Annotated in this window: 210 protein-coding genes, 3 tRNA genes, 2 pseudogenes and 1 riboswitch; of the genes and pseudogenes, 103 read left to right on the top strand and 112 right to left on the bottom strand. The window is 71.5% G+C overall.

Annotated elements, in window-relative coordinates:
- Positions 1-61: 61 nt before the first annotated feature.
- The 5 genes and pseudogenes from ABT041_RS01065 to ABT041_RS01050 all read left to right on the top strand — a co-directional run bounded on the left by ABT041_RS01065 (position 62) and on the right by ABT041_RS01050 (position 3,870).
- Positions 62-622, top strand: coding sequence for a contact-dependent growth inhibition system immunity protein (locus ABT041_RS01065; RefSeq protein ID WP_502976333.1), 561 nt, complete (start codon positions 62-64; stop codon positions 620-622).
- A 378-nt stretch (positions 623-1,000) separates the two neighbouring features.
- Positions 1,001-1,204, top strand: a complete 204-nt coding sequence (locus tag ABT041_RS01060; RefSeq protein ID WP_351176913.1) for a cold-shock protein — start codon at positions 1,001-1,003, stop codon at positions 1,202-1,204.
- 251 nt (positions 1,205-1,455) lie between these two features.
- Positions 1,456-2,964, top strand: a complete 1,509-nt coding sequence (locus tag ABT041_RS01055; RefSeq protein ID WP_351176910.1) for a DEAD/DEAH box helicase — start codon at positions 1,456-1,458, stop codon at positions 2,962-2,964.
- 138 nt (positions 2,965-3,102) lie between these two features.
- Positions 3,103-3,216 (top strand): annotated as a pseudogene (locus ABT041_RS38975) (SCO5918 family protein); the annotation flags it as partial.
- 312 nt (positions 3,217-3,528) lie between these two features.
- A complete protein-coding gene (locus ABT041_RS01050) occupies positions 3,529-3,870 on the top strand; it encodes a MerR family transcriptional regulator (RefSeq protein ID WP_351176907.1) in 342 nt (113 codons plus the stop codon).
- Between the two features lie 108 nt (positions 3,871-3,978).
- Here ABT041_RS01050 and ABT041_RS01045 read toward each other — a convergent pair whose 3' ends face one another.
- A complete protein-coding gene (locus ABT041_RS01045; protein WP_351176904.1) occupies positions 3,979-5,490 on the bottom strand; it encodes a pyridoxal phosphate-dependent decarboxylase family protein in 1,512 nt (503 codons plus the stop codon).
- A 390-nt stretch (positions 5,491-5,880) separates the two neighbouring features.
- On the opposite strand from ABT041_RS01045, the gene ABT041_RS01040 reads away from it, so the two are divergent.
- Complete coding sequence (locus ABT041_RS01040; RefSeq protein ID WP_351176901.1) at positions 5,881-6,165, top strand: hypothetical protein; 285 nt, start codon at positions 5,881-5,883, stop codon at positions 6,163-6,165.
- A 293-nt stretch (positions 6,166-6,458) separates the two neighbouring features.
- Here ABT041_RS01040 and ABT041_RS01035 read toward each other — a convergent pair whose 3' ends face one another.
- From ABT041_RS01035 to ABT041_RS01025, 3 genes and pseudogenes are all read right to left on the bottom strand, one after another.
- Positions 6,459-6,671: a DUF4287 domain-containing protein gene (locus ABT041_RS01035; protein WP_351177633.1), complete on the bottom strand. Its 213-nt coding sequence runs from the start codon at positions 6,669-6,671 to the stop codon at positions 6,459-6,461.
- 237 nt (positions 6,672-6,908) lie between these two features.
- A pseudogene (locus ABT041_RS01030) lies at positions 6,909-7,139 on the bottom strand (DUF998 domain-containing protein); the annotation flags it as partial.
- Between the two features lie 146 nt (positions 7,140-7,285).
- The gene (locus ABT041_RS01025) at positions 7,286-7,648 is read right to left on the bottom strand and encodes a type II toxin-antitoxin system PemK/MazF family toxin (protein ID WP_351176899.1); all 363 of its coding nucleotides are present in this window, start codon (positions 7,646-7,648) and stop codon (positions 7,286-7,288) included.
- Between the two features lie 121 nt (positions 7,649-7,769).
- Here ABT041_RS01025 and ABT041_RS01020 point away from each other — a divergent pair, with 121 nt between their 5' ends.
- The gene (locus tag ABT041_RS01020; protein ID WP_351176896.1) at positions 7,770-8,318 is read left to right on the top strand and encodes a GNAT family N-acetyltransferase; all 549 of its coding nucleotides are present in this window, start codon (positions 7,770-7,772) and stop codon (positions 8,316-8,318) included.
- 11 nt (positions 8,319-8,329) lie between these two features.
- Positions 8,330-9,028, top strand: a complete 699-nt coding sequence (locus ABT041_RS01015; protein WP_351176893.1) for a M15 family metallopeptidase — start codon at positions 8,330-8,332, stop codon at positions 9,026-9,028.
- Here the strand turns inward: ABT041_RS01015 and ABT041_RS01010 are convergent.
- From ABT041_RS01010 to gad, 4 genes are all read right to left on the bottom strand, one after another.
- On the bottom strand, positions 9,006-9,443 hold the full coding sequence (locus tag ABT041_RS01010; RefSeq protein WP_351176890.1) for an iron chaperone: 438 nt from the start codon (positions 9,441-9,443) through the stop codon (positions 9,006-9,008). The two genes, ABT041_RS01015 and ABT041_RS01010, sit on opposite strands and share 23 nt — an antisense overlap.
- A gap of 31 nt (positions 9,444-9,474) precedes the next feature.
- A complete protein-coding gene (locus ABT041_RS01005) occupies positions 9,475-9,675 on the bottom strand; it encodes a hypothetical protein (protein ID WP_351176887.1) in 201 nt (66 codons plus the stop codon).
- 63 nt (positions 9,676-9,738) lie between these two features.
- Positions 9,739-10,149 (bottom strand): VOC family protein, encoded by a 411-nt coding sequence (locus tag ABT041_RS01000; protein ID WP_351176884.1) that lies wholly within the window; start codon positions 10,147-10,149, stop codon positions 9,739-9,741.
- A 70-nt stretch (positions 10,150-10,219) separates the two neighbouring features.
- Entirely contained in the window at positions 10,220-11,614 is a 1,395-nt protein-coding gene (gad, locus tag ABT041_RS00995; RefSeq protein ID WP_351176881.1) for a glutamate decarboxylase, read from the bottom strand.
- 187 nt (positions 11,615-11,801) lie between these two features.
- Between gad and ABT041_RS00990 the strand changes: the two genes are divergently transcribed.
- Positions 11,802-12,539, top strand: a complete 738-nt coding sequence (locus ABT041_RS00990; RefSeq protein WP_351176878.1) for a class I SAM-dependent methyltransferase — start codon at positions 11,802-11,804, stop codon at positions 12,537-12,539.
- 12 nt (positions 12,540-12,551) lie between these two features.
- Here the strand turns inward: ABT041_RS00990 and ABT041_RS00985 are convergent, their stop codons facing one another.
- Together ABT041_RS00985 and ABT041_RS00980 are read right to left on the bottom strand one after the other, a co-directional pair.
- Entirely contained in the window at positions 12,552-12,920 is a 369-nt protein-coding gene (locus tag ABT041_RS00985) for a hypothetical protein (protein WP_351176875.1), read from the bottom strand.
- A gap of 293 nt (positions 12,921-13,213) precedes the next feature.
- The gene (locus ABT041_RS00980) at positions 13,214-13,828 is read right to left on the bottom strand and encodes an MBL fold metallo-hydrolase (RefSeq protein ID WP_351176872.1); all 615 of its coding nucleotides are present in this window, start codon (positions 13,826-13,828) and stop codon (positions 13,214-13,216) included.
- 126 nt (positions 13,829-13,954) lie between these two features.
- Between ABT041_RS00980 and ABT041_RS00975 the strand changes: the two genes are divergently transcribed.
- The 4 genes from ABT041_RS00975 (at position 13,955) to ABT041_RS00960 (ending at position 18,007) form a co-directional block, all read left to right on the top strand.
- The gene (locus tag ABT041_RS00975) at positions 13,955-14,863 is read left to right on the top strand and encodes a GlxA family transcriptional regulator (RefSeq protein ID WP_351177630.1); all 909 of its coding nucleotides are present in this window, start codon (positions 13,955-13,957) and stop codon (positions 14,861-14,863) included.
- A gap of 196 nt (positions 14,864-15,059) precedes the next feature.
- Positions 15,060-16,529, top strand: coding sequence for a glutamate/gamma-aminobutyrate antiporter GadC (gene gadC, locus ABT041_RS00970; RefSeq protein ID WP_351176869.1), 1,470 nt, complete (start codon positions 15,060-15,062; stop codon positions 16,527-16,529).
- Complete coding sequence (locus ABT041_RS00965) at positions 16,526-16,963, top strand: hypothetical protein (RefSeq protein WP_351176866.1); 438 nt, start codon at positions 16,526-16,528, stop codon at positions 16,961-16,963. Before gadC ends, ABT041_RS00965 begins: the two co-directional genes overlap by 4 nt.
- Positions 16,964-17,047: 84 nt before the next feature.
- Positions 17,048-18,007 (top strand): D-2-hydroxyacid dehydrogenase family protein, encoded by a 960-nt coding sequence (locus ABT041_RS00960; protein ID WP_351176863.1) that lies wholly within the window; start codon positions 17,048-17,050, stop codon positions 18,005-18,007.
- A 368-nt stretch (positions 18,008-18,375) separates the two neighbouring features.
- Here the strand turns inward: ABT041_RS00960 and ABT041_RS00955 are convergent, their stop codons facing one another.
- A complete protein-coding gene (locus ABT041_RS00955; protein ID WP_351176860.1) occupies positions 18,376-18,732 on the bottom strand; it encodes a GntR family transcriptional regulator in 357 nt (118 codons plus the stop codon).
- A 2-nt stretch (positions 18,733-18,734) separates the two neighbouring features.
- On the bottom strand, positions 18,735-19,676 hold the full coding sequence (locus ABT041_RS00950; protein WP_351176857.1) for an SdpI family protein: 942 nt from the start codon (positions 19,674-19,676) through the stop codon (positions 18,735-18,737).
- Between the two features lie 132 nt (positions 19,677-19,808).
- Here ABT041_RS00950 and ABT041_RS00945 point away from each other — a divergent pair, with 132 nt between their 5' ends.
- Entirely contained in the window at positions 19,809-20,807 is a 999-nt protein-coding gene (locus tag ABT041_RS00945; RefSeq protein WP_351176854.1) for a S8 family peptidase, read from the top strand.
- Positions 20,808-20,828: 21 nt separating this feature from the next.
- Here ABT041_RS00945 and ABT041_RS00940 read toward each other — a convergent pair whose 3' ends face one another.
- Together ABT041_RS00940 and ABT041_RS00935 are read right to left on the bottom strand one after the other, a co-directional pair.
- Positions 20,829-21,704: an alpha/beta fold hydrolase gene (locus ABT041_RS00940; protein ID WP_351176851.1), complete on the bottom strand. Its 876-nt coding sequence runs from the start codon at positions 21,702-21,704 to the stop codon at positions 20,829-20,831.
- A gap of 88 nt (positions 21,705-21,792) precedes the next feature.
- On the bottom strand, positions 21,793-22,233 hold the full coding sequence (locus ABT041_RS00935) for a MarR family winged helix-turn-helix transcriptional regulator (protein WP_351176848.1): 441 nt from the start codon (positions 22,231-22,233) through the stop codon (positions 21,793-21,795).
- Positions 22,234-22,325: 92 nt separating this feature from the next.
- On the opposite strand from ABT041_RS00935, the gene ABT041_RS00930 reads away from it, so the two are divergent.
- Positions 22,326-22,673, top strand: a complete 348-nt coding sequence (locus ABT041_RS00930) for a DoxX family protein (protein ID WP_351176845.1) — start codon at positions 22,326-22,328, stop codon at positions 22,671-22,673.
- A gap of 114 nt (positions 22,674-22,787) precedes the next feature.
- Positions 22,788-24,380, top strand: a complete 1,593-nt coding sequence (gene abc-f / locus ABT041_RS00925; protein WP_502976316.1) for a ribosomal protection-like ABC-F family protein — start codon at positions 22,788-22,790, stop codon at positions 24,378-24,380.
- Between the two features lie 110 nt (positions 24,381-24,490).
- Here abc-f and cobN read toward each other — a convergent pair whose 3' ends face one another.
- Entirely contained in the window at positions 24,491-28,108 is a 3,618-nt protein-coding gene (cobN, locus tag ABT041_RS00920) for a cobaltochelatase subunit CobN (RefSeq protein ID WP_351176842.1), read from the bottom strand.
- A 36-nt stretch (positions 28,109-28,144) separates the two neighbouring features.
- Positions 28,145-28,287, bottom strand: a riboswitch (cobalamin riboswitch).
- Positions 28,288-28,360: 73 nt separating this feature from the next.
- On the opposite strand from cobN, the gene ABT041_RS00915 reads away from it, so the two are divergent.
- Genes ABT041_RS00915 through cobJ form a run of 3 tightly spaced genes read left to right on the top strand, consistent with a single transcriptional unit; the run spans position 28,361 to position 31,736 of the window.
- Entirely contained in the window at positions 28,361-29,602 is a 1,242-nt protein-coding gene (locus ABT041_RS00915; protein WP_351176840.1) for a ferredoxin-like domain-containing protein, read from the top strand.
- Entirely contained in the window at positions 29,599-30,252 is a 654-nt protein-coding gene (locus ABT041_RS00910; RefSeq protein ID WP_502976315.1) for a precorrin-8X methylmutase, read from the top strand. The genes ABT041_RS00915 and ABT041_RS00910 overlap by 4 nt, the downstream gene beginning before the upstream one ends.
- Positions 30,249-31,736: a precorrin-3B C(17)-methyltransferase gene (cobJ, locus tag ABT041_RS00905; RefSeq protein WP_351176837.1), complete on the top strand. Its 1,488-nt coding sequence runs from the start codon at positions 30,249-30,251 to the stop codon at positions 31,734-31,736. The genes ABT041_RS00910 and cobJ overlap by 4 nt, the downstream gene beginning before the upstream one ends.
- Before the next feature lie 72 nt (positions 31,737-31,808).
- Here cobJ and ABT041_RS00900 read toward each other — a convergent pair whose 3' ends face one another.
- The gene (locus ABT041_RS00900; protein ID WP_351176834.1) at positions 31,809-32,540 is read right to left on the bottom strand and encodes a cobalt-precorrin-6A reductase; all 732 of its coding nucleotides are present in this window, start codon (positions 32,538-32,540) and stop codon (positions 31,809-31,811) included.
- Positions 32,541-32,552: 12 nt separating this feature from the next.
- On the opposite strand from ABT041_RS00900, the gene ABT041_RS00895 reads away from it, so the two are divergent.
- On the top strand, positions 32,553-33,698 hold the full coding sequence (locus ABT041_RS00895; protein WP_351176831.1) for a cobalt-precorrin-5B (C(1))-methyltransferase: 1,146 nt from the start codon (positions 32,553-32,555) through the stop codon (positions 33,696-33,698).
- An 88-nt stretch (positions 33,699-33,786) separates the two neighbouring features.
- Here the strand turns inward: ABT041_RS00895 and ABT041_RS00890 are convergent, their stop codons facing one another.
- Positions 33,787-34,479, bottom strand: coding sequence for a hypothetical protein (locus ABT041_RS00890; protein WP_351176828.1), 693 nt, complete (start codon positions 34,477-34,479; stop codon positions 33,787-33,789).
- Between the two features lie 83 nt (positions 34,480-34,562).
- Here ABT041_RS00890 and ABT041_RS38970 point away from each other — a divergent pair, with 83 nt between their 5' ends.
- On the top strand, positions 34,563-34,637 hold the full coding sequence (locus ABT041_RS38970; protein WP_099895366.1) for a 50S ribosomal protein bL37: 75 nt from the start codon (positions 34,563-34,565) through the stop codon (positions 34,635-34,637).
- Between the two features lie 57 nt (positions 34,638-34,694).
- On the opposite strand, the gene cobM is transcribed toward ABT041_RS38970, so the two are convergent.
- The 3 genes from cobM to ABT041_RS00875 are packed head-to-tail and all read right to left on the bottom strand — an operon-like array spanning position 34,695 to position 36,862.
- Positions 34,695-35,444 carry a precorrin-4 C(11)-methyltransferase gene (cobM, locus tag ABT041_RS00885; RefSeq protein ID WP_351176826.1) on the bottom strand — a complete coding sequence of 250 codons (750 nt, stop codon included), beginning with the start codon at positions 35,442-35,444 and terminating at the stop codon, positions 34,695-34,697.
- Complete coding sequence (gene cbiE, locus ABT041_RS00880; RefSeq protein WP_351176824.1) at positions 35,441-36,673, bottom strand: precorrin-6y C5,15-methyltransferase (decarboxylating) subunit CbiE; 1,233 nt, start codon at positions 36,671-36,673, stop codon at positions 35,441-35,443. The genes cobM and cbiE overlap by 4 nt, the downstream gene beginning before the upstream one ends.
- Before the next feature lie 48 nt (positions 36,674-36,721).
- Positions 36,722-36,862 carry a DUF6126 family protein gene (locus ABT041_RS00875; RefSeq protein WP_351176821.1) on the bottom strand — a complete coding sequence of 47 codons (141 nt, stop codon included), beginning with the start codon at positions 36,860-36,862 and terminating at the stop codon, positions 36,722-36,724.
- A gap of 102 nt (positions 36,863-36,964) precedes the next feature.
- Here ABT041_RS00875 and ABT041_RS00870 point away from each other — a divergent pair, with 102 nt between their 5' ends.
- Positions 36,965-38,047, top strand: coding sequence for an LLM class flavin-dependent oxidoreductase (locus ABT041_RS00870; RefSeq protein ID WP_351177621.1), 1,083 nt, complete (start codon positions 36,965-36,967; stop codon positions 38,045-38,047).
- Positions 38,048-38,051: 4 nt separating this feature from the next.
- Positions 38,052-38,675, top strand: coding sequence for an FMN reductase (locus ABT041_RS00865; RefSeq protein WP_351176818.1), 624 nt, complete (start codon positions 38,052-38,054; stop codon positions 38,673-38,675).
- Between the two features lie 377 nt (positions 38,676-39,052).
- On the opposite strand, the gene ABT041_RS00860 is transcribed toward ABT041_RS00865, so the two are convergent.
- Positions 39,053-39,457: a hypothetical protein gene (locus tag ABT041_RS00860; protein WP_351176815.1), complete on the bottom strand. Its 405-nt coding sequence runs from the start codon at positions 39,455-39,457 to the stop codon at positions 39,053-39,055.
- A gap of 85 nt (positions 39,458-39,542) precedes the next feature.
- A complete protein-coding gene (locus ABT041_RS00855; protein ID WP_351176813.1) occupies positions 39,543-40,874 on the bottom strand; it encodes an aminotransferase-like domain-containing protein in 1,332 nt (443 codons plus the stop codon).
- A gap of 79 nt (positions 40,875-40,953) precedes the next feature.
- Here ABT041_RS00855 and ABT041_RS00850 point away from each other — a divergent pair, with 79 nt between their 5' ends.
- From ABT041_RS00850 to ABT041_RS00815, 8 genes are all read left to right on the top strand, one after another.
- Positions 40,954-41,730 (top strand): alpha/beta fold hydrolase, encoded by a 777-nt coding sequence (locus ABT041_RS00850; protein WP_351176810.1) that lies wholly within the window; start codon positions 40,954-40,956, stop codon positions 41,728-41,730.
- Positions 41,731-41,767: 37 nt separating this feature from the next.
- Positions 41,768-42,208, top strand: a complete 441-nt coding sequence (locus tag ABT041_RS00845; protein ID WP_351176808.1) for a DUF7144 family membrane protein — start codon at positions 41,768-41,770, stop codon at positions 42,206-42,208.
- Positions 42,209-42,219: 11 nt separating this feature from the next.
- Complete coding sequence (locus tag ABT041_RS00840; protein WP_351176805.1) at positions 42,220-42,660, top strand: hypothetical protein; 441 nt, start codon at positions 42,220-42,222, stop codon at positions 42,658-42,660.
- Positions 42,661-42,665: 5 nt separating this feature from the next.
- Complete coding sequence (locus ABT041_RS00835) at positions 42,666-42,797, top strand: hypothetical protein (protein WP_351176802.1); 132 nt, start codon at positions 42,666-42,668, stop codon at positions 42,795-42,797.
- 18 nt (positions 42,798-42,815) lie between these two features.
- Entirely contained in the window at positions 42,816-43,058 is a 243-nt protein-coding gene (locus ABT041_RS00830; protein ID WP_351176799.1) for a DUF2630 family protein, read from the top strand.
- A 337-nt stretch (positions 43,059-43,395) separates the two neighbouring features.
- A complete protein-coding gene (locus tag ABT041_RS00825; RefSeq protein ID WP_351176796.1) occupies positions 43,396-45,387 on the top strand; it encodes an FUSC family protein in 1,992 nt (663 codons plus the stop codon).
- Positions 45,388-45,636: 249 nt separating this feature from the next.
- A complete protein-coding gene (locus ABT041_RS00820) occupies positions 45,637-47,112 on the top strand; it encodes an APC family permease (protein ID WP_351176793.1) in 1,476 nt (491 codons plus the stop codon).
- A gap of 112 nt (positions 47,113-47,224) precedes the next feature.
- On the top strand, positions 47,225-48,214 hold the full coding sequence (locus ABT041_RS00815; protein ID WP_351176790.1) for a hypothetical protein: 990 nt from the start codon (positions 47,225-47,227) through the stop codon (positions 48,212-48,214).
- Between the two features lie 18 nt (positions 48,215-48,232).
- Here ABT041_RS00815 and ABT041_RS00810 read toward each other — a convergent pair whose 3' ends face one another.
- Positions 48,233-50,290 (bottom strand): PhoX family protein, encoded by a 2,058-nt coding sequence (locus tag ABT041_RS00810; RefSeq protein ID WP_351176787.1) that lies wholly within the window; start codon positions 50,288-50,290, stop codon positions 48,233-48,235.
- A gap of 235 nt (positions 50,291-50,525) precedes the next feature.
- Here ABT041_RS00810 and ABT041_RS00805 point away from each other — a divergent pair, with 235 nt between their 5' ends.
- Positions 50,526-52,280: a VWA domain-containing protein gene (locus ABT041_RS00805; protein ID WP_351176784.1), complete on the top strand. Its 1,755-nt coding sequence runs from the start codon at positions 50,526-50,528 to the stop codon at positions 52,278-52,280.
- Here ABT041_RS00805 and ABT041_RS00800 read toward each other — a convergent pair.
- Complete coding sequence (locus tag ABT041_RS00800) at positions 52,277-53,365, bottom strand: ATP-binding protein (protein ID WP_351176781.1); 1,089 nt, start codon at positions 53,363-53,365, stop codon at positions 52,277-52,279. The genes ABT041_RS00805 and ABT041_RS00800 overlap by 4 nt on opposite strands.
- Positions 53,362-54,099, bottom strand: a complete 738-nt coding sequence (locus ABT041_RS00795) for a response regulator transcription factor (RefSeq protein ID WP_351176778.1) — start codon at positions 54,097-54,099, stop codon at positions 53,362-53,364. The genes ABT041_RS00800 and ABT041_RS00795 overlap by 4 nt, the downstream gene beginning before the upstream one ends.
- Positions 54,100-54,199: 100 nt before the next feature.
- Between ABT041_RS00795 and metG the strand changes: the two genes are divergently transcribed.
- On the top strand, positions 54,200-55,807 hold the full coding sequence (gene metG / locus ABT041_RS00790; protein WP_351176775.1) for a methionine--tRNA ligase: 1,608 nt from the start codon (positions 54,200-54,202) through the stop codon (positions 55,805-55,807).
- A 73-nt stretch (positions 55,808-55,880) separates the two neighbouring features.
- On the opposite strand, the gene ABT041_RS00785 is transcribed toward metG, so the two are convergent.
- The 5 genes from ABT041_RS00785 to ABT041_RS00765 form a co-directional block, all read right to left on the bottom strand.
- On the bottom strand, positions 55,881-56,234 hold the full coding sequence (locus tag ABT041_RS00785; protein ID WP_351176772.1) for a DoxX family protein: 354 nt from the start codon (positions 56,232-56,234) through the stop codon (positions 55,881-55,883).
- A gap of 98 nt (positions 56,235-56,332) precedes the next feature.
- A complete protein-coding gene (locus ABT041_RS00780) occupies positions 56,333-56,899 on the bottom strand; it encodes a Uma2 family endonuclease (RefSeq protein WP_502976312.1) in 567 nt (188 codons plus the stop codon).
- A 214-nt stretch (positions 56,900-57,113) separates the two neighbouring features.
- Positions 57,114-57,554, bottom strand: a complete 441-nt coding sequence (locus tag ABT041_RS00775; protein WP_351176770.1) for a hypothetical protein — start codon at positions 57,552-57,554, stop codon at positions 57,114-57,116.
- Positions 57,555-57,568: 14 nt separating this feature from the next.
- Positions 57,569-57,778 carry a DUF397 domain-containing protein gene (locus ABT041_RS00770; protein ID WP_351176767.1) on the bottom strand — a complete coding sequence of 70 codons (210 nt, stop codon included), beginning with the start codon at positions 57,776-57,778 and terminating at the stop codon, positions 57,569-57,571.
- On the bottom strand, positions 57,775-58,650 hold the full coding sequence (locus ABT041_RS00765) for a helix-turn-helix domain-containing protein (protein WP_351176764.1): 876 nt from the start codon (positions 58,648-58,650) through the stop codon (positions 57,775-57,777). The genes ABT041_RS00770 and ABT041_RS00765 overlap by 4 nt, the downstream gene beginning before the upstream one ends.
- Positions 58,651-58,805: 155 nt before the next feature.
- Here ABT041_RS00765 and ABT041_RS00760 point away from each other — a divergent pair, with 155 nt between their 5' ends.
- The 7 genes from ABT041_RS00760 (at position 58,806) to ABT041_RS00730 (ending at position 67,104) form a co-directional block, all read left to right on the top strand.
- Positions 58,806-59,213, top strand: coding sequence for an ATP-binding protein (locus ABT041_RS00760; RefSeq protein ID WP_351176761.1), 408 nt, complete (start codon positions 58,806-58,808; stop codon positions 59,211-59,213).
- A gap of 291 nt (positions 59,214-59,504) precedes the next feature.
- The gene (locus tag ABT041_RS00755) at positions 59,505-60,464 is read left to right on the top strand and encodes a helix-turn-helix domain-containing protein (protein WP_351176758.1); all 960 of its coding nucleotides are present in this window, start codon (positions 59,505-59,507) and stop codon (positions 60,462-60,464) included.
- Between the two features lie 55 nt (positions 60,465-60,519).
- Complete coding sequence (locus ABT041_RS00750; RefSeq protein ID WP_351176755.1) at positions 60,520-61,002, top strand: SseB family protein; 483 nt, start codon at positions 60,520-60,522, stop codon at positions 61,000-61,002.
- Positions 60,999-61,643 carry a hypothetical protein gene (locus ABT041_RS00745; protein WP_351176752.1) on the top strand — a complete coding sequence of 215 codons (645 nt, stop codon included), beginning with the start codon at positions 60,999-61,001 and terminating at the stop codon, positions 61,641-61,643. Before ABT041_RS00750 ends, ABT041_RS00745 begins: the two co-directional genes overlap by 4 nt.
- A gap of 2 nt (positions 61,644-61,645) precedes the next feature.
- A complete protein-coding gene (locus ABT041_RS00740; RefSeq protein WP_351176749.1) occupies positions 61,646-66,211 on the top strand; it encodes a putative T7SS-secreted protein in 4,566 nt (1,521 codons plus the stop codon).
- Positions 66,201-66,704: an Imm50 family immunity protein gene (locus ABT041_RS00735; protein WP_351176746.1), complete on the top strand. Its 504-nt coding sequence runs from the start codon at positions 66,201-66,203 to the stop codon at positions 66,702-66,704. Before ABT041_RS00740 ends, ABT041_RS00735 begins: the two co-directional genes overlap by 11 nt.
- Positions 66,691-67,104: an Imm50 family immunity protein gene (locus tag ABT041_RS00730; protein WP_351176743.1), complete on the top strand. Its 414-nt coding sequence runs from the start codon at positions 66,691-66,693 to the stop codon at positions 67,102-67,104. Before ABT041_RS00735 ends, ABT041_RS00730 begins: the two co-directional genes overlap by 14 nt.
- 180 nt (positions 67,105-67,284) lie before the next feature.
- On the opposite strand, the gene aspS is transcribed toward ABT041_RS00730, so the two are convergent.
- Complete coding sequence (gene aspS, locus ABT041_RS00725; RefSeq protein WP_351176740.1) at positions 67,285-69,102, bottom strand: aspartate--tRNA ligase; 1,818 nt, start codon at positions 69,100-69,102, stop codon at positions 67,285-67,287.
- Positions 69,103-69,276: 174 nt separating this feature from the next.
- Between aspS and ABT041_RS00720 the strand changes: the two genes are divergently transcribed.
- Positions 69,277-71,403 carry a SpoIIE family protein phosphatase gene (locus ABT041_RS00720; protein ID WP_351176737.1) on the top strand — a complete coding sequence of 709 codons (2,127 nt, stop codon included), beginning with the start codon at positions 69,277-69,279 and terminating at the stop codon, positions 71,401-71,403.
- Positions 71,404-71,835: 432 nt separating this feature from the next.
- Positions 71,836-72,651 carry an MBL fold metallo-hydrolase gene (locus ABT041_RS00715; RefSeq protein WP_351176734.1) on the top strand — a complete coding sequence of 272 codons (816 nt, stop codon included), beginning with the start codon at positions 71,836-71,838 and terminating at the stop codon, positions 72,649-72,651.
- Here ABT041_RS00715 and ABT041_RS00710 read toward each other — a convergent pair.
- Together ABT041_RS00710 and ABT041_RS00705 are read right to left on the bottom strand one after the other, a co-directional pair.
- Positions 72,648-73,706: an AI-2E family transporter gene (locus ABT041_RS00710; protein WP_351176731.1), complete on the bottom strand. Its 1,059-nt coding sequence runs from the start codon at positions 73,704-73,706 to the stop codon at positions 72,648-72,650. The genes ABT041_RS00715 and ABT041_RS00710 overlap by 4 nt on opposite strands.
- 143 nt (positions 73,707-73,849) lie before the next feature.
- Positions 73,850-74,812, bottom strand: a complete 963-nt coding sequence (locus ABT041_RS00705; RefSeq protein ID WP_351176728.1) for a pirin family protein — start codon at positions 74,810-74,812, stop codon at positions 73,850-73,852.
- 228 nt (positions 74,813-75,040) lie between these two features.
- Here ABT041_RS00705 and gcvH point away from each other — a divergent pair, with 228 nt between their 5' ends.
- The gene (gene gcvH / locus ABT041_RS00700) at positions 75,041-75,436 is read left to right on the top strand and encodes a glycine cleavage system protein GcvH (protein ID WP_351176725.1); all 396 of its coding nucleotides are present in this window, start codon (positions 75,041-75,043) and stop codon (positions 75,434-75,436) included.
- Positions 75,437-75,594: 158 nt separating this feature from the next.
- On the opposite strand, the gene ABT041_RS00695 is transcribed toward gcvH, so the two are convergent.
- Positions 75,595-76,113, bottom strand: a complete 519-nt coding sequence (locus tag ABT041_RS00695; RefSeq protein WP_351176722.1) for an SseB family protein — start codon at positions 76,111-76,113, stop codon at positions 75,595-75,597.
- 344 nt (positions 76,114-76,457) lie between these two features.
- Between ABT041_RS00695 and ABT041_RS00690 the strand changes: the two genes are divergently transcribed.
- The 3 genes from ABT041_RS00690 to ABT041_RS00680 all read left to right on the top strand — a co-directional run bounded on the left by ABT041_RS00690 (position 76,458) and on the right by ABT041_RS00680 (position 80,133).
- Positions 76,458-78,287 carry an acyl-CoA dehydrogenase gene (locus ABT041_RS00690; protein ID WP_351176719.1) on the top strand — a complete coding sequence of 610 codons (1,830 nt, stop codon included), beginning with the start codon at positions 76,458-76,460 and terminating at the stop codon, positions 78,285-78,287.
- Between the two features lie 172 nt (positions 78,288-78,459).
- A complete protein-coding gene (locus tag ABT041_RS00685) occupies positions 78,460-79,767 on the top strand; it encodes a M18 family aminopeptidase (protein ID WP_351176716.1) in 1,308 nt (435 codons plus the stop codon).
- Positions 79,768-79,809: 42 nt separating this feature from the next.
- Positions 79,810-80,133 carry a hypothetical protein gene (locus tag ABT041_RS00680; protein WP_351176713.1) on the top strand — a complete coding sequence of 108 codons (324 nt, stop codon included), beginning with the start codon at positions 79,810-79,812 and terminating at the stop codon, positions 80,131-80,133.
- Here ABT041_RS00680 and ABT041_RS00675 read toward each other — a convergent pair whose 3' ends face one another.
- Entirely contained in the window at positions 80,134-81,927 is a 1,794-nt protein-coding gene (locus ABT041_RS00675; protein WP_351176710.1) for an NHL domain-containing thioredoxin family protein, read from the bottom strand.
- Between the two features lie 142 nt (positions 81,928-82,069).
- Here ABT041_RS00675 and ABT041_RS00670 point away from each other — a divergent pair, with 142 nt between their 5' ends.
- Genes ABT041_RS00670 through ABT041_RS00660 form a run of 3 tightly spaced genes read left to right on the top strand, consistent with a single transcriptional unit; the run spans position 82,070 to position 84,625 of the window.
- A complete protein-coding gene (locus tag ABT041_RS00670) occupies positions 82,070-83,350 on the top strand; it encodes a hypothetical protein (protein WP_351176707.1) in 1,281 nt (426 codons plus the stop codon).
- Between the two features lie 2 nt (positions 83,351-83,352).
- Positions 83,353-84,102, top strand: a complete 750-nt coding sequence (locus ABT041_RS00665; RefSeq protein WP_351176704.1) for a bestrophin-like domain — start codon at positions 83,353-83,355, stop codon at positions 84,100-84,102.
- A 31-nt stretch (positions 84,103-84,133) separates the two neighbouring features.
- Positions 84,134-84,625 carry an LURP-one-related/scramblase family protein gene (locus ABT041_RS00660; RefSeq protein ID WP_351176701.1) on the top strand — a complete coding sequence of 164 codons (492 nt, stop codon included), beginning with the start codon at positions 84,134-84,136 and terminating at the stop codon, positions 84,623-84,625.
- 148 nt (positions 84,626-84,773) lie between these two features.
- On the opposite strand, the gene ABT041_RS00655 is transcribed toward ABT041_RS00660, so the two are convergent.
- Both ABT041_RS00655 and ABT041_RS00650 read right to left on the bottom strand, forming a co-directional pair.
- Positions 84,774-85,892: an SMI1/KNR4 family protein gene (locus tag ABT041_RS00655; RefSeq protein ID WP_351176698.1), complete on the bottom strand. Its 1,119-nt coding sequence runs from the start codon at positions 85,890-85,892 to the stop codon at positions 84,774-84,776.
- A 29-nt stretch (positions 85,893-85,921) separates the two neighbouring features.
- On the bottom strand, positions 85,922-86,725 hold the full coding sequence (locus ABT041_RS00650) for a carbon-nitrogen family hydrolase (RefSeq protein WP_351176695.1): 804 nt from the start codon (positions 86,723-86,725) through the stop codon (positions 85,922-85,924).
- Positions 86,726-86,880: 155 nt separating this feature from the next.
- Here ABT041_RS00650 and ABT041_RS00645 point away from each other — a divergent pair, with 155 nt between their 5' ends.
- Complete coding sequence (locus ABT041_RS00645; protein ID WP_351176692.1) at positions 86,881-87,708, top strand: maleylpyruvate isomerase family mycothiol-dependent enzyme; 828 nt, start codon at positions 86,881-86,883, stop codon at positions 87,706-87,708.
- Between the two features lie 10 nt (positions 87,709-87,718).
- Here the strand turns inward: ABT041_RS00645 and ABT041_RS00640 are convergent, their stop codons facing one another.
- The 7 genes from ABT041_RS00640 to pdhA (ABT041_RS00610) form a co-directional block, all read right to left on the bottom strand.
- Positions 87,719-89,011, bottom strand: a complete 1,293-nt coding sequence (locus ABT041_RS00640) for an MFS transporter (RefSeq protein ID WP_351176689.1) — start codon at positions 89,009-89,011, stop codon at positions 87,719-87,721.
- A complete protein-coding gene (locus ABT041_RS00635) occupies positions 89,008-89,682 on the bottom strand; it encodes a GntR family transcriptional regulator (protein ID WP_351176686.1) in 675 nt (224 codons plus the stop codon). The genes ABT041_RS00640 and ABT041_RS00635 overlap by 4 nt, the downstream gene beginning before the upstream one ends.
- 92 nt (positions 89,683-89,774) lie before the next feature.
- Positions 89,775-90,269 (bottom strand): hypothetical protein, encoded by a 495-nt coding sequence (locus tag ABT041_RS00630; RefSeq protein WP_351176683.1) that lies wholly within the window; start codon positions 90,267-90,269, stop codon positions 89,775-89,777.
- A 32-nt stretch (positions 90,270-90,301) separates the two neighbouring features.
- Positions 90,302-95,020, bottom strand: a complete 4,719-nt coding sequence (locus tag ABT041_RS00625; RefSeq protein WP_351176680.1) for a DUF6531 domain-containing protein — start codon at positions 95,018-95,020, stop codon at positions 90,302-90,304.
- Positions 95,021-95,158: 138 nt separating this feature from the next.
- Positions 95,159-96,550, bottom strand: a complete 1,392-nt coding sequence (locus ABT041_RS00620; RefSeq protein ID WP_351176677.1) for a dihydrolipoamide acetyltransferase family protein — start codon at positions 96,548-96,550, stop codon at positions 95,159-95,161.
- Positions 96,551-96,563: 13 nt separating this feature from the next.
- Positions 96,564-97,544, bottom strand: coding sequence for an alpha-ketoacid dehydrogenase subunit beta (locus ABT041_RS00615; protein ID WP_351176674.1), 981 nt, complete (start codon positions 97,542-97,544; stop codon positions 96,564-96,566).
- Between the two features lie 2 nt (positions 97,545-97,546).
- Entirely contained in the window at positions 97,547-98,731 is a 1,185-nt protein-coding gene (gene pdhA, locus ABT041_RS00610; protein ID WP_351176671.1) for a pyruvate dehydrogenase (acetyl-transferring) E1 component subunit alpha, read from the bottom strand.
- A gap of 338 nt (positions 98,732-99,069) precedes the next feature.
- Here pdhA (ABT041_RS00610) and ABT041_RS00605 point away from each other — a divergent pair, with 338 nt between their 5' ends.
- The 3 genes from ABT041_RS00605 (at position 99,070) to ABT041_RS00595 (ending at position 101,375) form a co-directional block, all read left to right on the top strand.
- The gene (locus ABT041_RS00605; protein WP_351176668.1) at positions 99,070-99,729 is read left to right on the top strand and encodes a response regulator; all 660 of its coding nucleotides are present in this window, start codon (positions 99,070-99,072) and stop codon (positions 99,727-99,729) included.
- 134 nt (positions 99,730-99,863) lie between these two features.
- The gene (locus ABT041_RS00600) at positions 99,864-100,343 is read left to right on the top strand and encodes a pyridoxamine 5'-phosphate oxidase family protein (RefSeq protein ID WP_351176665.1); all 480 of its coding nucleotides are present in this window, start codon (positions 99,864-99,866) and stop codon (positions 100,341-100,343) included.
- Positions 100,344-100,358: 15 nt separating this feature from the next.
- On the top strand, positions 100,359-101,375 hold the full coding sequence (locus ABT041_RS00595) for a phosphotransferase enzyme family protein (RefSeq protein WP_351176662.1): 1,017 nt from the start codon (positions 100,359-100,361) through the stop codon (positions 101,373-101,375).
- Between the two features lie 199 nt (positions 101,376-101,574).
- Here ABT041_RS00595 and ABT041_RS00590 read toward each other — a convergent pair whose 3' ends face one another.
- On the bottom strand, positions 101,575-103,185 hold the full coding sequence (locus ABT041_RS00590; protein WP_351176659.1) for a protein kinase domain-containing protein: 1,611 nt from the start codon (positions 103,183-103,185) through the stop codon (positions 101,575-101,577).
- A gap of 287 nt (positions 103,186-103,472) precedes the next feature.
- Here ABT041_RS00590 and ABT041_RS00585 point away from each other — a divergent pair, with 287 nt between their 5' ends.
- A complete protein-coding gene (locus ABT041_RS00585; protein ID WP_351176656.1) occupies positions 103,473-105,134 on the top strand; it encodes a protein kinase domain-containing protein in 1,662 nt (553 codons plus the stop codon).
- A gap of 104 nt (positions 105,135-105,238) precedes the next feature.
- Here the strand turns inward: ABT041_RS00585 and ABT041_RS00580 are convergent, their stop codons facing one another.
- Complete coding sequence (locus ABT041_RS00580) at positions 105,239-105,658, bottom strand: hypothetical protein (RefSeq protein WP_351176653.1); 420 nt, start codon at positions 105,656-105,658, stop codon at positions 105,239-105,241.
- Between the two features lie 388 nt (positions 105,659-106,046).
- Between ABT041_RS00580 and ABT041_RS00575 the strand changes: the two genes are divergently transcribed.
- The 4 genes from ABT041_RS00575 (at position 106,047) to ABT041_RS00560 (ending at position 111,193) form a co-directional block, all read left to right on the top strand.
- Positions 106,047-106,799 carry a PadR family transcriptional regulator gene (locus ABT041_RS00575; RefSeq protein ID WP_351176651.1) on the top strand — a complete coding sequence of 251 codons (753 nt, stop codon included), beginning with the start codon at positions 106,047-106,049 and terminating at the stop codon, positions 106,797-106,799.
- Between the two features lie 155 nt (positions 106,800-106,954).
- On the top strand, positions 106,955-107,689 hold the full coding sequence (locus ABT041_RS00570; protein ID WP_351176648.1) for an ABC transporter ATP-binding protein: 735 nt from the start codon (positions 106,955-106,957) through the stop codon (positions 107,687-107,689).
- Positions 107,686-110,550 carry an FtsX-like permease family protein gene (locus ABT041_RS00565; RefSeq protein ID WP_351176645.1) on the top strand — a complete coding sequence of 955 codons (2,865 nt, stop codon included), beginning with the start codon at positions 107,686-107,688 and terminating at the stop codon, positions 110,548-110,550. The genes ABT041_RS00570 and ABT041_RS00565 overlap by 4 nt, the downstream gene beginning before the upstream one ends.
- Positions 110,551-110,647: 97 nt before the next feature.
- Entirely contained in the window at positions 110,648-111,193 is a 546-nt protein-coding gene (locus ABT041_RS00560) for a bacterial proteasome activator family protein (protein WP_351176642.1), read from the top strand.
- Positions 111,194-111,346: 153 nt separating this feature from the next.
- Here ABT041_RS00560 and ABT041_RS00555 read toward each other — a convergent pair whose 3' ends face one another.
- The 7 genes from ABT041_RS00555 to pdhA (ABT041_RS00525) all read right to left on the bottom strand — a co-directional run bounded on the left by ABT041_RS00555 (position 111,347) and on the right by pdhA (ABT041_RS00525) (position 119,617).
- A complete protein-coding gene (locus tag ABT041_RS00555; RefSeq protein WP_351176639.1) occupies positions 111,347-112,333 on the bottom strand; it encodes an NAD(P)H-quinone oxidoreductase in 987 nt (328 codons plus the stop codon).
- Between the two features lie 174 nt (positions 112,334-112,507).
- On the bottom strand, positions 112,508-113,593 hold the full coding sequence (locus ABT041_RS00550) for a potassium channel family protein (protein ID WP_351176636.1): 1,086 nt from the start codon (positions 113,591-113,593) through the stop codon (positions 112,508-112,510).
- The gene (locus ABT041_RS00545; RefSeq protein WP_351176633.1) at positions 113,590-114,894 is read right to left on the bottom strand and encodes a molybdopterin molybdotransferase MoeA; all 1,305 of its coding nucleotides are present in this window, start codon (positions 114,892-114,894) and stop codon (positions 113,590-113,592) included. The genes ABT041_RS00550 and ABT041_RS00545 overlap by 4 nt, the downstream gene beginning before the upstream one ends.
- An 11-nt stretch (positions 114,895-114,905) precedes the next feature.
- The gene (locus ABT041_RS00540) at positions 114,906-115,796 is read right to left on the bottom strand and encodes an NTP transferase domain-containing protein (RefSeq protein ID WP_351176630.1); all 891 of its coding nucleotides are present in this window, start codon (positions 115,794-115,796) and stop codon (positions 114,906-114,908) included.
- A gap of 208 nt (positions 115,797-116,004) precedes the next feature.
- Positions 116,005-117,411, bottom strand: coding sequence for a dihydrolipoamide acetyltransferase family protein (locus ABT041_RS00535; RefSeq protein WP_351176627.1), 1,407 nt, complete (start codon positions 117,409-117,411; stop codon positions 116,005-116,007).
- Complete coding sequence (locus ABT041_RS00530; protein WP_351176624.1) at positions 117,411-118,457, bottom strand: alpha-ketoacid dehydrogenase subunit beta; 1,047 nt, start codon at positions 118,455-118,457, stop codon at positions 117,411-117,413. The genes ABT041_RS00535 and ABT041_RS00530 overlap by 1 nt, the downstream gene beginning before the upstream one ends.
- The gene (gene pdhA / locus ABT041_RS00525) at positions 118,457-119,617 is read right to left on the bottom strand and encodes a pyruvate dehydrogenase (acetyl-transferring) E1 component subunit alpha (RefSeq protein ID WP_351177615.1); all 1,161 of its coding nucleotides are present in this window, start codon (positions 119,615-119,617) and stop codon (positions 118,457-118,459) included. The genes ABT041_RS00530 and pdhA (ABT041_RS00525) overlap by 1 nt, the downstream gene beginning before the upstream one ends.
- Before the next feature lie 192 nt (positions 119,618-119,809).
- Here pdhA (ABT041_RS00525) and ABT041_RS00520 point away from each other — a divergent pair, with 192 nt between their 5' ends.
- A complete protein-coding gene (locus ABT041_RS00520) occupies positions 119,810-120,334 on the top strand; it encodes an Lrp/AsnC family transcriptional regulator (protein WP_351177612.1) in 525 nt (174 codons plus the stop codon).
- 413 nt (positions 120,335-120,747) lie between these two features.
- On the opposite strand, the gene ABT041_RS00515 is transcribed toward ABT041_RS00520, so the two are convergent.
- Positions 120,748-121,341: a TetR/AcrR family transcriptional regulator gene (locus ABT041_RS00515; protein ID WP_351176621.1), complete on the bottom strand. Its 594-nt coding sequence runs from the start codon at positions 121,339-121,341 to the stop codon at positions 120,748-120,750.
- Positions 121,341-123,020, bottom strand: a complete 1,680-nt coding sequence (locus ABT041_RS00510) for a 3-hydroxyacyl-CoA dehydrogenase (protein WP_351176618.1) — start codon at positions 123,018-123,020, stop codon at positions 121,341-121,343. The genes ABT041_RS00515 and ABT041_RS00510 overlap by 1 nt, the downstream gene beginning before the upstream one ends.
- 124 nt (positions 123,021-123,144) lie before the next feature.
- Between ABT041_RS00510 and paaN the strand changes: the two genes are divergently transcribed.
- A complete protein-coding gene (gene paaN, locus ABT041_RS00505) occupies positions 123,145-124,842 on the top strand; it encodes a phenylacetic acid degradation protein PaaN (protein ID WP_351176615.1) in 1,698 nt (565 codons plus the stop codon).
- A 39-nt stretch (positions 124,843-124,881) separates the two neighbouring features.
- Here paaN and ABT041_RS00500 read toward each other — a convergent pair whose 3' ends face one another.
- From ABT041_RS00500 to ABT041_RS00490, 3 genes are read right to left on the bottom strand one after another with little or no spacing between them, the layout of a single operon-like run.
- Positions 124,882-125,544, bottom strand: a complete 663-nt coding sequence (locus tag ABT041_RS00500; protein WP_351176612.1) for a TrmH family RNA methyltransferase — start codon at positions 125,542-125,544, stop codon at positions 124,882-124,884.
- On the bottom strand, positions 125,541-126,806 hold the full coding sequence (locus ABT041_RS00495) for an HTTM domain-containing protein (protein WP_351176609.1): 1,266 nt from the start codon (positions 126,804-126,806) through the stop codon (positions 125,541-125,543). Before ABT041_RS00495 ends, ABT041_RS00500 begins: the two co-directional genes overlap by 4 nt.
- Positions 126,803-127,471, bottom strand: coding sequence for a DUF5819 family protein (locus ABT041_RS00490; protein ID WP_502976310.1), 669 nt, complete (start codon positions 127,469-127,471; stop codon positions 126,803-126,805). The genes ABT041_RS00495 and ABT041_RS00490 overlap by 4 nt, the downstream gene beginning before the upstream one ends.
- Before the next feature lie 271 nt (positions 127,472-127,742).
- Here ABT041_RS00490 and paaA point away from each other — a divergent pair, with 271 nt between their 5' ends.
- From paaA to ABT041_RS00460, 6 genes are all read left to right on the top strand, one after another.
- A complete protein-coding gene (gene paaA, locus ABT041_RS00485; protein ID WP_502976309.1) occupies positions 127,743-128,759 on the top strand; it encodes a 1,2-phenylacetyl-CoA epoxidase subunit PaaA in 1,017 nt (338 codons plus the stop codon).
- Positions 128,756-129,043 (top strand): 1,2-phenylacetyl-CoA epoxidase subunit PaaB, encoded by a 288-nt coding sequence (gene paaB / locus ABT041_RS00480; protein ID WP_030692422.1) that lies wholly within the window; start codon positions 128,756-128,758, stop codon positions 129,041-129,043. The genes paaA and paaB overlap by 4 nt, the downstream gene beginning before the upstream one ends.
- Positions 129,040-129,777, top strand: a complete 738-nt coding sequence (gene paaC, locus ABT041_RS00475) for a 1,2-phenylacetyl-CoA epoxidase subunit PaaC (RefSeq protein WP_351176601.1) — start codon at positions 129,040-129,042, stop codon at positions 129,775-129,777. The genes paaB and paaC overlap by 4 nt, the downstream gene beginning before the upstream one ends.
- A complete protein-coding gene (gene paaD / locus ABT041_RS00470) occupies positions 129,771-130,268 on the top strand; it encodes a 1,2-phenylacetyl-CoA epoxidase subunit PaaD (protein WP_351176597.1) in 498 nt (165 codons plus the stop codon). The genes paaC and paaD overlap by 7 nt, the downstream gene beginning before the upstream one ends.
- Complete coding sequence (locus ABT041_RS00465) at positions 130,269-131,357, top strand: 2Fe-2S iron-sulfur cluster-binding protein (protein ID WP_351176595.1); 1,089 nt, start codon at positions 130,269-130,271, stop codon at positions 131,355-131,357. It abuts the gene before it with no gap.
- Between the two features lie 141 nt (positions 131,358-131,498).
- A complete protein-coding gene (locus ABT041_RS00460) occupies positions 131,499-132,632 on the top strand; it encodes an acyl-CoA dehydrogenase family protein (protein ID WP_351176592.1) in 1,134 nt (377 codons plus the stop codon).
- Positions 132,633-132,647: 15 nt separating this feature from the next.
- On the opposite strand, the gene ABT041_RS00455 is transcribed toward ABT041_RS00460, so the two are convergent.
- The 4 genes from ABT041_RS00455 to ABT041_RS00440 all read right to left on the bottom strand — a co-directional run bounded on the left by ABT041_RS00455 (position 132,648) and on the right by ABT041_RS00440 (position 136,898).
- Positions 132,648-132,992: a rhodanese-like domain-containing protein gene (locus ABT041_RS00455; protein WP_351176589.1), complete on the bottom strand. Its 345-nt coding sequence runs from the start codon at positions 132,990-132,992 to the stop codon at positions 132,648-132,650.
- 54 nt (positions 132,993-133,046) lie between these two features.
- The gene (locus tag ABT041_RS00450) at positions 133,047-133,853 is read right to left on the bottom strand and encodes a hypothetical protein (RefSeq protein ID WP_351177606.1); all 807 of its coding nucleotides are present in this window, start codon (positions 133,851-133,853) and stop codon (positions 133,047-133,049) included.
- Between the two features lie 377 nt (positions 133,854-134,230).
- Positions 134,231-135,691 carry a DUF2252 domain-containing protein gene (locus ABT041_RS00445; RefSeq protein WP_351176586.1) on the bottom strand — a complete coding sequence of 487 codons (1,461 nt, stop codon included), beginning with the start codon at positions 135,689-135,691 and terminating at the stop codon, positions 134,231-134,233.
- A gap of 139 nt (positions 135,692-135,830) precedes the next feature.
- Positions 135,831-136,898, bottom strand: a complete 1,068-nt coding sequence (locus tag ABT041_RS00440; RefSeq protein WP_502976308.1) for an ABC-2 transporter permease — start codon at positions 136,896-136,898, stop codon at positions 135,831-135,833.
- Between the two features lie 116 nt (positions 136,899-137,014).
- Here ABT041_RS00440 and ABT041_RS00435 point away from each other — a divergent pair, with 116 nt between their 5' ends.
- A complete protein-coding gene (locus tag ABT041_RS00435) occupies positions 137,015-137,482 on the top strand; it encodes a MarR family winged helix-turn-helix transcriptional regulator (RefSeq protein ID WP_351176580.1) in 468 nt (155 codons plus the stop codon).
- A gap of 12 nt (positions 137,483-137,494) precedes the next feature.
- Here the strand turns inward: ABT041_RS00435 and ABT041_RS00430 are convergent, their stop codons facing one another.
- Both ABT041_RS00430 and ABT041_RS00425 read right to left on the bottom strand, forming a co-directional pair.
- On the bottom strand, positions 137,495-138,154 hold the full coding sequence (locus tag ABT041_RS00430) for a response regulator transcription factor (RefSeq protein ID WP_351176577.1): 660 nt from the start codon (positions 138,152-138,154) through the stop codon (positions 137,495-137,497).
- Between the two features lie 38 nt (positions 138,155-138,192).
- Positions 138,193-139,860, bottom strand: coding sequence for a sensor histidine kinase (locus ABT041_RS00425; protein ID WP_351176574.1), 1,668 nt, complete (start codon positions 139,858-139,860; stop codon positions 138,193-138,195).
- On the opposite strand from ABT041_RS00425, the gene ABT041_RS00420 reads away from it, so the two are divergent.
- Positions 139,853-139,993, top strand: a complete 141-nt coding sequence (locus ABT041_RS00420) for a hypothetical protein (protein ID WP_351176571.1) — start codon at positions 139,853-139,855, stop codon at positions 139,991-139,993. The genes ABT041_RS00425 and ABT041_RS00420 overlap by 8 nt on opposite strands.
- 160 nt (positions 139,994-140,153) lie before the next feature.
- Here the strand turns inward: ABT041_RS00420 and ABT041_RS00415 are convergent.
- A tRNA-Leu gene (locus tag ABT041_RS00415) sits at positions 140,154-140,240 on the bottom strand.
- Between the two features lie 515 nt (positions 140,241-140,755).
- On the opposite strand from ABT041_RS00415, the gene ABT041_RS00410 reads away from it, so the two are divergent.
- From ABT041_RS00410 to pknB, 6 genes are all read left to right on the top strand, one after another.
- A complete protein-coding gene (locus tag ABT041_RS00410; RefSeq protein ID WP_351176568.1) occupies positions 140,756-141,622 on the top strand; it encodes an FHA domain-containing protein in 867 nt (288 codons plus the stop codon).
- Between the two features lie 10 nt (positions 141,623-141,632).
- Positions 141,633-142,151: an FHA domain-containing protein FhaB/FipA gene (locus ABT041_RS00405; protein ID WP_351176565.1), complete on the top strand. Its 519-nt coding sequence runs from the start codon at positions 141,633-141,635 to the stop codon at positions 142,149-142,151.
- Positions 142,152-142,321: 170 nt separating this feature from the next.
- Positions 142,322-143,815, top strand: coding sequence for a Stp1/IreP family PP2C-type Ser/Thr phosphatase (locus tag ABT041_RS00400; RefSeq protein WP_351176563.1), 1,494 nt, complete (start codon positions 142,322-142,324; stop codon positions 143,813-143,815).
- Positions 143,816-143,841: 26 nt separating this feature from the next.
- Positions 143,842-145,272, top strand: coding sequence for an FtsW/RodA/SpoVE family cell cycle protein (locus ABT041_RS00395; protein ID WP_351176561.1), 1,431 nt, complete (start codon positions 143,842-143,844; stop codon positions 145,270-145,272).
- Entirely contained in the window at positions 145,269-146,735 is a 1,467-nt protein-coding gene (locus ABT041_RS00390; RefSeq protein ID WP_351176558.1) for a peptidoglycan D,D-transpeptidase FtsI family protein, read from the top strand. Before ABT041_RS00395 ends, ABT041_RS00390 begins: the two co-directional genes overlap by 4 nt.
- A 156-nt stretch (positions 146,736-146,891) precedes the next feature.
- Entirely contained in the window at positions 146,892-148,892 is a 2,001-nt protein-coding gene (gene pknB, locus ABT041_RS00385; protein WP_351176555.1) for a Stk1 family PASTA domain-containing Ser/Thr kinase, read from the top strand.
- 95 nt (positions 148,893-148,987) lie between these two features.
- On the opposite strand, the gene ABT041_RS00380 is transcribed toward pknB, so the two are convergent.
- The 6 genes from ABT041_RS00380 to ABT041_RS00355 all read right to left on the bottom strand — a co-directional run bounded on the left by ABT041_RS00380 (position 148,988) and on the right by ABT041_RS00355 (position 153,358).
- Positions 148,988-149,665, bottom strand: coding sequence for a class E sortase (locus ABT041_RS00380; protein WP_351176552.1), 678 nt, complete (start codon positions 149,663-149,665; stop codon positions 148,988-148,990).
- Positions 149,666-149,702: 37 nt separating this feature from the next.
- Positions 149,703-151,052 carry a class E sortase gene (locus ABT041_RS00375; protein ID WP_351176549.1) on the bottom strand — a complete coding sequence of 450 codons (1,350 nt, stop codon included), beginning with the start codon at positions 151,050-151,052 and terminating at the stop codon, positions 149,703-149,705.
- Positions 151,049-151,687 carry an aminodeoxychorismate/anthranilate synthase component II gene (locus ABT041_RS00370; RefSeq protein ID WP_150504542.1) on the bottom strand — a complete coding sequence of 213 codons (639 nt, stop codon included), beginning with the start codon at positions 151,685-151,687 and terminating at the stop codon, positions 151,049-151,051. Before ABT041_RS00370 ends, ABT041_RS00375 begins: the two co-directional genes overlap by 4 nt.
- The gene (locus tag ABT041_RS00365) at positions 151,684-151,845 is read right to left on the bottom strand and encodes a hypothetical protein (RefSeq protein ID WP_015034837.1); all 162 of its coding nucleotides are present in this window, start codon (positions 151,843-151,845) and stop codon (positions 151,684-151,686) included. The genes ABT041_RS00370 and ABT041_RS00365 overlap by 4 nt, the downstream gene beginning before the upstream one ends.
- Positions 151,846-151,909: 64 nt before the next feature.
- Positions 151,910-152,575 carry a class E sortase gene (locus tag ABT041_RS00360; protein ID WP_351176544.1) on the bottom strand — a complete coding sequence of 222 codons (666 nt, stop codon included), beginning with the start codon at positions 152,573-152,575 and terminating at the stop codon, positions 151,910-151,912.
- 15 nt (positions 152,576-152,590) lie between these two features.
- Positions 152,591-153,358, bottom strand: coding sequence for a DUF881 domain-containing protein (locus ABT041_RS00355; protein ID WP_351176541.1), 768 nt, complete (start codon positions 153,356-153,358; stop codon positions 152,591-152,593).
- 140 nt (positions 153,359-153,498) lie between these two features.
- On the opposite strand from ABT041_RS00355, the gene crgA reads away from it, so the two are divergent.
- Complete coding sequence (gene crgA, locus ABT041_RS00350; RefSeq protein WP_056565215.1) at positions 153,499-153,753, top strand: cell division protein CrgA; 255 nt, start codon at positions 153,499-153,501, stop codon at positions 153,751-153,753.
- A 291-nt stretch (positions 153,754-154,044) separates the two neighbouring features.
- Here the strand turns inward: crgA and ABT041_RS00345 are convergent, their stop codons facing one another.
- Positions 154,045-154,908 (bottom strand): rhomboid family intramembrane serine protease, encoded by an 864-nt coding sequence (locus ABT041_RS00345; RefSeq protein WP_351176538.1) that lies wholly within the window; start codon positions 154,906-154,908, stop codon positions 154,045-154,047.
- Positions 154,909-154,930: 22 nt separating this feature from the next.
- Positions 154,931-155,458, bottom strand: a complete 528-nt coding sequence (locus ABT041_RS00340) for a peptidylprolyl isomerase (protein ID WP_351176535.1) — start codon at positions 155,456-155,458, stop codon at positions 154,931-154,933.
- Positions 155,459-155,641: 183 nt separating this feature from the next.
- Here ABT041_RS00340 and ABT041_RS00335 point away from each other — a divergent pair, with 183 nt between their 5' ends.
- Positions 155,642-156,328, top strand: a complete 687-nt coding sequence (locus ABT041_RS00335) for a DUF5324 family protein (protein WP_351176532.1) — start codon at positions 155,642-155,644, stop codon at positions 156,326-156,328.
- 409 nt (positions 156,329-156,737) lie between these two features.
- Here ABT041_RS00335 and ABT041_RS00330 read toward each other — a convergent pair whose 3' ends face one another.
- Both ABT041_RS00330 and ABT041_RS00325 read right to left on the bottom strand, forming a co-directional pair.
- Positions 156,738-157,115 (bottom strand): DUF6344 domain-containing protein, encoded by a 378-nt coding sequence (locus tag ABT041_RS00330; RefSeq protein ID WP_351176529.1) that lies wholly within the window; start codon positions 157,113-157,115, stop codon positions 156,738-156,740.
- Positions 157,116-157,390: 275 nt separating this feature from the next.
- Positions 157,391-157,463 (bottom strand) — tRNA-Ala (locus ABT041_RS00325).
- A gap of 130 nt (positions 157,464-157,593) precedes the next feature.
- On the opposite strand from ABT041_RS00325, the gene ABT041_RS00320 reads away from it, so the two are divergent.
- Both ABT041_RS00320 and ABT041_RS00315 read left to right on the top strand, forming a co-directional pair.
- Positions 157,594-158,142: a helix-turn-helix domain-containing protein gene (locus tag ABT041_RS00320; protein WP_351176526.1), complete on the top strand. Its 549-nt coding sequence runs from the start codon at positions 157,594-157,596 to the stop codon at positions 158,140-158,142.
- A gap of 61 nt (positions 158,143-158,203) precedes the next feature.
- On the top strand, positions 158,204-159,607 hold the full coding sequence (locus ABT041_RS00315) for a serine/threonine-protein kinase (RefSeq protein ID WP_351176523.1): 1,404 nt from the start codon (positions 158,204-158,206) through the stop codon (positions 159,605-159,607).
- Between the two features lie 4 nt (positions 159,608-159,611).
- On the opposite strand, the gene ABT041_RS00310 is transcribed toward ABT041_RS00315, so the two are convergent.
- The 11 genes from ABT041_RS00310 to dnaA all read right to left on the bottom strand — a co-directional run bounded on the left by ABT041_RS00310 (position 159,612) and on the right by dnaA (position 173,991).
- A complete protein-coding gene (locus tag ABT041_RS00310) occupies positions 159,612-160,940 on the bottom strand; it encodes a hypothetical protein (protein WP_351176520.1) in 1,329 nt (442 codons plus the stop codon).
- 321 nt (positions 160,941-161,261) lie between these two features.
- Positions 161,262-161,396: a DLW-39 family protein gene (locus ABT041_RS00305; RefSeq protein WP_003958712.1), complete on the bottom strand. Its 135-nt coding sequence runs from the start codon at positions 161,394-161,396 to the stop codon at positions 161,262-161,264.
- A gap of 160 nt (positions 161,397-161,556) precedes the next feature.
- A tRNA-Ile gene (locus ABT041_RS00300) sits at positions 161,557-161,630 on the bottom strand.
- Between the two features lie 98 nt (positions 161,631-161,728).
- Positions 161,729-162,304: a DUF3566 domain-containing protein gene (locus ABT041_RS00295; protein WP_351176517.1), complete on the bottom strand. Its 576-nt coding sequence runs from the start codon at positions 162,302-162,304 to the stop codon at positions 161,729-161,731.
- Positions 162,305-162,410: 106 nt separating this feature from the next.
- Positions 162,411-165,008, bottom strand: a complete 2,598-nt coding sequence (gene gyrA, locus ABT041_RS00290) for a DNA gyrase subunit A (protein ID WP_351176514.1) — start codon at positions 165,006-165,008, stop codon at positions 162,411-162,413.
- A gap of 41 nt (positions 165,009-165,049) precedes the next feature.
- Positions 165,050-167,080, bottom strand: a complete 2,031-nt coding sequence (gene gyrB, locus ABT041_RS00285; RefSeq protein ID WP_351176511.1) for a DNA topoisomerase (ATP-hydrolyzing) subunit B — start codon at positions 167,078-167,080, stop codon at positions 165,050-165,052.
- Between the two features lie 376 nt (positions 167,081-167,456).
- Entirely contained in the window at positions 167,457-168,020 is a 564-nt protein-coding gene (locus ABT041_RS00280; RefSeq protein WP_351176508.1) for a DciA family protein, read from the bottom strand.
- The gene (gene recF, locus ABT041_RS00275; protein ID WP_351176505.1) at positions 168,017-169,138 is read right to left on the bottom strand and encodes a DNA replication/repair protein RecF; all 1,122 of its coding nucleotides are present in this window, start codon (positions 169,136-169,138) and stop codon (positions 168,017-168,019) included. The genes ABT041_RS00280 and recF overlap by 4 nt, the downstream gene beginning before the upstream one ends.
- A gap of 59 nt (positions 169,139-169,197) precedes the next feature.
- Positions 169,198-170,076, bottom strand: a complete 879-nt coding sequence (gnd, locus tag ABT041_RS00270; RefSeq protein WP_351176502.1) for a phosphogluconate dehydrogenase (NAD(+)-dependent, decarboxylating) — start codon at positions 170,074-170,076, stop codon at positions 169,198-169,200.
- A 186-nt stretch (positions 170,077-170,262) separates the two neighbouring features.
- Positions 170,263-171,393, bottom strand: coding sequence for a DNA polymerase III subunit beta (gene dnaN, locus ABT041_RS00265; RefSeq protein WP_351176499.1), 1,131 nt, complete (start codon positions 171,391-171,393; stop codon positions 170,263-170,265).
- An 828-nt stretch (positions 171,394-172,221) separates the two neighbouring features.
- Positions 172,222-173,991 carry a chromosomal replication initiator protein DnaA gene (gene dnaA, locus ABT041_RS00260; RefSeq protein WP_351176496.1) on the bottom strand — a complete coding sequence of 590 codons (1,770 nt, stop codon included), beginning with the start codon at positions 173,989-173,991 and terminating at the stop codon, positions 172,222-172,224.
- 397 nt (positions 173,992-174,388) lie between these two features.
- On the opposite strand from dnaA, the gene rpmH reads away from it, so the two are divergent.
- The 9 genes from rpmH (at position 174,389) to ABT041_RS00215 (ending at position 181,062) form a co-directional block, all read left to right on the top strand.
- Positions 174,389-174,526, top strand: coding sequence for a 50S ribosomal protein L34 (rpmH, locus tag ABT041_RS00255; protein ID WP_015659252.1), 138 nt, complete (start codon positions 174,389-174,391; stop codon positions 174,524-174,526).
- A 21-nt stretch (positions 174,527-174,547) separates the two neighbouring features.
- A complete protein-coding gene (gene rnpA, locus ABT041_RS00250) occupies positions 174,548-174,919 on the top strand; it encodes a ribonuclease P protein component (RefSeq protein WP_351176492.1) in 372 nt (123 codons plus the stop codon).
- Positions 174,916-175,242: a membrane protein insertion efficiency factor YidD gene (yidD, locus tag ABT041_RS00245; protein ID WP_351176489.1), complete on the top strand. Its 327-nt coding sequence runs from the start codon at positions 174,916-174,918 to the stop codon at positions 175,240-175,242. Before rnpA ends, yidD begins: the two co-directional genes overlap by 4 nt.
- A gap of 3 nt (positions 175,243-175,245) precedes the next feature.
- Complete coding sequence (gene yidC, locus ABT041_RS00240) at positions 175,246-176,562, top strand: membrane protein insertase YidC (RefSeq protein WP_351176486.1); 1,317 nt, start codon at positions 175,246-175,248, stop codon at positions 176,560-176,562.
- 30 nt (positions 176,563-176,592) lie between these two features.
- On the top strand, positions 176,593-177,105 hold the full coding sequence (locus ABT041_RS00235) for a Jag family protein (RefSeq protein WP_351176483.1): 513 nt from the start codon (positions 176,593-176,595) through the stop codon (positions 177,103-177,105).
- A 118-nt stretch (positions 177,106-177,223) separates the two neighbouring features.
- Positions 177,224-177,940 (top strand): 16S rRNA (guanine(527)-N(7))-methyltransferase RsmG, encoded by a 717-nt coding sequence (rsmG, locus tag ABT041_RS00230; RefSeq protein ID WP_351176480.1) that lies wholly within the window; start codon positions 177,224-177,226, stop codon positions 177,938-177,940.
- Positions 177,941-178,176: 236 nt separating this feature from the next.
- Positions 178,177-179,253, top strand: coding sequence for a ParA family protein (locus tag ABT041_RS00225; protein ID WP_351176477.1), 1,077 nt, complete (start codon positions 178,177-178,179; stop codon positions 179,251-179,253).
- A complete protein-coding gene (locus ABT041_RS00220) occupies positions 179,250-180,281 on the top strand; it encodes a ParB/RepB/Spo0J family partition protein (RefSeq protein WP_351176475.1) in 1,032 nt (343 codons plus the stop codon). Before ABT041_RS00225 ends, ABT041_RS00220 begins: the two co-directional genes overlap by 4 nt.
- Positions 180,282-180,444: 163 nt before the next feature.
- Complete coding sequence (locus ABT041_RS00215; protein WP_351176472.1) at positions 180,445-181,062, top strand: GNAT family N-acetyltransferase; 618 nt, start codon at positions 180,445-180,447, stop codon at positions 181,060-181,062.
- Positions 181,063-181,131: 69 nt separating this feature from the next.
- Here ABT041_RS00215 and trxA read toward each other — a convergent pair whose 3' ends face one another.
- The 7 genes from trxA to ABT041_RS00180 form a co-directional block, all read right to left on the bottom strand.
- A complete protein-coding gene (trxA, locus tag ABT041_RS00210; RefSeq protein WP_351176469.1) occupies positions 181,132-181,467 on the bottom strand; it encodes a thioredoxin in 336 nt (111 codons plus the stop codon).
- Positions 181,468-181,514: 47 nt separating this feature from the next.
- Complete coding sequence (gene trxB, locus ABT041_RS00205) at positions 181,515-182,480, bottom strand: thioredoxin-disulfide reductase (RefSeq protein ID WP_351176466.1); 966 nt, start codon at positions 182,478-182,480, stop codon at positions 181,515-181,517.
- A gap of 138 nt (positions 182,481-182,618) precedes the next feature.
- Positions 182,619-183,554: an RsmA family anti-sigma factor gene (locus tag ABT041_RS00200; protein ID WP_351176463.1), complete on the bottom strand. Its 936-nt coding sequence runs from the start codon at positions 183,552-183,554 to the stop codon at positions 182,619-182,621.
- Complete coding sequence (gene sigM / locus ABT041_RS00195; RefSeq protein ID WP_351176460.1) at positions 183,551-184,255, bottom strand: RNA polymerase sigma factor SigM; 705 nt, start codon at positions 184,253-184,255, stop codon at positions 183,551-183,553. The genes ABT041_RS00200 and sigM overlap by 4 nt, the downstream gene beginning before the upstream one ends.
- Before the next feature lie 24 nt (positions 184,256-184,279).
- The gene (locus ABT041_RS00190; protein WP_351176457.1) at positions 184,280-185,974 is read right to left on the bottom strand and encodes a protein kinase family protein; all 1,695 of its coding nucleotides are present in this window, start codon (positions 185,972-185,974) and stop codon (positions 184,280-184,282) included.
- A 118-nt stretch (positions 185,975-186,092) separates the two neighbouring features.
- Complete coding sequence (gene murJ, locus ABT041_RS00185; RefSeq protein WP_351176454.1) at positions 186,093-188,315, bottom strand: murein biosynthesis integral membrane protein MurJ; 2,223 nt, start codon at positions 188,313-188,315, stop codon at positions 186,093-186,095.
- A gap of 43 nt (positions 188,316-188,358) precedes the next feature.
- Positions 188,359-190,728 carry a DUF6049 family protein gene (locus ABT041_RS00180; protein ID WP_351176451.1) on the bottom strand — a complete coding sequence of 790 codons (2,370 nt, stop codon included), beginning with the start codon at positions 190,726-190,728 and terminating at the stop codon, positions 188,359-188,361.
- Positions 190,729-190,892: 164 nt separating this feature from the next.
- On the opposite strand from ABT041_RS00180, the gene ABT041_RS00175 reads away from it, so the two are divergent.
- Positions 190,893-192,335 carry a CCA tRNA nucleotidyltransferase gene (locus ABT041_RS00175; RefSeq protein WP_351176448.1) on the top strand — a complete coding sequence of 481 codons (1,443 nt, stop codon included), beginning with the start codon at positions 190,893-190,895 and terminating at the stop codon, positions 192,333-192,335.
- An 87-nt stretch (positions 192,336-192,422) separates the two neighbouring features.
- Here the strand turns inward: ABT041_RS00175 and ABT041_RS00170 are convergent, their stop codons facing one another.
- The 3 genes from ABT041_RS00170 to ABT041_RS00160 all read right to left on the bottom strand — a co-directional run bounded on the left by ABT041_RS00170 (position 192,423) and on the right by ABT041_RS00160 (position 195,569).
- Positions 192,423-193,682, bottom strand: a complete 1,260-nt coding sequence (locus tag ABT041_RS00170) for an MFS transporter (protein WP_351176445.1) — start codon at positions 193,680-193,682, stop codon at positions 192,423-192,425.
- Positions 193,683-193,757: 75 nt separating this feature from the next.
- Positions 193,758-194,840, bottom strand: a complete 1,083-nt coding sequence (locus ABT041_RS00165; protein ID WP_351176442.1) for an inositol-3-phosphate synthase — start codon at positions 194,838-194,840, stop codon at positions 193,758-193,760.
- Positions 194,841-194,888: 48 nt separating this feature from the next.
- Positions 194,889-195,569 carry a PadR family transcriptional regulator gene (locus tag ABT041_RS00160; RefSeq protein ID WP_351176439.1) on the bottom strand — a complete coding sequence of 227 codons (681 nt, stop codon included), beginning with the start codon at positions 195,567-195,569 and terminating at the stop codon, positions 194,889-194,891.
- Between the two features lie 371 nt (positions 195,570-195,940).
- Here ABT041_RS00160 and ABT041_RS00155 point away from each other — a divergent pair, with 371 nt between their 5' ends.
- Positions 195,941-198,670: a transglycosylase domain-containing protein gene (locus tag ABT041_RS00155; RefSeq protein ID WP_351176436.1), complete on the top strand. Its 2,730-nt coding sequence runs from the start codon at positions 195,941-195,943 to the stop codon at positions 198,668-198,670.
- 112 nt (positions 198,671-198,782) lie between these two features.
- On the top strand, positions 198,783-200,303 hold the full coding sequence (locus ABT041_RS00150; protein ID WP_351176433.1) for a glycosyltransferase family 87 protein: 1,521 nt from the start codon (positions 198,783-198,785) through the stop codon (positions 200,301-200,303).
- Positions 200,304-200,375: 72 nt separating this feature from the next.
- On the opposite strand, the gene ABT041_RS00145 is transcribed toward ABT041_RS00150, so the two are convergent.
- From ABT041_RS00145 to ABT041_RS00135, 3 genes are all read right to left on the bottom strand, one after another.
- Entirely contained in the window at positions 200,376-201,407 is a 1,032-nt protein-coding gene (locus ABT041_RS00145) for an alanine racemase (protein ID WP_351176430.1), read from the bottom strand.
- 73 nt (positions 201,408-201,480) lie between these two features.
- A complete protein-coding gene (locus ABT041_RS00140; protein WP_351176427.1) occupies positions 201,481-202,599 on the bottom strand; it encodes a lipid II:glycine glycyltransferase FemX in 1,119 nt (372 codons plus the stop codon).
- A gap of 119 nt (positions 202,600-202,718) precedes the next feature.
- Entirely contained in the window at positions 202,719-203,033 is a 315-nt protein-coding gene (locus tag ABT041_RS00135) for a hypothetical protein (protein WP_041130195.1), read from the bottom strand.
- A gap of 285 nt (positions 203,034-203,318) precedes the next feature.
- Between ABT041_RS00135 and rpsF the strand changes: the two genes are divergently transcribed.
- From rpsF to rplI, 4 genes are all read left to right on the top strand, one after another.
- Complete coding sequence (rpsF, locus tag ABT041_RS00130; protein WP_015034882.1) at positions 203,319-203,609, top strand: 30S ribosomal protein S6; 291 nt, start codon at positions 203,319-203,321, stop codon at positions 203,607-203,609.
- Between the two features lie 74 nt (positions 203,610-203,683).
- A complete protein-coding gene (locus ABT041_RS00125; RefSeq protein ID WP_351176423.1) occupies positions 203,684-204,268 on the top strand; it encodes a single-stranded DNA-binding protein in 585 nt (194 codons plus the stop codon).
- Between the two features lie 56 nt (positions 204,269-204,324).
- Complete coding sequence (rpsR, locus tag ABT041_RS00120) at positions 204,325-204,561, top strand: 30S ribosomal protein S18 (RefSeq protein WP_005315025.1); 237 nt, start codon at positions 204,325-204,327, stop codon at positions 204,559-204,561.
- An 18-nt stretch (positions 204,562-204,579) separates the two neighbouring features.
- Positions 204,580-205,026: a 50S ribosomal protein L9 gene (gene rplI / locus ABT041_RS00115; protein WP_053640001.1), complete on the top strand. Its 447-nt coding sequence runs from the start codon at positions 204,580-204,582 to the stop codon at positions 205,024-205,026.
- Between the two features lie 106 nt (positions 205,027-205,132).
- Here the strand turns inward: rplI and ABT041_RS00110 are convergent, their stop codons facing one another.
- Positions 205,133-206,470: an MATE family efflux transporter gene (locus ABT041_RS00110; RefSeq protein WP_351176420.1), complete on the bottom strand. Its 1,338-nt coding sequence runs from the start codon at positions 206,468-206,470 to the stop codon at positions 205,133-205,135.
- Between the two features lie 424 nt (positions 206,471-206,894).
- Between ABT041_RS00110 and dnaB the strand changes: the two genes are divergently transcribed.
- On the top strand, positions 206,895-208,376 hold the full coding sequence (dnaB, locus tag ABT041_RS00105; protein WP_189804935.1) for a replicative DNA helicase: 1,482 nt from the start codon (positions 206,895-206,897) through the stop codon (positions 208,374-208,376).
- A gap of 45 nt (positions 208,377-208,421) precedes the next feature.
- The gene (locus tag ABT041_RS00100; protein ID WP_351176417.1) at positions 208,422-209,804 is read left to right on the top strand and encodes a serine hydrolase domain-containing protein; all 1,383 of its coding nucleotides are present in this window, start codon (positions 208,422-208,424) and stop codon (positions 209,802-209,804) included.
- Positions 209,805-209,862: 58 nt separating this feature from the next.
- Here ABT041_RS00100 and ABT041_RS00095 read toward each other — a convergent pair whose 3' ends face one another.
- From ABT041_RS00095 to ABT041_RS00085, 3 genes are all read right to left on the bottom strand, one after another.
- Positions 209,863-210,315 carry a GNAT family N-acetyltransferase gene (locus tag ABT041_RS00095; RefSeq protein WP_351176414.1) on the bottom strand — a complete coding sequence of 151 codons (453 nt, stop codon included), beginning with the start codon at positions 210,313-210,315 and terminating at the stop codon, positions 209,863-209,865.
- 57 nt (positions 210,316-210,372) lie between these two features.
- Complete coding sequence (locus ABT041_RS00090; RefSeq protein ID WP_351176411.1) at positions 210,373-210,846, bottom strand: MarR family winged helix-turn-helix transcriptional regulator; 474 nt, start codon at positions 210,844-210,846, stop codon at positions 210,373-210,375.
- 87 nt (positions 210,847-210,933) lie between these two features.
- The gene (locus ABT041_RS00085) at positions 210,934-211,797 is read right to left on the bottom strand and encodes a GNAT family N-acetyltransferase (protein WP_351176408.1); all 864 of its coding nucleotides are present in this window, start codon (positions 211,795-211,797) and stop codon (positions 210,934-210,936) included.
- A gap of 206 nt (positions 211,798-212,003) precedes the next feature.
- Here ABT041_RS00085 and ABT041_RS00080 point away from each other — a divergent pair, with 206 nt between their 5' ends.
- Complete coding sequence (locus ABT041_RS00080; RefSeq protein WP_351176406.1) at positions 212,004-212,666, top strand: HAD family hydrolase; 663 nt, start codon at positions 212,004-212,006, stop codon at positions 212,664-212,666.
- 104 nt (positions 212,667-212,770) lie between these two features.
- Positions 212,771-213,964: a globin domain-containing protein gene (locus tag ABT041_RS00075; RefSeq protein WP_502976304.1), complete on the top strand. Its 1,194-nt coding sequence runs from the start codon at positions 212,771-212,773 to the stop codon at positions 213,962-213,964.
- Positions 213,965-214,071: 107 nt separating this feature from the next.
- On the opposite strand, the gene ABT041_RS00070 is transcribed toward ABT041_RS00075, so the two are convergent.
- From ABT041_RS00070 to ABT041_RS00050, 5 genes are all read right to left on the bottom strand, one after another.
- The gene (locus ABT041_RS00070) at positions 214,072-214,551 is read right to left on the bottom strand and encodes an NUDIX domain-containing protein (RefSeq protein ID WP_351176404.1); all 480 of its coding nucleotides are present in this window, start codon (positions 214,549-214,551) and stop codon (positions 214,072-214,074) included.
- A gap of 35 nt (positions 214,552-214,586) precedes the next feature.
- Entirely contained in the window at positions 214,587-215,483 is an 897-nt protein-coding gene (locus ABT041_RS00065) for a LysR family transcriptional regulator (protein ID WP_351176401.1), read from the bottom strand.
- A gap of 229 nt (positions 215,484-215,712) precedes the next feature.
- Positions 215,713-216,852, bottom strand: coding sequence for a cystathionine gamma-lyase (locus ABT041_RS00060; RefSeq protein WP_351176398.1), 1,140 nt, complete (start codon positions 216,850-216,852; stop codon positions 215,713-215,715).
- On the bottom strand, positions 216,849-217,340 hold the full coding sequence (locus ABT041_RS00055; protein ID WP_351176395.1) for a low molecular weight protein-tyrosine-phosphatase: 492 nt from the start codon (positions 217,338-217,340) through the stop codon (positions 216,849-216,851). Before ABT041_RS00055 ends, ABT041_RS00060 begins: the two co-directional genes overlap by 4 nt.
- Before the next feature lie 9 nt (positions 217,341-217,349).
- Positions 217,350-217,727: a phage holin family protein gene (locus ABT041_RS00050; RefSeq protein ID WP_086823855.1), complete on the bottom strand. Its 378-nt coding sequence runs from the start codon at positions 217,725-217,727 to the stop codon at positions 217,350-217,352.
- 51 nt (positions 217,728-217,778) lie between these two features.
- Between ABT041_RS00050 and ABT041_RS00045 the strand changes: the two genes are divergently transcribed.
- From ABT041_RS00045 to ABT041_RS00030, 4 genes are all read left to right on the top strand, one after another.
- The gene (locus ABT041_RS00045; protein WP_030685701.1) at positions 217,779-218,096 is read left to right on the top strand and encodes a cupin domain-containing protein; all 318 of its coding nucleotides are present in this window, start codon (positions 217,779-217,781) and stop codon (positions 218,094-218,096) included.
- Positions 218,097-218,261: 165 nt separating this feature from the next.
- The gene (locus ABT041_RS00040) at positions 218,262-218,480 is read left to right on the top strand and encodes a DUF5326 family protein (RefSeq protein ID WP_351176390.1); all 219 of its coding nucleotides are present in this window, start codon (positions 218,262-218,264) and stop codon (positions 218,478-218,480) included.
- A gap of 237 nt (positions 218,481-218,717) precedes the next feature.
- Entirely contained in the window at positions 218,718-219,488 is a 771-nt protein-coding gene (locus tag ABT041_RS00035) for an IclR family transcriptional regulator (protein WP_351176388.1), read from the top strand.
- A 138-nt stretch (positions 219,489-219,626) separates the two neighbouring features.
- Positions 219,627-220,067 carry an SsgA family sporulation/cell division regulator gene (locus ABT041_RS00030; RefSeq protein ID WP_351176385.1) on the top strand — a complete coding sequence of 147 codons (441 nt, stop codon included), beginning with the start codon at positions 219,627-219,629 and terminating at the stop codon, positions 220,065-220,067.
- 156 nt (positions 220,068-220,223) lie between these two features.
- Here ABT041_RS00030 and ABT041_RS00025 read toward each other — a convergent pair whose 3' ends face one another.
- Positions 220,224-221,546 carry a YibE/F family protein gene (locus ABT041_RS00025; RefSeq protein ID WP_351176382.1) on the bottom strand — a complete coding sequence of 441 codons (1,323 nt, stop codon included), beginning with the start codon at positions 221,544-221,546 and terminating at the stop codon, positions 220,224-220,226.
- Positions 221,547-221,745: 199 nt separating this feature from the next.
- Between ABT041_RS00025 and thiC the strand changes: the two genes are divergently transcribed.
- A complete protein-coding gene (gene thiC, locus ABT041_RS00020) occupies positions 221,746-223,530 on the top strand; it encodes a phosphomethylpyrimidine synthase ThiC (protein WP_351176379.1) in 1,785 nt (594 codons plus the stop codon).
- A 119-nt stretch (positions 223,531-223,649) separates the two neighbouring features.
- Here the strand turns inward: thiC and ABT041_RS00015 are convergent, their stop codons facing one another.
- The 3 genes from ABT041_RS00015 to ABT041_RS00005 form a co-directional block, all read right to left on the bottom strand.
- Positions 223,650-224,288, bottom strand: a complete 639-nt coding sequence (locus ABT041_RS00015) for a hypothetical protein (RefSeq protein ID WP_351176376.1) — start codon at positions 224,286-224,288, stop codon at positions 223,650-223,652.
- Between the two features lie 159 nt (positions 224,289-224,447).
- On the bottom strand, positions 224,448-225,953 hold the full coding sequence (locus ABT041_RS00010; protein ID WP_502976303.1) for a metallophosphoesterase: 1,506 nt from the start codon (positions 225,951-225,953) through the stop codon (positions 224,448-224,450).
- A 285-nt stretch (positions 225,954-226,238) separates the two neighbouring features.
- A partial coding sequence (locus tag ABT041_RS00005) for a substrate-binding domain-containing protein (protein WP_351176373.1) occupies positions 226,239-226,580 on the bottom strand: 342 nt, incomplete at its 5' end.

The following is a 226,580-nucleotide window of genomic DNA, read 5'->3' as shown; positions in this document are numbered from 1 at the left end:
ACCGGATCACCGTCGACTTCGCCACCCTCCAGCGTCTTTCCGGGGAGCTGGAGGACATCCTCTGCACCCTCAACGAGAAGCTGGAGACCCTCGCCGCGCCCTCGACGCGTACCTCCGCCACACCTGGCACACCCGCCCCTCGGCCATCGCCGAAGCGGAGCGCCAGCTGCGCGAGTACAGCCGCAACCCTCCGGGACGGGTCCGGCTGGAGCTGGGCGAGTTCTACGCGATCCCCGACACCGGGATGCCCCAGTCGGAGATCGGCGGCTGGCTGACGGTGCTGGCCGACCACCTGAAGAAGAGCATCGAGGAAGGCGACGTCCCGGAGCCGACGTCCCCGCAGACGCGCTGGGAGTGGCACGCGCGCTTCCCCGAGACCGCGCAGCTGCTCGGCGGCTGGTTCTCGCAGGACATCGTCGACGAGTTCCCCGACCACGAGGCCGCCGTCGCCGACTACGCCGCCACCAGCCACCCCCAGCTGGTCGCCCGCCTCGTGGGCGAACTCCACGAACTGCTCGCCCTCCCCCTGGCCGCCGCCGAACTCGGCATGGAGGTCGGCCCGCCCGAGCCGTTCTCCCACGGCGCCTGGTTCCAGTCGCCGGCGACGACGCTGGGCGGCTGATTCAGCCCTGTCGCCGGCCGCCCTGTCCGCCCGTGCGGGCCGGCTCGGACTTCACCCTCGTGACCAACCCCCTCCGGAACGCTTCGTCCGGAGCGGAGGAATACCTGCATTCGCGAGCTGAGGATTTAATGGGCCTCGCTCGGAGAATTTTTACCGGCGGCACGCAGGGAGAAATTTCGATCACGCACAGTCGACGGCGACGTGCTACTGTCGAAATCAGTTGCAGTTTTGGTACCCAGACTTCAGGCGCCTCCCGTCGGCCACACGCCGCACGGAAGCGCTTCGTATTTACCGGTCATTTTCCGGGCAGGGCATCATCGCGGCGACACGGCGTCCGTACGGTACGGATTCCGGCGTACTGCCCCAAGGAGACATGACATGACGACTGGCACCGTGAAGTGGTTCAACGCGGAAAAGGGTTTCGGCTTCATCGAGCAGGACGGTGGCGGCCCTGACGTGTTCGCCCACTACTCCAACATCGCCAGCCAGGGCTTCCGCGAGCTCCAGGAAGGCCAGAAGGTCTCCTTCGACATCGCGCAGGGCCAGAAGGGCCCGACGGCCGAGAACATCGTCTCCGCCTGACGCGACGCGTCACACGTAGCTGGGGCCCGCATCCCTCGGGGTGCGGGCCCCAGCTGTATCTATTTCGCGGGGTTTTCACTTACGCCTCGCCTCTCGCATTTCCTCACCTGCCCGGTTGCACCCAAATTTTTCGCCACCCTGGGCCGCGCCGCCTGCCGGTCGCATTTCATTCGGCCCGTGCCCGTGATTCCCGACGCCGCTCGCCCACGGCCGGAATTCCTCGATACGCGCCGCATCAAGGAAGGTTCTGAATGAACCCCACACGCACGAACGGCCGTTCCTCCCGAGCCCGCCGCAGCGGCGGCCGCGCGTACGGCTCCGCCGCCGGTTCGGGACGGAGCAGCCACTTCGGTTCGTCCGCCCCGAGCCGTTCGGGAGCTCCCGGGCGCTTCGGCGGAGGCGGTCGGCGGCCCGTCCCGCCGCAGGGCGAGTTCGCCCTGCCGGAGACGGTCACCCCGGCGCTGCCCTCCGTCGAGACGTTCGCCGACCTGGCCCTGGACCGGCGCCTCCTGGCCGCGCTCACCGCACAGGGTGTGTCCGTGCCGTTCCCCATCCAGGGCGCGACGCTGCCGAACTCCCTGGCCGGCCGTGACGTCCTCGGCCGCGGCCGGACGGGCTCCGGCAAGACCCTCGCCTTCGGTCTGTCCCTGCTCGCCCGCACCGCGGGACAGCTCGCCGAGCCCCGCCGGCCGCTGGCGCTCGTCCTGGTCCCCACCCGGGAACTCGCGCAGCAGGTCACCGACGCCCTCACGCCCTACGCCCGCGCCGTGAAGCTGCGCCTGGCCACCGTCGTCGGCGGTATGCCGATCCGCCGCCAGGCGAACACGCTGCGCGGGGGCGTCGAAGTCGTCGTGGCCACCCCCGGCCGCCTCAAGGACCTCATCGACCGCGGTGACTGCCGGCTGGACCAGGTCTCGATCACCGTCCTGGACGAGGCCGATCAGATGGCCGACATGGGCTTCATGCCGCAGGTCACGGCGCTCCTGGACCAGGTCCGCAGCGAGGGCCAGCGCATGCTGTTCTCCGCGACGCTCGACCGCAACGTCGACCTCCTCGTCCGCCGCTACCTCACCGATCCCGTCGTCCACTCCGTGGACCCCTCCCGGGGCGCGGTCACCACGATGGAGCACCACGTCCTCCATGTGCGCGATGCCGACAAGCACCGGCTGACGACCGAGATCGCGGCGCGCGAGGGCCGGGTGATCATGTTCCTGGACACCAAGCACGCAGTGGACCGTCTCACCGAAGCCCTCCTCGCCTGCGGTGTCCGGGCCGCCGCCCTGCACGGCGGGAAGTCGCAGCCCCAACGCACCCGTACCCTCTCCCAGTTCAGGACCGGGCACATCACCGTCCTGGTCGCGACGAACGTCGCCGCACGCGGCATCCACGTCGACCACCTCGACCTCGTCGTCAACGTGGATCCGCCGACCGACCACAAGGACTACCTCCACCGCGGCGGCCGCACCGCCCGGGCCGGCGAGTCCGGCAGCGTCGTCACCCTGGTCACCGCCGGCCAGCGCCGCGCCATGACCCGCCTCATGGCGACCGCCGGCATCGTGCCCGAGACCACCCGGGTCCAGTCGGGCGAGGAGGCACTCGCCCGGATCACCGGCGCGCGGACCCCGTCCGGGATCCCCGTGACGATCACCGCGCCGCCCGTCGAACAGCGCAAGCGGGACGCGGCCTCCCGCGGTCGGCGCCGTTCCGCCCCGGCGCCGCGGCGCGCCGGCACACGGCGTTCCGCCGACACGGCGGCCTGACCACCACGTGATCCGGAAGCCGAACCATCCCCTCAGGAGGCACGTGGTGACACCGGTCCAGACCCAGCCCCGTCCGACCCCCGCCCTCCCCGCGGCCAGGACCGTGACCGACAGCGTCATCCCCCCCAGGACCGCCGCGACTTCACCGCCGACGAGGTCCTCCGGGCCCTGACCAAGCCCGGTTTCACCTGCCGCCGCGTTCCCCCGACGCCCCCGCCGAGCCCCGCCTCCGGCCCTCTTCCGCACGCCTCCGCGCTGCTCGGCGCCTCGACGGGGGCCTGGTCCCCCATACGGACGGACGCGAGCCGACACCCGAACGGCCAGGAAGGCCGGGCCGGCGCCGTCGGCACACTCCCCGGGACTCGACTTCGCCCCGCCGGTCATCCGGCGGGGCGAAGTGCTGCCCGGCGGCCTTCCGTACGCAGGGCCTGGGCGGACAGCTCGGGGCGTCGGACACAGAAGGCCGGCGCAATATCGGGGCCGGCAGATGGTGTAGTAGTTCCTTCGGGGCCCTGGTGCCGTACGGCACCAGGGCCCCTCAACGCGTTGCGCGGAGAGGTGCAAATGACAGCAGACGACTCGTACGACCGTCTCGACGACGACGACTACCCCGCCTACACGATGGGCCGGGCCGCCGAAATGATCGGCACCACGCAGAGCTTCCTCCGTGCCATCGGAGGAGCACGCCTGATCACCCCGCTGCGCTCCGAGGGCGGCCACCGCCGCTACTCCCGCTACCAGCTGCGCATCGCCGCCCGCGCCCGCGAACTCGTCGACCAGGGCACCCCCATCGAGGCCGCCTGTCGCATCATCGTCCTGGAAGACCAGCTCGAAGAAGCCCAGCGCATCAACGCCGAGTACCGCCGCGCGGCGACTCAGCAGACCGGTCACCCCACTGCCGACTGAAGCGGTTCCGGGCGATCGACGCGCACGGCGTCACACGAGACGCCGTGCGACGAGCAGCGGGCCACGAACGTTCCCTCTCTCCCCCGGGACTCCGGGTGCGGGCCGGGGTCAGCGGCCGGGGTGGGGTGGTTCGTCGAGGGCGGCGGCGTGGAGGACTTCGCTGATCAGCAGGTCGAGGTCGTCCGTCGTGGTGCGGTAGTTGCACAGGCAGGCGCGCAGGACGGTGCGCCCGTGTACGGCGACGGTGGCGAGGTAGGCGCGTCCGCGGGACTGGACGCGTCGGGCGATGCGGGCGTGGAACTCGTCCGGGTCCTCGCCGGCCGGGCGCGTGACGCGGAAGCAGGCGACCGGCCAGGGGCCGCCGGCCAGCAGTTCCATCCCGGGTTGTGCGGCGATTCGCCGACGGAGCTCGTCGGCGAGGGTGAGGTAGTGCTCGATCAGGGCGGTGACGCCGGCCTGGCCCAGGTGGCTCAGGGTGGCCCACAGGGCCAGGGCTCTGGTGCCGGGGCGGGTGAGCTCGATCGTGGCGTGGGAGAGCCACGGCAGGGCGTCGTCTTCGCCGGCCGTGAGGTAGGAGGCGCGGTGGGCGAAGGCCGTGTGCAGGTGCTCCGGGTCGGGGACGAGCAGGGCTCCGCAGCCGACCGGCACGCTGAGGGTCTTGTGCGGGTCCACGGTCAGCGAGTCGACGGCCCCGACGCCCCGGTACAGGGGCGCCAGTGCGGGGACGGTGGCGCCGAGCCCGCCCCAGGCGCCGTCGGCGTGGTGCCACATCCCGGTGCGCCGGCACAGCGCCGTGACCGGTTCGAGCGGGTCGACGGCGCCGGTGGCGGTGGTGCCCAGCGTGGTGACGACGCAGAAGGGCAGCAGGCCGGCGTCCAGGTCGGCGGTGACCGCGGCGCGCAGCGCGGCCGGGTCCAGGCGGTCGTGGGCGTCGGCGGGTACGGGGCGCAGCCGGTGAGCGGGCAGCCCGATGCAGGCGGCCGCCTTGGCGACGGACATGTGCGCCTGGGCGCTGTAGTAGAGGGTGAGGCGGGCGTGGTCACGGTCGTAGGCGGCCCCGTCCCCGCTGCCGCGGCGGGTGAGGAACCAGGTGCGGGCGGTGGCCAGGGCGAGCAGGTTGGCCATGGACCCGCCGCTGGTCAGCACCCCGCCGGTGGTGTCGGGCAGCCCGGCCAGTCCGGCGAGCATGCGTACCGTTCCGCGTTCCAGGTCCATCAGGGCGTTGTCGCCCATGCCGCAGGTCGCGTTGACGGCGCAGGCCAGGAGTTCGGCGATGATCCCGGCGGGGGCGGGCGGCGAGTTGACCCAGGCGAAGAACGCGGGGTGGCCGTTCCCGGTCGGGAACGGCGCGATCTCCTCGCGTACGAAGTCCAACACCCGGCCCAGCTCCACGCCTTCGCGGCCGAGTCGTGCATCGCGCAGCCGGTCCCGCTGCGTCGCGGGCATCGGACGGCTCACCGGCTCCTCGGCCAGCTCGCTCAGGTACCGCGCCGCCCACTCCGCCGCGGCGGCGAGTTCGTCCCGCAGCACCTTCGGGTTCACCCCCGGCGGCAGCTGGTCCATGGGCGAGAGGTGGTCGCTGCACCCGGCCGGGGCGAGGTCTGACAAACGACGGGTCATGTCGGCGTCTCGGGCCTTTCTTCATCACAAAGGCCCCCAGGTCGGAGGAGCGAGGGCCGTGATCGTAACGAGCGACCCCACCGGCCGACACGCCACGGCTGATTCCCCTGATGAACCGGCGGCGGGTCGGCCCGCCACGAAATCGGCGGCGACCTGACGCCGTACCGACCGGTGTCGGTCCTGGTGCCCCCACCGCCGGCCCCGGGCGCATCGGGACGGTCTGGGGCGCGGGACGGTCGGGGTGCGCGGTCGATTGGGTCCAATGGTCCCCTGATCTGCCCCTTCGGTCTCTGGCGGCACATGCTCTGCGCGCGGAGGGTCGGAGGTGAAGGCGGCCGCCGCACCAGGCGCGGGAAGGCCCGGCGGCCCCGAGGCCAGGAGGCGAGAACGATGGACGAGCTCGGGCGAGCGGAGTGGTTCGTCATCGGCGTCACAGGCATGGCGCTGGCCGCGGCCGCCCATGCCGCGGTCGGTGCGGCCCACATCACCAGGGAGTTGCTGCGGACCTCGACCGGTGGAAACCCCGGGCCGGACGGTTCGGACTTCCAGGTGGACAGCGGCCCCGGCGGCTGGATCCTCTTCGGAACCATGGTCCTGGCGAGCGGGGCCATCTACCACTTCGTGTCCGATGTCAGGGCGGTCATCAAGGAGGTCGTCCACGTGACGTCCCTGTGAGGGGGTCGGGTCGGAGGCGGCGACACGGAGGCCGCGACGCGATCGTCCGGCGGCACCCGTGTCGTGCCGGTGCGCCCCGCGGTCCCCGCCCGCGCCTCGGTCAGCTCGTCCAGGCCGGCGGCCGCTTCTCACAGAAGGCGCGGGTGCCCTCCGCCGCCGCGTCCGTTCCGAAGACGGGGGCGGTCAGTGGGTCCTGGACGGTGAACGCCGCGTGGTCGTCGAAGCCGCTGGTGGCGCCGACGACCTGCCGGAGCGCCTGGGCGAGCCAAGCCGGCCGGGGCGCCCCTGCCCGATCACTTGGCGGTGTCCTCGGCGAGGGTGTGGGCCACGAGGGCGTTCGCGTGGCCGTGGCCGAGACCGTGCTCGGACTTGAGCCAGTTGACCAGCTCCATGTGCTTGGTCAGCGGGGAGGAGCGGATGAGGTCCTTCCACTCGGCGATCGGGCGGCCGTACTTCTTCTCGATGGAGGGGAAGTAGCTGGCAGGACCCTTCACGGCGTCGGTCATGGCTGTCCTCGTCTCGTAGCGTGATGATCTTGGTGGGATGGATGGTGTCCGCCGGAACGGCAGGACGTCCAGCGGTCCGCCCGTGCGTCGGCCGGGCGGGCCGTCACCGCGCTCAGCCACAGCAGGCCGAGGCCCGCGCCGACCGCGAACACCAGGACCGAGGCGGCCGACGCCCCGGACCCCACGTCCCGCCCGGACCCCCGCGCAGCGCCCGCGCAGTCCTGTCGCACCGGCGAGCAGCAGCGCACCGGTGAGCACGAAGCTCGCCGTCTGGATCCGGCCCGCCTCGCCGAGCGCGAGCCGGCGGATCGCGTTCCGCGTGACGTCGAAGCCGTCCCGAGCGAAGCCCTGGGCGACTCCGGCCGCCAGGAACAGCGGACCCGCCACCACACCACCCGCCAGGGCCCACCGCGCGGCCGATCGCGCCGCCGGGGCGGTGGAAAGGACGTGGCGGGGAACGGTGAGCATGTCGGTCATGGCGGGGCCTTCCCTTCGGTGTCGTCGCCCATATGACCGACGGCACGGAGAGAACTCATCGCGCCGCCGAGGTGCGCTGGATCACACCCGGGGCCGACGGCCCCGGCCGAACTTCCCGTTCCCGCCGGGCACCGCACTCAGGCTCCCCGAGCGGCTCCCCGCCGTTCCTCAGCCCGTTCGGCGCGGCGGACGGCGTCCTCGATCTCCGCGAGTTTCGCGGGGGACAGGACGCCCGCGGGCTCGATCAGGTCGGCCCGGCTCACGGTGGTCAGCCACGTGCAGGGGGTGAAGCCCGGGCGCGGGAACGCGAAGCGCAGTACGCCCTCGAAGGGCAGGCCCTCCGCGGCGCCCACGGCCACTTCGACACCCAGGCCGCCGAGGTCGACGCCCGCCGGGGCGACGACCTGCATCACCCGGATCCCGGACGGGCCGTCTTCCGACAGCAGGACGACCGGCCGCCGCTCGTCGAACTCGACCCACCAGACCTCGCCTCGTCGCATCAGTCCTCCTCCCCCCGAGCAGGCGCCTGTCGACACACGCCTGTCGGAGCAGTCCGGTTGCAGATCTCCGCCCTTGATTCTTCTCCCTCGCTCTCGCGAAGCGTGCGATAGGTTCCCCGCCATGACCGCACCCGGAACCTTCGCCTGGCCGCCCGTCCCGATATCGACCGACCGGCTCGTGCTCCGCGAGTCCGAGGCCCGGGACCGCGCGGGGTTCGTCGAGCTGTTCTCCTCGCCGGAGGTGGGCGCCTACGTCGGCGGCGCCCGTCCGCGCGACGACGTCGAACGCGCGATGCCCGAGGTCCCCGGGCGGCGGCCCGGCTGTTTCGTGGTCGAGCGCGACGGAACGATGATCGGCATGATCACCCTCGACCCCCGCGACGCCGAGCGCCGGGGCCACGTCCGCCCCGAGGCCGGTGAGGCCGAACTCGGTTACCTGTTCCTGCCGGAGGCCTGGGGACACGGTTACGCCTTCGAGGCGTGCGCGGCGGTACTCGACTGGTTCACCGGCGCGCGCCCCGGCGAACCCGTCGTGCTCACCACCCAGAGCGCCAACGACCGCGCCATGCGCCTCGCGGCCAAGCTGGGCTTCACCGAGGTCGAGCGGTTCGAGGAGTACGGCGCCGAGCAGTGGTTCGGCGTACGCCCCTCCACCACCCCGGCCGCATGACGGACGGCGCCATGAGCGACATCGTGCTGATGTCGGACCCGAAGGTCGCCGCCGTGCCCGTCGTCGAGTCCGGCGAACCCCTCGTGGACGTCCGCCTCGACGGCCGGCTGCTCGTCGACACCCGCAAGCAGGACCCCGCGGACGCCTTCGCCCACCTGCGGGAAGGCGTCCTCCAGCGGCTGCTCACGGCACAGTCGATGCTCCCGGCCGGCATGCGGCTGCTGTTCGTCGAGGGCTACCGGCCCCCCTCCCTCCAGCGGGAGTACTTCGAGGAGTACGCGGGCGAGTTGCGCGCCGCCCATCCCGGCTGGTCCGCCGCTCAGGTCCACTCGGCCGCCAGCCGGTACGTGTCACCGCCCGACATCGCGCCGCACAGCGCCGGCGCCGCCGTCGACCTCACCCTCGCCGATGCCGACGGGCGCGAGCTGGACCTGGGCACGCGCATGAACGCGGACCCCGAGGAGAGCGACGGCGCCTGCTACACCGACGCCCCGGACATCAGCGAGCAGGCCCGCGCCCACCGCGAGCTCCTCGGCACCGTGCTCACCGCCGCGGGGCTCGTGAACTACCCCACGGAGTGGTGGCACTGGTCCTTCGGGGACCGCTACTGGGCCCTGACGGCGGGAGAACCCGCCGCCCTCTATGGGCCCAAGGAGCTCGACAGCCCGACGGCGCCCGCGCCGACGGTCAGCCCGCCGCCTGGGCGATGAGGGCCGCGATGCGCTTCTCCGTCGTCGGGTTCAGGGCCGTCAGGGCGTACGAGGTGGGCCACATGGTGTCCTCGTCCAGGGCCGCCTGGTCGCTGAAGCCGAGGGTGGCGTAGCGGGACTTGAACTTCTGGGCGCTCTGGAAGAAGCAGACGACCTTGCCCTCCCGGGCGTAGGCCGGCATGCCGTACCAGAGCTTCGCCGTGAGGTTCGGGGCGTTCTCCTTCACCAGGGCGTGGACCCGCTCGGCGAGGGCCCGGTCCGCCTCGTCCATCTCGGCGATCTTCGCGAGCACCTCGGGCTCGGTGTCCGCCTTCGCGCCGCGTCGCTTCGCGGCCTTCAGCTCCTTGGCGTGCTCCTTCATCGCGGCCCGCTCGTCGTCCGTGAAGCCGTCGTAGGACTTGTCGCTCGCGGTCATCGTGATTCTCCTCGTACACAGGTCAGGACGGTCAGGACGCGGCGCCGTGCAGCCGCAGCGTCCTCGCGCGTTCCGCGCGGCGGGTCAGCAGGTAGTCGTACGGCGAGGCGCCGTACGCCCGGCGGAACTGGCGGGTCAGGAACCGGGGCGGCAGGTCCGCTTCCCGGGCCAGTTCCAGCACGTCCAGCGGGCGCGCGTACTCGCGGTCGATACGGTCACGGACCCGGCGCATGCGCGCGAAGTCCTGCAGGCGCTGTGCCGTGACGCGGGCGCGTGCCCAGCCCGGCCGGCACATCTAGCGGAGTTCCTGGATGCGGATCAGGTTGCCCGCCGGATCCCGGAAGGCACAGTCGCGGATGCCGTACGGCTGCTCCGTCGGCTCCTGGACGACCTCGGCGTTCGCCGCCCTGACCTTGTCGAAGGTGGCGTCGAGGTCGCGGGTGGCCAGCAGGATCCAGCCGTACGTGCCCTTCGCCATCATCTCGGCGATCGTGCGGCGCTCGTCCTCCGTGATCCCCGGGTCGACCGCCGGCGGCGCGAGGAGGATCGAGGTGTCCGGCTGTCCCGCCGGGCCGACCGTGATCCACCGCATCTTCCCCTGGCCGACGTCGCTGCGGACCTCGAAGCCCAGGGCGTCCCGGTAGAAGGCGAGGGACGCGTCCGGGTCCTCGTGCGGAAGGGCGCTGGTGTGAATCGTGATGTCCATGGCTTTCACGCTAGTTCCGCGCCCCGGGTCCGCGCTTCTCGAATCCTGACCGTTGTCGGACGACATCCGCTCAGTGGTGGAAGCCCGCGCGCTCGGCGTCCGACGGCACGCCCTTCTCCAGGCGTTCCAGGCAGCGGCGGATGTCCTGGGCCAGGAGGTCGACCTCGTCGCGGCCGATGCCGTGCCGGACCAGGACGCGCTGGATGACGGTCTCCTGCCGCTCGGGGGGCAGCGGGTAGGAGGGGACCTGCCAGCCGCGCATCCGGAGCTGGTCGGAGAGGTCGTACAGGCTGAAGCCCGCGCCCTCCGGGTCGGTGAGGGTGTACGAGACGGCGGGCAGCCCGCCCTGCCCGTCGTAGAGCAGCGTGAACGGGCCCATCTCCGCGATCTGTTCGGCGAGGTACCGGGCCGTCAGCGCGCAGGCCTCCTGGACGCGCCGGTAGCCGGCCCGCCCCAGACGCAGGAAGTTGTAGTACTGGGCGACGATCTCGCCGCCCGGGCGGGAGAAGTTCAGGGCGAACGTCGGCATGTCGCCGCCCAGGTAGCTCACCCGGAAGACGAGGTCCTCCGGCAGCAGGTCGGCGGTCCGCCACACCGCCCAGCCCACGCCGAGCGGCGCGAGGCCGAACTTGTGGCCCGAGGCGTTGATGGAGGAGACCCGCGGCAGCCGGAAGTCCCAGACGAGGTCCCGGTGGAGGAACGGGGCGACGAAACCGCCGCTCGCCGCGTCGACGTGGATCGGGATGTCGAGCCCCGTCTCCTGCTGGATCCGGTCGAGCTCCGCGGCCATCTCGGCGACCGGCTCGTAGTCGCAGGTGTACGTGACGCCGAGGATCGCGACGACGCCGATGGTGTTCTCGTCGACGTACTCCTTCAGCTGGTGCGGCCGCAGGCCGGTGGCCCCCGGCTCCAGCGGGACCTGGCGCAGCTCGACGTCGAAGTAGCGGGCGAACTTGTCCCAGCAGATCTGCACCGGACCGCAGACCAGGTTGGGCCGGTCCGTCGGCTTGCCCTCCTTGCGGCGCTTCTCCCGCCACCGCCACTTCAGGGCGAGGCCGCCGAGCATCGCGGCCTCGCTGGAGCCGGTGGTGGAGCAGCCGAGCGCGGTGCCCTCGCCGGTCGCGCTCCCGGGGGCGTTCCACAGGTCGGCCAGGATGTTCACGCACCGCGACTCGATCTCGGCGGTCTGCGGGTACTCGTCCTTGTCGATCATGTTCTTGTCGAGGCACTCGTTCATCAGCCGGCGGACCTCGTCGTCCGTCCACGTCGTGCAGAACGTGGCCAGGTTCTGCGCCGAGTTGCCGTCGAGCAGCAGCTCGTTGTGGAGCATGGCGTAGACCACGGCGGGGATGTTCGACTCCTCCGGCATCCGGTGCTTCGGCAGGACCCGCTCGCTCAGCGCCGACGCGAACACGTCGGTCGCCGCGTCGGCACTCTTCGGGGCCTTCATCTCGTGGAGCGCCACAGTTTCCCCTTCGATCAGCGATGTCGTCGACAGTCCTCTCATCAACCCACGGAGCCGGGCGGGTCGCCCGGCAGCGGCCGCGACCGTTGGCCCACCCGGGTGAGGAGGCCGCCCAGGCCCTGTCCTGCGGCTTCCCCGACCAGTACGTTCCGGACGAAGTGGATCATCACCGGAAGGCCACCACCACATGACCCCATACGCGATCACCCGTGCCGACCAGCAGGACGCCGACGCCTTCGAGGCCTACGACGACCTTCCCGAGCGCCTCATCGGCTACCCGGCCGTCTTCCACGCCCTCGGCATCGGCTCCTCCGCCGTCCGTACGGTCCTGGACTACGGCTGCGGCCCCGGCAAGGTCGCCACCCGCGTCGTCGAGGCCTCCGACGCGCGCGTGGTGGCCGTCGACGTCGCGCCCCGCATGCTGGAGATCGCCCGCACCCGCCGCCCGCACCCGCGGATCGACTACCGGCACAGCGACGACGGCCGTCTCGGCTTCCTCGCCGACGGCTCCGTCGACGCCGCCATGGCCTGCTTCGTCTTCACCACGGCCGGGGACATCGCCGTCCTGCACGACATCGCCGCCGAGGCGCACCGGGTGCTGCGCCCGGGCGGCCGGTTCGCCGTCCTGGACGCCAACCCGCGCACCGCGGGCATCCGGTTCTCCACCTTCCGCAGCGGCGAGCCCGGCCGCGTCTACACCAAGGGCGAGCGGCGCCGGTCGCGCCGGGAGCGGCCCGGTGGCACGCCGATGGAGCTGGTCGACCACCACTGGCCGTGCCAGACGTACCTCGACGTGCTCGGCAAGGCGGGCTTCACGGACCTGGACGTCCACGAGCCCGTCCTCACGCACCAGTCGGCACAGCTGGGGGCCGACCCGGCGGAAGCCGGGCACCCGCCGTTCCTCGTGGTCTCCGGCGTCAGGTGACGGCCGTGGCGCTCAGCTGTCCGAGTAGCTGAAGTCCCCCACGGTCCAGGCGCTGACGTCCGCGATCGCGACGCGGTACATCCCGCCGGTCTCGGGCATGCCCACCGTGCCCTGGAGGATGCGGGCGAGGTGGAAGTGGAGGTGGGTGGGGGGCTCCACGGTCCTCAGCTCCTTCCGTACGGGAGCGAAGACGCCCGAGAACCCGCCCAGCTGCGCCGAGTCCGTCAGGACCTCCGACACGCGCTGTCTCCACAGGGCTTCCGGGGCGAGCCGTCCGGTGATGACCACTCCCCCCGCGACCACGGTCAGGGACATCTGGTTGCTCCGCCCGGATTCCACGGTGGCGGCGACGTCGACGAGCAACTCGTCAGGGATCGACATGGAAGCCGATTCTAGGGGCGGGGGCGCCGGCAGGTGCGGTCCGGGGCGGAGCGGGTTCCGGAACGGGGGCCGGTTCCGGACAGGGGCGGGCGGTCGGCGGGGCGGGTTCCGGAGCGGGGCGGGCGGTCGGGCGGGACCGGTTCTGGTGCCGGGGCGGGTTCCTGGGCCGGTACCGGAGCGGGGCGGGTTCCGTAGCCAGGCGGGTTCCGGAGCCGGGGCCGGTTCTAGAGCCGGGGCCGGTTCTAGAGCGGGGCGGTTCTAGAGCCGGGGCGGTTCTAGAGCCGGGGCCGGTTCTAGAGCGGGGCGGTGTCGTCCGCCGGGAAGGCCGGGCCGTGGCCGGGGACGATGACGTCGGCGGCGGCGAGGACACGGAGCCGGGAGTCGCGCAGGACCGTGTGGTCGGGGGCCACCGGGTCCTCGACCGGGCCGTTCGGCCGCCACCACAGGTCGCCCACGAAGGCGACGACGCCGTCGCCGGTGCCCGCCAGGAGGGTGATGTCCTCGGCGCTGTGCCCGGGGGTACGGATCAGGCGCAGCGACGGGGTGAGCTCGTGGCCCTCGGCGTCGCGGTCGGTCCACTGGTCGTTCTCGTAGATCGCCTTGTGGTCGTGGACGCGGGCCCGGCCGAAGAGGCCGACGTTCATGGTGTTGTCGGGGTGGTGGTGGCTGAGCACCACGTCGGTGATGTCGTCGGGCCCGAGGCCGAGTTCGGCGAGCGGGCCGAGGATCCGGTCACGGCCGGCGACCATGCCGGGATCGACGATCACGTGCCGGTCGCCGTCGTGGACGTAGGAGACGGTGGCGGCGACGCCGGGGCCGGTGGAGAGGGTGTAGCCGGTGGTCAGGATCGTGTGGCGGGCGGTGCGGGTGCGGGGAGCGTCGCTCCGGGCGTTCTTCGTCGTCGTCATGCCCCAAGTCTTCTGTGGGGCACGGCGCTTCACGAGTGGCCGTGCTGCCACTGATCGCGGGATTCGTGCCACACTCGGCGCGTGCCCTTTCCGACCGTCGCCGCCTACGCCCCGCACGGCGTCGGCATGCTCGGGGCCGGGATCGTCTCGGAGGTGTTCGACGCGCGCGGACAGGGCCTGCCCGCCTTCGAGTTCGCGCTGTGCACGGACCGGCCCGGCCGGGTCCGTACCGATGTCGGGCTGCCGCTGGTGGTCGAGCACGGCCTCGACCGGCTGGCCGGGGCCGATCTGGTGATCGCCCTGCCGTGGGCCCATTTCCGTACGCCCCCCGCCCCCGCCGTGCTCGACGCGCTGGCCACCGCCCACGCGCGCGGGGCACTGGTCGCGGCCCACTGCGTCGGCGCCTTCGCGCTGGCCGCGGCCGGGCTGCTGGACGGGCGGCGGGCCACCACCCACTGGCGGTTCGCCGGGCTCCTCGCCGAGCGGCACCCGGAGGTCACCGTCGAGCCCGACGCCCTCTACGTCGACGAGGGCACGGTCGTCACCGGCGCGGGCGCCGCCGCCGGCTTCGACCTCTGCCTGCACCTGCTGCGGCGGGAGTACGGGGCGACCACGGCCAACGCGATCGCGCGGGACCTGGTGCTGCCGTCCCACCGCGACGGCGGCCAGGCCCAGTACCTGGCGACGCCCGTCCCCGAGGACAGCCGGGACGGGCGGCTCACCGACGTCCTCGCCTGGGCCCGGGAGAACCTGCACGAGCCGCTGCCGGTCGCCGAGCTGGCCCGCAGGGCGCTGATGAGCCGGCGTTCCTTCGCCCGCCGGTTCGCCGCCTCGACCGGCACGACCCCGCACGCCTGGCTGCTCGGGCTGCGCCTCAGCCGCGCCGAGGAGCTCCTGGAGACGACGGAGCTCCCCGTCGAGGAGATCGCCCGCGCGGTCGGCTTCGGCAGCGCGGCGGTGCTCCGCGCCCAGTTCGTCCGCCGCCGGGGCGTGCCCCCGCGCGCGTACCGCCGCTCCTTCAGCCGTACCCCCTGACCGGAAGCCCCGCACGCCCTCCCGTCCCGGAGGGCCTGGGCCCGTCCCCCGTACCCCCTCCAGGACGGCCAGCGCCCGTCCCCCGCACTCCCTCCAGGACGGCCAGCACCCGTCCCCCGTACGGCCGATCCCGGTTGCCGGGGCCCCAGGGCCGTTCAAGTCTGAACTTGATCGTCCCCACGTACGGGAGGGCCCCTTGAGCAGCCTCGACACACCGGCCGAAGTCCCCAGGCCGCGGGCAGCAGCGGCGCAGGTCGCCGCGCCCAGCACCATGACCTGGGTGACGCTCGCCCTGATGACCACGGCGTCGGTCGCGAGCCTGCGGGCCGCGCCCACCATGGCCATCTACGGTCTGGCCTGCGTGTTCCTCTACCTCGTCCCGGCGATCGTCTTCCTGCTGCCCACCGCCCTGGTCTCCGCGGAGCTCGCCTCCGGCTGGAACGGCGGCGTCTACCGCTGGGTCGCCGAGGGGCTGTCCAAGCCGCTCGGATTCCTCGCGGTCTGGTGCCAGTTCGCGATGACGATCTTCTACTACCCGAGCCTGCTGGCCTTCGTCGCCTCGACCATCGCGTACGTCATCGACCCGTCCCTCGCCTCGAACGGCGTCTACACGGCGATCGTCATCATGGTCCTGTACTGGACCGGCGTCTGGGTCTCCTCGCGCGGCACCAAGGCCCTGGCGGGACTGTCCAGTTGGGGCCTCGTCATCGGCACGCTCGTGCCGGGCACGATCCTCGTCGTGCTGGGCATGGTCTTCCTCGGCCAGGGCAACGCCTCCGCAGCCCCGATGGACGCCGGCCACCTGCTGCCGGAGTGGACCGGACTGGCCAGCCTCGTCCTGATCGTCAACAACTTCCTGTCGTACTCCGGCATGGAGATGAACGCGGTCCACGTCTCCTCGCTGAAGAACCCGGCGAAGGAGTACCCGAAGTCGATGTTCCTCGCGATGGGACTCGTCCTGCTGATCTTCATCCTGCCCGCGCTGGCCATCAGCTGGGTCGTCCCGGCCGATCAGCTCAGCCTCACCGCCGGTGTGATGCAGGCCTTCGACGCCTTCTTCTCGTACTTCGACGTCGGCTGGATGACGCCGATCGCCGCCGTCATGCTGATCTCCGCCTCCCTGGCCGGCATGCTGACCTGGCTCGCCGGGCCGTCCAAGGGCCTCCTGGAGATCTCGCGCGCCGAGGGCTACCTGCCGCCGTTCCTGCAGAAGCTCAACAAGTTCGGCATCCAGCAGAACATCCTGGTCACCCAGGGCGTCGTGACCTCGATCATCGCCCTGATGTACGCGCTCATCCCGAACGTGTCGAGCGTCTACTGGATCTTCTCCACGATCACCACGCAGGTGTACCTCATCGTGTACCTGCTGATGTTCGCCGCAGCGATGCGGCTGCGGAAGACGCACCCCGACCATCCCCGCGGCTACCGGGTGCCCGCCCTGGGCCTGGTGTGCACGGTGGGCCTGCTCGCCTCCCTCGCGGCGCTCGGCATCGGCTTCGTCCCGCCCTCCCAGTTCGGCGGCGGCAGCGTCTGGTCGTACGTGCTCTTCATCGGCGCCGGCCTGGTCGTCCTCGGCTTCCTGATCCCGTGGCTCTTCCTGAAGTTCCGCAAGCCGAGCTGGCGCACCGCCGCCGCCGGCACCCCGAGCGAGGGAGACCGGGCATGAGCCCCACGCGCTTCGCCTCCGAGCACAAGTGGATCTACTGGGGCGCGATCGTGATCCTCGTCGGCCTCGTCATCACCGGACTCGTCCGCTACCAGAGCGTGAGGACGAACAACGAGACGCTGTCCAAGGCCAATCAGCTCCAGGAGGAGCTGGTCAAGGCCGGTTACCCCTCCCCCGACACCGACACCGTCGAGCAGTTGCTCGGCACCGACGGCGGCCCGGTCTGCGAGGACCCCGCCGACGCCCTGAAGACGGCGCTGTGGAAGATCCAGCAGTCCAACGGCGCCACCGGCCCCGGGATGCGGCCCGTCATCGCCGACACGAAGGCCGTGCAGGCCGAGCGGATCGTCCTCCAGGTCTACTGCCCGGACAAGCTCGACGACTTCGACGAAGAGGTGGAGGACCTCAAGACCGACGACACCGTCCGCCGGTGACACGGGCGCGACCGCCGCACGCGCCCGGTCCGCGCCCCGCCGCCCGCTCTGGGCAGCCGGCGGGGCGTGCGCGATCATGCGGGCATGAAGCTGCGCTGCGCCGTACTCGACGACTACCAGGGCGTCGCCCTCACCTCCGCCGACTGGAGCCCGCTCGCCGACCGCGTGGACGTCCGCGTGCTGCGCGAGCACCTGACCGACCGGGACGCGCTCGTCGCCGCCGTCGAGGACTGCGAGATCCTCGTGGTGATGCGGGAGCGGACCCCGGTCGACGCGGAGCTCCTCGCCCGGCTTCCCCGGCTCCGGCTGCTGATCACCTCCGGCATGCGGAACGCCTCGATCGACCTCGCGGCCTGCCGCGAGCGGGGCGTCACCGTCTGCGGCACGGCCAGCAGTTCCGAGCCGCCCACCGAACTGACCTGGGCGCTCCTCCTCGGCCTCGCCCGGCACGTACCGGCGGAGGCGCGGGCCCTGCGGGAGGGCGGGCCGTGGCAGTCGACCGTCGGCTCCGACCTGGCCGGCCGGACCCTCGGCCTCGTCGGCCTCGGGAAGATCGGCGCCAAGGTGGCCCGGATCGCTCTCGCCTTCGGCATGGAGGTCGCCGCGTGGAGCCCGAACCTCACGGAGGAGCGGGCCGCCGAGCACGGCGCACGGCTCGCGAAGGACAAGCGGGACCTGTTCGCGACCAGCGACTTCGTCTCGCTGCACCTGGTGCTCTCCGACCGCACCCGGGGCCTGGTAGGGGAGCCGGAGCTGCGGGCGATGCGCCCGTCCGCGTACCTCGTCAACACCTCCCGGGCGGGTCTGGTCGACGGCGGGGCACTGCTGCGGGCGCTGCGCGAGGGCTGGATCGCGGGGGCGGGCCTCGACGTGTACGAGACGGAGCCGCTGCCCGCCGACGACCCGCTGCGGACCCTGCCGAACGTCCTGGCCCTCCCCCATCTGGGCTATGTGACGGAGGGGAACTACGGGCGGTACTTCGGGGAGGCGGTGTCGGACATCGAGGCGTTCCTCGCGGGGGCGCCGGTGCGTGAGCTGGGGTGAGCGGTACCCGTCGTGGGCGGCGCCCATGCCCGTCGTGGGCGGCGCCCATGCCCCGTTGTGGGCAGGCGTTCCTCCCCCAGACTTCGTCCGGGAGGTGCCCCCAGGGCGGAACGGGTGGGCACAACGGACGGCGCCCATGCCGGCGCCAGAGGCTTCCGCGCCGTGACCCGCACCCGCAGGTACGGCGCCGTCGTGGTGCGGGTCCAGGCGCGGAACGCGGAGGCGCCGCTAAGGGCGCCGTCCCGTGTGCCCACCCGTCCCGCCCTGGGGGTCCCCCCGGACGAAGTCTGGGGGAGGGACGATTGCCCACACGGCAGTGGGCACCGTCCCGCACGGGCGCGGGGCGACACGGCGGCGGGGGGGCGGAGTTAGCCCAGGCTCGTTCTGGCCAGGTTCAGGAACTCCTCGTCCGTCAGGCCCAGTTCTCGGGCCTCCGTCGCCGCCTCTCTCAGGCGGGCGATCAGGCGGGCCCGGTCCGGGGCCGTGGCGCCCGGGACGATCAGGGCGCCCCGGCCGCGGCGGAGTTCGATGAGGCCCTCCTCGCGGAGCCGCTGGTAGCCACGCAGGACGGTGTGGACGTTCACGCCGAGGGAGTCGGCGAGTTCGCGGGCGGCCGGGAGGCGTTCGCCGGGGGCGGCGGAGCCGTCGGCGAGGGCGCCCCGGACGCAGGCGGCGATCTGGTCGCCGAGGGGGACGGCGGAGGCCGGGTCGACACGGAAGAGCACGGTCAGACCTTCCCATGCCGTTCGGCGAGCGTGTTGAGGAGCGCGGCGGCGGTCCCCGCGTCGGGCACGGTGACGGCGAACTCGCGCCCGCCGGTCCGCCGTACGACGAGGGCCTCGCCGGAGCGCAGCACGACGCCCGTCCGGTGGGCCCGGACCCGGTAGCCCCAGCCGCCGAAGTCGGCGACGGCGTCGACGTCCCGGACATCCGCGCCCGCGACCTCGTCGAGCGGCACCCGGATCCGGGGCCGGGAGGAGAGGGAAGGCCGGACCGTGAGGCCGCGCCTGTCGACGGTGACCCGCACCCGCGCGAGCGCGAGGCCCGGCACGCCGATGACCAGGCCGAGGAGGCCGAGCAGCGCGGCCGGCCAGGGGGCGAGGAGCAGGACGGCCGGCGTGGCGGCGAGGGCGAGCAGCGCGAGGGCGGTGAGCGGCCGGGACGCGGTGGCGCGGCTCCAGCCGGCGACCTCGCTCGCGCGGAGCGAGAGCCGCGGGCCGTCCGTCGTACCGGCTTCGGCCTTCTCCTCGGGGACGAGCCGGGTCATGGCCCGGCCGGCGAGGGCGAAGAGGCCCCCGACCGCTGCCGCGGCCGTGAGGTTGGCGAGGGGCGAGGCGACCTGCGCCGCGTCGGCCGCGTCCAGGTTGTCCCGTACGAGAAGGACGAGGAGCGCCCCCATGAAACCGGCGGTCGCCCAGGCTCCCCACAGGGCGTGGCGGCGGACGAGGAGCGTCCAGCCGGCGCCGAGACTCAGGAGCAGGGCCGTACTGATGGCGGTGAACGCGGCGCGGCCCGTGAAGCCGTCGGCCTCGCCCCCGCCGCCGAAGTGGGTGGCCAGGGGGTCGGGGAGCCGGTCGTACCCGAGGGCGAGGACCAGCAGGTGGGCGGCGAGAGCGAGGACGAACGGCAGCGCGGCGAGCCCGCGGAGCCGAGGCGTGGCACGGTTCATGAAAACCTCCATTGTTTGCACTCTACTAGAACAATGCAGGTTGTGGCGGAGAGATCTTCGAGATGCGACGCGCCCGAACCGGCTGTTCACTGGGTCGAACGCAGACGAATGCATACGAATGGGGAGATCTTCATGCTCCGTCGGCCGACCACCCTCGCCGCCTTCACCGCCTTCGCCGCCCTCACCGCCGGGCTCGTCACCGGCTGCGGCGACGACGGCGAGCCGGACCCGCTGCGCGGTCAGCAATGGGGCCTGGACGCGTTGAAGATGCCGGACGCCTGGACGGCCTCCAAGGGCGAGGACACCGTCATCGCCGTCGTCGACACCGGCGTCGACCTCGACCACCCCGACCTCAAGGGCCGGCTCGTCGACGGCTACGACTTCGTCGACGGCGACGACGAGCCCAAGGACCTGAACGGCCACGGCACCCACGTCTCCGGCATCGCCGCCGCCCACACCGACAACGGCCTCGGGGTGGCGGGCGGCGCGCCCGGGGCCAGGATCATGCCGGTCCGGGTGCTCGGAGCCGACGGCAGCGGCAGCGACGCGAACATCACCAAGGGCATCGTCTGGGCCGCCGACCACGGCGCCGACGTCATCAACCTGTCCCTCGGCGAGTCCGGCCTGATGGCCCGGCTCCTCAAGGGCGGCATCCTCAACCAGGCCATCACGCACGCCAACAGCAAGGGCGCGGTCGTCGTCGCCGCCGCGGGCAACGACTCCACCGCGCTCCAGCCGTACAGGATCGACACCCCGGTCCTCGTGGTCAACGCCGCCGACGAGGGCGGGAGGCCCGCCTCCTTCACCAACTTCGGCGCGCAGAACGCCGTGTCGGCCCCCGGCGTCGACATCCTGTCGACCCTCCCGACGTACACGACGAAGGAGACCCTGAAGAACACCTCGGGGTACGGGAAGCTGTCCGGCACGTCGATGGCCTCGCCGTACGTCTCCGCCGTGGCCGCGCTCCTGCACCAGCAGGGCCTGGACGCGGCCGCGATCATGCAGACGATCCGCGACACGGCCGCGAACCCGGCGCAGCTCCTGAAGCTGGGCCTCGGCAACGTCGACGCGGCGGCCGCCGAGAAGTCCGGCGCCGCTCAGGCCGCCGCCGCGAAGAACGCGAACAAGTAGGGCCCGAACACGTAGGGCCCGTCAGCCCCGGTCGCCCTCCAGGACGGCCCGCAGCGCCTCGGCGAACTCCGCCGGGGCGCCCTGCTGACCGAACTCGCCGCCCAGGAAGCCCCCGTGGTGGCTCGGGAACACGGCGACCGGAGTGCCGAGCCCCTCGGCGACACCGACCGCCGCCCGCGCGGCGAACGTGCCCTCGGACTCCTTGCCGACGGCGACGACGATCCGGGTCGGCGCGGCGCGCAGGGCGGTGAAGTCGGGCCGGTAGGAGGTGCAGCCGCGCATGTTCTGCCCCAGCAGCGGGTCGCCGCGCGAACCGTCGTCCTCGGCCGGAAGGCCGAACGCGGCCGGGTCGGGCGCCGGCTCGGCGGCCCAGTCCGCCGGGATCTCGCCCTGCCGCATGGTCAGCGCGAGGAACTTGGCCATCGCGGGACCCCAGCCCTCGCGCAGATAGGTCGTGTGGACGTCCGCGCACAGCCCGAGGGCCGCCTCCCGGTCCGGCAGGACCTGGGCCGTCGGCGGCTCGTGCGCGACGAGGGTGTGGACCAGGTCGCCGCGGCGGGCCACGAGCGCGAGAGCGTTGACCGCGCCGCCGCTGCTCGCGAAGACGTCGACGGGGCCGGCGCCGAGCGCCTCGACCAGCCGGGCCAGGTCGTCGGCGTGCTCTTCGGGCAGCGTCTCCGCGACGCCGTCGGTGCGCTCGCTGCGGCCCACTCCGCGCGGGTCGTACGTCACGACGGTCCGGTCGGCGAAGTGGGAGGCGAGCGTGGTGAAGCCGCTCGCGTCCATGGGGGAGCCGATCAGCAGCAGGGGGCGCTCGTGGGGGCCGGTGCCGGGACGCACGTCGTAGCGCAGGGTCGCGCCGGCGGTGTCCAGGGTGCGGGTGTCGGTCTCGGCCATGGTGATCTCCTCGGTGGTGGGCCTTTCAGGGGGTAGACCCCCGGTCCCACCGGAACTCATCGGAGTTCACCCGAATCCGTCGGACTTTCTACTCTCCGCACTCGTGGGCGGCCGGGTCGACCACGACCCGGTCGAGCAGGCCCCGCAGCACGGCCTGTTCGGCCTCGGTCAGGTCGCCGAAGAGCTCGCGCTCGGCCTGGCCCACGGCCGCGTCGACCCGCCCCAGGGCCGCCGCGCCGGCCTCGGTGATCTCCACGATGTGGCGGCGGCGGTCGGCCGGGTCGCGCCGCCGCTCGGCGAGCCCGTCGGCCTCCAACTCGTTGAGGATCGCCACCAGTTGGCTGGGATCGACCTCCATCGCGGCGGCCAGGTCCCGCTGGCTCATCGCCCCGGGCGCGAGCTGCATCAGCGTCATCGCGTTCCTCGGGTGCAGTCCGGCGACGCCCAGGGCGGCGCGGATGCGCGCACCGGTGAGCTCGCCGCGGAAGGAGAGGAGGAAGCCGAGGCGGTCGGACGGGAGAGCAGCCATGTCGTCCACCGTAACAACAAGGCAATTGTGGAGCGAGGGCAATCGTTGTTACGCTTCAACGGTTTTCGTCCCCAGATCGTTGGAGTACCTCCATGCTCATCGCCTACGCCGTGGTCGCTTCCCTGCTCGCGCTCGCGTCACTCGGCTCCGCCTTCATGACGTTCACCAAGAACCCGCAGGTCATGGGCAGCATGACCAAGGTCGGCGTACCGGAGAGCGCGCTGCCGTGGCTCGCGACGGCGAAGACGGCGGGCGCGCTCGGCCTGCTCGCGGGACTCTTCGTCCCGCTCCTCGGCGAGGCCGCGGCAGTGGGCCTGGTGCTCTACTTCGCCGGCGCCGTCATCTCCCACCTGCGCGTGAAGGACTACGAGCTGGCGCCGGCGGCGGTGCTGACCCTGGTCGCGGGGGCGGCACTGGTCCTGCGCACAGCCTCCTCCTGACCGCCTTTACCAAGACGAGACGTATCGTCTTGTCATGCCTCCCGACGTGCCGTACCGTCATCCCAGCGAGACGTCACGTCTCGCGTCCGTGTCCCCGACGGCAGGAGGTCGCCCTTGTTCCGTGCCCGACTCATCGACGTCACCAAGCGCTACGACGACCGGTACGTGCAGCACCGGACCGTCCTCGACCGGGTCTCCCTCACCGTCCGCCCCGGCGAACGCCTCGGCGTCGTCGGCGACAACGGCTCCGGGAAGTCCACCCTCCTCCGGCTCCTCGCCGGCCTGGAGACCCCCGACAACGGCACCGTGACCGTCGACGTCCCCGGCGGCCTCGGCCACCTCGCCCAGACCCTCGAACTCCCGGCGGAAGCGACCGTCGGCGACGCCGTCGACCACGCGCTCGCGGAGCTCCGGGACCTGGAGCGGGCCATCCGTACGGCCGAGACGCAGCTCGACTCCACCGGCGACCTCGCCGGATACGCCGGACTGCTCGCCGCGTACGAGGCACGGGGCGGCGCCGGGGCCGACCGGCGCGTCGAGACCACCCTGCGGCGGCTCGGCGAGCACGGCCCGCTCGACCGCGACCGGCCGCTCGGGACGCTCTCCGGCGGGCAGCGCTCCCGGCTCGCCCTCGCCGCCGTCCTCGCCGCCGAGCCCGAACTCCTGCTGCTCGACGAGCCGACCAACGACCTCGACGACGAGGGCGTCGCCTGGCTGGAGGAACGGCTGCGCGCCCACCGGGGCACCGTCGTGGCCGTCTCCCACGACCGGGTCTTCCTCGACCGGGTCGCCACCGCCGTCCTGGAGGTCGACGAGAACCGCCACACCGTGCGGCGGTACGGCGACGGCTACAGCGGCTACCTCACCGGCCGCGCCGCCGAACGGGCCCGCAGACAGCGTGAGTACGAGGAGTGGAAGGCCGAACTCGCCCGCCACCGGGCCCTCGCCGACACCCACATCGACCGCTTCTCCGCGATCCCCCGCAAGGCCCCGGCCGCGTTCAGCGGGGCGGGCGCCTTCCGTGCCCGCTCACGGGCTCACGGTGCGATGAGCCGCATCCGCGCGGCCCGCGAGAAGATCGCACGGCTCACCGCTCACCCCGTGCCCGCACCGCCGGAACCCCTCCGGTTCCGCACGCACATCACCGGGGAAGGCGCGCCCGTCGACCTCACCGCGATACGCGTCGACGGCCGACTCCGCCTCGACGCCCTCCACCTCGACCCGGGCGAACGCCTCCTGCTCACCGGGCCCAACGGCGCCGGAAAGACCACCCTCCTCCGGATCCTGGCGGGCGAACTCGCCCCGGACGCCGGCACGGTGACCGTGCCCGCCCGGGTCGGGCTGCTCCGCCAGGACACGACCCCACCCCTCGACCCCCGTACGGTGGGCGAGGCCTTCGGAGAGGGCCGCGAGGACGAACTGCTCGCCCTCGGGCTCTTCGAGGGCCGGGATCTGACGACCCCGGTCCGGCTGCTGTCGACCGGCCAGCGCCGCAAGCTGGAACTGGCCCGCCTGGTGACCTCCCCCGCCGATCTGCTCCTCCTCGACGAGCCGACCAACCACCTGGCCCCGGGCCTGGTGGAGGAGATCGAGGCCGCGCTCGCGGAGTACCGGGGCACGCTGATCGTGGTCAGCCACGACCGGCGGCTGAGGGAGGGGTACCGGGGCCGGGTCCTCGAACTGGCCCCGGCCCTCGTCGGCGCTTAGCCCTCGGGGTACCGGGACCGGGTCCTCGAACCGGCCCCGGCCCTCGTCGGGGCTCAGCCCTCGGGGTACCGGGGCCGGGTCCTCGAACTGGCCCCGGCCCTCGTCGGCGCTTAGCCCTCGCCCTCCAGGTCGCCCTCCGTCTCCAGGAACACCTGCCGCAGCGCGGCCAGCGTCTCCGGGTCCGGCTTCTCCCACATGCCGCGCGACTCGGCCTCCAGGAGGCGCTCCGCGATGCCGTGCAGGGCCCAGGGGTTGGCCTCCTTGAGGAAGGCCTGGTTCGTCTCGTCGAGGACGTACTCCTGCGTGAGCTTGTCGTACATCCAGTCGGCGACGACACCCGTCGTCGCGTCGTACCCGAAGAGGTAGTCGACGGTCGCCGCCAGCTCGAACGCGCCCTTGTAGCCGTGGCGGCGCATCGCCTCGATCCAGCGCGGGTTGACCACCCGCGCCCGGAAGACCCGGGAGGTCTCCTCGACGAGCGTGCGGGTGCGGACGGTCTCCGGGCGGGTCGAGTCGCCGATGTACGCCTCGGGGGCCGTGCCCGTCAGCGCGCGGACGGTCGCGACCATGCCGCCGTGGTACTGGAAGTAGTCGTCGGAGTCGGCGATGTCGTGCTCGCGGGTGTCCGTGTTCTTCGCGGCGACCGCGATCCGCTTGTACGCGGTCTCCATCTCCTCCCGGGCCGGGCGGCCTTCGAGACCACGGCCGTAGGCATAGCCGCCCCAGACCGTGTAGACCTCCGCGAGGTCGGCGTCCGTGCGCCAGTCGCGGCTGTCGATCAGCTGGAGGATGCCCGCGCCGTACGTGCCGGGGCGCGAGCCGAAGATGCGGGTGGTCGCGCGCCGCTCGTCGCCGTGCTCGGCGAGGTCGGCCTGCGCGTGCGCCCGCACGTGGTTGTCCTCGGCGGACTCGTCCTCCAGGCCCGCCACCAGCCGTACGGCGTCGTCGAGGAGGCCGATGACGTGCGGGAACGCGTCCCGGAAGAAGCCCGAGATGCGCAGCGTCACATCGATGCGCGGGCGGCCGAGCTCGGCGAGCGGGATCGGCTCCAGGCCGTTCACACGGCGCGAGGCCTCGTCCCACAGCGGGCGGACGCCGAGCAGGGCGAGCGCCTCGGCGACGTCGTCGCCCGCGGTGCGCATCGCGCTCGTACCCCAGAGGGAGAGGCCGACGGAGGTCGGCCACTCGCCGTTGTCGGTGCGGTAGCGCTCCAGGAGCGAGTCCGCGAGCGCCTGGCCGGTCTCCCAGGCGAGCCGGGACGGCACGGCCTTCGGGTCGACCGAGTAGAAGTTCCGGCCGGTCGGCAGGACGTTGACCAGGCCACGGAGCGGGGAGCCGGACGGACCGGCCGGCACGAAGCCGCCGTTGAGCGCGTGCACGGCGTGCGCGAGCTCGTCCGTGGTGGCGGCGAGGCGCGGCACGACCTGGCGGGCGGCGAAGTACAGCACCTCCCGGACGTCGTGGCCGTGGCCGTCGGTGATGCCCGGGATCGCGGCCTCGTCCCAGTCCGCGTCCTCCATCGCCTGGACCAGCGCGCGGGCCGTGGCCTCGACGGCGTCGGCGCTCGTGCGGGTCGCGGCCGACTCGTCCAGGCCCAGCGCCTCGCGCAGGCCCGGCAGCGCCTGCGTACCGCCCCAGATCTGGCGGGCGCGCAGGATGGAGAGGACCAGGTTGACCCGGGCCTCGCCCACCGGGGCGCCGCCGAGGACGTGCAGGCCGTCGCGGATCTGGGCGTCCTTGACCTCGCACAGCCAGCCGTCGACGTGCAGCAGGAAGTCGTCGAAGCCGTCGTCCTCCGGGCGCTCCTCGAGACCGAGGTCGTGGTCGAGCTTCGCGGCCTGGATCAGAGTCCAGATCTGGGCGCGGATGGCCGGGAGCTTCGCCGGGTCCATCGAGCTGATCTGCGCGTACTCGTCGAGGAGCTGCTCCAGGCGCGCGATGTCTCCGTACGAGTCGGCGCGGGCCATCGGCGGCACCAGGTGGTCGACGAGGGTCGCGTGGACGCGCCGCTTGGCCTGGGTGCCCTCGCCCGGGTCGTTGACGAGGAACGGGTAGATCAGCGGCAGGTCGCCGAGGGCCGCGTCGGGGCCGCAGGCGGCGGACAGGCCGGCGTTCTTGCCGGGCAGCCACTCCAGGTTGCCGTGCTTGCCCAGGTGGACCATGGCGTCGGCGCCGAAGCCGCCGTCCTCGGCGCGGGCGGCGATCCAGCGGTAGGCGGCCAGGTAGTGGTGGGACGGCGGGAGATCGGGGTCGTGGTAGATCGCGATCGGGTTCTCGCCGAAGCCGCGCGGCGGCTGGATGAGGACCAGGAGGTTCCCGCGCCGCAGGGCGGCGAGGACGATGTCCCCCTCCGGGTTGCGGGACCGGTCGAGGAACATCTCGCCCGGCGCCGGACCCCAGTGCTCCTCCACCTGCTCGCGGAGCTCGGCGGGCAGCGTCGCGTACCAGCGCTTGTAGTCGGCGGCCGGGATGCGGACCGGGTTCTTCGCGAGCTGCTCCTCGGTCAGCCAGTCCTGGTCGTGGCCGCCGGCCTCGATGAGGGCGTAGATCAGCTCGTCGCCGTCGCCGGAGACCAGACCCGGGAGGTCGGCCTCGGGCCCGAAGTCGTACCCCTCGGCGATCAGCCGGCGCAGCAGGGCGACGGCGGAGGCGGGGGTGTCGAGACCGACGGCGTTGCCGATGCGGGAGTGCTTCGTCGGGTACGCGGAGAGGACGAGCGCCAGCTTCTTCTCGGCGTTCGGGATGTGACGGAGCCGGGCGTGCCGGACGGCGATGCCGGCGACGCGGGCGGCGCGCTCGGCGTCGGCGACGTACGCGGGCAGACCGTCGGCGTCGATCTCCTTGAAGGAGAACGGGACGGTGATGAGCCGGCCGTCGAACTCGGGCACGGCGACCTGGCTGGCGGCGTCGAGCGGGGAGAGGCCCTCGTCGTTCTCCTCCCACGCCGACCGGGAGCCGGTCAGGCACAGGGCCTGGAGGATCGGCACGTCGAGCGCGGCGAGCGCGCCCGCGTCCCAGGCCTCCTCGTCGCCGCCGGCCTGCGCCTCGGCGGGCTTGGTGCCGCCGGCGGCGAGGACGGTGGTGACGATCGCGTCGGCCGTGCGCAGGGTGTCGACGAGCTCCGCCTCGGGGGCGCGCAGGGACGCCACGTACAGCGGGAGCGCCCGGGCGCCGGCGTCCTCGATGGCGCCGCAGAGGGCGTCGACGAAGGCGGTGTTGCCGCTCATGTGGTGGGCGCGGTAGTAGAGCACGGCGACGGTGGGGCCGGTCTCGTTCCGTGCGGTCCGCTCCAGCGGGCCCCAGGTGGGGGCGGCGGCCGGGGCCTCGAAGCCGTGGCCGGTGAGCAGGACGGTGTCGGAGAGGAAACGGGCCAGCTGCTCCAGGTTGGCCGGGCCACCGTGCGCCAGATAGGCGTGCGCCTCGGTGGCGACGCCGACGGGGACGGTGGAGGCCTCCATCAGCTGGGCGTCGGGGGCCTGTTCGCCGCTGAGCACGACGACCGGCTTTCCGGCGGCGAGGACCGTGTCCAGGCCCTCCTGCCAGGAGCGGACGCCGCCGAGGAGCCGGACGACGACCAGGTCGACGCCGTCGAGCAGGTCCGGGAGGTCGGCGAGGGGGAGCCGGGAGGGGTTGGCGAAGCGGTACGCGACCGCTCCCTCGGCCTGGGCGGCATTGGCCGCGCGGGCGCTGAGCAGGTCGGTGTCGGAGTGCGACAGCAGCAGGAGCATGGCGAGCTCAGGCCCTTCCTCGGGGTTGTCCGCGCCCCGGGTGGTCAGTGGACGGCGGGAGTTCCTGACTCACCCGTCCCCTCGCGGGTACGGGCTCACAGTGGCGGGACCGCGCCGGATTCTCACCGGGCTTCCTCCCCGGGGTCCTGGGACCCCATGCCGATCTGCATCCTAGATCGTGGCGTCGACGGGCCCCAGGGAACGGCGGGGTCGACCGGATCACACCCAGTGGCCGGCCGGTTCCCCGTGGGTATGCTCGCCGCCATGCCGCCCACCCCACCTCCGACGCCCGAACCGGGCGAAGTTCGCATACGGGACCGTGGCGACGCCTGCCCCGGGGCGCTGCGCCTGCACCCCGCCGACGACGGACGCCTCGCCCGACTGCGCCTGCCCGCAGGACGCCTGACGGTCCATCAGGCAGAGGTTCTGGCCCGGGCCTCCGAAGCCCTCGGCGACGGGCGGATCAGCATCACCTCGCGCGGCAACGCCGAGCTGCGCGGCCTCGGCGAGGGCTGCGGGGCGGAGCTGGCCGAGCTCCTGGCCGGGGCGGGGCTGCTGCCCTCCCCCACCCACGAACGCGTCCGCAACATCGTGGCCTCGCCGGCCGCCGGCCTCGACGGACTCGGCTACGCGGACGTGCAGTTGTGGGCGCGTGAGCTCGATGCCGCCCTGTGCGCCGAGCCCCGGGCCGCGTCCCTTTCGGGACGGTTCCTGTTCCTCCTCGACGACGGACGCGGGGACGTCGCCGGACTCGGCGGCGATGTGAGCTTGATCGCAGGACCGGACGGGTCCGTCCTGCTGCGGCTCGGCTCGCTGGTCCTGCGGCTCGCCGCCGCCGACGCCGTCCCCGCCGCCCTCACCGCCGCCCTCGCGTTCCTCGACGCCGCCGAGGCCGCCGGGAACGGGGCCTGGCGGCCGCACGAGCTGCCCGACGCGCACGTGCCGGACTGGGCCGGGGCCCTCGCGCGGGCCGGGATCGCGGCGGAGCCCGTACCCGTACCGCAGCTTCCCGTGTCCCCGCCGCCCGCCCCCGGTCCGCTCGGCGACCGGGCCCTGCACGTCCTCGCCCCGCTCGGCCGGCTGACGGCCGCCCAGCTGCGGGCCCTGGCCGACGGGGCCGAGGAGCTGCGGCTGACCCCCTGGCGGGGAGTGGTCGTCGTCGGGGCCCCGGCCGACCGGCTGCCCGGCCTGGAGACGTACGGCCTGGTCACCCGGCCGGACCTGCCCTCGGTCGGGGTCAGCGCCTGCACCGGGCGGCCCGGCTGCGCCAAGTCCCTCGCCGACGTACGCACGGACGCCGGCCTCGTCCACCGCGGGGGCCTGCCCGTCCACTACTCCGGGTGCGAGCGCCGCTGCGGCCACCCGCACGGCACCTGGGTCGACGTCCTCGCCACCGGCGACCACACCTACCTGGTGGACGGCGTCCCCACCCCCCGCACCTCCCTGCCCGAAGCAGTGACCACGGCCCGCAGCCTGCCGACCCACACGAGATGAGCGAGAGCACCAGGATGTTCGACTACGAGAAGGACGGGACGGAGATCTACCGCCGGTCCTTTGCCACCATCCGCGCCGAGGCGGACCTCGCGGGCCTGCCCGCCGACGTCGCCCAGGTGGCGGTCCGGATGATCCACGCCTGCGGCATGACCGACCTCGTGCAGGACATCGCGTATTCGCCGCAGGTCGTCGCGAGCGCCCGCGCCGCCCTCCGCGCCGGCGCCCCCATCCTCTGCGACGCGCAGATGGTCGCCAGCGGTGTCACCCGCAAGCGGCTGCCCGCCGACAACGAGGTGCTCTGCGCCCTCTCCGACCCGGCCGTCCCCGGCCTCGCCGCCGAGCTCGGCACCACCCGCTCGGCCGCCGCCCTCGAACTGTGGCGGGACCGCCTCGAAGGCTCCGTCGTCGCCATCGGCAACGCGCCGACCGCCCTCTTCCACCTCCTGGAGATGATCGCGAAGGGCGCGGGCAAGCCCGCCGCCGTCCTCGGCATCCCGGTCGGCTTCATCGGCGCCGCCGAGTCCAAGGACGCGCTGGCCGAGAACACCCTCGGCCTCGACTACCTGGTCGTACGGGGCCGGCGCGGCGGCAGCGCGATGACGGCCGCCGCGATCAACGCCCTCGCCCACGAAGCGGAGATCCAGGCATGACCACCGGCAAGCTCTACGGCGTGGGCCTCGGCCCCGGCGACCCGAACCTGATGACCGTCGCCGCCGTGAAGGCCATCGCCTCCGCCGACGTGATCGCCTACCACTCGGCGCGCCACGGCCGCTCCATAGCCCGCTCCATCGCCGCCGAGCACATCCGCGAGGACCACATCGAGGAGCGGCTGATGTACCCGCTCACGGTGGAGACCACGGACCACCCGGGCGGCTACCGGGGCGCCCTGAACGACTTCTACGAGGAGGCCTCGGCCCGCCTCGCCGCGCACCTGGACGCCGGGCGCACCGTCGCGGTCCTCGCCGAGGGCGACCCGCTGTTCTACGGCTCGTACCAGCACATGCACAAGCGGCTCGCGGACCGCTACGACACGACCGTCATCCCCGGCGTGACCTCGGTCAGCGCCGCGGCCGCCCGGCTCGGCGAGCCGCTGTGCGAGGCGGAGGAGGTCCTCACGATCATCCCCGGCACCCTGCCGGAGGACGAGCTGACGGCCCGCCTGGCGGGCACGGACTCGGCGGTCGTGATGAAGCTGGGCCGCACCTTCCCGACGGTCAAGCGCGCCCTCGAGCGGGCGGGCCGGCTGGACGACGCGCGGTACGTGGAGCGGGCGTTCATGGCCGGCGAGCGGACGGGCACCCTGTCCGAGATCGACCCCGACTCCGTCCCGTACTTCTCCGTCGCCGTCCTGCCCTCCCGCATCGACCAGGAGCCCCCCGTGCGGGAGGCGGGCGAGGTCACCGTCGTCGGCACCGGCCCGGCCGGGGCGCCCTGGCTCACCCCCGAGTCGCGGGGCGCGCTCGTCAACGCCGACGTCCTCGTCGGCTACACCACCTACCTGGACCGGGTCCCCGTCCTGCGCCCCGGGCAGATCCGGCACGGCTCCGACAACAAGGTCGAGTCCGAACGCGCCGAGTTCGCCCTCGACCTGGCCCGGCGCGGCCGGAAGGTCGCGGTCGTCTCGGGCGGCGACCCGGGCGTCTTCGCCATGGCGACGGCTGTCCTCGAGGTGGCCTGCGAACCGGAGTACGCGGACGTGCCCGTACGGGTCCTCCCGGGGGTGACGGCGGCGAACGCGGCGGCAGCGGCGGCGGGCGCCCCCCTCGGCCACGACTACGCGACGATCTCCCTCTCCGACCGGCTCAAGCCCTGGGACGTCATCGAGTCCCGGCTCCGCGCGGCGGCGGGCGCCGACCTGGTCATCGCCCTCTACAACCCGGGCTCCAGGTCCCGCACCCACCAGGTGGCCGCGGCCCGCGACCTCCTCCTCGAACTCCGCGCCCCGGAGACCCCGGTGGTCGTCGCCCGCGACGTCGGCGGCCCCGAGGAGTCGGTCCGGATCCTGACGCTGAAGACCCTGGACCCCTCGGAGGTCGACATGCGGACCCTGCTCCTGATCGGCTCCTCGCAGACCCGGGCGGTCGAGCGGGGCGACGGGCGCACGATCGCGTGGACACCGCGCCGGTACGGCTGAGATCCGGGGTGGGGGCGAGGACAACCCTGCCCCCACCCGCGCGTCACACGGGCGTTCCCCCGTGCACGCCCGTCAGCGGGTAGCCACCCAGGCGGCGGCCTCCTCGGGGGTCGCCGCCGTCGGGACGCCCTCCGGGACCGGGGGGCGGCGCACCACGACGACCGGGAGGCCCGCCTCGCGGGCCGCCGTCAGTTTCGGGGACGTCGCCGCGCCGCCGCTGTCCTTCGTCACCACCACGTCGATCCGGTGCCGGGCGAGCAGCTCACGCTCGCCGGCCAGGGTGAACGGGCCACGGTCCAGAAGGAGCTCCGTGCGGGCCGGCACCGGGGTGTCCGGGGCGTCCACCGAGCGGACCAGGAACCACTGCGGGCAGTCGGCGAAGGCCGCCAGGCCCATGCGGCCGGTCGTCAGGAACACCCGGTCACCCAGCCCGTCCAGGGCCCCCGCCGCCTCCTCCAGGGACGCGACCGGGTGCCAGTCGTCGCCGTCCACCGGGACCCAGCCGGGGCGGCGCAGGGCCAGCAGGGGAACATGGGCGGTGGCGGCCGCCCCGGCCGCGTTGAAGCTGATCCGCTCGGCGAAGGGATGGGTGGCGTCGATGACCGCGTCCACGGCGTGCTCCCGCAGCCACGCGGCCAGGCCTTCGACACCGCCGAAGCCGCCGATCCTGACCTCCCCGGCCGGCAGCCGCGGGCTCGCCACCCGGCCCGCGAGGGAGCTGGTGACCCGTACGCCGGTCTCGCCGTGCAGCAGTCCGGCGAGGGCGCGGGCCTCGGTGGTCCCGCCGAGAATGAGTACGTGCACAGGAGCCTCTTCGTGAGTACAGGCGGCGGGCGTGAGGCCCAACTCAAGCACACCGGCCTCCGCCCGGGCTGGACGACCGGTGCCTGCGCGACGGCGGCCACCACCGCCGCGTACACCGCGCTGCTCACCGGCGACTTCCCCGACCCGGTGACGATCACCCTGCCGAAGGGCCAGACCCCGTCCTTCGCGCTGACCGCCGAGTCCCTGACGGGCGGCTCCGCCATGGCCGCCGTCGTCAAGGACGCGGGCGACGACCCGGACGTCACGCACGGGGCCGTGATCCGCTCGACGGTGCGGCTCCTGCCGGCCGGCTCCGGCGTCGTCTTCCGCGCCGGCGACGGCGTCGGCACCGTCACCCTCCCCGGTCTGCCCCTGGAGGTCGGCGAGCCGGCGATCAACCCCGTGCCGAGGCAGCTCATGCGCGAGCACGTCGCCGCCGTCGCCGCCGCGCACGACGCCCCCGGCGACGTCGAGATCACGATCTCCGTCGACAACGGCGCCGAGATCGCCCGCTCCACCTGGAACCCCCGCATCGGCATCCTCGGCGGCCTGTCGATCCTCGGCACGACCGGCGTCGTCGTCCCCTACTCCTGCTCCGCCTGGATCGACTCCATTCGCCGGGGCGTCGACGTGGCCCGCGCGGGCGGCCTCACCCACGTCGCCGGCTGCACCGGCTCCACGTCGGAGCGCACGGTCACCGGGATCTACGACCTCCCCGAGATCGCCCTCCTCGACATGGGCGACTTCGCGGGCGCCGTCCTCAAGTACATCCGCCGCCATCCCGTCGACCGGCTCACGATCTGCGGCGGCTTCGCCAAGCTCTCCAAGCTGGCCGCCGGGCACCTGGACCTCCACTCGGCCCGCTCCCAGGTCGACAAGGCCTTCCTCGCGGACCTGGCCCGCACGGGCGGCGCGTCGGAGTCCCTGGCCGGCGAGATCGCCGAGGCCAACACGGGCCTCGCCGCCCTCCGCCTCTGTGAGGCGGCAGCCGTCCCCCTGGGCGACCTGGTCGCCGCCCGCGCCCGCGACGAGTCCCTGGCCGTCCTGCGCGGCGCGCCGGTCGCGGTGGACGTGATCTGCATCGACCGCGCGGGGACGGTGGTGGGACGGTCGTCGGTGGCGGGGCCGGCGGGCGCGGCTGGACCGGCGGGCGCGTAACCCCCGCCAGGGCCTTAGTCCCCGCAGTCCCCGCGCCGGCCGCACCCGCCCCCACGAGCCCGCCCCCGCCGGAGCGGGCCGAGCCCCGTCAGGCCTCCGTCGGGTAGCCGATCTCCGCGATGTCCTCGGCCAGGTCCGCGAGCTCCACCTCCGGGTTGAGGGTCGCCACCAGCTCCGGCGTCAGCGGGCGCAGGGCCAGGACGTGGCGTACGGCCTCCAGGTCGACCGGGGTCTCGTAGTAGTCCGACGCCCATTCGGCGTACGCCTCCGCCGAGCGGTCCACGAGCAGGTGGAGGAGGCGGCCCGAGCCGTCCGGGTCCTCGCGGTCGTCGCCCGCGTCGGGGTACTCGACCGTGCCCGTGTGCCAGGCCGTGTCCGTCGGCTCGCGCCACATGCAGGCCGTGGTCACGTGCACCCCGTCCTCGTCCGTGAACGCGGGCTCCGTCAGGTACTCGGCGAACGCCTCCGGCACCCCGTCGAGCACCCCCGGCCAGGTCTGCCCGTCCGCGAGCTCCCCGAACGGGCTCAGCGGCGACTCGTGGGCGAAGACGCGGGCGAACGCCCCCGCCGGCGAGAGGACGATCGTGTACTCGTCTCCCTGACCGTCCTTCATGGACGCCAGCTGCTCGCGCTCCGACCAGTGCGCGTCGAAGGAGTAGTACCGGCTCTCCCACTCCGGGCTCAGGACGGCGTCCAGCATCGCGAGACCCCGGGAGTGGTCGCGCAGTTCCTCGATGCCCGGCAGCGCCCGGGCCACGTCGTAAACGGTCACGTGGGCCATTCAAGCCCCTGGCACCGACATGCGGGCCCCCGGCCCCGAACCTAGGCTTGCGAGGGCAGCGTCCCCGAGCGAGAGGGAGTCCCATGGCCAAGCGCGGCAACAAGAAGCGGGCCCGCAAGAAGAAGAAGGCGAACCACGGCAAGCGGCCCAACGCCTGAGCCCCACGGCGACCGCACGGCGGCCGGACCCCACACAGGGGTCCGGCCGCCGGCGTGTCAGCAGGTGTGGCGGTCCCTCGCCGGGTCGTACAGGTGGCTGTCGCGGAACTCCGAGGCCGCGAGCGTGCGGCCGACGATGATCACCGCCGTCTTCGTGATGCCCGCCGCCTTCACCTGCTCCGCGATGTCGTCGAGGGTGCCGCGCAGGATCACCTCGTCCGGCCGGCTCGCCATCGCGACCACGGCCACCGGGCAGTCGGCGCCGTAGTGGGGGACCAGCTCGGAGACGATCCGGTCGACGTAGCGGGCGCCCAGGTGGAGGACGAGCAGGGCGCCGCTGCGCCCGAGGGTCGCGAGGTCCTCGCCCTCCGGCATCGGGGTGGCCTGCTGGGCGATGCGGGTGAGGATGACCGTCTGGCCGACCGTCGGGACCGTCAGCTCCCGCTTCAGCGCCGCCGCGGCCGCCGCGAACGCGGGGACGCCCGGCACGACCTCGTACGGGATCCCGGCCGCGTCGAGCCGCCGCATCTGCTCGGCGACCGCGCTGAACACCGACGGGTCGCCGGAGTGCAGCCGGGCCACGTCCTGGCCGGCCTCGTGGGCGGCGGTGATCTCCGCGACGATCTGGTCCAGGTCCAGCCGGGCCGTGTCGACGAGCCTGGCGTCCGGCGGGCACTCCGCGAGCAGCTCGGTGGGGACGAGCGAGCCGGCGTAGAGGCAGACCCCGCACTTCGCGAGGGTCCGCGCGCCGCGCACGGTGATGAGGTCGGCCGCGCCGGGGCCCGCTCCGATGAAGTAGACGGTCATGAGTCGGTACAACCCTTCGTTACGGACCATTGCGTGACGGGCATGGCCTGGCGCCAGCCGGTGAAGCCGCCCACGGGCACGGCGGTGGAGACGGCGAGCCGGACGAGTTCGCCGCCGTGGCGGCCGTACCACTGGGCGAGCAGCGCCTCGGATTCGAGGGTGACGGTGTTGGCGACGAGCCGGCCGCCGGGTGCCAGGGCCTCCCAGCAGGTGTCGAGCAGGCCGGGGGCGGTGAGGCCGCCGCCGACGAAGACCGCGTCGGGGGCCGGAAGCCCGGCGAGCGAGGCGGGGGCCGGGCCGGTGACGACGCGCAGGCCGGGTACGCCGAGGGTGTCGGCGTTGCGCGTGATGCGGGCGGCCCGCTCGGGGGACTTCTCCACGGCGATCGCCCGGCAGGAGCGGTGGCTCCGCATCCATTCGACGCCGATGGAGCCGGAGCCGCCGCCGACGTCCCAGAGGAGTTCGCCGGGGGCGGGTGCGAGGGCGGCGAGGGTGGCGGCGCGCACGTACCGCTTGGTGAGCTGGCCGTCGTGCTCGTACGCCTCGTCGGGGAGCCCGGGCACGGCGCCGAGCCGGAGGGTGCCGGGGTCGCGTACGCAGTCGAGGGCGAGGACGTTGAGGGCGTCGGTGCGCTCGTGGGGCCAGTCGGCGGCGGTCCCGTCGAGGACCCGCTCGGCGGGGCCGCCGAGCTGTTCGAGGACGCGGATCCGGGTGCCGCCCCAGCCGGTCGTGCGGAGCAGGTCCGCGACCCGCGCGGCCGTGTCGGCGCCTTCGCTGAGGACGAGGAGCCGGCGGCCGTCGTGCAGGGCGGCGGAGAGCCCGGCGAGCGGCCGGGCGACGACGGAGAGGGTCTCGACGGCTTCGAGGGGCCAGCCGAGGCGGGCGCAGGCGTACGAGACGGAGGACGGGTGCGGGTGGACGTGAAGGCCGGCGGCGCCGCTCTCGGCGAGGGTGCGGGCGATGCCGTAGAAGGAGGGGTCGCCGCTGGCGAGGACGGCGATCGCGCGGCCCTCGTGGGCGGCGAGCAGTCCGGGGACGGCGGGGCGCAGCGGTGAGGGCCAGGTGATCCGCTCGCCGGGGCAGTCGGCGGCGGGCAGGAGGCCCAGCTGGCGGGGGGCGCCGATGAGGACCTCGGCGGCGCGCAGGACACGGCGGGAGCTCTCGGGGAGCCCGTCCCAGCCGTCCGCGCCGATTCCGACGACCGACACCACCGATATCGCAGCGTTCACGTCGGGGACTCTACGTGAGGGCCGCAGGTGGGCGGTGTGTGGCGGCCCTCACTTCTGGGCGTTCTGCCCGACGTAGAAGAGCAGCCAGACGAAGCCCGCGAAGGCGTGGGTGGCGAAGACGTACACGAAGACGCGGAGCATCACGCCCCGCTCTTTCCAGCGTTCGTTGTCGTGCGTCTTCTCGGTCATGGCGTCCAGGGTACGGGCCTCCGGAATAGAGCAGGGGGTCGCGCCGTTGGAGCGGATAGTTTAAGCTTCAACCACCAGCAGGAAACGCGAGAGGTGAGCACGATGCAGTTCGGGATCTTCACCGTCGGCGACGTGACGACCGACCCCACCACCGGCCGCACCCCCACCGAGCACGAGCGCATCAAGAACACCGTCGCGATCGCGCTCAAGGCCGAGGAGGTCGGGCTCGACGTCTTCGCGACCGGCGAGCACCACAACCCGCCGTTCGTCCCTTCCTCCCCGACGACCCTCCTCGGGCACATAGCCGCCCGCACGGAGAACCTGATCCTGTCCACGTCCACGACGCTGATCACCACCAACGACCCGGTGAAGATCGCCGAGGACTACGCGACCCTCCAGCACCTCGCCGACGGCCGCGTCGACCTGATGATGGGCCGCGGCAACACCGGACCGGTCTACCCGTGGTTCGGCCAGGACATCCGCCAGGGCATCCCGCTCGCCATCGAGAACTACGCGCTCCTCCACAAGCTGTGGAGGGAGGACGTCGTCGACTGGGAGGGCAAGTTCCGCACCGCCCTCCAGGGCTTCACCTCCACCCCGCGCCCGCTCGACGGCGTCCCGCCCTTCGTCTGGCACGGCTCCATCCGCTCCCCCGAGATCGCAGAACAGGCCGCCTACTACGGCGACGGCTTCTTCGCGAACCACATCTTCTGGCCCAAGCAGCACACCGAGAAGATGGTCCGGCTCTACCGCCAGCGGTACGCGCACTACGGCCACGGCACCCCCGAGCAGGCCATCGTCGGCCTCGGCGGCCAGGTCTTCCTGCGGAAGAACTCGCAGGACGCGGTACGGGAGTTCCGCCCGTACTTCGACAACGCCCCGGTCTACGGCCACGGTCCGTCCCTGGAGGAGTTCAGCCGCGAGACCCCGCTGACCGTCGGCTCCCCGCAGGAGGTCATCGAACGCACCCTGTCCTTCCGCGAGTACGTCGGCGACTACCAGCGCCAGCTGTTCCTCGTCGACCACGCCGGACTGCCCCTCAAGACGGTCCTGGAGCAGCTCGACATCCTCGGCGAGGAGGTCGTCCCGGTGCTGCGCAAGGAGTTCGCCAACCTGCGGCCCGCCGGCGTCCCGGAGACCGCCCCGCTCCACCCGTCCGTCCTCGCGTCGAAGCAGGAGGTCTGAGGTCATGCAGACGCTGAAGCTGGTCGCCGTCTCCGCCGGCCTGAGCTCCCCGTCCTCCACCCGGCTGCTCGCCGACCGCCTCCTCCAGGCGGCCCGGTACCGGCTCGCCGAGCAGGAGTACGCCGTCGACGTCGAGGTCGTCGAACTGCGCGACCTCGCCGTCGACATCGCGAAGAACTTCGTGACGGGCTTTCCTTCGGCGGCGCTGGAGGAGGCCATCGAGAAGGTGACGTCGGCGGACGGGGTCATCGCGGTCACCCCCGTCTTCACCGCCTCCTACAGCGGCCTGTTCAAGTCCTTCTTCGACCTGATCGACCCGACCGCGCTGAGCGGCACCCCGGTCCTCGTCGGCGCGACCGGCGGCACGGCCCGCCACTCCCTCGTCCTGGACCACGCCCTGCGCCCGCTCTTCGCCTACCTCCGCGCCTCCGTCACCCCCACCGCGGTCTACGCGGCCTCGGAGGACTGGGGCTCGGGCGGCGACGCGTACACGGAGGGGCTGCCGGCGCGGATCACCCGTGCGGGGAACGAGTTCGCGGACGTGGTGGCGGCGCGGCCGGCGCGCCGCTCGGCCGACGAGGAGATCGTCCCGTTCGAAAAGCAACTGGCGGACCTGCGCCTGGACTGAGGCCCGGGGGGGCGGGCATGCACCCGGCCTGGGCGGTGCCCCGGCCCACCCCCCCCGTGTGGGCAATCGTCCCGCAGGGCGATGGGGGTCCCCCCTGCTCGAGCGAAGCCGAGAGCTTGGGGGAGGGTGGGCACACGGGACGGCGCCCTCAGCGGCGCCTCCGCGTTCCGCGCCTGGACCCGCGCCCCATGTGCACCGAGCTGGTGGTGCGGGTCAGGGCACGGAAGCCTCTGGCGTCGGCAAGGGCGCCGTTCCGTTGTGCCCACCCTCCCCCAAGCTCTCGGCTTCGCTCGAGCAGGGGGGACCCCCATCGCCCCTTGCGGAACGCCTGCCCACAACGGGGGGGCACCGCCCCGGCGGAACGCATGCCCACAACGTCACCAGGGTGCCGGGTGGCCCGCCGCGTCCTCGTGTGTGTAGAAGAGGTAGTACGCCGCGACCCCCACGCACGCCCCCACGATCAACCCCAGCAGCACCGACGAGTAGATGCTCGCGTCGGAGAGGCTGAAGAGGAAGCCGACCGCGATGCCGGCGAGCGCGCCCCACGCGGTGCCCCGCGCCTCGCGCGGGAGGACGTGCTGGTAGCGGTGGAGACCGTACAGCGCGCCCGCGAGGACGACGGCCGAGATGAGGCCGAGCCAGAACTGTCCCCAGCTGAGCGCCCCGCCGTCGCGGGCGATCACCGGCGCCCAGAGGCCGTACAGGACGCCGATCGTGACCGGGAGTCCCCAGCCGTGCGTGCTGATCCGGCGCCTGGTCGGCGCCGCTGCGTGTGCGGCCATGGCAGGAGCTCCTCGTCTCTGGCCCCCCTGGTTCCGGGTCCCGCACCCTCCAGGGCACACCCGCGCCCGGCGCCCCGCAACTGGATCAAGGCCCCTCGGCGGCCACCGTCGCCAGGCGGGCCAGGGCCGCGTCGAGGACCGGAAGGGGCGGCGACGCGAGGCCGAGGCGGACCGCGTCGAACGCCACGCCACGGCCGACGGCGAAGGCGCCGCCGGGGGTGACCGCCACGCCCGCGCGTGCGGCGGCCGCCGCCGTGAAGGTCTCGGCGCGCCAGGGCGCGGGCAGCTCCCACCAGCAGTAGTACGCGTGCGGGGAGGTCCGGAGGGCCTGGTCGCCGAGCCGGTGCCGCACGAGGGCGTGCCGGGCCTCCGTGTCCGCCCGCTTGAGCGCGACCGCCTCGGCGACCGTCCCGTCCCCGGTCCAGCGGGTGGCGGCGGCGAGCGCGAGCCCGCCGGCCGTCCAGGCACCGGAGCGCAGGGCGTCGGCCACCGGCGCCCGGAGCCGCGACGGCACCACGAGGTACCCGACGGTCAGTCCGGGGGCGAGCCGCTTGGAGAGGCTGTCGACGAGGAGGACCCGCTCGGGGGCGTGCGCGGCGAGCGGCGCGGGCGAGTCGGGGAGGAGGAAGGCCCAGGTGGTGTCCTCGACGGCCGTCAGGTCCAGGCGCCGGAGCAGCTCGGCGAGTTCGGCCCGCCGTCCTTCCCCGGCGGTCGTGGAGAGCGGGTTGTGGAGGGTGGGCTGGAGGTAGACGGCGGAGAGGGGCGCGCCCCGGTGGGTGGCCTCCAGGGCCTCGGGACGTACTCCTTCTTCGTCCAGGGCGAGCGGTACCAGGCGGATGCCGAGGCGTTCCGCGACGGCCTTGACCAGGGGATACGTGAGCGCTTCGACGCCGAGGCGGCCGCCGGGCGGTACGAGGGCGGAGAGCGCCGCGGCGATGGCCTGGCGGCCGTTCCCGGCGAAGAGGACGGCGTCGGGGTCGGGGGCCCAGCCGGGCCGGGCGAGTACGGTCACCGCCGCCTGACGGGCCTCGGCCGTGCCGGTCGCGGCGGCCGGCCGGGACACGGCCTCGGCGAGCACGTCGGGCCGGGCGAGGGCCGCGAGCGCGCGGGCCATCAGCTCCGGCTGCCCTTCGGCGGAGGGGTAGTTGAGCTGGAGGTCGACGGGCGCGGCGCCGGTCGCCTCGGCGAGCGCGGGCCCGGGCAGCGGGGGCGCGGCGCGGACGAAGGTGCCGCGCCCGACCTCGCCGACGACGAGGCCCCGGCGGGCCAGCTCCCCGTACACCCGTATCGCCGTCGAGTTCGCGATCCCGTGGCGGCGGGCGAAGGTGCGCTGCGGCGGCAGCCGGTCGCCGGGGCGCAGCCGCCCGTCCCGTACGGCCGCCTCGACCCGGTCGGCGATCCTCCGGTACTCCTCCACGTGCCCCTGCCCCCCCCTGATTGCACCGAGAGCAAATATCTTATTGCACCGACCAGTTGGGGCTGCCTAGCCTGCCGTCATGCCCACCACCTGCTACGAGGACCGGGGCACCGGCCCCGCCCTCCTCCTCGTCCACGGCCACCCCTTCGACCACACGATGTGGCAGCCGCAGATCGACCGCTTCTCCCGCACCCACCGCGTCATCGCCCCCGACCTGCGGGGTTACGGCGCCACTCCGCTCGGTCCGACGACCGGCGCCACCGGCCTCGGCGACTTCGCCGAGGACCTCGTCGCCCTCCTCGACGACCTCGGCATCGACGAGTGCGTCGTCGCCGGCCTCTCCATGGGCGGCCAGATCGCCATGGAGCTCGTCCGCCGCCATCCCGGGCGGGTCCGGGGCCTCGTCCTCGCCGACACCTTCCCCGCCGCCGAGACCGAGGACGGCAGGAAGGCCCGGAACGCCATGGCCGACCGGCTCCTGCGGGACGGCATGCGCGGGTACGCCGACGAGGTGCTGGACCGGATGGTCGCCCCGTACAACACGCACGCCGCACCCCACGTCCACCGCATGATGACCGCCACCGACCCGGTCGCCGCGGCCGCCGCCCTGCGCGGCCGGGCCGAACGCCCCGACTACCGCGCGACGCTCAGCACGGTCGCCGTGCCCGCGCTCGTCGTCGTCGGCCGGGACGACACGTACACCCCGGTGGCGGACGCGGAAGAGATGCACGCCCTGCTCCCCCAGTCCACGCTCACCGTGATCGAGCGGGCGGCGCACCTGCCGAACCTGGAGCGGCCCGAGGAGTTCGACGCGGCCCTCGACGCCTTCCTCCGCTCACTCGTTCGGCCCCGTTGAAAGTTCGGAATCGTACGAACGCTCCGACGATGGGGCCATGAGCCAGAACACCGCACCCCGCCCGTCGGGCACCAAGCCGAGCAGCACCTCCGGCGCCTGGGCCGCCGGCGGCACCCTCTTCGCAGGCGTCCTCATGCTGGTCACCGGCTTCATGGACATCTTCCAGGGCATCGCAGGCATCGCCGAGGACGACGTCTACACCCGCATCGGCGACTACGTCTTCAAGTTCAACCTCACCACCTGGGGCTGGATCCACCTCATCCTCGGTGTGATCGTCGCCATCGCCGGCTTCGGCATCCTCAGGGGCGCCGAGTGGGGCCGGGTCGCCGGTATCGCCCTGGCCTCCCTCAACGTCCTCTTCCAGTTCCTCTTCCTGCCCTACCAGCCGTGGTGGGCGCTCTTCTCCATGGCCATCTCGATCTTCGTGATCTGGGCGCTGGCCACGGACGAGCGGTACGGCCCGGACGAGACGTTCTGAGGCGCGGCCCGATGCGACGGACCACGGCAGCCGCACTCGCCACCACCGCCGCCCTCCTCGTCCCCCTCGCCTCGCTCACCGGCTGCGACTCCGCCACGGACAAGGCCGGCGAGATCGTCTCCTCCGCCACGGCGGCCGTCGCCTCGGCCGCCCAGGAGAAGATGAACGAGGTCAAGGACGGGGTGAACGCCGGCGACGACGTCAAGGCCGGACCGACGAGCACCGACGGGGACCGCACGGTCGCGCAGATCACCGCGACCAACCCCAAGGACAAGACCGCCGACTACACGATCATGGTCAACTTCCGTGACGGGAACGGCAATCTGCTCGACGCGGTCGTGATGAACATCGACGGTGTCGAAGCCGGCAAGTCCAAGACCGGTACGGCCCGCAGCAACCGGACCCTCTCCGGTGCGACCAAGGCGGAGATCGCGCAGGCCCTGCGACACTGAGGCGCGTGGACCCGGCCCTCGCTCCCGCCGCACCCGAACCGCAGCCCCTGCGGCCCAGGCGCCGAACCGCCGCCTGGGCCGCCGGGCTGCTCCTGGGCGTCCCGCTCGCCGATCTCGACCTGCGGGGCGGGCGCTGATCCGCCACCCTGGAAGGCATGGAAAACGAGGAGATCCTGGACGACATCGGCGCCCTCGTCGAGGAGGAACGCGCCCTGCGGGAGCGCTCGGGCACCGGCGGCCTCGCCCCCGAGGAACGCGCCCGCCTCGCCGACCTCGAGGTACGGCTCGACCAGTGCTGGGACCTGCTGCGGCAGCGGCGGGCGAAGGTGGAGTTCGGGGAGGACCCGGACGAGGCGACCCTCCGCCCGGCGGCGGAAGTCGAGTCCTACCGCAACTAGCCCCGCCGACCCCGCACCCGCGGCCGGGCGGGCGGTGCCCCGCGCCCGTGTGGGCAATCGTCCCGCAGGGCGGGACGGGTGGGCACACGGGACGGCGCCCTCAGCGGCGCCTCCGCGTTCCGCGCCTGGACCCGCACCACCCGGGACGGCGCACACGGGGTGCGGGTCAGGGCGCGGAAGCCTCTGGCGCCGGCAAGGGCGCCGTTCCGTCGTGCCCACCCTCCCCCAAGCTCTCGGCTTCGCTCGAGCAGGGGGGACCCCCATCGCCCCTTGCGGAACGCCTGCCCACAACGGGTGGGCACCGCCCCAGCGCCACAACGGGCCGTACGTTGGTCGCATGGCTCGTCCCGCAAGCCCCGTACGGATCACCCCGCCCCCCTGGCTGACCGCAGGTCTCCGGCCCGCGCCCACCCCCATCCCCTGGGCCGCCGTAGCCCGCGCGTCCGTCGCGCTGTCCGCGCCGCTCGCCGTCGGCCTCGCCACGGACCAGGCCGCGTACGGCGCGCTCGTCTCCATGGGCGCCCTCTCCGGTGTCATCGGCGACACCGCCGACGCCTACCGCATGCGGGTCTTCAACATCGCCGTGCCGCAGCTGTTCGGCGCCCTGGGGGTGACCCTGGGGACCCTCGTCTTCGGGGAGGGATGGCTCGCCGTCGCGGTCCTGACCCTCGTCGCCCTGGTCTCCGGGATGATCTCCTCGATCGGCGCCGTCGCCTCCGTCTCCGGCCTCCTCCTGCTCCTCAACGCCGTCGTCGGCGCCGGCCTCCCCATGCCCGACCCCTGGTGGAAGGCGCCGCTGCTGCTGACCCTCGGCGGGGTCGAGGTCCTCGTCCTCACCCTCCTCGGCTGGCCGATGCGCCGCGCCGCGCCCGAGCGGGAGGCCGTCGCCGCCACCTACCGCGCGGTCGCCGAGCTGTACGAGGCCACCGGCACCGGCTCGTACGACGAGAAGCGGCAGGCCGTCACCGCCTCCCTGAACCAGTCCTACGACCTGGTCCTGGCCCGCCGTGCCCGCCAGCACGGCCGCACCCCCTCCCAGGTGCGGATCCTCGCCCAGCTCAACGTCGTGATCCCGCTCGTCGAGGCCGCGCCCGCCGCCCATCTGCGGGCCCGGCTCTTCGGGCCGCTGTCCCCCGCGATCCCGGCGGCGGTGCGGGAGCTGGCGGACGCCGTCGAGGAGGGCCGTACCGGGACGGCCGTACTCGATCTGCCGACCCCCGAGCGGCCCGCGGAGAAGGCCGTGGACCACGCCCTGCGGCACGCGGCGGCCGTCGTCCTTCCCCAAGCTCTCGGCTTCGCTCGAGCAGGGGAGACCCCATTGTCCGACCCCGACCCGTACAACGTCGACGACCGCCTCGGCCGCCCCGCCGCCCTCCGCGTCCGCGCCCGGCGGGCGACCCGCGCGGTCCTGCTCTCCGAGGCGTCCTGGCGGTACGGCCTGCGGCTCGCGCTGTGCATCGGCCTCGCGCAGGCCCTGGTGTCGCTGATCGCCGTGCCCCGCTCGTACTGGGTCGCGCTCACCGTCACCTTCGTCATGAAGCCCGACTTCGGCTCGGTCTTCTCCCGGGCCGTGCTCCGCGCCGCCGGCACCGCGGCGGGCCTCGTCCTCGCCGCCCTCGTCCTCTCCGAGGTGCCGCGCGGCTGGTGGGACGTGCCGGTGATGGCCCTGCTCGCGGCCCTGATCCCCGCCTTCTCCGCGAAGGGCTACGTCTTCCAGACCGCGGCCATCACCCCGGTCATCCTGCTCCTGTCCGACGTCCTCAACCACCAGGGCTTCGGCCTCGTCCTGCCCCGCCTGTACGACTCGCTCATCGGCTGCGGGATCGCCCTGGTCGCCGGCTATCTGTTCTGGCCCGAGTCCTGGCACGCCCGGGTCGGGGACCGGCTCGCGGACGCGGTCGCCGACACCGCCGCGTACGTGGGGCGGGCCTTCGCCGGCGACTCCGACCACGGCGGCCGGCTGCGGGCCCGGCGCAAGCTCTACCGCGATCTGTCCACCGTCCGCTCCGAGTTCCAGCGCGCCCTGACCGAACCGCCGCCCACCGGCACCCGCGCCGCCGCCTGGTGGCCGCTCGTCGTGGCCGTGGAGCGGATCGTGGACGCGACGACCGCCGCCCGGATCCGGGTCGATCACGGCGCACCCGCGCCCGACCGGGCGGAGGTCGCCGCCGTGGAGCGGGAGTTGCGGGAACTCGCGGACGGACTGCGCGGCACGGACACCCTCGTGGAGGTCCGCACGGAGCTCCCCGGTGACGAGAACGGAGTCCTGGCACCCCTCCGCCAGGAGGTCAGCGCGGCCCGCGCCATCGCCGGTCCCGACCTGCGGTAAACCTTCCTCAAGGGGCGTACGGGAGGACTTACCGGCGGTCACGGAACGGAACCCTCCCCACCGCCGTTACCGGAAGCCATCCGGGCGACTACGATGCGCTCGATTCACCGTGATCCGCGCCCGCCGCCGCCGGCAACCGGCCCGGCGGACCGGCCACTTCGCCCTGCCACCGCCCTGCCCCCGCTTCAACCGCTCCGCCGTCGCCTCACCACCGTCCTGCCTCAGCCCCCGCGCCCCCGAGGACCCGCCATGCGCACCACCACGAACAGAGGCCTCCAGCCCAACGTCCTCGGTACCTTCGACACGATCGTGATGGCCGTCGCCGGCAGCGCCCCCGCCTATTCGCTGGCCGCGACCACCGCCGTCCTCTTCGGCGCGGTCGGCCTCGCCGGACCCGCCGCCCTGCTCTACTGCGCGATACCCATGCTCGGCATCGTCCTCGCGTACGCCCGCCTCGGCCGCATCGACGTCAACGCCGGCGCCGGCTACTCCTGGGTGGGCCGCACCCTCCACCCCTTCCTCGGCTTCCTCTCCGGCTGGGCGCTCGTCTTCGCCGCCACCGTGTTCATGGTGGCCGGTTCGCTGCCCGCCGGCTCCCTCACGCTCTCCCTCTTCGACCCGGAACTCGCCGAGAACACCCCGCTGGCGGCCGCTGTCGGCGCCGGCTGGTTCCTGATGATGCTGCTCGTCGTCCTCGGCGGCGCCCGGCTGACCGTACGGGCGCAGCTCGTGATGTCCGGCGTGGAGATGCTGATCCTGCTCGCCTTCGTGTTCGCGGCCGTCGCGCACCGGGGCCGGGCCACCGCCTTCGACTGGTCCTGGTTCGCCCTCGACCACTTCCACGGGCCGGACACCTTCGCCGCCGGCGCGCTGATCGCCGCCTTCTACTACTGGGGCTGGGACGTCACCAGCAACCTCAGCGAGGAGACCCGGAACAGCCGCCGCACCGCGGGACTCGCCGCGCTCGTCGGCGTCGGGTTCGTCTTCCTCCTCTTCGAGGCCTTCACGGTCGCCGTCAACGTCCTGCTGAGCGCGGAGGAGATCAGGGAGGCGGGACCCAACGTCCTCGCCGTCCTCGGCCAGGAGATCTGGCCCGGCGTCGGCGGCAAGCTGCTCGTCGTGGCCGTCCTCCTGTCGACCGTCGCCACCCTGGAGACCACCCTCCTCCAGGTCACCCGCTCGCTCTTCGCGATGGGCCGCGACCGGACCCTGCCCGCCGCGCTCGGCCTCGTGCACCGCCGCTGGAACACCCCGTGGGTCGCGATCGCCACCGTCGGCGGCGCCGCCCTCCTGATGTTCTGCGCGGCCGCGGCCGCCGGCTCCGTGCAGCGCATCCTCAGCGACGCGGTCGCCGCGATCGGCCTCCAGATCGCCTTCTACTACGGCCTGGCGGGCATCGCCGCCGTCATCGCCTACAAGGCGGTCCTGTTCCGCTCCGCACGGAACCTGATCCTCGGCGGGCTCTGGCCGCTGCTCGGCTCCGCGTTCATGCTCTGGTCCTTCGTCGAATCGCTCGGCCAGCTCTCCACGACCGCCGTCACCATCGGCGTCGGCGGACTGCTCCTCGGCGTGGTCCCCCTGCTCGTGTACTGGCGCAGGGGCAGCGACTACTACCGCCCGGCCCGCCTGGACGCCGTCCGCGCACTGGAGGCGGCGGAGGGCTCGGCCCCCGCCACGCAGGCGCGTACGGGAACCCGCGACAAGAGCTACGCGACGGACTTCTGACCCACGGACCTCCGGCGCACGAACTTCCGTACGTCCGCCGCCGCCCCCCGACCCCTCCGCCCCGGACCCAGCGACTTCTTCCTACGGCAGCCGAACCCGAAGGAGGCCCCCGATGGCCGTACGCCGCTTCTCCGCGCGCGCGGGGCGCCCGGAGCGCTTCGCGCCCGACTTCGACCCGGACTTCGGGGACCGGGCGCTGACCGAGGCGCGCCACGACATCGTCATCGGCCGCTGGCAGGGCGTACGGGACCTGCTCGCCGCGACCGGTACGGACTGGGCGCGCCGCACGCACCGGCTGCGGCTCCTGTCGCACGCCGCCGCGGGCAGCTCCACCGTCGAGACCTGGCGGGCCGCCGAACCGGGCAACCCCGACGCGGCCGTGCTGCGGGCGGCGACCGAGGTGGTCCGGGTCTTCGACGCGGCCATCGCGGCCGGCCGGGGCGCCACCATGGAACGGGGCCGGATCGACGCGGCGGTCGACGTCTGCCGGGGCGCGGCGGAGGCGGCCCCGGCCGACCCGATGCCCTGGGTGTCGCTGCTCTCGGTGGCGCGGCTGTACGAGGGCGGGGTGCCGCGCCGCGAACTGCGCCACTGGTTCGACGAGTTGCGGCGCCGGGACCCGTACAACACCGAGGGGCACATCCAGGTGCTGCGCTACTGGTCGGCGCGGTGGCACGGCACGCACGGCAGCATGTACGACTTCGCCCGCGACGCGGCGGGCGTGGCACCGCCCGGCTCGCCGCTGCCCGTCCTGGTGCAGGTGGCCCGGGTCGAGGAGTACCGGTACATCGCGGACGGGGCGCTCGGGCGGGGCCCGGTGCGCGGCTTCGACCAGCACTGGAAGCACGAGCTGGCGGTGACGGAGCTGCGCCGCACGCACGCGCGCTGGATCGGCGGGCGCGACCCGGAACAGCCGGTGGCGCCGGAAGAGGTCGCGGACCTCAACTTCCTCGCGCACGCGGCCTGCTACGCGGGGCAGGTGGAGATCGCGCGGGAGCTCCTCGGGATGCTCGGGACGCGCGCGGCATGGGTGCCGTGGGCGTACACCGGGGATCCCGAGGAGCAGTTCGTCCGCTTCAGGGACGGCCTGGACGTGAGCTGACCGCCTCGGGCCCGGGGGTCAGACGCCGATGTCGCGCCCGTCGGCACGCCACACGGAGACGACCGCCGGGCGGACGATCTTGCCGGGTCCGTCGGGCCAGACGGAGGCGGGCTTCTCGACGGAGGCGCCGTCGACCTCGCCCGGGTGCTGCACGGAGACCAGGACGCGGCGGTCCTGGACGAGCGGGCCGCAGGTCTCGGCGCCGGTCGGCACGGTCAGGAACTGCTTGAGCTCACCGCGCCGCTCGCCGCGCGTGGCGACGCCGAACAGGCCGTCGTGCGAGCCGAGCTGGTTGCCGTCGGTGGAGATCCACAGGTTGCCGTGCGGGTCGAAGGCGACGTTGTCCGGGCAGGAGATCGGGGAGACCTTGTCCTTGGGGAAGCCGGCGAAGTAGGTGGCCGGGTCGGTGGGGTCGCCGGCGACGAGGAACAGCCGCCAGGCGAAGCCGTCGGAGGACGGGTCGTCCCAGTGCTCGGAGAGCTCCAGGATGTGGCCGTGCTTGTTGACGTTGCGCGGGTTCGCCTCGTCGGCGGGGGCGTTGCCGGTGGTGCCGCGCTTGGAGTTGTTGGTGAGCGCGACGTAGACGCGGCCGCTGCGCGGGGAGGGCTCGACGTCCTCGGGCCGGTCCATCTTGGTGGCGCCGACCTTGTCGCCGGCGAGACGCGAGAAGACGTACACCTCCTCGGCGGTCATGCCGGGCACGTGCGAGACGGCGCCGTCCGGGCCGGCGGTCGCGAGCGGGATCCAGACGCCGGAGCCGTCGAACTCGCCGTCGCTCGGAAGCTTCCCGGTGCCGTCGATCTCCGCGGCGGGAGAGTCACCGGTGAACTTGGCGACGTAGAGGGTGCCCTCGTCGAGCAGGGTGAGGTTGTGCTCGTGCGCGGCGCGCGAGGACCCCTTCTTCATCCGCTTCGACGAGACGAACTTGTACAGGTAGTCGAACCGCTCGTCGTCACCCATGTAGACGACGGGACGGCCGTCCTCGGTGAGCCGGGGCTGCGCGGCCTCGTGCTTGAAGCGGCCGAGGGCGGTGCGCTTGCGGGGCGTGGACTCGGGGTCGTACGGGTCGAGCTCGACGACCCAGCCGAAGCGGTGGGACTCGTTCGGCTCCTGCTTGAGGTCGAAGCGCTTGTCGAACCGCTCCCACTTGCGCTCGGAGGCGCCGGTTCCGATGCCGTACCGCTTGTCGGTGGCGGAGGAGCCGTTCGCGAAGTACTGGTTGAAGTTCTCCTCGCCGTGCAGCGTGGTGCCCCACGGGGTGGTGCCGCCGGAGCAGTTGTTGAGCGTGCCGAGGACGGTACGGCCCTCCGGGTCCGCGGAGGTCCTGACGAGGTCGCTGCCGGCGACCGGGCCGGCGAGCTCGAACTCGCTGGTCGCGGTCAGGCGCCGGTTGAGGCGGTGCCGGGTGACGGCGGTCAGCTTGCCGGTGCGGTGCTCCTCCTGGACCACGACGACGCCGAGGCCGTGGGCGGCCCAGGCGATCTCGACCTGCTCGCGGGTCGGGTTCTCGGGGTCGTAACCCCGGAACATCAGCACCTCGTCGGTGTACTCGTGGTTGGCGACGAGGACCTGGCGGTGCGGCTCGTGGCGCAGCGGCAGGAGGGAGAGGAAGTCGTTGTTGTAGCCGAACTGGCCGGCCTGGGCGGCGGCGGTCTGGTTCTCGGCGTCGAAGGCGGGCGCGCCGCGGAGGATGGGCTCGCCCCAGCGGATGACCACGTTCTGCTCGTACCCGGCGGGGACGGTGACCCGGTCGTCGGTGTTGGGCGCGACGGGCGCGAAGCGCAGGCCGCGGGCGCCGTCGGTGGGCTGCGGCTTCCGCGTGCCCGCCGCCTCGGCCGCGGGCGCGTTCCCGAGGGTGACGGCCCCGCCGACGGCGGAGGCGACGGTCACGACGGCGGCGGCGCGGAGGGCGGAACGGCGGGAGAGGGCGCCGGCTATGACGTCGCCGACGTACTCGTTGTCGCTGGTGTTGGGCACCTCGTGGAAGCAGGCGTCGCCGCAGCGGAACCGGCAGGTGAGAGCGGAACGGCCGCCGCCGTGGGGGTTCGTGCTCAGCAGGGGCAGCAGTTTGCGCACTTCGTCCTCCTGGTATCGGATTCCTTCGGCGGCGACGCTATGTGCGTAGATCTGCACAGGGACGGCGCGAGAGTGAACGCCGAATGAATGCGCGGCATCCGGGGGCGACCGGGTCACCGGAGGAGGAGGGGGTGGCCGCTAACCTTACGTGTCCGCCCTGGCCAGGGATGAACGTCCCGAAACGCCCAGTACGGACATTCACACTGCACCCCCACTCATGCGAAAGGGTTCGCCCATGGGTATTCGGAGCATGCTGCGCAAGGTGTTCGGCCGGGACCGCGAGGAATCCCCGGCAACCTCCGTCCCGTCCCAGACGCGTGAGACCCCGGAGGCGACGAAGCTCCCGGACGCCACTCCGGAGCCCCGGACGCCGGAGGAGCCCCTCGCGACCCCGGAGTCGGCTACGCGGAGCGCGGCGGACGACCTGGTGGCGGCGGCGTTCGACAACCCGCAGATCCCGAAGGCGAGGACGGCGACGGGGGAGACGTCCGTCGGCGAGCCGGAGGGTGCGGAAGTGACGTCCGCCGGTCAGGCGTCCGTGGCCGAGCCGGAGGGTGCGGGGGCGACGTCCGTCGTCGCGCCGGAGGGTGCGGGTGAGGCGTCCGAGCCGGCCGCCGTCGCGGCGGAGGCGGCGGACGCGGACGAGCCGTCCGCCGAGGCGACCGCTCCGGCGGAGGCGGCCGTCGAGACGGACACGGACGGGTCCGAGCTCGCCCCGGAGGAGGGGGAGGTGACGGAGCCGGAGGCGGCGGCTGCGGGTGACGCGGACGCGTCCGAACTCGCTGCGGAGGAGCCGGAGACGGCGGTCGCCGAGGGCGCGGACGCTGCGGCGGAGCCGCAGGCCGAGGCCACGGCTCCGGCGGAGCCGGAGCCGGAGGCAGCCGTCGCGGACGAACTCGCTCCGGAGGAGCAGGAGACGGCCGAGCCCACCACCGACGAGGACGCTGCGGCAGAGCCGCAGGCCGAGACCACCACGCCGGCGGAGCCGGAAGCGGACGCGCCCGAAGCTGCTGCGGAGCAGCAGGAGGCGCCGGCCGCCGAAACGGCCCCCGCCACGACGGAGCCCGAGGCCGACGCCGGCGCCACGTCGGCGGAGCCGGACGCGGCCGTCGCCGCAGATGCGGACGCGCCCGAAACCGCTGCGGAGCAGCAGGACGAGGCGCCCGCCGCCGAAACGGCCACGGTCACGGCCGAGCCGCAGGCCGACGCCCCCGCCGCGGCCGAGCCGGAAGTGGCCGTCGCCGCCGCGGCCGCCGAGGCGGAGGCCCCGGCCGACCAGGCCCCGGCCGACGAGGACGACGAGGTCCCCGCCGGTGAGGTCACGGGCTCCCCCGCCCTGCCCCTCGCCGCGCTCAAGGCCGCCGCCCCGCACCTCGGGGACGCCTACAAGGCCGCCGGAGCGCAGCTCAAGAAGCAGGGGCTCACGGGGGCCCGGGCAGCCGTGTACCTCGTCGTCGACCGGTCCGGGTCGATGCGCGGGTACTTCAAGGACGGCTCCGTGCAGCGCCTCGCCGAGCAGGTCACCGCGCTCGCCGCGCACCTCGACGAGACCGCCACCGTCACGACCGTGTTCTTCTCGACGGACATCGACGGCACCGTCGACCTGACCCCCGCCGATCTCACCCCCACCCGCATCGACGAGGTCAACGCCACCCTCGGCCGCCTGGGCCGCACCAACTACCACCGGGCCGTCGAAGAGGTCCTCGCCCACCACGAGAAGCAGGACCCGGCCCGCCCGGCGCTCGTCGTCTTCCAGACGGACGGCGCCCCGGAGTCGAAGACGGCCGCCACGCAGGCGCTCGCCGAGGCCGCCGACCGCCCGCTGCACTGGCGCTTCGTGGCCTGGGGCGAGGAGGACAACAAGGCCTTCGACTACCTCCGCAAGCTCGACGGCACCCCCCGTACCGCCACGTACTTCGCGGGAGTGACCCCCGTCGAGACGGCTCACGCGGCGTTCTACCGGGGCCTGCTCTCCGGCCTGGAGTTCTAGAAAGAAGCAGGGGTGACGGTGACCGGCAGGGTCACCGTCACCACCAGCCCGCCCCCCTCCTCCTCGCCCCGCGCCACGGCCCGCACCGCGCCCCCGTGCGCCACGGCGATCGACCGCACGATGGACAGCCCGAGCCCCGCGCCGGGCCCCATCCGGTCCCGCCCCTCCCCGCGCCGGAAGGGCTCGAAGAGCCCGTCGACGGCACCGGCCGGAACGACCGGCCCCGTGTTGACGACGGTCAGGACCCCGGGCTCCCCGACCCGTACCGAAACCTCACCGCCCCCACCGGGCAGGTTGTACGCCTCGGCGTTCGCGACGAGGTTCCGTACGAGGTGCGCGAGCAGCACCCGGCTCCCCCGTACGACACCCCCGTCGCCCACCACGCACGCGTGCGCGTACTCCTCCGCGACGACCTCGCCGAAACGCACGTCCTCCCGCTCCGCGAGCCCCCGCTCGCCGCGCGCGAGGAGCAGCAGCCCATCGATGAGGCGCTCGCTGCGAACGTTGCTGTCGAGCAGGATCTGTCGCACGTCGCAGCTGTCGTCGAGACCCACCTGGATCGCGGCGCGCTGGGTGGCGAGCGGGGTCCGCAGCTCGTGGGAGGCGTTGGCGATGAACCGGCGCTGACTGTCGAAGGCCGCCTCCAGGCGCCCGAGCAGCGCGTCGATCGTGTCGCCGAGCTCCTTGAGCTCGTCGTCGGGCCCGCGCACGGCGAGACGTTCGTCGAGACCGGAGAGGCTCCGCGCCCGGGCGGTCATCTCGTGGACGGGCCGCAGGACGCGCCCGGCGGTCCACCACCCGACCACGACCGCGCCGCAGGCGATGACGAGCAGGGCCATGCAGGACCACATGAGCATCTGCTCGCCGGCGGCCCGGCTGACGTCGTCGCCGATCCGGTACGCCTCGACGACGGCGACGTCGTCCGCCCGCGCGACGATGGCCTCCGCGTCGGCGTCCGTACCGGCCCTGACCAGCAGGTTCACCACGAGCAGCAGCACCGCGCCGAGGACCAGGAAGACGCCGCCGTAGACGAGCGCGATACGGGTACGGATGGTGGACCCGGCGCCGAGGAAGGACTCGCTCACAGGACGTACCCCACGCCCTGCACGGTCCGGACGAGCCCCGGTTCGCCGAGCTTCCCCCGCAGCTTGCTCATGCAGACGCGTACGGCCCCGGTGAAGGGGTCGGCGTGGGCGTCCCAGGCGCGTTCGAGGAGCTCCTCGGCGGAGACGACGGCGCCGTCGGCCTCCAGCAGGATCTGGAGGACGGAGAACTCCTTGGGGGAGAGGTCGAGGTCCCGCCCGTCACGGACGGCGGTCCGCCGGACGGTGTCCATGACGAGCCCGTGGCGTGCGAGGAGGGGCGGCAGGGCGGGGCGGGCGGAGCGCCGCCGGAGGGCGCGGACGCGGGAGACGAGCTCGGGGAAGTCGAAGGGCTTGCCGAGGTAGTCGTCGGCGCCGAGGTCGAGGCCTTCGACGCGGTCCTCGACGGCGGCGGAGGCGGTGAGCATGAGGATCCGGGTGGGGGATCCGGCGGCGAGGAGCCGCCGGGCCACGTCGTCGCCGTGGACACGGGGGAGATCACGATCGAGGACGAGCACGTCGTACGGACTGAGCAGGGCACTTTCGTACGGACCGGGTGCGGCGCTCGCGTACGACCCGGGCACAGCCGGATCCCCGTACCCATACGGCAGCAGCCCCAGCCGCTCCAGGGCCTCGTCCCCCGCGTGGACGGTGTCGACGGCGAAGCCCGCCCGTCGCAGGCCGGTGGCGAGGAGCGCGGCGAGGTCACGCTCGTCCTCGGCTACGAGTACACGCATGCCGCCCATCCTCCCGAGGAGGCGCACGGGCCCGGCCCCCACCCCCGCCCCGGGTTTATGGATGTGAGTGGATCTTCGTCCGACCGTTAGGATTTCGACCATGGCGGCCACTGGATCCGAGAAGCAGGGGGCGAAGGCGTTCTACGTCACGACCCCCATTTACTACGTCAACGACGCTCCTCACCTGGGCCACGCCTACACGACCGTCGCAGGCGACGTGCTCACGCGCTGGCACCGTCAGCGCGGCGAGAAGGTGTGGTACCTCACCGGCACGGACGAGCACGGTCAGAAGATCATGCGCACGGCCGAGGCGAACAACGTCACGCCCCAGGCCTGGTGCGACAAGCTCGTCGAGGAGGCGTGGAAGCCCCTCTGGGAGCACCTGAACATCGCGAACGACGACTTCATCCGCACCACGCAGAAGCGTCACACCGACCGCGTCCAGGAGTTCGTGCAGGACCTGTACGACAAGGACGAGATCTACAAGGGCGGGTACGAAGGCCCGTACTGCGTGGGCTGTGAGGAGTACAAGCTCCCGGGCGATCTCATCGAGGCCGAGGACGGCACGAAGCTGTGCCCGATCCACAAGAAGCCGGTGGAGATCCTCAAGGAGGAGAACTACTTCTTCAAGCTGAGCGAGTACGGCCCGAAGCTCCTGGAGTTCTACGAGGCGAACCCGGGCTTCATCCAGCCGGAGTCGGCGCGCAACGAGGTCGTGAACTTCGTCAAGCAGGGCCTGCAGGACCTCTCCATCTCGCGGTCGACCTTCGACTGGGGCATCCCGATCCCGTGGGACGAGAAGCACGTCATCTACGTCTGGGTCGACGCGCTCCTGAACTACGCGACGGCCGTCGGCTACAACGAGAACCCGGCGAAGTTCGAGGAGACCTTCCCGGCGAACGTGCACCTGGTCGGCAAGGACATCCTGCGCTTCCACGCGGTGATCTGGCCGGCGATGCTGATGGCGCAGGGCCTCCCGGTGCCGGGCAGGGTCGCGGCCAACGGCTGGCTGATGGTCGGCGGCGAGAAGATGTCGAAGTCGAACCTGACGGGCATCAAGCCGCAGGACCTGACCTCGCACTTCGGGGTGGACGCGTACCGCTGGTACTTCCTGCGGGCGATCGCGTTCGGCAGCGACGGCTCGTTCTCGTGGGAGGACTTCACCGCCCGCTACACGAGCGAGCTGGCGAACGACTACGGCAACCTGGCGTCCCGTGTCGCGGCGATGGTCGGCAAGTACTTCGGCGGCGAGCTGCCGGCGTCGACGGCCGACGGCGACGCGGAGAAGGCGATCCACGAGGGCCTGGCGAAGGCCGTCGCGACGGCCGACGCGAAGATCGGCGAGGAGCTGGACTTCCAGGGCGGCATCCTGGCGATCTTCGACTTCGTGAAGCAGGTCAACGGCTACATCACGGAGCAGGAGCCGTGGAAGGTGGCCAAGGACGACTCCCCGGAGGGCAAGGCCCGCCTGGCGACGATCCTGTACACGGCCGCCGAGTCGCTCCGCGCGGTCGCCGTCCTGCTGAACCCGATCATGCCGGAGACCTCGCAGGCGCTGTGGGAGTCCCTGGGCGCGGAGGCGTCCCTGGGCGCCCTGGCGGCGCAGCCGGTCCAGTCGTCGGGCACGTGGGGCCAGCTCCCCGCCGGCGCGACGGTGACGAAGGGCGCGGTGCTGTTCCCGCGCCTGGAGGACCCGAAGAAGGACTGACGGTTTCCCGTACGAAGAAGGCCGCCGTTCCCCTGTCGGAGGGGCCGGCGGCCTTCGTCGTACGCGGCGCGGGTCACCAGGTCAGGGCCAGGGCGGCGACGGCGGGCGCCATGTAGACGACGGGGAAGGCGGCGTGGCCGTAAGCGCGGGCCCGCAGGACGGTGATCACGGCGCCGAGGAAGTACAGGATGAGCCCGATCGCGGCGAGGGTCCCGATGACCGGGATGTAGAACCCGACGATGAGTCCGAAGGCCCCGGCGGCCTTGGCGGCCCCGAGCCAGTTCCACCAGGCCTGCGGAACCCCGTACTGGGCCAGCGGCTCGACGGTGAACTTGGCCTTGAAGAAGATCGATGCCCCGGAGAACCCGGCCATGAACGCGGCGACGGCGGTGACGACGATGGCGGTGGTGGACATCTCGGCGAACATCTCGGGCTCCTTCAGCTGCCTTCCGTATCCGCCTCGACCGAGCCGGACACTGCACTGACGGACGCCGGCCGGGATGTGTGACAGCCCGCGCGAGAAATTCAGTGAACCCAGTTCTTCAACGGCTCCGTGTCGAGCTCCATCCCCACCGGCTCCGGCAGCGTGACCGTCTTGCCGAAGGGCACGGTCGCCACCATCTCGTACCGCTCCCCGTCCGGCTGCGAATGGACCTTGACCTCGCAGGTGGTCCTGTCGACCAGCAGGTACACGGGGATACCGGTCTCGGCGTAGGCGCGCGGCTTCTCGACGCGGTCGCGGTGGCCGGTGTCCGGGTCGCCGGAGGTGACCTCGACGACCATCAGGACACCGTCGGCACTCGCCCACTCCCCCTGGCCGACGAACGTGCCGCTCGGTGCGAGACAGCCGGCGGGACGGGCATTGCCCTTGCGGTACGTCTCGACCCTCAGCCCCTGATCGGGGTACAGCCACCAGTCCGTGTTCGCCCGAATGCACAGACGTGTCAACGACTCGATGATCCGCCCGTGGTCACCGTCCGGCACGGCCTTCTCCCCGATCTTCCCGTCGATGAACTCCAGACGCAGAGACTCGTCCACGTGTTCGCCGACACGAGCGAGTTCCTCGAACCCCTCCTGAGTCAGGACGCTCACGGCGGACTCCTCCCGGATCGGTGGTGCCTTCCACGGCACGTGTTCCCCGGTCCGCGCGACCGGGTTCGTCGCTGTCGCCATGACAGGCACGTTGGCATATGCCAAGGACCTGGGGTCCGGGAATCCCCGGCCTTCACCCGGGCGGGTGACACGGCCGCCCCGACGCGAGGCTCACGTTCGGGGGCGCCGGTTCCGGCCGGGACCCGGGGCGGCGTCAGCCGAGAGCAGGGCTCGTGAGGTCGAGCGTCAGCCGGTTTCCCCAGTCGTTGGTGAAGACGGCGCTCATGCCCCCGTAGCGCACTCCGACGAACGGATTGGAGTGGAACATCACGGCGACCCACCGCAACGAGCGGTCGGCGTGGAGACGGGCGAGGTAACCGATGTTGCCCATCCCGCCGCCCCCGCCGGACATCCACCCCGATCCGTCCGGCAGCGGGCTCTCGAAGCAGGTGTCCACCCCGTCGATGCCGTACTCCTCGACGGCCTGGGCCACATCGAACGGGCCTCCGACACGGAAGGGAATCGGCTGTCCGGCATCCGGGTGGTACGCCCCCGGACCGTCGACATGCAGCTCCAGGGCGGAGTCGTCCGGCCGGTACAGCCCGTCCCGGAGCGGCATCTCGCCGGCCTTCCAGAGTCCCTCGACCTTTCCCATACGTCTGCTGTACGTCAGCTGCCGACGGCGTACGAGACGAACCCGGCCCACGCGCCGGGCGTGAGCGCGAGCTGCGGGCCGCCGATGTTCTTGGAGTCCCGGACGTGGACGGTGCCGGGGGTGGTGGCGACCTCGACGCAGGAGTCGCCTTCGCTGCCACTGCTGTAGCTGCTCTTGAACCACGCCAGTTCGGAGGCGTCCCCGGCCGAGGTGTTGCGGATCATGTCTCTCCCAGCAATTGCTCGATGAGGGCCGTCGACTCACGAGGAGTGAGAGCCTGAGCCCGGATGATGCCATAGCGCAACTCAAGGATATGGAGCTGTTTCCGCTCGGTCACCGGTCGCCCATTGGCGACCACTTGAGAGCGGCCGACAGCCGATCCGTCCCCGAACTTCAGCACCTCGATCCCACCGTCGATCCCGGCGTGTTCCTCCCGGTTCATCGGCATGACCTGAAGTTCGACGTTCCGCAGTCGCCCCACCTCCAGCAGGTGCTCCAGCTGGTTGCGCAGCAGCGCACGCCCGCCCAGGGGCCGTCGGAGTGTCCACTCCTCCAGGACGAAGCTGATCTCAGGCACCGGGTCCTTCGCGAAGACGGACTGCCGGGCCACTCGCCCGGCCACCATCCGCTCCACGTCGTCCTGCGAGTACGCCGGACGCCGCATGAGCAGCAACCCGCGCGCGTACTCCGGTGTCTGCAGCAGGCCGTGGATGTTGAGCGGGTCGTAGAGCTGGAGCTCCACCGCCCTCGCCTCCAGATTGGCCAGGTCCCGGACCTTCTTCGGGTACCGGACCTTCGCCACGTCGTCCTTCATCGCCGCGATCAGCCCGCCCGCGTCCAGGACCTCGTCCGCCTTGTCCAGGTACTCGGGCCGGGGGATCCGCTTCCCGCCCTCGATCTTGTAGACGAGGTCCTCGCCGTACCCGACCGCGACCCCGAACTCGGCGGCCCGCATCCCCACAGCTTCCCTCCGCAGCCTCAGCTGCCGTCCCACGGTGGCGATGACGGCCAGTCCCCAGTCGTCGTCCGGGTCCACCTCCCAACCCGGCTCGTCCGCCTCGCTCTTGAGGTGCCGTACTCCTTCGCCCACCGACATGCGCGCCCTTCCTCCGGCCGTCCGATCGTCGCGACGCCCCTACCCGGCGTACGGGTTCGGACAGGCCGGACAGCAGTGGACAAGCCCCGGACAGTCACCCTACGCATCGGAATCGTCACTGTTCACGCTAGCGACGGGCGCCCACGCTCGGTGACGTGAATCAGAAGAACACCACCCAAGTACCCGTACCAGCAAACGACTTCCAGGTGCTGCTGTCCCCCACGCCACGCGGGGCCCGGCTCGCCCGACTGTTGGCCGTCGAGTGGCTGCGGACCCGGGAGCTCCCGTACGGCGTCGTCGAGGCCGCCGAACACGTCGTCGCCGAACTCGCCGCGAACGCCGCCACGCATGGCCGGGTCGCGGGCCGGAACTTCCGTCTCGCACTCCTCGCGCAGACAGACACCCTCCGGATCGAGGTCACGGACACCCGGGGCGCCGACCTCCCCCACCACCCGGGCCGCGGCCTCCTCCTCGTCGAGGCGCTCGCCGACCGGTGGGGCGTCGAGCCGGGACCCGTACCCCGGAAGACCGTATGGGCGGAACTCGATCTGCCACACCTCTGAGCAGCGGATACGGCGCCCGACCGACGCCCCGGAAAGGGGGGTTCGGTCGGGAGGGCGCTCTCCCAAAGAACGGCCGGAGAGAAAGAACCCAACCAAACCCACCCCCTCCCTCCCGCTCGGTGGCACACGCTCACTCATGCGGGTGAATGACACCAACTGGGCTGGATTTTGGGTGGGTTGCCTGCTTTACGCTCAGCTCGACCGGCATATGCCACCAGACATGCGTCGGCCCTCGCCGGGACTGGCATCCCAAGACGAGGGCCTGACCACCAAGGAAGAAGCAACTTCCCCGTGGATACTCGAAACACTAACGCGCACTCCTCCGTCCCGTCCCGTAACGACGCGAAAAACCACTCCCAGGCGCGTACACGCAGCAACGTCGGCGGCGTCATCCACGACAACGTCCGCCACACCAGCAACTTCACGGTGGTCGGCAACCATCTCGCCCAGCACACCGAGCTGTCGGGGCTGGCCATCGGCGTCGCCCTGTACATCCAGTCGGTGCCCTCCGGAACCTCCATCACCATCGAGGCCCTCTCGGTACGGCTCCGGGAAGGGACGAAGCGGATCAGCAACGCGCTGAACGAGCTGGAGGCGCACGGCTATCTGAGCCGGAAAAAGGAGCGCCTGGACGACGGGCGGATGGTCACCCGTACGGTCTCGCACAACCATCCGGGCCGGAGTGGCGCCGAAGAACCGACGCAGCCCAAGCCCCGGCCGAGGTCCAAACCCCAGCCCCAGCCCAGGTCCAAACCCGAGCCCCAGCCCAGGTCCACACCCCAGCCCCAGCCCAGGTCCACACCCCAGCCCAGGGCCAAGCCCCAGTCGCCGGCCCGCCGCCCGGAACCACGGCGGAAGGCACTCCCCGCCGTCCCGCAGCCCGCCTATCCGGCCCCGGACCTCCTGGTGACGGCACTCGGGGTCCTCACCGACCTGCGCCGCGACGACCCGCGTCTGTACCTCTCCGCCGCCGACGTGGACCACCTGGCCCCGGGCGTCGTCGCCTGGCTGGAACGCGAGCTCACACCGGAGGCCGTACGCCGCGCCCTGGTGTTCGACCTGCCCCAGGAACCACTCCGCCGCCCGGCCGCCCTCCTGGCGCACCGACTGAACGCGCACCTCCCGCCCCTGCCGCCCTTCCGGCCGGCGGATCCGGGCGTCCGCCACCCCCTCCAGAACTGCGACACGTGCGACCGTGCCTACAGAGCCCCCGACCCGGGCACTTGCCCCGCCTGCACACCGAAGACCTGACAGGGTGGGACATTCCTCGTTGCTCGCGCGAATGTTCGCATGCCAGCCTGCGTGAGTGACTGAGCAGGGGGACGACAGACCGGAGCCTCACCAGCCTTCAAGGCTGGCGGAGTTGGCGGACGCACCGGTGGTGGCCGTGCAGCCGAAACCGTCACTGGCACCAGCACCGGTCGACGAGGTGGCAGCGGCCCGCCGGGAGTTTGCGCGATTGCTCGGCGAATTCCGGCGTACCGCCGTACTCGTGCCGTTCGACGACCACGAGAGCCTGTGGACCGCGGACTTCAACGGGGTGCGGTGGATCTGCGCGTTCTCGGACGAGGGGGCGCTGGCCCGGTTCGCGGTCGCGCGCGGGGACGCCGAGCGGGAGTGGACGTACCGGACGGTCCTCGGCGCGCGGCTTCTCGACGTGTTGGTGCCGATGCTGCCGGGTCCCGGCGGGGTCGCGCTGGACGCGGGCAGCGCGGACGGGGTGCTGTTTCCGCCGGTGGCGGGGATCGTCCCGGACGAGGTGGCGGTGGATCTCGGGGGTGGACGATGACGGGTGACGATCCGGACCTTGCGGTGTCGGAGGCAGCGCTCCAGCAGATAGTCCGGGGCATCGACAAGGCGCACGGCGAACTGAAGGACCTCACGATCGGCCAGCAGGCCGTCACCGGACGCGGCTTCTCCGAGCTCTCGCTCTCCGGTCTTCAGCTGGGGCATCAGGGGCTCGCCGCGCAGTTCGAGACCTTCTGCGACCGCTGGGGCTGGGGCGTACGGGACCTGATGCAGAAGGCGAACCTGTTCACGGCGGCCCTGGGGGCCTCGGCGGGCGCGTTCGGCGATCAGGAGCGGTACATCAAGGACACCTTCAAGATCGCGACGAACGCCGTCAACGGCAACCCCCACCTGTCCGAGGACGAGGTGAAGAAGAAGAGCTGGGACGAGATCAGCTCGCAGAGTCCGTACGACGGAGCCGACTGGGATCCGGAGTCGTTCCGCCGGGCCCAGGACGAGGTCGAGCAGATTTGGAGGGACACGGGCTACGACGTCCAGGACGGGCTCCTCGACTCCCTGCGGAACTCGGGCGCTCTCGGCCCCGAGCAGCGTGAGGCCCTCGACCGGGAGATGCGCGAACGGCTCGACCCGTCCGAGGAGACGGTCCGGCGAGCACAGGACCCGAACTGGGGGGACCGCTGACCATGCCGGACTGGGGAGATTTCGTCGACGGCGGCAAGCGGCTGATCGGCAGGGGAGTCGACGTCACCACGGACGTCATCGGCGGTGGCCTGGAGTACGCAGGCGCGGAGGGCGTCGCGGACAAGCTCGAGGACTGGGGCGACCGGACCGCCTCGTCGCTCGGTGCGGAGGTCGACGAGGCACGGCTCGGGCAGACCGAGGACCCGGACGAGCTCGTCCACGGCAACACCGGCGAGATCACCGCCACGGTGAAGAACCTCCGCGACTTCGAGTCCGCCTTCGGCAGCGTCGCGCGGGGGCTGAAGGCCGTGGAGGACGGCGGCCGTTGGAAGGGCGAGGCCGCGAAGGCCTTCCAGGAGAAGTTCCAGGCCCTGCCGACGACGTGGCTGCATGCTGCAGACGCCTTCGGGGCCGCCGCGGGAGCCCTGGAGGCGTACGGCACCACCGTCACCTGGGCGCAGGGCAAGGCCCGCGAGGCGATCGCCCTGTACAAGGAGGGCGACGCCTCCTCCAGGACGGCACAGGCCGCCTACGAGAAGGAGGTCACCGCCTACAAGGCGTCCCTCACCGGCCCCGACCCGCGGCCCCGGCCCACGCCGGGCACGGATCCCGGCGACGCCCAGCGGGCTCGCGCCGAGGAACTGCTCGCCGACGCCCGACGCCAACGGAACGAGGCCGCCGAGACGGCGCGGAAGGCGATCGCGGCCGCCCTCGTCCACGCGCCGGCCGAGCCCTCGCTCGGCGAGCGGCTCAAGCTCGACGCGACCGACTACGTCCTGGGCATGGGCGCCGAGCAGACGCACGTGGCCGGCGGCGTCGTGAAGGGCCTCGCCGGGCTGGTCACCTTCGTGCGCTCGGTCAATCCCCAGGACCCGTACAACCTCACGCACCCCGCCGAGTACTACCAGAACGTCAACATGACGCTGGCGGGTCTCGCCTCGACGGCCGCCCATCCCGACCGGGCCCTCGAGGCCACGTGGGAGGCGGCGAAGAGCGACCCGAGCGAGTTCGGGGGCCGCCTGCTCCCGGAGCTCTTCGGCACGAAGGGCCTGGGCGGCGCGAAGGCCGTGGAGCGTGTGGCGGATGTCGCCGACGACGCCAAGAGCGTGGGCAAGGGGCGCGCCGGGCAGACGAAGGATCCGGAGGACACGAGCCGCCCCCATGAGGACAGGAAGTGCGCCAACGACCCCGTCGACATGGCCACAGGCCGCATGGTGCTGCCGCAGACGGACATCACGCTGCCCGCCGCCCTCCCCCTGGTCCTGACCCGCACCTTCGAGTCGTCCTACCGGGCCGGCCGCTGGTTCGGCCCGTCGTGGGCGAGCACGCTGGACCAGCGGCTTGAGATCGACGCCGAGGGCGTCGTCCTCCTCTGCGAGGACACGAGCCTGCTTGCGTACCCGCATCCCGCCCCCGGCGTTCCCGTGCTGCCCACACACGGCAGCCGCCGCTGGACGCTGGACCGCGACGGAGACACGTACACGGTCACGGACCCGATGACGGGCCGCGTCCTGCACTTCACCGCCCACGGCGGCGACCTGGCGCTCCTCAGCCAGATCGACGACCGCAACGGCAACTGGATCGCCTTCGAGTACGACGAGGCGGGCGCCCCGGTCTCCGTCGCCCACCAAGGCGGCTACCGCCTCAGGCTGACGACGGACGGCTCCCGGATCACCGCCCTCCATCTGGGTGAACAGGAGATCCTCCGCTACGGCTACACCGACGGCCATCTGACCTCGGTGATCAACTCCTCGGGCCGTCCGCTGCGCTTCGGCTGCGACGAGCAGGGCCGCATCACCTCGTGGACCGACACCAACGGAAGCCGCTACGACTACGTCTACGACGACCAGGACCGCTGCACCTACCAGTCGGGCGCGAACGGTCACCTCGAAGCCACCTTCACCTGGGACGGCGTCGATCCCGCGACCGGGCTTCGCGCGACCACCCTCACCAACGGTCTGGGGCACACCGAGCGCTACCTGATCGACGACCGCCACCGGGTCGTCGCCGAGATCGACGCCCTGGGCGCGGTCACCCGCTACGCGTACGACCGCCACAACCGCCTGCTGTCCCGTACGGACCCGCTGGGCCACACCACCCGCACGACCTACGACGACCAGGGCCGGCCGACGGTGCTGGAACGCCCGGACGGACGGCAGGCGCGGGCCGAGTACGACGAACGCGGCTTCCCTATACGCATCACGGGCACCGACGGCAACGTCACCCACCAGACCTTCGACGAACGCGGCAACCGCACATCGGTGACGGCCCCTTCGGGCGCCCGGACGAAGTTCGCGTACGACGAGTCGGGCCGACTGACGTCGATGACGGACCCGCTGGGAGCCACGACGCGACTGGTCACGGACGCCCGCGGCCTCCCTGTCGAGATCACCGACCCGCTGGGAGCGACGACCCACTACTCGTACGACGCCTTCGGCCGAACGACCCAGGTCACGGACCCCCTGGGCGCGGTCACACGCCTGGAGTGGACGGTCGAAGGCCGGCCATCGAAACGCATCGCCCCCGACGGAACGGTGGAGTCCTGGACGTACGACGGCGAGGGCAACTGCCTGAGCCACACGGACGCGCTGGGCGGCACGACACGCTTCACGTACACGGACTTCGACCTCCTGACCTCCCGCACGGGCCCGGACGGAGTCCGCTACGAGTTCGCCCACGACCCGAACCTGCGCCTGACGCGGGTGACCAATCCCCAGGGCCTGACGTGGGACTACGCGTACGACCCGGCGGGCCGACTGGTCGAGGAGACGGACTTCGACGACCGGACGCTGGGCTACGCGTACGACGACTCAGGCCGGCTCACCTCCCGCACGAACGGCCTCGGGCAGGAGATCCGATTCGAGCGCGACGGCCTGGGCCGCATCGTCCGCAAGGACGTCGAAGGCGCGGTCAGCACGTACGAATACGACGTCTTCGACCAGCTGGCCGCCGCGACCGGACCGGACGCGACGATGGCGCGCCTCCGGGACCGCTACGGCCGCCTCGTCTCGGAGACCGTGAACGGCCGCAGGCTCTCGTTCACGCACGACGCGATGGGTCGACGTACGGGTCGGACGACACCGGGCGGTTCGACGAGCACGTGGTCGTACGACGCTGCGGGCCGCCGTACCGAACTGACCTCGTCGGGCCGCACACTGTCCTTCACGCACGACGCCCTGGGCCGCGAAACGTCCCGCCGAATAGGCGCCTTCGCGAACCTGTCGTCCTCGTTCGACCCGATGGGCCGCCTCACCGCGCAGGAGGTCACGGGCGGTGCGGGCCGCCGCCTTCAGCACCGCGCGTACACGTACCGCGCGGACGGCGGACTCATCGGCATCACGGACGAACTCTCGGGCGCCCGCAGCTTCGACCTGGACGCGGCCGGCCGTGTCACGGCAGTCCACGCCCGCAACTGGACGGAGCGGTACGCCTACGACGACGCCGGCAACCAGACGGATGCCTCCTGGCCGTCGACGCACCCGTCCCACTCGTCGACAGGGGCACGCGCGTACGCAGGGACGCGGATCACGGCCGCGGGCTCCGTCCGCTACGAACACGACGCCCAGGGCCGAATAGTCCTCCGCCAGAAGACCCGCCTCTCCCGCAAGCCCGACACCTGGCGCTACGAGTGGGACGCGGAAGACCGCCTCACGGCGGTGACGACACCGGACGGCACGGTGTGGCGTTACGGGTACGACCCTCTGGGCCGCCGCATATCCAAGCAATCCCCACTGGAGACAGTCCACTTCACCTGGGACGGCGCCACTCTCTGCGAGCAGACGACCGAGGACATCACCCTCACCTGGGACCACGCGGGCCTACGCCCCCTGTCCCAGACGGAACGCCGCACAGGCCCGGACTCCACGGACGAACGCTTCTTCGCCATCGTCACGGACCTGATCGGCACCCCGACGGAACTGGTGGACGAATCAGGAGAGTTGGCCTGGCGCACGCGATCCACCCTCTGGGGCGCAACCACCTGGAACAGAACAGCCACGACCTACACCCCCCTCCGCTTCCCGGGCCAGTACTTCGACCCCGAATCGGGCCTCCATTACAACTACTTCCGTTACTACGACCCGGAATCGGCCCGCTACCTCTCCCCGGACCCCTTGGGCCTCGCCCCGGCCCCCAACCCGGCCGCTTACGTCCACAATCCGCATACATGGGGTGACCCGCTGGGCCTTGCGCCCGACGGGTGTCCTCCGGACGGGCCTCCGAGGGTCGGACGTGACCTGGCCGGAGCCAAGGCCGACGCGTTGCGGGATGCGGGAATCCCGGAGGGGGCCACACCGATCGAGGTGAACGACTACGTCCCGGCGACGACACCGGAGTGGCAGGGTTCGAAACAGTTGCTGGACGACAACCACCACCCGATCTTCTACCGGGAGGAGGTGTACGAACATCCCAATGGCCGGGATCTCATCGTCTTCCAGGACCACTGGTTCGGCCACCAGAAGCTCGGGGAGCCGGGATACCAACCTCCACACGTGCATGTGAGACCGTTTGAGGACACCCGTAATGGTCAGATACCTGGCGCCGAGGAGCACTACCCGTATGACCGTTAGTCTGACGCTGGTGAATCCGGGGGACCTTGTGCGCCTCTACGGAGAAATCCCACCCCTCGACGAATTCCGACTGCGCTCCATCAACCTGGACTGGCGAGGTCCAACGGTCACTCTTCGAGTGGACCTTTCGACCTTTCCCGCGTTCGTTCCCCAAGAATGGGAGGGTGCGGATGTCGACACCGTCCAGTGCCATCTTCAGTTCCTCGCAGTGGCGGACTTCTCTCTGACGGAATGGGAGCCTCCTTTTCACTCCGTGTCCTTCAGTGCGAAATCTCTGGACGGAGAGCGAAGAATTCGGGCACGAGTGACAGGTGGCGGGGTGGAGCTCGGGTTCACCAGTAGCGACTCCGTTCTGGTGGGACACGTGAGCGCCTTCAAAGCCGCGACGGATGGCACGGACGGAGGCCGTCATCTGTTTTCTCGAAAACTTGACAGCCTGCGCTATGAGGCCATCCCGGATACTGAAGAAAAGACCTTCTATGGACGCCTTTGACTGGACATCCATCGTCAGATCGACAGAGGAGACCAAGAGCCTCTACGCGACGCCTCCGGACCTGAGCAACGAATGCGATCTGTTCCATGTGCAGATCGACGAAAGAGGCACATCGGTGACGCTTGGATTCGAGACGTCCGTCCTCCCATCGAACCCGCCCATCACGTGGACGGCCGGGGAGTACAACACCCTTGAGTTCTACATAAGGTTCACAGGCGTGAAGGGACTCCAGATCGCCGGCTGGGATTCCAGCGCTCGCGATGCGGCAGTCACTTTGAGTCCGTGCGGGGATGCCGGTGTTCAGGTGGCCGTCGAAGGATTGGGCTCGCATCTCGTTTTCACAGCGTCCACGGCTCTCCTGACCCGGGCACGCGCCTACCTCTCCACGAATACTGCGTGAGTGGGCCCCTTTCATCCTGCGCCGGGAACCTCCCCGTCGGAGAGACATGGGTGGCGACCAGGGCATGGTGGTCGTACTCGATCACGAGGAGCTGCTGGCCTGTACCTGGCTCGTCGCATGAGGAAGGGCCCGGGATCCGTGAGGATTCCGGGCCCTTCGTCAGGCGTCAGCCGGGTGGGCTCAGCGGCCCGCCTCCGGGTGGACCGACTCCGTGATCGGGCGGTCCTCCGTGACCTTCTTCTCGACCGGCTTGCGGAGCTGGATGTTCAGCTCGCGCAGGCGGGACTCGTCCAGCTCGGTCGGGGCGCCCATCAGGAGGTCCTGGCCGTTGCCGTTGAGCGGGAAGGCGATGATCTCGCGGATGTTCGGCTCGTCGGCGAGGAGCATCACGATGCGGTCGACGCCCGGGGCGATGCCGCCGTGCGGCGGGGCGCCGTACTCGAAGGCGCGGAGCATGCCGGCGAACTCGTGCTCGACGGTCTCGCGGGAGTAGCCGGCGATCTCGAAGGCCTTGAACATGATCTCGGGCTCGTGGTTCCGGATGGCGCCGGAGGAGAGCTCGATGCCGTTGCAGACGATGTCGTACTGCCAGCCGAGGATGTCCAGCGGGTCCTGGGTCTCCAGGGCCTCGATGCCGCCCTGCGGCATGGAGAACGGGTTGTGCGAGAAGTCGATCTTGCCGGTCTCCTCGTCCCGCTCGTACATCGGGAAGTCCACGATCCACGCGAAGCGGAAGACGTTCTCCTCGAACTGGCCGGCGCGCTTGGCGGCCTCGACCCGGACCGGGCCCATGATCTTGGAGACCTCGTCGAACTCGCCCGCGCCGAAGAAGATCGCGTGGCCGGGAGCCAGGCCGAGGCGCTCGGTGAGGACCTTGACGTTCTCTTCGGTGAGGAACTTGGCGATGGGGCCGGTGAGGGCGTTCTCCTCGCCCACGCGGACCCAGGCCAGGCCCTTCGCGCCGAGGGAGACCGCGAAGTCGCCGAGGGAGTCGAAGAACTTGCGCGGCTGGTCGCCGGTGTTCGGGACGGCGAGCGCGCGGACGTGCTTGCCGGCGAAGGCCTTGAACTCGGAGTTCTCGAAGACGTCGGAGATGTCGACGAGTTCGAGGTCGGTGCGCAGGTCCGGCTTGTCGTTGCCGTACTTCAGCATCGACTCGCGGAACGGGATGCGCGGGAACGGCGAGGTGACGTGGCGACCGCCGCCGAACTCCTCGAAGAGCTCCGTCATGAGCTTCTCGATCGGCTGGAAGACGTCCTCCTGCTCGACGAACGACATCTCGACGTCGAGCTGGTAGAACTCGCCCGGCGAGCGGTCCGCGCGGGCGTCCTCGTCGCGGAAGCAGGGCGCGATCTGGAAGTACCGGTCGAAGCCGGAGATCATCAGCAGCTGCTTGAACTGCTGCGGCGCCTGCGGCAGCGCGTAGAACTTGCCCGGGTTCAGCCGGGACGGGACGACGAAGTCGCGGGCGCCCTCGGGGGAGGTCGCGGCGAGGATCGGGGTCGCCATCTCGTTGAAGCCGAGGGCCACCATCTTGGAGCGGATGGAGGCGATGACGGCGGAGCGCAGCATGATGTTGCGGTGCATGCGCTCGCGGCGCAGGTCGAGGAAGCGGTACTCCAGGCGCCGCTCCTCGTTCACACCGTCGTCGGTGTTGATGGTGAAGGGGATCTGCTTGGCGGCGCCCAGGACCTCGACCTCGGCGGCCTCGATCTCGATCTCGCCGGTCGGCAGCTCGGGGTTGACGTTCTCCGCGCCGCGGGAGACGACCTTGCCGTCCACGCGGACGACCGTCTCCTTGGTGAGCTTGTCGAGAACCTCGGCGGCGGGGGTGCCGGGCCGGGCGACGAGCTGCGTGATGCCGTAGTGGTCGCGCAGATCGATGAAGAGGATGCCGCCCAGGTCGCGCCGATTGTGCAGCCAGCCGCTCAGCCGGACGTCGGTGCCGACGTCAGAGGCGCGGAGCTCGCCGCAGGTGTGGGACCTGTACCGATGCATCGTCGTTCATCCAGTCTTCGGGATCTTGGGTCGTGGGGCGCCGGCCGGTCGTGACCGCTGTCACAGATGTCACAGGACACGAGGGCAGACCCACCCAGAGTACCGGCCAGCCCAAGATCGCATTTCGAATAGTGTCGGTGGCGACCTGCTGTCCGATATTCATAAAGTGGGGCAATGCGCACCGAGGACGTCCTGGCCGCGATCGCGACCGGCCTGTGGCGCTGGGACAACGCGTCCGGGATCGTCTCGCTCGACGCCGAGGCCGCCCGGCTGCTCGGGCTGCCCGCCGAGCCCGTGCGGCTCACCGAGGCGGCCGTGCGGTCGCGTTTTCATCCCGTCGACTGGAACGAGATCGACGGGGTGGTCAACCTCGCCGTCGCCGAGGGCACCCTCGCCGAGGCCCGGCTGCGGATCATGGACGGGCACGGACGGGTGATCCGTACCGTACGGAGCAGGTCGAAGCCGCTCATCGAGGGGAACGACTACCAGCTGGTCGGCACGCTCCAGGAGGTCGCCGAGCAGATGCCGGGCACCGCCGCCCGTACGCCCATCACCGGCGACTGGCGCCGCTCCCGGGAGGCCTTCCTGCTCGACGCGGGGCGGGCGCTCGCCGAGGCGCGGTCCACGGCCGAGGTGCTGCGGGTGGCGGCCTCCCTGTCGATGCCGGGCTTCTCGCCGGACGGGCTCGCCGTCTTCGGCGTGGCCGGCGAGCGGCTGACGGTGATCGGGCACCACGGGCACAGCGAGGGCGACGAGGGCCCGTTCTCCTCGATGTCGCTCGACACGGACTATCCGGCGGCGGAGGTCGTACGGACCGGGCGGGCGATCTATCTGCCGACGCCGGAGGAGTACCTGCGGCGGTTCCCCATGACGTGGCCGCTCGCGCAGCGGTTCGGGCGCCGCTCCTGGGCCTTCGTGCCGCTCGTCGTCGCCGGGCGGACGATGGGGGCCTGGATGGCGGCCTTCAAGCACCCGGTGGCGTTCACGCCCGACGAGCGGTCCGTGCTGACGACCGTCGCGCGGATGCTCGCGCAGGCCCTCGCACGCGCGGGCGTGGCCGAGTCCGAGCGCGAGCTGTCGCTCGGACTCCAGCGGACGATGATGCCGGTCCTCGGCCCCGGCATCCCCGGCATCCAGGTCGCCGCGCGGTACGTGCCGACCGGCGGCGGGCTCCAGGTGGGCGGCGACTGGTACGACATGATCCGGCTGCCCGGCGGCACCTCCCGCACCGGTGGGAGCGGTCCGGGCCGGATCGCGCTCGTCATCGGCGACGTGCAGGGGCACGACGTGCGGGCGGCCGGTCTGATGGGACAGCTGCGGATCGCCCTGCGCGCGTACGCCTCCGAGGGCCACCGGCCGGACGCGGTCCTCTCCCGCGCCTCCCGGTTCCTGTACGGGATCACCGACGGGGACGACGGCGACGGCGGGGAGGGCGGCGGTCCGCGTTTCGCCACCTGTCTCTACCTGGAGGTCGACCTGGAGACCGGGGCCGTCGACATCGCGCGGGCCGGGCATCCGGATCCGGCGGTACGGATGAACGACGGAACGGTTCTCCTCAGGCCCACGGCCGGCGGGCTGCCGCTCGGCATCGACCCCGACACCGACTACCCGACGACCCGGCTCACGCTGGACCCCGGCGAGACCCTCATGATCTGCACCGACGGGCTCCTGGAGACCGGCGGGCACGACCTGGACAGCGGCTGGGAGCGGGTACGGGCGCTCCTGGAGTCCCACGACGGCGAGGACCTGGAGGGGCTCGCCGACGCGCTCGTGGAGGCCGTCCACGGGCCCGGCTCGCACCACACGACGGGCCCGCTCGCCGACCGCCGCGAGGACGACATCGCCGTCCTGCTGCTCTCCCGCCGGCCCGCCGGCACCGTACGGGAGGCCCCCCGCCGCACCCTGATGTCGATCGCCCAGGCCGAGCCGGAGCGGATCGCGGAGGCCCGCGAGCAGGTCCGGCAGCTGCTGCACGACTGGTCGGACGAGGACCAGCTGGACTCGGCGGTCCTGATGGTCTCCGAGATGGTCACGAACGTCCTCGTCCACACCGACGGCGACGCGCTGCTCGTCGCCGAGGTGGCGTGCGGCGAGAAGTCGCGGCGACTGCGGGTGGAGGTCTCGGACGGGAGCGACGAGCTGCCGCACAAGCGGCACCCGGGGGAGATGGCGTCGAGCGGGCGGGGACTGGTCCTCATGGAGATGCTCGCGGACGCGTGGGGGGTGGACCCGCGGGGCGAGGGCAAGGCGATCTGGTTCGAACTGAACGAGCCGGAGTCGGGAGACGGCTGCTGCCGGTAGCCCCCCGTTGTGGGCATGCGTTCCGCCGGGGCGGTGCCCACCCCCCGTTGTGGGCATGCGTTCCGCCGGGGCGGAACGGGTGGGCACAACGGAACGGCGCCCTTGCCGGCGCCAGAGGCTCAAGCGCCCTGACCCGCACCACCCGCTCGGTGCCATGGGGTGCGGGTCCAGGCGCGGAACGCGGAGGCGCCGCGAGAGGGCGCCGTCCCGTGTGCCCACCCGTCCCGCCCAGCGGGACGATTGCCCACACGGGGGTGGGCCGGGGCACCGCCCCGCCGGGCGCGGGCCCCACACGGGGGTGGGCCGGGGCACCGCCCCGCCGGGCGCGGGCCCCACACGGGGGTGGGCCGGGGCAGCGCCCGCCCAGGCGCGGGGCTCGTAGTCGGCGCAGACTGGTTTCGTACGGTCGCGCGGGGGACCTCGGAGCGCGTCATGGACACCCACAAGGTCGGCAGCGACACCACGGTGATCGCCGACAGTCTCGAGATCCCGGGCATCGGGCACGTCCCCGTCAACGCCTACGTCCTCACCGCCGCCGAACCCGTCGTCGTCGACACCGGGCTCTCCGTCGAGGACCGCGACTTCGTCGCCACGCTCGCCGGGGTGATGGACCCGGCCGATGTCCGCTGGATCTGGCTCACCCACCCCGACCGGGACCACACCGGCGGGATCTTCCCACTGCTCGAAGCGGCTCCACGCGCGCGCGTGGTCACGACCTTCCTCGGCTTCGGGATCATGACGACCGAGCGGGCGCTGCCGATGGACCGGGTGTACTTCCTCAACCCGGGCCAGTCCCTCGACGTCGGCGACCGGGCGCTGCACGCCTTCCGGCCGCCGCTCTTCGACAGCCCGGCGACCGTCGGCTTCTACGACGACCGGACCCGGATCTGCTTCAGCTCCGACTGCTTCGGCGGCCCGATGCCGAGCGCCGAGATCGCCGAGAGCGGGCACGCGAGCGATCTGAAGCCGGAGGAGCTGCGGCGGGCGCAGCTGCTGTGGGCGACGCTCGACAGCCCGTGGGTGCACGTGGTGGACCCGGAGAAGTACCGGGCGACGCTCGCGCCGCTGGCGGAGCTGAACCCGGAGATCGTGCTGTGCACGCATCTGCCGCCGGCCGTGCGGATGACGGACCGGATGCTGGAGACGGTCGCGGCCGCCCCGGACGCCGACCCGTTCGTCGGCCCCGACCAGGCGGCGCTCGAACAGCTCCTGGCCTCGTTCGAGCCGGGCGGTCTCGCGCCTGCCTAAGGGGCGTCGGCGGGTGCGCCGTACCTCGTACGCAGCTCCCCCAGGATCCCCGTCGCCGCGGCCGTCAGCGGTACGGCGAGCAGCATGCCGAGCACGCCCGCGACGGACGCCCCGGCGGTGATCGCGAGCATCACGACCGCCGGGTGCATCTGCACGGTCCGGCTCTGGACGAGGGGCTGGAGGACGTGGCCCTCGATGACCTGGACGGCCAGGACGATGCCGAGCACCCACAGCGCGATGACGAAGCCCCGGTCGGCGAGGGCGACGAGGACGGCGACCGCGCCGGAGAGGAAGGCGCCGAGGTACGGGATGTAGGCGGTGACGAAGACGAGCGCGGCGAGTCCGACCGCGCCGGGCACGTCGAGGACGACCAGGCCGATGCCGATGAGGACGGCGTCGACGAGCGCGACGAACGTCGTGCCGCGCATGAAGCCCTCGACGGCCTCGAAGGCACGGCGCGCCATGGCCTCGACGAGGTCGCCGCCGGCGCGCGGGGCGAGGGAGCGCAGGGCGCCGGCGGCCCGGTCGGAGTCCTTCAGGAAGAAGAAGATGAGGAGCAGGGCGAGGACGGCGGTGGCGAGCATCTGGCCGACGACGCTGAGCCCGCTGATGACTCCGGAGGCGGCGGTGCCGCCGAACTCCCTGAGGAGCTTCTCGGCGTTGCCGGCGAGGTCGTCGAGGGAGGTGCCGGCCGCGCCGAGGTGCTTGGCGATGTCGCCGGCGGCCTGCCGGAGCGAGGCGACGATCTGGTCGCCGGTGTCGATGAGGGCGACGACGACGATGTACGTGGCGCCGCCGACGACCACGAGGACGGCGACGACCGTGAGCGCGGCGGCGAGTCCCTTGCGGACCCTCATGCGGACCAGGCGCCGGTGGAGCGGTCCTAGGAGGGCGGTGCCGAGGATCGCGAGGAGGACGGGGGTGACGGCCGTCTTGAAGACGACGCAGAGCCAGATGAAGACGGCGGCGACCCCGGCGGCGAGGAGCAGGACGACGCACCAGGCGGCGAACCGGCGGGCGGGTTCGGGGAGGAGCGGCGCTCGGCTGGTCTGCACCTCATCACCGGACCATGCCCGTCGGCGCGTCGTCGCCCGCTGACGGGCCGTACGGGTGACGTGCCGTCATCGGGCGTGGCGAGGCGGTACGGGTCGGGGCCGGGCGCCCCGTACCGTACCGCCCGCGTCGTGCGGTCCCGCCGCTACTCGCCCATGCCGTGGACCGCCGGGATCGTGCCGAGGCGGCCGGCCTGGAAGTCCTCGAAGGCCTGGCGGAGTTCGGCCTGGGTGTTCATCACGAAGGGGCCGTAGTGGGCCATGGGCTCACGGATCGGCTGTCCGCCGAGGAGCACGACCTCCAGGTCGGGGGTGTTCCCGTCCTGCTTCTCGTCGGCGCGGACGGTGAGCGCGCCGCCCTTGCCGAAGACGGCGGTCTGGCCCATGTGGATCGGCCGCCGTTCGGCGCCGACCGTGCCGCGGCCGGCGAGCACGTACGCGAGGCCGTTGAAGTCCTCGCGCCAGGGCAGGCTGATCTCGGCGCCGGGGCGCAGGGTGGCGTGGATCATCGTGATCGGGGTGTGGGTGATGCCGGGCCCCTGGTGGCCGTCGAGCTCGCCGGCGATGACGCGGAGCAGCGCGCCGCCGTCGGGGGAGGTGAGGAGCTGGACCTGGCCGCCGCGGATGTCCTGGTAGCGGGGGGCCATCATCTTGTCGCTCGCGGGCAGGTTCACCCAGAGCTGGAGGCCGTGGAAGAGGCCGCCGCTGACGACGAGGGACTCCGGCGGGGCCTCGATGTGGAGGAGGCCGGAGCCGGCGGTCATCCACTGGGTGTCGCCGTTGGTGATGGTGCCGCCGCCACCCTGGGAGTCCTGGTGGTCGAAGGTGCCGTCGATGATGTAGGTGACGGTCTCGAAGCCGCGGTGGGGGTGCCAGGGGGTGCCCTTGGGCTCTCCGGGCGCGTACTCCACCTCACCCATCTGGTCCATCATGATGAACGGGTCGAGGTACTGGTAGTTGATCCCGGCGAACGCGCGGCGCACCGGGAATCCCTCGCCCTCGAACCCCGAGGGGGCCGTGGTGACGGCGAGCACGGGGCGGGCGACGGCGTCGGCGGTGGCGGCGACGCGCGGCAGGGCGAGCGGGTTCTCGACAGTCACAGCGGGCATGACCGGACCTCCTTGGGTGCGACCTTGTACGACCACTTTAGTTGAACGCTGAACTTTCTGCCACCCAGAACGCGGAACCGTTCCGCGTCATTCCCGGGCATCCCGTCCGGACGGCCGAAAGCCGCCCACCCGTCCGAGTGAGCCACGCCCCCGCGCCCCCGGCCACTCGGGCACGCTGTCTCCGCCGGGCAGACCACCGGCACCCCGACGGCCCCTGAAGGAGCCCGCATGTCGTACTACCCGGAGCACCTGAAGTACTCGAAGGACCACGAGTGGGTGGAGGTGACGGGCGACAGGCGCGTGCGCGTCGGCATCACCGACTTCGCGCAGAAGCAGCTCGGCGACATCGTCTTCGTGGACGTCACGGCGGTGGGCCGCGACATCGAGGTGGGGGAGGAGTTCGGCACCGTGGAGTCGGTCAAGTCGGTGAGCGTGCTGTACGCGCCCGTCGCCGGCCGGGTGACGGCCAAGAACCCCGAGCTCGACGGCGAGCACGAGCTGGTCAACTCCGACCCGCACGGCGACGGCTGGATCATCGAGATCGAGACGTCCGGCAGCGGCATGCCGGCCGGACTGCTCGACGCCGCGCAGTACGCGGACCACATCGCGGCGGAGGCGGAGTAGGCCGCACGGGCAACGGGCGGGCCCGGCGACCCCCGAAGGGGTGCCGGGCCCCGCCCGTACACGTCCGTGCGGCCGCGTGCGCGCCTCTGCACCTCCGCGCTTCCGCGTCTCCGCGCTTCCGCGCTTCCGCGCTTCCGCGCCTCCGTCAGCCGTACGACTCAGCCGTACATCCGTCGCATCGCGAAGTCGACCATCTGCTCCACGGCCTTCGCGTCGAAGACCATGCGGTGGTCGCCCTCCATGTCGAGGACGAAGCCGTAGCCGGTCGGCAGCAGGTCGATGACCTCGGCGCCGGTGATGACGAAGTACTTCGACTCCTTGCCCGCGTACCGCCGCAGCTCCTTGAGCGAGGTGAACATCGGGATGACCGGCTGCTGGGTGTTGTGCAGGGCCAGGAAGCCGGGGTTGTCGCCGCGCGGGCAGTAGACCTTCGAGGTGGCGAAGATCTGCTGGAAGTCCTCGGCGGCGAGGGTGCCGGTCGTGAAGGCGCGTACGGCGTCGGCGAGGGAGGGCGGCGAGGGCTCCGGGTAGAGCGGGGGCTGCTGCTGGGCGTAGCCGCCGCCCTGCATACCGGCCTGCATACCGCCCTGCATTCCGGCCTGCGGCGGGGCGTACTGCCCCTGCTGGGGCGGTGCGTACTGCTGCTGGGCACCCGGGTTCTGCTCGTAGCCGTACATGGGCCCCAGCCTATCGAGACGCGTTCGCGCACCTCTACAAGTCGGGGCATGGAGGGGACTCCAGGAGGGGGGGTGGCCGTCCGCCGGCACACGGGACGGACGCTCGATCACCCACCGTAGCGGATCGGTTACGCATCACACCCCGCTCGCCGGGATTCTTCACCCCTTCGTCGACGAGCCCCCGACCTCCGTTGACCACGGCGGTTGACGTCACGGACGTCACAGATGGCCGGATAGGGGTTGCTTCTTATTACCGGTGGGTAGCATCATCGGAGAGAGCGTGTTGCTACTCGCTGGTACGTGTACGAGGAACCTCCCTCCCCGAGCCTTACGGAGCCGTCGCCATGGGGCACTACAAGTCGAATCTCCGCGACATCGAGTTCAACCTCTTCGAGGTCCTCGGCCGCGACAAGGTGTACGGCACCGGTCCGTTCGAGGAGATGGACGTCGACACCGCCAAGAGCATCCTCGACGAGATCCGCCGCCTCGCCGAGAACGAGCTCGCGGAGTCCTTCGCCGACGCCGACCGCAACCCGCCGGTCTTCGACCCGGAGACCAACACCGCCCCGGTCCCCGCCACCTTCAAGAAGTCGTACAACGCCTTCATGGAGTCCGAGTACTGGCGCCTGGGCATCCCCGAGGAGATCGGCGGCACCGTCTCCCCGCGCTCCCTCATCTGGGCCTACGCCGAGCTGCTCCTCGGCTCGAACCCGGCCATCTGGATGTACTCCTCCGGCCCGGCCTTCGCCGGCATCCTCTACACCGAGGGCAACGAGGCGCAGAAGAAGGTCGCCCAGATCGCCGTCGAGAAGCGCTGGGGCTCCACCATGGTCCTCACCGAGCCCGACGCGGGCTCGGACGTCGGCGCCGGCCGCACCAAGGCCATCCAGCAGGAGGACGGCTCCTGGCACATCGAGGGCGTCAAGCGCTTCATCACCTCCGGTGAGCACGACATGGAGGAGAACATCCTCCACTACGTCCTCGCCCGCCCCGAGGGCGCCGGCCCCGGCACCAAGGGCCTGAGCCTCTTCCTCGTCCCGAAGTACGAGTTCGACTGGGAGACCGGCGAGCTGGGCGCCCGCAACGGCGTCTACGCCACCAACGTCGAGCACAAGATGGGCCTCAAGGCCTCCAACACGTGCGAGATGACCTTCGGCGACCAGCACCCCGCCAAGGGCTGGCTGATCGGCGACAAGCACGACGGCATCCGCCAGATGTTCCTCATCATCGAGTTCGCCCGCATGATGGTCGGCACGAAGGCGATCTCCACCCTCTCCACGGGCTACCTCAACGCCCTGGAGTACGCCAAGGAGCGCGTCCAGGGCACCGACCTGGCCAACTTCATGGACAAGGCCGCCCCCAAGGTCACCATCACGCACCACCCCGACGTCCGCCGCTCGCTGATGACGCAGAAGGCGTACGCCGAGGGCATGCGCTCCCTCGTCCTCTACACGGCCTCCGTGCAGGACGAGATCGCGGTCAAGGAAGCCGCGGGCGAGGACGCCAAGGCGCTGCACGGCCTCAACGACCTGCTCCTGCCGATCGTCAAGGGCTACGGCTCCGAGAAGGGCTACGAGCAGCTCGCGCAGTCGCTCCAGACCTTCGGCGGCTCCGGCTTCCTCCAGGAGTACCCGATCGAGCAGTACATCCGGGACGCCAAGATCGACACCCTCTACGAGGGCACCACGGCCATCCAGGGCCAGGACTTCTTCTTCCGCAAGATCGTCCGCGACCAGGGCGCCTCCCTGAACGCGCTGTCCGAGGAGATCAAGAAGTTCCTCGCGGTCGGCACCGGCGGCGAGGAGCTGGCCGGCGCCCGCGCCGCGCTCACCAAGGCGGCCGTCGACCTCGAGGCCATCGTCAAGAAGATGCTCGACGACCTCATGGCCACCGGCGAGGACGTCAAGAACATCTACAAGGTCGGCCTCAACACCACCCGCCTGCTGCTCGCCTCCGGCGACGTCGTCGTCGGCTACCTGCTGCTCCGCGGTGCCGCCGTGGCCGCCGAGAAGCTGGCCGAGGGCGCCACGGGCAAGGACGTCCCCTTCTACCAGGGCAAGATCGCGGCCGCGAAGTTCTTCGCCGCCAACGTCCTGCCCGGCGTCTCCGCCGAGCGCGCGCTGGCCGAGGCCGTCGACGGCTCGCTGATGGACCTGGACGAGGCCGCGTTCTAGGACGCACCTCGCTCCGCAGACACGGCCCGTCCCCGGGGAGGGGGGCGGGCCGTTCTGCTTTTTCTGGGGGCTCGTTCGCCAGGTCCACGGGGGTGCCGACGGCCCCTCACGGCCCCGTTCCCTTTTTCCGGGGTCCCGTATTCGGATTCCGGTCCCTGCGTAAGGTGAACCCATGAGCAGCGCAGCTTCCCGTCCCACCGCCGGTCCGTTCGACCGCGGCCACACCGACGACCTCATGGCCTTCCTGACGGCCTCCCCCTCGCCGTACCACGCGGTGGCGAGCGCCGCCGAGCGGCTCGAGAAGGCCGGCTTCCGCAAGGTCGAGGAGACCGCGGCCTGGGAGGGGACGAGCGGCGGGAAGTACGTGATCCGCGGCGGCGCGATCATCGCCTGGTACGTGCCGGAGGGCGCCACCGCCCACACCCCGTACCGGATCGTCGGCGCCCACACCGACTCCCCCAACCTGCGCGTCAAGCCGCAGCCCGACATGGGCGCCCAGGGCTGGCGCCAGGTCGCCGTCGAGATCTACGGCGGCACGCTGCTCAACACCTGGCTCGACCGCGACCTCGGCCTCGCCGGCCGGCTCACCCTCCGCGACGGCAGCCACCACCTCGTCAACGTCGACCGGCCGCTGCTGCGCGTGCCGCAGCTCGCCATCCACCTCGACCGCCAGGTCAACGACGGCCTCAAGCTCGACCGTCAGCGCCACATGCAGCCCATCTGGGGCATCGGCCAGGTCCACGAGGGCGACCTGATCGACTTCGTCGCCGCCGAGGCCGGCGTCGACGCCGAGGACGTCACCGGCTGGGACCTCATGGTCCACGCCGTCGACGCCCCCGCGTACCTCGGCCGCGACCAGGAGCTCCTCGCCGGACCGCGCATGGACAACCTCATCTCCGTCCACGCCGGCGTCGCCGCGCTCGCCTCCCTCGCGGGCCGCGACGACCTCCCGTACATCCCGGTCCTCGCCGCCTTCGACCACGAGGAGAACGGCTCCGAGGCCGACACCGGCGCCCAGGGCCCCCTCCTCGGCAACGTCCTGGAGCGCTCCGTCTACGCCCGCGGCGGCTCCTACGAGGACCGGGCCCGCGCCTTCGCCGGCACCGTCTGCCTCTCCTCCGACACCGGCCACGCCGTCCACCCCAACTACGCGGAGCGCCACGACCCGACGCACCACCCGCGCGTCAACGGCGGCCCGATCCTCAAGGTGAACGTCAACCAGCGGTACGCCACCGACGGCAGCGGCCGCGCGGTCTTCGCCGCCGCCTGCGAGAAGGCGGGCGTGCCCTGGCAGTCCTTCGTCTCCAGCAACGACATGCCCTGCGGCACCACGATCGGCCCGATCACCGCTGCCCGCCACGGCATCTCGACCGTCGACATCGGCGTCGCGATCCTCTCCATGCACAGCGCCCGCGAACTGTGCGGCGCGGACGACCCGTACCTCCTCGCGAACGCACTGGTCGCGTTCCTGGAGGGCTGAGCGAAACATCCGCGAAAGCCCCGGGCTGACAGCGTGGCCCTCATGGAACGTCATGAGGGCCCGCCCCGGGGGAAGTTCGCCGTCGCTCTCACCGCCGCCGTGGTGCTCGCCACGGCGGCGGGAGGAGCCGTGATCGCGCGCTACGACGACGACCCGCCGTGGGGCACGGACATCGCGTACGAGGGCGGCTATCTCCAGGCCGTACGGATCGTCAGGTGGCGCCCCCTGCGCGAGGGGGAGTGCGCCGACATGGAACGGCAGGGGATGGGCGGCGACCGGGCCGTGCACGACCCGGCGGCCTGGGTGGAGGGGTGCCTGGACGGGGCCGCGGGGCGCCCGTCCAGGAACCAGGGGATCGTCCGCTGACTAGCCGTCCATGCCGGCGAGGATCAGCGGGAGCCGGGCGACGCCGTCGGCCGTGACCTTCACCGGAACACCCCAGTCCTGCTGGTGGACGTGGCAGGCGGGGTACTCGTTGGCCGGGTCGTCGTCGCAGGACGCGGCCATGGCGGAGACGTGGAGCACGCCCTCGGTGATCTCGGGGTTGAGGTCGAGCTCGCGGAAGAGATCGGTCCCGGTCCCCTCACCGCCGAGGAGCAGCTCCGGCGGGGTCGAGGAGACCAGGAGCCGGGTGGAGGGCCCGTACCGCTCGTCCAGCTTCTGCCCGGTCGGCGCCTGGAAGACGACGTCGAGGCGGAGGCGGCCCGGGGCGACCTCGGTGGCCTCGCGCTGCGTCCGGTAGGCGGCGGCCTCGACCCGGACGGCCTCCTCGGGCAGCCGCAGCCGGGTCAGCCGGTGCCGGGCGGACTCGACGACGACGATCTCGTCCCCGACGAGCACGGCGTCGCTGGGCTCACGCAGATCGGTGGCGAGGGTGGTGACCTCGCCGGTGGCCGGGTCGAAGCGGCGCAGGGCGTGGTTGTACGTGTCGGAGACGGCGACCGAGCCGTCGGGCAGGGCGGTCACGCCGAGCGGGTGCTGGAGCAGGGCCTGGTCGGCGGAGCCGTCGCGGTGCCCGAAGTCGAAGAGCCCGGTCCCGACGGCGGTGTGCACGACTCCGTCCGTATCGATCCAGCGGACGGCGCTGGTCTCGGAGTCGGCGATCCACAGCCGGTCCTCGGTGGCGGCGAGCCCGGAGGGCTGCGCGAACCAGGCCTCGGCGGCGGGCCCGTCGACGAGCCCCTCGTTGGTGGTGCCGGCGGCGACCTCGACGGTCCCGGTCCCGGGGTCGTACGTCCACAGCTGGTGCACACCGGCCATGGCGATCCACACCTTGCCCTGCCACCAGGCGACGTCCCACGGCGAGGACAGGTCGACGTCGAGGGCGGGCCCGGAGGTCGGGGACCCCTGCCACCACTGCTTCCCGGTGCCGGCGACGAGCTCGATCGCACCGGTGCCGGGGTCGTACGTGCGCAGGGCGTGGTTCACGGTGTCGGCGACGACGACCTTGCCGCCGGGGAGCAGCGCGAGCCCCTGGGGCTCCCGGAAGATCCCCTCCCCGATCCGCCGCACGACGGTCTCGCCGTCCTCGGCGAGCTCGACGAGCTGGTGCCGGGTGGTGTCGGAGACGAGGAAGTTCCCGCCCTCCAGCACGACGGCCTTCCCGGGGAACCGCAGATCGGTCGCGACGGGCTCGGGCGCCACGTACGGCCCGTCGCCGCGCCGCAGCGTCCCCTTGGCCTCGTGCTCGGCCTCCAGCTCCTCGACGAGCGTCCGGATGGCGTTGGCGTGCCCCTCACCGGCGTGCTGGGCGACGACGTACCCCTCGGGGTCGATGACGACGAGCGTCGGCCACGCGCGCACGGCGTACTGCTTCCAGGTCGCGAGCTCAGGGTCGTCGAGCACGGGGTGGTGCACCTCGTACCGCTCGACGGCGTCGACGACGGCCTGATGCTCGGCCTCGTGCACGAACTTCGGCGAATGCACCCCGACGATCACGAGCGTGTCGCGGTGCTTCTCCTCCAGGTCCCGGAGCTCGTCGAGGACGTGCAGGCAGTTGACACAGCAAAACGTCCAGAAATCGAGCAGAACAATCTTTCCTCGCAGATCGGCGAGGGTCAGTTCTTCTCCACCCGTGTTCAGCCAGCCGCCCTTGCCGATCAGCTCGGGGGCGCGGACACGGGCACGTCGGGGCGCGGGGGTGGGCGCGGAGTCGTTCATGGTTCAAGGGTGCCGTACGGGTGGAAAACCGGGGCCGGGTGGGGGGACGGGGCGTGTCCTGGGTGGGGGCGGGGTGGGGGCGGGCGGTGGCATGGGGCGCATGACGTGTGCGGGCAGGTCATCGGACTATTACCTCCGTCGGGTGAGCAGTGGGCTGCTCGTGGTGGCGCTGCTCCTGCTCCCCGGAGCCGTCGCCCGGGCCGGGGGCGCCGGGGACGGGGCGCTGCGGATGACCGTGACCGTGAACGGGCGGGCCGGCGGCGGGGCGCGGCCGGCGGCCGTACGGGTCGGGGCGCAGGTCGTGAAGCGGTACCGGCTCGTGAACCACGGCGAGGCGCATCTGTACGGGGTCCGCGTCCTCGATCCCGGCGTGCCCGGTGGGGCCGTGTCCTGTCCCCGGCGGCCGCTCGCCGCGCTCGGGGAGATGGAGTGCGTCGCCCGGTTCCCGGCCCTGGCCGGGGCGCGCCTCGCCGCCGCCCGGGCCGAGGGCGACATCCCGTCCCTCGGGCGGCGCGTCCACGCCGTCGCCCGCTCCGGGTACACCGGGGTCTCCGGCGGCCTCGCGCTCGCCGAGCAGGTCTCCGTCGGGGGTGGCGGGGGGCGGGCTGTCTCCGCCGCGAGGGCCGCGATCGTCACCTACGTCGTGACCAACCGCGGCAACCGGCCCGTCCACTCCGTCCGCGTCGAGGACCCCGCCCTGCGCCTCGGGCCCGGGGCCGTCCGCTGTGGCGGGGCCGCCGCCCTCCTCCCGCCCGGCGCCTCGGTCCGCTGCAGCGCGACCGTGCGACGCCCGCCCGGCACCCATCGGAGTACCGGGCTCGCCGGCGGCAGCGATCGGGTCTCGACCTTCGACGCCGGGGGGCGGCTCGTTCCCGCGCCGCTCCTCACCGCTCGTTCCTCCGCTGTTTTCACGATCGCTTCGGGTGGGGGAGCTGGAGTGGGTGGGGCTCCTGGGGCTGCTGCGGGGAGGGGGCGTGTGGGTGCCGGGGGCGGCGTCGACGGTGCCGGAGGCGCGGCCGGGGTGGCCGGCGTGGGTGGGGCTGTGGGGGCTGGTGGGACTGCGGGTGTGGCTGGGGCCGCCGGGGCTGCGGGTGTCGCTGGGGCCGCCGGAGCTACTGGTGGCGCCGGGGCCGCGGGTGTCGCCGGGGCCGGTGCCGTGCCCGGGGGCTCCACGCCTCCCCCCGTACCCCCCGCGCCCTCCCGGAACGCGGCCGCCGCCCCCGTACCCGTACCCCCGTCCGTCGCTGTGACCGGCCATCCCGAGCGGCCGCGTGTCGTCGCCGGGGCCGACGACGAGGGGTTTCTCGGGAGGGTGCAGCGGCGGGCCCGGGAGGCGCGGGAGTTCGGGGTCGTCGGGATGCTGTTGCTGCTGTTGATCCCGGCCGCCGTCGCGGCCGCCCTGCTCGGCAGCCGGGGGGTCTGACCGTGGCGCTGTTCGAGACGCTCGTCGTCACCCTCGGCGTCGCGTTCGTCGCCGCCCTCGCCGTCGTCGCCAAGACCAGGCTCTTCCCGTCCGGCGAGGACGAGGAGCCGCGCGAGGACGTCGCCGAGTACATCGCCATGATGGTGTCGGTGCTGTACGCCGTGGTGCTCGGGCTCTGTCTGGTGTCCGTCTGGGACACCCGTACCGAGGCCGCCGACAACGTCCAGGCCGAGGCGAGCGCCCTGCACCAGACGTACCTCCTCGCGGACGCGCTCCCCGCCGCCCAGCGGCAGCCGCTGCGGAACGCGGCCCGTACGTACGCCGATCACGTCGTCGACGTCGAGTGGCCGGCGATGGCGGAACGCGAGCCGCTCGACACGTCGGGCTGGCAGCTGCTCGCCCGGCTCCGGAAGGCGGGCGAGGTGGGGAACTCGGCCAAGGTGCCGGAGCAGATCGCGGCCCAGGAGGTCCTCGCCCAGCTCGGCTACGTCGACGACGCGCGGCGCGGCCGTGAGGCGGCGGCGCAGGAGCGGCTGTCGCCCGTGCTGTGGACGGGGCTGATCATCGGGGGCGCGCTGACGCTGGCGTTCATGTTCCTCTTCGGGATCAAGAGGAGTACGACGCACGTGGTGATGGTGATGGGCCTGTCCGGGTTCATCGCCTTCACCGTGCTGCTGATCCATCAGCTGGACTCGCCGTTCGGCGCGACGCTCGGGGCGTCGCCGGACGCGTTCACCCGCTACTTCGGGTGAGAATCCCCCGGCGCCGGGCAGACATGGGCGCGTGAAATATCTCGTACGGGACAAGATCTTCGCGATCGGCGACGACTACTGGATCGAGGACGAGCAGGGCCGCCACGCCTTCCTCGTCGACGGCAAGGCCCTGCGGCTGCGCGACACCCTGGAGCTGAAGGACCCCGACGGGCAGGTCCTCGTCACGCTGCGGCAGAAGATGTTCAGCCTGCGGGACGCGATGACGATCGAGCGGGACGAGCGGCCGCTCGCGACCGTGCGCCGCAAGCGGCTCTCCCTGCTCCGCAACCACTACCGGGTGACGCTCGTCGACGGCACCGGCCTTGACGTCAGCGGCCGGATCCTGGACCGGGAGTTCACCGTCGAGTACGAGGGCGAGCTCCTGGCGCACATCTCCCGGCAGTGGTTCCACGTCCGCGAGACGTACGCGGTGAACGTGGTCCGGGAGGACGCGGACGCGGCGCTGCAGATCGCGGTCGCCGTGTGCGTCATCCGGATGGCCGAGCGGGAGCGGGAGGACTGAAGCCTCGTCCCGCCGGAGTTCGGCGCGATCAGGCTGACCTGCCCCCTCCCCCGAGAGTCGCTCGTCTCGGAGGTACGCGGCGGGCTGCTGCCGACCGCCTCCTTCCCGCGCCACCCACTTCTGGACCGGGTCCTCGTACTGAGCCGGGCTAGTCGGGCGTCGGTCCGTACGCCTCGAAGCCGATGACGTCCAGCGGGTCCTCGTGCGCGCGTGCGAGGCCGGGGAGGCCCTCCGTGCGGAGTTCGCCGCGCAGCCAGGCGAGGAGGGCGCCGGTGAGCGTGCCGGTGAGCGGCGGGCCCTGGCCGGCGTGGCGCGGGATGACGATCAGCGGCCAGTCGTCGGGGGTGGCACCCTCGGTGAGCCAGCACAGCTGGTCGCCGTCGATGGAGTCGGCGAAGGGCAGGAAGCCGCCGGGTTCGGGCCAGACGGCCAGCGGGTGGTACTGGGGGTAGTCGGCGCGCATGCCCCGGTAGGCGGCGCCGTACCACTGCTCCGTGCCCGCCAGGTCGTACCGCCGGGTGCCCAGCGGGGCCCTGAAGCGGAGCCACTGGGTCCATTCACCGGCCCCGTACGTCTCCATCAGGCGGACGTACTCGGTGGGGAGGCGGGTGCCGAGGCGCTCGTACAGCCACTCCCAGCTCTCCGAGCCGAGGTACGGCTCGGGGGGCGGCGGGATCAGTGCGGTGAGCGTGTCGAGGCCGGTGCCGCCGGAGGCGAGTGCGGCGCGCTGTTCGGGGGTCGGTTCGGGGCGGCGGGGCGGCGGGGTCCAGGCGGAGAGTTCGCCGCCCGCCATGCCGCTGCGGGCGAGGTGCGGGCGCAGGCCGTCGGAGACGAAGCCGGTGAGCGTGGGCAGGAGCGTGGTGCCGGGGCGCAGCCAGGGGTCCTTGCGGGCGCTCGCGAGGTCCTTCACGTGGACGACGACCGGCCACTCGTCCGGGTCGTCGGAGGCGGTCGTGTCCCAGTAGAGGGTGTCGGACATGCGGGTCTCGCCGAAGGGGAGGACGCCGGGGGCGTCCCGGCGGCCCTCCTCGACGAAGCTCCCGTAGTCGAAGAGACGCGCGTCGCCGGCGAAGGGGGTGTGCAGCCAGAGCCGTTCACCGATGTCGAGAGGCCCGTAAGCGGAGGCGATCGCCTTGTAGTCGGCGGGGAGACGCAGACCGAGCCACTCCTCGACGGCGTCCCAGTCGACGGGCGGGGCGGGCGCGGCCGGGGGCGGCCCGAAGAGCTCGGCGAAGGCGGCGAGGGCCGCCTTCTCCTGGTCGTTCACGGGCTGCCTCTCCACGAATCCGAAAGGGTTCAGGCGCGCCGGGCGCGCGGCGTCGCGAGGCCCAGGACGCGGTCCTTCAGCGCCGGGAACTCCTCCCTCGTCGTGCGGACCTTCGCCGGGTCCAGGACGACCCGCAGGATCTCCTCGTCCGGGCCGGCCTCCGCGAGGGTCTCGCCCCAGGGGTCGACGACGATCGAGTGCCCGGCCTGCTCCACGCCCGCGTGGGTGCCGGCGGTGCCGCAGGCGAGGACGTACGCCTGGTTCTCGACGGCCCGGGCCCTGGCGAGGAGCGTCCAGTGGGCGCGGCGGCGGGCGGGCCAGCCGGCCGGGACGACGAAGGCCTGGGCGCCCGCGTCGACGAGGCCGCGGAACAGTTCGGGAAAGCGCAGGTCGTAGCAGGTGCCGACACCGACGGTGAGGGTCGGCAGGTCGACGGTGACGAGGTCCTCGCCGGCGGCCATGAGGACGGCCTCGCCCTTGTCGAAGCCGAAGCGGTGGATCTTCCGGTAGGAGGCGACGAGTTCGCCGTCGGGGGAGAGGACGAGCGAGGTGTTGTAGAGCGCTCCGCCCTCCGCCTCGACGAAGGAGCCGGCGTGCAGCCAGACCCCGGCCTCGCGGGCGGCGGCGGCCATCGCCCGGTGGGTGGGGCCGTTCAGCGGTTCGGACTCGGCGGCGAAGAGGTCGGACGCGAAGGCGCCGACGGTCCACAGTTCCGGCAGGACGACGAGGTCGGCGCGGCCGGATTCCTCCCGTACGAGACGTGCCACGCGGGCGCGTCGGGCGTCGACCGGTTCGTCCGGGTCTACCGCGATCTGGATCAGCGAGGCGCGCACACTACCACCGTCCTGGCATTCGAGCCGTCAACACCGGCCTACGATCGTCACACGAAAGCACTGCCGGGGTGCCTTCGGGCAGCGTAACTTAGCGTCCGAGCCTCCCACCCAGTCGTGTTTTCAGCCCGCGCACCGAAGAACCGCCGAGGGGTCCCGTGACCGTCCATCCCAGCCTCCAGAACTACGCCGACGCCTGGACCCATTCCATCGAGGCGATAGCCGAGCTGGTGCAGCCGCTCGTGGAGGGCGAGTGGAACCGGCCGACCCCGTGCATCGGCTGGTCGGTGCGGGACATCGTGTCCCATGTGATCGGCATGGAGACGGAGATGCTCGGCGACCCGCGGCCGATCCACTCCCTGCCCCGCGACCTGTACCACGTGCGCAGTGACTTCGCGCGCTACATGGAGGTCCAGGTCGATGTGCGCCGGCACCACACGGCCCCGGAGATGACCTCGGAGCTGGAGTACATCCTCATCCGCCGGGCCCGGCAGCTCCGCAACGAGAACCGCTCCCCCGAGCATCTGATCCGCGCTCCCCTCGGCGCCGAGCAGTCCCTCGAACTGGCCTACCGGGACCGTGCCTTCGACGTGTGGGTGCACGAGCAGGACCTGCGGGCGGCGCTGGGCGTGCCGGGCAACCTGGACTCGGCGGGTGCGCTGGTGGCCCGGGACGTGCTCCTGGAGGCGCTGCCGAACGTGGTCGCGAAGGACGCCGGGGCGCCCGCGTCCTCGGCGGTGGTGCTCGACGTGACCGGTCCGGTGGAGTTCCTGCGGACGGTACGGGTCGACGCGGAGGGCCGCGGTTCGATCGACGGCGCGCCGTCCCTCGGCCCCGCGGTGACGCTGGCGACGGACTGGGAGACGTTCGTGCGGCTGGCCTGCGGCCGGGTCCGGCCGGCCGAGGTGGCCGACCGGGTCAAGATCGAGGGCGACGCGGACCTCGCGGCGGCGATCCTGGACAACTTCGCGGTGACGCCCCGGTAGACGTCCTCGGTCACACGGGTACGTGCACGGCCTCGACGCGGCTCGCGACGAGCCGTTCCCGTTCCCTGCGGTGGGTGCGGGCCTTGAGGCGCAGGATCTGCACGATGCCGAGGGTCTCCAGGACGAAGACCGAGGAGAACGCGATCCGGTAGTTGTCGCCGGTCGCGTCGAGCAGCACGCCCACGGCGAGGAGCGTCGTCATCGAGGCGACGAAACCACCCATGTTGACGATGCCGGAGGCGGTGCCCTGACGCTCCGGCGGGTTGGCCGGGCGGGCGAAGTCGAAGCCGATCATCGAGGCCGGTCCGCAGGCGCCGAGGACCAGGCAGAGGGTGACGAGCAGCCACATCGGCGCGTGGCCGGGGTACGCGAGGGTGGTCCCCCACAGCAGGGCGGTGGCCGCGACCGTGCCGAGGGCGAGCGGGGCGCGGGCCGCGTGGTGGCGGGCGATGATCTGCCCGTACGCGAGGCCGACGACCATGTTCGAGAGCACGACCAGGGTGAGCAGGGTCCCGGCGGTGGAGCGCGACAGGCCCTGGGCCTCGACGAGGTACGGCAGGCCCCAGAGCAGCAGGAACACCATGGCCGGGAACTGGGTGGTGAAGTGCACCCACATGCCCAGCCGGGTGCCGGGCTCGCGCCAGGACTCGGCGATCTGTCGGCGGACGAAGGCGGCGCCCGCGTGCGCGGCGGGCTCCGGCTCGTGCCCCTCGGGGTGGTCCTTGAGGAAGAGCAGCAGCAGCACGAGGACGAGGGCGCCGGCGAGGGAGCTGCCGACGAAGGTGGTCGTCCAGCCGAGGCCGTGCAGGGCGCGGGCGATGAAGACGGTGGAGACGAGGTTGCCGGCCATGCCGATGAGGCCGGCGAGCTGGGCGATCAGCGGGCCCCGGCGAGCGGGGAACCAGCGGCTGCCGAGACGCAGGACGCTGATGAAGGTCATGGCGTCGCCGCAGCCGAGGAGGGCGCGGGAGGCGAGGGCCGTGCCGTACGAGGGGGAGAGCGCGAAGCCCAGCTGGCCGACGGTGAAGAGGACGACGCCGAGGGTCAGGACCTTCTTGGTGCCGAGCCGGTCGACCAGGAGGCCGACGGGTATCTGCATGCCGGCGTAGACGAGCAGCTGGAGGATGGAGAAGGTGGAGAGCGCGGAGGCGTTGACGTCGAAGCGGTCGGCGGCGTCGAGTCCGGCGACGCCCAGGGACGTACGGAAGATGACGGCGACGAAGTAGACGGCGACGCCGACGCCCCAGACGAGAGCGGCGCGGCGGCCGCCGGGCGGATCGTCGGGGAGGCTGACCGGGCTCATCGGGCTTCACCCCGGACCAGGACCTTGACCCAGCTGAGGTGCTGGCGGACGCAGTGCGCGGCGCCCTCGACGTCGCCGGCCTTGATGCGGTCGAGGATCTCGGCGTGTTCGGTGATGTTCTTGGCGACGCGGTCCGGCTGGGACTGCATCACGGCGACGCCCATGCGCAACTGCCGGTCGCGGAGCTGGTCGTAGAGGCGCGCGAGGATCTGGTTGCCGGCGTGCCGGACGATCTCTGCGTGGAAGCAGCGGTCGGTGACGGCGACCTCGGCGAGGTCTCCGGCCTCGGCGCGCCGCTTCTGCTCCTCCAGGAGCTCTTCGAGGCGGGCGATCAGGCTCGCGGGCGCGGGCACGGCGCGGCGGACGGCGAACTCCTCGACGAGCAGCCGGGTCTCGACGACGTCGGCGATCTCCTGGGCGGAGACGGCGAGGACGAGGGCGCCCTTCTTCGGGTAGAGCTTGAGCAGCCCTTCCATCTCCAGCTTGAGCAGCGCCTCGCGGACGGGGGTCCTGGACACCCCGACGGCCTGGGCGAGTTCGCCCTCGGTGAGGAGGGTGCCTCCCTCGTAGCGCCGGTCGAGTACGGCCTGCTTGACGTGCATGTAGACGCGGTCGGCGGCGGGGGGCTGCTTGGTGGGCAGGGGGGCGGGACCGGCTGGCGCTGATGGCATGCGCACAGCATAGATACAACAGAGGTGCAAGAAAGGGCCCCGTCCACATCGTGGACGGGGCCGACGCCACGAACCGCTCGCGGACCGCGGACTCAGCCCGCGTTCTCGTAGCGGTAGTCGTAGTACTTCTCGCCCGCGACGAGAACGGAGGTGAAATGGACCGGAATTCCGTCCGCATTGCGCGGGACCTCCTGCGAGGTCTGCCGCGTGAAACCGAGCGAGACCCCCGGGACCACCGGATTCTCCGGATTCTCCGCGTCGACCGTCCAGCCCCGCTCCACCGCCCGCGCCAGGATCTCGTCGGCCGGGGCGCGGAAGACGTCCTCGCCGTCGAGCAGGACCCGGGTCGAGGTCTCCCGCCCCTCGCCCGGCCACCACAGCTCGATCGCCGTGACGGTGTTCTCCTCCTCCAGGAGCACCTCCACGCCCACCTTGTCGCACTTCGCCGAGATGGTCACCAGGACACGGTTGGGGCGGGTGCGGACCCGGGGCTCTCCCCAGGGCGACACGGCCGCGACCGCCTCGTCGAGCGTCATCCCGAGCCGCACCGGCCCGACACCGTGCGGGGGTTCGAGCAGCAGGTCCATTCCCCACCCACGCCTTTCTCTCTCAGGAGTTCCTATTTCAGGATGTCGTAGTCGATCGTCCAGCCGCGGTCTGCCAGCATTTTCTGGAATTTGCGGTTGTGTTTGAGGCTCTCGATCATATCGGCGATATGCGTGTCGTACTTGTCGCCGTAGAGGTCCCGGATCTCGTTGATGTCCATCATCATCGCCTCGTCCCAGCGCCCCGCGTCGATGAGCGCCCGCTGGTCGGCGCGCCACTGGTCGGCCTCCTTGCTGGAGCCGGTGCTCGTGACGGCGCGGTGGTCGTCGTACTCCATGCGGATCGCCGGACCCATGCCCGCGCCGCCGCTCTTCGTCTTCCGGAAGCCGGCCTGGTCGAGATGGGCGTAGGAGTCCTTCGCCGGGATGTGGTTGATCTCCATGTCGACGTCGGTGCGGCGCGTCCCGTCGTCGTTCTTGAGGTTCGCGGGCTGGAGTCCGCTGTACCAGCCGCCGTCCTCCGTGCAGCCCTTGGCGATCAGGCCCTCGGGGTCCATCCGGACGTGCGGGTTGAGCACGTACGCGACCGGGTTGGGCGCCGGGCCGAGGCCGAGCGGGTCGGGGCTGGTGTAGCGGGCGGTCGCCGGGTCGTAGTGGCGGTGCAGGTTGTAGTGGAGGCCGGTCTCCGGGTCGTCGTACTGGCCGGGGAACCGCAGCGGGGTGTACGCGACGGCGTCCCGGTTCCAGGTGGTGTGGCCCCACACGGTGGTCCGGCTGTGCCAGGCGACCTCGCCGTCCTCGTCGACGAGTTCGCTCGGGGTGCCGATGAGGTCCGTGACGATCGCGAAGAAGCGGCTCTCGTCGGTGTCCGTGCGCCGCTCCAGCTGGGCGAGCGGCCGGCGGCCGTCGTAGTCCCAGGTGAGCGCGGTGCCGTGGGCCGAGTCCGTCTGCTCGACGAGCCGGCTGCCGTCCCAGGTGAACCGGACCGACTGCACGACGGTCCGGCCGTCCTCCGCCATGCGGTGCTTGGCCGTGCGCCGGCCCAGCGGGTCATAGGCGTACGTCCACAGCGTGCCGTCCGGTGTCCGGCAGGCCGTCAGCCGGTCCTCGGCGTCCCAGGTGTAGTGCCAGGTCTCCGGCTTGCGGGAGAGCCGGGCCTTCTGGCGCAGCACCACGCGGCCCGCGGGGTCGTACTCGTAGCGGACCGCGCCGGCGGCGAGGACCCGGGTGCCGCCGTAGCTGCGCGCGCCCCGGCCCTCGTCCCGCAGCACCCGGTCCGGCCATTCGGCGTGGGTCTGGTTGCCCATGGAGTCGTAGGCGTACCGCTCCGACCAGTCGCCCCCGGTCACCTCGGTCGGGCGGCCCACCACGTCGAGTCCGAAGAGGGTGACGCGACCGGTCAGCCGGTCGGTGACCTCCTCCGGGCAGCCGTCGGCGCGGTAGGCGTAGCCGCGTGACCGCAGCTCGCCCCGGGGGCCGGTGAGGGTCTGTCCGGCCAGCCGGCCGGCGGCGTTCCACTCGGAGGCCAGCGTCACGGGCGAGTCGGCGTCGCCGAAGACCCGGCTGAGCTCGCGGCCCCGGGCGTCCCGGCCGAAGCGCAGCGCGTGCCCGCCGCTGACCAGCTCGGTGCGCTGCCCGGTGGCGTCGTAGGCGAAGGTCGACACCGCGCCGGTCGGCGTGGTGCGGCGCACCACCCGGCCCGCCGCGTCCCGCTCGTAGCGCAGGGTGCGGCCGTCGACGGTCTCGGCGAGGACCCGGCCGAGGGCGTCCCGTTCCAGGGTGAGGGTGGAGTCGGGGGCCGTGACCGAGGTGATCCGGCCGGCGGCGTCGTAGGTGTAGCGGGTGGTCCGGCCGGCGATCTCCTTGGTGAGGAGCCGGCCGCAGACGTCGTACGTGAGCGTGGTGGTGTCGCCGAGGGGGCCGGTGCGGGCGACGAGCCGGCCGCAGGGGTCGTAGGCGTAGCGGACGGTGCGGTCGTCGAAGTCGGTCTCGGCGACCAGCCGGCCGGCCGCGTCGTAGACGTACGTCCAGGTCAGCCCCTGGGGGCCGAGGACCTCGGTGAGCCGGAGCTCGGTGTCGTAGCGGAACTCGTAGCGGGCGCCGTCCGCGCCCGTGCGGGCCGTGAGCAGGTCGAAGTGGCCGTACTCGAAGCGGGTGGTGGCGCCGGTCGCGTCGGTGTGGGAGGCGCAGTTGCCCTCCTCGTCCCAGGTCCAGCTCTCGGTGCTGCCGTCGGGGCCGGTCAGGCGGGAGAGCCAGCCCTCCGGCGTCCACTCCATGGCGGTGACGGCGCCGGTGGGGTCGGTGCCGCGCACCGGGCGGCCGTAGGCGTCGCGGGCGACGGCGTAGGTGTGGCCGAGGGCGTCGGTGGCGGTGAGGGTGACGCCGGCGTCGTCGGTCGTGAAGCGTTCGGTGGCGCCGTCGGGGCCGGTGCGTGCGGTGAGCGCGCCGAAGGCGTCGTGGGTGAAGCGGGTCACCGCGCCGTCGGGGGCGAGGAGTTCGGTGCGGTTGCCGCGCGCGTCGAAGGTCTGGCGCCAGGTCGTGCCGTCCGGTCCGGTGACCGCCACCGGCAGGTGCAGGGCGTCGTAGGCGGTGGTGGCCTCGGTGCCGTCGGGGAAGCGGATGCGGGTGAGGTCGGCGTGGTCGTCCCAGGTGAAGTGGGCCTCGTTGCCGAGCGGGTCGGTGCGGGAGAGCAGGTTGTCGTGGCGGTCCCAGCTGCGCAGCACGGTGTTGCCGAGCGGATCGGTCTCGGCGACGACCTGGCCGAGTTCGTTGAGCCGGACGACCGCGACGGCCCCGGTGGAGTCGGTGAAGCGGGTGATGCGGTGTCCGGTGGCGGCGTCGGTCTCGTAGGCGAAGCGGGAGGAGAGGAAGCCGTCGGGGCCGATGGTCTCGACGACCCAGCCGGCGGCGTCGTACACGTACCGGTAGACGGCTCCCTTGCGGTCGGTCCAGGAGGTGACGCGGGCCTGGTCGTCGTAGGTGAACCGGAGCGGGCGGCCTGAGCAGTTGGTGACGGTGTCGAGGTTGCCGTAGGGGTCGTACCCGAAGGAGGCGAGGGTCTTGGCGCCGTCCGGGGCGTACAGGGAGAGGCCGGTGACCCGCCCGGCCTCCGGGTCGGTGAGGACGAGCGCGCGGTAGCCGCCCTCGTGGACGACGGAGGAGGGCAGGCCGTCGTCGCCGCGCTGGATGTGGACGACGTTGCCGTGGCGGTCCTCGAAGGAGCGGAGCCAGTAGTAGAGCGTGCCGCGGAAGGGGTTGCCCGTGTAGTGGCGGGTGATGCCGGCGTGCGGGTCGCGCATCGCGTACGTGACGTCGCCGAGCGCGCCCGCGTCGGCGAGGGAGAGCGGCAGCCGGGCACCCTCGACCGGCCACACCTCGTCGTCCTCGGCCTGCGGGAGCCTCGGGTAGACGAGGACGGAGCCGTCCTCGCGGGCCAGGAGCGCCCCGCCGCGGGGGTCGAGTTCGATGCGTTCGTCGAGGGTCGAGGCCCAGCTGCGGCCGAAGAGCTGGCCGTAGCGGTAGCCGGAGAGGTGGGTGCGGCGCAGGATCAGGGGCAGGACGCCGGGCAGGGCCAGGTCGGTCTGGGCGAGGATCATCTCGCCGGAGGCGATGTCGACGGGGTCGGTCGCGCAGCGGCGGGTGTTGACGGGGGTGCCCTTGCCCCGCGGGTCGTCCTTGGCGTCCTTCATCGAGTCGGGCTTCACGGCGGACGGGCCGCGCTTGTCGTTCGGGCCGCCGCCGGGGCCCTTGCCGCCGCCGTCCTCGTGCTTGCGGCGCTCGTTGGCGAGGCGGGCGCGCACGTCGTCGTCGTGGTTCTTGTGGTCGACGGAGATCTGCTTCACGGCCTTGGGGAGCGTCTTGCCGACGTGGTCGCCCATGGTCGTGGCGGACTTGGCGAGGGCGTCCATCGCCTTGTCAAGGACCGGGTCGAGGGCCTGGGCGATGGAGTCGCGGCCCCGCGTGCGGCCGTGGTGCGACCTGGCCTTGGTGAGCTTTCCGCTGGTCTTGCCGTGGATGGCGATGCTGACGCCGTTGAGCTGGGTGCCGGCGTGGTCGTGCTCGGCGTGGTCGATGGAGAAGCCCTTGCCGCCGCCGGGGCCGCCGCCCGAGCCGCCCGCGGAGGCGAGCTTCAGGGCGTCCTTGGAGGACTGCACGCCGTCCTTGAAGCCGTCCGCGCCCGCCTGCTTGGCCTGGTCGAGGTCGACCCCGTCCTGGAGGCCGAGGGCGGTGGCTCCGAGCTGGACGACGAGGTCGGCGGCGAGGTTCTCCAGGGCGGCGACGGCCGGCTCGGTCATCGCCGAGACGATGTAGGAGACCGCCTCCTCCATGCACTCCTTGATGAGGCGCTTGACCACTTCCTGGGTGGCGCGCATCGCGCCCGCGCCGATCAGCGCGGAGAGTCCGCCGGTGACGGGGATGAGGGAGAGGGCGATTCCGGCTTCCGAGGCCAGATAGCCGAGTTGGACCAGGGCCGCGCCCTTCATGACCTCGACGGCGGTCGCGGCGGCGTCGACGCCGCCGGCGATGGTGCGCGCCGCCGAGGCGATGTCCTTGATGTGCTTATCCTTGACTTTGCCCCAGTGACCGTTGAGGGCGTCGAGGGCCTCGCCGTGCCCGGAGGAGAGCAGCCGCTGCACATGGTTGTTGGCGAGCTGCCCGTCGTCCTCCAGGTCGGAGGCGAATTCCCGCAGGGCGTCCGCCATGTCCCGGTAGGCGTCCTCGTCCACATTGGGCCAGGCCACGCCTATGAGGTCGAGGAGCGTGTCCGCCCAGCCGGGCACCGTGACCGCCATGCTTCCCCCTGTGCGTCCGTGTGCTTCGTCTCGTTCGCGAAGCGGAACAGTCCTACCACGGAGAAGGACGCGGAAACGCATCCGGCGGTGGCAGGAGCCACCGCCGGATGTTTCACGTGAAACGGACGAACCTCGGCACTACGCCCAGGTGATGAGCCTCTTCGGGTTCTCCAGGATCGCGGCGACGTCCGCCAGGAACTTGGAGCCGAGCTCGCCGTCGACCAGGCGGTGGTCGAAGGAGAGGGCCAGCGTGGTGACCTGACGCGGCTTCACCTTGCCCTTGTGGACCCACGGCTGGAGCTTGATGGCACCGACCGCGAGGATCGCGGACTCGCCGGGGTTCAGGATCGGGGTACCGGTGTCGACGCCGAAGACGCCGACGTTGGTGATGGTGAAGGTGCCGCCCTGCATCGCCGCCGGGGTCGTCTTGCCCTCGCGGGCGGTGGCGACGAGCTCGCTCAGGGACTGCGAGAGCTCGGGCAGGGTCTGGGCGTGCGCGTCCTTGATGTTCGGCACGATCAGACCGCGCGGGGTGGCCGCGGCGATGCCCAGGTTCACGTAGTGCTTGAGGACGATCTCCTGCGCCGCCTCGTCCCAGGCCGCGTTGATGTCCGGGTTGCGCTTGACCGCGACCAGGACGGCCTTGGCGATGAGGAGGAGCGGGTTGACCCGCAGGCCCGCCATGTCCTTGTCGGACTTGAGCTCCTCGACCAGCTTCATCGTGCGCGTGATGTCGAAGGTCACGAACTCGGTGACGTGCGGCGCGGTGAAGGCCGAGCCGACCATCGCCGCCGCCGTGGCCTTCCGTACGCCCTTGATGGGGATACGGGTCTCCCGGGCGTCCGACGGGACGGCGGGGGCCGCCTGGACCGGAGCCGCGACCGGCGCGGGGGCCGCCACGGGGGCCGGGGCCTCGACGGCCGGCGCGGGCGCCGGGGCCGCCGCGCGGTGGACGTCCTCGCGGGTGATGATCCCGTCCGGGCCGGTCGGGGTGACCGACGCCAGGTCGACGCCGAGGTCCTTGGCGAGCTTGCGCACCGGCGGCTTGGCCAGCGGGCGGGCGGCCGCGGGGGCGTGCCCGTTCAGCTGCTCGGGGACCACCGGGATGGTGGCCTGGGCGGCGGCCGGAGCGGCCGTCGTCCTGCGGGCCCGGCGCTTCGTGGAGCTCGCGGCCACGCCGTAGCCGACGAGGACCGGCTGGCGGCCCTCCGGCTCCGGCTCGGCCACCGGCTCCTGCGCGGGGGCGGCGGCCACGGCCGGCGCCGCCGGCGCCTCGGGCTCGGCTCCGCCGCCCACGTTCACCGAGATGATGACCTGGCCGACGTCGACGGTCGTGCCCTCGGGGAACAGCAGCTCGTGGACCGTGCCGTCGAAGGGGATCGGCAGCTCGACCGCGGCCTTCGCCGTCTCGACCTCGCAGACGACCTGCCCGTCGGTGACGGTGTCACCGGGCTGGACGTACCACTTGAGGATCTCGGCCTCGGTCAGGCCCTCGCCCACGTCGGGCATCTTGAATTCGCGGATCGTCATGGTCGTGCTCTCCTCAGTACGCCAGCGAGCGGTCGACGGCGTCGAGCACGCGGTCCAGGCCCGGCAGGTACTCCTCCTCCAGGCGCGCCGGCGGGTACGGCGCGTGGTAGCCGCCGACCCGCAGGACGGGGGCCTCCAGGTGGTAGAAGCAGCGCTCCGTGATCCGGGCGGCGATCTCCGCGCCGGAACCGAAGAACACCGGGGCCTCGTGGACGACCACCAGGCGGCGGGTCTTCTCGACCGAGGCCTGGATGGTGTCGAAGTCCAGCGGGGAGATCGACCGCAGGTCCACGACCTCGATCGACTTGCCCTCCTCGGCTGCGACGGCGGCCGCCTCGAGACAGGTCTTCACCATCGGGCCGTAGGCGAGGAGGGTGAGGTCCGTGCCCTCGCGGGCGACGCGGGCCTTGTGCAGCTCGCCGGGGATGGCCTCGGTGTCGACCTCGCCCTTGTCCCAGTAGCGGCGCTTGGGCTCGAAGAAGATGACCGGGTCGTCGCTCTGGATCGCCTGCTGGAGCATCCAGTAGGCGTCGTTGGAGTTCGCCGGGGTGACGACCTTGAGGCCCGCGACGTGCGCGAAGAGCGACTCGGGGGACTCGGAGTGGTGCTCGACGGCGCCGATGCCACCGCCGTACGGGATGCGGATGACGATCGGCATCTTCACCGTGCCCAGCGACCGGGCCCGCATCTTCGCCAGCTGGGACACGATCTGGTCGTACGCCGGGAAGACGAAGCCGTCGAACTGGATCTCCACGACCGGGCGGTAGCCGCGCAGGGCGAGACCGATCGCGGTGCCGACGATGCCGGACTCGGCGAGCGGAGTGTCGATGACCCGCTCCTCGCCGAAGTCCTTCTGCAGGCCGTCGGTGATCCGGAAGACGCCGCCGAGCTTGCCGACGTCCAGGCCCATGATCAGGACCTTGGGGTCGGTCTCCAGGGCCTTGCGCAGCGACTCGTTGAGCGCCTTCGCGAGGGGAAGCTTCTGAACAGCCATGGTTACTCGGCCTCTCCGCCCTCGAAGGACGCCTGGTAGGCGGCGAACTGCGCCCGCTCCTCGTCGACGAGCGCGTGCCCGTCCGCGTACACGTTGTCGAACATCGCCATGTGGTCCGGGACGGGCATGGCGCGGACGACCTCGCGGACGTGCTTGCCGAGCGCCTCGCTCTCCGTCTCCAGCTCCTCGAAGAAGGCGGCGTCGGCGTGGCCCTCGTTCTCCAGGTACGTCTTGAGACGCTGGATCGGGTCCTTGGCCTCCCACTCCTCGCGCTCCGCGTCCCGGCGGTAGCGGGTCGGGTCGTCGGAGGTGGTGTGGGCGGCCATGCGGTAGGTGTACGCCTCGATGAGCGTCGGGCCCTCGCCGCGGCGGGCGCGCTCCAGCGCCGACCGGGTCACGGCCAGGCACGCGAGGACGTCGTTGCCGTCGACGCGGACGCCGGGGAAGCCGAAGCCGCGGGCGCGCTGGTAGAGCGGGACGCGGGTCTGCTTCTCGATGGGCTCGGAGATGGCCCACTGGTTGTTCTGGCAGAAGAACACGACGGGCGCGTTGTAGACCGCGGAGAAGACGAACGACTCGTTCACATCGCCCTGGCTGGAGGCGCCGTCACCGAAGTACGCGATCACGGCGGAGTCCGCGCCGTCCTTGGCGATGCCCATGGCATAACCGGTGGCGTGCAGGGTCTGCGAGCCGAGCACGATCGTGTACAGGTGGAAATTGTTGCTGTTGGGATCCCAGCCACCGTTGTTCACACCGCGGAACATTCCCAGCAGGTTCGTGGGGTCGACCCCACGACACCAGGCGACGGCGTGCTCACGGTAGGTCGGGAAGACGTAGTCGTCGTCCCGCAGGGCCCGGCCGGAGCCGATCTGGGCGGCCTCCTGGCCGAGCAGCGAGGCCCACAGGCCCAGCTCGCCCTGGCGCTGGAGGGCGGTGGCCTCGGCGTCGAAGCGGCGGCTGAGGACCATGTCGCGGTAGAGACCGCGCAGCTCCTCGGCGCTCAGGTCGATGTCGTAATCGGGGTGCTGGACTCGCTCCCCTTCGGGCGTCAGCAGCTGAACGAGCTCGGGCTCAGTGGCCGTGGTGGCCGTCGCCTTCTTGGTGGTGCTCGTGCTCGCGCTTGCGGTGCGCTTGGTGCCGCTGCTGCGTCGCGTCGTCTTGCGCGCGGCAGTGCTCTCCACGGTCACGTGCGTGCTCCTCCGTCGGTCCGGCCCCCGGGTTCGCCGGTGAGGCCAGTGCGGCTCCGCCTTGTCCGTACCTTCGCACGGGGTGGGTGCGACGCGGCCGGAGTCGGGCGTGACAGGTGCTCCGGCGAGCGCCGTCATAGGCACGTTACCCATTACGCGGCATTCCCGCGAAACCCCACTTGACCTGCGATTTTGCTTGGATTTCCAAGTAAATCGAGAAATGGGGGAAGCGCCGCTGGTCAGCGCATGGACAACGACCCGACGCCGTCGTCGGAACACCCGGCACGTTATCCCGCGCACCCCGGGCGCCGGAAGACCCAATATGTGAGACTGACTGCGTGCGCGAAGAAGGAAAAATCCGGGTATTTCTGCTGGACGACCATGAAGTCGTGCGGCGCGGCGTCCACGAGCTGCTCTCCGTGGAGGACGACATCGAGGTGGTCGGCGAGGCCGGGACGGCGGCGGACGCGCTGGTCAGGATTCCCGCGACCCGCCCCGACGTCGCCGTGCTCGACGTGCGGCTGCCGGACGGCAGCGGGGTGGAGGTATGCCGGGAGATCCGCTCGCAGGACGAGTCGATCAAGTGCCTGATGCTGACCTCGTACGCGGACGACGAGGCGCTCTTCGACGCGATCATGGCCGGGGCCTCGGGTTATGTGCTCAAGGCGATCCGGGGCAACGAACTTCTCAACGCCGTGCGGGACGTGGCGGCCGGCAAGTCCCTGCTCGACCCGGTGGCCACCGCCCGGGTCCTGGAGCGGCTGCGCGACGGCAACAACCCGAAGAGCGACGACAAGCTCGCCAATCTGACGGAGCAGGAGCGCAAGATCCTCGACCTGATCGGCGAGGGCCTCACCAACCGGGTCATCGGCGAGCGCCTCCACCTCGCGGAGAAGACCATCAAGAACTATGTCTCCAGCCTGCTGTCGAAGCTGGGCATGGAGCGGCGCTCGCAGGCCGCGGCGTACGTGGCGCGGCTCCAGGCCGAGCGGCACTGAGGAGCGCCGAGGTCCCGGTCTCACCCGCACGGGCCAGGCCGGGGCCGACGGCCCGGTTTCGGGACCTACGTCCCCGACGAACCGGGGCAGGGGCCCCTTTTCCGACAGGGTGCCGGTGGCGGAGAGTGGAAACCATGTCCACCGACGAGGTCAGGTCCCCCGACGAGATCCGCGCCATCGAGCTGCTCGGCCGCGTGTCGTACGGCCGGGTGGCGACGAGCATGCGGGCGATGCCGTTCGTCGCCCCCGCCCGCCACATCGTCTCCGAGGGCCGTGTCCTGCTCCGGATGCACCGCGGCCTCGGCTACCACCGCGCGTGCAACGGCAGCGTCGTGGCGTACGGCGCGGACAACTTCGACTCCGGCGCCGAGCGCATCTGGTCGGTGCAGTTCACCGGCACCGCGGAGATCGTCGAACCGACCGAGGAGGAGCTGGCGACCTTCGGGCCCGAGCCCGTACGCGTGGACGGCGAGCCCTTCACCCCGGTGTTCATGCGGATCGAACCGCAGTTCGTGACCGTGCACGAGCTCGACTACAGCGGGCAGCCGGAGACCTCGGCCGAGAGCGCTCACCAGGGGGTTTCCGGGGAGCGATCTTTCCACCACGCAGCGTGATCTAACATCTGCGGAGTGCCGCGCTCATCTGTACCCCTCGCTCCGCCCGTCAGCCCCCTCCTGCGCCGCTACAAGGGCGTCGGCGAGCCCCTCTCCTGCGTCCCCGTCACCGAGGGCCTGCTCAACCGCGGCTACCGGCTCTCCACCACCCGCGGCGCCTACTTCCTCAAGCAGCACCTGGACGCCCCCACCTCCGACCGGGCCACCATCGCCCGCCAGCACCGGGCCACCCAGCGCCTGGGCGCCCTCGGCCTGCCCGTCGCCCCGCCGCTCCCCGACAGCCGGGGCCGCACCGTCGCCCTCGTCGGCGGCCACTGCTACGCCCTGCACCCCTGGGTCGAGGGCCGGCACCGCGACGGCGCCCAGCTCTCCACCGGCTGCTCACGCCGCCTCGGCACCCTCCTCGGCCGCGTCCACACCTGTCTGGAGCAGGTCATGGAGTCCCCTCCGCCGGGCGGCGAGCACGAGAGCGCCCGCCCCGAGGACACCTTCCGGGCCATCGAGGAGCTGCTCCGCCTCGCCCGCGCCCACCGCCCCCGCGACAGCTTCGACGCGCTCGCCGAGCACCGGCTCAGGGAGCGGCGCCGGCTGCTCGCCCAGCACGCCCACCACCGTCCGCCGGCCGCCTCCGCCGCCGGCTGGGTGCACGGGGACTTCCATCCGCTGAACCTGCTGTACCGGGGCGCGGAGCCCGCCGCGATCGTCGACTGGGACCGGCTGGGGGTCCGCCCCAGGGCCGAGGAGGCGGTCAGGGCCGCCGCGATCTTCTTCGTACGGCCCGAGGGGGAGCTGGCCCTGGAAAAGGTCCGGGCGTACGCGCGCGCGTACCGGCGCGAGACGGGCGCGGACGGGGCCGAGCTGGCGGCGGCGGCGCACCGGGTGTGGTGGGAGCGGCTCAACGACTTCTGGACCCTGCGCTGGCGCTACCAGCTGCACGACCGCAGGGCCGACCCGCAGTTCCCCGCGGTGTCGGCCCTGGCGGTGTGGTGGACGCGTGAGTACGCGGCGGTCCGCGACGCCTTCGCCGGCTGAGCACGCCGGCGGGGCGGCTCGCGGGTCAGCCCGTGTCGGCGGCGTGCCCGTCGGCATGTCCCGCGGGCCGGCCGGTCTCGGTGCCGGTGCGCGCCGGCAGGGCGGCCCGCAGGTCAGCCCGTGTCGGCGGCGTGCCCGTCGGCATGTCCCGCGGGCCGCCGGTCACGGGGCCGTGCCCCTCGGCAGGGCGCCCCGCGGGTCAGCCGGTCTCGGTGCCCGTGCCCGTCGTCGGGGTGCCCGGGTTGCCGTTGCCGCCGGAGGAGTCGTCGGTCGGCTCGCCCGTCGGCTCCGTCGGGTTGTCCGTCGGCGGCGCGGTCGTCCTCGTCGGCGTGCCCGTGGGCTTGGTCGGCGGCGCGGTCGTCGGCTGCGTCGGCGGCTCGGTCGTCGGCGTGCCCGTGGGCTCGGTCGGCGTCTCCGTCGCCGGCGGGGTCCACGGCTCGTCGGTCGAGCCACCGGTCGACGTGCCCGGCTCCTCGGTGTGCTCCTGGGAGGGCTCCTCCGAGGGCGTGGGCTCCTCGGAGACCGTCGCCGGCGAGTCGCTGACGGTGGTCGTGGGCTTCACCGTGCCCGGGTCCTTGGCCTTGTCCACGGCGTACACGACGCCGGCGACGACCGCGATCAGCGCGAGCGCGGCGAACAGCCACACCTTGCCCCGGCCACCGCTGCCGCCGCTGCCGCCGGCGTATCCGCCCTGGCCGTAGCCGCCGGTGCCGCCCGTGCCGCCGTCGTAGCCGCCGTAGCCGCCGTCGTCCGGGTTCATCGGCGGGAGGATCGGGCCCTGCGCGGTCTCGCCGTGCATCGGGTGGCCCATCGCGGTCGTCGCGGCCATGCCGCCGCCCGGGGTGTGCCCGCCGTCGTGCATCACCGCGACCGGCCCGGTGTTCCACGTGCCGATGTGGCCGCCCTGCTGCTGGAGCATCTGCAGGCCGTACTGGATCAGCCCGCGCATCTCCTCGGCGCTCTGGAACCGGTCGTCCGGGTCCTTCGCGAGCGAGCGCATCACCAGGCCGTCGAGCTCCGGCGGCACGGACCCGGTCACCTCGGACGGCGGAACAGGCGCGTCCTGCACGTGCTGGTACACGACGGACAGCGGCGTCTCGCCGGTGAACGGGGGCCGCAGCGCGAGCAGTTCGTAGAGCAGACAGCCCGTCGCGTACAGGTCGGAGCGGTGGTCGACCGCCTTGCCGAGGGCCTGCTCGGGGGAGAGGTACTGCGGCGTGCCCATGACCATGCCGGTCTGGGTCATCGTCGACTGCGCGCCGTGCAGGGCGCGCGCGATGCCGAAGTCCATGACCTTCACCGCACCCGTGTGCGTGATGATCACGTTCGCCGGCTTGATGTCGCGGTGCACGATGCCGTGCTGGTGCGAGTAGGCCAGCGCCTCCAGGACCCCGGAGACGATGATGAGCGCCTGCTCGGGACCGGGCGCCTCGGCGCTGAGCAGCAGGTCGCGGATGGTGCGGCCCTCGACCAGCTCCATCACGATGTACGGCACGGGCCGGCCGCCCACGAGGTCCTCGCCGGAGTCGTACACGGCGACGATGGCGTGGTGGTTGAGCCCGGCGACGGACTGCGCCTCGCGGGTGAAGCGGGCCTTGGAGACCGGGTCCTCGGCGAGGTCGGCGCGCAGCAGCTTGACGGCCACGGTGCGGCCGAGCCGTACGTCCTCGGCGGCGAAGACCTCCGCCATGCCGCCCCGGCCCAGACGGTGCGTCAGCCGGTAGCGGCCGTCGCCGACGACGCCGCCCTCGCCCCAGGATTCCGCCGACGCGTCCGGCACACCGCCACCTGCTCCGGATTCGGGTGCCATCAGTCCTCGCCGTCGTCTGTCGTGCCGTGTCCAGTCGTCACGCTACAGGCTCCGTACGACACCACGGTCCGAGATGGACCGGCCATCCAATCCCCTCGACGTACACCTGTGCAAATTCGACGGGTTTCCCCCGAGAGTGCGGAAACGGTTCGGGGTGAGCTTCCTGTGCGGAGCGTCACGGAACGGGCACCAAACCCATGCCTGGCTTGACGTGTCACTGCCCTGGGGCAGACTTGGCCAGGAAATTCCGGATCAACGCCGCCACGCGCGCGTAGGGGGAAGCACAGATGAGCCAGGACGGCGCACAGGGCCGCTATGCGGGCGGTTCGGTCGCGAACGGCCGGTACCAACTGCGTGACCTGCTCGGCGAGGGCGGCATGGCGTCGGTGTACCTGGCGTACGACAGCGCCCTCGACCGGCAGGTGGCCATCAAGACGCTGCACACGGAGCTCGGCCGGGAGCAGTCCTTCCGCGAGCGGTTCCGGCGCGAGGCGCAGGCCGTCGCGAAGCTTTCGCACACGAACATCGTCTCGGTCTTCGACACCGGCGAGGACACCCTCGACGGCGCCGTCATGCCGTACATCGTCATGGAGTACGTGGAGGGGCAGCCGCTCGGCTCGGTCCTCGCCGCCGACGTCCAGCAGTACGGCGCGATGCCGGCCGACAAGGCACTCAAGGTCACGGCCGACGTGCTCGCGGCCCTCGAGGTCAGCCACGAGATGGGCCTGGTCCACCGCGACATCAAGCCGGGCAACGTGATGCAGACCAAGCGCGGCGTGGTCAAGGTCATGGACTTCGGCATCGCGCGGGCCATGCAGTCCGGGGTCACCTCGATGACGCAGACCGGCATGGTCGTCGGCACCCCCCAGTACCTCTCCCCCGAGCAGGCCCTCGGCCGCGCGGTGGACGCCCGCTCCGACCTTTATTCGGTCGGCATCATGCTCTTCCAGCTGCTGACGGGCCGTCTGCCCTTCGACGCCGACTCCCCGCTCGCCATCGCCTACGCGCACGTGCAGGAGGAGCCGGTCGCCCCGTCCTCCGTCAACCGCTCGGTGACGCCGGCGATGGACGCGCTCGTCGCCCGCGCGCTGCGGAAGAACCCGAACGAGCGGTTCCCGAGCGCGGCCGCGATGCGCGACGAATGCCTGCGGGTGCTCTCGGCCGGCCAGACCGGCGCCCCGATGATCGTCCAGGGCGGCGGCCCGGTCAGCAGCGGCGCGGGTGTCGGCTCGGCGGTCTTCCCGCCCGTCGGCCAGACACCGCCGCCGACCCCGCACCCCGGCGTGCAGCAGCCCTACATGCCGTCGACGCCGCAGCCCGGCCCGTACGGCCCCGCGACGCCCGCGCCCGCCCCGGCGTACGGCTACCCGCAGCAGGCGCCGACGCCCGCGCCGTACGCCCCGACCCCGGCCCCCGCGCCGTACGCCCCCACGCCGGCGCCGATGTCCGGACCGGGCACGGTCGCGGGCGGCTCCGGCACGTCCGGCTCCGGCTCCCGCCGGAACACCCCGGTGCTCGTCGGCGCGATCGCCGTCGCGCTGCTCGCGATCGGCGGCCTGCTCGTCGCGCTCAACCTGAACAAGAACGAAGAGGACCCGCAGGCGGGCGGCACGGGCGGGACCCAGACCGAGCAGAGCGAGTCCGCGGCGCCCGGCCACAAGGGCCCCGACCTGACCAAGACGATCGACCCGAAGAAGTGCACGCAGCCTTCGGAGTCGAGCGACGACCCGTCCAAGTTCGAGGCCCCGAACTTCACCTACAAGAACATCCAGTCGGTGAAGGACTGTGTGCAGGCGGCCGGGTGGAAGATCATGACCCAGACCCCGGTGGACGAGGCCACCTACGGCGAGGGCACGGTCCTCGAGCAGTACCCGCCGGCCGGCGAGGACATCACGGACGAGGACGCCGAGTTCACCCTGAAGATCTCGACGGGCAACCCGCCGCAGTAACCCGGGGGATCGCCCGTACACCCCCTGCACCCGTCCCGGATGCCGGAATTGTTCCGGCATGTCTACGCTGAGTCGACACCTCGGCGGCTCGGGACGGGAGGGGGTCACCCGGTGACTCCAGTACTCCGCAAGGCACGCGCGCGGGCCCTCCGCCCGGCGCTCACCTGCGTGTTCACCTGCGCTTGCGCCCTGTACGCCGCGCCCGTCGGGTACGGCGTACAGGCACCCGGCACCTCGGTGGGCACCACCGCCCCGACGCCTGCCGCGACCCAGCCCTCCGCCGCGCCCTCGTCGGACGCGCCGCCGGACGGGCCCTCCCCGACCGCCTCCGCCTCGACGGGCGGCGGCACCCGCGCCCCCGCCTCTCCCGCGCCCGCGCCCGCACCCACCGGCACCGGGGCGCCGTCCGCGACGCCCGGCCCCAGCGCCGAACCCTCCGACGCGCCCACCCCGAGCGCCTCCGCCTCCCTCGCGGGGCGGCCCGCGGGCGAGGGGCGGACCCGCCCCGGGCGCGGCCGGTCCACGGCCTCCTCCGCGACCGCCTCGGCGCCGTCGCCCGGCCCCTCTCGTACCGAAACCGCTACAAGCTCGCGCGGGCGCGGGACCGCCGAGGAGGCCGAGGAGCCGGTACGTGAGGAGGACCCGGCGCTGCCCGAGGCGGCGCCCGCCAGCCTGCCCGCTCCTGCGCCCGGACTGGCGGGCGAGGCCGCTCCCACCCTCGTCGACCAGCGGATTCCCGTCCTCACCCTGGGCGTGGGGCTCGCCCTGATGGGGCTGGGCATCGGGTTCCTCGGGCTCCGGATGCGCCGCCGCTGAGCCCTCCGGGCCCACCCGGGTCCCCCTTGAGTCGGACCTCCCGCGTCCCTCCGAGGACGGTTGTCCGCAGCGACATACCCGGTATACATACTGAGTATGTCGATCCGCCACGGGCTCCTGGCCCTCCTCGAACGCGGCCCTCGCTACGGCTCCCAGCTCCGTACGGAGTTCGAGTCCCGCACCGGCTCCACCTGGCCGCTCAACGTCGGCCAGGTCTACACGACCCTCAACCGGCTCGAACGCGACGGCATGGTCGCGCAGGGCGGCGAGGACGAGGCCGGACACACGCTCTACGCGATCACCGACAGCGGCCGCGCCGAGCTCAGGACCTGGTTCGAGAAGCCGGTGGACCGCACCAGCCCCGCCCGTGACGAGCTGGCCATCAAGCTCGCCATGGCCGTGGGCGCGCCCGGCGTCGACATCCGCGACGTCATCCAGTCCCAGCGCCGGCACACCGTGAAGGCGATGCAGGACTACACCCGGCTCAAGGCGCAGGCCCTGGTCGCCGTCGAGGGCGGCGGGGCCGGGGAGCGGGACGACGTGGCCTGGCTGCTCGTCCTGGAGCAGCTGATCTTCCAGACCGAGGCGGAGGCCCGCTGGCTGGACCACTGCGAGTCCCGGCTGATCCGCCTGTCGGCGACGGCCGCCACGAGGACCACGGCGACCGCACCGGCCGCGAGCGCACCGGGGGCGCCGTCCGCGCCGGGGACCCCGACCGCACCCGGGACCCTGTCCGCGCCGGGGACGCCGCCCGCACCGCCCGCCTCGTCCGCCGCGCCCGCCCCGGCCGGCCAGGGCGCGTCGACGGCCCGGTCCACCCTGACCGGCCCCGGCGCCCCGGCCTCCTAGGCGCACCTCCGCTCGGCGTCCTTCGACCACCCGTACGACCAGGGCGCGCCGCCCGCACGCCCGCGCCCCATCCGTACCGCCGACGCACCACCTTCCACCGCACGCTCCCGTACCCGGCCGACCCGCCGGTGTACGGCCAACGGGGGGACCCCTCCATGACCGCACAGCAGCCCGTGCTGCAACTCCAGAACCTGACCCGCGTCCACGGCGCGGGTGCCACCGAGGTGCATGCCCTGCGCGGCATCGACCTCGCCGTGTACCCCGGTGAACTCGTCGCCGTGATGGGCCCGTCGGGCTCCGGCAAGTCCACGCTGCTGACCATCGCGGGCGGCCTGGACACCCCCAGCTCGGGCCGGGTGATCGTCGAGGACACCGACATCACCACCGCGAGCGTCAAGGAGCTCGCGGCCCTGCGCCGCCGCAGCATCGGTTACGTCTTCCAGGACTACAACCTCATCCCGGCGCTGACCGCCGCCGAGAACGTCGCCCTGCCCCGCGAACTGGACGGGATCTCCGCCCGCAAGGCCCGCGCCGAGGCCCTCGCCGCCCTGGAGGAGATGGGCCTCGGGCACCTCGCCGACCGCTTCCCCGACGAGATGTCCGGCGGCCAGCAGCAGCGCGTGGCCATCGCCCGCGCCCTCGTCGGCGACCGTCGGCTCGTCCTCGCCGACGAGCCGACCGGAGCCCTCGACTCCGAGACCGGCGAGTCCGTGCTCGCCCTGCTGCGCTCCCGCTGCGACGCGGGCGCCGCCGGTGTGCTCGTCACCCATGAGCCGCGGTTCGCCGCCTGGGCCGACCGCGTGGTGTTCCTGCGGGACGGCGCCATCGTCGACCAGACCGTGCGCAGCGAGGCCGATTCCCTGCTGTCGGGCCAGGTGGCCGAAGCGTGAAGACCTGGTTCCACTCCTGGCGTGCCGCGATCCGCATAGCCCGCCGCGACGCCTGGCGTTCGAAGGGCCGCAGCGCCCTCGTCCTCGCGATGATCGCCCTGCCGATCCTGGGCGTCAGCGCCTTCGACCTGACCTACCGCAGCTCCGAACTCTCCCCCGCCGAGCGGGTGGAGCGGACGCTCGGCGCGGCCGACGCCCGCCTCAGGGACGCGGAGGTCGGCGGTGTCCCGATCTTCCAGGACCCCGCCGGCGAGACGCACACGACGGCCAAGGACTACGAGGACGAGCCGTGGCCGAGCGGCTCCACCGAGGTCACGAAGGTGATCCCGGCGGGCTCCACCGTCCTCACCGACACCACCGGTTCGGCGAAGCTGACGACGACCCACGGTCTGCTCATGACCGAGGTGCGTGAACTGAAGGCCTCCGATCCGATCGCCCGCGGCATCCTGACGCTCCTCGACGGCCGCTTCCCGGAGAAGAACGACGAGGTCATCGCGACCTCGCACTTCCTGGAGACCAGCGGTCTGTCGATCGGCTCGACCCTTTCCGCCCGCAATTTCGATCGCCCGTACCGGATCGTCGGCTCCTACGAACTTCCCGACACGCTCAAGGCCGACCAGATCAACACGCTGCCGGGGGCCTTCCTCGCCCCGTACGCCAAGGCGGTCGAGAAGGCCGGTCTGCCCGCGCCCGACACCTCCGGCTCGTACCTGGTGCGCACGTCCGGTGGTTTCACGTGGAACAGCGTCAAGGAGATCAACACCAAGGGCGTCGTCGTCGTCTCGCGCGCCGTGCTGCTCGACCCGCCCGCCCCGTCGGAGGTGCCGCTCAACCAGAAGGAGGGCTGGGGCGGTTACGCGTCCAGCGCGGGGGCGGATGCCGCCGAACTCGCCTCCCTCGTGACCGTCGTGGGCCTGGCGATGCTGGAGATCTGCCTCCTCGCCGGACCGGCCTTCGCGGTCGGCGCCCGCCGCTCGCGCCGCCAGCTCGGTCTGGTCGGGGCCAACGGCGGTGCCCGCAGCCACATCCGGGCGATCGTGCTGAGCGGCGGACTGGTCATCGGTGTCGCGGCAGCCGTCACCGGAACCGTCCTCGCCCTGATCCTGACGCTGCTGCTGCAGCCGGTCCTCGAAGACACCATGGGCCAGCGGTTCGGGGCCTTCGACATCCGTCCCCTCGAACTCCTCGGCATCGCGCTGCTCGCGGTCCTGACCGGTCTGCTCGCCGCCGTCGTCCCCGCGGTCACCGCCTCCCGGCAGACCGTCCTCGCCTCGCTCACCGGCCGGCGCGGAGTCCGCCGCAGCAGCCGGGTGCTGCCGCTGATCGGCCTGGTGGCCCTCCTCATCGGCGGCGCGGTCGCCCTCTTCGGTTCGATGGTCTCCCAGGAGGTCACCCTCGTGGCCGCCGGCTCGGCCCTCGCCGAGCTGGGTGTCGTCGCCATGACCCCGGCCCTGGTCGGCCTGTTCGGGCGGACCGGCCGCTGGCTGCCGCTCTCCCCGCGCCTCGCGCTGCGGGACGCCGTCCGCAACCGGGGCCGTACGGCACCCGCCGTCGCCGCCGTCCTCGCCGCCGTCGCGGGCACCGTCGCCGTCTCCACGTACATGGCCAGCCGCGAGGCCCAGAACAGGGCCGAGTACGAGGCCACCCTGCCGTACGGCGTCGTCTCCGCCTTCGTCCAGGAGGAGGGCGGCCGGGACGTCCCCGCGGTCCGCGAGGCGGTCCAGCGCGCCTTCCCGGTCGACGTCCGCGCCGACGTCGGGCGCGTCTCGGTCGGCAAGCCCGGCTGCCCGCCCTGGGGCGGGGACGCCGGCTGCGGCCGCTACGAGGTCGTCGTCCCCCGGGCGAACGAGTGCCCGATGTACGCGACGGTCCCGGGCGGCGGCGATCCCGCGGAGAAGTACACGCCCGCCCAGCGGCGGAAGATGCTCATCGAGGACTGGCGGTGCAAGGACTCCGCGAGCGGCGGGATGTACGTCTCCGACGGCGGCCTGGTCGTGGGTGACGCCAAGCTCCTCCAGGTCCTCGGCGTCGACGACCCCGCGACCGTGAAGGCCCTCGCCGACGGGAAGATCGTCAGCTTCAACCGCGCCCTGGTCGCCAAGGACGGCACCGTCGGGATCAAGCAGATCACCGACCTCGCCGCCGCCGACAAGGCCTCCGAGCAGGGCCGTCCCGCACCCGGCAAGGTCAGCACCCTGCCCGCCTACCTGGTGCCCGACGGCAGGAAGTCCTACGGCGTCCAGGCCCTCATGACCCCGGCCACGGCCAAGGCCGCCGGCCTGTCCACGGTGCCGCTGGGCCTGTACGCGAGCACCGACCGGCTCCCGGACAGCGAGCAGCGCCAGAAGCTCGACAGCGACCTCGCCAAGCTCGGCAGCAACGTCGAACTGCACCTGGAGGAGGGCTTCGTCAACGAGGACGGCATCATCCTGCTCTCGCTGGCGATCTTCGCGGGCCTGGTCACCATCGGCGCCGCCGGCATCGCCACCGGCCTCGCCCAGGCCGACGCGGAGGCCGACCTGAAGACGCTCGCCGCCGTGGGCGCTCCGCCCCGGGTCCGCCGCACGCTCAGCGGATTCCAGTGCGGAGTCGTCGCCGCGATGGGCGTGCTCCTCGGCTCGGCCGCCGGGCTGCTGCCCGCCGTGGGGCTCCGGCTCACCGAGGAGCGCGACCAGCTCCGCTACTACGAGGAGAGCGTCGCCGAGGGCTGGAGCGGCGACCTCACCCCGCCCGACGTGCCGATCGTCATCCCCTGGGAGACCCTGGCCGGCCTGCTCGTCGCCGTCCCGCTCGGCGCCGCGCTCCTCGCCGCCCTGGTGACCCGCTCACGGGGTGCGCTGGCCCGCCGCGCGGCGACCTGACGGTCTTCGTTCCCGTCCTGTGCCCCTGTACGAGGGTGGATCACCCCCGTACAGGGGCACACCCTGTCGTGACGCGTGTGTACGAGAGAATGGCGGCATGGAGATGCCGAGGAATGACAGGTCGCAGGAGAGCCCCCAGGTCCTCATCGTGGGACAGGACGGGATGGCGCTCGGCGGCACTCAGGGCGACGACGAACCCCGCGAGGTCCCGGTGACGGAAATGGTCGAGCAGCCTGCGAAGGTCATGCGGATCGGCAGCATGATCAAGCAGCTCCTGGAGGAAGTACGGGCGGCCCCTCTGGACGAGGCGAGCCGGGTCAGGCTCAAGGACATCCACGCCAGCTCCGTGAAGGAGCTGGAGGACGGGCTCGCCCCCGAGCTCGTCGAGGAACTCGAGCGGCTCTCCCTGCCGTTCACGGACGAGGCGATTCCCTCCGAGGCGGAGCTGCGCATCGCGCAGGCGCAGCTCGTGGGCTGGCTCGAAGGCCTGTTCCACGGCATCCAGACGGCACTGTTCGCCCAGCAGATGGCGGCCCGCGCCCAGCTGGAGCAGATGCGCCGCGCCCTGCCTCCTGGCGCGTCCCACGACGATGACGACGACCACGGCCACGGCCACGCGATCCGCTCGGGACCGTACCTGTAGGTCGTCCTCGGCGTACGGAGGAGGGGCCCGGCACACGACGTGCGCCGGGCCCTTTCTTCATGGGGTGCGGACCTGCGGTGCGGGGGTTTCAGCCCCGCGTACGAGAGGGCCGGCCCCGGAGGTGGGCAGGGCTCAGCCCTCGGTGCGACCGGTTCAGCCCTGCGGCACGAGCAGCAGGACCTTGCCGACGTGGCCGCTTTCCTCGAGCGCCCGGTGTCCCTCGGCGGCCTCCGGCATCGGCACGGTGCGGTCGACGACCGGCCGGACCGTGCCCGCCTCGACCAGCGGCCAGACGTGCTCCCGTACGGCCGCGACGATCGCCGCCTTCTCCTGCGCCGGACGGGACCGCAGGGTCGTCGCCAGGACGGCGGCGCGCTTCCTGAGCAGTGCCCCGAGGTTCAGCTCGCCCTTCACCCCGCCCTGGAGGCCGATGACGACCAGCCGGCCGCTCACGGCCAGCGCCTGCACGTTCCGGTCCAGGTACTTGGCGCCCACGATGTCCAGGATGACGTCCGCGCCCGCCCCGTCCGTCGCCTTCGCCAGCTCCTCGACGAAGTCCTGCTCGCGGTAGTCGATGAGGATGTCCGCGCCCAGCTCGGCGCAGCGCGCCAGCTTCTCGGGGCCCCCGGCCGTGACCGCGACCCGCGCGCCGACCGCCTTCGCCAGCTGGATCGCCATCGTGCCGATGCCGCTCGCGCCGCCGTGCACGAGCAGCGTCTCGCCCGGCCGCAGGTGGGCGAGCATGAAGATGTTGGACCAGACGGTGCACGCGACCTCGGGAAGCGCGGCGGCCGTGGCGAGGTCGACGCCCTCCGGGACCGGCAGCAGCTGCCCGGCCGGGACCACGACCTTCTCGGCGTAGCCGCCGCCGGCGAGCAGCGCGCACACCTCGTCGCCGACGGCCCAGCCGGACACCCCGGGGCCGAGCGCGGCGATGCGGCCCGCGCACTCCAGACCGGGGTACGGGGAGCTGCCGGGCGGCGGGTCGTAGAAGCCCTGGCGCTGGAGCAGATCGGCGCGGTTGACCGCGCTCGCCACGACCTCGACGAGCACCTCGCCCTCGCCGGGTACGGGATCGGGCACCTCGGCCCAGACGAGGGCCTCGGGACCACCGGGTTCCGGAATCGTGATCGCATACATGGCGGCGAGGCTACTCCCGCCGTGCGGGCGCGGGCTCTTGGTGTCGGCCCGGTCCCGACGCGCGGGCTCAGTCGCCGTGCGGGCGCGGGCTCTTGGTGTCGGCCCGGTCCCGACGCGCGGGCTCAGTCGCCGTGCGGACGCGAGCTCATGGTCGACCGGGTCCAGCGCGCGGGCTCAGTCCTCGGGCGGCGTGGAGAGCGGGGTCACCGGCGCGGCGCGCACGATGGTGATCACCCGGTCCGTGAGCTGGAGCGGGCTGGCCGCGGGGTCGTCGTAACCGAGCAGCCGGTGGCCGCGGAGCACGCTCACCACGAGGTCGCGAGTCTCCCGCACGCTCTTTCCGGCCTCGCTCTTGGTCACCGGCCGTTCCACGAGGTCGAGGCCCGAGCCCTGCTGGATGAGGTCTTCCATGACCGTGCCGGCGCTGGGGCTCAGCACGGAGAGGCCGAGCAGACGCCCGGCGGCGCTGGCGCTGGTGATGACCGCATCCGCACCGGACTGGCGAAGGAGCGGCGCGTTCTCCTCCTCGCGGACCGCGGCGACGATCTTCGCGCCTCGGTTGAGCTGGCGGGCCGTCAGGGTGACCAGGACCGCCGTGTCGTCCCGCTGGGTCGCGATCACGATCTGCCGGGCCCGCTGCACCTCGGCCCGCAGCAGGACGTCGCTGCGGGTGGCGTCGCCGATGACACCCACGAAACCGTCCGCGTTCGCCGTCTCGATCACCTTGGTGGAGGGGTCGACGATGACGATCTGGTCCTTGCGGAGCCCGGTCGCGCACAGGGTCTGGATCGCGGACCGGCCCTTCGTACCGAACCCGACGATGACGGTGTGGTCGCGCAAGCTGGACCTCCAGCGGTTCAGCCGGAACTCCTCCCGGGTCCGCTCGGTGAGGACCTCGAGAGTGGTGCCGACCAGGATGATCAGGAAGAGCACGCGCAGCGGCGTGACCAGGAGGATGTTGGCGAGCCTTGCGGTGTCGCTGTACGGGACGATGTCGCCGTATCCGGTGGTGGAGAGCGTCACGGTCGCGTAGTAGGCGCAGTCGAGGAAGTCGAGCTTCTCGTCGGCGTTGTCGTGGTAGCCGTCGCGGTCGACGTAGACGATGAGGATCGTCACGAGCAGCACGCCGAGCGCCATCAGCAGCCGCTTGCCGACCTGGCGCAGCGGCCTTTCGACCACTCTGCGGGGCAGCCGGACCTGGGGGCCCGAGATCCGCTCGTCCGCGTGCCGGGCCATCGCGTCGCGGCTGGGAAGTTTCACGTGAAACACGCCCCTTGCTCGGGTACGGCGCCCGAGGTCGGCGGCCAGGGAAGGCCGAGGACGTCGAGCTCCTGGCCGGAGCGGGCGCCGCCGGGCGGGACGACGGCCATGCCGTCCGCGACGGCGATGCCCCGGAGCATGGCCGGCCCGTTGTAGCGCAGCGGAACGAGCTGCCCTCCCCGCCGGACGACCGGGACCAGCCGGGTGTCGTGCGGATGCCCGTGCACCTCCTCCACGACGGGGGCGCGCCCCCGGGAGCGGGGGGTGGAGGTGCCGCCCAGCGCCGCGAGGAGCGGCTCGGCGAGGGTGAGGAGCCCGGAGACGGCGGCGAGCGGGTTGCCGGGCAGGCCGACGAGGTGCCGGTGGCCGCCGAGGGCCGCGAGGAGCATGGGGTGGCCGGGGCGGACCTTCACGCCGTCGACGAGGAGCGTGGCGCCCGCCTTGTCGAGCACCCGGTGGAGGTGGTCGACGGGCCCGGCGGCGGTTCCTCCGGTGGTGACGATGAGATCGGCGGCGGAGCCGGTGACGGCCGCGTACAGCTCCTCGGCGTCGTCGCCGATCCGCCGGGTGGCGAGGACCTCGGCCCCGAGCGCCTCCAGCCAGGGGCCGAGCATCGGGCCGAGGGCGTCACGGATGAGCCCCTCGTGGGGAAGTCCGGTCGAGAGCAGCTCGTCGCCGAGGACGAGGATCTCCGCCCGGGGGCGCGACGGTACGGGCAGTTCGTCGTAGCCTGCGGCCGCGGCGAGGCCCAGGACGACGGGGGTCACGGCGGTGCCGGCGGGGAGCAGCTCGTCGCCGGAGCGGCACTCCTGGCCCCGGGGCCGGATGTCCTGCCGGGTGGCCACGTCGCGCAGGGCGTGCAGGACGAGACCCCCGGACCCGGTCCGCTCCGTACGGGAGTGCTCGCTGCGGATGACGGCGGTGGTCCGGGGCGGGACGGGGGCGCCGGTGGCGATCCGTACGGCCTCGCCGTCGGCCAGTGCGGCGGCGGGCGCGTGACCGGCGAGGACGGAGGTCTCGGCGCGGACGGTCCAGGGTCCCGGTCCCGCGACGGCCCAGCCGTCCATGGCGGAGGTGTCGAAGGAGGGCAGGTCGGTGAGGGCGGGCAGCGGCTCGGCCAGCACCCGGCCGAGTGCCTGCCCGAGCGGAAGGCGCCCCGGCTCGCGGCCGGCCCGCGCGGCGGTCCCGGCGCGGGCGGCGGCGGCCCGGGCCTCGGGCCAGGCGGTGGCGCGGTGCGGCGGCTCGGCCTTCGCACCGGCGGTCGTTCCCGGGGCCACGGGTGCGGGCTCCTTCAGGGTCATCCGGCCTCGTCCTACTCGGTGGCTTTTTCGGCGGGCTGCTCGGCGGGCTGCTCGCCGTCCTGTTCGGCGGCCCAGCGCTGGGCGAGCGCGGCGGCCTTGCGGGCGGCCTCGGCGACGGCCTCCGGTCCGCCCCCCTCGCTGACCGCGCGGCCAGCCGCGTAGCCGACCAGGAAGGTGGTCAGCGGCGCGGCGGGGCGGGCGACGCCGTGGGCGGCGTCACGGGCGAGGTCGAGCAGCACGCCGGTGTCGACGTCCAGTTCGATGCCCAGCTCGTTCTTGACTGCGGTGATCCATTCATCCAGCACGCTCCCATGCTCCCTGATGCGGGCCCGGGCCGTCGCGATGTCCTCCCAGGTGTCGCAGTCGAAGGAGGCGAGGGGGCCCGCGGCGACGCGGGTGACACGGAGTCCGCCGGTGAGCCGGCGCAGCGGCCCGCCGTCGAGGGTGCCCCGCTGTTCCGCGATGAGGTCCAGTTCGCGCAGGAGGGGGGTGCGGCGGTAGGCGGCGACGAGCGGCTGGTCCCGCCCTTCGGCGTCGGTGAGGAGGGCGGCCTCGGCGCCGGGGTCGGCGGCGAGCGCGCCGAGGAGACCGCTGACGGTGGCGGCGTCGAGGAAGGGCAGGTCCGCGGAGAGAACGAGGAGGGTGTCGGCCCCGGTCTCCCGCACGCCGGCGCCGAGGGCGGCCAGGGGGCCGCCGCCGGGCGGGTCCTCCCTCGTCCAGCGGACGGGACGGGCGGTCGGGCGGGGGTCGGCGACGACCACGGTGCGGCGGGCGTCGGGGCAGGCCGCGAGCACCCGGTCGAGGAGGGTCCGGCCCCCGATCCGTACGGCGGGCTTGTCGGAGCCGCCGAGACGCCGGGCGGCGCCCCCGGCGAGCACGACGGCGTCGTATGCGGTGGTCACCCCAGCAGTATGGGGCGCCGGGAGCGCATGCCGACGGGCCCGTCTCCTTTGCTGAGACGGGCCCGTCGGACGCGGGCGGCGGAGCGGGCCGCACGGGGGCTTGCTGCAACGGACCCGCCAGGCCGTCCGCGTCAGACGGACCCGCCGGACCGTCCGCGTCAGACCGTCCTGGCGGACCGACGGTCGATCAGCCCGCCGGACCGTCCCGTCAGACCGTGCGGAGCAGGACCGCGGGCTGCTCGACGCAGTCCGCCACGTACCGCAGGAAGCCGCCCGCCGTGCCGCCGTCGCAGACGCGGTGGTCGAAGGTGAGCGAGAGCTGCACCACCTGACGGACGGCCAGTTCGCCCTGGTGCACCCAGGGCTTGGGGATGATCCGCCCGACACCGAGCATGGCGGCCTCGGGGTGGTTGATGATCGGCGTGGAGCCGTCGACCCCGAACACCCCGTAGTTGTTGAGGGTGAACGTGCCGCCGGTCAGATCGGCCGGGGTGATCGCTCCCTGCCGGGCCGCCTCCGTCAGCCGGCCGAACTCCGCCGTGAGCGACTCGGCCGTGCGGGTCCCGGCGTCCTTGACGACGGGGACGACGAGCCCGCGCGGGGTCTGGGCGGCGAAACCGAGGTGCACGGACGGCAGCCGGACGATCTCCCGGGCGGCCGTGTCCACCGTGGAGTTGAGCTCCGGGAACCGGGCCAGGGCGTGGACGCAGATGCGCGCGAGGAGAGCGAGGAGCGAGATCTTCGGCCCGCCGGCCGCGTTCATCGCCGTCCGGGCCGCCATCAGCTCGGTCGCGTCGGCGTCGACCCAGCAGGTCGCGTCGGGGATCTCCGTACGGCTGCGGGACAGCTTGTCGGCCACCACGCCTCGGACCCCGCGCAGCGGAATCCGCTCACCGGCCGGGGCCCCGAGGGCCGTGGCGGGCGCGGTGGGTACGGGCGCCGGGGCGGCGACCGTCCGCTCCAGGGCCGCGAGGGCCAGCTCCACGTCGGCCCGCAGGATCAGCCCCTCGGGCCCGGATCCGCGCACCTCCCGCAGGTCGAGGCCCCGGTCGCGGGCCAGCTTCCGCACGAGCGGCGAGATGACGGGCACGGGCCCCTCGTGCACGGCAGGCGCCGGAGCAGCCGGAGCCGGAGCGGCAGCCGGGGCCGGGGCGGCAGCGGCGGCCGGGGCAGCCGCCGGAGCCTCGGCGGTCACCGGAGCCTGGGCGGCCGCCGGGTTCGTGTGCCGCACCCGGCGGCGCCGGGCGGCGGGACCGGCCGTGCCGTAGCCGACGAGCACGTTGCCCGAGTACTCCGAGGAGACGGCCTCGGCGGACGCCTTCCGAGCCGCTTCGGGAGCCGCCTCCGCGAGCTCCTCCGGCGCACCCGTGCCGCCGACGGCGACCGTCAGGAGCGGCGCGCCGACGGGCAGTTCGGTGCCCTCCTCGCCGTACCGGGCGGTGACGACGCCGCCGTACGGGCAGGGCACCTCGACCATGGCCTTGGCCGTCTCGACCTCGACGACCGGCTGGTCGATGGCGACGACGTCGCCGACGGCGACGAGCCAGCGCACGATCTCGGCCTCGGTGAGTCCCTCACCGAGGTCGGGCAGCTTGAACTCCAGGACCTGTGCCATCAGCTGCCCGCCTCCCACTGCAGTCGCGCCACCGCGTCCAGGACCCGGTCGACACCTGGCAGGTGGTGCCGCTCCAGCATCGGCGGCGGGTACGGGATGTCGAAGCCCGCGACCCGCAGCACCGGCGCCTCCAGGTGGTGGAAGCAGCGCTCGGTCACGCGCGCGGCGATCTCCGCGCCGGGGCCGCCGAAGCCGGTCGACTCGTGGACGACGACCGCGCGGCCGGTGCGCCGCACCGAGGCGCAGACGGTCTCGTCGTCGAACGGCACGAGCGAGCGCAGGTCGACGACCTCCAGGTCCCAGCCCTCGGCCTGCGCGGCCTCCGCCGCCTCCAGACAGACCGGCACCGAGGGACCGTAGGTGATGAGGGTGGCGCCGGTGCCCCGGCGGCGCACGACGGCCTTGCCGATCGGCTCGACGGCGGCGGGCGCCTCGGGGGACCAGTCCGACTTGGACCAGTAGAGCCGCTTGGGCTCCAGGAAGACCACGGGGTCGTCGGAGGCGATGGCCGCGCGCAGCAGCCCGTACGCGTCCTCGACGGTCGCCGGGGTGACGACGTGCAGCCCGGGGGTGGCCATGTAGTAGGCCTCGGAGGAGTCGCTGTGGTGCTCGACGCCGCCGATCCCGCCGCCGTACGGGACGCGGATGACGATCGGCATCGGCATCGCGCCGCGCGTCCGGTTCCGCATCTTCGCGACGTGCGAGAGCAGCTGCTCGAACGCCGGGTACGCGAAGGCGTCGAACTGCATCTCCACGACCGGCCGCAGGCCGTACATGGCCATGCCGACGGCCGCGCCGAGGATGCCCGCCTCGGCCAGCGGGGTGTCGGTGCAGCGGTCCTCGCCGAACTCCTTGGCGAGCCCGTCGGTGACGCGGAAGACACCGCCGAGGGTGCCGACGTCCTCGCCCATCACATGGACGGTCGGGTCCTCGGCCATCGCGTCGCGCATGGCGCGCTGGAGCGCCTGCGCCATCGTGGCGGGCTTCGGCTTCGCGGCGTTCCCGCCGGCCTTGGCCGCCGCGGTGCCGGTCGTCGCGGTCGTCATCACGCCTCACCCTCGGCTTCGAGCTCGGCGCGCAGCTGCGCCGCCTGTTCGCGCAGCTGCGTCGTCTGCTCCGCGTAGACGTGGGAGAAGAGTTCCATCGGGTCGAGCACCGGGTCGGCGTTCATCCGTTCGCGCAGCTCCGCCGCCATCGTCTCGGCGGCCTCCGCCGCCGCGCGCCTGCCGTCCTCGTCGAGCAGGCCACGCTCCGTCAGTTCCCGCTCGAGCAGCAGGATCGGGTCGTGCGCCCGCCAGGCGTCGACCTCGCCGGCCGCCCGGTAGCGGGTGGCGTCGTCGGCGTTGGTGTGGGCGTCGATCCGGTAGGTGACGGCCTCGACGAGAGTGGGTCCGCCGCCGCGCCGGGCGCGGGCCACGGCCTCGGTGAGGACCTGGTGGACGGCGACCGCGTCGTTGCCGTCGACGAGCCGGCCCGGCATCCCGTATCCGACGGCCTTGTGGGCGAGGGAGGGAGCGGCGGTCTGCTTGGCGAGCGGCACGGAGATCGCGAAGCCGTTGTTCTGGACGAGGAAGACCACGGGGGCCTGCCAGACGGCGGCGAAGTTCAGCGCCTCGTGGAAGTCGCCCTCGCTGGTGCCGCCGTCGCCGACCATGGCGAGCGCGACGACGTCGTCGCCCTTGAGGCGGGCGGCGTGGGCGAGGCCCACGGCGTGCGGCAGCTGGGTGGCGAGCGGCGTGCAGAGCGGCGCGATGCGGTGCTCGTGCGGGTCGTACCCGGTGTGCCAGTCGCCGCGCAGCAGGGTCAGGGCCTGGACGGGGTCGAGGCCCCGGGCGACGGCGGCGAGCGTGTCGCGGTACGAGGGGAAGAGCCAGTCCCGCTCCTCCAGGGCGAGGGCGGCGGCGATCTCGCACGCCTCCTGGCCGGTGGTCGACGGGTACACGGCGAGCCGGCCCTGCTTGGTGAGGGCGGTGGCCTGCGCGTTGTACCGGCGGCCGCGGATCAGCTCCGCGTAGAGCCGGAGCAGCAGCGCGGGGTCGGCGTCGGCCACGGCGTCCGTGCCGAGCACGCGCAGCGGCTCGGCCTCGGGCAGCAGCGGCGCGGGGTCCGTGCGCGGCTGCCAGGCGGGCGGCGGGGTGTGCCGGTGGGCGGTGACGGCACCGGGCGGCTCTTGGACTGTCGAACTGCGCTGTTGCAACGAGTCCACCTCCTCGTGGGAGCGGGCATAAGACCCGAAGGCGGGTGGCGCGAGTGTGGCGCGCCTCACCTACCGATTGTTCGGTCGTGGAGGCATTTTGGCTACAGGCACCTCCAGCCTGTGGACAAACGGTTCTCCACAGCCTGGGATAAGGGCAGGTCGTCCACCGAAGAGAGGCGGGGGCACATGGCGGATGAACAAATGGCCGAGGACTGGGAGCGGGTCGTCGCACCGGCGTCGGCACCGGTGGTCCCAGGCGTCCCGGCACGCCCCCTGGACGCCATCGACCGCGACATCCTGCGCATCCTCCAGACGGACGGCCGCGCCTCGATCCGCTCCGTGGCCGAGCGGGTGCACGTCTCCCGGGCCAACGCGTACGCGCGCATCAACCGGCTCATCGACGACGGCGTGATCCGCGGCTTCAGCGCGCGCGTCAACCACGAGCGGGCGGGCCACGGCGCCTCCGCCTACATCACGCTCAAGATCGTCCAGAACTCCTGGCGGACCGTGCGCGAACAGCTCCAGGCGCTGCCGGGAGCCGCGCACATCGCCCTGGTCAGCGGCGATTTCGACGTCCTGCTGCTCGTCCACACGCCCGACAACCGGACCTTGCGGGAGCTGGTGCTCACCAAGCTGCAGTCGATCCCCGAGGTGCTCTCCACCCGGACCCTGCTGGTCTTCGAGGAGACGGACCTGGACCCGGACCACCCGGACCCGGGCCGCTGAGACCGTCCGCCGGGCCCCGGACGGCCCGCACGAGGGCTCAGCGGGACACGGGCCGCTGACCTCCGAGCAGCCCGTACGAGGGCTCAGCGGACCCCTTCACCCGCCCCCTTGCCCGTACGAGGGCTCCAGCGGGTCCACTCACCCGCCTCCCCGCCTCCCTGCCCGTACGAGGGCTCCAGCGGGTCCGGCCACCCGCCTCCCTGCCCGCACGAGGGGCTCCAGCGGGTCCGGCCACCCGCCTCCCTGCCCGCACGAGGGCTCCAGCGGGTCCGGCCACCCGCCCCCTTGCCCGTACGAGGGCTCCAGCGGGTCCACTCACCCGCCTCCCTGCCCGCACGAGGGCTCCAGCGGGTCCGGCCACCCGCCTCCCTGCCCGCACGAGGGGCTCCAGCGGGTCCACTCAGGACAAGGGCTCAGCGCGCCGTCCGCAGCCCGTCGAAGGCCAGGTGGACGACCGTCTCGGCGAGCTGCTCCCCCTCGGCCGTCGCGCCCGGATGCGGCCGGTACCACTCGACCAGCGAGTTGATCATGCCGAAGAGGAGCCGGGTCGCGAGCCGGATGTCCACATCGGCCCGCAGGTCGCCCTCGGCGGCGGCGGCCTTCAGCAGATCGGCCACCTTGTGGTCGAACTCGCGGCGCCGCTCCATCGCCCACCGCTCGGTGGCGGTGTTGCCCCGCACCCGCAGCAGCAGCGTCACGTACGGCAGCTCCGCTATCAGCACCTCGACGGTGCGGCGCGTGACGTACTCGACCCGCTCGACGGCCTTGCCGCGCCCGGCCCCCGGCTCGTCGAGCACCGCGAAGAGCCCGTCGAGCGCCCGGCTGACCGCCCGCCGCAGCAGCTCCTCCTTGCCGGAGACGTGGTGGTAGATCGAGGACTTCGAGATCCCGGCCGCCTTGGACAGGTGCTCCATCGACGTGCCGTCGTAGCCGCGCTCGTTGAAGACCTGGACGGCGACCGAGAGCAACGTCTCGGGGGTGTACGTGTCGCGCTTGGCCGTGGTCATCAGGAGTCCCGCCCTTCCTCGGCGTATCCCCGGCGGGCGGTGGCCAGGCTGGGCGCGTACCGCCCCGTCGGGTAGCGCTCGTGCAGGGCGGACAGCAGATCGCGTACGCGCGCGTGGCCCACGTTCCCGGCCCACTCCAGCGGGCCGGCGGGGTAGTTGACCCCGAGCCGCATGGCCGTGTCGACGTCCTCGGCGGTGGCGACCCCCCGGTCGACGGCGTCGGCCGCGAGGTCGGCGAGCATCGCGACCGTACGGGCGACGATCATGCCGGGCACGTCGCCGATCACGGACACCTGCTTGCCGAGCGCCTGGAAGAGGCCCACGGCCTCGGCGAGGGACTCGGCCGAGGTGTGCTCACCCGTGGACAGCACGATGCGGGTCGCGCGCGCGTAGTCCAGTGCGAGGTCGAAGTAGATGATCTCGTCGGTGTAGTACTCGAAGGCGCTCTCGCCGTCGGCGAGACAGAGCCGGGCGCCGCCGGGCAGCAGCACGTATCCGTTGCCGCCCTTGCGCCGGACCGTGATCCCGGCCTCCTCGAAGAGCCCGATCAGCGGCTCGGCGGGTCCCAGGTCACCGCGTACGGCGATCCGCTCGGGCGCCTTCGCCGGCGCCGCCGTGTGCGGCTCGGGCCGCTCCGCGCCGTCCGCGTACGAGAACCAGCCGTGCCCCGACTTGCGGCCGAGCCGCCCCGACTCGACGAGCCGGCGCTGCGCGAGCGAGGGGGTGAACTTCGGGTCCTGGTAGAAGGACTCCCACACGGAGCGGGTGACGGCCTCGTTGACGTCCTGGCCGATGAGGTCGGTCAGCTCGAAGGGACCCATCCGGAAGCCTCCGCACTCGCGCAGGGCCGCGTCGATGGTGGCGGGGTCGGCCGCGCCCTCCTCGAGGACCCGGAGCGCCTCGGCGTAGAAGGGGCGGGCGACCCGGTTCACGATGAAGCCGGGGGTGTCGGCGCAGCGCACCGGGGTCTTGCCCCAGCCCTTGACCGTCTCGTACGCGCGCGTGGCGACGTCCGCGTCGGTGGCGAAGCCGCTGACCACCTCGACGAGGGGGAGCAGCGGCGCCGGGTTGAAGAAGTGCAGTCCGACGAACCGGCCGGGCAGCCGCAGGCCTCCCGCGATGGCGGTGACGGAGAGGGAGGAGGTGTTCGTGGCGAGGACGGTGTCGTCGCCGACGATCTTCTCCAGGTCGGTGAAGAGCCGCTGCTTGACCGCGAGGTCCTCGACGATCGCCTCGATCACGAGCGCGGCGTCCGCGAGCTCCGCGGGGTCCTCGGCCGCGTGCAGCCGGCCGACGGCGGCCTCCCGGGCGCCGGCGTCGAGGCGGCCCTTCTCCACGAGCCGGTCCAGGCGGGCGGTGAGGGCGGCGACGGCCTCGGCGGCCCGGCCGGGGGCGCTGTCGTAGAGGCGCACGGGGTGTCCGGCGACCAGCGCGACCTGGGCGATGCCCTGGCCCATGGTCCCGGTGCCGACGACGGCGACGGTGCGGTCCCGTCCGACGGCGGGGGCGCTGTCCTGCGCCTCGGCTTCGGCGCTGCCCTGCGTTTCGGCGGCGGCGCCGGCCTCCACCTCGGGGGCGGCGCTGCCCTGCGCTTCGGCGGCCGTGCGGTCCTGTCCTTCGGCGGCGGTCTCACTGGCGGTCACGTCGTCGCTCCCCCTGACGGTCACGTTGGCGCTCATAGGAGTGATCCTCCCCGATGGGTTTTCCACAGGATCGACGGACCCCCTTGTCCCGACCGATCGTTCGGTTACTCTAACTCCGTACGCGTCTCCCTGCCCAGCTCGACGAGGAGTTGGTCCATCGATGGCCACCGCTCAGCTGACCACCGACCGTCTGGCCGAGAAGCACCGGTCCACACTCGACCAGGCGCTCGACACCATCCGCACCCGCGCCTACTGGTCGCCGTACCCCGAGCACCCCAAGGCGTACGGCGCGGACGGCTCGCTCGACGCGGCGGCGGGCCTCGCCGCCCACCAGTCAGCGCTGAACACCCGCTTCGACCTCGACCAGCCGGGCACCGACGGCTGGACCGGCGGCGAGATCTCGCCGTACGGCCCCTCGCTCGGCATCGAGTACCCGCACGCCGACCTCGACGTGCTGCTCCCCGCGATGCGCGCGGGCATGGCCGCCTGGCGGGACGCCGGCGCCGAGACCCGCGCCCTGGTCTGCCTGGAGATCCTCGCCCGGATCTCCGCCCGCACCCACGAGTTCGCCCACGCCGTCATGCACACCAGCGGCCAGGCGTTCATGATGGCGTTCCAGGCCGGCGGCCCGCACGCCCAGGACCGCGGCCTGGAGGCCGTGGCGTACGCGTACGAGGAGCAGACCCGCACGCCCGCCGGGCGGGCCGGCTGGTCCAAGCCGCAGGGCAAGCGCGACCCGCTGGAGCTGAGCAAGGAGTTCACCCCGGTCGGCCGCGGCATCGCCCTGGTCATCGGCTGCAACACCTTCCCCACGTGGAACGGCTACCCGGGCCTGTTCGCCTCCCTCGCCACCGGAAACCCGGTCGTGGTCAAGCCGCACCCGCGCGCGGTGCTGCCGCTCGCGCTGACGGTGAAGGTCGCCCGCGAGGTGCTCGCCGAGACCGGCTTCGACCCGAACCTGGTCGCGCTCGCCGTCGAGCGCCCCGGCGAGGGCATCGCCAAGACCCTGGCCGTCCGCCCCGAGATCCGGATCATCGACTACACCGGCTCCACCGCCTTCGGCGACTGGCTGGAGGAGAACGCCCGTCAGGCCCAGGTGTACACCGAGAAGGCCGGCGTCAACACGGTGGTGGTCGACTCCACCGACGACTACAAGGGCATGCTGGCCAACCTGGCCTTCTCGCTGTCCCTGTACAGCGGCCAGATGTGCACCACCCCGCAGAACCTGCTGATCCCCCGCGACGGCATCACCACCGACCAGGGTCCCAAGTCGTACGACGAGGTCGTCGCCGACCTCGCGGCGGCGGTCGGCGGTCTGCTCGGCGACGACGCCCGGGCGAACGGTCTGCTGGGCGCCCTGGTCAACCCGGACGTGAAGGCGCGGCTTGAGGCCGCCGCCGGTCTCGGCGAGGTCGCGCTGGCCTCCCGTGAGGTGGTCAACCCGGAGTACCCGGACGCCGTGGTCCGCACGCCGGTCATCGTGAAGCTGGACGGCTCCAAGCCGGACGCCCAGGCCGCGTACTTCTCGGAGTGCTTCGGCCCGGTCTCCTTCGCCGTCTCGGTGGACTCCACCGCCGACGCCCTGGAGCTGCTGCGCCGCACGGTCCGCGAGAAGGGCGCCATGACGGTCGGCGCCTACACGACCTCGGCGGACACCGAGCGCGCGGTGGAGGAGGTCTGCCTGGAGGAGTCGGCCCAGCTCTCGCTGAACCTGACGGGCGGGGTGTACGTGAACCAGACGGCCGCGTTCTCCGACTTCCACGGCTCCGGCGGCAACCCGGCGGCGAACGCCGCGCTGTGCGACGGCGCCTTCGTCTCCAACCGCTTCCGGGTGGTGGAGGTCCGCCGCCAGGCCTGACCCGCGGCCCTGTGGAGGCCCTCCGGGGCCTTCACAGGGCTACTGCGCCTCGATCTCCGCGTACCGCTGCACCCACGCGTGCATGGCGATCGCGGCCGCGGCTCCCGCGTTGATCGACCGGGTCGAGCCGAACTGGGCGATCGAGCAGACCATCTCCACGTGGGCGCGGGCCTCCTCCGTGAGGCCCGGCCCCTCCTGCCCGAAGAGCAGCACACAGCGGCGGGGCAGCACGGTCCGCTCCAGCGGGACGGCGCCCGGCAGGTTGTCGATGCCGATGACCGGGATGCCCTCGGCCGCCGCCCACGAGGTCAGCGACTCGGTGTCCGGGTGGTGACGCACGTGCTGGTAGCGGTCGGTGACCATCGCGCCCCGCCGGTTCCAGCGGCGCCGGCCCACGATGTGGACCTCCTTCGCCAGGAACGCGTTGGCGGTCCGTACCACCGAGCCGATGTTGAAGTCGTGGCCCCAGTTCTCCACCGCCACGTGGAAGTCGTGGCGGCGGGTGTCGAGGTCGGCGACGACCGCCTCGCGCGTCCAGTACCGGTAGCGGTCCACGACGTTGCGCCGGTCGCCGCCGGCCAGCAGCTCGGGGTCGTACCGCTCGTCCCGCGGCCACGGCTCCGGGTGCGGCCCGACGCCGATCTCGGGGCCGTACCCCTCGTCGTACTGGACCGGCTCGGGCTGTTCTTCCGTGGTGCTCACCCGACGAGGGTACGGGGACCGTGCTCCTCATCCGTACGGCGCTGCTCGGGCAGCGCCTCGCCGGCGCTCTCGGCGGAGCTCCCGGCCGGAGTCCGCTTCAGCAGCCGGTCCCGGCCCCCGGCCACCCGGGCGCCCAGCCACACCAGGAACGCGGTCGGCAGGAAGACGGCGTCGGCGGAGATCATCGCGAGCGAGAAGACCGGCAGTCCGAGAAGGACCGCGATCCCGGCGTGCTCCATCATCATCACGACGAGCAGGACGTTCTTGACCTTGCGGTTGAAGAGCGTGAACGGGAAGGCGACCTGGACGATCACCGTGCCGTAGGTCAGCAGCATCACCATGATCCCGCTGGCCCCGAGCAGCTCGGACAGGGCCGGCCAGGGCGAGAAGTAGTCCAGGTGGAGCGGGTAGAACAGCGCCGTCCCCTCCTGCCAGCGCGAGCCCTGGATCTTGTACCAGCCGGCCGTGGCGTAGATCAGGCAGACCTCCACCATGAGCACGGCGAGGACGGCGTTGTGCGCGAGGTTGGCGAGGGCGTCGAGCAGCGTACGAGGCTCCCCGGGCGCCAGTCGGCAGACCAGCCACCACAGGCCGTTCCCCAGCCACAGCACCCACAGCAGCACCGGCACCCACCACTCGCCGCTGACATCGCTGAACCAGGTCACGGCGAGGAGGAAGCCGCCGAGCACGACCCACAGCAGCGGTCCGACGACATCACGGCGCGGGGCCCGACCGGCCTCGGCCGCGCGGGCCTCACGGGCCGCCCGCCGGGCGTCCAGCGACCACACCTGGCCGCAGCGGGTGAACACCAGGTAGATCGAGACGAGGTGGAGGACGTTGTCGCCGCCGTCGCCCACGAAGACGGACCGGTTCAGCAGCGAGAGCACCCCGACCATGAACACCACGGACACGGCCCGGGTGCGCCAGCCCACCAGCAGCAGTGCGGCGGAGAGCACAGCGAGCCCGTAGACGAGCTCGAACCACAGCCGGCCGTCCGACCACAGCAGAACGGTGAAGGCCCGGTTGTCGGCGATCAGCCGCTGCGCCAGCTCGAAGGACCACGGGGCCTCGGGGCCGTACAGCAGATGCCGGTGCGGCAGCTCGCGCAGCAGGAAGATCAGCCAGGTCAGCGAGAAGCCGATCCGTACGATCGCGCTCTGGTACGGGGCGAGGGTGCGGCCCGTGACGGCCTGCACCCCGCGGGCGAGCCGGCGGTCGAAGGGCTCGCGGGCACGCGCGCGCGTGGCGTGGGAGGTGCTCATCGGTCCGCCTCCGTGCGGCTCGCGCCGTCGCCGGCGGACCGGTCGGCCTCGGTGATCCCCCACCACGGGAAGGCGCGGTAGGAGGGGTTGGACCGCGTCGACTCGGTGCTCCAGCGGGGGGCGGGGACGGGCCGGGAGACGGTACGGAGCTGGATGCGCCGCACGTCGGGGCCGAGGGCGCGCCCGTCGGAGCCTTCGAGGCCGTCGAGCCTGAGCATCGCGATCCGGCGCATGTACTGCTCCGAGAGGTCGCCGCGCAGTCCGTTGGAGCGGTTGTCGTCGTTGTGCGTGTTGAGGTAGAAGTCCACGGCCCTGCGGAGCTGGTTCTGCTGCGAGTGGCTGGGCAGCGGGTTGTGGCGGACGGCCTCGATGTCCTGCGCGGTGAGGTCGATCCAGCCGGTCGTGCGGCGGCCGCCGCCGGCGGTGGCGAGCTCGGCGCGGACCTCGACGGAGATGTTCGTCTGGAGCGGGTTGGGAGCGAAGAGCTTCCAGTTCTGCTCGAACTCGGGGTAGATCCAGTCGTCGACGGCCTGCCCGTGCCGCTTGGTCAGCGTGTTGGACGGCGCGACGTGCAGGAAGACCATCGCCAGGTGCACGCAGGTGAAGACCGCGACGACGGCGAGCGCGACGGCGACGACGACCTGGTACGGCAGCGAGAGGGCCATGATCCCGGTGCCGCCGGTACCGGTGCTGCCAGTGCCGGCCCCCTTGCTTTCGCTCCGGGTTCCGCCCGGCGTCTCAGGAGGGCTTTTCGGCGGGTCCTCGGGGGGTCTCCGCCCGCCGTCGCTCACCTCGACCGCGTCCTTTTCGACGTACGCGTCCATCCCGCCCCGATCCCGATCGGCCCACCTCGGTTATCCACAGGGTTGACACCATACGGGCCGCCGACCGACCATTGAAGTCATTCAACCGAACGATCGGTCGGTAGGGGGTCTGATGACCGCAGTGACGGCAGGGACGGCAGGGACCACGGGCATGCCCGGCGCGTCGGACACGGCCGCGGCGGCGGAGCAGGCCGCCTACGAGGCCGTCTTCGACGCCGCCGTCGCCGCTGACGAGCGGATCGAGCCGCGCGACTGGATGCCCGAGGCCTACCGGGCCTCGCTCGTCCGCCAGATCGCGCAGCACGCCCACTCCGAGATCATCGGCATGCAGCCCGAGGCGAACTGGATCACCCGGGCGCCCTCCCTGCGGCGCAAGGCGATCCTCATGGCCAAGGTGCAGGACGAGGCCGGCCACGGCCTGTACCTGTACAGCGCGGCCGAGACCCTCGGCACCAGCCGCGACGAGCTGCTCGACAAGCTCCACTCCGGCCGCCAGAAGTACTCGTCGATCTTCAACTACCCGACGCTGACCTGGGCCGACGTCGGCGCGATCGGCTGGCTGGTCGACGGCGCCGCGATCACCAACCAGGTCCCCCTCTGCCGCTGCTCCTACGGTCCGTACGCCCGCGCGATGGTCCGGGTCTGCAAGGAGGAGTCCTTCCACCAGCGCCAGGGGTACGAGGCACTGCTCGCCCTGTCGAACGGCACCGAGGCCCAGCACGCCATGGCGCAGGACGCGGTCGACCGCTGGTGGTGGCCCTCGCTGATGATGTTCGGCCCGCCGGACGACGAGTCGACGCACACCGCCCAGGCGATGGCCTGGAAGATCAAGCGCCACTCCAACGACGAACTGCGCCAGCGCTTCGTCGACATCGCCGTCCCGCAGGCCGAGGCCCTCGGCCTCACCCTCCCCGACCCGGACATCCGGTGGAACGAGGAGCGCGGGCACTACGACTTCGGCGCGATCGACTGGACCGAGTTCTGGGACGTCCTCAAGGGGAACGGCCCGTGCAACGACCAGCGGCTGAGCAAGCGGCGCCAGGCCCACGAGGACGGCGCCTGGGTCAGAGAAGCGGCGGCGGCCTACGCGGAGAAGCACACCGGCAAGCACGGAGAGGCACAGGCATGACGACCGACGGTTGGCCGCTGTGGGAGGTGTTCGTGCGCTCCCGCCGCGGACTGTCCCACACCCACGCGGGCAGTCTCCACGCACCCGACGCGGAGATGGCCCTGCGCAACGCCCGCGATCTGTACACCCGCAGGTCCGAAGGCGTGTCGATCTGGGTCGTGCCCTCGACGGCGATCACCGCCTCCTCGCCCGACGAGAAGGACCCCTTCTTCGAGCCGGCCGCGGACAAGCCCTACCGCCACCCGACCTTCTACGAGATCCCGGAGGGGGTGAAGCACCTGTGACCGGCACCGGCACCCACAGCGACACCGTCACCGCCGCCGCGGCGCTCGCCCTCGGCGACGACGCCCTCGTCCTCTCCCACCGCCTGGGGGAGTGGGCCGGCTCCGCCCCCGTCCTGGAAGAGGAGGTCGCCCTGGCCAACATCGCCCTCGACCTCCTCGGCCAGGCCCGGATCCTCCTCTCCCTCGTCGGAGACGAGGACGAGCTGGCCTACCTCCGCGAGGAGCGCTCCTTCCGGAACAGCCAGCTGGTCGAGCAGCCCAACGGCGACTTCGCCCACACCATCGCCCGGCAGCTCTACTTCTCCACCTACCAGCACCTCCTGTACGGGCAGCTGGCCACCGGCGACGGCCCCTTCGCCGGCCTCGCCGCCAAGGCCGTCAAGGAGGTCGCCTACCACCAGGACCACGCCGAGCACTGGACCCTCCGCCTCGGCGACGGCACCCCCGAGAGCCACCGGCGGATGCAGCAGGCCTGCGACGCCCTCTGGCGGTACACCGGCGAACTGTTCCAGCCCGTCGAAGGACTCGACCTGGACCTCCCCGCCCTGGAGACCGCCTGGCTCGACTCCGTCACCCAGGTCCTCGGCCGGGCCACCCTCACCGTCCCCTCCGGCCCCCGCACCGGCGCCTGGAGCGCGGGCGCCGGCCGCCAGGGCCTGCACACCGAACCCTTCGGACGGATGCTCGCCGAGATGCAGCACCTGCACCGCAGCCACCCGGGGGCGACATGGTGACCATGACGGCCCTGGAAGAGGAACTGAGACGCGTCGCCGGCTCCGTCCCCGATCCGGAGCTGCCCGTCCTCACCCTGGAGGAACTCGGCGTCATGCGGGGCGTGCACGTCCTCGGCCCCGGCCGGGTCGAGGTCTCCCTCACCCCCACCTACACGGGCTGCCCCGCGATCGAGGCGATGGCCTCCGACATCGAGGCCGCCCTCCACGAGCACGGCGTGCCCGACGTCACCGTCGTCACCGTCCTCGCCCCGGCCTGGTCCACCGACGACATCAGCGAGGAAGGGCGCCGCAAACTCACCGAGTTCGGCATCGCCCCGCCCCGCCCCCAGGGCCCGGCCGGCGGCCCCGTGCCCCTCACCCTCGCGATCCGCTGCCCGCACTGCGGATCCACCGACACCGAGCTCCTGAGCCGCTTCTCCTCCACCGCGTGCAAGGCACTGCGCCGCTGCACCGCCTGCCGCGAACCGTTCGACCACTTCAAGGAGTTGTAGATGGAGTCCTCAGCCGCCGCACGGGCCGGATTCCATCCCCTCAGAGTGAGCGAGGTCGACCGGCTCACGGACGACTCCGTGGCCGTCACCTTCGCCGTCCCGTCCGAACTCCACGAGGCGTACCGGCACCTCCCCGGCCAGCACCTCGCCCTGCGCCGCACCGGCGAGCAGGGCGAGGAGATCCGGCGCACCTACTCGATCTGCGCCCCCGCCACCCCGGCCGGCGAGCCCCCCGTCCTGCGCGTCGGCATCCGCCTCGTCGACGGCGGCTCGTTCTCGACGTACGCGCTCAAGGAACTGGCCGTCGGCGACCTCGTCGAGGTCATGGAGCCGATGGGCCGCTTCACACTCAGCCCGCGCCCCGGACACTTCGCCGCCGTCGTCGGCGGCAGCGGCATCACCCCGGTCCTGTCGATGGCGGCCACCCTGCTCGCCCGCGAGCCGGAGGCCCGGTTCTGCCTGATCCGCAGCGACCGCACCGCCGCGTCCACGATGTTCCTCGACGAGGTCGCCGACCTCAAGGACCGCTACCCGGACCGCTTCCAGCTGATCACCGTGCTCTCCCGGGAGGAGCAGCAGGCCGGTCTGCCGTCCGGCCGCCTCGACGGCGAGCGGCTCACCGCCCTGCTGCCCGCGCTGCTGCCCGTCGACACGATCGACGGCTGGTTCCTCTGCGGCCCCTTCGGACTCGTCCAGGGCGCCGAGAAGGCACTGCGCGGCCTGGGCGTCGACCGCGGACGGATCCACCAGGAGATCTTCCACGTCGACGACGGCTCCGCGCCCGCACCGGCCGCCGCGGCAGACGCCCCGGCGCACGCCACCCTGACCGCGACCCTCCACGGCCGCTCCGGCACCTGGCCGGTGGAGCGGGGCGAGACGCTCCTCGACACCGTGCTCCGCGCCCGCGCGGACGCCCCGTACGCCTGCAAGGGCGGGGTGTGCGGCACCTGCCGCGCCTTCGTCGTCGGCGGCGAGGTGCGGATGGACCGCAACTTCGCCCTGGAGCCGGAGGAGACCGAGGCCGGATACGTCCTGGCCTGCCAGTCCCACCCGGCCACCCCGGACGTGGAGCTGGACTTCGACCGCTGACGGTCCACCGGCGGCGCCTCCCAAGTACGGACGGCGCCGCCATTCCCTTCCCCTAGAACCTGTTCTATCTTGACGACCCGTCAGACAATCAGACGGACGCCCGGACGGACGCAAAGGCATCGGCAACGGGAAGGCAGCACCGTGGACTTCACCTTCACCGAAGAACAGCAGGCGGCCGTCGAGGCGGCCAAGGCGGTCTTCAAGGACGTCACCCCCGACGCGGTCCCGAGCCCCGCCCTCACCCCGAGCGCCGTGGCCGACGACCACGACCGGCCCCTCTGGTCCCGCCTCGCCGCCGCCGACCTCCTCGGCCTCGCCCTGTCCCCCGAGCACGGCGGCGCCGGACTCGACCCCGTCGCCCTCTGCCTCGTCCTGCGCGAATCCGCCCGCGTCCTGGCCCGCGTCCCGCTCCTGGAGACCAGCGCCGTCGCCCTGACCGTCGAGCGCTACGCCCACCCCCGTACGGCCGCCGCACTGCTCCCCCGGGTCGCCCGCGGCGAACTCGTCCTCACCGCCGCCTCACAGGGACGCACCGGCCACGAACCCGCCGACCGCGCCGTCACCGCACGCCGCGACGGAACCGGCTGGATCCTCGACGGCCTCCAGACCGCCGTCCCCTGGGCCCACCACGCCGACCTCATCGCCGTACCGGCACACACCACCGACGGCGGCACCGTCCTCGCCCTGACGCCCCCCACCCACGACGGCGTCACCCTCACCGACCAGTACGCGACCAGCGGCGAACTCCTCGCAGAGCTACGCCTCGACGCCGTACGCCTCGACGACACGGACGTCATCGCCACCGACGGCGCCTGGGAACGACTGCGCGAACTCCTCACCACGGGAACCTGCGCACTCGCCCTCGGCCTCGGCGAGGCCGTCCTCGCCATGACGAGCCAATACACCGGCAAACGCGAGCAGTTCGGCCACCCCGTCGCCACGTTCCAGGCGGTCGCCATGCAGACCGCCGACCGCTACATCGACCTGCGCGCCATGGAGGCCACCCTCTGGCAGGCAGCCTGGCGCCTCACCACCGAAGCGGACGGAGCCCTCCCCGCGGCCGGGGACATCGCCGTCGCGAAGATCTGGGCCTCCGAGGGCGTACGCCGCGTCGTCCAGACCGCCCAGCACCTGCACGGCGGCTTCGGCGCCGACACCGACTACCCGCTGCACCGCTACCACGCCTGGGCCAAGCACCTCGAACTGTCCCTCGGCCCCGCCGCGGCCCACGAGGAGGCCCTCGGCGACCTGCTGGCCGCCCATCCCCTCGGCTGACGCCTCAGCCGTACCTCAGAGGACGAACGCCGGGCTGCCGCTCTCCGCGACCATCGGACGCCCGGCACCGTCCCACGCCATCATCCCGCCGTCCACGTTCACGGCGTCGAAGCCCTGCTGCACCAGGTACTGCGTGACCTGCGCCGAACGGCCCCCGACCCGGCACATCACATACGCGCGCCCGCGCTCGGCCACGGCCTCCGTCACCTCACCGAAGCGGGCCACGAAGTCGCTCATCGGCACGTGCAGCGCACCCTCGACGTGACCGGCCGCCCACTCGTCGTCCTCCCTGACGTCCAGCACCAGGGCATCGGCCGGCACGGAAGCCGCGTCCACCGAGGGCAGCGGGGAGAAATTCATGGGACAGGCCTTCTCTCGTCAGTACCGCCCGAAGGAGTCGGGCGCACGGAAAACCTACTGCACCAGCTCCGCCAGCTCGCTCTCCCGCTCGGAGACCTGCGCGAGCAGCTGCTCGGCGATCTCCTCCAGAAGCCGGTCCGGGTCGTCGGGCGCCATCCGCAGCATCGCGCCGATCGCGCTCTCCTCCAGCTCGCGCGCCAGCGCCGACAGCATGTCCTTGCGCTCGGCCAGCCACTCCAGGCGCGCGTACAGCTCCTCGCTCTCGCTGAGCCGCTCCTCGACCGGCGCCGGCCCGGCCTCCCACTCCGCGGAGAGCTCACGCAGCAGGGCCTCGTCGCCACGGGCGTAGGCGGCGTTCACGCGCGTGATGAACTCCTCGCGCCGCTTCCGCTCGTCCTCCTCGCGCGCCAGGTCGGGGTGGGCCTTGCGGGCCAGCTCTCGGTAGAGCCTGCGGGCCTCCTCACCGGGCCGGACCCGCTTCGGCGGCTGCACCGGACGGTCGGTGAGCATCGCCGCGGCCTCGGGGGAGAGGCCGTCCCCGTCGATCCAGTCGTTGAACAGCTCGTCCACCCCGGGCATCGGCAGCACCGCGGCCCGCGCCTCCTGCGCCCGCCGCAGATCCTCGGGGTCCCCGGTACGGGCCGCCCGCGCCTCGGCGATCCGCGCATCGAGCTCGTCGAGCCGCGCGTACATGGGCCCGAGCTTCTGGTGGTGCAGCCGCGAGAAGTTCTCCACCTCGACCCGGAAGGTCTCGACGGCGATCTCGAACTCGATCAACGCCTGCTCGGCCACCCGCACAGCCCGCTCCAACCGAGCCTCGGGCCGCTCCTCCGCAGGCCGCTCGCCCTCGGACTGCGGCACCTCGGATTCCGGGGCTTCGGCCTGCGGCACCTCGGATTCCGGGACCTCAGCCTGCGGCACCTCGGAGTGCACCGCCTCCGACTGCGGCACCTCAGGCTGCGGCCCCTCGGACTGCGGCACCTCTGGCCGCGGCGCCTCGGGTCCCTGCTGCGGGGTCTCGGCCTGTACGTCCCCGGACCGGTCGGCCTCGGGCCGCTCGTCCCCGGGTCCTTCGTTAACGCCCTGGTCCACGCTCACGTCCACGCCGCCCACGTCCTCGTTCCGCCTCGTTGCACCCAGCCTACGGTCCATCCGGGGGGCCTCCCCCCTCCCTCCCCCTCCCTCCCCTCCCCCCTTTTTTCAGCTCCCCCGCCCGCCCCTCCCGCGCGCGGCGAGTGTCAGACGCCCGGCTCCGCCGCGATGCGGCCCGTGCGGACGGCCGTGAGCAGGTCGGCGTGGTCGGCCGTGGTGCGGTCCGCGTAGTCGACGGCGAAGGAGGCGACGGCCTCGTCGAGCTCCTCGCTCTTGCCGCAGTAGCCGGATATCAGGCGCGGGTCGGCGCTGTGGGCGTGCGCGCGGGCGAGCAGCGCGCCGGTCATCCGCCCGTAGTCGTCGAGCTGGTCCGCGGTGAGGGCGGCGGGATCGACGCTGCCCTTGCGGTTGCGGAACTGCCGTACCTGGAACGGCCGCCCGTCGACCGTGGTCCAGCCGAGCAGTATGTCGCTGACGACCTGCATCCGCTTCTGCCCGAGCACCACACGCCGCCCTTCGTGACCGGCGTCCGGCACGGGGAAGCCGGCGGCCGGCAGATGGGGCAGCAGGGCCGACGGCCTGGCCTCCTTCACCTGGAGCACCAGCGGCTCGCCCCGGTGGTCGAGGAGCAGGACCACATAGGAGCGGGTGCCGACGCTCCCGGTGCCGACCACCCGGAAGGCCACGTCGTGGACGGCGTACCGGGCGAGGAGCGGCAGTCTGTCCTCGGACACGGTCTCCAGGTACGCGCCGAGGGACTGGGCGACCTCGGCGGCCTCGGCGTCGGGGACCCTGCTCAGCACCGGGGGAGCGGCCACGAATCTGCGGCCGCCGCCCTCGGTGTCCGCGACGGCCTCGGTCGACCGGGCGGCGAACCGGGCGCTGGTGTTGTTGCGGGCCTTGGCGGAGACCCGCTCCAGGGTGCCGAGGAGGTCGCGGGCGTCGGTGTGCGAGACGAGTTCCTCGTCGGCGATCGCGTTCCAGGCGTCGAGCGCGGGCAGTCGGGCGAGGAGGCGCATGGTCCGCCGGTACGCGCCGACGGTGTCGAACGCGGCGGCCCGGCACACGTCCTCGTCCGCGCCCACCTCCCGTCCGGCGAGGACGAGGGAGGTGGCGAGCCGCTTGAGGTCCCATTCCCAGGGGCCGACGACGGTCTCGTCGAAGTCGTTGAGGTCCATGACGAGCCGGCCGCGGGCGTCACCGTAGAGGCCGAAGTTGGCGGCGTGCGCGTCGCCGCATATCTGGGCGGCTATCCCGGTGACGGGCGTCCCGACGAGGTCCTGGGCCATCAGGCCGGCGGAGCCGCGCAGGAAGGCGAAGGGGCTCGCCGCCATCCTGCCGACCCGGATCGGGGCGAGCTCGGGGACCCTGCCGCGGCTCGACTCCTCGACGGCGCGCACGGCGTCGGGGCGGTCGGCGGCGAGGGCCGGCCGGTCGTGCGAGGAACGGGGCACCCGCTCGCGCAGCTGCTTGCCGTGGTCCTTGGGGGAGACCCCGGCGCCGGGGGCGGCGCGGCGCGCGAACCCCGGCACGTGCGGGACGCGCGCCCCGTCCTGTGCTCCGTCCGTACCGCGCTGTCCTGGCACGACGGCCCGGATCTCGTCCATGGGACGCCCTCCCCCGATGCGATGTCCAACATCATCCGGCCCCGACCGTACCGCCGTTGGCGATCAGCCGTCTCCCCCTGTGGACAACGCACCCGGGAGCCTGTGGACAACCGTCGGAACCCACGCTCTGGCCGGGCCTTCAGACCGCGACGGCCTCTTCCATCTCCTCCTCGATCTCCTTCTCCAGTTCGCCGAGGACCGGAGCTTCGGCACCCGTCCGGGCTGCTGCCGCCGGGTTGCGGCGCCGCGCCTCCGTGAGGCCGGCGATGACGACCAGCGCCGCGCCGGCGAGGAGCCAGAGGGCGAGGACGAGGATGTTGCGGCCGAGCCCGTGGCCGTCGAAGTAGACGTGGCCGCGTACGCCCTCGACGAAGCCCGCGCCGTTCCAGAAGGCGTGCAGCGCGCCGAAGAAGCCGGGCTGGAGCTCGGGCCGGTAGATGCCGCCGGAGCTCGTGAAGTTGAGCATGACGAAGAGCACCATGACGCCGAGCGTGGTCCAGCGGCGCAGGAAGGTGTGGAGGCCGACGCCGACGGCGAGGATGCCCGCCGCGTACAGCCAGGACAGCGCCCACACTCCGCCGAGGCCCTGGTCGACCAGGTGGAAGACCGGGCCGGCGAAGAGGGTGCCGACGAGGCTGACGATGAGCGACATGCCGGCGGCGAGGAGGGCCCTGATCCGCATGGGCAGGACTGCTCCGGCTCCGCCGATGACGGCGACCGAGGCGTACGCGCCGATGCTGAGGGCGACGAGCAGGAAGAAGACGCCCTGACCCGTGGGGTCGCCGGAGGCGGTGGGGGCGATGTCGGTGACCTCGAGCGGTGCGTCCTGGGCGGCGGCGACCTTGGTGAACACCTTCTCGACCGCCATGGCGCTGGTGTCGGAGGAGCCGGAGGCGACGAGCAGCTCGGGGCTCTCGCCGGGGATGTAGGCGCCGAAGCTGCGCTGCTCGCGCAGTGCGGAGACGGCCGTGTCCCGGTCGGCGACGGTACGGACGTCGAGGGCGCCGGCGCCCTTGTTCTGGAGGGTCTGCGCGAGAACCTGGGTGGTGGGGCCGGAGCCGACGATGTCGACGCGCAGGTCGTGGGGTTCGGGCGCGTGGAAGGCACCGAGGTAGGCGAGGCCCATGCCGATGCACATCAACAGGGGGGTGAGCAGATGTCCGAGGACATGCCGCAACGCACCGCTGGTGTTCGGTCCTGCGGACACCGAGACCTCCATGGTTGGCTTTTACAACTAAAGAACCGTTGTACTATACAACCGAAAGCCCGCAGGGGTCGACCGTCGTCCGGCCCACCCCGCACCCCGACAGCAGGGAGCGCACGATGACCGGCGGCGCACAGCCCACCCGTGAGGCGTCCGTGGACGTCATCCAGCGCGAGCTGACGGCCTTCGCCCGCCGGGCGCGCGCCGCGGCGGCCCGGGTCCACCCCGAGCTCCCGCTCGTCTCGTACACGCTCCTCGCCCACATCGAGGAGCAGCGCGGCTGCCGCGCCACCGACCTCGCGGCCCACTATTTCCTGGACAAGTCGACGGTGAGCCGCCAGCTCGCGGGCCTGGAGAAGCTCGGCTTCGTCGAGCGGCGTCCCGCCCCCGACGACCACCGGGTGCACGTCCTCCACCCCACGGAGGCCGGCACCAAGGTCCTGGCCGTGGCCCAGACGAACCGGATGGCCGCCTTCGAGCAGCGCCTGGAGGACTGGCCGGCCGAGGACCTCGCCCGCTTCGCCGCGTACCTGCTGCGCTACAACACCGCGGCAACGAGCCCAGCCCCCGAGCCCCCGGCGAACTGACCCCGGCCCCTCCTACAGCCCCGCGTCCCGGGCGAGCAGCGCCGCCTGTACGCGGTTCTCGCAGTGCAGCTTGGACAGGATCCGGCTCACGTACGTCTTCACCGTCGCCTCGCTCATGTGCAGCCGCTTCCCGGCGTCCGCGTTGGAGAGCCCCTCCCCGAGCAGTGCCAGGACGTCGCGCTCCTTCTCGCTGAGCGCCGCCACCCGTGCCCGCGCCTCCTCGGCGCGGGCCGCCTCCCTGCCGGTGGCCAGCCGCTCCACGACGTGCCGGGTCGCCGCCGGGGACAGATACGCGTCGCCCGCCGCGGCCGCCCGCACCGCCCTGATCAGTTCGGCGGGAGCCGTGTCCTTGAGCAGGAATCCGGCGCCCCCGTGCTCCAGGGCCCGCAGCACGTTCTCCCGCTCCCCGAAGGTCGTCAGGATGATCACCCGGGCCGCGGGCGCCGCCCGGCGCAGCTCCGGCAGGGCCGAGAGGCCGTCGAGCACGGGCATCTGGATGTCGAGCAGCACCACGTCGGCGGCGTGCGCCCGCGCGGCCTCGACCGCCGCCCGTCCGTCGGCCGCCTCCCCGACGACCTCGATCTCCGGGTCCGAGATGAGGATCATCCGGATCCCGGCCCTGATCAGAGGCTCGTCGTCGGCGATCACGACCCTGATGGGCTGCCCTGCCACAGCTTCTCCCCCACGCCTCCGGTACGGGCGGTGCAGCGCTACCGCTGCTCGACCACGTACGACTTCTTCTCGATCAGCTTGCCGTCCTTGAAGCAGAACCGGAAAACGGGCTCCTCCTCAAAGGTCTCGCCCTCCTCGGAGGACAGCAGCACCAGGCAGTTGGCGCCCTCCGGCCGCGTCGGGCCGGATCCGCCGAGGCCCGCCGTGGCTATGGTGTCGCCCGAGGGCAGCTGGTCACGGACCTCCTTCTCGGTCATCCCGACCTTCACCGCCTCGTACTGGGTGGGGTCGATCATCCCTTCCTTCAGCGATCCCATCAGGAAGTAGAGGCCGAAGCCCGCAGCCACCACGAGCAGGACGAGCGCCGCGAACCCGATCCCGCAGCCCAGCGCGATCGCCCCGCCCGTACTCCTGCTCCTGCCCCCACGCATGGCCATCGCCAGCTCCCGTTCCGTGAACGTCCAGTCGGCCGGTCCGACCGTGACCGGACGACCATCGCCCACCAGCGGTTTCGTGGTCTGCTGCCGGAAGTCGTCGGCCGCATCGACCAAAGGTGCTGCCTCGGCGACCGGCGCCGCCCCGTACGGCAGCATCCCGGCCACCCGGAACCCGCCTCCGTCGGCCGGGCCCGCGTGACACATGCCGCCCACGAGGCGGGCCCGCTCGGCGAGCCCTGCAAGACCCTGCCTGCCGCTCACGACGTCCTTCACCGGTCCGTCCACCGGCTCCCCGTTGACGACCTCGACGACGAAGGTGTCCGGCTCGTACCGCAGCTCGACGCCGATCGGCGTCCCCGGCGCGTACTTGTAGGCGTTGGTGAGGGCCTCCTGCACGATCCTGTACGCGGCGTGGTCGGCGGCCGGCGCCAGTGGTCGCTCGTCCCCGAGACGCCGCAGTCCGACGGAGGTGCCGGCCGCCCGGGCCGCCGCGACGAGCCCCTCGATGCCGGCGATCCCGCGGGCGGCCCGCCCCGTCTCGTCCCCGGCCGGGGCGGGCGCCGCCGCCGTCCCGTCGTCCGCCGCGACGCCGTCGCGGAGTATCCCGACGACTTCCCGCAGCTCGTGCATGGCGGTCACCGAGGCGTTCCGCAGGACGCCGACCACCTCGCGCTGCCGTTCGCCCAGCTCCCGGTCCACTTCGAGCGCGCCGGTGTGCACGGCGATCAGCGCCAGCTGGTGTCCGAGGCTGTCGTGCATGTCCTGGGCGATCCGCTGCCGCTCGCGCAGCCTGGCGTGCCAGACCACCATGCTCCGCTCCCGGAGCAGCTGCGCGTTGCGTTCCTGGAGGGCGTGCAGCAGGGTCCGCCGCTGCGTCCAGTACCGGTGGGCGAGGCCGGGAGCGAGGATGGTGCCCAGGTAGTAGAGGGTCGCTATGAAGGCGACGGAGAGCAGTCTCTGCCGGTCCCAGGTCTCCAGGAGCGTCCCGCCGACGTTCAGGACGAAGGCGGCGATGAACGCGGCCAGTGCCCGCCCGACACTGGCGACGTACCGGCCGGACGACCAGCCCAGCATGATGAGCAGCGGCGCGAGGCCGGGCAGGAAGGGCGTGAGCCCGGCGGTCAGGACGAGCACGCTCGCGGGAAGTCTGCGCCGCAGCAGCGACAGCAGGGCCGCACCGGCGGCGACCGCGGCGAGGCGCCATCCCTCGCCGCCCATGAGTTCCTCGGCGCCCGCGGCGAGCAGCGCGAGGATGACGGCGATGGCCACCTCACCGGTGATCCTGCGCCGCGACCACTGCCCGGGCACGGCGAACCAGCGCCACCAGGCGGCGGCCCTGGACCCGATCCGCCACGCGGTCCGGCCCCCCGACTTCGACATCTCGTCCACGCTGGAACCCTAGGCAGCGGGCGGTGTCCCGGACGTCCCTCTTTCGTCTCGCGGTCGGACGACCAAAGTCGCGGACCCCGTCGGACCACTCGCCCTCGCGGAGGTGGGAAGGGTCACATCGGAACGTACAAACGCGGAAGCCCCGTAGGTCGATGACCTACGGGGCTTCCGTCTGGTGCGCGAGGGGGGAGTTGAACCCCCACGCCCTTGCGGGCACTGGAACCTGAATCCAGCGCGTCTGCCTATTCCGCCACCCGCGCATTGGGTGATCTCCCTGCCCTCTCACTTTTCAGTGGGAGCGCCTGGCGACATCTGAAGATTAGCACGTCGTAGACCGTGGATTCACATCCGTTGTTTCGCCCCCGCTCCCGGAGAACAAGGAGAGGGAGGGAGGCCCGCCCGGGCCGCGCGGAGGGCGAGGAGCGCGAGCGGGGAGGAGTGAGGAACGAGAGGCGAGGAGAGGAGAGGAGACGGGGGGAAGTGGGAAGGGAGAGAGCCGAGTGGGAGGACCGACCGACTGGGACGGAAGAGGGAAGCGAGAAGGAGGGGAGAAGGAGGGAGGAAGGGGACGGACCGTCCCGGAACCCCGGCCCGAGCCTCCGCTCCCACAGCCGGGTGCGGGACACTGTCCACAGGCCGCCTCTACGATCCGTGGGGAAAGCCTGTGAGAGGTGACACTCGTCCACAGGGCAGAGAAGGGGAACCAGCCGATTTCCCGACGCGTGGATACGATCAGTAAGCAGTACCAGGGCGACAACGACGGAGGAGGTGCCCCATGGGAGTCCTGAAGCGTTTCGAGCAGCGTCTCGAAGGTCTGGTCAACGGCACCTTCGCCAAGGTCTTCAAGTCCGAGGTCCAGCCCGTCGAGATCGCGGGCGCGCTCCAGCGCGAGTGCGACAACAACGCGACGATCTGGAACCGCGAGCGGACCGTCGTCCCCAACGACTTCATCGTGGAACTGAGCACGCCGGACTACGAGCGTCTCAGCCCCTACTCGGGCCAGCTCGGCGACGAGCTCGCCGGCCTGGTCAGGGACTACGCGAAGCAGCAGCGGTACACCTTCATGGGACCGATCAAGGTCCACCTGGAGAAGGCCGAGGACCTCGACACCGGTCTGTACCGCGTCCGCAGCCGCACGCTCGCGTCGAGTACGTCACAGCCGCAGCCGCCCTCCGCGGGGCCGCAGCAGCACCAGCAGCAGGGCCGCGGCGGCTACGGGTACCCCCCGGCCGGCGCCCCGCCCATGCCCGCCTCCCCGCCCCCCGGCGCGCCCGGCCACCGGCCGACGGCGCCCGCGGGACGCCCGGCGGGCGGCCCCGGATCCATGCCCGGCCCCGCCACCCACGGCGGAGCGGGCGCTCCGGTGCGCCGCTGGATCGAGATCAACGGCACCCGCCACCAGATCTCCCGCCCGACCCTGGTCCTCGGCCGCAGCACCGACGCGGACGTGAGGATCGACGATCCCGGCGTCTCCCGCCGGCACTGCGAGATCCGGACCGGAACGCCCTCGACGATCCAGGATCTGGGATCCACCAACGGCATCGTGGTGGACGGGCAGCACACCACCCGCGCTACGCTCCGCGACGGCTCGCGGATCGTCGTGGGCAGCACCACCATCGTTTACCGGCAAGCCGAAGGGTGAAGCGGGGGCAATGTCAGAGCTGACCCTGACGGTCATGCGGTTGGGTTTCCTGGCCGTTCTGTGGCTGTTCGTCATCGTGGCCGTCCAGGTCATCCGCAGTGACCTGTTCGGTACGCGGGTCACCCAGCGCGGGTCGCGGCGCCAGGACGCCCGACCCCAGCAGAACGCGCGTCAGAACGCCGCGCCTCCGCAGCAGCGCGGCCAGCAGAACACGGGCGGCCGCCAGCGGCGCGGCGCCCCGACCAAGCTGGTCGTCTCCGAGGGCACCCTCACCGGCACGACCGTCGCCCTCCAGGGCCAGACGATCACGCTGGGCCGGGCGCACGACTCGACGATCGTCCTCGACGACGACTACGCGTCCAGCCGGCACGCCCGGATCTACCCGGACCGGGACGGCCAGTGGATCGTCGAGGACCTCGGGTCCACGAACGGCACCTATCTCGACCGGACCCGCCTCACCACCGCCACACCCATTCCGCTGGGCGCGCCGATCCGCATCGGCAAGACCGTCATCGAGCTGCGGAAGTAGTGCTACATCATGAATGAGCGCGAGCGAGCCGGGACGGTCCCCGCCACAGGACGTGCCGCGCTCCCGACCGGAGCGACTGAATCGACCGGCGTGGCCGGAGCGACCGGAGGGTGGGCAGTGTGGGTCGAGACCGGCTGTACCCCGATGCAGCGTCGACAGGGCAGGTGCGCATGACTCTGTCCCTGCGATTCGCCGCGGGCTCGCACAAGGGCATGATCCGCGAGGGCAACGAGGACTCGGGCTACGCCGGTCCCCGGCTGCTCGCCATCGCGGACGGCATGGGCGGCCAGGCCGCCGGTGAGGTCGCCTCCTCCGAGGTGATCTCCACGCTCGTCACGCTCGACGACGACGTCCCCGGCTCCGACATCCTCACCTCGCTGGGTACGGCGGTGCAGCGCGCCAACGACCAGCTGCGGATGATGGTCGAGGAGGACCCGCAGCTGGAGGGCATGGGCACCACGCTCACCGCCCTGCTGTGGACCGGCCAGCGGCTCGGTCTCGTGCACGTCGGAGACTCCCGCGCCTACCTCCTCCGCGACGGTGTCCTCACCCAGATCACCCAGGACCACACCTGGGTCCAGCGCCTCGTCGACGAGGGCCGGATCACCGAGGAAGAGGCCACCACCCACCCGCAGCGCTCGCTCCTGATGCGCGCGCTCGGCAGCGGCGACCACGTCGAGCCCGACCTCTCCATCCGCGAGGTCCGCGCCGGCGACCGCTATCTGATCTGCTCCGACGGCCTGTCCGGGGTGGTCTCGCACCAGACCCTCGAGGACACCCTCGCCAGCTACCAGGGCCCGCAGGAGACCGTGCAGGAGCTGATCCAGCTCGCGCTGCGCGGCGGCGGCCCCGACAACATCACGGTGATCGTCGCCGACGTCCTCGACGTCGACGGCGGCGACACCCTCGCCGGTCACCTCAGCGACACCCCGGTCATCGTGGGCGCCGTCGCCGAGAACCAGGCACAGCTGAACGACGGCGGGGCGATGCAGACCCCGGCCGGCCGCGCCTCCGGCCTCGGCCGCCCCGCGCCGCACCAGCAGCCGCCCGCCGGCGGCTTCGGTCCGCCCGGCAGCGGCGACGACCACGGCTACGGCGGCATGCCCCCGCAGGGCTCCTTCGACTCGTACACGGACGACGACTTCGTCAAGCCGCGGACCGGCCGCAAGTGGCTCAAGCGCTCCTTCTTCATCGTCCTCGCCCTCGCCGTCGTCGGCGGCGGTCTGTACGGCGCCTGGCGCTGGACGCAGACGCAGTACTTCGTGGGCGCCAAGGACCAGCACGTGGCGCTGTACCAGGGCATCAGCCAGGACCTGGCGTGGGTGTCGCTGTCGAAGGTCGAGAAGGACCACCCCGAGATCGAACTCAAGTACCTCCCCGCCTACCAGCGGAAGCAGGTCGAGGACACGATCGCGGGCGGCAGCCTCGGCAAGGCCGAGACGAAGATCTCCGAGCTGGCCGTGCAGGCCTCGGCCTGCAAGAAGGCCGAGCAGCGGCACGCCGCCGCCGAGAAGGCCGCCGACCAGGCGAGCAAGCCGCCGGCCACGCAGAAGCCGAGCGGCACCGCCACCCCTGACTCCAAGCCCACCACAGCCGCTCCGTCCCCGGGTCCCACCCTCACCGCGGAGGAGCAGAAGCTGGCCTCGAACTGCGGCAAGCAGTAAGCACCCGTAGGGGGCCTTTCACCACCATGAGCGTTGTCACCAACACGACCACCATCGGCGCGATCGAGGCGCCGAGCCGCCGCAACACCGAGCTGGCGCTGCTCGCGTTCGCCGTCGTCATCCCGGTGTTCGCGTACCTCAACGTGGGCCTGGCCATCGACGGCAAGGTCCCCGCGGGCATGGCCGGGTACGGCCTCGGCCTGGCGCTGCTCGCGGGCGTCGCGCACCTGGTGGTGCGGAAGTGGGCCCCGTACGCGGACCCGCTGCTGCTGCCGCTCGCGACCCTGCTCAACGGCCTGGGCCTGGTGCTGATCTGGCGTCTCGACCAGTCGCCGCGCATCATCGCCCGGTACAAGACGTTCAGCCCGGACGCGCCGAACCAGATGATGTACTCGGCGATCGGCGTCGCCATGTTCGTGGGCGTGCTTCTGCTGCTCAAGGACCACCGCGTCCTCCAGCGCTACACGTACATCTCCATGGTCGCGGCCCTGGTCCTGCTGCTGCTGCCGCTCGTACCGGGCCTCGGCGCGGACGTCTTCGGCGCCAAGATCTGGATCAACGTCGGCGGCTTCTCCATCCAGCCCGGCGAGTTCGCCAAGCTGGTCCTCGCCGTGTTCTTCTCCGGCTATCTGATGGTGAAGAGAGACGCGCTCGCGCTGGCCAGCCGCCGGTTCATGGGGCTCTACCTGCCGCGCGGCCGTGACCTGGGCCCGATCCTGACGATCTGGGCGATCAGCCTTCTCATCCTGGTCTTCGAGAACGACCTCGGTACGTCGCTGCTGTTCTTCGGCATGTTCGTGATCATGCTGTACGTGGCGACGGAGCGGACCAGCTGGGTCGTGATGGGTCTGCTGATGTCCACCGCGGGCGCGGTCGTCGTCGGTTCCACGGCGAGTCACGTGCAGTCCCGTGTCGCCGCGTGGCTCGACCCCTTCGAGTGCCTGAAGACGGCGCCCGAGGGCTCGAACATGGCCATGGCCTGCGACCAGATGACGCAGGTGCTGATGTCCTTCGGCTCCGGCGGCATCCTCGGCACCGGCCTCGGCCAGGGCAACTCCGACCTGGTCGGCTTCGCCGCCAACTCCGACTTCATCTTCGCCACCGTCGGCGAGGAGCTCGGTCTCACCGGCGTCATGGTCTTCCTGCTCTTCTACGGCCTGATCGTCGAACGCGGTGTGCGCACCTCGCTCGCCGCCCGTGACCCCTTCGGCAAGCTGCTCGCGATGGGTCTGTCCGGTGCCTTCGCGCTCCAGATCTTCGTCGTCGCCGGCGGTGTGATGGGCCTCATCCCGCTCACCGGTATGACCATGCCGTTCCTGGCGTACGGCGGATCCTCCGTGATCGCCAACTGGGCCCTGATCGGCATCCTCATCCGGATCAGCGACACCGCGCGCCGCCCCGCACCCGCCCCCGCCCCGAACCCCGACGCCGAGATGACCCAGGTGGTCCGTCCGTGAACAAGCCGCTGCGGCGGGTCGCGATCTTCTGCGGCCTGCTGGTCCTCGCCCTGCTCCTGCGGGACAACTGGCTCCAGCTCGTCCGCGCCGACGAACTGAACGCTCACCCGAAGAACCGGCGCGTCCAGATCGAGCGGTACTCGAACGAGCGCGGCAACATCGTCGTCGACGGCAAGCCGATCACGGGCTCCGTCGACTCGGGCGACAAGTTCTACAAGTTCAAGCGGACCTATGTGGACGGCCCCATGTGGGCCCCGGTCACCGGGTACGCCTCGCAGGCCTACGACGCCAACCAGATCGAGAAGATCGAGGACGGCATCCTCACCGGCAACGACGACCGGCTCTTCTTCGACCGCACCCTCGCCATGTTCACCGGCGAGAAGAAGAAGGGCGGCGACGTCGTCACCACCCTCAGCGGCGCCGCGCAGAAGGCCGCCTTCGAGGGTCTCGGCGACAAGACCGGCGCCGTCGTCGCGATCGAGCCGAAGACCGGCAAGATCCTCGCGATGGCGTCCACTCCCTCGTACGACCCGTCCACCTTCGCCGGCTACTCCGGCAAGGACGAGAAGGCCTGGGTCGCGCTGGAGAAGGACAAGAACAAGCCGAAGCTGAACCGCGCGATCCGAGAGATCTACCCGCCCGGCTCCGTCTTCAAGGTCGTCACCGCCGCCGCGGCGCTGGAGAACGGCAAGATCACCGACATCAACGCGCCGACCGACACCCCCGAGGGCTGGAAGATCCCGCTCTCCACCAAGCCGATGATCAACCACGCCAGGGGCTGTGCCAACGCCAGCCTCAAGCACGCCCTCGACATCTCGTGCAACTCGGTCTTCGCGAAGCTCGGCGACGACGTCGGTGTCGAGAAGATGACCGAGATGGCGGAGAAGTTCGGCTTCAACGCCGAGCAGTTCACCCCGGTCCGCTCCTCCGCCTCCGTGTTCGACAAGAAGGCCGACCGCGGCGGCAACGCGCTCTCGTCAATCGGCCAGTACAACACCGCCACCACCCCGCTCCAGATGGCGATGGTCACGGCGGCGATCGCCAACGACGGCAAGCTGATGAAGCCGTACATGATCGACCAGCTGGCGGCCCCGAACCTCGACATCATCAAGCAGAACGAGCCGGAGGAGTTGAGCCGGCCGGTCTCGCCGGAGACCGCCCAGAAGCTCCAGCAGATGATGGAGAGCGTCGTCGCCAACGGCACCGGCGGCAACGCCGACCTGAACATGGACGGCGTGACGGTCGGCGGCAAGACGGGTACGGCCCAGCACGGCGAGAAGAACGCCAAGCGTCCTTACGCCTGGTTCATCTCGTACGCGAAGACCTCCGAGGGCTCCCCGGTCGCGGTCGCCGTCGTCGTCGAGGACTCGGCCGGCACCGACCGTGAGGACATCACCGGTGGCGGCCTCGCCGCCCCGATCGCGAAGGCCGTGATGAAGGCGGTCCTGAAGACCCGGGGCTGACCCCCCGGACCCCGTACGAGCCAGGTACCGGTCAGGTATCAGCTACCGGCCCCGGGCGGAACGCCTTCCCGGGGCCGGTAGCGTATGCGCGAACAGCACACACCGCCGGACCACCCATGGGTGCGGTCGGGACAGACGGAGAGGGCTGGATTAGCTATGGAAGAGCCGCGTCGCCTCGGCGGCCGGTACGAGCTGGGCCCGGTGCTCGGCCGTGGTGGCATGGCCGAGGTGTACCTCGCCCAGGACACCCGGCTCGGCCGCACCGTCGCCGTGAAGACGCTGCGGGCCGACCTGGCCCGTGACCCGTCCTTCCAGGCCCGGTTCCGCCGTGAGGCACAGTCCGCCGCCTCGCTGAACCATCCGGCGATCGTCGCGGTCTACGACACCGGCGAGGACTACGTCGACCAGGTCTCCATCCCGTACATCGTGATGGAGTACGTCGACGGGTCGACCCTTCGTGAGCTGCTTCACTCCGGGCGCAAGCTGCTGCCCGAGCGCACGCTCGAGATGACGGTCGGCATCCTCCAGGCGCTGGAGTACTCGCACCGCGCCGGCATCGTGCACCGTGACATCAAGCCGGCGAACGTCATGCTGACGCGCACCGGCCAGGTCAAGGTCATGGACTTCGGCATCGCGCGCGCCATGGGCGACGCGGGCATGACCATGACGCAGACCGCCGCGGTGATCGGCACCGCCCAGTACCTCTCCCCCGAGCAGGCCAAGGGCGAGCAGGTCGACGCCCGCTCCGACCTGTACTCCACCGGCTGCCTGCTCTACGAGCTGCTCACCGTGCGGCCGCCGTTCATCGGCGACTCCCCGGTCGCGGTCGCGTACCAGCACGTCCGCGAGGAGCCGCAGCCGCCGAGCAACTTCGACCCCGAGATCACGCCCGAGATGGACGCCATCGTCCTGAAGGCGCTGGTCAAGGACCCCGACTACCGCTACCAGTCCGCCGACGAGATGCGCGCGGACATCGAGGCCTGCCTCGACGGTCAGCCGGTCGCGGCCGCCCTCGCGATGGGGATGGGGGGCGCGCCCGGGTACGGCGGGGGCTACGGCGGCTATCCGCCGGAGGACCAGCCGACCACCGCGCTGCGCCAAGCCGACCCGGCCGGCCAGACGTCGATGCTGCCGCCGGTCAACCCGGACGACGGCGGCTACGGCTACGACGACCGTCCGGACCGCCGTCGCGGCGGTGGCCAGAAGAAGTCGAACACCTCGACGATCCTGCTGGCCCTGGCGGGCGTCCTCGTGCTCGTCGGCGCGATCTTCATCGGTGTCTCGATCTTCGACAAGAAGGACGGGCCGCAGAAGGTCACGGTCCCGCAGCTGGTCGGCCAGACCATGGCCGCGGCGCAGGACCGCGCGAAGAACGCCCAGGTGAAGGTCCAGCAGGCCGGCACCGAGCGCTGCGACCAGCCCAAGGACACCATCTGCCGTCAGGACCCGGCCGCGGACGGCACCGCGACGATGGAGACCGACGGCACGATCCAGGTGTTCGTCTCCGAGGGCTCCCCGCTCGTCGAGGTCCCGGACGTCATGGAGCAGTCCCAGGAGCGGGCCGAGCAGACCCTCAAGGACAAGGGCTTCAAGGTCAAGGTCGAGCAGGAGGAGTCCGAGGAGGAGCCGGGCACGGTCCTGCGGCAGAACCCGGAGGGCGGCACCAAGGCCGAGCAGAACTCCGAGATCACGATCACGGTCGCGAAGAAGCAGCTGTCGGAGCTTCCCAGCGTCAAGGGCCGGACCTACGACCAGGCCGTCCAGCAGCTGAACTCCCTCGGCTTCACGAGCGTGAGCAAGGAGGACGTCGACTCGACCGAGCCCGCGGGCACGGTCGTCGACCAGACCCCGCAGGGTCCGTCGAACCAGCCGAAGGACGTCCAGATCACGCTGAAGGTCTCCAAGGGCCCGCAGCAGACCCAGGTCCAGATCCCCGCGGACATCGCCGGGAAGAAGTACAAGGACGTCAAGGCGCAGCTGGAGGGCCTCGGCCTGGTGGTGGTGCAGGCGGGCTCCGACAAGGAGGACGCCGTGGTGATCAACTCGAGCCCGGCGGCGGGCCAGATGGCCAACCCGGGTGACACCGTCACCGTCTTCACGATGGGCGGCGGGGACAACAACAACGGGAACCCCGGCGGCGGCGGCTTCTTCGGCTGACGCCCTCACGCCCGATACGCACAGAGGAGAGCCCCGGCATCCAGGACGGATGCCGGGGCTCTCCCGTCGTCCGAAGACCAGCTGCTGCCCGAAGGTCAGCGCAGCTCCGCCGGCGGGGTGCGGTCGCTGTCGACCTTCTCCGTGCGTTCCAGTTCGCCCCAGACGATGTAGCGGTAGTCCGAGGTGTACATCGGGGTGCAGGTGGTCAGCGTGATGTAGCGGCCGGGCTTGGTCCTGCCTGACTCCTTCGGGACGGGCTGGAGGACCTCCACGTTGTACTTCGTGGTCTCGGGCAGGGTCTTGTAGACCTTGTAGACGTACCAGGTGTCCTTCGTCTCGAAGACGATCGCGTCCCCGGTCTTCAACTTGTGGATGTTGTGGAACTTGGCGCCGTGCCCGTCCCGGTGCGCGGCGAGCGTGAAGTTGCCCTGCTTGTCCTGCGGCAGACCGGACTTGATCGGGTCGGTGTAGTAGCCGGCGACGCCGTGGTTGAGGACGTCGGTGCCGGTGCCCTGCTTCACCAGGACCTCGCCGTTCTTCATGGCGGGTACGTGGAGGAAGCCGATGCCGTCCTTGGTGTCGAGCGCCCCGGGGCCCTGGTCCGCCCACTGGTCGCGGACCTGGGCGCCGTCCTTGTCGGCGGCGCGGTCGGCGAGGACGTTCGTCCACCACAGCGAGTAGACGACGAAGAGGCCGAGCACCAGGCCCGCAGTGATGAGGAGTTCGCCGAAGAGGCTGATGATGCCGGCGATCCGGTTGCGCGCGCGTGCCACTAGGTCGTCCCGTCGTCCCGTCCGGAGGTGTGGGGTCTCAGCCTACGAGCGCTTGCGGCTTTCCCTTGCTGCGCGGGCGTTCCTCGACCAGCTTGCCCCACACGATCATGCGGTACGTGCTGGTGAACTCCGGCGTGCAGGTGGTCAGTGTGATGTACCGGCCGGGGCCCTTGAAGCCGGACTGCTTCGGCACGGGGTCGATCACGGAGACGTTGGAGGGCGAGGTCTGCGGCAGGATGCTGGCCATCTCGTACGTGTAGTACGCGCTCTTGGTCTCGACGACGATCGGGTCCCCGGGCTTCAACTGGTTGATGTACCGGAACGGTTCGCCGTGTGTGTTGCGGTGGCCGGCCACCGCGAAGTTGCCCTGCTTGTCGGCCGGCATGGCCGTCTTGAGCTTGCCCTCGCCGTAGTGGCCGACCATGCCCTTGTCGAGGACCTTGGTCTTGCTGATGCCCTCGGCGATGGGGACGACGACGTCCAGCTTGGGGATGTACATGATGGCGAAGCCCTTGCCGGGCTCGAAGGCCTCGGGCTTGTCGTCGTCGCCGCCGTGGGACCAGGTGTCCTCGATCTGCTCCTTGGCCTTGTCGGTCTCCTGGCCGGCGAGCACGTTCGTCCACCACAGCTGGTAGGTGACGAAGAGGAGCATGACGACGCCGAGGGTGATGAAGAGTTCTCCGACGACCCGGCTGGCGACGACGCCGACGCTCTCCTTGGCCGCGCGGGCGGCGCGCCGGGCCTCCACCCGGGAGAGGGGCCGCCCTTCGGCGGCGCCCGGTGCCGGGGTCGAGGGGGCGGCGACGCCCCGGTTTCGGCCACGGCCGCCCTTGGCGGCCCGACGGCGCTCGGCACGCCCCGGGCCCGGCCCCGGCTCGGAAGGAGCTTCGGAAGGGGCCTTGGAGGGGTCTTCCAGGGCCCGCAGGGGCATCGTCTCGTCCCTGGGGGCCGCCGGTGCCTCCTCCGCCTCGTACGCCCCGTACGAGGGCTCGTAGGGGGCTTCGGGGGCGTAGGGCTCGGGCCGTGCGTACTGCTCGGTGGGTGCGTACTGCTCGGCCGGCGGCGCATAGGCCTGCGCGGCGGCGTACGGCTGCTCCGCGGGTACGTACCCGGCACCGGCCCCGTACTGCTCGGCCGGCGCGTACTGCTCGGCCGGTGCGTGCTGTTCGGCTGGTGCGTACTGCTCGGCCGGCGCAAAGGTCTCGGCCGGTACGTTCGGTTCCGCCGGTGCGTACTGCTCCGCCGCGACGTTCGGTTCCGCCGGTGCGTACGCCTCCGTCGGCGCGTACGGCTCGGCCTGCGCGTACGGATCCCCGGGTATCGGCTCCCTTTCCGGCTCCGGTCCCGGCCGGTTCGTCGCCCGGAACCACGGCGAGCCCGTCGTCACGCGACGGCCTTGCCCACCACCGGAGCGAGACCCGCCGACCGGCCGACCGCCCCCTTGTCGCCGCACTGCTCCAGCCAGTTGGCGAGCATCAGGTGCCCGTGCTCGGTGAGGACGGACTCGGGGTGGAACTGCACGCCCTCGACGGGGAGTTCGCGGTGGCGCAGGCCCATGATGATGCCGTCCTCGGTCCGTGCCGTGACCTCCAGCTCGGCGGGCACGGTGGCGGGCTCGGCGGCCAGCGAGTGGTAGCGGGTCGCGGTGAACGGCGAGGGAAGACCGGCGAAGACGCCCCGGCCCTCGTGCGTGACGAGCGAGGTCTTGCCGTGCAGCAGCTCGGGCGCGCGGTCGACGACGCCGCCGTACGCCACGGCCATCGACTGCATGCCGAGGCAGACGCCGAAGACGGGCACGCCGGTGTCGGCGCAGTGCCGGACCATGTCGATGCAGACCCCGGCCTGTTCGGGCGCGCCGGGCCCAGGGGACAGCAGGACGCCGTCGAAGCCGTCCTGGGCGTGGCTCAGCTCGACCTCGTCGTTGCGGAGGACTTCGCACTCGGCGCCGAGCTGGTAGAGGTACTGAACGAGGTTGAAGACGAAGCTGTCGTAGTTGTCGACGACGAGAATTCGCGCGCTCACTGGCCGTCCACCGTCACATCGTTGAACGGAAGCAGAGGCTCCGCCCAGGGGAACACGTACTGGAAGAGGACATAGACGACCGCGAGGACCAGCACGATCGAGATCAGCGCGCGTACCCACGCGTTGCCCGGCAGATGCCGCCAGATCCAGCCGTACATGACGTGGACCGCCCCTTCCGTTCGTTACGGGGACCAGAGTACGGGGCGAGGGGGCCGTGAGGGGTCAGCTGTCCAAAGCCTGTGGACGGCCGTCGGTCACGGGGCGGGTGGCGTCGAGGTGTGCCCAGACGATCAGCCGGTGGCTGCTGCCCCACTCGGGGTCGCAGGTGGTGAGGGTGAGGTAGCGGCCCGGTCCGTCGAAGCCGGACTTCCTGGGGACGGGGTCGACGACGGCGGTGTCGTCGGGGACGGTCCGGTACGGGCCGCGGTCGATGCGGTAGGTGAACCAGGTCGTGCCGTCGGTGAGGACGACCGCGTCGCCGGGGCGCAGGCGCGGGAAGTCCTTGAAGGGGTCGCCGTGGGTGCGGCGGTGGCCGGCGACGGCGAAGTTCCCGGTGCCGCCGAGCGGGGCGGTGCGGGGGTAGTGCCCGAGGCCCTTCTTCAGGACGTCGGGGCCGGTGCCTTCGAGGACGGGCCATTTCCAGTCGCGGCCGAGCCGGGGGACGTACATCACGGCGATGCCCTTGCCGGTGACGTACGGCGGCGGTACGCGCGCGGGTGCGGCGGCGACGGGGGTGTCGGCCCATGCGCGCTGGAGGGTGTCGATCTGGGCGGCGCCGGCTCTATCGGCCTGGACACCGGTCCAGTACAGGAGGTAGGCGACGAAGAGGACGATGAGTGCGCCGGTGGTGACGCACAGCTCGCTGAGGGTCCTCACGAGGAGACGCAAGCGGCCCTCCCGCTGTCAGCTCGCCGGCTTCGCGTAGTGGAGGTCCACTGTGCCCGAGTACCCGGGAAGAGTCACCGTCCTGTGCTCGTCCACTTTCCAGCCGAGCCCGTACGCCTTGACGTACAGCTGGTAGTTCTGGAGCGCGGGGGAGGCGGCCAGCGCCTTGGTCAGCCTGCCCTGGTCGCCGACGGCGGTGATCTTGTACGGCGGGGAGTAGACGCGGCCCTGGAGGATCAGGGTGTTGCCGACGCAGCGCACGGCGCTGGTGGAGATGAGCCGCTGGTCCATGACCCGGATGCCTTCGGCTCCGCCCTGCCACAGGGCGTTGACGACGGCCTGGAGGTCCTGCTGGTGGATGACCAGGTCGTTGGCCTGCGGTTCGGGGTAGCCGGGGGCGGCCTGGGCGTCGGGCGGGGCGTCGTTGAGGGTGACGGTGAGGCCGGAGCCGGAGACCTCGGTGGTCCCCGCCTTCGCTTCGAGCGCGTCGAGTTTCTCGTCCTGCGCGCGCGTGGAGCCGTCGTCGCGGGCGGCGAGCGAGTCGACCTGGCCGCGGAGGGCGGCGGTGGACTCGTCGAGGCCGGCGTTCTTGTGGCTGCGTTCCTCGATCAGGTCGGAGAGCCTGAGGAGGGAGGCGTCCGTGCGGATGTTGGTGCCCTTGGCGGTGTTGAAGCTCGTGACGAAGATCAGTCCGGCCAGGGCGAAGACGGCAAGGGTGAGCACTCGGACGGGGCGCCACCTCGTGGTGCGGCCCGGCCCTTCGGGAGTGTCGGCGGAATTGCTCAACGTACCCTGATCCCCTTCGGTGCCGCGGAACCACTACGCTAACGGACGCCTGGGGGACGCAGTCGTCCTCCTTCGTCACATCCCGGCGCCAGCCACAGTTCCCTGCGCGGTCACGCAGCGCATCGACAGGAGAGTCCCTCGTGCCGAAGTCACGGATCCGCAAGAAGGCCGACTTCACGCCTCCGCCCGCCAAGCAGGCCACCAACATCAAGCTGACCAATCGCAGCTGGGTGGCGCCGGTGATGCTGGCGCTGTTCGCCATCGGTCTGGTGTGGATCGTGGTCTTCTACGTCACCGACGGCTCCATGCCGGTCGAGTCGATCCGGAACTGGAACATCGTGGTGGGCTTCGGCTTCATCGCGGCCGGCTTCGGCGTCTCCACGCAGTGGAAGTAGCCGGCTAGCGCTTCCGTCGGCCCCTCGTCAAGCTCTCCCCCGAGCTTATCCACAGCGTTGTGCACAGCACTGGATAACTTACGAAGATCTGTGGATAACTCGCACGAGGTTGACGGCGGTATGACCGGAATCACCCTCGGCAGAACGTGCGACGCCCCTCGCCTCCCTGGAGAAACACCAGGTCAGAGGCGAGGGGCGCGGTCTTTCCCCATAGTGGGGGCGAGATTCGCCACGCACTGTGGATAACTCTGGGGAAAGCTCACAGAAGAGCTCTTCCACAGGCCCCCGCGCTCAGGTGAGCGCAGCCGATCGGGCGAGCACGATCCCCAGGTCGATCAGGAGCACCAGGGCACAGGCCCCGTACTGCACGAGGTCCCGCCGGGCCCGGGGCGCGTGCACCATCGCGTACGTCAGCAGGACGCCGGCCACCAGACCGCCGATGTGCGCCTGCCAGGAGATCCCCGGACGGGTGAACGTGATGAGCAGGTTCAGCGCCACGAACAGAAGCGCGGGACGCATGTCCTGCCGCCTGCGGCGGGCCAGCACGATCCAGGCGCCGAGCAGGCCGTAGACGATGCCCGAAGCGCCGAGCGAGAACTGGTTCTGCGGGGAGAGCAGATAGGCGAGCGCGGAGCCGGAGAGCCCGGAGAGCAGGCAGAGCGCCGTGTACCGGATCCGCCCCAGTTCGGGCTCGACGATCCCGCCGATCATCCACAGGCCCAGCATGTTGAAGAGGAAGTGCGTGATCTCCTGATGGAGGAAGGCGGAGGTCAGCAGCCGGTACCACTCGCCGTCCGCGACCCCGACGAGCTCACCGCTCGGAAGGTTGGCGCCGCCGATCAGGGCGAGGTCGTCGAGGAGCCGCTCGCCCACCACCTGGACGGCGATGAACAGCGCCAGGTTGATCGCCATGAGGATCTTGGTGACGAGGCGCCCGTCCGCCGCCACCCGGCCGCCCGCAAGCGTCCGGGGCTGGTTGGCACCGGCGGAGTGGCCGGTGCCGGAGCCGCCGCGTACGCACTCCGGGCACTGGAAACCGACGGACGCGGAGATCATGCACTGCGTGCAGATGGGCCTGTCGCAGCGGGCGCAGCGGATGCCGGTCTCGGCCTCCGGATGGCGGTAGCAGCGCAGCAGACCGGGCTGCGTGTCCATGGCGGGTTCCGTCCCTTCCGCCTCAGCGCTTCTCGATCACCACGGACTCGACGACGACGTCCTGGAGCGGACGCTCGGTGTGGGCGTCGGTCGGGGTGGTCGCGATCGCGTCCACGACCTTCCGGCTCTCCTTGTCGACGACCTCGCCGAAGATGGTGTGCTTGCGGTTCAGCCACGTCGCCGGGCCGACGGTGACGAAGAACTGCGAGCCGTTGGTGCCCGGGCCCGCGTTGGCCATGGCCAGCAGGTAGGGGCGGTCGAAGAAGAGCTCCGGGTGGAACTCGTCGGCGAACTCGTAGCCGGGGCCGCCCGTGCCGTTCCCCAGCGGGTCGCCGCCCTGGATCATGAAGCCCTTGATGACCCGGTGGAAGACCGTTCCGTCGTAGAGCGGGTCCGAGGAGACCGTGCCGGTGGCGGGGTGCGTCCACTCACGCTCGCCCGAGGCGAGCTCGACGAAGTTCCGGACCGTCTTCGGGGCGTGGAACGGCATCAGCCGCACCTCGATGTCGCCCAGGCTCGTCTTGAGGATCGCGTACAGCTGCTCGGCCACGGTCGCCTTCCGTCCCACGTCGTGTCGCGTCGTGTCGCGTCATGTCACGTCTGTCTCTGGCGTGTCCGATCCTCGCATGCCCCGGATGCCAGCCCCACATGCCGGACGCCGCTCCGGCGGGCATGATGCCGAAAAGGATGGAAAGGTGAAAAACCGACATCGCCACCGAGGAGGAGGAATCCCGTGACCCGCATGGACAGCGTGCGCGCCGCGACAGGTTCGGCGAAGGAGAGCGTCCTGCACGCCGCGGAAGTGGTGGCGCCGTACGCCGGCACGGCCAAGGACCAGGCCGCGCACTACGCACACGAGGCGCGGGTGGTGCTCGCGCCGAAGGTCTCGAAGGCCGCGTCCGCGGCCCGTACGCAGGCTCGCGCGCAGTACGACTCGTATGTCGCACCGCACGTACCGCCGCGGGTCGACGCGGCCGCACACCGTGCGGCGGTCAAGACCCGCCGGGCCGCCCGTCAGGCGGCCGACTACACCGTTCCGCGCGTCGAGAGCGCGGTCGCCGCGACCGGTCCCGTCCTCGAGGAGGCGGGGTCGCGTTCCACTGCCGCCTGGGCCGCGCTGCGCGGTCAGGTGACGCCGAAGGAAATCCGGAAGATCGTGAAGAAGCACGAGCGTCGGGCCAGGGCCGGACGCCTCGCCAAGGGACTCGTCGTCCTCGGCGTACTGCTCGGCGGCGCGTTCGCCGCCTGGAAGTGGTGGGACAGGCAGGCCAATCCCGACTGGCTGGTCGAACCTCCCGCTCCCACCGAGATGGACGAGGGCTCACCGCTGTCGTCCGTCGACGGTAGTGGTGCTGCCCATGCGGAGGAGACCGAAGCGGATGCCGATGCCGCAGCCGCCGACCGCGACGAACGCCGCTGACCGACCGCGGAACCTGGCTCTGCCGGGTCCTGCCGGGTCCTGCTGGGGTTCTGCTTGGTCCTGCTGGGTTCCTGCTTGGTCCTGCTGGCGTCTTGCGCGGGTCCTACTGGGGTCCTGCTGAGGTCCTGCTTGGTCCTACCGGGTCCTACTGGGGTCCTGCTGAGGTCCTGCTTGGTCCTACCGGGTCCTGCTGGGGTCCTGCCGGGTCCTGCTGGGGTCCTGCTGAGGTCCTGCTTGGTCCTGCCGGGTCCTGCTGGGGTCCTGCCGGTCCTGTCGGGGTTCCGCCGGGTTGTTCCACCGGTTCCTGCCAGGCCCTGCCGGGGTTCTCGCTGTGTTCTGCTGCGGCCCTGTCACGGCCGCCGAGGTCCTGCGTGTGGGGCGTGGGGAGTACGTCTCGTCTCCCCGCGCCCTACGCCGCCGCGGCGGCGAGCGCCAGGTCCGTCAGCGCGGCCGGGTCGCTCTCGGTGCCGGGCGTCGACGAGGAGCGCCGGCGCGCGGAGGGCGAGGAACCGTGGGCCTCGGCGGCGATGCGCTGCTTGATGGTGGGCGGCAGGGAGCGGTCACCGACGAGCGGCCACCGATGCGTCCGCTGTGCCGGTACGGAGGCGAGTGCGCGCTCCCCCGCGGTGACGGCGCGGGCGGCGGCGGGCGCGGCCGGCTCCTCGGGCTGCTGGACGGCGGGCTGACCGGCCGCGGCGGCGGTGTTCGCCAGGCCGACGGAGGCGAGCAGGGCGAAGAGGACGGAGATGAAGGCGGTCCAGAACTGCTTGACCTTGGCGGTGGCCATGGCCCCTCACTTTCGTGACGTTCTCGGATGGTTCATTTCGGGTTGCGCGCTTTACGTACTTTTCTCATGATGTGGATGCGGTCCCGATTTCCGTGGACCGACGCCGCCGCCGCGCAGTTCTTCCGATGAACACCACCCGGACGGACCAGCGCCGCCCCCGGTCACCCAGCGCCACGGCGCCCGCACCCGGCCCGTACCCCCGCCCGCGCGCCCCGCACGGAACGCGAAAAACCCCCCTGTCCTGCGCATCCGCAGGTCAGGGGGGTCTGTCCGAGTGGAGCCTAGGGGAGTCGAACCCCTGACATCTGCCATGCAAAGACAGCGCTCTACCAACTGAGCTAAGGCCCCGGAACGAGGACAGCGTACCGGGTCACCCCCCATGTCCGGCAAAAGGATTGGGACTCCCGGTCGGCGACCACTCTCCGTAAGATGCTGACCGAGGTTCGCAGTGGCGAACCTAAGGGATGGGGAGTAAGTAATGGACGCAGCGCAGCAGGAAGCCACGGCAAGAGCCAGAGAGCTTCAGCGCAGTTGGTACGGAGAGCCGCTGGGGGCGCTCTTCCGTCGCCTGATCGACGATCTCGGGCTCAATCAGGCCAGGCTCGCGGCCGTGCTCGGGCTCTCCGCGCCCATGCTGTCCCAGCTGATGAGCGGCCAGCGGGCCAAGATCGGCAACCCGGCCGTCGTCCAGCGCGTCCAGGCCCTCCAGGAGCTCGCCGTCCAGGTCGCCGACGGCAGCGTCAGCGCCGCCGAGGCCACCGACCGCATGGACGAGATCAAGAAGTCGCAGGGCGGCTCCGTCCTCACCGGCACGAGCCAGACGACCACCGGATCCGGCGCGCCGACCGTGCGCCGTGTGGTCCGCGAGATCCAGTCGCTGCTGCGTTCCGTGGCGGCCGCCGGCGACATCATCGACGCCGCCGACTCGCTCGCCCCGGCCCACCCGGAACTGGCAGAGTTCCTCCGGGTGTACGGCGCCGGGCGCACCGCGGACGCGGTCGCCCACTACGAGTCGCACCAGAACTGACGCGGGCCGGCAGCCGGTCGGCACCGCGGAGACGACGCAGACGGGGAGCGGGCGCAGCGCGATGGGTGAGGTCTTCGCTGGTCGGTACGAGCTGATCGACCCGATCGGACGCGGCGGGGCGGGCGCGGTGTGGCGCGCCTGGGACCACCGGCGCCGCCGCTACGTGGCGGCCAAGGTGCTTCTGCAGAGCGACGCGCACACGCTGCTCCGCTTCGTCCGTGAGCAGGCGCTGCGGATCGATCATCCGCACGTCCTCGCCCCGGCCAGCTGGGCCGCCGACGACGACAAGGTCCTCTTCACGATGGACCTGGTGGCCGGCGGCTCGCTGGCCCACGTCATCGGGGACTACGGTCCGCTGCCGCCCCGCTTCGTCTGCACGCTGCTCGACCAGCTGCTGTCGGGTCTGGCCACGGTGCACGCGGAGGGGGTCGTGCACCGTGACATCAAGCCCGCCAACATCCTCATGGAGGTCACCGGCACCGGGCGGCCGCATCTGCGGCTGTCCGACTTCGGGATCTCCATGCGCAAGGGCGAACCCCGCCTCACGGAGACCAACTACGTGGTGGGGACGCCCGGTTACTTCGCGCCGGAGCAGCTCCTGGGCGCCGAGCCGGACTTCACCGCCGACCTGTTCGCCGTCGGGCTGGTCGCGCTCTATCTGCTGCAGGGCCGCAAGCCGGACTCGCAGGCCCTGGTCGAGCATTTCCTCGCGCACGGCACCCCGGGGGCCCCTGAGGGCATTCCCGAGCCTCTGTGGCAGGTGCTCGCGGGCCTGCTGCAGCCCGATCCGCAGGCCCGGTTCCGGACGGCCACGGGGGCGCGCAAGGCGCTGGGCGCGGCCGTCGAGATGCTGCCCGAGACGGGGGCCGGCGAGGAGCCGGTGGAGATCTTCGACCACCTCGGCCCGCTGCCGCCGGGCTTCGGCCCCGAGGGCCCGACGCCCGCCACTCCGACGCCCGCCGCTCACCCGGCCGCCACTCCGACGCCGGCCGCTCCGGCGCCCGCCGCTCGGGCAGCCGCTCCTCACACCCCCGCCGCTCCGGCGGCCCCGGAGCACCCCGCACCGCAGCAGCAGGCGTACCAGCCGACCGCCCAGGTCCCCGCGCCGTCGCCGGTCCAGGCCCCGGTCCAGGCCCCGCTCCAGGCCCCGCTCCAGGCCCCGGTCCCCGCTCCCGCGCCTCCGCCGGTCCCGAGCCCCTCCGAGACGGGCAGCTTCCACCTGCCTCCGCCGGTCACGCACCCGGCCCCCGCCTTCGAGCAGGCGTCCCCCGCCGCGGCGCCGTACGGACAAGCTGCCACTCATCCGTACACCGCTCGACCCGATCAGGCTCCCGCCCCGCACACGGCGCCCGCGCCGCTCGCCCCGGTACGTCGACCGGGACCGTCCCCGAAGGTGACGGTCCCGGTGCTGCTGCTCGCGCTGGTGTCGCTGGCGGTCGGTTTCTGGGCCCTGACGCAGATCTGAGCCCTCAGGGGTTCTGGGCGGTCCGCCGGGCCAGCAGGATCCACGCGCCGAGCCCGAGCAGCAGGACGGTCCCGGTGCCGATCCCGGCCGCGGCGACGATCCGCATGGAACCGCTCCGCTCGGCGGCCTGCTCGACCTGCGCGCCGCTGGACCCGCTCGCGGCCGCCTCCTTGTCGTCGGCGGTCACGGCGAACGGCCCGGGGTCCCCGTCGTACCCGGGACCGGACACGGCCTTGTTCATGACGTTCACCCGCAGCGTCAGCGGCACCGGCTTGTCGCCGTAGTCCTTGGCGACCTCCGGGTTGAGGGTGGCCGACAGGTAGTACCAGCCCGCGAACCGCATGCCGTTGGTGGCGTCGTCGTACGAGGTGCGGTTCTCGTGCGCGACCGGCCGCTGCGGGCCGAGCCTCACCGTCGCGGGCTTCCCGTCGTAGGTGACGGTCTCCTCGTCGACGTGGCCGAGCGCCGGGTTCTCCAGGGAGAGCACCAGGGCGTTGGAGACGTACGTGTCGGCGGTGGAGCTGCTGCCGAGCTCGGCGGTGGTGTAGAGCTGCTGCCCCCAGTCGACGGGCACCCGGTAGAAGAGCGTCTGGCCGGGCCGGATGTCGGAGCGCCACTCGCCCTGGGTCAGCGAGGCGGCGTCGTGGATGCCCGAGCCGCCCTGCCGGGGCCTGGGGCCGCCCGTGGGCGGCGCGGGCGTGGCGGAGGGCCAGGCGGACGGGAGCTCGGTGGGCCCGGCCTTCTTCAGCGGCGGTTCGGACAGGTGCCGGATCTCGAGTTCCCAGTCGTCCGGCGTGGAGGTGGCCTTCGAGGAGCGCTCGACGAGCACGTAGAAGGCGCCCGCCTGCTGGCAGGTGGAGCTGTCGGCGTCGACGATCCGGCGGGCGTACCCGGCGAGGGGCCGCGGGTAGTCGGCGGACCCGAAGTCGACCTGCTGGTAGCTGCATTCGGCGCCGGAGCCGTCCTGCATGCTCACCTTGAAGCCGTCGCCGTACTCGACCTTCCCGCCGGGCTTCGGCACGGCGACCACGGAGACGTACGAGCTCAGCCTGGCGTCGAGGTCGACCCGGTAGTAGAGCTTGCCGTCCCTCCTGACGGTGTCCCGGTACGTCTGCCCCGGCTTCAGGGTCTTCGCGTCGAGGCTGGAGGCGGCGCCCTGGATCCGCTGGGCCGAGCCGTCGAAGGCGTACGGGGGGACCACGGCCCCTTCGACGGCGCTGTCCGCCCGGGCCTGGACGGGCAGTGCCGTCACCGCGCCCACGGCCGCGGCCGCCGCGATCAGGGCTCCCGCCCTCCGGCCCGTCCCGGTCCGCCTGCCGGCCTGCGTGCTCACGCGTCTCTCCCGTTCGTTCCCGCCCCGCCGTCGCGCCCGCCCGGGGCGATCGGCACCCCGGCGCGCGCCCCGCCGCCCACCGCGACGGCCGTGGTGCCGGTCCATCCTGCCCGGCCCGCACCTCCGGTGTCCGCCCGCGCGGTGGATTCATCCTGCTCCGCGGGGGCCTCCCCGCGCGCGTGGCCCGGCCACCAGCTTTGCTTTAGCAAGCCAATGATTTGCGCTGGCGAACTCAAGGGAGCCCGTGCCACCGTCCTGGAACAGCGAAACCCCGGCGGCGCTCATGCGCTGCCGGGGCCTCACCCACAGAATGTGTGTCTCTCAGACACCGGAACCTGCGGGCACGGAGTCGGTCGCCTCCGTCCACAGATCCTGCTCGGCGCGATCCGCCTGGATCTGGCGGTACACGAGGAGCCCGCCGATGGCGGCCAGTGCGACCAGGAGAAGCTTCTTCACCGCGCGACCTCGTCTTTCGTTGACGTAGGAGACTTCTGACGCCCACTCTACACATCGACCGATACCGATCGGTGACCTGTACGGGCTTCGCACCCCCGCTTCAAACCCCGCACAAAAAGATCGACCCGGATGGAGGAACCATCCGGGTCGATCTGCACTGTGGGGCTAACAGGATTTGAACCTGTGGCCTCATCCTTATCAGGGATGCGCTCTAACCAACTGAGCTATAGCCCCGCCGCGCTTTGCGGTTTGTCCCCGCCGCGCTGACTCCTGAACATTAGCGCACGTGGGGGCCAGTCCCAAAATCGGTAACCGACCGGCCCCCTCGCAGATCACTCGTCCTCGGCCAGCGTCAGCTCGACACCGCCCACAAAGCCCGCCGACAGGTTGTAGATGAAGGCGCCCAGCGTCGCCAGCGCGGTCATCAGGACCACGTCGATCACGGCGATCACCGAGGTGAACATCAGGACCCGCGGCAGCGACAGGAAGGACTGCAGGTCGAAGCCGTTGGACTCGTTCGAGCCCGTGGCCTCGCTGATCGTGCCGCCGACCGTCGAGAAGACGCCCATGGCGTCCATGACCATCCACAGCACCGCCGCGGCCACGACCGTGCAGATGCCCAGCGCGATGGAGAGCAGGAAGCTCACCTTCATCACCGACCACGGATCGGCCTTGGCCACCCGCAGACGCGCCTTGCGCGTCCTGGGCGTCGTACGCGCGCCGGTGCGCGGCCGGCGCACCGCGCCGGTCTGCCCGCCCTGCGTACCGCCCGTCGGCGTACCGCCCGCAGGCGTGCCGTACGCCTGCGGCGGGTGGTAGGGCCCGCTCGGCTGCCCCTGGGGGCGCTCGCCGGGCAGCGGCCCGTTGTACGTCTCGTACGAGGGCTGCTGCCCCCGAGTGTCCGTCACCGCAACCCCCTGGGAGTCCGTGGCGGGGCCACGGGCGCCGTTCGCTCCAGCACCAGCAGAAGCTCCGGCAGCCGCCGATCCGGCGCCCGTGGCTCCACTCACGCTCTTACTCCTCGTGCTCCCCGGCCGAGGGCTCCGTGCCCCCGGCCGCCTCGGCGTCGGCCTCGACCGACTCGACCACGCCCTCGGCGTCGTCGAGATCCTCGTCCTCGCTGCCCGCCTCGGCGTTCCGTGCGATGCCGACGACGGCATCGCGCTTGCCCAGGTTGATCAGCTGGACGCCCATGGTGTCACGGCCGGTCTCCCTGACTTCGTTGACTCGCGTACGAATCACACCGCCGGACAGCGTGATGGCGAGGATCTCGTCGGTCTCCTCCACCACCAGCGCGCCCACGAGCGAGCCGCGGTCCTCCACGATCTTGGCGGCCTTGATACCGAGGCCGCCACGGCCCTGGACGCGGTACTCGTCGACGGGGGTGCGCTTCGCGTACCCGCCGTCGGTCGCGGTGAAGACGAACGTACCGGGCCGGACGACATTCATCGAGAGCAGCTCGTCGTCCTCGCGGAAACTCATCCCCTTGACGCCCGAGGTGGCACGTCCCATCGGACGCAGCGCGTCGTCCGTGGCGGTGAAGCGGATCGACTGCGCCTTCTTGGAGACGAGCAGCAGGTCGTCCTCGGCGGAGACCAGCTCGGCGCCGATCAGCTCGTCGTCGCTGCCGTCCGCGGTCTCCCGGAGGTTGATCGCGATGACACCGCCGGAGCGCGGCGAGTCGTAGTCCTTCAGCGCGGTCTTCTTCACCAGGCCGGCCTTGGTGGCGAGCACCAGGTACGGCGCGGCCTCGTAGTCGCGGATCGCCAGGATCTGGGCGATCTGCTCGTCCGGCTGGAAGGCCAGCAGGTTGGCCACGTGCTGACCGCGCGCGTCCCGGCCGGCGTCCGGCAGCTCGTACGCCTTGGCCCGGTAGACCCGGCCCTTGTTCGTGAAGAACAGCAGCCAGTGGTGGGTCGTCGAGACGAAGAAGTGGTCGACGATGTCGTCCTGCTTCAGCTTCGTGCCGCGCACGCCCTTGCCGCCGCGCTTCTGCGAGCGGTAGTCCTCGGTCTTGGTGCGCTTCACATAGCCGCCACGCGTGATGGTGACGACGATGTCCTCCTCGGCGATCAGGTCCTCGATGGACATGTCACCGTCGAAGGGCACCAGCTTGGAGCGGCGGTCGTCGCCGAACTTCTCGACGAGCGCGGCCAGCTCCTCGCTGACGATCGCCCGCTGCTTCTCCGGCGAGGCCAGGATCGCGTTGTACTCGTTGATCTTCGCCTGGAGCTCGTCGTGTTCGGCGACGATCTTCTGGCGCTCCAGGGCGGCGAGCCGGCGGAGCTGCATCTCCAGGATCGCGTTGGCCTGGATCTCGTCGATGGTCAGCAGGTCCATCAGGCCCGTGCGGGCGACCTCGACCGTGTCGCTGCGGCGGATGAGGGCGATGACCTCGTCGATCGCGTCGAGGGCCTTGAGCAGACCGCGCAGGATGTGGGCGCGCTCCTCGGCCTTGCGCAGCCGGAAGCGGGTCCGGCGGACGATGACCTCGATCTGGTGCGTCACCCAGTGGCGGATGAACGCGTCGAGCGAGAGGGTGCGCGGCACGCCGTCGACGAGCGCCAGCATGTTCGCGCCGAAGTTCGTCTGCAGGTCGGTGTGCTTGTACAGGTTGTTGAGGACGACCTTGGCGACGGCGTCGCGCTTGAGCACGATGACCAGGCGCTGGCCGGTGCGCGAGGAGGTCTCGTCGCGCACGTCGGCGATGCCGCCGATCTTGCCGTCCTTGACCAGGTCGGCGATCTTCTGCGCGAGGTTGTCCGGGTTGGTCTGGTACGGAAGCTCCGTGACCACCAGGCACTGGCGGTTCTGGATCTCCTCGACCTCGACGACCGCGCGCATCGTGATGGAGCCACGGCCGGTGCGGTACGCCTCCTCGATGCCCTTGCGGCCGACGACGAGCGCGCCGGTCGGGAAGTCGGGGCCCTTGATGCGCTCGATGAGCGCGTCGAGGAGCTCCTCGTGGGACGCCTCGGGATGGGCCAGGTACCACTGCGCGCCGTCCGCGACCTCGCGGAGGTTGTGCGGCGGGATGTTGGTGGCCATGCCGACGGCGATGCCGGCGGAGCCGTTGACGAGCAGGTTCGGGAACCGGGCCGGAAGGACCGTCGGCTCCTGGTTGCGGCCGTCGTAGTTGTCCTGGAAGTCGACGGTCTCCTCGTCGATGTCCCGGACCATCTCCATCGACAGCGGCGCCATCTTGCACTCGGTGTAGCGCATGGCGGCGGCCGGGTCGTTGCCCGGGGAGCCGAAGTTGCCGTTGGAGTCGACGAGCGGCAGGCGCATCGACCAGGGCTGGGCGAGGCGGACGAGCGCGTCGTAGATCGAGGTGTCGCCGTGCGGGTGGTACGTACCCATGACGTCACCGACGACGCGGGCGCACTTGTAGAAGCCCTTCTCGGGCCGGTAGCCGCCGTCGTACATCGCGTACAGCACGCGCCGGTGGACGGGCTTGAGGCCGTCCCGGACGTCGGGCAGCGCGCGGGACACGATGACGGACATCGCGTAGTCGAGGTACGAGCGCTGCATCTCGGTCTCGAGCCCGACGGGCTCGATCCGCAGCACCGGCTCTTCTTCGGTGGTCCCGGTCGGGGTGTTTTCGTCGGCCATTGCTGGTCGTCAGTCCTTTCGTACGGTCAGCTGAGACCGACTCAGATGTCGAGGAAGCGAACGTCCTTGGCGTTGCGCTGGATGAACGAGCGGCGTGCCTCGACGTCCTCGCCCATGAGCACCGAGAACAGGTCGTCGGCCTGGGCGGCGTCGTCCAGGGTGACCTGGCCGAGTACGCGGTGCTCGACGTCCATGGTGGTGACGCGCAGCTCCTCGGCGTTCATCTCGCCGAGACCCTTGAAGCGCTGGATCGAGTCTTCCTTGATCCGCTTGCCGTTCTGCTTGCCCAGCTCGACGAGCGCGTCCCGCTCGCGGTCCGAGTACGCGTACTCGAAGTCGTCCCGGCCCCACTTGATCTTGTAGAGCGGCGGGCGGGAGAGGTAGACGTGCCCGGCCTCGACCAGCGGCCGCATGAAGCGGAAGAGGAAGGTCAGGAGCAGGGTGTTGATGTGCTGACCGTCGACGTCGGCGTCCGCCATCAGGATGATCTTGTGATAGCGGAGCTTCTCGATGTCGAAGTCCTCGTGCACACCGGTGCCGAAGGCGGAGATCAGCGCCTGGACCTCGGTGTTCTGGAGGATCTTGTCGACGCGGGCCTTCTCGACGTTCAGGATCTTGCCGCGGATCGGCAGGATGGCCTGGTACATCGGGTTGCGGCCGGACTTGGCCGAGCCGCCGGCGGAGTCACCCTCGACGATGAAGATCTCGCACTTGGACGGGTCGTTCGACTGGCAGTCGGAGAGCTTGCCCGGGAGGGACGCCGACTCCAGGAGGCCCTTGCGTCGGGTCAGGTCGCGCGCCTTGCGCGCGGCCACGCGCGCGGTGGCGGCCTGGATCGACTTGCGGACGATGTCCGCGGCCTCGTTCGGGTTGCGGTCCAGCCAGTCGTTGAGGTGCTCGTAGACCGCCTTCTGGACGAAGGTCTTGACCTCCGTGTTGCCCAGCTTGGTCTTGGTCTGGCCCTCGAACTGCGGCTCGCTCAGCTTCACCGAGATGATCGCCGTCAGACCCTCGCGGATGTCGTCACCCGTGAGGTTGTCGTCCTTCTCGCGGAGCAGCTTCTTGTCGCGCGCGTACTTGTTGATCAGCGAGGTCAGCGCCGCACGGAAGCCCTCCTCGTGCGTGCCGCCCTCGTGGGTGTGGATGATGTTGGCGAAGGAGTACACGCCCTCGCTGTAGCCGCTGTTCCACTGCATGGCGACCTCGAGGGACAGGTTCTTGTCCTTGTCCTCGGCGTCGAGGTCGATCACGGTGGGGTGGATCAGCTCGCCCTTGCGCGAGTTGAGGTACTTCACGAAGTCGACGATGCCGCCCTCGTAGTGGTACCTGACCGTCCGCGCGGCCTGCGCGGCGGCCGCCTCGGCGTCCGGGTCGTCGGCGCCCACGGTCGCCTTCGCGGACTCGCGCTCGTCGGTGAGCGTGATCGTCAGGCCCTTGTTGAGGAAGGCCATCTCCTGGAAGCGCCGCGAGAGCGTCTCGAAGGAGTACTCGGTGGTCTCGAAGATGTCCGGGTCGGCCCAGAAGGTGACCGAGGTACCGGTCTCGTCGGTCGCCTCGTGCTGGGCGAGCGGGGCGGTCGGGGCGCCCATCTTGTAGTCCTGCGTCCAGCGGTGGCCGTCCGTCTTGATCTCGACGGAGACCTTGGTCGACAGGGCGTTCACGACGGACACACCGACACCGTGCAGACCACCGGAGACGGCGTAGCCGCCGCCGCCGAACTTGCCGCCCGCGTGCAGCACGGTCAGCACGACCTCGACGGCCGGCTTGCCCTCGGAGGCCACGATGCCGACCGGGATGCCTCGGCCGTTGTCGATGACGCGGACGCCGCCGTCGGGGAGGATCGTCACGTCGATGGTGTCGGCATGGCCGGCCAGGGCTTCGTCGACCGAGTTGTCGACGACCTCCTGCACCATGTGGTGCAGACCGCGCTCACCGGTCGAGCCGATGTACATGCCAGGGCGCTTGCGCACGGCATCCAGGCCCTCGAGTACCTGGATGTTGCTGGCGGTGTACTGGTTGTTCTCGTTGGGGTTGCCGGAATCGGCCACGAAGCGCCCTTTCTGGCACAGCACAGGCCGTTCTCCGGGCATACGGGAGCGGCTGCGTCGTTCGACATGTTCCGCAGGGTGGCGGGATTGTCTCCCAGTCTACCGGTAGCGCCGACACTCATGGGGGTTTGCCGGTACCTGAATGCGCATGTGCCGCCCTGAGCGGGAGCGAGACGACTCCCCATATCCGGAGAGGGGCTCCAGAGCCCCCAGACGGCCACCTAGCGCTTCGGACGGTGACCCGTTGTGGGCATCGCTTCCGGACCCCGTTGTGGGCATGCGTTCCGCCACCCTGTGGGCAATCGTTCCGCGGGGCGGAACGGGTGGGCACAGCCCACCCGCGCGGCGCCCTTCCGCCTGGACCCGCACCCCAAGGCCCGGCACAGCTCCGCCCGGCGCTCTAGCCGTACGTGTCCCCGGGCCCCACACTGCCGGGCGCCCGCAGCGGCCCGTACCCCCTGCGCGGAGCCCCCGGCCCCAGCACCTTGATCATCCGCACGGTCCCGTGCCCCAGGTCCTCGTTGAGACGCGCGACCAGCGTCGGCGCCAGCAGCCGCAGCTGCGTGGCCCACGCCGTCGAGTCGCACTGCACCGTCAGCACCCGCGCATCCGGCTCGTCGTCGAACTTCACCGGCACACAGTGCTTCGCCAGGTCCTCCCCGACGATCTGCGGCCAGCGCCCCATGACCCCGCCGACCGCCGCGGGCGTCTCCCAGCCCCGCTCGGTGATCAGCCGGTTGATCGCGGCGCCGAGCGCCATCGGATCGCGTCCGTCGGCGCGCGCGCCGGAGCGCAGCCCGCCCCCGCGCCGGGCCTGCTTCTTCTGCTGTGCGGCCGCGCCCTTCGCGCGGGCCTGCTCCTTGGCGGCGCGCAACGCGACCCGGGCGAGATCCACACCCGACGGCTCGGGTGCCGAAGGCGCGGCAGGCCTGTCCACAGGCTGTGGGGAGTTCTCCTCGCTCATACCCGCTCCACCGTCCCGCCGGACACGGCGTACCGCGTTCCCGCGAGCACGCCCGGCACGTCGTCGTCCACCGCCGCCGTGACGAGCACCTGCTCGCCGGGCGCCACCAGCTCCGCGAGCCGCTCGCGCCGCCGGGCGTCCAGCTCGGCGAAGACGTCGTCGAGGACGAGGACCGGCTCGTTGCCCTCGGCCCGCAGCAGGTCGTACGAGGCGAGCCGCAGCGCCAGCGCGTACGACCAGGACTCGCCGTGGCTCGCGTACCCCTTCGCGGGGAGCTCGCCGAGCTTCAGGAGCAGCTCGTCCCGGTGGGGTCCGACGAGCGTGACGCCCCGCTCGATCTCCTGCTTGCGGACCTCGGCGAGGGCGGCGAGCAGCTGCTCGTACAGCTCCTCGCGGGTGTGCCCGGCGCCCGGAGCGGAAGGGCGGTACTCGAGGAGGATCGGGCCGCCGCCGGGGGCGAGCTGCTCGTACGCCTTGTCGGCGAGCGGCTGCAGTACGCCGATGAGGTCGAGGCGCTGGGCGAGCAGCTCGGCGCCCGCCCTGGCCAGGTGCTGGTCCCAGACGTCGAGGGTCGACAGGTCCATGCCGCGTCCGCCGTGCCGGCGGGCCATGGCCGCCGACTTCAGGAGCGTGTTGCGCTGCTTGAGGACGCGCTCGTAGTCGGAGCGCACGCCCGCCATGCGCGGCGTGCGCGCGGTGATCAGTTCGTCGAGGAAGCGCCGGCGCTCGCCCGGGTCGCCCTTGATCAGGGCCAGATCCTCGGGTGCGAACAGCACGGTCCGTACGATCCCGAGCACGTCACGCGATCTGACCTGCGAGGACCTGTTGATACGGGCGCGGTTGGCGCGGCCCGGGTTGAGTTCCAGCTCGACCAGCTGGGAGCGCTCGCCCTGGGTGACGGCGGCCCGGATGACCGCGCGCTCCGCCCCCATCCGTACGAGCGGCGCGTCCGAGGCGACCCGGTGGCTGCCGAGCGTGGCGAGGTAGCCGACGGCCTCGACGAGGTTCGTCTTCCCCTGTCCGTTCGCGCCCACGAACGCGGTGACGCCCGGGTCGAGCGGGACCTCGACCCGGGCGTAGGAGCGGAAGTCGGCCAGCGAGAGATGCGTGACGTGCATGGTGGGCGCCGACCTTCTTCCCCCGGCGGCTGTGCACCGCGGGGTGCACAGCCTGTGGATTACTTCTTCGTCTCGACCGCGTGGCCGCCGAACTGGTTGCGCAGCGCGGCGATCATCTTCATCTGCGGGGAGTCGTCCTGACGGGAGGCGAACCGCGCGAACAGCGAGGCGGTGATCGCCGGGAGCGGGACGGCGTTGTCGATGGCGGCCTCGACCGTCCACCGGCCCTCGCCGGAGTCCGACGCGTAGCCCCGCAGCTTGTCCAGGTGCTCGTCCTCGTCCAGCGCGTTCACCGCGAGGTCGAGCAGCCAGGAACGGATGACCGTGCCCTCCTGCCAGGAGCGGAAGACCTCGCGCACGTCGGTGACGGAGTCGACCTTCTCCAGGAGCTCCCAGCCCTCGGCGTAGGCCTGCATCATCGCGTACTCGATGCCGTTGTGGACCATCTTCGCGAAGTGGCCGGCGCCGACCTTGCCCGCGTGGACCGAGCCGAACTCGCCCTCGGGCTTGAGGGCGTCGAAGATCGGCTGGACCCGCGCCACGTGCTCGGCGTCGCCGCCGTACATCAGCGCGTAGCCGTTCTCCAGACCCCAGACACCGCCGGAGACGCCGCAGTCGACGAAGCCGATGCCCTTGGCGGCGAGCTCCTCGGCGTGCTTCTCGTCGTCCGTCCAGCGCGAGTTTCCGCCGTCCACGACGATGTCGCCGGGGGAGAGCAGGTCGGCCAGCTCGTCGATGGTGGACTGGGTCGCGGCACCGGCCGGGACCATGACCCACACGACGCGCGGACCCTTGAGCTTGCCCACAAGCTCTTCGAGGCTGTGGACATCGGCGAGGTCCGGATTGCGGTCGTATCCGATGACGGTGTGGCCTGCGCGGCGGATGCGCTCACGCATGTTGCCGCCCATCTTGCCGAGACCGACGAGACCGAGCTCCATCAGAGATTCCTTAAGCGTCGTGTGCGGTTTACCCGGGTCCGAGCCTACGCCCGGACCCGGGTGCACACCTGTGGGGTCAGCCGCTCAGGCGATGCCCCTGTTTCGGCTGCTCAGCCGGAGAGCCGCACCGGCATACTGCACCTACCCGGGGGACGACCCCCGGACCCCCGGCATGAACCGACAGGCTCAGCCGGAGAGCCGCACCGGCATGATCAGGTACTTGTAGGCCTCGTCCGCCTCGGCGTCGAGCGCGGGCTTGCCGCTCAGCAGCGCCGGCTTGGTCGACGTCGTGAAGGAGAGCTGGGCGACCGGGGAGTCGATCGCGCTCAGGCCGTCCAGCAGGAAGGTCGGGTTGAAGGCGATCGAGATGTCGTCGCCGTCCAGCTGCGCCTCCACGCGCTCCACAGCCTGTGCGTCGTCGCTGGAGCCGGCCTCCAGGATGAGCACGCCCTGCTCGAAGCTCAGTCGGACCGGGGTGTTGCGCTCGGCCACCAGGGCGACACGCTTGACGGCCTCCACGAAGGGGGCGGTCTCGATCACCGCGACCGAGTTGAACTCGGTGGGGAAGAGCGTCCGGTACTTGGGGAGGTCGCCCTCCAGGAGGCGGGTGGTGGTGCGGCGGCCCGCGCCCTCGAAGCCGATGAGGCCCTCGCCCTTGCCGGAGCCCGAGAGCGCCAGGGTCACCGTGTCGCCGCTGGTGAGCGCCTTGGCGGTGTCCAGGAGGGTCTTGGCGGGCACCAGGGCGACCGCGGAGGCGTCCGGGGACTCCGGCTTCCACAGGAACTCGCGGACCGCGAAGCGGTAGCGGTCGGTGGAGGCCAGGGTGACCGTGTCGCCCTCGATCTCGATGCGCACACCGGTGAGGACGGGCAGCGTGTCGTCACGGCCGGCGGCGATGGCCACCTGCGCGGCGGCGGAGGCGAAGACCTCACCGGGGACCGTGCCGGTCGCGGTGGGCATCTCCGGCAGCGCCGGGTACTCCTCCACAGGCAGGGTGTGGAGGGTGAAGCGGGAGGAGCCGCAGACCACGGTCGCCCGTACACCGTCTGTGGAGATCTCCACGGGACGGTTGGGGAGGGCGCGGCAGATGTCGGCGAGCAGCCGGCCGGAGACGAGGACGGTGCCGTCCTCCTCCACCTCGGCCTCGACCGAGACCCGCGCCGAGACCTCGTAGTCGAAGCTCGAGAAGCTCAGGGCGCCGTCCTCGGCCTTCAGGAGAAGGCCCGCGAGCACGGGCGCCGGCGGACGGGCCGGGAGGCTGCGGGCCACCCAGGCCACCGCCTCCGCGAGTACATCGCGCTCCACCCGGATCTTCACCGGAACCGCCTCCTGCTGTTGCTGGCTCTTCGTCGACTGCGGGAACCAGTCTGACGTACGCCACCGACACTCGGTGCTGCTCGGGGTCAAGTCGCGACAAGAGCGCGTCGGAGCTCCGGCGCCGAGTTGTGCACAGGTCCCACTTCGAAGCGAATTCCGGGCTAACTCTATGTGGGAGTAGTAGTAGGGCCTGTGGAAACCGTGGATAACGCCATTTACGCAGGTCAGGCCACGTTTTTTGTCCACCGGGGCTGTGGGTGGAGCCCGTGGACAACCGGGGGTCTCTGTGGACACCCGAAAGTTCTGCACAGCCGGTACACAGGCCATGGGGAGTTCTCCCCAGCGCTGTCCCCAGCTTTCCCCAGGTTCCCCACAGCCCAAACGTCTCCCTTGGTGTGACCGCTTTCACTCGGCCCAGTGAGCGGAGGCGTTTCGTTGCCGAACAGTGGACAGCGGTGTGGAGAAGCTGTGGGCAACCGACCGCCGCCTGTGGGCAGCCAGTGGACAACCTTCGGGACCCCCTGTGGACGAAAGATTCATCCACAGCCTGTGGAGATCGTTTGCCAACAATTCCACAAGCGGCTGACCTGGGGTGATGATCTGTCACCAGGCCGGCCTGTGGACACAATCCGGATAACTCGACAGTCCCCACCCTGTGGACGGGAGATCATCCCCCAATCTGTGGAGAACGTGCCACCGGAACGGAGTAATCGAACACGGCAGGGACGGCCGCGAACGGGCGGAGCGCCGCGGGAACGACGAAGGGCGCCCCGGGAGGTGTCCCGGAGCGCCCTCGAAGAGCTTCTGGAGAGGCCGTGGAGGCCCGCGTCAGCCGTTCTTGATGCGGTTCGTGAGCTCGGTGACCTGGTTGTAGATGGAGCGCCGCTCCGCCATCAGGGCACGGATCTTCCGGTCCGCGTGCATCACCGTCGTGTGGTCGCGGCCGCCGAACTGCGCGCCGATCTTCGGCAGCGACAGGTCCGTGAGCTCACGGCACAGGTACATGGCGATCTGTCGGGCCGTCACCAGGACGCGGCTGCGCGAGGATCCACAGAGGTCCTCCACCGTCAGTCCGAAGTAGTCGGCGGTTGCCGCCATGATCGCGGGAGCGGTGATCTCCGGGGAGCTGTCCTCGCCCCCGGGGATCAGGTCCTTGAGGACGATCTCGGTCAGTCCGAGGTCCACCGGCTGCCGGTTGAGGCTCGCGAAGGCCGTCACCCGGATCAGCGCGCCTTCCAGCTCACGGATGTTCCGCGAGATCCGGGAGGCGATGAACTCCAGTACCTCCGGCGGGGCGTTGAGCTGCTCCTGCACCGCCTTCTTGCGGAGGATCGCGATACGCGTCTCCAGCTCCGGCGGCTGCACGTCGGTGGTGAGTCCCCACTCGAAGCGGTTGCGGAGCCGGTCCTCCAGGGTGACCAGCTGCTTGGGCGGCCGGTCCGAGGAGAGCACGATCTGCTTGTTCGCGTTGTGCAGGGTGTTGAAGGTGTGGAAGAACTCCTCCTGCGTCGACTCCTTGCTCGCCAGGAACTGGATGTCGTCGACGAGCAGGATGTCCACATCGCGGTAGCGCTTGCGGAAGGCGTCGCCCTTGCCGTCGCGGATCGAATTGATGAACTCGTTCGTGAACTCCTCGGAGCTCACGTACCGCACGCGCGTGCCGGGGTAGAGGCTCCGCGCGTAGTGCCCGATCGCGTGCAGCAGGTGGGTCTTGCCGAGACCCGACTCCCCGTAGATGAAGAGCGGGTTGTACGCCTTCGCCGGCGCCTCGGCCACCGCGACGGCGGCCGCGTGCGCGAAGCGGTTCGAGGAACCGATGACGAAGGTGTCGAAGAGGTATTTGGGGTTCAGCCGCGCGTGCTGCTCGCCCGGAGCGCCGGCGCCCTGCCCGGAGGACGAGGAGCCGGGACCGCCGCCCGGCACGCCGCCGGGGCGGGGGCCGGGACGCGGACCGTGGTTCTGCGGGTCGGGCAGCTCGGCGCGCTCGGGCCGCGGCGACTCGTAGCCGCGGGCCGGCTCGTCGTAACGGGTCCCGCGGGACTGCTCGGGACCGGCCGGGCCGCTGGGACCGGTGTACGGGGCGCGCTCCTGGTATCCGCCGAGCCGCGGCTGCTGCCAGGAGAGGTCCTCCTGGGTGCGCGGCCAGGCACCGGGGTCGGGCCGCTGCTGCTGCGGGTAGTCCGGATAGGCGGGGCGTGCGGTGGGCAGCCCGTCGTCGGGCATCGGCCGGTGGCCGTACCCGTCGTACTTCTCGTACGGCTCCGGCTGCGCGCGCTCGTCGTAGCGGGGCTGCTGCACGGGCGGCGCGGGCGGGGTCGGCTCGCCGACGGAGTCGTCGACGGTGATCGCGATCCGGATCGGCCGGCCGCACTCACGGCTGAGGGTCTCGCTGATCAGCGGGGCGAGCCGGCCCTCCAGGACCCGCTTGCCCCACTCGTTGGGCACGGCGAGCAGCGCGGTGTCCGCGACAAGGGCGAGCGGCTGGCAGCGCTCGATCCACTGCTTGTCCTTGGGCTCGATTCCCTGCTGGCCCTCCGCGAGGAGCTGCTCGAGGACGCGTGGCCACACTGCGGCAAGATCGGCAGGTACGTCAGCCACAGGGCACGCTTTCTCGCAGGTCCCACGATGGTGTGGTTCTCGGGGACAGTGGGTCGAAGTCCGTGAGGACGGGTCCGCCCGGGACAGGTGAGGACAGAACGGAAAAAGATTGTGGAGACCGTCCACGGTAGTCGGGCCCGATGACGTGGTTCAAGTTGTTGTCCACAGCCTGTGCACAATGGGGGGTGGCGACAGGTCGGTTTGACCGGATGGCGTAGCCGCGCGTACCGTAACCAGGTCGAGTTGTCGATGGCTGCTGCCGCCTGCCTCCGATGGGCAAAGATCACGGTCAGTGATCGTGTAGCGGTGCACTCGGGCGTATTGCGAGCTACTCGTGGGCGCACGGTGACAGCCAGGCGATGTCCCGCCATCTACGAATCATTTCTGGAGCCCCCGAGTGAGCAAGCGCACCTTCCAGCCGAACAACCGTCGTCGCGCGAAGACCCACGGCTTCCGCCTGCGCATGCGCACCCGTGCCGGCCGCGCCATCCTGGCGAACCGCCGTGCCAAGGGTCGCGCGAGCCTGTCCGCCTGATCCACTTAAACAGGTCATGACGTGCTGCCTACCGAGAATCGGCTGAGGCGGCGCGAGGACTTCGCAACCGCGGTACGCCGAGGTCGCCGGGCCGGTCGCCCGCTCCTCGTCGTCCACCTACGCAGCGGTGCAACGGACCCGCACGCGCCTGGGGAGAGCGCTTCCCCGACGCGTGCGGGTTTCGTCGTGAGCAAGGCCGTGGGCGGTGCGGTCGTACGCAACCAGGTGAAGCGACGCCTGCGCCATCTCGTCCGCGACCGTCTCTCCGAGCTGCCCCCCGGTAGCCTGGTGGTCGTACGGGCGTTGCCCGGAGCCGGCGACGCCGATCACGCACAGCTGGCCCGAGACCTGGACGCCGCTCTTCAGCGGCTGCTGGGAGGGGGCACGCGATGAAGTACCCGCTGCTGGCTCTCATCAAGCTGTACCAGTGGACGATCAGCCCTCTTCTGGGCCCCGTCTGCCGGTACTACCCGTCGTGTTCCCACTACGGATTCACGGCCATCGACCGGCATGGCGCGATCAAGGGCACGGCCCTGACCGCCTGGCGGATCCTGCGGTGCAACCCGTGGTCGCCCGGCGGTGTGGATCACGTCCCCCCGCGTAAGCGCCCCCGCTGGCACGAGCTGCTGCGGAACGCGCTGCGCGGCGACAAGGGCGGGCCCACCGCCGAGACGAGCCCGGCCGCCGAGACCTCGCCCAATGCTCAAGGAGCCTGATTAGTGGACACGATTGCCAGTCTGTTCAGCTTCATCACCTGGCCCGTTTCCTGGGTCATCGTCCAGTTCCACAAGATGTACGGGGCGATCTTCGGCCCCAACACGGGCTGGGCCTGGGGCCTCTCCATCGTGTCCCTGGTGGTGCTGATCCGCATCTGCCTGATCCCGCTCTTCGTGAAGCAGATCAAGTCGACGCGGAACATGCAGGCGCTCCAGCCGAAGATGAAGGCGATCCAGGAGCGCTACAAGAGCGACAAGCAGCGTCAGTCCGAAGAGATGATGAAGCTGTACAAGGAGACGGGCACCAACCCGCTCTCCTCGTGCCTTCCCATCCTGGCGCAGTCGCCGTTCTTCTTCGCCCTGTACCACGTGCTGTCGGCCATCGCCAACGGCGAGACCATCGGCGTCATCAACCAGTCGCTGCTCGAGAGCGCCCGCCAGGCCCACATCTTCGGTGCCCCGCTGGCCGCCAAGTTCACGGACAGCGCCGCTGAGGCCCAGGCTCTCGGTGCCTCGATCACCGATGTGCGCGTCGTCACCGCGATCATGATCATCCTGATGTCGGCCTCGCAGTTCTTCACCCAGCGCCAGCTGATGATGAAGAACGTCGACCTCTCGGTGAAGACCCCGTACATGCAGCAGCAGAAGATGCTCATGTACATCTTCCCGCTGATCTTCGCCGGCATGGGCATCAACTTCCCCGTCGGTGTCCTCGTCTACTGGCTGACCACCAACGTGTGGACCATGGGCCAGCAGATGTACGTGATCAACCAGAACCCGACGCCGGGCAGCAAGGCCCAGGACGCCTACCTGCAGCGTCTGCTCAAGAGCGTCACGCAGCACGGTGAGGTCCGCGGCCGCCGCCGGAAGAACATCGTCAAGGTGATCGTCGCCAAGGGCAGCGACCGCAACGACAACGAGCGCCGCTTCTTCACGGGCCTCTCCAAGGCCGGCTTCGCACCCCAGGCCGACGGCACCGTGATCAAGGGCGACACCCTCGTCGCCGAGGCCGAGGGCGGTGCCGCCGCCAGGCGCCAGCAGCCCAAGCGCCAGACCAAGGCCCAGCGTCAGGCCTCCGCGGCCCCGCAGTCCGCGGCGAAGGACACCGAGGACGTCTCCGAGACGGCCGCCGAAGAGGCGACCACCTCGCTCGAGAAGAAGCCCCAGGGTCCGGTCAAGAGCGAGGCCAAGGACGAGGCGCAGGCCGACAAGCCCCAGCGCCCGAGCCGCGCCAACTCCGGAGGATCCCGTCAGGGCAAGTCCGGTCAGGGCCAGCGCAAGGGCCAGCAGCGGCCCAAGCACCCGTCCTCCAAGAAGTAAGCCCTCCCAGAAGCAAGAAGGAGTCCATCCGTGACGGAAGGCACCACCTCCGCCGCCGCCGAGGGTGGCGACACCCTGACCCGCCTGGAGCAGGAGGGTGAGATCGCGGCCGACTACCTCGAGGGCCTGCTCGACATCGCCGACCTCGACGGCGACATCGACATGGACGTCGAGGCCGACCGGGCCGCTGTCTCGATCATCAGCGACTCCAGCAGCCGCGACCTGCAGAAGCTCGTGGGCCGCGACGGCGAGGTTCTGGAGGCGCTCCAGGAGCTGACGCGCCTGGCCGTGCACCGCGAGACCGGTGACCGCAGCCGGCTGATGCTCGACATCGCCGGCTTCCGGGCCAAGAAGCGTGCCGAGCTCGCCGAGCTGGGCGCCAAGGCCGCCTCCGAGGTGAAGTCCACGGGCCAGCCGGTCAAGCTGGAACCGATGACGCCGTTCGAGCGCAAGGTCGTGCACGACGCGATCGCCGCCGCCGGTCTGCGCAGCGAGTCCGAGGGCGAGGAGCCGCAGCGCTTCGTCGTTGTGCTCCCGGCCTGAACCCTCACGTAGTGTCGGCCCCGTCTGTTCGCAGGCGGGGCCGATCTTTGTCAGCCTTGATAGTCAGCCACCACAGTGCGCTCGCACGCGAGTCGTGCGGTACGGAAGGACGGTTCCCGTGACGGAGGCAGCGGAGCTCCCCGAGGCGCCGGAGCAGGCGCGGACAGTCTTCGGTGAGTACTTCCCGGAGGCCGTGCGGTACGCGGAGCTGCTCGCGGATGCGGGTGTGAAGCGCGGTCTGATCGGCCCGCGTGAGGTCCCGCGTCTCTGGGAGCGCCACCTGCTGAACTGTGCCGTCCTCTCGGAGGTCGTCCCCGAGGGCGTCACCGTCTGCGATGTGGGCTCGGGCGCGGGTCTGCCCGGTATCCCCCTGGCGCTGGTCCGGCCCGACCTGAAGATCACGCTCCTGGAGCCGCTCCTGCGCAGGACGAACTTCCTTCAGGAGGTCGTCGAGCTGCTCGGCCTCGACCATGTGACCGTGGTCCGGGGACGGGCGGAGGAGATGCTCGGCAAGATCACGCCGGTGCACGTGGTGACCGCCCGTGCGGTGGCTCCGCTCGACCGGCTGGCCGGCTGGGGTGTTCCCCTGCTGCGCCCGTACGGAGAGATGCTGGCGCTCAAGGGCGACACCGCGCAGGAGGAGATCGACGGTGCTCGCGCCGCGCTCTCCCGGCTCGGTGTGGTGGAGACCTCGGTCGTCCAGGTCGGCGAGGGGATCGTCGACCCGATGTCCACGGTCGTGCGCGTGGAGGTCGGCGAGAGCCCCGGTGGTGTGCGGTTCGCGGCCAAGCGGGCCAAGGCGGCTCGTACCAGCAAGACCCGCCGACGTCGCTGAGCGTCCCATACGTACCATTTCGGAGTGTCGAACGGTCCCGGCCGGGCGGCAGGGGCATGGTGTTTCACGTGAAACGTCGCTCACTGCTGCAGGGGATCATCAGCCGCGGTCGCGCGGCTGCCACGCCCCGGGACCGTAGACCCCGTGTGAAGCCACCCGCGAGGGTTACGGAGTTGTCCACAGAGGTGGATTCACCCACAGAACCACCGACCTCGCTGGTTCACGACCCCGAAAGCATGGCAGGCTCTCCTCATCGCGAGCCTGAAGCCGAGGAGAGTGAATCCTTGCGGTCCGACGCCAACATCGCGGGACCGATGACCGATCCGGTCCCCGGTCCCCGAACCGAATCGGTGGGGGAGGATGTTTCACGTGAAACACCGCCCCCGATGGACGACACCCCCATCGGTCGTGCTGCCCAGCTGGCAGTAGAAGCGCTGGGTCGTGCCGGTGAGGGACTTCCCCGCCCGGCTCAGACTCGCGTGATGGTCGTCGCCAATCAGAAGGGCGGCGTGGGCAAGACGACCACGACGGTCAACCTTGCCGCGTCCCTGGCGCTGCACGGCGCCCGCGTCCTGGTCATCGACCTGGACCCGCAGGGCAACGCCTCGACAGCGCTCGGCATCGACCACCACGCCGAGGTCCCCTCGATCTATGACGTCCTGGTGGACAGCAAGCCGCTCTCGGACGTGGTGCAGCCGGTCGTGGACGTCGAGGGCCTCTTCTGCGCCCCGGCCACCATCGACCTGGCAGGCGCCGAGATCGAGCTGGTGTCGCTGGTGGCCCGTGAGAGCCGCCTGCAGCGGGCGATCCAGGCATATGAGCAGCCGCTGGACTACATCCTGATCGACTGCCCGCCCTCGCTCGGACTCCTCACGGTCAACGCCATGGTGGCGGGCGCGGAGGTACTGATCCCGATCCAGTGCGAGTACTACGCGCTGGAGGGGCTCGGACAGCTCCTTCGCAATGTCGACCTGGTCCGAGGGCACCTCAACCCGGCGCTCCACGTCTCGACGATCCTGCTCACCATGTATGACGGCAGGACGAGGCTCGCCTCGCAGGTCGCCGACGAGGTGCGCAGCCACTTCGCCGAGGAGGTGCTGCGGACCAGCATTCCGAGGTCCGTCCGCATCTCGGAGGCGCCGAGCTACGGGCAGACGGTCCTCACCTACGACCCGGGCTCCAGCGGCGCCCTGTCGTATCTCGAAGCGGCCCGTGAGATCGCCCTGCGGGGGGTCGCCGTGCAGTACGAACCGCAGCACGCCCATGTAGGGCACCAGAACAACCAGCGCAGCATGTCGGAGGGGATCCAGTGAGCGAGCGACGTAGGGGATTGGGGCGTGGGCTCGGTGCGCTGATTCCCGCTGCTCCCCAGGAACGGCAGGTGGAGCGAGGGGTGGCCGCCGCGAAGCTGGCGACGCTGCCGCAGAGCCCGCAGGCCCCGGAGTCCACGCCGGCGTGGAACGAGCCGGAGCCGGTGGCCATGCCGGAGCCTCCGGCCGGTGCGTACTTCACCGAGCTTCCGATCGACGCCATCGTTCCCAACCGGCACCAGCCGCGTGAGGTCTTCGACGAGGACGCGCTGGCGGAGCTCGTCACCTCCATCAAGGAGGTCGGTCTGCTTCAGCCCGTGGTCGTGCGCAAGATCGAGGCCGACCGCTACGAGCTCGTCATGGGCGAGCGTCGTCTGCGCGCCTCGACGACGGCCGGTCTGGAGCGCATCCCGGCCATCGTCCGGGACACCGACGACGAGAAGATGCTCCTGGACGCCCTCCTGGAGAACCTTCACCGGGCCCAGCTGAACGCGATCGAAGAGGCCCACGCCTACGAGCAGCTGCTCAAGGACTTCGGCTGCACGCACGACCAGCTCGCGGAGCGGATCGGGCGCTCGCGGCCGCAGATCTCCAACACGCTGCGACTGCTCCGGCTCTCGCTGCCGGTGCAGCGTCGCGTCGCCGCCGGAGTGCTCTCCGCCGGCCACGCGCGGGCCCTGCTCGGTGTGGAGGACCCGGACGCCCAGGACAAGCTGGCGTACCGGATCGTCTCCGAGGGGCTCTCGGTGCGCAGCGTCGAGGAGATCGTCAGCCTCATGGGCTCCGAGGAGCCCGAGGCCGCGGTCAAGCCGAAGGGCCCGCGGGCCGGTGGCCGTGTCTCGCCCGCGCTCACGGACCTCGCCACCCGGCTCTCGGACCGCTTCGAGACCCGGGTGAAGGTCGACCTCGGACAGAAGAAGGGCAAGATCGTCGTCGAGTTCGCCTCGATGGACGATCTGAACCGGATCCTCTCGACCCTGGCTCCGGGCGAGGGGCGGGTCATGGACCACAAGAACTCCGAGCAGGGCTGATCCCGCTTCCTGCTCACTGAGGCCGCCCAGGGCGGGCCGTGCTCCGGTCTTCACCGGAACGCGGCCCGCCCTTTGCGTGTGAGCGGTATCGCCCCGATCGTCCGATCGATACGATTCCGAGAGGCGTATCCGTGCTCGATGGCGAGGGAAACGAGGAGCAGCCGTGGGGCGTCGGCTCGTACCGCTCACGCTGGACAACCTTCCGGATCTCCCCAAGCGGTGTCGCTCCTGTGTCTTCTGGGAGCTCGACCCGGTCAGTGGTGAGGCCGCCGTGAAGGCGGGGCGCCCGGAGCTGGAGAAGGAGGCCTGGATCTCGGCCGTTCTCCTGGAGTGGGGCTCCTGCGGCCGGGTGGTGTACGTCGACGAGGTGCCGGTCGGCTATGTGCTCTACGCTCCCCCGGCCTATGTGCCGCGCTCGACGGCCTTCCCGACGAGCCCCGTGGCGGCGGACGCCGTCCAGCTGATGACGGCCTGGATCATGCCGGGCTACCAGGGGCAGGGACTGGGGCGGGTGGTCGTGCAGACCGTGGCCAAGGACGTGATGAGGCGGGGCTTCAAGGCCATCGAGGCATTCGGGGACGCCCGGTGGAAGGAGCCGGCCTGTGTGCTGCCGGCCGAGCACCTTCTCGCGGTGGGCTTCAAGACCGTGCGCCCGCACCATGCTTTCCCCCGGCTGCGGCTGGAGCTGCGGACGACGCTCTCCTGGAAGGAGGACGTCGAGATGGCTCTGGACCGTCTGCTCGGGGCCGTGCAGAAGGAGCCTGCCCTGCGGCCTCTCTAGCTTCGGAGAACGAGAACGGCCCGCCCCCGACAGGGGGCGGGCCGTTTCACGTGAAACATGCGGTGGGTGTCAGGCCTTGGCCTCGACGAAGCCCTCCAGGTCGCGCAGGATCGCGGCCTTCGGCTTGGCGCCGACGATGGTCTTCACGACCTCGCCACCCTGGTAGACGTTGAGCGTCGGGATCGACATGACGCCGTACTTGGCAGCCGTGGCCGGGTTCTCGTCGATGTTGAGCTTCACGACCTCGATCTCGCCGTGCTCGGCGGCGATGGCCTCCAGCGACGGGGCGATCTGGCGGCACGGGCCGCACCAGGCAGCCCAGAAGTCCACCAGGACGGGCTTGTCGCTCTTGAGGACGAGCTCCTCGAAGTCTGCGTCGGTCACGTTCTTCAGGGCGCCGGCCACGGCGGCCTCCTTCTTTTCGCGGGGTGTGGGGTGGGGAGAGACGGGGGTCAGACCGCGGGGGTCTCGGCCAGCTTCTCGCTGTCGGCGAGGGCGGCCAGGAAGCGCTCGGCGTCGAGCGCGGCCGAGCAGCCGGTGCCGGCGGCCGTGATGGCCTGACGGTAGGTGTGGTCGACGACGTCGCCGGCGCCGAAGACACCCGTGAGGTTGGTGCGCGTCGACGGGGCGGCGACCTTGAGGTAGCCCTCCTCGTCCAGCTCCAGCTGGCCCTTGAAGAGCTCGGTCCGCGGGTCGTGGCCGACGGCGATGAAGAGGCCGGTGACGGGCAGCTGGCGGGTCTCACCGGTCTTCGTGTCGCGCAGGGTCAGACCGCTGAGCTTCTGATCGCCGTGGATCTCGGTGACCTCGCTGTCCCAGGCGAAGGAGATCTTCGGGTCGGCGAAGGCGCGCTCCTGCATGGCCTTGGAGGCACGCAGGGTGTCCCGGCGGTGGACGATCGTGACGGACTTGGCGAACCGCGAGAGGAAGGTGGCCTCCTCGATCGCGGTGTCGCCGCCGCCGACGACGGCGATGTCCTGGTCCTTGAAGAAGAAGCCGTCGCAGGTGGCGCACCAGGAGACACCGCGGCCGGAGAGCGTGTCCTCGTTGGGGAGGCCGAGCTTGCGGTGCTGGGAGCCGGTGGTGACGATCACGGCCTTGGCGCGGTGCACGGTGCCGGCGGTGTCGGTGACGGTCTTGATGTCGCCGGTCAGGTCGACGGCGACGACGTCGTCCGGGACCAGCTCGGCGCCGAAGCGCTCGGCCTGGGCCCGCATGTTGTCCATCAGGTCCGGGCCCATGATCCCGTCACGGAAACCAGGGAAGTTCTCGACCTCGGTGGTGTTCATCAGGGCGCCACCAGCGGTGACCGCACCCTCGAAGACCAGAGGATTCAGCGACGCTCGGGCCGTGTAGAGCGCAGCGGTGTAACCCGCGGGCCCGGAGCCGATGATGATCACGTTACGGACGTCGCTCACGGGTTTCTTCCTCGTCTCTGCAGACTGCCACTGCCTACGGGGGCGGTTGTCTCGGTCGCTCTCACCCCACCCAACGGATCCTAAGGGGCGCGCATTCCCGAGACCGCCGCGCGGCACGTGGCCGGGCGGGAAGAGAGGTCAGGAGCGAGGGTACGTCTGGCTGAGCAGCACGTCGGCGGGCGGGCTTCCGCTCTCCTTGGGGCGCTCGGCGCAGGAGGCGTCGAGCACATAGGCCTGGACCCGTGTGCTGTCCGCCGGATCGGTCAGGACGACCAGATAGGCCGGTGCTCCCCGGTACTCGCCGCGCTCGTGGCCGAGCAGTCCGTCGGTGCGGCCGGTGCCGGCAAGGACACAGCCGGGAACGGCGTCGGCCGTGTTGCGCTGGGAGGTGTTGCTGCTCGCCTCGGCGGACATGGATTCGGGCCCGACCCCCTGGGGGGTCTTGGGCGCGCGGTTCTCCGCGAGGAGGGCGTGGACCCGGTCCTCGACCGGTGCACCGGAGAAGGGACTGAGGGGTGCGCTCGCGAACGTGTCGGCCTTCTGGGCGTCGGCCGAGCCGGCGGAGATCGGGTCGCCCGGCTGGCTGAGGAGGTAGAGGCTCGTACCGAGCACCATGGCCCCGAAGGCGGCGCCGATCGTGGAGAGCGCGATCCGGCGACGGCGGGGCGTGCCGGGGCGTCCGGGGCCGGTGCCCGCCCGGGGACGTCCGGCGGGACGGTCCGGGGCAGGGGAGGACGGGGACGGAGCCGTGGTCTTGGTGGAGGAGCGCGATGTTTCACGTGAAACAGGGGCGTCGCTCTCCGGGGAGGTGGCGTTGAGGAGGGCTTCTGCGGCCAGGGCCGCGTCGATCCGCCCGGCGATCTCGGCGGGCATGCGGGGCGGGCCCGGCAGGGTGCCCAGCAGGCCCCGGATCTCCTCCAGCGAGGACCGGACGTCGGCACAGAGGCGGCAGCCGTCCAGGTGCCGCCGTACGGCCGCCGAACGGGTCGGCGAGAGCAGCCCCTCGGTCAGATCGGAGATCTCCGAGACGTCCGGGTGCTGTGTGGTGTCGGCCTTGCCGGCCGTGGAAGTCACGTGCGCCCACCTCCGCCCTTCACAGCAGCTGGATCTGTCGGTCCGGTATCCGTCGGCCCCGGCACCGGTGGGACGGATGTCCCCGGCGTCCGGTTCCTTCCCCCTTCGACGGCCTCGTTACCCACGGTGTCGGCGCGCAGATGAGTGACCATCGGAAGGAGGCGTGCTCGCCCGCGCGCGCAGCGGCTCTTCACGGTCCCGGTGGGGACGCCGAGGATACGGGCTGCCTCGGCGACCGGGTATCCCTGCATGTCGACCAGGACCAGCGCGGCTCGCTGGTCCTCGGGGAGCGTGGCGAGAGCGGCGAGGAGCTGACGGTTGAGGTCCTGGCGCTCCACGGGCGCCTCGGCCGACTCGTGGGGGTCGAGAAGCTGCTCGAAGCGGTCGGTGTCGTCGACCGGTGAGGTCCGGCGCGAGGCGGTCTTGCGGGCACGGTCGAGGCAGGCGTTGACCGTGATGCGGTGGAGCCAGGTTGTGACGGCCGACTGGCCACGGAAGGTGTGGGCGGCCCGGAAGGCGGAGATCAGGGCGTCCTGGACGGCGTCAGCGGCTTCCTCGCGGTCCCCCAGGGTCCGCAGGGCCACCGCCCACAGCCGATCACGATGCCGCCGCACGAGCTCGCCGAAGGCGTCGGGGTCCCCGGCGACATGGCGCGCGAGGAGCTCCCGGTCGTCCGTGGTGTCGTCTATCGGTCGGTCCAACGGTGAGCCCCTCCCCCAGCGTCGTCAGCCCATGACCTTGACTTCGGTCAGCTGACCGCGGTACTCACCGTCGGTGAGGGGCAGCTCCGTCAGCCAGACCAGAACGTAGCGGGTCGTGACCGGCTTGGGGAACTTCAGCTGCACATCGCTGCCGGATGTGGACGCCTGGGTGGTGAAACCTTCGGCCGTGGCAGGCGCCGTGGAGGCGCCGTCGGGTGCCGTGCGGACCTCCACCGAGGTCTGCCCGACGAACGACAGGTCGACCGAGCTGACCTTCTGGGCCGAGCCCAGGTCCAGCACTATGCCGACGCCGCTCTTCAGGTTGCCGAACTTCGCGGTGGTGTAGTTCTTGGTGTGCCAGAAGGTGCTCGGATTCCCGTCGTACGCGTCCGCCACGGACTCCGGGTACTCCTCGCCGTTGCCCCCGGGGGGCGGGTCGAAGTCCTGGGCGGACGAGATGGTGAGCGGTTTCAGCGGCTTGGGCTTCTCGTCGTCGAGCGTCGGCTGGACGTTCTTCGGTTCGTCCTTGCCCTCCGGGGCGAGGAGCCGGTCCGCGATCTGCCAGCTGCCGAGGCCGAGCGCGGCGATCAGGAGGGCCGAGACGGCCCACTTGAGCGCCTTGCCGGTGCGGCTCTGCAGCGGCGGGGGCGGGACGACGACCGGCTGGGTGACCACGGGACGCGGCTGGGGGCGTCCGTAGGTGCCCTGCTGGTACGTCGTGTGCTGGTACTCGGGCGGCGGGGTGAACTCCGGCTCCGGCGGCCGGACACGGGGCATCGCCGCCACGGCCCTGGCCAGTTCGTCCGGGGTGGTGCAGGGCGGCTCCTGACGCGAGGCGGTGGCCCCGTCGTTCGCGAGGGCGCGCATGGCGATCTCGGAGAGGCCCCGGTGGACACCGGCGCGGACCTGGTCGGGCGCCAGCAGTCCGACGCCCTTGGGAAGCCCGGAGAGCCCGTAGGCGTCGCTGTCGTACGGCCAGCGCTGGGTGAGCGCGGCGTACAGCAGGGCGCCGATGGCCTCGGTGTCGGTGCGCTGCGGACGCTCGGCGGTGATGCCGCGCAGGGCGGCGTTCACGGCCAGGCCGCGGATCCGGTACTGACCGGTGGAGCTGCGCAGGACGGCGCTCGGGGTGAGCCGGAGGTGGGCGAGGCCCTCGCGGTGGGCGGCGGCCATGGCCTGGGAGACCTGGCTGACGAGCTGGTACGCGTCGTGCGGCTCCAGGGGGCCGGCCGCGAGCAGCGCGGTCAGCTCGGTGGAGTCCGGCAGCCATTCGTGCACGACGTACACGAGGTCGTTCTCCTCGACGGCGTCGAGGACCTGGACGAAGCGGGGGTCGCCGAGGAGAGCCGAGGAGCGGGCCGCGGCCAGGACCGACCGGGCCCTGGGGTGGTCGGCCGGCAGCAGGTGGACCCCGACCGCGCGGCGCAGCTTCTCGTCGACGGCACGCCAGCTGCTGAAGCCGTCCAGACGGGTGACGCACTCCTCCAGCCGGTAGCGTCTGGCCAGTTTGTGGCCGCTGTGCAGTTCGGGTGCCGTGATGGAGGGCTGTTCGCCGCTCTGTCGTTCGACCGCCTTGCTCTCCGTGGCCTCGGCGGACTTCTCCGCCGTCTTCTGCTCTTCCGCCACCCCGTCGGTCGCGGCCGTGTCCGCCTTGGCGGTCAGCGGGTCGTCACCGCTGTTGTCGGCCACGTCGACGGCAGCCGTGCTACGTTCCGCCACCGTCGTTCCTGCCTCCCCATCCGTTGCGCCACATCCAACAGCCAAGCCAATTGTGCCCACAGTCGGACGCTATGCACGACACGCGGTTCCCGCCGATGGTTGTGCGGGGCCGCCGGGTTCAGCGTCCCAGACGTCCGCGGACCATGCCGACCAGGGTGTTCAGTTCCGCGATCCGCATGCGCTTCGCGGCGACGAAGAAGACGCCGAGGAGCACCGCACCGCCCACCACGAGGGCGGCGAGCGAGCCGAGGGCGCCCTCGCCCAGCAGCTTCAGCAGGCCGAAACCGACGGCACCGGCGACGATCGCCGCGGGCACGGAGGCCATGCAGAGCCGCGCGTAGGTCCGCATCACATGCGTGCCGTCCAGGTCGCCGCCCAGGCGCTTGCGGAGCCGGCGCCACGCGATGCCGACGCCGACGGCGTAGGCGAGGCCGTACGAGGCGGCCATGCCGACCACGGCCCACTGGGCGGGCAGGACGACGTAACAGACCGCCGAGGCGGCCGCGTTGACGGCGGCGACGATCACCGTGTTGTAGAAGGGCGTCCGGGTGTCCTCGTAGGCGTAGAAGCCGCGGAGGACGACGTACTGGACGGAGTAGGGGATCAGGCCGAGGCCGAAGGCCATCAGGATGAAGCCCATGCCCTGGGCCGCTTCGACGCCGCTGGAGGCGTAGAGCAGGGTGCACATCGGGACGCCGAGCGCCAGGAAGGCGAAGGAGACCGGGACGATCGCGACGGCCGAGTTCCGCAGGCCCTGCGAGATGTCGTCCCGGACGGCGCCGGGGTCGTCGTCGTGGGCGGCGCGGGAGATCCGCGGCAGCAGCGCGGCCATGACGGAGACCGTGATGATGGCCTGCGGCATGCCCCAGATCAGCTGGGCGTTGGAGTAGGCGAGGAAGCCGGCACCGTTCTTCCCGGACTCCTCGCCGGCGGCGGTGGCGAGCTGGGTGACGACCAGGACGCCCGCCTGGTTGGCGAGGACGAAGAGGACCGTCCACTTGGCCAGCTTGACCGTCTTGCCGAGCCCGTGGCCCTTCCAGTCGAAGCGGGGACGGAAGCGGAAGCCCGTCTCACGCAGGTACGGGATCATCGCCAGGGCCTGGACGACGAGGCCGAGCAGAGTGCCGATGCCGAGCAGTCGGACGCCCTCGTCCGGAATGGTCTGCACACCCATGTGGGACTCGGCGGAGGTGCCGTACACCCAGATGAACAGGCCGAAGGTGACGATCATGACGATGTTGTTGAGGACCGGGGTCCACATCATCGCGCCGAACTTGCCGCGGGCGTTGAGGATCTGACCCATCACCACGTGCACGCCCATGAAGAAGATCGTGGGCAGGCAGTAGCGGGCGAAGGTCACGGCCACGCTGTTGGCCGCGGCGTCGTCGGCGATGGTGTTCGACATCAGCCGGATCAGGAGCGGCGCCGCGAAGACGGCCAGGGCCACGATGAGGCCGAGCGCCACCATGACCAGGGTCAGCAGCCGGTTGGCGTAGGCCTCGCCACCGTCCTCGTCGTTCTTCATGGAGCGGACGAGCTGCGGGACGAAGACCGAGTTGAGGCCACCACCGACGGTGAGGATGTAGATCATCGTCGGCAGGGTGTAGGCGATGGTGAAGGTGTCACCGAGCAGGGCGGCGCCGAGCGCACCGGTGATCACCAGGCTGCGGACGAAGCCCGTCAGCCGGGAGACCAGGGTGCCGGCCGCCATCACCGCGCTCGACTTCAGCAGACCCGAGGCACGACCGGACTTCTTGGGGGCGGGCGCGGGCAGCGGGTCGGGCTCCGGGGCGGGCGGCGGCACCTGGCCGGGCGCCTGCTGGTCCCGGTAGAGGTGCGCGAACGCGTCCGGCTCGGGCGTCTCCTCGCTCGCCCGGGTCACCAGGTCGTCGACACCGGTGAACTGGACCGTGCGCGCGTCGTCGCCGTACGGCAGGTGCCGCGAGGGACCGTCCGGTTCGGGCGCCGGGGTCTGGGCCCAGACCCGGGGGTCGGGGGCGTGCTGCGGCGCGGCCGGCTGCTGGTAGAGCGCGTGCGGGTCCTGGTAGGTGCCGGGCGGGGGCGGCGGGTGCGCGGCGCGGTCGTAGAGCGCCTCGGTCACCGGGTCCTGCGCGGACATGTCCTGGGCGCGGTACGGGTCGTGGGCGAAGGCGTCCTGGACGTAGGGGTCCTGGGCGTACGGGTTCTGCGCGTAGGGGTCCTCTCCCTGCGCGCCAGGGGCGCCCTGCTGCGGGGGCGGCACCGGCGGGTGGCCGGCGCCGGGAGGCGCCGCGGGCGTCCCAGGGGCCGGCGCCGGGCCGCCCGCGCCCTGGCCGCGGTCACCGTCGTACGGCGCGTTCATGGTTACCCCACCTCATCGTCCGGCCGACCGGCCACGACATCGCTCAACGGTCCACTTTCTCACCCGGGCCCGACGGGTCCCCGCTTTCGGGCCGGGTGTCCGGTGTCGGGTCACTCGGCTGCACGGGTTCCTCCGCGTCGGACTTGCCTTCGCCGGGCGCGTCCTCACCGGGCTCCGACGTGGCGTCGCCCTCGGCGGAGTCGTCCTCGGCTGCCTCCGCCGCCTCGGCCTCGGCGTTCCGGGCGGCCACCCGCTTGCGCTGGCTGTACATGCGCACACCGGCGAGCACGAGGAGGAGGACACCGCCGGCGATCACGAGCATCACCGTGGGAGTGATCTCGGAGACCCGCACGGTGAAGTTCATCGGCTGCCCGTACGGGGTGCCGTCCTCGGTGTAGAGCTGGGCCGTCATCGGCACCTGGCCGTTGACGTTGGCCGAGGCGGTGAACTTCACCGACTGGCTGTGTCCGCCGCCGACCTTCACCGGGAGCTCGGTGTACCTCTCGCCGTTCAGCTCCAGACGGTTCTTGTTGCCCGAGGTGAGGCGCAGCTTCAGGTTGTCCACGCCCTGGAGCAGCTTGTTCTGGACGGTCACGGGGATCGTCGCGCTGCGGCCGGAGAGCGTGAGGTCCGACTTGTCGACCAGCTGCACGCCCTTGGTGAGGGTCTGCAGGTAGTCCAGGACGTTGTTCCGGTAGATCGCGGCGGCCCGGGCCTCACCGCGCCAGGAGGTCGACATCTCGCGGTTGATCGCGCCCCCGAAGGGCGTCACGACGCGCTCCGGCTGGGTCAGGATGACCTTGAAGTCGTTCAGCTCGTCCCGCGTGGACTTCATGTCGCGGAAGGCCTGGACCGGGAGCTCGCGGTCGCGCAGCTTCTTCGGGTAGCGGGAGCTGCTCGGCACCGTGGTGGAGGCGTCCGGGTCGGGCTTGGCCGCGGCGGCCGTCAGGAGGTCGGTCGGTTCGGTCCAGCGCCGGCCGGAGAGGCCCTGCAGGGCGATCGCCATGGACTGGGCCTGCGCGGCCGTCGGCATCCGCTGCGGGGCGACGACGATGCTCCGCTGGTCCTCCGGCTGCTCCAGGGTGACCGCGAGCGACTGGGCGAGGAACTCCTGCACGGCGAGCGTGGAGCTCTCCGCGCGGACCATGTCCCCTTCGAAGGCGGTGGACAGGAGCGCGTCGCTCACCACGGCCGTGGTGCTGCCGCCGCCGAGCGGGCGGGCGGCCGTGGGCGTGTAGGAGAGGTCGTCGCGGACGCTGTCGCTGCGGGCGATCACCTTCTCGGCGCCGGCCGAGGTCGCGACCGCCACGATGGAGGGGTCGACGGCGCCGTCGACGGGCCAGGCGAAGTCGGTGGCCGCCTGGACGTGGAGGACGGTCTCGACCGTCATGCCCGCCAGGGCGGTCGCGGACTGGAGGTGTCCGAGGGAGCCGGGAACGTCCTTGCCCCGGTGGGCCAGCGAGGCCAGGTCGGGGTCGGCGAAGGGAAGGGCGACGACCTTGTGTCCCTGGACCGCCTTCTCCAGCGCGTCGAGCCAGCGCTCCGCGACTGCCTGGTACTTGCCGGGGACGTCCAGCTCGCCGTCCTTGACGCGGTAGCCGTTCGCCATGGCGTCGACGGAGGCCAGCAGGTCCGGGTCGACCACCCAGGTGACCGGGAGGTCCTTGCCCCGGGAGACCAGCTCGTCGAGGCGGCCGCCGGGATGCAGCTCGGCCGCCAGGTCGTCGTTCTCGAAGACCGGGGTCTGCTGGTCGTCCGTGGCCGTCTGCGCCGACACGTGCGACGTGGCGATGAGCGGCCAGAGGTAGGTGAGCTGGGTCTTCTTCTCGGTGGCCTCGGGCTGGTACGGCAGGAAGGTCCGCTCGATGCCGAGCACCCGCTCGTACTGCCGGTCCGAGGTCTGCCCGGTGAGCGAGACGCCCAGCTGGTAGACGCCCTCCTCGTCGAGCCCCAGCTCGGAGACGGGGACGGAGAGCGTGAAGTCCGCGCTCAGGCCGGCGCCCAGCCGGGGGATCTTGACGGTCGGCGCGTCGTCGAGAGGGGCCGGGTCGCTGTCGCTCCGGAAACCGGTGCGGCCCGACACCTGCTCGATCTCGCTGCGGCTCGTCATCCTCGGTCCGACGCGCAGGTTCACGGTCGCGTCGGTGACGGCCTTCTTGCCCCGGTTGGTCACCGTGCCCGTCACCGTGACGGTGTCGCCCTCGACGGGCGCGCTCGGGGCCAGCGTGTCGAGTGACACATCGACCGTCCTGGAGCCGGTGGCGTCCTCGGCGGCCGCCGCCGGAGCGGCGACGAGAGGGGCCTGGAGCAGGCCCGCGAGAAGGGGTGCCCCGAAGGCGACGGTGATCGTGCGCCGCAGCCATCGGCGGGCAGGTGAGGGACCGGTTCCCTGGATGTCTGCCGCCTCGGCCACGCGTTCGCCCGTCCTCGTCGTTGTCTGTGGTGCCAGTGGTGTCGGTGGTTCCCGGTTGCTGTGTCCAGGCATGGTAACGATGCACGCTGGGGGCAAGTGCCGGGGACTGCTCCAGCCGAAAACGGGAACGCCGCGGTGAGCCGGGGCACGTACCCTTTTCTGTTGTGCCGAACGCCAACGAAGACACCCCGACTGCACTGAGCCAGGTGCAACGCCGCGCGGTCAGTGAACTACTCCGTGTGTCCCCTGTCGCCGACGACCTCGCCCGCCGTTTCCAGGAGGCCGGGTTCAGCCTCGCGCTGGTCGGCGGCTCGGTGCGGGACGCGCTGCTCGGCCGGCTCGGCAACGACCTGGACTTCACCACCGACGCCCGCCCCGAGGACGTACTGAAGATCGTCCGTCCGTGGGCCGACGCCGTGTGGGAGGTCGGCATCGCCTTCGGGACCGTCGGCTCGCAGAAGGACGGCTACCAGATCGAGGTCACCACGTACCGCTCGGAGGCGTACGACCGGACCTCACGGAAGCCCGAGGTCTCCTACGGCGACTCCATCGACGAGGACCTCGTCCGGCGTGACTTCACCGTCAACGCCATGGCCGTGGCACTCCCCGAGAAGGAGTTCATCGACCCGTACGGCGGTCTCGAGGATCTGTCCGCCAGGGTCCTGCGTACCCCGGGTACGCCGGAGGAGTCCTTCTCCGACGATCCTCTGCGCATGATGCGGGCCGCGCGGTTCGCCGCACAGCTGGACTTCGAGGTCGCTCCCGAGGTCGTCACGGCCATGAAGGAGATGTCCGGCCGGATCGAGATCGTCTCGGCCGAGCGTGTCCGTGAGGAGCTCAACAAGCTGCTGCTCTCGGCGCACCCCCGGAAGGGCCTCGGACTCCTCGTGGACACCGGCCTCGCCGAGCACGTGCTGCCCGAGCTGCCCGCGCTGCGCCTGGAGAGCGACGAGCACCACCGGCACAAGGACGTCTACGAGCATTCGCTGACCGTGCTCGACCAGGCGATCGACCTGGAGGAGGACGGGCCCGACCTGGTGCTGCGCCTCGCCGCGCTGCTCCATGACATCGGCAAGCCGCGCACGCGCCGCTTCGAGAAGGACGGCCGGGTCTCCTTCCACCACCACGAGGTGGTCGGCGCGAAGATGACCAAGAAGCGCATGGCCGCGCTCAAGTACTCCAACGAGTTGATCAAGGACGTCTCACGTCTCGTGGAGCTACACCTGCGCTTCCACGGTTACGGGGACGGCGAGTGGACCGACTCGGCCGTGCGGCGCTACGTCCGCGACGCCGGGCCGCTGCTCTCGCGGCTGCACAAGCTGACCCGCTCGGACTGCACCACGCGGAACAAGCGCAAGGCGGCAGCGCTCTCCCGGACCTACGACGGCCTTGAGGTCCGCATCGCTCAGCTCCAGGAGCAGGAGGAGCTGGACGCGATCCGCCCGGACCTCGACGGCAACCAGATCCAGGAGATCCTGGGCATCGGACCGGGGCCGGCCATCGGCCAGGCGTACAAGTTCCTGCTTGAGCTCCGGCTGGAGAACGGGCCGATGGAGTACGACGAGGCCGTTGCCGCGCTCAAGGAGTGGTGGGCAGCGCGCGACTGAGTCGAGCAGACGCCCGGACGGGCCGATGTTTCACGTGAAACACCGACCCGGTCGACGCTCTGGAGGGGTGGTGTTTCACGTGAAACATCACCCCTCCTGGCGTTCCCGGTGGAGAGCCACAGCGAGCCCCGCGTAGATCACGGCCACCAGTACGACCAGCAGGGGCGAGCGGCCGTCGGGCGGCAGCATCAAGGCCGCGACGCCCGCAGCGCCCACGAAGGCGACGTTGAACAGCACGTCGTAGAGCGAGAAGACCCGGCCTCGATAGGAGTCGTCCACGGTCGTCTGGACCACCGTGTCCGTCGCGATCTTGGCTCCCTGGGTGATGAGCCCGAGGAGGAAGGCGGCGACGAGGAAGGGCGTCGGGGCGAAGGGCAGGCCGAGCGCGGGTACGAGGGCGGCGGCCGCGGCCGTGCACACCGTCATCCACCCGAAGGGGCCGAAGCGTCCCACCGCCCAGGGGGAGAGGAGGGCTGCCGCGAAGAAGCCGGCGCCCGAGGCGGCGACGGCGATCCCCAGCAGCCCGAGGCCCTCGGACTCCGTGGAGCTCCAGGTGTAGCGGCAGAGCATGAGCACGGTGACGAGCAGGGCGCCGTAACAGAAGCGCATGAGGGCCACCGCCGTGAGCGCCCGGGCGGCGGGGCGTCGCTCGGCGAGGTGCCGCAGGCCCGCGGCCAGCCCGTGGGCGGTGGACTTCAGGGTTGAGATGAGGGGCTGCGGCGTGAGGTCGGCGTCGGGGCCGAGGAGCTCCCGGGACATCCGCAGCGAGGCGAGGGCGGCACAGAGGTACAGGAGGGCGCCGAAGGCGACGACGACCGCGTCGGAGTCGTCGGCGATGAGCCGGACACCGAAGGCGAGACCACCACCGACGGTCGCGGCCAGGGTGCCCGCCGTGGGCGAGAGCGAGTTCGCCAGGACGAGCCGCTCCTCGTCCACGACACGGGGGAGGGAGGCGGAGAGCCCCGCCAGGACGAACCGGTTGACGGCGGTGACGGAGAGGGCGGAGGCGTAGAAGAGCCAGTCTGGTACGGAGGCGAGGACGAGGGCGGCGGTCCCGCAGGCGAGCAGCGCGCGCAGGAGGTTCCCGTACAGGAAGACCTGGCGGCGCTGCCAGCGGTCGAGGAGCACCCCGGCGAAGGGCCCGACGAGGGAGTACGGGAGCAGGAGCACCGCCATGGCGGAGGCGATCGCGGCGGGGGAGGTCTGTTTCTCGGGCGAGAAGACGACGTACGTGGCGAGGGCCACCTGGTAGACGCCGTCGGCGCACTGGGAGAGCAGCCGGACGGCGAGCAGACGGCGGAAGTTCGTCAGGCGCAGGAGTACGCGCAGATCACGTACGACGGACATGGCAGCAAGACTCACATACGAAGAGGGCCCCCGGGCACTGGCTCGGGGACCCTCGATCGACAAGCGTGCGGCGCTTTAGCGCTCGACCTCACCCTTGATGAACTTCTCGACGTTGGCCAGGGCCTCGTCGTCGAAGTACTGGACCGGCGGGGACTTCATGAAGTAGCTCGACGCGGAGAGGATCGGGCCACCGATGCCCCGGTCCTTGGCGATCTTCGCGGCGCGCAGGGCGTCGATGATGACACCGGCGGAGTTCGGGGAGTCCCACACCTCGAGCTTGTACTCGAGGTTCAGCGGGACGTCACCGAAGGCACGGCCCTCGAGGCGGACGTACGCCCACTTGCGGTCGTCCAGCCAGGCGACGTAGTCCGACGGGCCGATGTGGACGTTCTTCTCGCCCAGCTCGCGGTCCGGGATCTGCGAGGTGACGGCCTGCGTCTTGGAGATCTTCTTGGACTCCAGGCGGTCGCGCTCGAGCATGTTCTTGAAGTCCATGTTGCCGCCGACGTTGAGCTGCATCGTGCGCTCAAGACGGACACCACGGTCCTCGAACAGCTTCGCCATCACGCGGTGCGTGATGGTGGCGCCGACCTGCGACTTGATGTCGTCGCCGACGATCGGGACGCCCGCCTCGGTGAACTTGTCCGCCCACTCCTTGGTGCCGGCGATGAAGACCGGAAGGGCGTTGACGAAGGCGACCTTGGCGTCGATGGCGCACTGGGCGTAGAACTTCGCCGCGTCCTCGGAGCCGACGGGCAGGTAGCAGACGAGAACGTCGACCTGGCGGTCCTTGAGGATCTGGACGACGTCGACCGGCTCCTCGGCGGACTCCTCGATGGTCAGGCGGTAGTACTTGCCGAGACCGTCGAGCGTGTGACCGCGCTGGACCGTGACGCCCTTGTTCGGGACGTCGCAGATCTTGATGGTGTTGTTCTCGCTGGCGCCGATGGCGTCGGAGAGGTCGAGGCCGACCTTCTTCGCGTCGACGTCGAAGGCGGCGACGAACTCGACGTCACCGACGTGGTAGTCGCCGAACTGGACGTGCATCAGGCCGGGCACCTTGGTCGCCGGGTCGGCGTCCTTGTAGTACTCGACGCCCTGGACCAGCGAGGCGGCGCAGTTGCCCACGCCGACGATGGCTACGCGAACCGAACCCATTCCGGTTGCTCCCTGTGTGATCGTGGAAGCCCTGCGATGCGCAGGGTTTCACTTGGCGGTGTCGTCGGACGGATCCGGCCGGGTACTGCCCCCGTGCCGGGGCAGGCCGCCCGTCTCTCCAGAATCGTTGTCGTGCAGAGCGGGGGCGTCGGAGCCGGATCGCTGATCCCGCCCTGCCCGCTCGCTCTCGATGAGCTCGTTCAGCCAGCGCACTTCGCGCTCCACGGACTCCATACCGTGGCGCTGCAGCTCAAGCGTGTAGTCGTCCAGGCGCTCGCGAGTCCGGGCCAGGGAGGCGCGCATCTTCTCCAGGCGCTCCTCCAGCCGGCTGCGGCGGCCCTCGAGCACGCGCATCCGCACCTCGCGCTCGGTCTGCCCGAAGAAGGCGAAGCGCGCCGCGAAGTGCTCGTCCTCCCAGGCGTCCGGGCCGGTGTGGGAGAGGAGCTCCTCGAAGTGCTCCTTACCTGCCGGGGTCAACCGGTAGACGATCTTGGCCCGGCGCCCTGCGAGTGAAGCGGCGAGGGCCTCCTCGGGGGCGCTGCCCGGCTCCTCGATCAACCAGCCGTTGGCGACCAGCGTCTTGAGGCAGGGGTACAGCGTTCCGTAGCTGAAGGCCCGGAAGACGCCCAGCGAGGTGTTGAGGCGCTTCCGCAGCTCGTACCCGTGCATGGGGGCCTCGCGCAGCAGGCCGAGGACGGCGAACTCGAGGATGCCGGAGCGTCTGCTCATCCGTCGCCTCCTCCTCCGCCTTCGGGGCCCTTATGCCGTGCTGATGTATCGACTCGATACATCAGCACGATAGAACGACCACCCTGTCCCGACAAGCGGGCCCGCAGTGACCGGCGTCACATCGTCAATTCACAGCGTTCGACTTGCCTGATTTGGGGTGAAGTCCGGCTGTAGGTGGGTTTTGGCCGTGCGTAGTCTGTGCGGCATGCAGACCACCGGGAACCGAGCGATGCCCTGGGGCGTCAGTGCTGCGGGTGACCGGCTGCGGTACGGGGGGACCTCCGATGGGTTCCCGCCGTGCGCATTTCGGGGGGACCGGAACTCAACTGCCGCTTCCAGGCGTACGCGCCTGCCCGAGGAGTAGTCGTTCGATGAGCGAGCATCGTCGCAAAATGCCGCCGCAGCAGCCGCCGACGGGCGGTCGCGCGGCGGCACGGCGCGCTGCCCAGCAGCCGGGCCGCAGGTCGGCCCCGGCCCATGACGTCGGTATGGGGGCCCCTTCGGCCTCGTACGGTCCTCCCTCCTCCCCTGGGGAGGAGCAGCGTCCCTACGGCGGGCGCGCGGAGGCCCGCCGGGCGGCCCAGCGCGGCAGTCGCCGCAGGGGCGCGGATGCGGGCCCCGGCGGCCCCGGCGGTCCCGGTGGGGGTCGGCGCGGCGGTGGTGGTGGCGGCGGTCGCGGCAGTGGTCCGGGGCGGGGCTCGGGCGGTCGCCCGCCGGGCAAGAAGCGGATCATCGACTACCCGCGTCACAACAAGTACGGCTGGCGTCGCTGGATGCCGTCGTGGAAGCTCGTGTCGGGCACCTTCCTGTTCTGCGTGGCGAGCCTGATGGGCGCTGCCTACATCGCGTACTCGCAGGTGGAGATCCCGGACCCGGCGAAGACGGCGACCTCGCAGAACAACATCTACTACTGGGCCGACAAGAGCCGGATGGTCGCGACGGGCAGTGGCACCAACCGCCAGATCGTGGGCATCGACCAGATCCCCGAGTCCATGCAGAACGCGGTGATCTCGGCGGAGAACAAGACCTTCCGGGACGACTCCGGTATCGACCCGATGGGTATCGCCCGCGCCGTGTGGAACATGGCCAAGGGCGGCGAGACCCAGGGTGGCTCGACGATCACCCAGCAGTACGTGAAGAACAACCGCCTGGACGACCAGTCGCAGACCGTCACCCGGAAGGTGAAGGAACTCTTCATCTCCATGAAGGTCGGCAACGAGGTGGGCAAGCCCGCGATCATGGCGGGCTATCTGAACACCTCGTACTACGGACGGGGCGCCTACGGCATTCAGGCAGCGGCCCGTGCCTACTTCAACGTGGACGCCAAGGACCTGAACCCCAGCCAGTCGGCTCTGCTCGCCGCGGTACTGAAGGGTGCGACGTACTACGACCCCGCCGGCTACCCCGAGATCGACCCCCGGGCCTCGGCCAAGGCGAACACCGAGCGGGCCACCAAGCGGTGGAGCTGGATCCTCGACGAGATGCAGAAGGACGGCCACATCTCGGCCGAGGAGCGGGCGAAGTACACCAAGTTCCCCAAGGTGGAGAAGCAGCGGAAGGGTGCCAATCTGAGCGGTCAGATCGGCTATCTGGTCTCCACCGCCAATGTGAACATGCAGAACCAGTTCGGCATCACCGAACAGCAGCTGGAGCGCGGCGGCTACCAGATCTACACCACCTTCGACAAGCCGAAGGTGGACAAGCTGGCGGCCGTGATCAACAAGAAGATCAAGGACAACATCGACCCGAAGAAGCGCCCGGACACGGACACGCACGTCCAGTTCGGCGGCGCCTCCGTCGACACGGCGACCGGGAAGATCGTCGCCATCTACGGTGGCGTCGACGCCACCAAGCACTTCCGGAGCAACGCCGACACCACCGGTGCCCAGGTCGGATCGACGTTCAAGCCCTTCGTGCTGGCCGCCGCGATGAAGGACGGCGTCCGGGACAAGAGGTTCGGTCCGGACCAGGACGCGTCCGAGCGCAAGATCCTTGACCCGGACAAGAGCCTGTACAACGGCAAGGACGACCTGACGATCCGTAAGTACAACGGGGACGTCTGGCTCGACGACAAGGGCGAGGAGTGGCGTCAGAGCAACGACGAGAACGCCAGCTACGGCCCCATCTCCCTGCGCTACGCCATGATCAAGTCCGCCAACTCGCCGTATGTGCAGCTCGGCATGGACGTCGGTATCGACAAGGTCCGTGACGCAGCCGTGGCCGCCGGACTCCGCAGGGACTCCCTCGTCACGGGCGAGGTGCCCTCCTTCTCCCTCGGTGTCTCCAGCCCCAGTGCCATTCGCATGGCGGGCGCGTACTCCACCTTCGCGAACAAGGGTGTGCAGAACGACCCGTACTCCGTCGAGAAGGTGGTGAGGAACGGCGAGACCATCCACCAGCACAAGGCCCAGCCCAAGGTGGCCTTCAGCCCCGCCATCGCCAACAACGTCACCGACGTGCTGCGGTCGGTCGTCGACGACGACCGGGGTACCGGTCGCAAGGCGCGGATCCCGGGCCGCGCGGTGGCCGGCAAGACCGGTACGACCGACGACAACAAGTCGGCCTGGTTCGTGGGCTACACGGCGCAGCTGGCGACCGCGATCGACATGTACCGCTTCGACGACGACGAGACGAAGGAGGGGCGCGAGTTCCTGAAGATGTACGGCACGGGTGACCAGCCGACGATCCACGGTTCGTCGTTCCCCTCCCAGATCTGGCGGGAGTACATGACGGATGCCGTGAAGGACATGGCGGTCGTGGACTTCCCCAAGCCGGAGAAGCTGGAGGGCGCCGTGCCCGTCTTCGGTGGTGGCGCCGCGAGCCCGACGCCGACGCCGACGGCCACCCCGACGCCCACCGAGTCGGCGATGCCGACGACGACTCCCCCGGCCACCCCGACGACGACTCCCACCGGGAAGCCGACGAGGACGCCGAAGCCGGGCAAGACGACCTGTGACGTCTGGGACTGGAGCTGCAGCACCACCGGCGGCACCACCGGGCAGCCGACCACAGCGCCGGCGACCACCACGGCACCGGCGCCGACCGACTCGCCGACGGACACCACCGGCGGGAACGGCAAACCCGGCGGGACCTTCCCCTGATCCCTTCAGGGATGACGTTTCGAGGGCCGCCGCGTCCGCTCCGTACTTTCCGTACGGGCCGGCCGCGGCGGCCCTCGCCGTTTTCCCAGGGACGTACGGCAGGATGTCCCCCATGCCGAGCCTCCAGAAGTCGAGCGCGCCGCAGGACCGCTCGCAGACGGTCATCCCCACCCACCGGGACAAGGTGGCCGCCGCGGGCAGCGAACTGATCGGTGGCCCCTACGGCCGCCGGGCGGCCGCCGGCACCGGGCAGCTGACGCCGGTGCGGGTGATCGTGCTCGTGGCCCTCGGCATGTACGCCCTCGGCATGGTGCAGAAACTGCCCTGCTACAACTGGGCCTGGTTCCAGGGCACGACCTCCCAGTACACGCACGCGTGCTACTCGGACATCCCGCACCTCTTCGCCGGGCGGGGCTTCGCGGACGGCCTGATCCCGTACTTCGACCGGCTGGGCGGCGACATACCGTTTCTGGAGTACCCGGTCCTGACCGGTCTCTTCATGGAGGTCGCGGCCTGGCTGACGCCGGGCGGCGGCGAGATGAGGCAGCAGGAGCAGGCGTACTGGCTGGTCAACGCCGGCCTGCTGATGGTCTGCGCGGCCGTCCTGGCGGTCTGTGTGACCCGGACGCACCGGCTGCGTCCCTGGGACGGTCTGCTGGTCGCGCTCGCGCCCTCGGTCGCGCTCACCGCCACGATCAACTGGGACATACTGGCCGTCGCGCTGACCGCCGCCGCCGTTCTGATGTGGTCGCGGGGCCGGCCGCTGGCCTTCGGGATTCTGCTGGGCCTCGCCACCGCCGCGAAGTTCTACCCGATACTGCTCCTCTGCCCGCTGCTGCTGCTCTGCTGGCGTGCCGGGAAGTGGCGGGCGTACGGGGCGGCGGTGCTCGGCGCGTGCGGCGCGTGGCTGGTGGTGAACCTGCCCGTGATGCTGCTCGCGCCGGAGGGGTGGAAGCAGTTCTACCTCTTCAGCCGGGACCGGAACGTCGACTTCGGCTCGATCTGGCTGCTGATCAGCCAGCGGACCGGTGACGTGATCACGCCGGGGCGGGCGAACCTGTACGCGCTGCTGCTGATGGGGGCGGCGGTGGCCGGACTCGCGTTCCTGACGTTGACGGCGCCCCGCAGGCCCCGCTTCGCCCAGCTGGCCTTCCTGATCGTCGCCGCGTTCGTACTGACCAACAAGGTGTACTCGCCGCAGTACGTCCTGTGGCTGGTCCCGCTCGCCGCGCTCGCCCGGCCCCGCTGGCGCGACTTCCTGGTCTGGCAGGGCTGCGAGGTCATGTACTTCGTCGGCATCTGGATGTACCTGGCCTTCACCACCAGCGGCAACAAGCAGGGCCTTCCGGTGGACGGCTACCAGTTCGCGATCGTCCTCCACCTGCTCGGCACGCTGTACCTGTGCGCGATGGTCGTACGGGACATCCTGGCGCCCGAGAAGGACCCGGTCCGGCAGGACGGCGCGGACGACCCCTCGGGCGGCGTCCTGGACGGCGCCGAGGACGTCTTCGCGGCGGGCAGGGCAGCCCATCCGGCCCGGCACGCCGCCCCGGCCGTGGAGGAGGGCCGGCGGGTGCGCTGGGGCACCGCGGACGAGCCCGGCCACCCGTGGGGCGCGCCCGAGACCGACTGACCGAGAAAGCACTCACCCCCGGGAGCGGGACTCCCGGGGGTGAGTGCTTTCTCGCGTGCTCTCTCGGTCGGCTCAGCGCTCGACGAGCCGGTCGAACTGCGTCGTGGTGTGGCGCAGATGCGCCACGAGTTCGTCGCCCACGCGGGGCTCCTGGGCGTCGGCCGGCACGAACAGGATCGACACCTGCATGTGCGGCGGCTCGGCGAACCAGCGCTGCTTCCCGGCCCAGACGAAGGGCGAGAGGTTGCGGTTGACGGTGGCGAGGCCCGCGCGCGCGACGCCCTTGGCGCGCGGCATGACGCCGTGCATCGCCTTCGGGGCCTCCAGGCCCACGCCGTGCGAGGTGCCGCCGGCGACGACGACCAGCCAGCCGTCCGAGGCGGCCTTCTGCTGGCGGTAGCCGAACCGGTCGCCCTTGGCGACCCGGGTCACGTCGAGGACGGCGCCCCGGTACTCCGTGGCGTCGTGGTCGCCCAGCCACAGCCGGGTGCCGATGCGGGCGCGGAAGCGGGTCTGCGGGAACTGCTGCTGGAGCCGGGCCTGCTCCTCGGCCCGCAGGTGGCTGACGAACATGGTGTGCAGCGGCAGCCGGGCGTTCCGCAGGCGGTCCATCCAGGTGATGACCTCCTCGACCGCGTCGGTGCCGTCCGGGCGGTCCAGGGGCAGGTGGAGGGCGAAGCCCTCCAGGCGGACGTCCTCGATGGCGGCGTGGAGCTGCTGGAGCTCCTCCTCGCGCACGCCGTGGCGCTTCATCGAGCTCATGCACTCGATCACGACGCGGGCGCCCACCAGGGCGTGGACGCCGTCCACGGACGACACGGAACGGATCACCCGGTCGGGCAGCGGAACCGGTTCCTCACCCCGGCGGAAGGGGGTGAGGACCAGCAGGTCGCCACCGAACCAGTCCTTGATCTTCGCGGCCTCGTACGTGGTGCCGACGGCGAGCATGTCGGCGCCGAACCGGGCCGCCTCGTCCGCGAGGCGCTCGTGGCCGAAGCCGTACCCGTTGCCCTTGCACACCGGGATGAGACCGGGGAACTGGTCGATCACGGTCTTCTGGTGCGCCCGCCAGCGAGCGGTGTCGACGTAGAGGGAGAGCGCCATGGCCGGCCCGGAACCTTTCTGACGGCAGCGGTGAATCAAAGGTGTGTACGAGACTACGAAGCCTACGGAACGGTCAGCGGCGCGACATGTAGATGTCGAGCGCCTTGTGCAGCAGCTTGTTCAGCGGGAAGTCCCACTCGCCGACGTACTCGACGGCCTCGCCGCCCGTGCCCACCTTGAACTGGATGAGGCCGAACAGGTGGTCCGTCTCGTCGAGCGAGTCCGAGATGCCCCGCAGGTCGTAGACGGTGGCGCCCATGGCGTACGCGTCGCGCAGCATCCGCCACTGCATCGCGTTCGAGGGCCGGACCTCGCGGCCGATGTTGTCGGAGGCGCCGTAGGAGTACCAGACGTGCCCGCCGACCACGAGCATGGTCGCGGCGGAGAGGTTCACCCCGTTGTGGCGGGCGAAGTAGAGCCGCATGCGGTTGGGGTCCTCGTTGTTGAGGACGGTCCACATGCGCTGGAAGTACGAGAGCGGGCGCGGCCGGAAGTGGTCGCGGACGGCCGTGATCTCGTACAGCCGCTGCCACTCGGCCAGGTCCTCGTAGCCGCCCTGGACGACCTCGACACCGGCCTTCTCGGCCTTCTTGATGTTGCGGCGCCACAGCTGGTTGAAGCCCTTGAGGACGTCGTCGAGCGAGCGGTTCGCGAGCGGGACCTGGAAGACGTAGCGGGGCTGCACGTCGCCGAAGCCGGCGCCGCCGTCCTCGCCCTGCTGCCAGCCCATCTTCCGCAGCCGGTCCGCGACCTCGAAGGCGCGCGGCTCGATGTGGGTGGCCTCGATGTCCTTGAGGCGCTTGACGTCCGGGTCCTGGATGCCGGCCTTGATGGCGGTGGAGTCCCAGCGGCGGATGACCACCGGCGGGCCCATCTTCACCGAGAAGGCGCCCTGGTGCTTGAGGTGCGCCAGCATCGGCTGCAGCCAGTCGTCCAGGTTCGGCGCGTACCAGTTGATGACCGGGCCCTCGGGCAGGTACGCGAGGTAGCGCTTGATCTTCGGGAGCTGGCGGTACAGCACCAGGCCGGCGCCGACGAGCTCGCCGGACTTGTCGAACCAGCCGAGGTTCTCCGAGCGCCACTCGGTCTTCACATCAGCCCATGCCGGGACCTGGCAGTGACTCGCGGCGGGCTGGCTCTGGATGAATGCCAGATGCTGCTCACGGCTGATGGTCCTCAGGGTCAGGCTCATGCGGGGCGCTCCTCGGCAGGTGTGTCCCCATCGGTCAGGGGCTCCGGCTCTCGCGCCGAAGCCTACTGTGACCTTGGAGCGCCCCGAATGGGTGTGTGTGCACCGACGTGCCGCCGGGCTCAGCTGATGACGCCGCCGAAGAGGCCTCCGTGCGCCATTCCGAGGTAGAAGCCGACCGCGGAGGCGCCCAGTCCGAGGATCATCAGGAAGCGCTCGCGGGTCGTCACGGAGATGAACTGGCCGTAGGCGCCCGTCAGGATGCCGATCAGGCCTGACCACGAACTCAGCAGGTGCAGGTTGTAGAACTGCGCGGTGGTGAACGAGACGATCCCCAGCACCAGGGTCACCACCATCAGGGTGTCCTGGAGCGGATGGGGTTTGCCGTCGGTCGCGAAGAGAGAGTGGCCGGGGTCGGGTCGCATTGCCTGTGCCATGGGGCACCTCCTGGCGTGGCTGCCGGAAGGCGGCGCATCGTAGCGCCGCCGACATCCGTTGTGTACAGATTGCGTCCCCTTCCCGGAGGATTTCAACCGCAAGCCGATGTGCGGGTACTCTGTACAGCTGCGCCGGTGTCTGCCCAGGTCCCTCCGGGATCCCCGACAGCGCTCCTCGCTCGCCGAGGGGGACTGTCAGTGGTGGCGGATACCGTTGCTTACGCATCACGACCCTCCTGCCACGGAACGACCGTGGCCGCTGAGTCCAAAGGAGGTGGGTTCCACATGCGTCACTACGAGGTGATGGTCATCCTCGACCCCGATCTCGAGGAGCGCGCTGTCTCCCCGCTGATCGAGAACTTCCTCTCCGTCGTCCGTGAGGGCAACGGAAAGGTCGAGAAGGTCGACACCTGGGGCCGTCGTCGTCTCGCCTACGAGATCAAGAAGAAGCCCGAGGGCATCTACTCGGTCATCGACCTGCAGGCCGAGCCTGCGGTCGTCAAGGAGCTCGACCGCCAGCTCAACCTGAACGAGTCGGTCCTCCGGACCAAGGTCCTCCGTCCCGAGACCCACTGAGCATCTAGCTCAGAGGTCATCGGGTTCGAGTAGCAACACAGCAGCCAGAAGCAAACCCGCCGAGAGGTTCCCCCATGGCAGGCGAGACCGTCATCACGGTCGTCGGCAATCTTGTCGACGACCCCGAGCTGCGCTTCACCCCGTCCGGTGCGGCGGTCGCGAAGTTCCGTATCGCGTCCACCCCCCGCACCTTCGACCGTCAGACCAATGAGTGGAAGGACGGCGAGAGCCTCTTCCTGACCTGCTCGGTCTGGCGTCAGGCGGCGGAGAACGTCGCCGAGTCGCTCCAGCGAGGCATGCGCGTCGTCGTGCAGGGCCGGCTGAAGCAGCGGTCCTACGAGGACCGTGAGGGCGTCAAGCGCACGGTCTACGAGCTGGACGTCGAGGAAGTCGGCCCCAGCCTCAAGAACGCCACGGCCAAGGTCACCAAGACCACCGGTCGCGGCGGCCAGGGTGGATACGGCGGCGGCGGCCAGCAGGGCGGCGGCGGTGGCGGCTGGGGTGGAAACTCCGGCGGTCCCCAGCAGGGTGGCGGCGGTGCTCCCGCCGACGACCCGTGGGCGACCGGCAGCCCCTCCGGCGGCGGCCAGCAGGGCGGCGGCGGTGGCGGCTGGGGTGGAAACTCCGGCGGCGGCTACTCGGACGAGCCCCCCTTCTAGGGCACGCCCTGGAAGCAGCTCGTACCCCCACTTCTTGATCACACAGGAGAAACACCATGGCGAAGCCGCCTGTGCGCAAGCCTAAGAAGAAGGTCTGCGCGTTCTGCAAGGACAAGACCGCGTACGTGGACTACAAGGACACGAACATGCTGCGGAAGTTCATTTCCGACCGCGGCAAGATCCGTGCCCGCCGCGTGACCGGCAACTGCACGCAGCACCAGCGTGACGTCGCCACGGCCGTCAAGAACAGCCGTGAGATGGCGCTGCTGCCCTACACGTCCACCGCGCGATAAGGGAAGGGTGACCGAAAAATGAAGATCATCCTCACCCACGAGGTCTCCGGCCTCGGTGCCGCTGGCGACGTCGTCGACGTCAAGGACGGCTACGCTCGCAACTACCTGGTCCCGCGCGGTTTCGCGATCCGCTGGACCAAGGGTGGCGAGAAGGACGTGGCGCAGATCCGCCGCGCCCGCAAGATCCACGAGATCGCGACCATCGAGCAGGCCAACGAGATCAAGGCCCAGCTCGAGGGTACGAAGGTCCGCCTGGCCGTTCGCTCCGGCGACGCCGGCCGTCTCTTCGGCTCCGTGACCCCGGCCGACATCGCCTCGGCGATCAAGACCGCGGGTGGCCCCGACGTCGACAAGCGTCGCGTCGAGCTCGGTTCGCCGATCAAGACCCTGGGCTCGCACCAGGTGTCCGTGCGTCTGCACCCCGAGGTTGCCGCGAAGCTCGGCGTCGAGGTCGTCGCCGCGTAACGCTGCCCTTGGCAGTCTGCGCTCAGCAGTGAGGAAGGGCCGCACCCCCCGGGGTGCGGCCCTTCCGCTGTTCTCCTTCGCTGTTTCACGTGAAACAGCCCCTGTGTCAGCGGGTCGCGCCGGTGACGATCCAGCGGCCGGAGCGCATACGGAACCAGAGAGTTCCCATCCGGACCGCCATCATCAGGGTCATCGCCCACCAGAGCGCCGTGAGTCCGCCGCCGAGCGTCGGGACGAGGAGTGCGACCGGGGCGAAGACGGCCAGCGTGAGCAGCATGGCCCAAGCCAGATAGGGGCCGTCTCCCGCGCCCATGAGGACGCCGTCCAGGACGAAGACGACGCCGGAGATCGGCTGGGAGAGCGCGACGACCAGGAGTGCGGGGAGCAGGGTGTCCTGCACGGTGATGTCGTCCGTGAAGAGCGGCACGAACAGGGGCCGGGTGACGATGAGCAGTGCGCCCAGCACCACCCCGGAGACCGCGCCCCACTGGACCATGCGGCGGCAGACCTGTCGTGCGCCGTCGGCGTCGTCCGCGCCGAGGTAGCGGCCGATGATGGCCTGGCCGGCGATGGCGATCGCGTCGAGCGCGAACGCCGTCAGGCTCCACAGGGACAGGATGATCTGGTGGGCGGCGACCTCCGCGTCTCCCAGCCGGGCGGCGACGGCCGTGGCGATCATCAGGACCGCGCGGAGCGAGAGCGTACGGACCAGGAGGGGGACGCCGGCCTGGGCGGAGGCGCGAATGCCGGCCGGGTCCGGGCGGAGGGAGGCGCCGTGGCGGCGGGCGCCCCGTACGACCACGACGAGGTAGGCGGCGGCCATGCCGCACTGGGCGATGACCGTGCCCCAGGCGGAGCCGGCGATGCCCAGGCCGGCGCCGTAGACCAGGCCGATGTTGAGAGCGGCGTTGGTGGCGAAGCCGGCGATGGCCACGTAGAGCGGTGTACGGGTGTCCTGGAGGCCGCGCAGCACGCCGGTGGCGGCCAGGACCACCAGCATGGCGGGGATCCCGAGGCCGGAGATCCTGAGGTAGGTGACGGCGTAGGGGGCGGCGGTGTCCGAGGCCCCGAACACGTCGACGAGCCACGGTGCCGTGGGCAGGGTCAGCGCGACGACGGCGACGCCGAGGAGGAGTGCGAGCCAGATGCCGTCCATGCCCTGCCGAATGGCGGCCGGGAGATCGCCCGCGCCCACGCGCCGGGCGACGGCGGCCGTGGTGGCGTAGGCCAGGAAGACGAAGACGCTGACGGCGGTGGAGAGCAGGGCCGCGGCGATCGCGAGGCCCGCGAGCTGGGGTGTGCCGAGATGGCCGACGATGGCGCTGTCGACCATGAGGAAGAGCGGCTCGGCGACGAGAGCACCGAAGGCCGGCAGGGCGAGGGAGACGATCTCGCGGTCGTGCTGTCGGCGGACGGCCTTGGGGGTCGCGGGGGCCTGAGTCATGACCTCAATCTAATCTTCCACAGGTAAGAGATGCAATGCCCTACTGATCCTTACTTTTCGCTGGTGCGAGGCTTCGGGTGTGGGCCGTTTGTTCTGATCTTGGTCCGGGGGGAGAACTTTTTCTCCCCCACAGCCCGTGGATGGGAAACGTGCAGGTCAGATGCGTGGGGAGAGGGGCCTTATGAGTTTGTCCACATGGCTGTCCCCCGCTCCGTGCACAGGATCCGGCGAGTTCTCCACAGCATCTGGCCCTTCACCCACAGGGCCTGTGGATAACCAGATTGGCTGACGCCTCCCGCGGGCCTACCGTGGTCCGGCGCCCGACGCGCCAGAAGCGGTCGCAAAGCCACTCTTTGATCAAGGCCGTGGCGTAAGAAAGAGTGGCATGGCGAGGTCCGCGGAGCGGACGGGAGGAGGTGGCTTGGTGAGCGTTCCCGAGCCCATGGACGACCCTTGGGCCGACAGCGGACCGAGCGACCGGCTGCCCACCCGTACCCGAGGCGAAGGGCGCGGCCGTGGCCGCGGGCGGGACGACCAGCACGAGCGGGGCGGCGACGGTCCCTGGGACGGCGGCCTCTCCGGCTTCGAGCGCGTTCCCCCGCAGGATCTCGACGCCGAGCAGTCCGTCCTCGGCGGCATGCTGCTCTCCAAGGACGCCATCGCGGACGTCGTGGAGATCATCAAGGGCAACGACTTCTACAAGCCGGCCCACGAGACCGTCTACGCGGCGATCCTCGACCTCTACGCCAAGGGCGAGCCCGCCGACCCGATCACGGTCGGCGCGGAGCTCACCAAGCGCGGCGAGATCACCCGCGTCGGCGGCGCCTCGTACCTCCACACCCTGGTCCAGTCGGTACCGACCGCGGCCAACGCCTCGTACTACGCGGAGATCGTCCACGAGCGCGCGGTCCTGCGCCGTCTCGTGGAAGCCGGGACCAAGATCACGCAGATGGGGTACGCGGCCGACGGCGACGTCGACGAGATCGTGAACTCGGCCCAGGCCGAGATCTACGCGGTCACCGAGCAGCGCACCACCGAGGACTACCTGCCGCTCGGCGACATCATGGAGGGCGCCCTCGACGAGATCGAGGCGATCGGCTCCCGCAGCGGCGAGATGACCGGTGTGCCCACCGGCTTCACCGACCTCGACTCACTCACCAACGGACTGCACCCCGGCCAGATGATCATCATCGCGGCCCGTCCCGCCATGGGTAAGTCGACCCTCGCGCTGGACTTCGCCCGCGCGGCCTCCATCAAGCACAACCTGCCCAGCGTCATCTTCTCCCTCGAAATGGGCCGCAACGAGATCGCGATGCGTCTGCTCTCGGCCGAGGCCCGGGTCGCGCTCCACCACATGCGCTCCGGCACGATGACCGACGAGGACTGGACCCGGCTCGCCCGCCGGATGCCCGACGTCTCCCAGGCCCCGCTGTACATCGACGACTCCCCGAACCTGTCGATGATGGAGATCCGCGCGAAGTGCCGCCGGCTCAAGCAGCGCAACGGCCTCAAGCTCGTCATCATCGACTACCTGCAGCTGATGCAGTCCGGTGGTTCCAAGCGGCAGGAGAGCCGTCAGCAAGAGGTCTCCGACATGTCGCGAAACCTGAAGCTCCTCGCCAAGGAGCTGGAACTGCCGGTGATCGCGCTCTCCCAGCTGAACCGTGGTCCCGAGCAGCGCACCGACAAGAAGCCGATGGTCTCCGACCTCCGTGAGTCCGGCTCGATCGAGCAGGACGCCGACATGGTGATCCTGCTGCACCGCGAGGACGCCTACGAGAAGGAGTCACCGCGCGCGGGCGAGGCCGACATCATCGTCGGCAAGCACCGTAACGGCCCGACGGCGACCATCACCGTGGCCTTCCAGGGCCACTACTCGCGCTTCGTGGACATGGCCCAGACCTGATCCGACCGGGAAGTCACGTGGCTCGGATCGCGTTGGATGGTGTCTATGACGACATCATTCGAAGCCTTGCTGCCCGGGACCGAGCGGTCGCTCCTCCACCGAGTCGCCGTCGCCCAGACCGAGGGGCGGACGCCTTCCTTCGTGGGGGCGGTGGTCCGTGACGGGGCGTTGGTGTGGAGCGGCTCGCGCAGCTGTGTGGACGGCCACGCGCCCGACGCGGACACGCAGTTCAGGATCGGGTCGATCACCAAGGTGTTCACTGCCGTGCTGGTGATGCGGCTGCGGGACGAGGGCCTCCTCGGCCTCGACGATCCGCTGGGGCGGCACCTCAAGGGAACGGCCGTCGGTGAGGTGACGATCGCTCAACTCCTCGCCCACACCGGAGGTCTGGCGGCCGAGACGCCCGGCGCGTGGTGGGAGAGGTCCTCCGCCGAGCTGCGGCCGGAGCTCTCCGACGTTCTGGGGGAGCAGCCCTTCCTCCAGTCGCCGGGCCGCCGCCACCACTACTCCAACCCCGGCTACACGCTGCTCGGTTCACTTGTCGAGGCGATCCGGGGAGTGACCTGGGAGGAGGCGCTGCGGCGCGAGATCCTGGAACCGCTCGGGATGAGCCGGACGACTCTGGATCCCGTCGCCCCCTGCGCGGGCGGCTGGGCCGTGCACCCCTGGGCCGACGTCATGATGCCCGAGCCGTCCGAGGACCTCGGCCTGATGGCGCCGGCCGGGCAGCTCTGGTCTACGGCCGCCGACCTCGCCCGCTTCGCCGCCTTCCTCGCGGCGGGGGACGAGCGGGTGCTCGCCCCGTCGTCCGTGGAGGAGATGCGGGCCCCGGCCTCCCCGGCCGGGGAAGGCGACTGGGAGGGGAGCTACGGGCTCGGCCTCCAGCTGCTGCGACGGGACGGCCGCACCCTGATCGGCCACACCGGCTCCCTGCCCGGCTTCGTCGCCTGCCTGTGGGTGAGCGTGGAAGACGGCCTTGCCGGGATCGCGCTCTCCAACGCCACCTCGGGCCCGCTGGCCGCGGCTGTGGCCGCCGATCTCGTACGGATCGTGGCGGAGGCGGAGCCGAGGATCCCGGAGCCGTGGCGGCCCCTTCCCGAGGCCGAGGTCGACGAGGAGCTGCTCTCCCTCACAGGGCCCTGGTACTGGGGCACATACGCCTACGGGCTTCGGCTCGGTCCCGAGCGGAGCGTCGTGCTCGAACCCCTGCGGGGCGTCGGGCGACGGGCCCGCTTCCGTGCGCTGCCCGAGGGCGGCTGGGTCGGGCTGAACGGCTACTACGCGGGGGAGACCCTCCGGGCGGTGCGGCGTGCCGACGGCAGCGTGAGCCATCTCGATCTCGGGTCGTTCGTCTTCACGCGGGAGCCCTACGATCCGGCGGACGCGGTCCCCGGCGGCGTGGACGAGGCGGGCTGGCGCGGTCTCTGAGCCGCGGAGAGTTCGGGTGTTTCACGTGAAACCGTCTGGTTTCACGTGAAACACGTCCTCAGAGGCTCTTCTTGAAGCCCACGTGGGAGGCCTCGAAGCCGAGGCGCTCGTAGAAGCGGTGGGCGTCGGTGCGGGTGACGTCCGAGGTCAGCTGGACGAGGCGGCAGTCCTGGCGCCCGGACTCCGCGACCGCCCACTCGATGAGCTGCGTTCCGAGGCCGCTGCCGCGCTCGTCGGCGTGGATGCGGACGCCCTCGATGATCGACCGGGTGGTGCCCCGGCGGGAGAGTCCCGGGATGACGGTCAGCTGGAGGGTGCCGACGACCTTGTCCTCGCGGACGGCCACGACCACGTGCTGGTTCGGGTCGTTCGCGAGGCGCTCGAATGCGGTGAGGTACGGGGCGAGGTCGTCGGGGGATTCACGCTGGGCGCCCAGCGGATCGTCGGCGAGCATCGCGACGATGGCCGGGAGGTCCTCCGCGGTGGCGGGGCGTATCTCAAGATCGCTCATGTCCCGGAGCGTACGCGTGCCTGGGTCACACAGGGGCGCAGCGTGCGCGTGGCCGTGTCACACGGCGGCGCCCACGCCCTCCACGCCCACGCCCTCCACGACCCGGACGAGGGCCGCCAGCTCCGGGTTCTTGGCGGCTTCGTCGAGGGCCTCGCGCAGGGCGCTGTCGTTGGTGGGGCGAGCCTCCTCAAGGAGCTTCATGCCGGCATCGGTGACATCGGTGTAGATGCCGCGCCGGTCGGTGGCGCAGAGGTACCGGGTGAGCAGACCACGGTCTTCCAGCCGGGTGACGAGCCGGGTGGTGGCGCTCTGGCTGAGCACGACGGCGTCGGCGACCTGCTTCATCTGAAGGTGGCCGCCGGGGCCGCTGTGCTGACGGCTGAGGACGTCGAGCAGCGAGTACTCCCGCACGCTCAGACCGTGCCCGGACTCCAGGGCGCGCTCGATGTGCGCCTCGATCCTGCCGTGCAGCAGGGAGAGGGCGCACCAGCGCTGGGACAGCGCGGTGAGTGCGGGGTCCGTGGCGGTCATGGTCTCTCCTCGGTCTGTCACGGCGCCGGGGCGGCTCACGATCCAGGGTAGAGGAAGCAACGCAATTATGGGCGTCTGCAAGTAAACCTATCCGGCGGCGACCGTCAGGGGTGCGTAGCGCCGTCGCCAGTCGCCGGGGAGGTCGGGCAGGGAGCGGATCATCACCGACGTGGTGGTGATCGTGTCAATGCCGTTCTCCTTCGCCCAGCCGAGCAGGGAGGTGTGGCGTACGTCGATGTCGGTGCGCAGCGGCCGGTCGGTGGCGGCCGCGAGGGAGGCGATCAGAGCCTTGGCCGTACCGGGGTCCCGGGCGATCAGAGGACCGATGACATGGGTGTCCATGTTGGGCCAGGCGGCCGCGAAGCCGGTGATCTCGCCGTCCTCTTCCGCGACCCGGAGGTGGTCAGCGAAGGCCGGGAGGCGGGCGAGGAGGTGGGTGCGGTCGAGACCGAAGACCTCGTGGTCCAGGCGCAGGACGGCCGGGAGGTCCTCCGCCGTCGCCGGGCGGACCGGGATGTCCGGGGCGGGTGCGGTGAAGGTGAAGTGCCCCCGCACCATCTCCGAGCGGCTCGTCTCGATGAAGCCCAGCTGCTCGTACAGGGGCTGACCGTTGGCCGTGGCGTACAGCGTGAGCGGGGTGTCCCCGGCCTCCGCGAGGACGTGCTGCATGAGCCGGCGTCCCACGCCCTGGCGTGCGTACCGCTCGGCGACGAGCACCATGCCGATGGCGGCGAGCCCGGGTCCGTACGAGGTGACCACGCAGCAGGCGGCGAGGCCGGGGCCGTCGGGGTCGTCGATGCCGTAGCCGGTGCCGGCGGTGAGCAGCAGTCCCCACTTGTGTTCCTCGCGTAGCCATCCCCGGTTCTCGGAGAGGTCGGAGCAGGCGAGGAGGTCCTTCGAGGTGAGGCGCCGGATCGGGAGCTGAGCGAGGGGAGCGGGGGAAAGCGGCATGCCTTTCAGGCTGTCCCACGCGATGATCTGTCGTCCACCGCTTTAACGGATCCGGGCGCGACCCCACCGGCCGCTCGCCGACGACCCACGGGCTGCCCCCCGCCGACCCACCTGCCGATCCACAACGACCCGCTGGCCGGATACGCGCTGACCCCTCTGGCCGATATACCGAGGAGTCGTTGCTTCCGTCCCCTGGCACACGGACGATGTTTCACGTGAAACCCCGAGACCCCCGCGCCCGACGACTGCATCTCTTCGACCTCGACGGCACCCTGATCCGGGGTTCGGCCGCTGCTGTGGAGATCTCCAGGCAACTGGGTCTGGTGGAGGAGATCACCGCGCTGGAAGAGGGGTTCTTGCGGGGGATGACGCCGGACGAGTTCGCCGTCCAAGCCCATGCGCTCTGGTCCGCGCTCACCCCCGAGCAGGTCGGGGCGGCCTTCGAAGGGGCGCCCTGGCTCGTGGGCATCCGCGAGGTCTGGGCCGACATCCGGGCCCAGGGGGACCGCTGCGCGGTCATCTCGCTCTCGCCCGACTTCTTCGTCGAGCGACTTCTCGACTGGGGTGTCGACACGACCCACGGTTCGCTCTGGCCGGCGGTCCCCTTCACGGAGCCGATCCACCGGCCGGGCATTCTCGACGCCGGAGCGAAGGTGCGCATCGCGCGGGAGCTCTGCGCGGGGTACGGAGTGGACCCGGCCGACTGCGTCGCGTACGGGGACTCGATGTCGGACGCGGAGCTCTTCGCGATCGTGCCGGAGACCGTGGCGGTCAACGCGGACCACCATCTGGCCGGGCTGTCCCGACACAGCTACTCCGGAGGGGACCTGCGCGAGGCCTACGCCCTGGTCCGAAACAGCGCAGCCTAACCAGAAACCCGGGCCTATGGCCCGAGAATGCCACTTTCTGCCCGAAGCGCCGGTGGCAAGCCCCATGCTGCGATCAGGAAGCCGGCCAGCGCGAGGCGAGGCAGATGATGGATGCTCCGACCACCACGACGGACGAACGGGAGTCCCCGACGGCGGACGGGAAGGAACCCCGGATATCCGAGGGAGCCTCCGCCGACGCCGCGCTCGTCCGACGCACCCTGGCGGAGATCGCACCGGTCGCCGATCGGGTGACCTCGTACTTCTACGCCCTGCTCTTCATCCACCACCCCGAGCTGCGCGAGATGTTCCCCGCTGCCATGGACACCCAGCGGGACCGGCTTCTGAAGGCTCTGCTGACGGCGGCCGAGCACATGGACGACACCCCGGTCCTCACCGCGTACCTGGAGAACCTCGGCAGGGGACACCGGAAGTACGGAACCCAGGCCGCCCACTATCCGGCCGTCGGCGAGGCCCTCATCGGCGCTCTCGTGCGGTACGCGGAGAAGACCTGGGACGAGGAGACAGAGGCCGCCTGGGTCCGCACGTACACGACGATCTCCCAGATCATGATCGACGCGGCTGCGGAGAACGAGCGGACCGCCCCCGCCTGGTGGCAGGCCGAGGTGGTCTCCCACGACCTGCGCACCCCGGACATCGCCGTCGTCACGCTCAGGCCCGACCAGCCCTACCCCTTCCTCGCCGGGCAGTACACGACGCTGGAGACCCCGTGGTGGCCGCGGATATGGCGCCACTACTCCTTCGCCTCCGCACCCCGGCCGGACGGGCTGCTCTCGCTCCACGTCAAGGCCGTCCCGGCCGGTTGGGTGTCCAACGCGCTGGTCCACCGGGCACGCCCCGGGGACGTGCTGCGGCTGGGCCCGCCGGCCGGCTCCATGACGGTCGACCACTCCACCGACACGGCCCTGCTCTGCATGGGCGGCGGCACCGGGATAGCGCCGATCAAGGCGCTGGTCGAGGACATCGCCGAGCACGGCGACCGGCGCCCGGTCGACGTCTTCTACGGGGCGCGCAGCGGACACGACCTCTACGACATCGACACCATGATGCGGCTGCAGAAGACCTTCCCCTGGCTCTCCGTCCACGCGGTCACCGAGGAGCAGGGGCGGCTGCCGGACGCGGTCTGCCGCTACGGCCCGTGGAACGAACGCGACGCCTATCTCTCGGGCCCGATCGACATGGTCCGCCGCGGGGTGGACGCCCTGCGCGGAGCCGGGGTCCCCTCGGACCGCATCCGCCATGACTTCCTGGCGGAGCTCGCCTCCGCGGGCGTGAGCTAGGGCCTGTCTGACAATTCCCGCCGGGTCTGGCCCGCCCGGCACGCACGCTCGCCGATCGCACGCACCGGACGACCCGGCCTGATCCGGCGCGCATTGTCAGACAGGCCCTAGCCCAGGTCGGGGGCGTGCATCGCGCGGACGCCCTCGATGTTGCCGTCGAGGTAGTGGCGCAGGGAGAGCGGGACGAGGTGCACGGCGGCGATGCCGACCCGGGTGAACGGCACCCGGACGATCTCGTACTCGCCGACCGGTTCCTCGACCTCGGGGCCGTGCCGCAGGGATGGGTCCATGGAGCCGAGCCTGCACACGAAGAAGTGCTGGACCTTCACCCCGGAGACCCCGCCGTCGACGATGTGCTCGACGGTGTCGACGAAGCAGGGCACCACATCGGTGATCTTGGCCCCGAGCTCTTCGAGTACTTCGCGGTGCAGGGCCTCGACAACGGTGGCGTCGGTGGGCTCCACGCCGCCGCCGGGCGTGACCCAGTACGGATCCATCCCGGGCTTGGTCCTCTTGATGAGGATCAGGTCATCCCCGTCGAGCAGGATGGCGCGTGCGGTGCGCTTGATCACGGGCCGTTCGGTCATGGGAAGAAAATGGCCCGTCCGAGGTGTCCTGAAACTCACCAGTTCCCGGCGGCGCGCAGCAGCTCCTCATGGGCCCCCGCGAGGGGGGTGAGCGCGAGCGTCCCCGTCCGCGCGACGAGGAAGTACGTCCGGAGCGGAGGGATCGGGGGATCGAGCAGCGCCACGAGCAGGCCCCGCCGCAGGGCGTCCTCACAGAGGTAGCGGGGCAGGACGGCCAAGCCGGCACCGGAGGCGGCCGAGTCCCGCACGGCCCGCAGGTCAGGGGCGATGACGGTGGCGGCGGCCGCCGGTTTGGTCTCGAAGACACTCGCCCAGTAGCGGGAGACGAAGGGCAGGGACTCGTGGACCTCGACCACCGGCAGCTGTTCCAGGACCACCGCCCCCTCGCTCAGGAGCACCTCGGGGGAGAGCCGGGCGGCCCAGCGCGGGGCCGCGACCAGGACGTGCTCCTCGTCGCAGAGCGGGGTGGAGACGAGCAGACCGCCACGCGGGCGGGCGGTGGCGATGGCCAGATCGTGATGGCCCGCGGCGAGTCCGTCGAGGATCTCCTCGGTGGTGCCGGGGAAGGAGGCCCGCACGGCGAGCCCCTGCTCGACCAGCGGGGTGAGGGCGGGCAGTGCACGGAGTGCGGTGAACTCCGGTGGCCCGGCGAGATGGAGGGTGCGGACCGCGCTCTCCTCGTCGAGCCCGGTCCCGGCGATCGCGACGAGGGCGTCCAGATGGGGTGCCGCTCGGTGAGCCAGTTCGTCGCCGATGGTCGTCGGGGTGACTCCGCGCGCCTGTCTGAGGAAGAGCGGCCGGCCCAGCTGTCGTTCCAGGGTCCGGATCTGGCTGGTGACGGCGGGCTGGGACAGGCCGAGGAGCGCGGCCGCGCGGGTGAAGGAGCCGGCCCGGTGCACCGTGACGAACGTGCGCAGCAAGGCCAGATCCATCTCCGCCCCCTCCCGGCCGTGCGGCCGTTCGACTCAGGCGGTCGGCTGACTGCGCCTCAGGACCGTCCAACTATAAATAAGTCGATAGGTCGCTGTCGCTACCGTGATTGGACACTGACGCACAGTCAACTAGCCTTGTTCAGGCGGTCTCCGCGCGTGGAACCGAGGGCGTTCCGAGCCATGAGGGGGGAGGCTCGGAGCGCCTTCGGTCCGTGCCCCCGACCCGTGATCAGCCCGCGCTTCCGGCCTCGTCGAGGGCGCGCAGCACATCGGCGATCAGGTCCTCCGGGTCCTCGGCTCCGACCGAGAAGCGGATGAAGCCCTCCGCGACCGCGTCCCCGCCCCAGCGCCCGCGCCGCTCCGCCGTGGAGCGCACCCCGCCGAAACTGGTGGCGTCGTCCACGAGCCGCAGCTCCTCCAGGAACCGCTCGGCGCGCTTCCGGTCCGCCAGCTCGAAGGAGACCACGGGGCCGAAGCGCCGCATCTGCCGTGCGGCCACCGCGTGCGAGGGGTCGTCGGGCAGGCCCGGGTAGCGAAGCCCGGTGACGTCCGCGCGTCCGGCGAGCGTTTCCGCCAGGGCCAGCGCGGTGGAGCACTGCCGGTCGATCCGCAGCTGGAGCGTGGCGAGCGACCGGTGGGCGAGCCAGGCCTCCATGGGACCGGGGATGGCGCCGACGATCTTGCGCCAGCGTCGTACCTCCGCCGCCAGCCGGGGATCCCGGCAGCTCACATGGCCGAGCAGGATGTCGCCGTGCCCGGTCATGCCCTTGGTGTCGCTGGCCACGGAGAAGTCCGCGCCCAGGGCGAGCGGGCGCTGGCCGAGCGGCGTGGCGAGGGTGTTGTCGACGGCGACGAGCGCCCCGGCCGCGTGCGCCTCCCGCACCAGACGGCGGATGTCGCAGACGTCGAGACCGGGATTGGAGGGGGTCTCGATCCACAGCAGCCGGGCCCCGTCCAGTACGGACAGCTGGGCGTCGCCGCCGGTCGGCGCGGTGCGGACCTCGACGCCGTACGCCCGCAGCTGCTCGTGCAGCAGGGGCAGGGCCTGGTAGCCGTCGGACGGCAGCACCACCGCGTCGCCGGACTTCAGCTGGGAGAGCAGGACGGCGGAGATCGCGGCCATGCCGGAGGCGAAGACCAGTGTTTCCACGCCCTCCTCCCCCGGCGCCTCGAGCTCGCCGATCGCCCGCTCCAGATGCGTCCAGGTCGGGTTCTCGTCACGGCCGTAGGTGTACGGGCCGGTCGGCTCGCCCGGCAGATGGAAGTGGGCCGCGAAGACCGGCCCCGGCAGGGTCGGTTCGTACTTCACGGGCTCGGGCAGCCCCGCCCGTACCGCTCTGGTGCCGTCGCCGAGTTCCTCGTGCGTCACGGTGTCCGTTCCTCCAGTTCCGTGCGTACGGCCGCGAGCAGTCCTTCGCTCGCGGCCTCCACCATCTCCAGACACTCCTCGAACTCCGCGCGGCCCCCGTAGTAGGGGTCGGGGACGTCGAGTCCGGATCCCGCGGCAGGGTCGTAGGAGCGCAGGAGCCGTATCCGCGCCGCCTCCTCGGGGGTGCGGGCCAGCCGCCGCAGCTCGCGCAAATGCCCTTCGTCCAGGGCGATGACCAGGTCGAGGGCGGGGAACCACGAGGAACGGAACTGCCGTGCGATGTGCGCGGAGGTGTATCCGTTCTCGTCGAGCACTGCGACCGTGCGCGGATCGGCTCCGTCGCCCTCGTGCCAGCCTCCGGTGCCCGCGCTGTCGATCACCACCAGCTCGCCGAGGCCGGCCTCCTCCACCCGACGGCGGAAGACGTGCTCGGCCATCGGCGAGCGGCAGATGTTGCCCGTGCAGACGAAGCAGACGCGGTAGGTCATGGATTCCACTCAGTCGCCGTCGGGGAGCACGACGTTCAGCGCCCAGGAGACGACGGAGATGATCAGGCCGCCGAGGACGGCGGTCCAGAAGCCCTCCACGTGGAAGCTGAGGTCGAGCTGGTCGGCCAGCCAGGACGTGAGGAGCAGCATCAGGGCGTTGACCACCAGGGTGATCAGGCCGAGGGTCAGGATGAAGAGGGGAAGCGTCAGCAGCTTGACGATGGGCTTCACCAGGAAGTTCACCAGACCGAAGACCAGGGCGACGAGAATGAGCGTCCAGGCCTTCTTGGCGGTGCTGTCGCCGGTCAGGGTGATGTCCTGGAGCAGCCAGATGGCGACTCCGAGGGCGCCCGCGTTCGCGAGCGTCTTGACTACGAAATTCTTCATGTGTCTGATCGTGGCAGACGTGATCGGGCCGAGGGCAGGGGCGAGCAGGCGATGAAGGCATTCCGGCTGGACGAACTGGAGGCGGAGCGCGCCGCGAACAAGGGTGCGTACCTCCAGTTCCTGCGCGAGCGGAACATGTCGGTGGGCCTGTACGCGCTGGACGCCGGGGAGCTCGACCCGCAGCAGCCGCACGGCCAGGACGAGGTGTACTTCGTGGTCAGCGGCCGGGCGGCGATCACGGTCGGGACGGAGACGACGCAGGTGGCGCGGGGCAGTGTGGTCTATGTGCCGGCCGGGGTGGAGCACAGGTTCCACCACATCAGCGAGGACCTGCGGGTCATGGTGGTCTTCTCCCCGCCGGAGAGCTGAGCCGGACCCGGAGGCCGAGGGGCCTGGGAGACCCTGAGCCCCTAGGGGTCGGATCAGGGGAGAGCGGGGGCCGCAGGGCCCCCACGGGCTTCCTCCCGCCCCTAGCCTTGAGAGTGTTCGGGCGCGGAGTGCGCCGAGCGGTTCTTCGAGAGCGAGGTAGGGACGATGGCCGTACGGGAGATTCTCGCGGGGATGCCCTGGTGGGTGAAGTGGGTCGCGATACCCCTTCTCGCCCTGTTCGTCTTCGGCGGGCTGATCACCAGCGTCCTGACCTTCGTGGTCGCCGTGCTCTTCAAGGTGCTGCTCTTCGTGGCGCTCGTCGCCGGACTCGTCTACGTCGTGCGCAAGTTCAGCTCCTCCGCACGGTCGCGCGGGGACTGGTAGCACAAGCTACTGATCAGTATGAAGGCGATGGAGGGCATTAGCCCGCGCGAGGGAACGCGCCGGGCTAATCAGGGTATGGGCCCAGGGCCTGCCACTAGAGTGGAATCCCTCCGCCGCGTTGGGGACTACAGGCGTAGACCTCGGTACTGACCAGCGGTTTCCAAGGCCCGGCGGGCGCGCGGGGGCGGCCCCCGCGGGCGGGTGCACTGCATCCGTTGTCACGCCTGGGGGTGACCTTTGGCCACGGCTACGCAGACGGCTGCGCCTACCCTGATCGGCTCGGTGCAGCGAGCGCTGAGGCTCCTGGAGGCCGTTGCCTCCCATGCGGAGGGCGCCCCGGCCAAACAGCTCGCCCGCGAGACGGGCCTTCCGCTTCCCACCACGTACCACCTGCTCCGCACCCTGACGCACGAGGGCTATCTGCTCCGCGACAAGGGTGTGTTCGTCCTAGGCGACGCCGCCGTCCGACTGGCCGGCGGCGGAGATGTGCAGAATCGTCGCATCAAGATCGAAGACTCCCTGGCCCACTGGCGGGACGAGATCGGCGTGCCCATCTACTTCGCCCTCTACCGCGAGGGGGAGATCGAGCTCGTCGCCGTCGCCGACACTCCCAACGCCCCCGCGGTGGAGGAGTGGGCGGACTTCCGCGAGACCGCGCACGCCCACGCGATCGGGCAGTGCCTCCTCAGTCAACTCGATCTGAAATCTCGTCAAGACCACCTCGACCGCCACCCGGTGGAAGCCATCACTCCGTACACGGTGCGTAACCAGCGCGTCTTTTTGGAGCGTTTGGGCAGTTTGGACCGAATGGAACCCGTGGTGGAGCGTCAGGAATATGCGCTCGGCACGGTCTGTGCCGCCATCCCCATCACTGCGGGTTCCACGGCGGCCACGATGGCGATTTCCCTCCCCCTTCACCAGGAAGAACGGTTGCTCCCAGCAGTCGAGCGGCTACGTACCGAGATCGGAAAGCTCTTCGGCTCGCTCGCGTTCTCTATCAGTATCTGAAAAATCACTCCTTGTGATCTGCTAGCGCGTACAGCACGATTGCGTCAAGAGGGCCACGGGGGATCATTCCTGGCCGTTTCGGTCACAGCTTTCAGCAGCTGTGTTTACACAACTGCTTCATCTACTGCGGGGTACACGATGCGAGAGTCCGTTCAGGCCGAGGTCCTGATGAGCTTCCTCGTCTCCGAGGAGCTCTCCTTCAAGATCCCGGTCGAACTCCGGTATGAGACCCGGGATCCCTACGCGGTGCGGATGACCTTCCACCTCCCCGGAGACGCACCCGTGACCTGGGCGTTCGGACGGGAACTGCTGCTCGACGGGATCAACCGGCCGAGCGGGGACGGGGATGTGCACATCGCTCCGACGGATCCGGAGGGACTCTCGGACGTCTCCATCCGGCTCCAGGTGGGCGGCGATCGCGCGCTCTTCCGGGCCAGTGCGCCGCCACTGGTCGCCTTCCTCGACCGAACGGACAAACTGGTTCCACTTGGTCAGGAACGGACACTGGGCGACTTCGAGGACAACTTGGAGGCCGCACTGGGCCGGATTCTGGCCGAAGAGAACGCCGGGCCCGCCTGAGCGCGCGCCCGCTGAGCTGCTCGGTCCGAGCCGTCTCAGCCCCGTCGCCCCGCGTGAGCGCGATCGTTCGAGCCGGACCCTCCCCGAGCCGGGCCGGCCCGAGCCCTCGCCACGTAAGCCTCACTCGCCACGTACGCATCACTCAGCAGATACAGCTCACTTGGCGCGGCGGCGCCGCCCTCCCCGCGCCGCCGCGAGCTTCGCGCCTCCGGACGCCGGCCGGTCGGCGGAGACGACCAGCGCCGCGAGCGCCGTGGTGACCGGCACGGACGCGACCAGACCGATCGACCCGACCAGCGTCCGGACGATCTCCTCCGCGACCAGCTCGCTGTTGGCCACCGTCCCCATGCTGCTCTGGGCGATGGAGAAGAGCAGCAGCAGTGGCAGGGCGGCACCCGCGTAGGCGAGCACCAGGGTGTTCACGACCGAGGCGATGTGGTCGCGGCCGATTCGGATCCCGGCCCGGTACAGCCCGCGCGGCCCCATCCCCGGATCGGCCTGGTGCAGCTCCCAGACGGCCGACGTCTGGGTCACCGTCACGTCGTCGAGCACACCCAGCGAACCGATGATGATCCCGGCCAGGAGCAGACCGGACATGTCGATCTCGGGATACAGGCCGTGGATCAGACCGGTGTAGTCGTCGGTGTTGCCGCTGAGCGCGGTCCAGCCGATGAAGAGCGAGCCGAGCAGACCGATCAGGAGCAGTGAGATCAGCGTGCCGAGCACGGCGACCGAGGTGCGGGCCGAGAGGCCGTGGCACATGTAGAGCGCGATCAGCATGATCGCGCTCGACCCGACCACCGCCACGACCAGCGGGTTCGACCCCTCCAGGATCGCCGGAAGGATGAAGTACGTCAGCACGAGGAAGCTCACGGCGAGCGCGATGAGCGCCATGACGCCCCGCATCCGGCCGACCAGCACGACCGCGACGGCGAAGATGCCGGCGAGCACCGCCAAGGGCAGCTTGCGGTTCACATCGGTCACCGAGTACTGCAGGTCGCGCGGGGCGTCGGGGGCGTACGCCACCACCACGCCCTGGCCCTCGTGCAGTTGACGCGGCGCGTCCGGCTGCACGATCTCGACGAACCTCCGCCCCTGGTCCGGGCCGCTGGTGACCTCGATCGTCGCCTTCTCGCACTGTCCCTGCTGGGCGTTGACCGCCTCGCGGCCCTCCGGGGTGGAGGTGTCGCCGGTCGGCGGGACCTGGGCGGCGTTCACGTCCTTGCAGTCGACGTGCTCGACGGAGACGACCTTCCCCTGCTGGGTCTGCCGGTCGAAGCCGACACCGGTGCGCTCGTGCGCCGGGGTGCCACCCGGCCAGAGGACCACGAGCCCCACGACGACCGCCGTGGCGAAGGGGATCAGGATCGCGGCGATGACTCTGCGCAGATGCCGAGAGACGGGAGCGGCGGGGCCGTGGCTGTGGGAATGCGAGTGCCCATGGCCATGAGGTTCGGGGGTCTGCTGGGGGAAAGTCACCGACCGATCATCGCAAGAACGGCGGGGGCCCACTGTTCAGCACGCCCGGGATGACGCTAGCGTGGTGGCACCTTTGCACACGCGGGAGCTCGGAGCACCGGGCTGAGAGGGCGCTGATCACCGTACGCACGTACGGGAGGAGGCTGCGCCGACCGCCGAACCTGTTACCGGGTAATGCCGGCGTAGGGAGATCGGTCTCATGACCATTCAGGATGCACGCACGCCTGCCTCCGACCAGAACCAGACCGACGGGCAGGAGCGCACGCCGGGCTGGCACAAGGGGTACGTCCAGGGCTCGCGCCCCGATCTTCGGGTGCCGGTCCGTCAGGTGCACCTCACCAACGGCAAGGACGTCACGCTGTACGACACGTCCGGCCCGTACACCGACCCCACCATCGACACCGACGTCCGCCGGGGCCTTCCGCCGCTGCGCGAGAACTGGATCATCGCGCGCGGTGACACCGAGGAGTACGCGGGCCGTCCGGTCCGCCCCGAGGACGACGGCATCAAGCACACCTCGCCGCGCGGCGGCGGGCTGAAGAACCTCGACGCCGTCTTCCCCGGCCGCCCCCGCCTGCCGCGCCGCGGCCGCACCGGCCAGGCCGTGACCCAGCTCGCGTACGCCCGCCGGGGGGAGATCACCCCGGAGATGGAGTACGTGGCGATCCGCGAGAACGTCTCCCCCGAGGTCGTACGGGAGGAGATCGCCGCGGGCCGCGCCGTGCTGCCGGCGAACGTGAACCACCCGGAGATCGAGCCGATGATCATCGGCAAGCGGTTCCTGGTGAAGGTCAACGCCAACATCGGCAACTCCGCCGTCACCTCCTCCATCGAGGAGGAGGTGGAGAAGATGACCTGGGCGACCAAGTGGGGCGCCGACACGGTCATGGACCTGTCCACCGGCCGCAACATCCACACCACCCGCGAGTGGGTGCTGCGCAACTCCCCCGTGCCGATCGGCACCGTGCCGCTCTACCAGGCCCTCGAGAAGGTCGACGGCAAGGCCGAGGAGCTGACCTGGGAGATCTACAAGGACACGGTCATCGAGCAGGCCGAGCAGGGCGTGGACTACATGACGGTGCACGCCGGCGTGCTCCTGCCGTACGTGCCGCTCACCGCCCGCCGCAAGACCGGCATCGTCTCGCGCGGCGGCTCGATCATGGCCGCCTGGTGCCTGGCGCACCACAAGGAGAACTTCCTCTACACGAACTTCGAGGAGCTCTGCGAGATCCTGGCGGCGTACGACGTCACGTACTCGCTCGGCGACGGCCTGCGCCCCGGCTCGATCGCGGACGCCAACGACGAGGCCCAGTTCGCGGAGCTGCGGACGCTCGGCGAGCTGAACACCATCGCCAAGCGGCACAACGTGCAGACGATGATCGAGGGCCCCGGGCACGTCCCGATGCACAAGATCAAGGAGAACATCGACCTCCAGCAGGAGATCTGCGAGGAGGCGCCGTTCTACACGCTCGGCCCGCTGACCACGGACGTCGCCCCGGCGTACGACCACATCACCTCGGGCATCGGCGCGGCGATGATCGCCTGGTGGGGCACGGCGATGCTCTGCTACGTCACGCCCAAGGAGCACCTGGGCCTGCCGAACCGCGACGACGTGAAGACCGGCGTCATCACGTACAAGATCGCGGCTCACGCGGCGGACCTGGCCAAGGGCCACCCGGGCGCGCAGGAGTGGGACGACGCACTGTCGGACGCGCGCTTCGAGTTCCGCTGGGAGGACCAGTTCAACCTGGCCCTCGACCCGGACACCGCCCGCGAGTTCCACGACGAGACGCTCCCGGCGGAGCCCGCGAAGACGGCGCACTTCTGCTCGATGTGCGGGCCGAAGTTCTGCTCGATGAAGATCTCCCAGGACATCCGTCGTGAGCACGGCGGCACGCAGCAGGAGATCGAGGCCGGCATGGCGGAGAAGTCGAAGGAGTTCGCGGCGAGCGGCAACCGGGTCTACCTGCCGCTGGCCGAGTAGTCCGGAGCGGTCTGAAGCAGTCCGGAGCGGTCCGGATTGGTCCGGAGCGGTCTGAAGCAGTCCGAAGTGCTCCGGAGTGGTCCGGAGCAGTCCCGTGCAGTCCCCGGGCCGGCCGATCCTCAGGGATCCGGCTGGTCCGGGGGGTCGGTCGCGGCGAGTGCCGCGCGGAGGAAGGGCAGGATGCCGCGTTCCAGGAGGGCGCGGCGCCAGGCCTCCCGGGCGCGGGTGAGCTCGTCGTCGGCCGGGGCGGTCCCATCCGCCGCGGCCGGTCTGTTGCGCAGGGCGGTCAGGAGGAGTCCGGCGCCCGCGCTGAGCAGGCCGGCGGCGGCGAGGGCGGCGAAGACGAGGCCGGCCGTCAGCAGGGTCTCGCCGAACACGACCGTGGGGGCGAGGGCGTGCAGGACCGCCCCCACCAGCAGGAGTATCGCGGCGGCGGTGCCCGCGAGGACCGGCACCATCACGGTGACGATGGCGACGACCCCGGCGCCCGTGCCGGGGTCCGCCAGGGGTATGCGGGTGTCGATGGCCACGCGGTTCTGCTCGCGGACCTTCACGAAGTGGTCGTACTCGCTCGCCGCGGCGGTGGTGATCAGCGCTGTCGCGTTCAAGGTCATGGCGCGCAGCTGCGCGACCGTGAGCCGTGTCCCGACCCCGTCGAGATCCGGACGTGCGTGGGCGGTGCTCAGTGCGTCGTCGAGGACCCGCTCGTACTCGGCACGGTCCTCGGTCAGCAGGTGCGGAGCCACGTTCATGTGCATCCCCCGATGCTCCGTAGGCCCGGATCAGCCGTGGGAAACGGTCGGTTGGGCGGAAACGGAGGAGAGCCTGCTACGGATGACCCGATGGTATTGCGGTGACACCACGGCCTGACAGGGTGTTTCCGGAAATCGACTTCCCCGGATGCGCAGGGTTATGCGTCAGCCGTTCAGGGGGAGTTGGACGACCAGTAGCTTTCCGGCCATGGTCACGCCGCCGTCCATGGCGATCGCGAGACCGTCGGCGTACACGTGCGGGCCGTCGACGACCGGGCCGCCGCCGTCCTCGCCGTCCTCCGTGCCGACCTGGCCGAGGAGGTACGGGATGGGGCTGTGGCCGTGCACGATCCGGCGGCCGCCGTAGGTGGAGAGCAGCTCCTGGACGGCCTGCGGGCCGCCGTCGTCGCGGAACGCGAAGCGCTTGGTGAACTTGCGGAAGAGGTCCCAGACCTCGTCGGCGTCGTTCCGGTTGAGGACCTCGTGGACCGTGTCGTTGACGTCCTCGATGGTCTGGCCGTATTCGAGGTACGCGGTGGTGTCGGAGTGCACGAGGAGGTGGTCGTCCTCGCGGACCACGGCGTCCAGCCGGGACATCCACTGGAGGTGGACGTCCTGGAGCCGGTCCATGTCGTGCTTCTGGCCGCCGTTGAGCAGCCAGGCGGCCTGGAAGGTGGCGGTGCCCGCGCCGGAGTTGACGGGCGTGTCGCCGAAGCGTTTGGCGCCGATGAGCAGCAGCTCGTGGTTGCCCATGAGGGCCTTGCAGTAGCCGCCCGCGGCGGCGGCCTCGGCGGAGAGGCGCATGACGAGGTCGATGACGCCGATGCCGTCGGGGCCGCGGTCGGTGAAGTCGCCGAGGAACCAGAGCCGGGCGTTGCCCGCGGACCAGTTGCCGTTCTCGTCGATGAGGCCCTGGGCGTGGAGCGCGGCGACGAGCTCGTCGAGGTAGCCGTGGACGTCGCCGACGACGTAGAGGGGCCCGGGTCCGTCGCCGTTCCCGGGAGCCGGGGTGGAGGCCGGCTGCTCGGGGGTGACGGGGACCTGGACGGTGTCGCCGCGGTTGATGACCGGGAGGTCGCGCTCGGTCGGCGTGTATCCCTCGGGCTCGCCGGCGGGGAAGGCGTTGCCGGGGTGACCGGTGGCGACGGAGACGATGGAGGAGCCGGTCGTGGAGGTGGTGTACGTCGGCGCGAGGCGATGACCCAGGTGGAGGGTGGGAGCGGCGGGCATCGGCGCGGGTTCGGGCACGACTGCGGTTGCCGGTGCCTGCGGCGCGGGGGGTACGGGCGGGGCGGCGGGTGCGGCCTGGGCAGCCGGCGCGACCGGAGTGGCAGGTGCGGCCTGGGCGGCGGGTGCGGCGGTCGGCGGTGCCGGTACGGAGGCGGGCGCGGCGGGCTCGACCGGCGGGGTCGCGGCCACCGGGGCCGGCATCGGGACGGCCTCGACCGGCGAAGGGGCGACCGGGGGCAGGTGCGGGGCGGACGCGGGGTGTTCGACGGCGGTCAGGCGTTCGCTGGGTGCGGCCTCGACCGTCGGAGCAGGCGCCGTCTCCTCCGGGGAGAGGGGCTCGGCGGCATGGCCCTGCACGGGCACGCGGGCGTACGGCGGTACGCGGAAGTCACGCAATGTCGCCGTGCGTACCACGGGCTCCTGACCGGCCCCCTGAGTCATCGACCCCTCCACCACCGTCGCGATGCCCTGCACATCGCGGACCGGCCTGGTCGGGGTGGTCCGCGGTGTCGTCCGCCCATCATAGGAATGAGGGTCCTCCTGTGTGACGCACCAGGGGTGGTGAATCCGGGTCCACTCCGGGTTAACCGGTTGTTTCGCCCGAATTGAGAAGGTCCAGTCCAGGGTAGAGGCCGGTACGGTCACCGGTTTCGCCGTCCCTGCCCACGGGCAGGGGCGGGGACGGCGGTCGGATGACGGCGGGTTCGGGCGCCGCCGCCCGTGGCGTCAGTCCTTCGCGGGTGAGCGCGGCGGGCTGACCGTGGTGCGCGGCGAGCGCCGCTGCGAGGAGGTACGGACGATGAGTTCGGTCGGTATCACCTGCTCGACCGGTCCGTCGGTGTCGATCCCCTCGATGGCGTCGATGAGGAGCTGGACGACGGCCGTGCCGATCCTGCGGGGCTTGAGGGAGAGCGTCGTGATGGGTGGTTCGGTGGTGGCGTAGACGGTGGATTCGCTGCAGCAGACGATCAGGAGGTCGTCGGGGACGCGCAGTCCGTAGCGGCGGGCGGCGGCGAGGAGGTCGGTTCCGTTGGGGTCGAAGAGGCCGTAGACGGCGTCGGGGCGGTC

It is taken from the genome of Streptomyces sp. NPDC002825 (genome assembly GCF_040295385.1).
Taxonomy (GTDB): Bacteria; Actinomycetota; Actinomycetes; order Streptomycetales; family Streptomycetaceae; genus Streptomyces.
Note: the sequence above shows the minus strand (reverse complement) of the source record. Positions and strands in the feature narration are given on the sequence as shown.

What these genes read in the sequence shown, in the direction of transcription:
- ABT041_RS01060 (WP_351176913.1), top strand. Translation starts at nt 1,001, where the DNA reads ATGACGACTGGCACCGTGAAGTGGTTCAACGCGGAAAAGGGTTTCGGC.
- ABT041_RS01055 (WP_351176910.1), top strand. Translation starts at nt 1,456, where the DNA reads ATGAACCCCACACGCACGAACGGCCGTTCCTCCCGAGCCCGCCGCAGC.
- ABT041_RS01050 (WP_351176907.1), top strand. Translation starts at nt 3,529, where the DNA reads ATGACAGCAGACGACTCGTACGACCGTCTCGACGACGACGACTACCCC.
- ABT041_RS01045 (WP_351176904.1), bottom strand. Translation starts at nt 5,490, where the DNA reads ATGACCCGTCGTTTGTCAGACCTCGCCCCGGCCGGGTGCAGCGACCAC.
- ABT041_RS01040 (WP_351176901.1), top strand. Translation starts at nt 5,881, where the DNA reads ATGGACGAGCTCGGGCGAGCGGAGTGGTTCGTCATCGGCGTCACAGGC.
- ABT041_RS01035 (WP_351177633.1), bottom strand. Translation starts at nt 6,671, where the DNA reads ATGACCGACGCCGTGAAGGGTCCTGCCAGCTACTTCCCCTCCATCGAG.
- ABT041_RS01025 (WP_351176899.1), bottom strand. Translation starts at nt 7,648, where the DNA reads ATGCGACGAGGCGAGGTCTGGTGGGTCGAGTTCGACGAGCGGCGGCCG.
- ABT041_RS01020 (WP_351176896.1), top strand. Translation starts at nt 7,770, where the DNA reads ATGACCGCACCCGGAACCTTCGCCTGGCCGCCCGTCCCGATATCGACC.
- ABT041_RS01015 (WP_351176893.1), top strand. Translation starts at nt 8,330, where the DNA reads ATGAGCGACATCGTGCTGATGTCGGACCCGAAGGTCGCCGCCGTGCCC.
- ABT041_RS01010 (WP_351176890.1), bottom strand. Translation starts at nt 9,443, where the DNA reads ATGACCGCGAGCGACAAGTCCTACGACGGCTTCACGGACGACGAGCGG.
- ABT041_RS01005 (WP_351176887.1), bottom strand. Translation starts at nt 9,675, where the DNA reads ATGCGCCGGGTCCGTGACCGTATCGACCGCGAGTACGCGCGCCCGCTG.
- ABT041_RS01000 (WP_351176884.1), bottom strand. Translation starts at nt 10,149, where the DNA reads ATGGACATCACGATTCACACCAGCGCCCTTCCGCACGAGGACCCGGAC.
- ABT041_RS00990 (WP_351176878.1), top strand. Translation starts at nt 11,802, where the DNA reads ATGACCCCATACGCGATCACCCGTGCCGACCAGCAGGACGCCGACGCC.
- ABT041_RS00985 (WP_351176875.1), bottom strand. Translation starts at nt 12,920, where the DNA reads ATGTCGATCCCTGACGAGTTGCTCGTCGACGTCGCCGCCACCGTGGAA.
- ABT041_RS00980 (WP_351176872.1), bottom strand. Translation starts at nt 13,828, where the DNA reads ATGACGACGACGAAGAACGCCCGGAGCGACGCTCCCCGCACCCGCACC.
- ABT041_RS00975 (WP_351177630.1), top strand. Translation starts at nt 13,955, where the DNA reads ATGCTCGGGGCCGGGATCGTCTCGGAGGTGTTCGACGCGCGCGGACAG.
- ABT041_RS00965 (WP_351176866.1), top strand. Translation starts at nt 16,526, where the DNA reads ATGAGCCCCACGCGCTTCGCCTCCGAGCACAAGTGGATCTACTGGGGC.
- ABT041_RS00960 (WP_351176863.1), top strand. Translation starts at nt 17,048, where the DNA reads ATGAAGCTGCGCTGCGCCGTACTCGACGACTACCAGGGCGTCGCCCTC.
- ABT041_RS00950 (WP_351176857.1), bottom strand. Translation starts at nt 19,676, where the DNA reads ATGAACCGTGCCACGCCTCGGCTCCGCGGGCTCGCCGCGCTGCCGTTC.
- ABT041_RS00945 (WP_351176854.1), top strand. Translation starts at nt 19,809, where the DNA reads ATGCTCCGTCGGCCGACCACCCTCGCCGCCTTCACCGCCTTCGCCGCC.
- ABT041_RS00940 (WP_351176851.1), bottom strand. Translation starts at nt 21,704, where the DNA reads ATGGCCGAGACCGACACCCGCACCCTGGACACCGCCGGCGCGACCCTG.
- ABT041_RS00935 (WP_351176848.1), bottom strand. Translation starts at nt 22,233, where the DNA reads ATGGCTGCTCTCCCGTCCGACCGCCTCGGCTTCCTCCTCTCCTTCCGC.
- ABT041_RS00930 (WP_351176845.1), top strand. Translation starts at nt 22,326, where the DNA reads ATGCTCATCGCCTACGCCGTGGTCGCTTCCCTGCTCGCGCTCGCGTCA.
- cobN (WP_351176842.1), bottom strand. Translation starts at nt 28,108, where the DNA reads ATGCTCCTGCTGCTGTCGCACTCCGACACCGACCTGCTCAGCGCCCGC.
- ABT041_RS00915 (WP_351176840.1), top strand. Translation starts at nt 28,361, where the DNA reads ATGCTCGCCGCCATGCCGCCCACCCCACCTCCGACGCCCGAACCGGGC.
- ABT041_RS00910 (WP_502976315.1), top strand. Translation starts at nt 29,599, where the DNA reads ATGAGCGAGAGCACCAGGATGTTCGACTACGAGAAGGACGGGACGGAG.
- cobJ (WP_351176837.1), top strand. Translation starts at nt 30,249, where the DNA reads ATGACCACCGGCAAGCTCTACGGCGTGGGCCTCGGCCCCGGCGACCCG.
- ABT041_RS00890 (WP_351176828.1), bottom strand. Translation starts at nt 34,479, where the DNA reads ATGGCCCACGTGACCGTTTACGACGTGGCCCGGGCGCTGCCGGGCATC.
- cobM (WP_351176826.1), bottom strand. Translation starts at nt 35,444, where the DNA reads ATGACCGTCTACTTCATCGGAGCGGGCCCCGGCGCGGCCGACCTCATC.
- ABT041_RS00875 (WP_351176821.1), bottom strand. Translation starts at nt 36,862, where the DNA reads ATGACCGAGAAGACGCACGACAACGAACGCTGGAAAGAGCGGGGCGTG.
- ABT041_RS00870 (WP_351177621.1), top strand. Translation starts at nt 36,965, where the DNA reads ATGCAGTTCGGGATCTTCACCGTCGGCGACGTGACGACCGACCCCACC.
- ABT041_RS00865 (WP_351176818.1), top strand. Translation starts at nt 38,052, where the DNA reads ATGCAGACGCTGAAGCTGGTCGCCGTCTCCGCCGGCCTGAGCTCCCCG.
- ABT041_RS00860 (WP_351176815.1), bottom strand. Translation starts at nt 39,457, where the DNA reads ATGGCCGCACACGCAGCGGCGCCGACCAGGCGCCGGATCAGCACGCAC.
- ABT041_RS00850 (WP_351176810.1), top strand. Translation starts at nt 40,954, where the DNA reads ATGCCCACCACCTGCTACGAGGACCGGGGCACCGGCCCCGCCCTCCTC.
- ABT041_RS00845 (WP_351176808.1), top strand. Translation starts at nt 41,768, where the DNA reads ATGAGCCAGAACACCGCACCCCGCCCGTCGGGCACCAAGCCGAGCAGC.
- ABT041_RS00840 (WP_351176805.1), top strand. Translation starts at nt 42,220, where the DNA reads ATGCGACGGACCACGGCAGCCGCACTCGCCACCACCGCCGCCCTCCTC.
- ABT041_RS00830 (WP_351176799.1), top strand. Translation starts at nt 42,816, where the DNA reads ATGGAAAACGAGGAGATCCTGGACGACATCGGCGCCCTCGTCGAGGAG.
- ABT041_RS00825 (WP_351176796.1), top strand. Translation starts at nt 43,396, where the DNA reads ATGGCTCGTCCCGCAAGCCCCGTACGGATCACCCCGCCCCCCTGGCTG.
- ABT041_RS00820 (WP_351176793.1), top strand. Translation starts at nt 45,637, where the DNA reads ATGCGCACCACCACGAACAGAGGCCTCCAGCCCAACGTCCTCGGTACC.
- ABT041_RS00815 (WP_351176790.1), top strand. Translation starts at nt 47,225, where the DNA reads ATGGCCGTACGCCGCTTCTCCGCGCGCGCGGGGCGCCCGGAGCGCTTC.
- ABT041_RS00805 (WP_351176784.1), top strand. Translation starts at nt 50,526, where the DNA reads ATGGGTATTCGGAGCATGCTGCGCAAGGTGTTCGGCCGGGACCGCGAG.
- ABT041_RS00795 (WP_351176778.1), bottom strand. Translation starts at nt 54,099, where the DNA reads ATGCGTGTACTCGTAGCCGAGGACGAGCGTGACCTCGCCGCGCTCCTC.
- metG (WP_351176775.1), top strand. Translation starts at nt 54,200, where the DNA reads ATGGCGGCCACTGGATCCGAGAAGCAGGGGGCGAAGGCGTTCTACGTC.
- ABT041_RS00785 (WP_351176772.1), bottom strand. Translation starts at nt 56,234, where the DNA reads ATGTTCGCCGAGATGTCCACCACCGCCATCGTCGTCACCGCCGTCGCC.
- ABT041_RS00775 (WP_351176770.1), bottom strand. Translation starts at nt 57,554, where the DNA reads ATGGGAAAGGTCGAGGGACTCTGGAAGGCCGGCGAGATGCCGCTCCGG.
- ABT041_RS00770 (WP_351176767.1), bottom strand. Translation starts at nt 57,778, where the DNA reads ATGATCCGCAACACCTCGGCCGGGGACGCCTCCGAACTGGCGTGGTTC.
- ABT041_RS00765 (WP_351176764.1), bottom strand. Translation starts at nt 58,650, where the DNA reads ATGTCGGTGGGCGAAGGAGTACGGCACCTCAAGAGCGAGGCGGACGAG.
- ABT041_RS00745 (WP_351176752.1), top strand. Translation starts at nt 60,999, where the DNA reads ATGACGGGTGACGATCCGGACCTTGCGGTGTCGGAGGCAGCGCTCCAG.
- ABT041_RS00740 (WP_351176749.1), top strand. Translation starts at nt 61,646, where the DNA reads ATGCCGGACTGGGGAGATTTCGTCGACGGCGGCAAGCGGCTGATCGGC.
- ABT041_RS00735 (WP_351176746.1), top strand. Translation starts at nt 66,201, where the DNA reads ATGACCGTTAGTCTGACGCTGGTGAATCCGGGGGACCTTGTGCGCCTC.
- ABT041_RS00730 (WP_351176743.1), top strand. Translation starts at nt 66,691, where the DNA reads ATGGACGCCTTTGACTGGACATCCATCGTCAGATCGACAGAGGAGACC.
- aspS (WP_351176740.1), bottom strand. Translation starts at nt 69,102, where the DNA reads ATGCATCGGTACAGGTCCCACACCTGCGGCGAGCTCCGCGCCTCTGAC.
- ABT041_RS00720 (WP_351176737.1), top strand. Translation starts at nt 69,277, where the DNA reads ATGCGCACCGAGGACGTCCTGGCCGCGATCGCGACCGGCCTGTGGCGC.
- ABT041_RS00715 (WP_351176734.1), top strand. Translation starts at nt 71,836, where the DNA reads ATGGACACCCACAAGGTCGGCAGCGACACCACGGTGATCGCCGACAGT.
- ABT041_RS00705 (WP_351176728.1), bottom strand. Translation starts at nt 74,812, where the DNA reads ATGCCCGCTGTGACTGTCGAGAACCCGCTCGCCCTGCCGCGCGTCGCC.
- gcvH (WP_351176725.1), top strand. Translation starts at nt 75,041, where the DNA reads ATGTCGTACTACCCGGAGCACCTGAAGTACTCGAAGGACCACGAGTGG.
- ABT041_RS00695 (WP_351176722.1), bottom strand. Translation starts at nt 76,113, where the DNA reads ATGTACGGCTACGAGCAGAACCCGGGTGCCCAGCAGCAGTACGCACCG.
- ABT041_RS00690 (WP_351176719.1), top strand. Translation starts at nt 76,458, where the DNA reads ATGGGGCACTACAAGTCGAATCTCCGCGACATCGAGTTCAACCTCTTC.
- ABT041_RS00685 (WP_351176716.1), top strand. Translation starts at nt 78,460, where the DNA reads ATGAGCAGCGCAGCTTCCCGTCCCACCGCCGGTCCGTTCGACCGCGGC.
- ABT041_RS00680 (WP_351176713.1), top strand. Translation starts at nt 79,810, where the DNA reads ATGGAACGTCATGAGGGCCCGCCCCGGGGGAAGTTCGCCGTCGCTCTC.
- ABT041_RS00675 (WP_351176710.1), bottom strand. Translation starts at nt 81,927, where the DNA reads ATGAACGACTCCGCGCCCACCCCCGCGCCCCGACGTGCCCGTGTCCGC.
- ABT041_RS00640 (WP_351176689.1), bottom strand. Translation starts at nt 89,011, where the DNA reads ATGAGCCCGGTCAGCCTCCCCGACGATCCGCCCGGCGGCCGCCGCGCC.
- ABT041_RS00635 (WP_351176686.1), bottom strand. Translation starts at nt 89,682, where the DNA reads ATGCCATCAGCGCCAGCCGGTCCCGCCCCCCTGCCCACCAAGCAGCCC.
- ABT041_RS00630 (WP_351176683.1), bottom strand. Translation starts at nt 90,269, where the DNA reads ATGGACCTGCTGCTCGAACCCCCGCACGGTGTCGGGCCGGTGCGGCTC.
- ABT041_RS00625 (WP_351176680.1), bottom strand. Translation starts at nt 95,020, where the DNA reads ATGGCGGTCACGGTGCCCGGCTGGGCGGACACGCTCCTCGACCTCATA.
- ABT041_RS00620 (WP_351176677.1), bottom strand. Translation starts at nt 96,550, where the DNA reads ATGACGATCCGCGAATTCAAGATGCCCGACGTGGGCGAGGGCCTGACC.
- ABT041_RS00615 (WP_351176674.1), bottom strand. Translation starts at nt 97,544, where the DNA reads ATGGCTGTTCAGAAGCTTCCCCTCGCGAAGGCGCTCAACGAGTCGCTG.
- ABT041_RS00600 (WP_351176665.1), top strand. Translation starts at nt 99,864, where the DNA reads ATGTCCACCGACGAGGTCAGGTCCCCCGACGAGATCCGCGCCATCGAG.
- ABT041_RS00590 (WP_351176659.1), bottom strand. Translation starts at nt 103,185, where the DNA reads ATGGCACCCGAATCCGGAGCAGGTGGCGGTGTGCCGGACGCGTCGGCG.
- ABT041_RS00585 (WP_351176656.1), top strand. Translation starts at nt 103,473, where the DNA reads ATGAGCCAGGACGGCGCACAGGGCCGCTATGCGGGCGGTTCGGTCGCG.
- ABT041_RS00575 (WP_351176651.1), top strand. Translation starts at nt 106,047, where the DNA reads ATGTCGATCCGCCACGGGCTCCTGGCCCTCCTCGAACGCGGCCCTCGC.
- ABT041_RS00570 (WP_351176648.1), top strand. Translation starts at nt 106,955, where the DNA reads ATGACCGCACAGCAGCCCGTGCTGCAACTCCAGAACCTGACCCGCGTC.
- ABT041_RS00560 (WP_351176642.1), top strand. Translation starts at nt 110,648, where the DNA reads ATGGAGATGCCGAGGAATGACAGGTCGCAGGAGAGCCCCCAGGTCCTC.
- ABT041_RS00555 (WP_351176639.1), bottom strand. Translation starts at nt 112,333, where the DNA reads ATGTATGCGATCACGATTCCGGAACCCGGTGGTCCCGAGGCCCTCGTC.
- ABT041_RS00545 (WP_351176633.1), bottom strand. Translation starts at nt 114,894, where the DNA reads ATGACCCTGAAGGAGCCCGCACCCGTGGCCCCGGGAACGACCGCCGGT.
- ABT041_RS00535 (WP_351176627.1), bottom strand. Translation starts at nt 117,411, where the DNA reads ATGGCACAGGTCCTGGAGTTCAAGCTGCCCGACCTCGGTGAGGGACTC.
- ABT041_RS00530 (WP_351176624.1), bottom strand. Translation starts at nt 118,457, where the DNA reads ATGACGACCGCGACGACCGGCACCGCGGCGGCCAAGGCCGGCGGGAAC.
- ABT041_RS00520 (WP_351177612.1), top strand. Translation starts at nt 119,810, where the DNA reads ATGGCCGAGGACTGGGAGCGGGTCGTCGCACCGGCGTCGGCACCGGTG.
- ABT041_RS00515 (WP_351176621.1), bottom strand. Translation starts at nt 121,341, where the DNA reads ATGACCACGGCCAAGCGCGACACGTACACCCCCGAGACGTTGCTCTCG.
- ABT041_RS00510 (WP_351176618.1), bottom strand. Translation starts at nt 123,020, where the DNA reads ATGAGCGCCAACGTGACCGTCAGGGGGAGCGACGACGTGACCGCCAGT.
- paaN (WP_351176615.1), top strand. Translation starts at nt 123,145, where the DNA reads ATGGCCACCGCTCAGCTGACCACCGACCGTCTGGCCGAGAAGCACCGG.
- ABT041_RS00495 (WP_351176609.1), bottom strand. Translation starts at nt 126,806, where the DNA reads ATGAGCACCTCCCACGCCACGCGCGCGCGTGCCCGCGAGCCCTTCGAC.
- ABT041_RS00490 (WP_502976310.1), bottom strand. Translation starts at nt 127,471, where the DNA reads ATGGCCCTCTCGCTGCCGTACCAGGTCGTCGTCGCCGTCGCGCTCGCC.
- paaA (WP_502976309.1), top strand. Translation starts at nt 127,743, where the DNA reads ATGACCGCAGTGACGGCAGGGACGGCAGGGACCACGGGCATGCCCGGC.
- paaB (WP_030692422.1), top strand. Translation starts at nt 128,756, where the DNA reads ATGACGACCGACGGTTGGCCGCTGTGGGAGGTGTTCGTGCGCTCCCGC.
- paaD (WP_351176597.1), top strand. Translation starts at nt 129,771, where the DNA reads ATGGTGACCATGACGGCCCTGGAAGAGGAACTGAGACGCGTCGCCGGC.
- ABT041_RS00465 (WP_351176595.1), top strand. Translation starts at nt 130,269, where the DNA reads ATGGAGTCCTCAGCCGCCGCACGGGCCGGATTCCATCCCCTCAGAGTG.
- ABT041_RS00455 (WP_351176589.1), bottom strand. Translation starts at nt 132,992, where the DNA reads ATGAATTTCTCCCCGCTGCCCTCGGTGGACGCGGCTTCCGTGCCGGCC.
- ABT041_RS00445 (WP_351176586.1), bottom strand. Translation starts at nt 135,691, where the DNA reads ATGGACGAGATCCGGGCCGTCGTGCCAGGACAGCGCGGTACGGACGGA.
- ABT041_RS00435 (WP_351176580.1), top strand. Translation starts at nt 137,015, where the DNA reads ATGACCGGCGGCGCACAGCCCACCCGTGAGGCGTCCGTGGACGTCATC.
- ABT041_RS00420 (WP_351176571.1), top strand. Translation starts at nt 139,853, where the DNA reads ATGGCCACCTCACCGGTGATCCTGCGCCGCGACCACTGCCCGGGCACG.
- ABT041_RS00410 (WP_351176568.1), top strand. Translation starts at nt 140,756, where the DNA reads ATGGGAGTCCTGAAGCGTTTCGAGCAGCGTCTCGAAGGTCTGGTCAAC.
- ABT041_RS00405 (WP_351176565.1), top strand. Translation starts at nt 141,633, where the DNA reads ATGTCAGAGCTGACCCTGACGGTCATGCGGTTGGGTTTCCTGGCCGTT.
- ABT041_RS00400 (WP_351176563.1), top strand. Translation starts at nt 142,322, where the DNA reads ATGACTCTGTCCCTGCGATTCGCCGCGGGCTCGCACAAGGGCATGATC.
- ABT041_RS00395 (WP_351176561.1), top strand. Translation starts at nt 143,842, where the DNA reads ATGAGCGTTGTCACCAACACGACCACCATCGGCGCGATCGAGGCGCCG.
- pknB (WP_351176555.1), top strand. Translation starts at nt 146,892, where the DNA reads ATGGAAGAGCCGCGTCGCCTCGGCGGCCGGTACGAGCTGGGCCCGGTG.
- ABT041_RS00365 (WP_015034837.1), bottom strand. Translation starts at nt 151,845, where the DNA reads ATGTACGGCTGGATCTGGCGGCATCTGCCGGGCAACGCGTGGGTACGC.
- ABT041_RS00345 (WP_351176538.1), bottom strand. Translation starts at nt 154,908, where the DNA reads ATGGACACGCAGCCCGGTCTGCTGCGCTGCTACCGCCATCCGGAGGCC.
- ABT041_RS00330 (WP_351176529.1), bottom strand. Translation starts at nt 157,115, where the DNA reads ATGGCCACCGCCAAGGTCAAGCAGTTCTGGACCGCCTTCATCTCCGTC.
- ABT041_RS00320 (WP_351176526.1), top strand. Translation starts at nt 157,594, where the DNA reads ATGGACGCAGCGCAGCAGGAAGCCACGGCAAGAGCCAGAGAGCTTCAG.
- ABT041_RS00315 (WP_351176523.1), top strand. Translation starts at nt 158,204, where the DNA reads ATGGGTGAGGTCTTCGCTGGTCGGTACGAGCTGATCGACCCGATCGGA.
- gyrA (WP_351176514.1), bottom strand. Translation starts at nt 165,008, where the DNA reads ATGGCCGACGAAAACACCCCGACCGGGACCACCGAAGAAGAGCCGGTG.
- ABT041_RS00280 (WP_351176508.1), bottom strand. Translation starts at nt 168,020, where the DNA reads ATGAGCGAGGAGAACTCCCCACAGCCTGTGGACAGGCCTGCCGCGCCT.
- recF (WP_351176505.1), bottom strand. Translation starts at nt 169,138, where the DNA reads ATGCACGTCACGCATCTCTCGCTGGCCGACTTCCGCTCCTACGCCCGG.
- gnd (WP_351176502.1), bottom strand. Translation starts at nt 170,076, where the DNA reads ATGGAGCTCGGTCTCGTCGGTCTCGGCAAGATGGGCGGCAACATGCGT.
- yidD (WP_351176489.1), top strand. Translation starts at nt 174,916, where the DNA reads ATGAAGTACCCGCTGCTGGCTCTCATCAAGCTGTACCAGTGGACGATC.
- ABT041_RS00225 (WP_351176477.1), top strand. Translation starts at nt 178,177, where the DNA reads ATGGCAGGCTCTCCTCATCGCGAGCCTGAAGCCGAGGAGAGTGAATCC.
- murJ (WP_351176454.1), bottom strand. Translation starts at nt 188,315, where the DNA reads ATGAACGCGCCGTACGACGGTGACCGCGGCCAGGGCGCGGGCGGCCCG.
- ABT041_RS00170 (WP_351176445.1), bottom strand. Translation starts at nt 193,682, where the DNA reads ATGTCCGTCGTACGTGATCTGCGCGTACTCCTGCGCCTGACGAACTTC.
- ABT041_RS00165 (WP_351176442.1), bottom strand. Translation starts at nt 194,840, where the DNA reads ATGGGTTCGGTTCGCGTAGCCATCGTCGGCGTGGGCAACTGCGCCGCC.
- ABT041_RS00160 (WP_351176439.1), bottom strand. Translation starts at nt 195,569, where the DNA reads ATGAGCAGACGCTCCGGCATCCTCGAGTTCGCCGTCCTCGGCCTGCTG.
- ABT041_RS00155 (WP_351176436.1), top strand. Translation starts at nt 195,941, where the DNA reads ATGAGCGAGCATCGTCGCAAAATGCCGCCGCAGCAGCCGCCGACGGGC.
- ABT041_RS00150 (WP_351176433.1), top strand. Translation starts at nt 198,783, where the DNA reads ATGCCGAGCCTCCAGAAGTCGAGCGCGCCGCAGGACCGCTCGCAGACG.
- ABT041_RS00145 (WP_351176430.1), bottom strand. Translation starts at nt 201,407, where the DNA reads ATGGCGCTCTCCCTCTACGTCGACACCGCTCGCTGGCGGGCGCACCAG.
- ABT041_RS00140 (WP_351176427.1), bottom strand. Translation starts at nt 202,599, where the DNA reads ATGAGCCTGACCCTGAGGACCATCAGCCGTGAGCAGCATCTGGCATTC.
- ABT041_RS00135 (WP_041130195.1), bottom strand. Translation starts at nt 203,033, where the DNA reads ATGGCACAGGCAATGCGACCCGACCCCGGCCACTCTCTCTTCGCGACC.
- rpsF (WP_015034882.1), top strand. Translation starts at nt 203,319, where the DNA reads ATGCGTCACTACGAGGTGATGGTCATCCTCGACCCCGATCTCGAGGAG.
- ABT041_RS00125 (WP_351176423.1), top strand. Translation starts at nt 203,684, where the DNA reads ATGGCAGGCGAGACCGTCATCACGGTCGTCGGCAATCTTGTCGACGAC.
- rpsR (WP_005315025.1), top strand. Translation starts at nt 204,325, where the DNA reads ATGGCGAAGCCGCCTGTGCGCAAGCCTAAGAAGAAGGTCTGCGCGTTC.
- rplI (WP_053640001.1), top strand. Translation starts at nt 204,580, where the DNA reads ATGAAGATCATCCTCACCCACGAGGTCTCCGGCCTCGGTGCCGCTGGC.
- ABT041_RS00110 (WP_351176420.1), bottom strand. Translation starts at nt 206,470, where the DNA reads ATGACTCAGGCCCCCGCGACCCCCAAGGCCGTCCGCCGACAGCACGAC.
- ABT041_RS00100 (WP_351176417.1), top strand. Translation starts at nt 208,422, where the DNA reads ATGACGACATCATTCGAAGCCTTGCTGCCCGGGACCGAGCGGTCGCTC.
- ABT041_RS00095 (WP_351176414.1), bottom strand. Translation starts at nt 210,315, where the DNA reads ATGAGCGATCTTGAGATACGCCCCGCCACCGCGGAGGACCTCCCGGCC.
- ABT041_RS00090 (WP_351176411.1), bottom strand. Translation starts at nt 210,846, where the DNA reads ATGACCGCCACGGACCCCGCACTCACCGCGCTGTCCCAGCGCTGGTGC.
- ABT041_RS00085 (WP_351176408.1), bottom strand. Translation starts at nt 211,797, where the DNA reads ATGCCGCTTTCCCCCGCTCCCCTCGCTCAGCTCCCGATCCGGCGCCTC.
- ABT041_RS00080 (WP_351176406.1), top strand. Translation starts at nt 212,004, where the DNA reads ATGTTTCACGTGAAACCCCGAGACCCCCGCGCCCGACGACTGCATCTC.
- ABT041_RS00075 (WP_502976304.1), top strand. Translation starts at nt 212,771, where the DNA reads ATGATGGATGCTCCGACCACCACGACGGACGAACGGGAGTCCCCGACG.
- ABT041_RS00070 (WP_351176404.1), bottom strand. Translation starts at nt 214,551, where the DNA reads ATGACCGAACGGCCCGTGATCAAGCGCACCGCACGCGCCATCCTGCTC.
- ABT041_RS00065 (WP_351176401.1), bottom strand. Translation starts at nt 215,483, where the DNA reads ATGGATCTGGCCTTGCTGCGCACGTTCGTCACGGTGCACCGGGCCGGC.
- ABT041_RS00055 (WP_351176395.1), bottom strand. Translation starts at nt 217,340, where the DNA reads ATGACCTACCGCGTCTGCTTCGTCTGCACGGGCAACATCTGCCGCTCG.
- ABT041_RS00050 (WP_086823855.1), bottom strand. Translation starts at nt 217,727, where the DNA reads ATGAAGAATTTCGTAGTCAAGACGCTCGCGAACGCGGGCGCCCTCGGA.
- ABT041_RS00045 (WP_030685701.1), top strand. Translation starts at nt 217,779, where the DNA reads ATGAAGGCATTCCGGCTGGACGAACTGGAGGCGGAGCGCGCCGCGAAC.
- ABT041_RS00040 (WP_351176390.1), top strand. Translation starts at nt 218,262, where the DNA reads ATGGCCGTACGGGAGATTCTCGCGGGGATGCCCTGGTGGGTGAAGTGG.
- ABT041_RS00030 (WP_351176385.1), top strand. Translation starts at nt 219,627, where the DNA reads ATGCGAGAGTCCGTTCAGGCCGAGGTCCTGATGAGCTTCCTCGTCTCC.
- thiC (WP_351176379.1), top strand. Translation starts at nt 221,746, where the DNA reads ATGACCATTCAGGATGCACGCACGCCTGCCTCCGACCAGAACCAGACC.
- ABT041_RS00015 (WP_351176376.1), bottom strand. Translation starts at nt 224,288, where the DNA reads ATGCACATGAACGTGGCTCCGCACCTGCTGACCGAGGACCGTGCCGAG.
- ABT041_RS00010 (WP_502976303.1), bottom strand. Translation starts at nt 225,953, where the DNA reads ATGACTCAGGGGGCCGGTCAGGAGCCCGTGGTACGCACGGCGACATTG.